Below are 228205 nucleotides of genomic sequence, written 5' to 3'. Positions count from 1 at the left end.
GGGCCCGAGTCGCGGTTCGCCCAGGTGACCCGACTCGCCCGCGAGCACGGCGCCGCCCTCATCGCGCTCACCATCGACGAGGAGGGGCAGGCCCGTACGCCGGAGAAGAAGGTGGAGATCGCCGAGCGGCTGATCGCGGACCTCACCGGCAACTGGGGCATCCACGAGTGCGACATCCTCATCGACACCCTGACCTTCACCATCTGCACCGGTCAGGAGGAGTCCCGCAAGGACGGCATCGCCACCATCGAGGCGATCCGCGAGCTGAAGCGCCGCCACCCCGATGTGCAGACCACACTGGGCCTGTCGAACATCTCCTTCGGCCTCAACCCGGCCGCCCGCATCCTGCTCAACTCGGTCTTCCTGGACGAGTGCGTCAAGGCCGGGCTCGACTCCGCCATCGTGCACGCCTCGAAGATCCTGCCGATCGCGCGCTTCGACGAGGAGCAGGTCACCACGGCCCTCGACCTGGTCTACGACCGCCGCGCCGAGGGCTACGACCCGCTCCAGAAGCTGATGGCGCTGTTCGAGGGCGCCACCGCCAAGTCGCTCAAGGCGGGCAAGGCGGAGGAACTGGCCGCGCTGCCGCTGGACGAGCGTCTCAAGCGGCGCATCATCGACGGCGAGAAGAACGGCCTGGAGACCGACCTCGCCGACGCCCTGGAGACCCGCCCGGCCCTCGAGATCGTCAACGAGACGCTGCTCGACGGCATGAAGGTCGTCGGTGAGCTGTTCGGCTCCGGCCAGATGCAGCTGCCGTTCGTGCTCCAGTCCGCCGAGGTCATGAAGTCGGCCGTGGCGTATCTGGAGCCGTACATGGAGAAGACCGACGAGGCGGGCAAGGGCACCATCGTGCTCGCCACCGTGCGCGGCGACGTCCACGACATCGGCAAGAACCTCGTCGACATCATCCTGTCCAACAACGGCTACAACGTCGTCAACCTCGGTATCAAGCAGCCGGTCTCCGCCATCCTGGAGGCCGCCGAGGAACACCGGGCCGATGTCATCGGCATGTCCGGGCTCCTGGTCAAGTCCACGGTGATCATGAAGGAGAACCTGGAGGAGCTGAACCAGCGGGGCCTTGCCGCCAGCTACCCGGTCATCCTCGGCGGCGCGGCGCTCACCCGGGCCTATGTCGAACAGGACCTCCACGAGCTGTACGAGGGAGAGGTCCGCTACGCCCGCGACGCCTTCGAAGGCCTGCGCCTGATGGACGCCCTCATCGGGGTCAAGCGGGGCGTGCCCGGCGTCGAACTGCCCGAACTGCGCCAGCGCCGGGTGCGGGCCGCCACCGTGCAGGTCGAGGAGCGGCCCGAGGAGGGCCATGTCCGCTCCGACGTCGCCACCGACAACCGGGTGCCCGAGCCGCCCTTCCGGGGCACCCGCGTCATCAAGGGCATCCCGCTCAAGGAGTACGCCTCCTGGCTGGACGAGGGCGCGCTCTTCAAGGGCCAGTGGGGTCTGAAGCAGGCCCGCACCGGCGAGGGGCCTACCTATGAGGAACTGGTCGAGAGCGAGGGGCGGCCCCGGCTGCGCGGACTGCTCGACCGGCTCCAGACCGACAACCTCCTCGAAGCCGCCGTGGTCTACGGCTACTTCCCGTGCGTGTCCAAGGACGACGACCTGATCGTCCTGGACGAGGCGGGCAACGAGCGCACCCGGTTCACCTTCCCGCGCCAGCGCCGCGGCCGCCGACTGTGCCTGGCGGACTTCTTCCGCCCCGAGGAATCCGGCGAACAGGACGTGGTGGGCTTCCAGGTGGTCACCGTCGGCTCCCGGATCGGTGAGGAGACCGGGCGGCTCTTCGAGTCGAACTCCTACCGCGACTATCTCGAACTGCACGGCCTGTCCGTGCAGTTGGCGGAGGCGCTCGCGGAGTACTGGCACGCACGGGTGCGCGCCGAACTCGGCTTCGCCGGTGAGGACCCCGCCGAGATGGAGGACATGTTCGCGCTGAAGTACCGGGGCGCCCGCTTCTCCCTCGGCTACGGCGCCTGCCCCGACCTGGAGGACCGCGCCAAGATCGCCCGGCTGCTGGAGCCGGAGCGGATCGGCGTCCAGCTCTCCGAGGAGTTCCAGCTCCACCCGGAGCAGTCCACGGACGCGATCGTGATCCACCACCCGGAGGCCAAGTACTTCAACGCCCGGTGACCCCGGGCGGGGCCCGCCTCCTCGCCCCGGCTTCCCCCGGCACCCCCGCCGGACCCCGGCCCGGGCCCGACCCGGCGGCCCCCGGCCCCGCTTCCCCCCAGCCGGGGCGCCCTCCGCCCGCGTACCCGCAGGTCGGGGGTGCCCCGACGTGCTCCACCACGCACTCCCGCCGCGGCCGACGTACACTGGTCGGTCCACCGCAGGCCGGTTCCCCCTCCGGGAACCGGCCTGGTCGTCCCTTGAAGGAGGTATGCCGGATGACCACCACGGTCCCCGCACCCGGAACCCGAACGGCCGAAGGCTCCGCCCTGCAAGCCGTGCTCCTCGACATGGACGGCACGCTGGTGGACACCGAGGGATTCTGGTGGGATGTGGAGGTCGAGGTCTTCGCCTCCCTCGGCCACACCCTCGACGACGCCTGGCGCCATGTCGTCGTGGGCGGCCCGATGCAGCGCAGCGCCGGTTTCCTGATCGAGGCCACCGGCGCCGACATCTCCCTCGACGCCCTCAGCGTGCTGCTCAACGACGGCTTCGAGAGCCGTATCGACCGCAGGCTGCCCCTGATGCCCGGCGCCGCCCGGCTGCTGGCCGAGCTGGCGGCGCACGACATCCCCACGGCCCTGGTCTCCGCGTCGCACCGGCGCATCATCGACCGGGTGCTCGCCGCGATCGGACCCCAGTACTTCGCGCTGACCGTCGCCGGTGACGAGGTGGAGCGCACCAAGCCCTTCCCGGACCCCTATCTGCTGGCGGCCTCGGGCCTCGGCGCCGAGCCCGGCCGGTGCGCGGTCGTCGAGGACACCGCCACCGGGGTCGCGGCCGCCGAGGCGGCGGGCTGCAAGGTGGTCGCCGTGCCGTCGGTCGCACCCATCGCACCGGCCGCCGGACGCACCGTGGTGACCTCTCTCGAGGGGGTCGACCTGGCATTTCTCCGCGGTTTGATGACGGAAATGCGCTGAGCGTTCACCCAGCGTGCGGCCCGAATGGACGCATTACCGGGGAGTGTCCAGTCGAATAAATTAATACCCGGCCGCCAGGCCGAATTCGGGTGCGTTCCACCGGACTTGGGGTGTGACGTTCGCCACCCGCGAGGGGGTCGACAGGTCGGGTGAAGTGTGCTGATCCCCCCGCTTCGGGGGCGGTCGGCGCACCCTTGTGTCCCGATTGGTGAAACGCTGCACGAATCCTTCCCTGCGCGGTTTTTCGGTGCGTCCGCAACCGGTTCCGCAGCGTGATGGGAACTCAACTCCGGTGACGGTGAGCCCTCGTGCGGGCGCGGTCTAATCTCGTCGCGAGAACATCGCCACAACCCCGTGATCCCTCGCACCACCATGCTTGACGGGTACACGGATCCAACAGCCCTGGAGAAACTCGAGCATGAACCGCAAGACTTTGGTGCTGCCGGCCGTCGTCGGTCTGCTCACCCCCGTCCTCGCTGCCTGCGGCGGGTCCGACAGTGGGGGCAAGAGCGGTGATGCCATCGTCGTCGGAACCACCGACCGGTTCGCCGCCTCCAGCGACGCGCCCGCGCCCTTGGACCCGGCGTACGCGTACGACGTCGGCAGCTGGAACATCCTGCGCCAGACCGTGCAGACGCTGATGGTCCAGCCCCGGGGCGAGGGCGACCCCGAGCCCGAGGCCGCCGAGAGCTGCGGCTTCACCGACACCGGCAACGAGCGCTACGCCTGCAAGCTGCGCAGCGGACTGAAGTTCGCCAACGGCGACCCGGTGACCGCGGCCGATGTGAAGTTCTCCATCGACCGCGCCCTCTCCCTGAAGGCCGACAGCGGTGTCTTCGCGCTGCTGTCCACCATCGACACCGTCGAGACGCAGGGCGACAACCAGGTCATCTTCCATCTGAAGACCGCCGACGCCACGTTCCCCTTCAAGCTGTCGACGCCGGTGGCCGGCATCGTCGACCCGAAGGACTACCAGAAGAACAAGCTGCGCGACGGCTTCCAGATCGACGGCTCGGGCCCGTACACCATGCAGGCCGAGGTGTCGAACAACGAGATCGTCAAGGCGACCTTCAGCAAGAACCCCCACTACGAGGGCCTGCTGAAGCCCAAGAACGACCAGGTGGTTCTCCAGTCCTTCAAGGACGCCGACACCATGGGCGCCGCCCTCAGCAAGGGCGACATCGACGTCATGACCCGCACGATGTCCCCGGAGCAGATCCGCAAGCTCCAGAACGACACCACCGGGGACGTCAATCTGGTGGAGATGCCGGGTCTGGAAATCCGCTACCTCGCCTTCAACACCGACGCCGCGACGGTGAAGAGCAAGGCCGTCCGCGAGGCCATGGCCCAGGTCATCGACCGCAACGCGCTGGTCTCCAAGGTCTACGGCTCCCAGGCCCAGGCCCTGTACTCGCTGGTCCCGGCGACCATCACCGGGCACTCCAACTCCTTCTTCAACAAGTACAGCGACCCGAGCGTGGCCAAGGCCCGCACGCTGCTGGACAAGGCGAACATCACCACCCCGGTGAAGCTGACGCTGCATTACACGACCGACCACTACGGCTCGGCCACCGCCAAGGAGTTCGAGGTGCTCAAGGAGCAGCTCAACGGCAGCGGTCTGTTCGACGTCACCATCCAGGGCACCCCCTGGGACAAGTTCCGCCCGGCCGAGAAGAAGGGCGCCTACGACGTCTACGGCATGGGCTGGTTCCCCGACTTCCCGGACGCCGACAACTACCTGGCGCCGTTCCTCGACAAGGACAACACCCTCGGCTCGCCGTACGTGAACACGGAGATCCGCAACACGCTGATCCCGCAGTCCCGTCGGGAGGCCGACCGCCTCACCGCGTCGAAGAGCCTCACCGACATCCAGGACATCGTCGCCGACGAGGTGCCGATCCTCCCGCTGTGGCAGGGCAAGCAGTACGTCGCCACCCGTGACGACATCACGGGCAGCGAGTACGCGATGAACTCCTCCTCCACGCTCCAGCTGTGGGAGCTGAGCCGCGGTGTGAGCGGCTGACCCCAGTAGTGCCACGAGAAGACCCCCGGGCCGTCCGGCCCGGGGGTCTTCCGTATGTCCTGGCGTGTCCGCGAGGCGGAGCGCACCGGAACCCGTCCGGCGCGGGCGCGGCTACTGCGCGCCGGGGCGCACCAGCCCGCTCTCGTACGCGTACACCGCGGCCTGTACCCGGTCGCGCAGCCCCAGCTTGGTCAGCACATGCCCCACATGCGTCTTGACCGTGGTCTCGCTGACGAACAGGTCGGCGGCGATCTCGGCGTTGGACAGCCCGCGCGCCACCAGCTTCAGCACCTCCACCTCGCGCTCGGTGAGAGTGCCCAGGGTGTTCGGCACCGGCTCGTCGCCGGACGGCAGATGACCCGCGTACTTGTCGAGCAGACGGCGCGTGATGCTCGGGGCGAGCATCGCCTCGCCCCCCGCGACCACCCGGATCGCCTGCACCAGCTCATCGGCCGGGGCGTCCTTGAGGAGGAAGCCGCTGGCCCCGGCGCGCAGCGCCTCCACCACGTACTCGTCGAGGTCGAAGGTGGTCAGCACCAGCACCTTCGCCGGGCCGTCCCGCCCGGGCCCGGTGATCTGCCGGGTCGCCTCCACGCCGTCCATCCGCGGCATGCGGATGTCCATCAGCACCACATCGGGCTGGAGCGCGCGCACCTGGTCGAGGGCCTGGAGGCCGTCTCCGGCCTCGCCGACGACCGCGATGTCCGGCTCGGCCTCCAGGATCATGCGGAAGCCGGTGCGCAGCAGCGGCTGGTCGTCGACCAGTAGGACGCGGATGGCCACGTAAGTCTCCTTCGCTCGTCCGGGCCCATTCTGCCCTGCCCGGCGCATCCCGGTCCGGGCACCCCGAGGGCCCCGCCCGGGGGAGTGAGCCCGCTCCCGGGTCCGTCAGCCCGCCGCGGGCGGCGCGCTCTCCCCGGGGGCGGCCCCCGGATCCGCGGCGGTGGTGCGCACCGCCAGCGGGTACGGCGGGGGAGTGCCGCCGAACTCCGGGCAGACGGCCTGGTGGTCGCACCAGCCGCACAGCTTGGTGGGCCGCGGCCGCCAGTCACCCGTCTCGGTCGCCAGCCGGATCGCCTCCCACAGCGCGAGCAGTTTCCGCTCGACCCGCTCCAGATCGGCGAGCACCGGGTCGTACGTGAGTACGTCGCCGCTGCCGAGATACACGAGCTGGAGCCGCCGCGGCACGACCCCCTTCAGCCGCCACACCACCAGGGCGTAGAACTTCATCTGGAACAGGGCGCTCTCGGCGTACTGGGGCCTCGGTGCCTTGCCCGTCTTGTAGTCGACGATCCGCACCTCGCCGGTGGGCGCGACGTCGACGCGGTCGATGATCCCGCGCAGCCTCAGCCCGGACGGCAGCTCCGCCTCGACGAACAGCTCCCGCTCGGCGGGCTCCAGCCGGGTCGGGTCCTCCAGCGTGAACCAGCGCTCCACCAGCCGCTCCGCCTCGCCCAGCCACCGCGCGAGACGCTCCCCCTCGGGGTCGTCCGCGAACAGCTCCGAGACCTCGGGCCTGGTCTCCCGCAGCCGGTCCCACTGGCTCGGGATCAGGGACTTGGCACGCGGAGCGGTCCGCTCCACCGCGGGCGCGTCGAACAGCCGCTCCAGCACCGCGTGCACCAGCGTGCCCCGGGTCGCCGCCTCACTCGGCTTCTCCGGCAGTTTGTCGATCACCCGGAAGCGGTAGAGAAGCGGACACTGCATGAAGTCGCCGGCGCGCGAGGGCGACAGCGACCCCGGGGGAGCGGGGGCCACGGCGGACTGCCCGGCGGAGCCGTCGGTGCTGGTATCCATGGCCCCAGACCATACGGCCCGCCACTGACAGTGACCCAACCGCTCCCGGCCCGGCCCGTCGCCTCCCCGGCGCCAGGGCCCTGGACGGCCGGGTACGGCAGGGGTCCGCGCGGCGAATGGTCCGGGCGACCGCGGGGAGAACGGAGGGGGTGCCGGGGCGGAACGCGACGCGACGGCCGAATACCATCGACCCAGACCCTCCCGCCCGGCACCGAACCGGGCCCGGGAGACGCTTCGATCGAGGGGACATCGTGGACGAGAGCGGCGGGAGCGGACGGCCGCGCCCCGGCAACGACGAGTCGACCGACCACGAGGCGCCCCCCACGGCACGCCCCGCCGACGCCCCACGCCCCGGCCCGTCGGCCCCGGCCCACCCGGCCGACGGCACACCCGCTCCGGCCGACGGCACACCTGCCCAAGCCGACGGCACGGCGACTCCGGCCGAAGACGGCACGGCGACCGCGGCCGGTGCCGATCCGGCAGCCGCCACCGGTGCCGACAGCGCCCGGCCCGTCCTGCACGACGCCGAGCCCGCCCCCGGATCCCCGTCGGCCCCGGTTCACTCCGACGGCCGAACGGGCTCCGAGCCGCTCCTCGCCGCCACCCCGGAGCCCGGCCCCGAGCCGCACCCCACCGCCTCCCCGGCGCCCGACCCCGGGCACCCCGGGGACACCTCCCCACCCCGGCCCACCGCCTCCCCGGCGCCCGACCCCGGGCACCCCGGGGACACCTCCCCACCCCGGCCCACCGCCTCCCCCGAGCAGGCCCGGCACCCGGACCCCGCCGAGGACCCGCACCCGGCCCCCACGGAAGACCCCACCCCCGCGGAAGCCCCCCACCGGGCCGACGACCCGACCGCCTCCGCCCACGACCCCCACACCCCCGCCCGCGCCCTCGCGCACGGCGGAGCCACCGGCCCGGGCCGCCCCCCGAGGCGCCCCCGGGAGCCCGGTGGCGGCATCCTCATGGGGCGGCCGTTCGGCGTCCCGGTCTATGTCGCCCCCAGCTGGTTCCTCGTCGCCGCCCTGATCACCTGGGTGTTCGGCGGCCAGCTCGACCGCGTGCTGCCCCAGCTCGGCGCCGCCCGCTATCTCGTCTCCCTCTTCTTCGCGGTCGCCTTCTACGCCTCCGTCCTCGTCCACGAACTGGCCCACACCGTCGCCGCGCTGCGCTTCGGGCTGCCGGTGCGCCGCATCCAGCTCCAGTTCTTCGGCGGCGTCTCCGAGATCGAGAAGGAGGCCGAGAGCCCGGGCCGGGAATTCGTCCTGGCCTTCGTCGGCCCCCTGCTCTCCCTCGTACTGGCCGGGATCTTCTATCTCGCCATGGGATCCGTGCGGTCCGACACCGTCCCCGGTGTCCTGCTGGCCGGACTGATGATCTCCAACGTCATCGTGGCCGGCTTCAACTTCCTGCCCGGTCTGCCCCTGGACGGCGGCCGCATGCTGCGCGCCGTCGTCTGGAAGATCACCGGGCGGCCGATGAGCGGCACCGTCGCCGCCGCCTGGGTCGGCCGCGCCCTCGCCATCGCTGTCCTGATCGGCCTGCCGCTGCTCACCCAGTCGGGCGCCCTCGGGACCACCGCCGAGGACAACGTGGGCATGGACACCGTCACCGACGCCCTGCTCGCCGCCATCCTCGCCGCGATCATCTGGACCGGCGCGGGCAACAGCCTCCGCGTGGCCCGGCTCCGCGAACACCTCCCCGAGCTGCGCGCCCGTACCCTCACCCGCCGCGCGGTCCCCATCGAGACCGACACCTCCCTCGCCGAGGCCCTGCGCCGGGCCAACGCCGCGGGCGCCCGGGCCCTCGTCGTCGTCGACGGACAGGGCCGCCCCCTCTCCCTGGTCCGCGAGTCCGCCATCGTCGGCGTACCCGAGCACCGGCGCCCCTGGGTCAACGCCAGCGAACTCGCCCAGGACCTGACCGAGGGCATGCACGTCTCCGCGGAACTGGCGGGCGAGAACCTCCTCGACGCCCTGCGTGCCGCCCCCGCCACCGAGTACCTCGTCATCGAGGACAACGGCGAGATCTACGGCGTGCTGTCGGCCGCCGATGTGGAGCGCGCCTTCGTCAAGGCCATGGCCCGCCCGAGCTAGGCCCGAGCCCCCCCGGCGTGGTCGGCGGCCCCTCCGGCGACCGGTAGTCTGGTCACATGTCCGAACCGACCGGTGCCGCCCGCCGTCGCGGGCCCTTCAAGGTCGGGGACCAGGTTCAGCTGACCGACCCCAAGGGCCGCCACTACACGTTCACGCTCGAAGCCGGGAAGAACTTCCACACCCACAAGGGTTCCTTCCCGCACGACGAACTGATCGGTGCTCCCGAGGGCAGCGTTGTCCGCACCACCGGGAACGTCGCCTACCTCGCGCTGCGCCCCCTGCTCCCCGACTATGTCCTGTCCATGCCCCGCGGGGCGGCCGTCGTCTACCCGAAGGACGCGGGGCAGATCCTCGCCTTCGCCGACATCTTCCCCGGCGCCCGCGTCGTGGAGGCGGGTGTCGGCTCCGGCTCGCTCAGCAGCTTCCTGCTGCGCGCCATCGGCGACCAGGGCATGCTGCACAGCTATGAGCGCCGTGCCGACTTCGCCGAGATCGCCCAGGCCAACGTCGAGCGCTACTTCGGCGGTCCGCACCCCGCCTGGCAGCTCACCGTCGGCGACCTCCAGGACAATCTGAGCGACACCGACGTCGACCGCGTCATCCTGGACATGCTCGCCCCCTGGGAGTGCCTGGAGGCCGTCTCCAAGGCGCTGGTCCCCGGCGGCATCCTCTGCTGCTACGTGGCCACCACCACCCAGCTCGCCCGGACCGTCGAGTCCATCCGCGAGATCGGCTGCTTCAACGAGCCGAGCGCCTGGGAGTCGATGATCCGCAACTGGCACATCGAGGGCCTGGCCGTCCGCCCCGACCACCGGATGATCGGCCACACCGGCTTCCTGCTCACCGCCCGCCGCCTCGCCGACGGAGTGGAGCCGCCCATGCGCCGCCGCCGCCCCGCCAAGGGCGCCTACGGCGAGGACTACGCCGGACCCAACGCGGACGGAGGCGCCGGTCGCTGACCCGGCCCCGCATCCCGTACAACGCACGAGCGCCGTGGCCCAGTTCCCGCATTCCCTGCGGAACTGGGCCACGGCGCTCGCCCGTTGAAGCCCCCGGGCATCCCGGGAGCTGACGCTCCACCAGAAGCGGGTACCCGGCGTTTCCCTCGCACTGTGACGTGTGGCACGATGCGGGACACCCCACCGGCACAGCCCTCACAGGAGACACTTCTCTCGTGCAGCACCCCGCCGTTCCGGAACTCGCACACACCACCACCCGGCCCGTCCACTGGCTGGCCACCGCCACCGCCGTCTACGGCGTGATCGCCCTGACCTCCGTGCTGCACCCCGGCTCCGCGACCGCCGCCCAGCCCGAGGTCCGGACGAAGGCGGCCCCGGTCACGGCCGCGCCCCCCGACCCGGCCAAGGTCCACTTCCCCCTCGACTGCGGTCCGACCAAGGTCCTCGTCGTCAAGAGGGCCACCGGCGACCTCGACGGGGACGGCCGCCCCGAGACCGTGGCGGTGGTCCACTGCGACGCCGGCATGGGCACCCCGCCCGACTCCGTCTATGTCCTCACCCGGGCCGCCGACAGCGGTGAACCCCGGGTCGTCGCCACCCTCGTCGGCCCCAAGGAGCGCCTCACGGTCACCGCGATCGCCGTGCGTGACGCCTCCGTCACCGCGACGACCCTCGGCTACTCCTCGTCGGACGTACCGAGTTGCTGCCCCGATGTGAAGGCCTCTACCGAATGGCAGTGGAGGGGCGGCGCGTTCGTCCGCTCCGCCCCTTCCGAGGCGCGGACGGTGTGACCCGGGCCGTGGCGCCGGGCCACGGCATCGCCCCCTCGGCTCATGGCCGTCCGGGGGCGCCCAGGGGTCGCAGGGGCGAAGTCCCTGTGAGAAAACAGACAGCCATGACAGCCTGTCGTCCTACGATCACTCGGCGTCCGGGCCGTAGATCTCCACTTTGTCCGAAACCCGGCGTACATGGATGCACTCGCCGGGGCACTCCCGCGCCGAGTCGACCACGTCCGTGAGAAGCGGCAGCGGCACGGGCGTTGTGGCCCCCGCGGCCTGGAGCAGCTCGTCGTCCGCCCCCTTCACATAGGCCAGACCGTCGATGTCCAGCTCGAACACCTCGGGCGCGTACTGGGCGCAGATGCCGTCACCGGTACACAGATCCTGGTCGATCCAGACCTCCAGCTCCCCGCCGTCGACTCCGGCCTGCTGCACGGTCACCTCTCCTGCCCTTTTCTGCGCAGAGCCACCCCGGGAATCCGGCCAGCCCTGACGGGTGTTGAACACCCCGAGCCTACCTTCGCCCGCTTTCCAATCATGTTCGGTGGGTATTCCCCTGGCGTGAGGGAGAGCGCAAGGGTGAAGATCGGACACACCTCGACAGTCTTTGTGATCTAGGGGTTTCAATCGACACCCACCCAGGTAGGGTCTGGAAACGTCCAGCTCCCCTTGGAGGAGGTGAGGACCGTGGCAGCCCACGACGACGACATTAACCGCGGCATCCGCCCGGGACGCGGGTCCGAGGACCCGGCCGGGCAGATCGCCTACCTTGAGCAGGAGATCGCCGTCCTGCGACGCAAGCTCGCCGACTCTCCGCGACACACGAGGATTCTCGAAGAGCGGATCGTCGAGCTGCAGACCAACCTGGCCGGCGTGTCCGCGCAGAACGAGCGGCTCGCCAACACGCTCCGTGAGGCCCGCGACCAGATCGTGGCCCTCAAGGAGGAGGTCGACCGGCTCGCGCAGCCGCCGGCCGGCTTCGGTGTCTTTCTTCAGGCGAACGAGGACGGCACGGCGGACATCTTCACCGGGGGCCGCAAGCTCCGGGTGAACGTCAGCCCCAGCGTGGAGCTGGAGGAGCTGCGCCGCGGCCAGGAAGTCATGCTCAACGAGGCGCTCAACGTGGTCGAGGCCATGGAGTACGAGAGCGTCGGCGACATCGTCACCCTCAAGGAAGTGCTGGAGGACGGCGAGCGCGCCCTGGTGCTCGGGCACACCGACGAGGAGCGGGTGGTGCGGCTCGCGGAGCCGCTGCTGGACGTCACCATCCGCCCCGGCGACGCCCTGCTGCTCGAACCCCGCTCCGGCTACGTCTACGAGGTCGTGCCCAAGAGCGAGGTCGAGGAGCTGGTCCTCGAAGAGGTCCCCGACATCGGCTACGAGCAGATCGGCGGCCTCGCCGGACAGATCGAGGCCATCCGCGACGCGGTCGAGCTGCCGTACCTCTACCCCGACCTCTTCAAGGAGCACGAACTGCGCCCGCCCAAGGGCGTCCTGCTCTACGGTCCGCCCGGATGCGGCAAGACCCTCATCGCCAAGGCCGTGGCCAACTCCCTGGCCAAGAAGGTCGCCGAGGTGACCGGTCAGGCCGCGGGGAAGAGCTTCTTCCTCAACATCAAGGGCCCCGAGCTGCTCAACAAGTACGTCGGTGAGACCGAGCGGCAGATCCGCCTGGTCTTCCAGCGGGCCCGGGAGAAGGCCAGCGAGGGCACCCCCGTCATCGTCTTCTTCGACGAGATGGAGTCCCTCTTCCGCACCCGCGGCTCCGGTGTCAGCTCGGACGTGGAGAACACCATTGTCCCCCAGCTGCTCGCCGAGATCGACGGTGTGGAGGGCCTTCAGAACGTGGTCGTCATCGGCGCCTCCAACCGTGAGGACATGATCGACCCCGCGATCCTGCGGCCCGGCCGGCTGGACGTCAAGATCAAGATCGAGCGCCCCGACGCCGAGGCGGCCAGGGACATCTTCGGGAAGTACCTCACCGAGCGGCTCCCGCTGCACGCCGACGACGTCAGCGAGCACCGGGGCGACAAGGCGGTCACGGTCCAGGGCATGATCCAGACCGCTGTCGAACAGATGTATGCCGAGTCCGACGAGAACCGCTTCCTCGAGGTCACCTACGCCAATGGCGACAAGGAAGTCCTCTACTTCAAGGACTTCAATTCCGGCGCCATGATCGAGAACATTGTCGGCCGTGCCAAGAAAATGGCGATCAAGGACTTCCTTGAGCACAGCCAGAAGGGCCTCCGGGTCTCCCACCTCCTCCAGGCCTGCGTGGACGAGTTCAAGGAGAACGAGGACCTGCCCAACACCACCAACCCGGACGACTGGGCCCGCATCTCCGGAAAGAAGGGCGAGCGGATCGTATACATCCGTACCCTGATCACCGGAAAGCAGGGCGCGGACACCGGACGCTCCATCGACACGGTGGCAAACACCGGTCAGTACCTGTAAAGGCAGGGCGGCTGCGGGTGCCCGGCGACGGGACCCGCAGCCGACGCTTTTCCGGACACGGCCGGAGCAAGGCAATGACGCAAATGATCTCCCCGCCGACGCAAAGGCGTTCTAGGCTCTTTCGTACCGCCGCGTCGCGCCGTGCGGGGACGGGCACCGCACGCGCACCGGAGCACCAGCGGTACATGAGCGCCGCCCCCGACCGAGGGCGCCGCCCGGCAAGGAGGGCCGCATGACCGTACGGCGAGTAATGGGCATTGAGACGGAGTACGGCATCTCCGTCCCCGGCCACCCCAATGCCAATGCCATGCTCACCTCGTCCCAGATCGTCAACGCCTACGCCGCGGCGATGCACCGGGCCCGCCGGGCTCGCTGGGACTTCGAGGAGGAGAATCCGCTGCGGGACGCGCGGGGCTTCGACCTCACCCGCGAGGCCGCCGACGCCAGCCAGCTCACCGACGAGGACATCGGCCTGGCCAACGTGATCCTCACCAACGGCGCGCGGCTCTACGTCGACCACGCACACCCCGAGTACAGCGCCCCCGAGGTGACCAACCCCCGCGACGCCGTCCTCTGGGACAAGGCCGGTGAGCGGATCATGGCGGAGGCGGCGGAGCGGGCCGCCCAGCTCCCCGGCGCCCAGCCGATCCACCTCTACAAGAACAACACCGACAACAAGGGCGCCTCCTACGGCACGCACGAGAACTACCTGATGAAGCGGGAGACCGCCTTCTCGGACATCGTGCGCCACCTCACGCCCTTCTTCGTCTCCCGCCAGGTCGTCACGGGCGCCGGCCGCGTGGGCATCGGCCAGGACGGCCATGAGCACGGCTTCCAGCTCAGTCAGCGCGCCGACTACTTCGAGGTCGAGGTCGGCCTGGAGACGACACTCAAACGGCCCATCATCAACACCCGGGACGAACCGCACGCCGACGCGGAGAAGTACCGGCGCCTCCATGTGATCATCGGCGACGCCAATCTGTCCGAGATCTCGACCTATCTGAAGCTGGGCACCACCGCCCTTGTCCTGTCGATGATCGAGGACGGCTTCATCGCCGTCGACCTTGCCGTGGACCAGCCCGTACGCACCCTCCACCAGGTCTCCCACGACCCCGGTCTCCAGCGCCTGATCACGCTCCGCAGCGGCCGGACACTCACCGCGGTCCAGCTTCAGATGGAGTACTTCGAGCTGTCGCGCAAATACGTGGAGGAGCGCTTCGGGGCCGACGCCGACGACCAGACCAAGGACGTGCTGGCCCGCTGGGAGGACACCCTGAACCGCCTGGAGCGGGACCCCATGAGCCTCGCCGGTGAGCTGGACTGGGTGGCCAAGCGGGAGCTCATGGAGGGGTACCGGCGCCGGGACGCCCTGGACTGGGACGCGGCCCGGCTGCACCTGGTGGACCTCCAGTACGCCGACGTACGCCCCGAGAAGGGCCTGTACAACCGTCTGGTGGCCCGCGGGCGCATGAAGCGGCTCCTGGACGAGACCGAGGTCGAGCGGGCCCGTACGAAGCCGCCGGAGGACACCCGTGCCTACTTCCGCGGCCGCTGCCTGGAGCAGTACGCGGACGATGTCGCCGCGGCCTCCTGGGACTCGGTGATCTTCGATCTGCCGGGCCGGGACTCGCTCCAGCGGGTCCCAACCCTGGAACCGCTTCGCGGAACGCGTAATCACGTCAAGGAGCTGCTGGACCGCTGCCGCACGGCGGAGGACCTGGTCAGGGTGCTCTCGGGCGGCTGATCGGGTTCACGGGCGGCTCCACCGGGCAGGGTAGTAAGTCCCGGCGCCCGGGAATCATCGAGGCGGTCCCCGTGCGTTGGAGCAACCGCGGGGCCGATGTCGGACCGGGCTTGTAGGGTCTGATCATCATCGATCGGCAGGAATGCCGACCATGTCGGGCGAACTGAGCGGGGTGAGGGTAATGGCTACCAAGGACACCGGCGGCGGACAGCAGAAGGCCACACGCTCCACTGAGGAAGTCGAGGAGCAGGCGCAGGACGCGCAGGCCACCGACGACCTGAAGGAGCGGCAGGAGAAGCTGAGCGACGACGTGGACTCGGTTCTCGACGAGATCGACGACGTGCTCGAGGAGAACGCCGAGGACTTCGTGCGCTCCTTCGTGCAAAAGGGCGGGGAGTAGCGGGAAGCGTCCGGGCGGCGTCGTGCGGAACGAGGCACGGCCCGCCTCGGCGTGTCCCGTTCCGCGCCGGGCCGCGGACCGTCCGCGGCACGGCCCTGCGTCCCGGAGACCGCACGACGCGTCGTACTCGGCCGACCGCCCCCCGGGGCGCGTCCGTTGCCGCTGTTTTTCGGCCTCTCCCGCACATGTGGATCACCCCCTTGGTGCGGGTAGGGTCCGAGGCGTACTGAGCTTCAGCTGCACGGCAGCTGAGACCTACGTGGAAGGAAACGCGTGGAAGCCAACCCTCGTAGCACCGGGCGTCTACCGGCCGCCTTCCTGACGCCCGGCTCGTCCTCCTTCATGGACTTCCTCGGCGACCACCAGCCCGAGCTGCTGCCCGGCAAGCGGCAGCTGCCGCCCACCCAGGGAGTGATCGAGGCCCCGCACGGCACCACGATCGTGGCCACGACGTTCCCGGGGGGCGTCGTGCTCGCGGGCGACCGCCGCGCGACCATGGGCAATGTGATCGCCCAGCGGGACATCGAGAAGGTCTTCCCGGCGGACGAGTACTCGGCGGTCGGGATCGCCGGCACGGCGGGCCTCGCCGTGGAGATGGTCAAGCTGTTCCAGCTGGAGCTGGAGCACTTCGAGAAGGTCGAGGGCGCCCAGCTGTCCCTGGAGGGCAAGGCGAACCGGCTGTCGACCATGATCCGTTCCAACCTCGGCATGGCCATGCAGGGCCTGGCCGTGGTCCCGATCTTCGCCGGGTACGACGTGGACCGCGACCGGGGCCGCATCTTCTCGTACGACGTCACGGGCGGCCGCTCCGAGGAGCACGGCTACGCGGCCACCGGCTCCGGCTCGATCTTCGCGCGCGGCGCCATGAAGAAGCTCTACCGTGATGACCTGACCGAGGAGCAGGCCACCACCCTGGTGGTCCAGGCCCTCTACGACGCGGCAGACGACGACTCGGCGACCGGTGGTCCCGATGTCGCCCGCCGGATCTATCCGATCGTCACCGTGATCACCGAGGACGGCTTCCGCCGTCTCACCGAGGACGAGACGGGCGAGCTCGCCCGCACGGTCCTCCAGCACCGCCTGGAGCAGCCGGACGGCCCCCGGGCCGCCCTGCTCTGACGGGCCCCGTTGGTCGGTGAAGGTGATCGAGTGACTTCGACAGAAAGGGACGGATAACCGGTGTCGACGCCGTTCTATGTCTCCCCCCAGCAGGCCATGGCCGACCGGGCGGAGTACGCCCGCAAGGGCATCGCGCGCGGCCGCAGCCTGGTCGTGATGCAGTACGCCGACGGCATCGTGTTCGTCGGCGAGAACCCGTCCCGCGCGCTCCACAAGTTCAGCGAGATCTACGACCGGATCGGTTTCGCCGCGGCCGGCAAGTACAACGAGTACGAGAACCTGCGCATCGGCGGGGTCCGGTACGCCGACCTGCGGGGCTACACCTACGACCGGGGCGATGTGACCGCCCGGGGCCTGGCGAACGTGTACGCCCAGACACTGGGCACCATCTTCTCCAGCGCCGCGGAGAAGCCGTACGAGGTGGAACTGGTGGTCGCCGAGGTGGGGGAGACCCCGGAGGGCGACCAGATCTACCGGCTGCCGCACGACGGTTCGATCGTGGACGAGCACGGCTCGGTCGCGGTCGGCGGCAACGCGGAGCAGATCAGCACCTTCCTGGACCAGCGCCACCGGGACGGAATGACCCTCGCGGAGGCGCTGAAGCTGGCGGTGCAGGCCCTGTCCCGGGACACCAACGGCAGCGAGCGGGAGATCCCCGCCGAGCGCCTCGAGGTCGCGCTGCTGGACCGTACGCGCCCGCAGCAGCGCAAGTTCCGGCGGATCGTGGGCCGCCAGCTCGCCCGGCTGCTCCAGGCGGACGGCGCCTCGACGGCCGCGGAGGCGGAGGACGAGTCCGCGGAGGACGAGGAGTGATCCGGCGTCGCGCTCCCCGCGGAGCGTGACGCCGCAGGTGCGCCGCAGCCGCGCCGCCCAGGCCCTCCCGGCCGGGGCGGCGCGGCTGCGGCGTATCAACGCCCGGGGAGGCCCCTCAGGGGCCCGGAGGGGCCGTGGACCCCCGTACGACGAGTTCCACGGGGATGTCCCCCTGCTGCGGCGTCCCGCCCTCCAGGACGGCGAGGAGGGCTTCCATGCCGCGCTCGCCGAAGAGTTCCGCGTCCAGCCGGACCGTGGTCAGTTCGGGGTCGAGCGCGCTCGCCAGGGCGAGATCGTCGAGGCCGGTGACCGAGAGGTCCTCGGGGATGCGCAGTCCCAGGCGGCGGGCGGCCTTGTAGGCGCCCGCCGCGAGCTTGTCGTCGTCGCAGACCAGGGCGGTGGGCCGGGGCCCGGGCGCGGCGAGGGCGGCCTCGGCGGCGGCCAGGGCGCCCTCGATGGAGATGGGGGCGCGGGTCGTCGCCAGGGTGGCACCGGGGACCGCGGTGAGGCGCCCGGCCAGCTCCTGCGCGCGGATGTGGAAGGTCCAGGAGGGGACGTCGGCGGCAAGGTGCAGAAAGCGCCGGTGGCCGAGGGCGAGCAGGTGGCCGGCCACCTGACGCACCCCGTCCGCGATGTCGAGGTTGACGGTGGCGGCGCCCAGGCTGCCCCGGGGGTCGCTGTCCAGCATCACCAGGGGGAGCTGGTCGCCGTGGATGGCGGTGAGGGCGTCGGCGGCCATGGAGGAGGCGATCACCCCGTCCAGGGCGGCCTGCGCGGAGTGGAAGGGGTCCCGGGCGGGTCCGACGCCCTCGGGGGAGGGGTAGAGGACGACACCGAAGCCGTGCCGGGCGGCGACGCGTGCGGCCCCGGTGTAGACACCGGCGAAGAACTCGGTGGTCAGGGCGGGGACGACCAGCAGCACGGTACGGGTGTGGCCGAGGCGCAGATTGCGGGCGGCGAGGTTGGGCCGGTAGCCCAGCTCCCGGGCGGCTTCGCGTACCCGCTCGGCGGTGGCGGCGGAGACCCGGCCGCGCCACTTGTCGCCGAGGACGAGGGAGACGGCGGCCTGGGAGACTCCGGCGGCCTGGGCGACATCGCGGCTGGTGGGTCGCGTGCTACCTGATGCCACCGGGGGCCTGCTCTTTCGTCTGGACTCGTGGACAGCGCACATGGTACGTATGGCGGACGAGGTTATACGTACAACGTCGGTCGGGACCGAGACAAAAAGGGACCGGCACACCACGGGACCGGCGCAGACGAGTCATGCAGCCGGCCCCGGACCGCGGTCACCACGGGCCCTCGCGCACCGGGCGGGAGCCCCGCGCGGCGGCGCGCAGGACGCACAAGCGACCAGAGAAACGACAAGAGAGGACCAAGAGCGGATGGCCGCGGGTTATCTGGAGATCCTGAGGGCGAAGCACGCCGCGCGCCTGCTCGTCGGGACGCTCGTGGGCCGACTGCCCAACGCCACCGCGGCGATCGCGGTGGTCCTCTTCGTCCGGGCCGAGGGCGGCACCTACAGCCTCGCGGGCGCGCTCGCGGCGGTCTACGGGGTGGCCAACGCCGCCGGGCAGCCGCTGCTCGGCCGCCTGGTCGACCTGCACGGCCAGCCCCGCGTCCAGCTGCCCGCCGCGGTCGTCTCGGCGCTCGCCATGACCGCCTTCGCGCTGACGGGCCTGGAACCGCTCCCGGTGGCCTACGCCGCCATGGCGCTCGCCGGACTGTTCACCCCGCCGCTGGAGGGCGGACTGCGGGCCCTGTGGCCGGCGGTGCTGCGCCGCGAGGAGCAGGTGCACATCGCGTATGCGATGGACGCCATCGCCCAGGAGGTGATGTTCACCGTGGGGCCGCTCCTGGTGACGCTGTGCACCTCGCTCTGGTCGGCCCGGGCGGCCCTGATCGTGCTCAGCGCGGTCGGCGTGGCGGGCGCGCTGTCGGTGGTGCTCTCGCCGCCGTCCCGGGCCTGGCGCTCCGCGCCCCGGGCCGCGCACTGGCTCGGCGCCCTGCGCTCCTCGGGGCTGGTGGCGCTGCTGGGCGCCTTCCTGTTCGTGGGCATCGCGCTCGGCTCCATCACCGTGGCCTCGGTGTCCTACGCCGACGGCCACGGCGGGGACGCCGTCTACGGGTGGCTGATGGCGGGCCTGGGGCTTGGCGCGCTGGCCGGGGGCACGGTCTACGGGGCCCGGCAGTGGCGCGGCGCGCCGGAGCGGCGACTGCGCCTGCTGGTGGGCCTGCTGGCGGTGTGTTACCTGCCGCTGATGCTGGTGCCGGGCGCGGTGCCGATGGTCCTGCTGTCCGTGCTGTCGGGGGTGTTCCTCGCGCCGTGCATCGCCTGCGCGTTCATCATCGTGGACCGCCAGGCGCCCGCGGGCACGGTCACGGAGGCCTTCTCATGGCTGGTGACCACCTTCACCGTGGGTGCGTCGGTGGGCACGGGCGTGGCCGGGCCGGTGGTGCAGGAGGGCGGAGCCCGGTGGGGATTCGCGGTGCCGGGCGCCGCCGGAGCCGTGTCCCTGCTGGTGCTGCTGGCCACCGCGCGGCTCCTGGCAGCTCCCGTGGAAGGGGCGGTGGTTGCGGCTTCATCGGAAAATGATCCAAACCGTGCCGTCGAACCCCGTTTCAGCTCGGGGGATCGGGCGTAATGTTCAGTCATGGACCGCCGCATTTTCGGGCTGGAGAACGAGTACGGCGTCACGTGCACGTTCAGGGGACAGCGCCGCCTGTCGCCTGACGAGGTGGCGCGGTACCTCTTCCGCCGTGTCGTGTCATGGGGCCGTAGCAGCAATGTCTTTCTGCGCAATGGCGCCCGTCTCTATCTCGACGTGGGCTCACATCCGGAATATGCCACACCCGAATGTGACAATGTGATCGAACTGGTCACCCACGACAAGGCAGGCGAGCGCATTCTCGAAGGGCTGCTGGTCGATGCCGAACGCCGCCTGCACGAGGAGGGAATCGCAGGCGACGTCTACCTCTTCAAGAACAACACGGACTCGGCGGGCAACTCCTACGGTTGCCACGAGAACTATCTGGTGGCGCGGCACGGGGAGTTCTCCCGGCTCGCGGACATCCTGATTCCGTTCCTGGTCACGCGGCAGCTGCTGTGCGGCGCCGGCAAGGTGCTCCAGACCCCGCGCGGCGCGGTCTACTGCGTGAGCCAGCGCGCCGAGCACATCTGGGAGGGCGTCAGCTCGGCGACCACCCGCTCCCGGCCGATCATCAACACCCGGGACGAACCGCACGCCGACGCCGAGCGCTACCGCAGGCTGCACGTCATCGTCGGTGATTCGAACATGTCCGAGACGACCATGCTGCTCAAGGTCGGCGCCACCGACCTGGTGCTGCGCATGATCGAGGCGGGCACCGTGATGCGCGACCTCACCCTGGAGAACCCGATCCGGGCGATCCGCGAGGTCAGCCACGACATCACGGGCCGCCGCAAGGTGCGCCTGGCCAGCGGCCGAGAGGCCTCCGCACTGGAGGTCCAGCGCGAGTACTACGAGAAGGCCGTGGACTTCTGCGAGCGCCGCGGCATCCGCACGGGCACGGTCGAGCAGGTCCTCGAACTGTGGGGCCGCACCCTGGACGCGATCGAGGCCGAGGACCTCGACCGGATCGGCACCGAAATCGACTGGGTGATGAAGTACAAGCTCATCGAGCGGTACCGGGCCAAGCACAACATGACGATGTCGCACCCGCGGGTCGCCCAGATAGACCTCGCCTATCACGACATCCACCGCCGCCGCGGCCTGTACTACCTGCTGGAGAAGAAGGGCCAAGCCACCCGGATCTGCAACGACTTGAAGATCTTCGAAGGCAAGTCGGTTCCCCCGCAGACCACTCGGGCGCGGCTGCGCGGCGACTTCATCCGCCGGGCCCAGGAGCAGCGCCGTGATTTCACGGTCGACTGGGTCCATCTCAAGCTGAACGACCAGGCGCAGCGGACCGTGCTGTGCAAGGACCCCTTCCGTTCGGTGGACGACCGGGTGGAGAAGCTCATCGCCGGAATGTGAGTGCCGTCCCGGCCGCCGAGCCGGAACGCAACGCGGGCGCCGTACGTTTCCCGTGCGGCGCCCTTCGCACGCCGTAGAGTTGCGCGCACGCCAACCGTCAAGATCGACCGATACGAGGCCCCATCGTGCGCCGACGCTCGCTGCTCCTTGCCACTCTGCCCGCAGGACTGGTCACACTCGCCGGATGCGGCGACAACGGATCGGGTAAGAGCGAGTCCAGCACCAGTCCGTCCCCCTCGGCCTCGGCTCCGTCCGCCGCCCCGCCGCCGAAGATCGTCGAGGGCCCGCTGCCCGCGATCACCGCCGGGACGAAGTTCGGTGAGAAGCCGACCGTGGCGAAGGGCTCCGGCTCCCCGTCCAAGGACCTGGCCGTCAAGACGGCGATCGCGGGCAGCGGGCCGACGGTCGCGGAGAACGACTACATCCAGGCCGACTACCTGGGCCAGATCTGGGACACGGCAAAGGTCTTCGACAACTCCTACGACCGCAAGACGCCGCTGGTCATCCAGCTGGCGCAGGGCGGGATCATCGACGGCTGGCGCTACGCGCTCCAGGGCAAGAAGGTCGGCAGCCGGGTGCTGATGTCCGTGCCGCCGACCTGGGGATACGGCCCGCAGGGCAACTCCCAGGCGGGCATCAAGGGCACCGACACCCTGGTCTTCGTGGTGGACCTCAAGAACACCTTCAACGCCAAGAGCTCCGCCAAGGGCAAGGCCGTGCCCCAGAGCGACGCCAACGAGCCGAAGGTCGGCACCAACACCGACGGCAAGGCCCCCTCCATCACGGTCCCGAAGGTGAAGCCGCCGACGGGACTGGTCGCCAAGTACGTGCTCGAGGGCGACGGCGACCCGGTCGCGGCGGACAGCACCGTCCTGGTGCAGTACAAGGGCGTGCTGTGGGACACCGGCAAGGAGTTCGACTCCACCTATGGCCGCGGCCAGCTGACCTCCTTCTCGTTGCAGCAGGTCGTCAAGGGCTGGGCCGAGGGACTCACCGGCAAGAAGGTGGGCAGCCGGGTCCTGGTGGTCGTGCCGCCGAAGCTGGGGTACGGCAACAACCCGCCGCAGGGCAGCGGCATCAAGAAGGACTCCACGCTGGTGTTCTCGGTGGACATCCTGGCGAAGATGTGACCCCCGCGGCGATGTGAGAATGTCGGTCTTGCCGTAATGGCCTCAACCCCAACACGCAGGAGCTTTTGACGTGAGCATCGAGAAGCCCGAGATCGACTTCCCGGGCGGCGAGCCCCCGGCCGACCTCGAGATCAAGGACATCTGGGAGGGCGACGGTCCGGAGGCGAAGGCGGGCGACGCCGTCTCCGTCCACTACGTGGGCGTTGCCTTCTCCACCGGTGAGGAGTTCGACGCGTCCTGGAACCGCGGCGCCCCGCTGAAGTTCCAGCTCGGCGTCGGCCAGGTCATCGCGGGCTGGGACAAGGGCGTGCAGGGCATGAAGGTCGGCGGCCGCCGCCAGCTGACCATCCCGCCGCACCTCGCCTACGGCGACCGCGGCGCCGGTGCCCGGATCAAGCCCGGCGAGACGCTGATCTTCGTCTGCGACCTGGTCGCGGTCTGAGACGGTCTGCCTGATCACCGCCGCCCGGCTCCCCGATGAGGTGACGCGGGCGGTCGGAAACGATCAACTTGCGCCCATGCCCGGCCGGGCATGGGCGCTCGGCTTTTGCCGTGCCCCGCGCGAGCGGTACGGTCGTCGATCGTAAGCACCATAGGGAAGGCGAAGGGCGTCGATGGCCATTGCCAAGGCCGAGCGGCTGATGAACCTGGCGCTGTGTCTGCTCGGGACGCGGCGGCCGCTCAGCAAGCGCGAGCTGCGCGAGTCCGTCGAGGCCTATCTGGAAGCCGGGTCGGACGACTCCTTCAACCGGATGTTCGAGCGCGACAAGGACGATCTGCGCGAGCTGGGCCTGGTCATCGAGACCGTGGAGAACCTCGACGGCGAGATCGGCTATCTCGCCCGCCACGACAGCAACCGCCTCCCGCCCATCACCCTCGACGCCGAGGAGGCCGCCGCCCTCGGCCTCGCCGCCAAGGTCTGGCAGCAGGCCCGGCTGGCCGGTGCCGCGAGCGGTGCGCTCCAGAAGCTGCGCGCCGCGGGCCTGCCCGAGGACGTCGACCCCTACGAGGCCCATGGCGCGCTGGAGCCCCGCATCCCCGTGCACGAGGCGGCCTTCGAACCGCTGATGCTCGCCTGCCGCGACCGCCGTCCCGTGGTCTTCGAGTACCGCAAGGCCACCGCCGCTCGCCCCGAGCCGCGCCAGGTGGAGCCCTGGGCGCTGGAGTGCTGGCGCGGCCACTGGTATCTGGCCGGGTGGGACCGCGACCGGGGCGCCGAGCGCGTCTTCCGGCTGTCCCGGATCACCGGCAGGGTGCGCAGCCGCAGCGGTGCCTTCAGTGCCCCCGTACCGGACGTGGTCACGGTGCGTGAGACCGTCGCGGGCTGGGCGGGGGAGACCGCCGATCGCTCGGCCAGGATCCGGCTGCGCAAGGGCGCGGGCTACCCGCTGCGGGCGAAGGCCACCACCGTGCGGGAACTCGACGACGGCTGGGACGAGTTGGAGATTCCGTACGGGCACGGCCTGGACGCCTGGCTGGTCGAGTTCGGGCCCGATGTGGTGGTCCTGGACCCCGCCGAGCTGCGGGCCGACGTGGTGGACCGGCTGCGCGCCGTGGCCAAGGGCTGAGGAGAGGGACGGACCACATGGCAGCCAAGCCGGCCAGACCCGGGAACGCCATCGACCAGACCCGGCGGATGCTCTCCCTGGTGACCTATCTGCGCGAGCGCCCCGGTGCGCGCATCGAGGACGTCGCCCGGGCCTTCGGGATCACCGAGGACGAGCTGGTCTCGGACCTCGATGTGCTGCCCATGTGCGGCACCAGCTTCCGCGGCGGTGATCTGCTCGACATCGACACCGACGGCGAGCGCATCTGGTGGCACAACCCGGCCGCCCTGGGCGCGGAGGCCGCCGAGCCCCTGCGGCTGGCCGCCGACGAGGCGACCGCCCTGCTCGTCGCGGCCCGGGCCGTGGCCACCCTGCCCGGACTGCGCGAGAGCGACCGGCAGGCCCTGCTGCGCGCCACCGCCAAGGTGGAGACCGCCGCGGGCGAGGCGGCGGGCGCCAGCTCCCGCCTGTCGGTGACCTTCGAGTCGGAGGGCGGGGTCTTCGCGGACGTCGACCGCGCGATCTCCGAACGCCGACGGCTGTGGATCCGCTACTACTCCCCGGCCCGGGACGAGCTCACCGAGCGGGAGATCGACCCGATCCGCCTGGTCAGCGTCGGTCACACCTATGTGGAGGCGTGGTGCCGCCGCTCCGAGGCACGCCGCACCTTCCGGCTCGACCGGGTCGCCGAGATCCGCATCCTGGACGAGCCGTCGGCACCGCCGGAGGTCGAGCTGCGGGACCTGTCGGAGGGGCTGGTGCAGCCCGCCGCCGAGGACCCCGAGGTCGTCGTGGAGGTCGGCCCGGGCGGCCGCTGGGTCGCCGAGTACTACCCGCACGACAGCGCCGATGAGCTGCCGGACGGCGGGCTGCGTATCACCTTGCGGACCCCGGACCCGGCGTCGCTGCGACGGCTGGCGCTGCGGCTCGGGCCCGACGGCCGGATCCTGTCGCCGGGGGACCTGGCGGAGAGCGCCCGCCGGGCCGCCCGCGAGGCGCTCACCGCGTACGACGGGCCGGACGGAGTCCAGGACGGGCTGTGCGACAGGCAGGAGCAGGGGCTGTGAACACGTCGGCGATGTCCGGGGCGACGGGACGGACGGGTGCGCCGGGGGCGCCGGGACGTACGGCTGCGTCGGCGGACCGGGCGGGTGCGCCCGGGGCGGCGGGGGAGATCTCCGTGCGGACGGCGTTCGCCGGGATGCGGCGGGTCGCGGACGTGGTATTCCGGGCCGGGTGCCCGGACTGCCGGGGGGCCTTCGAGCTGGGCGCGAGCGCCCTGCGCCTGGTGATCGGCGCCACCAGCAGGACCACCTTCTACTCCTTCACCTGCCCCGAGTGCGAGGCCCCCGTCCGCAAACCGGCCGGGGAACGCATCGTGGAACTGCTCACCGGCGGCGGGGTACGGACACTGCGGCTGCACTGACCCGTCCCCGGCACCGCCCCGGGTGCCGCGCGGTCCGCCGCCCGGCCGCCGGTCCGAACGGAACCCACCGGGACCGCTAGGCTCGGCCTCATGTTCTGGCCGATGTTCGCAGTTGCTCTGGGTTTCGTGGGACTTGCCGTCCTCGGTGTGCTGGCCGTCCGCGTCTTCCTGGAGGCGCAGCGCCTCGGCCGACAGGTCTCGGAATCAGCGCGCCGTATCAACAGGGCCGCCGAGGATCTGGAGCAGGCGACGGTGAGCGCGGCCCGGTCGGCGGACTCCCTGTGAGCTGCGTCGGGAACTTCTGTGAGATAACGAACGTCATGCACTAGGGGGCACTTCGCCCTTCCGGCTGGGTACTCTGCTAGTCGCGGTCCGGAGAGCGAGGCGCGGTCCGTAGAAGCGTAAGTACGCATGGGGATGGTTTTGTGTTCATCCCCAGGCGATACGATCGCTGCCAGCGCGATGGTCGGACACGTGTCCGACCGGTCACATGCCCCGCCGCCCGCCTCAGTGAGAAGGTGAAGACTATGTTCCGCAACGCACTTGAGCCGTGGCACCTGGTGCTCCTGGTCCTGGTGATCGTCCTCGTATTCGGTTCGAAGAAGCTTCCGGACATGGCACGGTCGCTGGGCAAGTCCGCGCGGATCCTCAAGAGCGAGGCCAAGGCGATGAAGGACGACGGCAGCAAGCAGCCCGCCCAGCCCGCCGAAGAGCAGCCCCAGGCGCAGCGCACGATCCAGGCCTCCCCCGGCGATGTGGCCAGCTCCCGCCCGGTCAGCGAGCCGACGGACGCCACGACCCAGCGCTGACGCGGACCGGGGTCGTCCGGTCCACTGCACGAGATGAGGATGTGGGTTGCTCAAGCCTGCCCGCAAAGGGGAGAGGGATGCCGAGGGGCGCATGCCGCTCGGCGATCACCTTCGTGAGCTGCGGAATCGGCTCACCAAGGCTGTCCTTGCGATCGTTGTCGTCACGATCGTGTGCGCCTTCTTCTACCAGCACATCATCAACTTCATCACTCACCCGCTGCTGCGCTCCGTGGGCTGTAACCAGTCCTTCGGGGAGCTGGCGAAGGCGAAGAGCAACACCCCCTGTGCGCACATCACCATTGGTGACCTTCTGGGTCCCTTCACGCTCGCGCTGAAGGCCTCACTGACCGGCGGCGTGGTGCTGGCGTCGCCGATCTGGCTCTACCAGCTGTGGGCGTTCGTCGCGCCGGGCCTGCACCGCCACGAGAAGAAGTACGCCTACGCGTTCGTCGGGTTCGGCGTCCCGCTCTTCCTCGGCGGCGGTTACCTCGCCTACCGGGTGCTGCCGGTCACGGCCAAGGTGATGGTCGACCTCACGCCCCCCGGCGTGGAGAACCTGCTGTCCCTGGACAAGCTGCTCGACTTGGTGACCCGCATGGTGCTGGTCTTCGGCCTCGCCTTCGAGATGCCGTTGCTGCTCGTCATGCTCAACCTGACCGGGATCCTCTCCGGACGGCGCATGCTCGGCTGGTGGCGCGCCATGGTGGTCGGCATCGCTGCCTTCGCCGCCGTGGCGACTCCCGGCGCGGACCCCATGTCGATGCTGGCGCTGGCGGCGCCCATCTGGGGACTTTTCTTCATCGCCGTGGTCATCTCCCTGCTCAACGACCGACGCCGCGCCCGGCGTGACGGGCGGGGGCTCTCGGACGACGAGGCCTCCGAGCTGGATCTCACGCCCGAGGACATCGGTGGCATCGAGCCGGTCTCGGCCTCCCGCGCCCTGCCCGAGTCGAGTGGATCGCCCCATGACCGGGTGAACGGCTACGACGACGTGACGTGAGCCCCCGGACGCACCGGGTGATGTCCTGACGGACCGAGTGATGTGCTGATCATGGCAGTGGGCCCCGCCGAGGGAACGGCGGGGCCCACTGCCGTACCCGGCCGATCCGGATAATGATCGTCGTGTTGTCAGTGGTGCCCGGTACGCTCGAAAGCACGATGACAGAGGATCTCTCACCGGCCGAGCGGTATGCGGCGGCACGCAGGCGCGCCGCCGAGCAGGCCACCGCGCTCGCCTCCTTCCGCGAGATGTACGACTTCGGCCTCGACCCCTTCCAGATCGAGGCCTGCCAGGCGCTTGAGGCGGGCAAGGGCGTGCTGGTGGCCGCGCCCACCGGCTCCGGCAAGACGATCGTCGGCGAGTTCGCCGTCCACCTCGCCCTGCTCCAGGGCAAGAAGTGCTTCTACACGACACCCATCAAGGCGCTGTCCAACCAGAAGTACTCCGACCTGTGCCGCCGCTACGGCACGGAGAAGGTCGGCCTGCTCACCGGCGACAACAGTGTCAACGCCGAGGCCCCGGTGGTCGTGATGACCACCGAGGTCCTGCGGAACATGCTGTACGCGGGCTCCAGCACCCTCCTCGGCCTCGGCCATGTGGTGATGGACGAGGTGCACTACCTCTCCGACCGCTTCCGCGGCGCCGTCTGGGAGGAAGTGATCATCCACCTGCCCGAGTCGGTGACGCTGGTCTCGCTGTCGGCGACGGTCTCCAACGCGGAGGAGTTCGGCGACTGGCTGGACACCGTCCGCGGGGACACCGAGGTGATCGTCTCCGAGCACCGGCCCGTGCCGCTGTTCCAGCATGTGCTGGCCGGACGGCGGATGTACGACCTGTTCGAGGAGGGCGAGGGCCACCGGAAGGCCGTCAACCCCGACCTCACCCGCCTGGCCAGGATGGAGGCCACCCGCCCGTCGTACCAGGACCGGCGGCGCGGCCGGTCCATGCGCGAGGCCGACCGCGAGCGGGAGCGCAGGCAGCGGTCCCGGGTGTGGACGCCGGGCAGGCCCGAGGTGATCGAGCGGCTCGACGCCGAGGGGCTGCTGCCCGCGATCACCTTCATCTTCAGCCGGGCCGCCTGCCAGGCGGCCGTGGAGCAGTGCCTCTACGCGGGCCTCCGGCTCAACGACGACGAGGCCCGGGAGCAGGTGCGGGCCCTGGTGGAGGAGCGCACCGCCGCCATCCCCACCGAGGACCTGCACGTCCTCGGGTACTACGAGTGGCTGGAGGGCCTGGAGCGCGGAATCGCCGCCCATCACGCGGGCATGCTGCCGACGTTCAAGGAGGTCGTCGAGGAGCTGTTCGTCCGGGGCCTGGTGAAGGCGGTGTTCGCCACCGAGACCCTGGCGCTCGGCATCAACATGCCCGCCCGCTCGGTGGTGCTGGAGAAGCTCGTCAAGTGGAACGGCGAGCAGCACGCCGACATCACCCCCGGCGAGTACACCCAGCTCACCGGCCGCGCGGGCCGCCGCGGCATCGACGTCGAGGGGCATGCGGTCGTGCTGTGGCAGCGCGGCATGAGCCCCGAGCACCTCGCGGGTCTGGCGGGTACCCGCACCTATCCGCTGCGCTCCAGCTTCAAGCCGTCGTACAACATGGCCGTGAACCTGGTCGGGCAGTTCGGCCGGCACCGCTCCCGTGAACTCCTGGAGACGTCCTTCGCGCAGTTCCAGGCCGACAGGTCGGTCGTCGGCATCTCGCGCCAGGTACAGCGCAACGAGGAGGGCCTGGCCGGCTACCAGGAGGCCATGACCTGCCACCTGGGCGACTTCGACGAATACGCGCGGCTGCGCCGCGAACTCAAGGACCGCGAAACGGAGCTGGCCCGCCAGGGTGTGGCGCAGCGGCACGCCGAGGCCGCCACCGCCCTGGAGCGGCTCAAGCCCGGGGACGTCATCCATGTGCCGACCGGCAAGTACGCGGGCCTCGCCCTGGTGCTGGACCCCGGAGTGCCCGCGGGCCGCGCGGGCGGTCACCGCGGCGTCGAGTACCACGACGGTCCGCGCCCCCTGGTCCTCACCGCCGAACGGCAGGTCAAGCGGCTCGCCGCGATCGACTTCCCGGTGCCGGTGGAGGCGCTGGAGCGGATGCGCATCCCGAAGTCCTTCAACCCCCGCTCCCCGCAGTCCCGTCGCGACCTCGCCTCCGCCCTGCGCACCAAGGCCGGGCACATCCCGCCGGAGCGGCAGCGCAAGAAGCGCTCCGCGGCCGCCGACGACCGCGAGATCGCCCGGCTGCGCACCGCCCTGCGCTCCCACCCCTGCCACGGGTGCAACGACCGCGAGGACCACGCCCGCTGGGCGGAGCGCTACCACCGTCTGATCCGGGACACCTCCCAGCTGGAGCGCCGTATCGAAGGCCGGACGAACACCATCGCCCGCACCTTCGACCGGATCGTCGCGCTGCTCACCGAGCTGGACTACCTGCGCGGTGACGAGGTGACCGAACACGGCAAGCGCCTCGCGCGGCTGTACGGAGAGCTGGACCTGCTGGCCAGCGAGTGCCTGCGCGAAGGCGTCTGGGAGGGCCTCCCTCCGGCCGAACTGGCGGCATGCGTCTCGGCGTTGGTCTACGAGGCCCGGATGGCGGACGACGCGATGGCGCCGAAGGTGCCCTCGGGCCGGGTCAAGGCCGCGCTCGGCGAGATGGTCCGCATCTGGGGCCGACTGGACGCCCTGGAGGAGGACTTCCGGATCAGCCAGACCGAGGGCGTGGGCCAGCGCGAGCCCGACCTCGGTTTCGCCTGGGCGGCCCATATGTGGGCCAGTGGCAAGGGCCTGGACGAGGTGCTGCGCGAGGCCGAGATGCCGGCCGGTGACTTCGTGCGCTGGTGCAAGCAGGTCATCGACGTCCTCGGCCAGATCGCCGCGGCGGCCGTCCCCGAGGGCTCCACGGTGCCGAAGAACGCGCGCAAGGCGGTCGACGCCCTGCTGCGCGGAGTGGTCGCCTACTCCTCGGTGGGCTGAGCGCCCCCCGGCACAGGTCCCGGCCCTTGGCGCCCGGCCTTGGGCACCCGGCCCTTGGCGCCCGGCCTTGGGCACCCGGCCCTAGGTGCCCGGCCCTGGATACCGGCCCTGGGGGGGGGGCCGGCCCCCGGGCGGGGCCCCCCCCCCCGCCGGGGGGGGGGGGGGGGGCCCCCCGCCCGGGGGGCCCGGGGGGCCCCCCCCGCGGGCGGGGCCCCGGGCCCCGCCCGGGGGCCCCCGGCGTGGGCCCCCGGCCCGTGGGCCCCGGGCGGGGGCCCCCCGCCCCGGGGGGCCGGCCCCCGCCCCCCGCCCGGGGGGGGGCCCCGCCCGGGGGCCGGCCCCCCCCCCAGGGCCGGAGTCGTGTGAGGACCCGTCACGGCGGGTGAGAGTCCGTCACGTCAGCCGGGGTGGAAGGATTTCACCTGCGCGAGCGAACGGTTTCCGATGCCTGTTCGCCGTGGCGCAGTGTGTGCGAGCGGATGCTCAGCGTGCAAAAGGAGTCGAGCGTACTCCTGTACCCGTGCGCATTTCAGGTGCTTGCGGAATATGACATGCCGATGATCCGGTCGGACTAAGCTCGCCCGCAGCGCACCGAGTTGAGGCGTATTCGTGCGCTTGTTCCCCAACATACCGAAAATCCCCGATGCCGGGTTCCTTTCCGGTGTCCCCGTCCGGCCCGGCGAGCGCCTCCGCCGGACAGCTCCCACCAGCCGATTCGTCTCAGAGGGCATACATGGTGAGTGTTCCATCGCCTCCCGGCGGCCGCGAACGTCCCTTCGCACCCGTGCTGCTGGCGCCCCCCATACTTCTGGCCGCGGGCACCGGGGCCGCCATCGCCCTGGTGGCGGCCCCGGCCAGGTCCGCCGTCGGCTGGTTCGGCGCCGCGGCCACTGTCCTCGCCATCGTCGCCGCGGTCCTGACGGCGCGCCGCGAGAACGCCCTGCACTCCCTGTGCGCCGACTTCACCCAGCGGGCCGCCTATCTCGAACAACGCGTCGCTTCCCAGGACGACGACCTCGAGTTCTTCCGCACCGAGATCGTGCCCAGGGCCCTGGAGACCGTCCGGGACGGCATCTCGCCCGCGGAGGTGATCCGCACGGTCGTCGACGAGAACCCCCACTTCCGGGGACTGCCCGGGCCCCAGCGCCAGTTGCTGCGTACCGTGCTCCAGATCGTCGACCGGGAGATCGCCCGGCGCGACTCCGCGCTGCGCGCCTTCGTCAACATCGCCCGCCGCGTCCAGGCCCTGGTCCACCAACAGGCCAAGGAACTGCGGGAGATGGAGGAGGACCACGGCCGCAACCCCGAGGTCTTCGACGATCTGCTGCGCATCGACCACGGCACCGCCCTGATCGGCCGCCTCGCCGACTCCATCGCCGTCATCGGCGGTGGCCACCCGGGCCGCCAGTGGCCCCAGCCCGTACCGCTCTACAGCGTGCTGCGCGGCGCCATGTCCCGCATCCTGGAGTACACCCGCATCGAGCTGCACTCCATCGCCAAGGTCAACATCAAGGGCACCTCCGTCGAGCCGATCATCCATGCCGCGGCCGAACTCCTCGACAACGCCACCCGCTACTCCCCGCCCCAGACCAAGGTGCATGTCACCGCCACCGAGGTGCAGACCGGTATCGCCGTCGAGATCGAGGACGGCGGAATCAGTCTCAGCGAGGAGAACCGCGCCAAGGTCGAGCGGATGCTCGCCGAGGCCCAGGCCGGGGTCGACGTCCAGGAGATCGGGGAGGCGCCGCGGCTCGGCATCGCCGTCGTCGGGCGCCTGTCGACGATGTTCAACATGCATGTCTCACTGCGGCAGTCCGCCTACGGCGGTGTCCGCGCCATCCTGGTCGTCCCCAACGACATGCTGACCACCGACCCCGCCCCCGGCTTCGCCCACGGCATCGGCGCCACCTCCGTACCCACCCTGGACAACGACGGGGTCGAGGGGCCCGACCGTACGAACAAGAAGCGCCGCCCCACCACCGGACCGCGGATCCCGGAGCAGTTCGCCCTGGAGGACGACGTCCCCGTGGTGACGGAGTGGACCGCGGGCGGTCTGCCCCAGCGCCGCAGCCGGGTGAAGACCCCGCTCAGCCAGCGCATCGCGGAGGCCGCCGCGGCCGAGGCCGCCGCCCGCGCCGTCGAGGCCTCGACACACGCCCCCTGGACGCCCGAGCCCGAACCGGAGAAGGAGGAGCCCGCTCCCGGACTCTGGGTGGAGGCCTTCATGAACGGGCTGAAGAAGGCCCCGGACCCGAACGCCTTCTCCGCCGGGCCCCCGGCCGCCGCTCCGCACCCATTCACCAGCTACGACGAACCGGCGGCCGCCCAGGCCGACGACGAGGGGGACCACAAGTGATCCAGCAGCGAGGCAATTTCGACTGGTTGCTGAAGGAACTCGCCGACGGCGTACCGGGCGTGCACCAGGTCGTGGTCCTCTCCGCCGACGGTCTGCGCATCGCACGCTACGGCGGCGACCCGGACGCGGCCGACCGCGTCGCCGCCGCCTGCGCCGGGCTCCAGAGCCTGGCCGGAGCGGTCGCGGCGGAGATCCCGGCCAGCGACGGCCGGATGCGCATGGTCATCATCGAGATCGACGGAGGCTACTTCTACATGATGGCGGCCGGTCCCAACGCCTATCTCGCGGTCCTCGCCGACACCGTCGCCGAGGCCGGTCTGATGAGCAACCGGATGCGCGATCTCGTCCTCCGTATCGGCTCCCATCTGACGAGTCCGCCGCGGCGCAACGGGCAGACCGTATGACTCCTCCGCAACGCCGACGGCGTCAGCCCGGGCACCGGCCCCCGCCGGAGCCCGTCGCGGCGGACGGCCCGAAGGGTGGCGAGCAGAAGAACCCGGAACGGCTGTACATCCTGACCGGTGCGGCCGCCGGGGGCGAGCGCGCCCCCATCGACCTCGTCACCCTGATCGTGACCGCCGCCGATCCGCCGCCCACCGCGGGCCCCGAGCAGTCGGCGCTGCTGCGGCTGTGCCGGGCGCCCCTGTCCGTGGCCGAGGTCTCGGCCTATCTCAGCCTGCCGTTCAGCGTGGTGACCGCCCTGCTCACCGATCTGCTGACGGCCGAACTGGTCCAGGCGCGCGCCCCGATCGTCCGTCAGGCGGTGCCCGACCGGTCCCTCCTCGAAGCGGTGATGCATGGACTTCAAAAGCTCTGACAGTGTGTCCGGCCCACGGGCCGAGGACCGGTTGCCGCACACCACACAGGCCGCGGTGAAGATCGTGATCGTGGGCGGCTTCGGGGTCGGCAAGACCACCATGGTCGGTTCCGTCAGCGAGATCAGACCGCTGACCACCGAGGAGACCATGACCCAGGCGGGAATCGGGGTGGACGACAACTACGGCTCCGACACCAAGACGGCCACCACCGTGGCCATGGACTTCGGGCGGATCGGCATCACCGATCAGCTGGTGCTCTATCTGTTCGGCACCCCGGGCCAGGAGCGGTTCTGGTTTCTGTGGAACGGCCTGTTCGAGGGCGCGCTCGGCGCGGTCGTCCTGCTCGACACCCGTCGGCTGGAGGTCAGCTTCGATGTCATCGGGCGGCTGGAGGAGCGCGGCGTGCCCTTCGTGGTCGCGGTCAACTCCTTCCCGGACGCGCCCCGTCACCCCGTAGAGGAACTGCGCGCGGCGCTCGATCTGCCTGTCGAGATCCCGATCGTGGAGTGCGACGTCCGGCGCCGCGCCTCCAGTCGCGAGGTCCTGATGACGCTGATGCGCTTTCTGCACTCCCTGGCCCTGGCGCACACCCCCGTCTGACCGGCACCCGTAGTCCCGCCGGACGCCGGACGCCTGCCGCCTGCCGCCTGACCGGCACCTGCACCTCCGTCCCTGTCCTCGCCCCCCGCCCACGCCCCGGACCCGATCAACGACACCCCGATGTTGCGGAGCAGCCATCGTGACGCCTGAACCCCACTCCCCGGCCGACCGGTCCCTCCCCGAGGAGGCCGTGCCCCCGCCCGGCTGCCCGGCCCACGCCCTCGGCCCCGGCGGAGCGCGCCGGCTGTACGGTCCCGGGGCGGAGGACCTGGGCACCCTCTACGAGAAGCTCCGCGCCGAGCACGGCACCGTGGCCCCCGTCCTGATCCACGACGACGTGCCCCTGTGGGCGGTGCTCGGCCACACCGAGAATCTGCACATGGTGCGCTCGCCCTCGCAGTTCACCCGGGACAGCCGCGCCTGGTCCCTGCTGGAGTCCGGCCGGGTCGGGCCCGACCACCCCCTCACCCCGCACTTCGCCTGGCAGCCGATCTGCTCCTACGCCGAGGGCGACGAGCATCTCCGGCTGCGCGGGGCGGTCACCGGCGCCATGTCGACCATCGACTACCGAGGACTGCGCCGGTACATCAACCGCGCGACCCAGACCCTGGTCAACCGCTTCTGCGAGGAGGGCCGGGCCGATCTGGTCGGGCAGTTCGCCGACCATCTGCCGATGGCGGTGATGTGCGAGGTCCTCGGCATGGCCGACGAGTACGGGGACCGGATCGTGCACGCCGCCCGGGACATGCTCAAGGGCACGGAGACCGCGATCGCCAGCAACCAGTACATCGTGGACGCCCTGACCCGGCTCACCACCCGCCGCCGCGCCCAGCCCGAGGAGGACTTCGCCTCCCACCTCGTCAACCACCCGGCCCGGCTGACCGACGACGAGATCCGGGAGCATCTGCGGCTGGTCCTGATCGCCGCCTACGAGGCCACCGCCAACCTCATCGCCAATGTGCTGCGGGTGATCCTCACCGACCCGCGCTTCCGGGCCCAGCTCAACGGCGGGCAGATGACGGTGCCCGAGGCGGTGGAGCAGTCGCTGTGGGACGAGCCGCCGTTCAGCAGCATCCTCGGCTACTTCGCCAAGCAGGACACCGAGTTGGGCGGGCGGCGCATCCGCAAGGGCGACGGGCTGCTCTTCGCCATCGCGCCGGGCAACCTCGACCCGCGCGTACGGCCCGACCCGTCCGCGAGCATGCAGGGCAACCGCTCCCACCTCGCCTTCGGCGGCGGCCCGCACGAATGCCCGGGCCAGGACATCGGCCGCGCCATCGCCGACACCGGCATCGACGCGCTGCTGATGCGGCTGCCGGACATCCGGCTGGACTGCGCCGAGGAGGAACTGCGCTGGACCGCGTCCATCGCCTCCCGGCATCTGGTGGAGCTGCCGGTGCGGTTCGAGCCGAGACCGCCGCAGGATGTCACCCGGCGGCCCGCACTGCGGGCGCCGTCGGCCCAGAGCCCGGGCTGGCTGATCACCACCGCCGGGCCGGAAACCGGCGGGCCTGGGACCGGCGGGCTTGGGACCGGCGGGCTTGGGACCGGCGGGCTTGGGACCACGGGGCCTGGGACCAACGGGTCGGCGGCCGCTGGGTTGGAGGCCGTCGGGCTGGCGGCCGCCGTGCCCGATACCGCCGGGCACACGCCGACCGGACCCGGGACGGACCCCGGGCGGGACGCGGGGCCCCGGCCGCGCCCGGGGCTCTGGCGGCGGGTGCTGCGCTGGTGGCGGGGCAACTGAGCCGCTACCGGTCCCAGTCCTCGTACGCCGACCAGGCCTCCAACTCCCGTCCGCTGACGAAGCGATGGTCCTGTCCGGTGACCGGGTCGGTGAACTCAAGGCTCCGCGCCAGCAGTTGGAGCGGGCGCCGGAAGTCGTCGGCCGGGCGGGGGCCGGTCACCACGGGGTAGAGCGGATCGCCGAGGATCGGCAGACCCGACGCGGCCATGTGCACCCGGAGTTGATGGGTCTGCCCGGTGGCGGGGAGCAGCCGGTAGCGCCCGCGGCCGCCGTGGTGGCCGAGCAGCTCGATCCGGCTGACCGCGTTGGGCTCGCCGGGCACCTCGCGGGCCGCCAGCACCCCGCGCTCCTTCACGATCCGGCTGCGCACGGTGCGGGGCAGCGCCACCGCGGGGTCGTGGCGGGCGACCGCCTCGTACTCCTTGGTGATCCGGCGGTCGCGGAACAGCGACTGGTAGGCGCCGCGCTCCTCGGGCCGCACGGTGAACAGCACCAGGCCCGCGGTGAGCAGGTCCAGCCGGTGCGCGGCGCTCAGTGCGGGGATGCCGAGGCCGTGCCGCAGCCGGGCGAGGGCGGTCTCGGTGACATGGCTGCCGCGCGGGGTGGTGGCGAGGAAGTGCGGCTTGTCGGCGACGACGATGTGCTCGTCGCGGTACACCACCTCGACGGGGAACGGCACCCGCACCTCGGTGCGCAGCTCCCGGTGGAACCAGACATACATGCCCGGCTCGTAGACCGCGTCCCGGGCGACCGGCCGCCCGTCCGCGCCGACGATCCGCCCCGCCTCCAGCATCCCGTCGACGACCCCGTCCCCGGCCGCGAGCCGGGCGACGAGATGGTCCCGTACGGTGGCCCACTCCTGCCCGAACGGCAGGCGGACCCGCACCGGGTCGACCCCGTCGCGCTGAGGGAGGGGAGGGGGCGGGATCCGGGTCTTGCGTCGCATCACGGCCAAGGGTACGAGCCGGGCGTCCCCGCACCCGCGGGGGGCCGCCGGGCGGCTCGCGCGCGTCCCGCCGTCATCACACCGCTCCCGGCATCACACCGCTCCCGGGCCCTTCGCCGTGGTCAGGCGGTGGGCACGCTCTCCTGCTCGACCTCGATCCGCGCGTTCCACTCCTGCTTGGAGGCCTGCCAGCCGTCCTCGTTGTGCCCGAGGCGCCAGTACCCGGAGATGGAGAGATCCTCGCGCGGGACGCCGATCTCGACGCGCAGCATCCGGCGCAGCTCCTTCACAAAGCCCGCCTCGCCGTGCACGAAGGCGTGCACCCGGCCCTCGGGGAACTCCAGCGCCCGCACGGCCCGCAGCAGGGCCTCGCCGACGGGCCGGTCCCCGCGGTGCAGCCAGACGACCTCCGCATCGGAGTCGATCTTCTGCTCCTCCTCGGGGCCCGCGACCTCCACGAAGGCATGGGTCCGGGCGCCCGCGGGCAGGGCCTCCAGCGCGGCCGCGATCGCGGGCAGCGCGCTCTCGTCGCCCGCCAGCAGATGCCAGTCGGCGGCCGCGTCCGGGGCGTAGGCGCCGCCGGGGCCCATGAAGTGCAGCAGCTCGCCCGGCTGCGCGCGCAGCGCCCAGGGACCGGCCAGGCCCTCGTCGCCGTGGATGACGAAGTCCAGGGTGAGTTCGCGGTGTTCGGCGTCCCAGCCGCGCACCGTGTACGTCCGGGTCACCGGCCACTGCTCGCGGGGGAACTCCTCGCGGATGCGCTGCACGTCGAAGGGCTCGGGATAGACGGCACCCTCGGCCGGGAAGAGCAGCTTCACATAGTGGTCCGTGCAGCCGCGCACCGCGAAGTCGGCGAGCCCCTCGCCGCCGAGCACCACCCGCTGCATATGCGGGGTCAGCCGCTCGGTGCGGACGACCTGCGCCGCGTGGACCTTGCGCGCCTTGCCTGCCGGGCGCTCTGCCATGACAGCCTCCCAATCCCTCGCTTAGGGTTACCTAACTTAGCATCCCCTCTCAGGTAACACCTCTTGCGCAAAGAGTCGATGGGTGTGCCCCGTCCAATTTCTCCGGCTCACCCGGCGAGCGTGGTGAGCAGCCGCCCGAGTGGGCCGCCCAGCCCCCAGCGGGACGCCAGCGCGTCCAGGGCCGCGGGGTCGCGTGGGGCGCGCGGTACGGCCGTCCCGACCTCCGGCAGGGGGACGTCCCCGGCGACCCTGACGACCTTGGGCGCGACCGCCACATAGGCCCGTGCCTCGTCCAGGCGCTTGCGCTGGGCCGGGGCGAGCCCGGAGGCCGGGTCGTCGACGGCGGCCATGATCCCCGCCAGGTTCCCGAACCGGTCGAGCAGCTTCGCCGCGGTCTTCTCCCCGATGCCCGGCACCCCCGGCAGCCCGTCGCTGGGGTCGCCGCGCAGCAGCGCCAGATCCACGTAACCCGGGCCGCCGACGCCGTACTTCTCGCGCAGCACCGCCTCGTCGGTGAGCTGGAGGGTGCCGACGCCCTTGAGCGGATAGAGCACCCGCACCCCGCGTGCGTCGTCGACGAGCTGGTACAGATCGCGGTCGCCGGTGACGATGTCGACCGGGCCCGTGGCGCGGGCCGTGAAGGTGCCGATCACATCGTCCGCCTCGTAGTCCGGCACGCCGACGCGGGCGATGCCCAGCGTGTCCAGCACCTCCTCGATGACCGGCACCTGCGGGGAGAGGGTGTCCGGCACCTGCTCCTCGTCCGGCCCCGCCGGGTGCTCCTCGGCCACCCGGTGCGCTTTGTAGGACGGGATCAGCTCGACCCGCCAGTGCGGGCGCCAGTCCGCGTCCATGCAGGCCACCAGGTCGTCCGGGCGGTGGTCCCGGACCAGGCGGTCGATGAATTCCAGCAGCCCCCGCACGGCGTTCACCGGGGTGCCGTCCGGGGCCTTCACGGACTCCGGGACGCCGAAATAGGCGCGGAAGTAGAGCGAGGCGGTGTCGAGGAGCATCAGGCGTCGGGTCACCTTCCGCATCATGCCGTACGGCACCGACAGCACTCCGGAGGCTTCCGCCGGGGCCGGAGAGGCCGCAGCGGGGAGTCGGAGGGTGCCAGAGGTGCCAGAGTCCCATGGGTCCTACAGGCCCGCCGCGCGGCGGACAGGCGGTCCGGGGGCATCCTCTCGGCGGTGACGGGGCATGCCGGGGGTGGCCGGGGCCCTCCCGGCGTCCGCGGGTCCCGGTCCGGGCCCGCTTCCCGTACGGGTGTCCGAGCTGGTCCGCACGGGCGTACGAGAAGGATCCGGACAACCCGTCCGCCCCGCAGCGGGCCCGCGCCGCCTCCCCGCCCCGCCCGGACCACCGGCCGCCCCTCGTGCTGCTCGGGCCCGCGGCGGCCCCGTCCGACCCCCGACCGGCGGGACGGCCCGCTCCGGCTCCGGCGGCCCCCGCCGACCGCCGTCCCGCGCACCCCGGCGGACCGGCCGCTGAGACCCCCGAGGCGCCGCTGATCAGCGCTTTCGTACGGTTCGGCGGCGGCCGGCGCGGGTGGCGGAGTGGCTCCTCCGGTGGCGCGAACCGGAGCCCTCGCCACGCTTGTATGTGACACCGATGTGACGGGCGCATGAAACGGTTTGCCGAACATGCGTAGGGTGCAGAGAACTCAACAGAAGCAGAGACCGATCCTGGATCGGGCCCCGACGGCGCCTCCGCCTGGCAGGGCAGGCGGACCGACGAGCGGGGGAGGGAGCCGGAGCGATGGGTGACCACAAAGAACAGCCCCTTCGGGTGGGCGCGGCCGTCCGGCGGCGGCGCCATGCCCTCGAACTCACCCTCGCCGTGGTGGCCCGGCGCAGCGGCCTGTCGGTCCCCTTCCTGAGCCAGGTCGAGAACGAGCGGGCGCGCCCCAGCCGCCCCTCCCTGGAGCGGATCGCCGACGCGCTCGGCACCACCGCGGTGGAACTGCTCGCGGCGGCCGACCCGGCGTGCAGCGTGGATGTCGTACGCGCCGCCGACGACGCCCTGGAGCCGGGCGTGGCGGTGGTGCGCCCGCTGGTGCGCGGCCACCACCAACTGCATGCGATGGAGTTCATCGGGGACCATGACGAGGGCCGCGAATTCCAGCACCGCAACGACGAGTTGATGTACATCGTCGAGGGCGGCGTCGAGGTGGAGGCGGAGGGCCGGGCGCACCGGCTGGGCCGCGGCGACACCCTGTATCTGAGCGGGGGAGTGCGCCACCGCTGGCGGGCGACCGTGCCGGACACCCGGGTGCTCGTCGTCGCGGTCTCCGACCATGTCGAGGCCCTGGAGGACCCCTCCCGGCGGCGCCGCTGACCGGGCCGCCGCCGACCGGGCCCGAAGGAGGCCGGGATGCGTGTCGTCTCGCTCGTGCCGTCCCTGACCGAGACGGTGGCCGCGACCGTGCCCGGGGCCCTGGTCGGCGCGACCGACTGGTGCAGCCGCCCCCGGGACCTCGATGTCGTCCGGATCGGCGGCACCAAGAACCCCGACGTCGGGCGGATTGTGCGGCTCGCCCCCGATCTGGTGCTCGCCAACGAGGAGGAGAACCGCGCCCCGGACCTCGCCGCCCTGCGCGAAGCCGGACTCCGGGTGCTGGTCACCGAGGTGCGGGACGTGCCCGGCGCCTTCCGGGAGCTGGAGCGGGTGGTGGCCGCCTGCGGGGTGGTCCGCCGACCGCGCTGGCTGGAGGCGGCCCGGGCCGCCTGGGCGCGGCCGCCGCTGCCGGACCGCCGCAGGACCGCCGTGGTGCCCGTCTGGCGGCGGCCCTGGATGGTGCTGGGCCGCGACACCTTCGCCGGGGACGTCCTGGCCCGGCTGGGCGTGGACAACGTGTACGCGGACCATCCGCAGCGCTATCCGCGGATCCCCCTGGAGGAGCTGCGCGCCGCCGCTCCCGCGCTGGTGGTGCTGCCCGACGAGCCGTACCGCTTCACGGCCGAGGACGGCCCCGAGGCGTTCGGGGGGATGCCGTGCGCCCTCGTCGGCGGACGCCACCTGACCTGGTACGGCCCCTCCCTGGCCGAGGCGCCCCGGATTATCGCCGGGGCGCTGCGAGCAGCGTTCCGCTGACGACCCCCCGGGCCGTGCGGACGGCGGCGACGGCCCAGGCGGCGAGGAGCAGCGCGTAGAGCGCGGTCGCGAGGGCGTCGAGGGCGGGGAGCCCGGTGCGCCGGGCCAGCGCCTCCGCGCCGGTGACACAGGTGCCCACGGGGAAGGTGAACGCCCACCAGGTCAGCGCGAAGCCCATGCCGCGCCGCAGGGCGCGCACCACCAGGGCGGCGGCCAGGGCCAGCCAGAGCACGGCGAAGCCCAGCACCGGGACGCCGTAGAGCAGGGCGAGGACGGCGAAGCCGCGGTCGTACGGCGCGGGCACGACCCCCGGTGCGACGGCCGCGAAGGCCCCGGCCGCGGTGACGGACTGGCCGAGCGGGCCCAGCACCAGGAACAGGGTCGGCGTCTGCGGCAGTGGCAGCGGGCCCTCGGTGAGCAGCCGGGCGAGAACGATCGGCAGCATCACCAGCGTCGCCAGCAGACTCGTCCCGGCCATCGCCAGACAGCCGAGCAGCAGCGTCTCGCGCCCCTGCCCCGCGGGCAGATGCGGCACCAGCAGGGGGCCCTGGGCCGCGGAGACCATGGGGGCGACCAGACACAGCAGCCAGACCGGGGCCGCCTGGTCCAGCCGGATGCGGTGCCGGGCCACCATCAGATACGGCACGGCCACGGCGACCACCAGGCCGGTCGCGGTCCCGACGGTGAATAGGACGGCGTCCAGCGCGACGGCGGGGCCCGGCCCGATCCAGTCCCGGCCGACCGCCATCGCGCCACCGCCCACGGCGAGCAGCGCCATGGCCAGACAGCCGTAGAAGGGCGCCATCGCGGGGTCGAGGAGATGGGCGCGGGCCTGGTCGCGGTGGTGGATCCAGTGCATGGCACGGGCGCCGAGCAGGACCAGCAGCAGGGCGCCCGAGAGGGCCCAGACGGCCGCGCAGACGGTCCGCAGCCCCGGCACCTGCGCCGCGCCGGGGAGGCCCGCACCGGCCGTCGCCACGATCGCGGTGCCCATCACGGAGGCGTACCAGTTGGGGCCGAGGTACCGGACGGCGGCGGCGCGCCGCCGGGGAGTTCCGGGCAGGACAAGGGGCTGGGCTGCGGTGACCATGCCTGCACTCTCCCGCGGGACTGCCCCGCCGACCAGGGATGATGTCCCTATGAGGGCATAAGCTGTATTTATGAGTGTGGACGACAGTGAGCGCCCGGCGGCCGGGCTGGCGCGCCGGGTCCCGGACCTGGGTGCTCTCGAACTGCTGCTCGCCGTTGCCCGGCTGGGCAGCCTGGGGCGTGCGGCGCGGGAGCTGGGGATCACCCAGCCCGCGGCCAGCAGCCGGATCCGGTCGATGGAACGGCAGCTGGGCGTGGCGCTGGTGGACCGCTCGCCGCGCGGCTCCCGGCTGACCGACGCCGGGGCGCTGGTCACCGACTGGGCGCGGCGGATCGTGGAGGCGGCGGAGGCCTTCGACGCGGGCGCGCAGGCGCTGCGGGGACGGCGGGACTCGCGGCTGCGGGTGGCCGCGAGCATGACGATCGCGGAGTATCTGCTGCCCGGCTGGCTGATCGCACTGCGGGCGCAGCGCCCGGACACCGCGGTCTCGCTGCTCGCCGGGAACTCGGCGGCGGTCGCCGCCCGGCTGCTCGCCGGTGAGGCGGACCTGGGCTTCGTGGAGGGCCTCACGGTGCCCACGGGCCTGGACGCGGCGGTCGTCGCCCATGACCGGCTCATCGTGGTGACGGCGCCCGGACACCCGTGGGCCCGCCGCCGGACACCGCTCCGGGCCGAGGAACTGGCCTCGACCCCGCTGATCCTCCGCGAGGAGGGCTCGGGCACCCGCCAGGTCCTTCAGACGGCCCTGGGCGGCCTGGCCCGCCCGTTGCTGGAACTGTCCTCGACGACGGCGGTCAAGGCGTCCGCGGTCAGCGGCGCGGGCCCGGCGGTGCTCAGCGAACTGGCCGTCGGGGAGGAACTGGCGGCCCGCCGCCTGGTGAGCGTCCCCGTGGAGGGCGTACGCCTGGACCGGGCACTGCGCGCGGTATGGCCCACGGGCCACCGCCCCACCGGGCCGGGACGGGATCTCCTGGGGCTGACGCGGGGGTAGTGGTAGGCGACGCTCGGGCTGCGGGCTGCGGGCTGCGGGCTGCGGGCTGCGGGCTGCGGGCTGCGGGCTGCGGGCTGAGGTCAGGGAGCGGGCGGCGGGTTGCTGGCGGACTGCGGCTTGCGGGCAGGGAGCGGGGAGCAGGCTTCGGTGGTCGGCGCCCGGACGGTCAGGCGCCCGGACAGCCGGGCGCCCGGACGGTCAGGTGCCCGGGCGGTCGGGCGCCCGGGCGGTCAGGTGCTCGGCCGGTCAAGCGGCCGGGTCGCCGACCGGCGCCCGGGTGGTCGACGCCGCCCGCACCAACCCCTCCATCACCCGCAGGTCCTCGCCCATCTCCGGATGCCACTGGACGCCCACCACCCAGTCGGGGCCCGGTCGTTCCACCGCCTCGATCGTGCCGTCCCCCGCCCGGGCCGAGACCACCAGGCCCTGCCCGAGCCGGTCCACCGCCTGGTGGTGGTACGTCGGCACGGACACCGCCTCCGGCGCCAGGGCCGCGTAGAGCGTGCCCGGCACCGGCTCGACCGGGTGCCGCCCGAAGACCCCGGTCTGCTCGGCGTGCCCGTCGATGTGCTGCACCAGGGTGCCGCCCAGCGCGACGTTCAGCAGCTGCATACCGCGGCAGATCCCGAGCAGCGGGGTGCCGGACGCCAGGGCCGCCTCGATCAGGGCGAGTTCCCAGGCGTCCCGCTCCGGTGCGGGCGGACCGGTCCGGGGGGAGCGCTCGGCGCCGTAGCGGGGGGGATCGACGTCCGGGCCGCCCGCGATCACCACACCGTCCAGACGGGCCACCGCCGCCGGGGCGTGCTCCGGGTCGTCCGGCGGCAGCATCGCGGCGAGCCCCCCGGCCCGCTGCACCAGCAGCGGATAGCCCGCGGGCAGCAGTGCCGCGTCCAGCTCCCAACGGCCCCAGCGGGCGCGGCTCTCCAGATAGGTGCTCACACCGATCAGCGGTCGTCCGGTCACTCGGTCCTCCCCGGGCTCCAATGGATTGGATCCATACCTTTGCATAGAGAGAGGGCCTCGCGGGAGGTGCTCACGTCAGGAATCCCCGCAGCAGCGCCGCCGTCCCCGCGCAGTGCTCCCGCATCATCTCCCGCGCCCCGTCCGCGTCCCCGTCGAGCACCGCCTCCACCAGCGCCTCGTGCTGCCGCTGCGAGTGCTCCAGGTTCCGCACCAGCAGCGGAATGCAGTCCAGCAGGTCGTTGACCGTCGCCCGGACCCCCGCGTACTGCGCCGTCAGCGACGGCGAGCCGCACAGCTCGGCCAGGGTGAGATGCAGCAGCGTGTCCTGCCGCCGGTACTCCGCGAGCGGCGCGTCCTGGGTGCGGGCCAGCGCCTCCCGCAGCCGTTCGCCCTGCTCCGGGGTGAGGCCGTGGGCCGCGCACAGGCCCGCCGCCCCCACCTCCAGCACCTCACGGAAGCGCAGCACGTCCTCGACGTCGGTGCCCTCCAGGCGCCGGCGCAGCTCGTCCTGGCCGCCCACGTCGGTGCGCTGCCGCACAAAGGTGCCGCCGTAGCGCCCGCGCCTCGCCTCCAGCAGGCCCTGGTCCTGGAGCACCTTCAGCACCTCGCGCAGCGTGACCCGGCTGATCCCCAGCCGCTCCGCCAACTCCCGCTCGGCGGGCAGCCGTTCGCCGCCGGGCACCAGCCCGAGGCGGACGACCTGGAGGATCTGCTCCAGGGCCTCCTCGAAGCCGTTTCCCGCCCGCACCGGCCGCAGCACCGGGGTCAGCCGGTCCCGCGGGCCGCCGGACTCCGTCTGAGACATCTTGCCGTGCCCCCTTCCCAAGAAATGGTTCTCGGAAATACCTTATGACTCTCGGCGGACCGAAGGAGAACTCCCGTGGCACACCGCACACCCCCGCTCGGCGTCGAGGAGCTGCATGCCCTCGTCGCGGGCGGCGAGATCGACACCGTCGTCCTTGCCTTCCCCGATATGCAAGGGCGCCTTCAGGGCAAGCGGTTCGCCGCCCGCTTCTTCCTCGACGAGGTACTGGAGCATGGCACCGAGGGCTGCAACTACCTCCTCGCCGTCGACACCGAGATGAACACGGTCGACGGATACGAGATGGCTTCCTGGGACCGCGGCTACGGCGACTTCGCCCTGCGGCCCGACCTGTCCACCCTGCGCCGGGTGCCCTGGCACGACGGCACGGCCCTGGCCATGGCCGACCTGGTCTGGGCCGACGAGTCCCCGGTGGCCGCCGCGCCCCGCGGCATCCTGCGCCACCAGCTGGAGCGCCTGGCCGCCCTGGGACTCACCGCCCAGGTGGGCACCGAGCTTGAATTCATCGTCTTCAAGGACACCTATGAGCAGGCCTGGGACGCGAACTACCGGAGCCTGACCCCGGCCAACCAGTACAACATCGACTACTCCGTGCTCGGCACCGGCCGCATCGAGCCCCTGCTGCGCCGTATCCGCAACGAGATGGCGGCCGCCGGTCTCACCGTGGAGTCCGCCAAGGGCGAGTGCAACCCCGGCCAGCACGAGATCGTCTTCCGCTACGACGAGGCCCTGGTCACCTGCGACCAGCACGCGGTCTACAAGACCGGCGCCAAGGAGATCGCCTCCCAGGAGGGCTTCTCGCTCACCTTCATGGCGAAGTACAACGAGCGCGAGGGCAACTCCTGCCACATCCATCTCTCGCTCACCGACGAGCACGGGAAACCCGCCATGCCGGGCGGCCCCGCGGACACCGGCGGGATGTCGCCGCTGATGCGGCACTTCCTCGCCGGACAGCTCGCCGCCCTGCGCGACTTCTCCCTGCTCTACGCGCCGGGCATCAACTCCTACAAGCGCTTCCAGCCCGGTTCCTTCGCCCCCACCGCGGTGGCCTGGGGACACGACAACCGCACCTGTGCCCTCAGGGTGGTCGGCCACGGCCCCTCGCTGCGCTTCGAGAACCGGGTGCCCGGCGGCGACGTCAACCCCTACCTCGCCGTCGCCGGAATGATCGCGGCCGGTCTCCACGGCGTCGAGCAGCAGCTCGAACTCCCCGAGCCCTGCCCCGGCAACGCCTACACCGCCGACTTCGAGCATGTGCCCACCAGCCTGCGCGAGGCCGCCGAGCTGTGGGAGAACAGCCCCATCGCCAAGGCCGCCTTCGGCGACGACGTGGTGTCCCACTACCGCAACATGGCCCGCGTCGAACTGGCCGCCTTCGACGCCGCGGTGACCGACTGGGAGCTGCGCCGCTCCTTCGAACGCATGTGAGAGGTCCCTTCGTGTCGAACGAGCAAGAGCTACAGGTACTCAACCCGGCCACCGAGGAGGTCGTCGCCACCGTCCCCGCCGCCACCGCGGCCGACGTGGACACCGCCGTCGTACGGGCCGCACGGGCGCAGACCGCGTGGGCTGCGCTCGCCCCCGGCGACCGCGCCCGGCTGCTGCGCCGCTTCGCCGTGACCGTCGACGACCACCTGGAGGAACTCGCCCGGCTGGAGGTCCGCGAGGCGGGCCACACGATCGGCAACGCCCGCTGGGAAGCGGGTAACGTCCGCGATCTGCTCGACTACGCGGCCGGGGGAGTGGAGCGGCTCACCGGACGGCAGATCCCGGTCCCGGGCGGTCTGAACGTCACCCTCCTCGAACCGCTCGGCGTCGTGGGCGTCATCGCCCCCTGGAACTTCCCCCTGCCGATCGCCGCCTGGGGCACCGCTCCCGCACTCGCGGCCGGCAACGCAGTGCTCCTGAAACCCGCCGAGACGACCCCCCTGACCGCCCTGCGCCTGGCCGAACTGGCGCTGGCGGCGGGCCTGCCGGAGGGCCTCTTCCAGGTGCTGCCCGGCCACGGCCCGGTCGCGGGCAACGCCCTGGTCGAGCACCCGGGCGTGGCGAAGATCGTCTTCACCGGCTCGACGGCCGTGGGCAAGCAGGTCCTGGCCAAGGGCTCCGCCCTGCTCAAACGCGTCACCCTCGAACTCGGCGGCAAGAGCCCCAACATCGTCTTCGCCGACGCCGACCTCGACGCCGCCGCGGCCGCCGCCCCCATGTCGTTCCTCGACAACTCCGGCCAGGACTGCTGCGCCCGCACCCGCATCCTCGTCCAGCGCTCCGTCTACGACCGCTTCCTCGACCTCCTCGCCCCCGCGATCGAAGCGGTCGTGGTCGGCGACCCGGCCGAGGAGAGCACCCAGATGGGCCCGCTGATCTCCCGCGCCCAGCTGGACCGGGTCCGCGGCTACGTCGACGCGGGCGCCCCCGGCATCCGCGGCAAGGCCCCCGAGGGCCCCGGCTTCTGGTTCCCGCCGACCGTCCTCACCGGGGTCGAGCCCCGGGCACGGGTGGCCGTCGAGGAGGTCTTCGGGCCGGTCGCGGTCGTGCTGCCCTTCGAGGACGAGGCCGACGCGATCCGCCTCGCCAACGACACCCCCTACGGCCTCTCGGGCTCCATCTGGACCCGGGACGTCGGCCGGGCGCTCCGGGTCTCCGGCGCCGTCCGCGCGGGCAACCTGTCCGTCAACTCCCACTCCAGCGTCCGCTACTGGACCCCCTTCGGCGGCTTCAAGCAGTCGGGGATCGGCCGTGAACTCGGCCCGGACGCCCTGGCCGCCTTCACCGAAACCAAGAACGTCTTCATCAGCACGGAGGGCCCCGCACAGTGACCACGCAGACACCGGACATCATCTGCCGCCGCCTGACCGGCCGGACCGCCGTCGTCACCGGAGCCGGCAGCGGCATCGGACTCGCCACCGCCCGCAGGCTCGCCGCCGAGGGCGCCCATGTGGTCTGCGCCGACGTCGACGAGACCCGTGGCAAGGCCGCCGCCGACGAGGTCGACGGGCTCTTCGTCAAGGTCGACGTCACCGACCCCGAGCAGGTCGAAGCGCTCTTCAAGGCCGCCTACGACACCTACGGCAGCGTCGACATCGCCTTCAACAACGCCGGCATCTCCCCGCCCGACGACGACTCCATCCTGGAGACCGGACTCGACGCCTGGAAGCGGGTCCAGGAGGTCAACCTGACCTCCGTCTACCTCTGCTGCAAGGCCGCGATCCCCTATATGCGCCGCCAGGGCAAGGGATCCATCATCAACACGGCGTCCTTCGTCGCCCGTATGGGCGCGGCCACCTCGCAGATCTCCTACACCGCCTCCAAGGGCGGGGTGCTCGCCATGTCCCGGGAACTGGGCGTGCAGTTCGCCCGCGAGGGCATCCGGGTCAACGCCCTGTGCCCCGGCCCGGTCAACACCCCGCTGCTCCAGGAGCTGTTCGCCAAAGACCCCGAGCGGGCCGCACGCCGACTGGTCCACATCCCGGTCGGCCGCTTCGCGGAGGCCGAGGAGATCGCCGCGGCCGTGGCCTTCCTGGCCAGCGACGACTCCTCCTTCGTCAACGCCACCGACTTCCTGGTGGACGGCGGTATCGCGGGCGCGTACGTCACTCCCCTGTAGACCGGGGACCGGCAGACAGACCGGAGACCGGACCGGGGCACCGGGGTCGCGGCCGCCGTCACGGCGGCCGCGACCCGTGCGCCGGAGACACCACGGATGTCAGAGAAAGGTGCGGCCCTCGCCGCGATACGTCGGCACGGTCGCGGCCACCTCGTCGCCCCGCACCAGGTGCAGCGCGTCGAACCGCTCGCACATCTCGCCCGCCTTGGCGTGCCGGAACCACACCCTGTCGCCGATCAGCAGGTCGTCGGCGGGCGCGCCCAGCAGCGGGGTCTGCACCTCGCCCGCACCCTCCTGGGGGTCGTAGGCGAGGCCCTCTGGCAGATACGGCACGGGCAGCCGGTCGGGGCCCGCCGCGCCCGAGGCCGGGTAGCCGCCGCCCAGCACGGTGACCACCCCCACCCCAGGCCGCCGCACCACCGGCTGGGCGAAGAGCGCGGCCGGGCGTCCGTGGAAGGACGTGTAGTTGTCGAAGAGCCGCGGAACGTAGAGCCCCGAGCCCGCCGCGATCTCGGTCACCGCGTCCTCGGCAGCCGTGTACTGCACACTGCCGGTGCCGCCGCCGTTGACGAACTCCAGGTCCGGCGCCACGGCCCGGACGGCCCGCACCACCTCCGCCCGCCGCTCGGCCAGCTCCCTGCGCGCCGCGGCCTGCATCAGCCGGATCGCCCGCGACCGCAGCGGCCGCCCCGGCACGGCGTCACCGACCCCGGCGACATGGCCCTCGTACGCCATCAGACCCACCAGCTGGAAGCCCGGCGTACGGGCCACCACCCGGGCCAGTTCCGCGACCCGGGCGGCCGAGTGCAGCGGCGAGCGCCGCGCGCCGACCCGGATCCGCCCGCCGAGCAGCCGCAGCGAGGTGTCCAACTCGAGGCAGACACGCACCACTTCGGTGCCGCCCTCCCGGGCGTCGTCGATCAGTCGCAGCTGGGCCGGGTCGTCGACCATCACCGTGACCCGGGCGGCCAGTTTGGGGTCCGCCGCCAGTTCGGCGAAGGCCCGCCGGTCGGCCGACGGATAGGCGAGCAGCACGTCGTCGAAGCCGGACCGGGCCAGCCACAGGGACTCGGCGAGGGTGAAGGACATGAGGCCCGCGAAACCCTCGCGGGACAGCACGCGTTCGAGCAGGGCCCGGCAGCGTACGGACTTGGAGGCGACCCGGACCGGTTTGCCTCCGGCCCTGCGCACCAGGTCGTCGGCGTTGGCGTCGAACGCCTCCAGATCCACGATCGCGAGGGGGGCGTCGAGATGGGCGGTGGCCCGGTCGTAGCGCGACCGGTCGGCGGCGCGGGCAGTCATGAACGAAGCCTGCCAGATGCGAATTCCGCAGGGTAGAGGGACGATCCGGGCAGATGCCCCGGTGCCGGTGACTGGTTCTCGATCCCCCGGCATCAACCCGTAGAGTGACGCGCACGCGGGACGGGACGCGAGCCGCCCGGGCGCATGCGCCGGGGATGGCGCTCCGTCCGCGCGGGTATGCCTGCCCGGTGACGGGGGCACGTCCCGCACCGCGCGTACGGACCGCTCCCCGCGGGCGGTCGAACTCCCCGGGAGACCCCCGGGAGTGCCTGGCCACAACGAAACGGGGGGTGCATGAGCACGGAAGCGCGCCGCGCCTCCATCCCTCCGCGACCCGTCGTCCCGCCCCGCCCGTCGGGCCCTCCGGCCCCGGCACCCACGGAGCCCGACCGAACGCCCCCCGCCACCCCGGCCCCACCCCGGCCCGCGCCCCACGGAGGCACAGCGGTCCCGCCCGGGCCCACGCCCCAGGAACGCCCCCCTGTTCCGCCCCGGCCCGCGCCTCAGGAGCGCGCCGCTGTTCCGCCCCGGCCCGCCTCCCAGGGAACCGCCGTGGTCCCGCCCCGGCCCGCCTCCCAGGGAACCGCCGCCGTCCCGCCCCGTCCCGAGCAGCCGCCGCGGCAGCCGGGCGGGATCCCCGCAGCCCAGGGCGGCTCCCACGGCCCGCTGCCCCAGCCGGGCGCCGGGCAGTCGGCCCCCCGCCGCCCCGGCGCTCCCACCCGCCCCTTCCGCCTCGAACCCCCGAGCCCCCGACGTCCGGCAGCGGGGAGCGCTGTGTCCGGTGCTACGGCCCCTCGTGTGCCCGGCGATCCTGCGGCCCCGGGTCCCGGCACCACGACGCCTCCCGCACCCGGAGGTCCCGCGGCCCCGCACTCCGCCGCGCCCCCGCTTTCAGCCACGCCCCCGCTCTCCGCCTCGGCATCCGATGTGCCCGGCACCGACGGCCATCACCGCCCCCCGGCCCCCTGCGCGGACCGGCAACCGCCCGCCCAGCCGGTCCCCGACCAGCAGCCTCTGAACCGACAGCTGCCCGACCAGCCGATCCCGGCCCAGCCGATCCCGAACCGACAGCCGCCCGACCGGCCGACCCCGACCCTCCGGACCCCGACCCTCCGGCCCCCGGACGGCCGGACCCCAGACGGCCGGATCCCGAACCTCCGGACCCCGGACCGGCAACGCACCCCCGCCGAGCCGCCCCCGCCCGTGCCCTCCGCGCGGTTCCCGGATGCGCCGCCGCGGACGGGTGGCCGACCGGCGCCGGGTGCGGAGGGCCTGTCGGCCGAGGGCATCGTGGAGCCGACCGCGCGCCCGCGGACCGGTGGCCCCGACGAGGTCCGCCGTGCCACCCCGGCACGCCCTGTCGTCACCTTCGCCGAGCCCGACATCCAGGACGCCGACACCGCACGCCCGCGGCTGCTCGGCGTCCTGATGGGGCCCCGTACCGCCGGGGCCGCCGTCTGCCTGGTCCTCGGTCTCGGACTCATCGGCGGTGCCGCGACCGGCGGTTGGCTCAGCGACGACGGGACGGACGGGGGAGCGCGGGGAACGTACGCCGTGGCCGGAAGCATCTGGCACGAGGTGCCCGTCGACCAGCTCTTTCCGGCCACCGTGCAGGGCCCGGGTGCGGGCCCCGGCGGCGCCGACCGCACCTGGACCCGGGTCGCCGTCGCCCCCGACAGCGGCTGCGCGGACGCCTTTGACCCGCTGCTGCGCAAGGCCCTCGCCCCCGTCGGCTGTCTGCGGCTGCTGCGCGCCACCTACACGGACGCCACCCGCAGCCAACTCACCACCGTGGGGCTGCTGTTCACCCAGGCCGACTCCGCCGCCATGAGCGCCTTCGCGGCCCGCTTCCAGCGCGAGGGGCTTGGCAGCCGTACCGATCTGATGCCCCGTCCGTACGCCGCCGAGGGCACTCTCGCGGCGGACTTCGGCGACCTCCAGCGGGCCTCCTGGACCATCTCGGTCCGCACCGATCTGCCCGTCGTCGTCTACGCCGTCTCCGGCTTCGCCGACGGCCGGGACGTCACCGAACCGCAGCCCGCCGCGGACGCCATGAAGGCCGGTGCCACCACGGCCCCCGCCCAGGCGGGCCTCGGTTTCGAGGCGACCGGGCTGGCCGGCCGGATCGTGGCCGCCCTCCGCAAGAGCGTCACCGCGGCCACGGAGAAGCCGTCATGAACCCCGCCACCGCCGCCGCCCCCACCACCACCCACACCGCGTCCGCGACCCGCCGCCGGACCGCGGCCCGTCTGCTGACCGCCCTGCTCGCGGGCTCCCTGGCGCTGGGACCGTCCACCGCCGCGCACGCCGACGGCATCCGCGCCCAGGAGTGGGCCCTCGACGCCCTGCACGCCCAGCAGGTCTGGCAGACGACCAAGGGCCGGGGCATCACCGTCGCCGTGCTCGACACCGGCGTCGACGGGACCCACCCCGACCTGGCGGGCAACGTACTGGCCGACCAGGACATGGTGGGCTTCGGCGCCCGGCGCGGCGACCGTCCCTGGGCCCGGCACGGCACCGCCATGGCCGCGCTCATCGCCGGTCACGGTCATGGCCCCGGCGACTCCGACGGTGTCATCGGCATCGCCCCCGAGGCCAGGATCCTCCCGGTCCGCGTCATCCTGGAGGACGGTGACCCGGCCCGGGCCAAGGCCCGCACCACCCGGGGCAACGCCCTCGCCGAGGGCATCCGCTGGGCCGCCGACCACGGCGCCGACGTCATCAACCTCTCGCTCGGCGACGACTCCGACTCCGCGCACCCCGAAGCGGCCGAGGACGAGGCCGTGCAGTACGCCCTGAAGAAGGGCGTCGCCGTGGTGGCCTCGGCCGGAAACGGCGGCGACAAGGGCGACCACATCTCGTATCCGGCGGCCTACCCGGGCGTCATCGCCGCCACCGCCGTGGACCGCAACGACAGCCGCGCCTCCTTCTCCACCCGCCGCTGGTACGCCACGGTCAGCGCGCCCGGTGTCGACGTCGTCATCGCCGACCCCGACCGCAAGTACTACGACGGCTGGGGCACCAGCGCGGCCTCCGCCTTCGTCTCGGGTGTCGTCGCGCTGGTCAAGTCGGCCCGGCCCGGCCTCACCCCCGCCCAGATCAAGCGGCTCCTGGAGCAGACCGCCGGGGACGCCCCCACCGGCGGCCGCGACGACTCCCGCGGCTACGGCTTCGTGGACCCCGCGGCGGCCGTGCGGGCCGCGCTGAAGCTCAAGCCGGGGGACGGGGGAACCGCGGCGTACGACAACACGTACTTCGGGCCGGGCCCCGACGCAGCCGGTGGCGGCGCGGGCTCCCCGGACTGGGCGGTCCCGGTGGCGGGCGGCCTGGGCGCGGTACTGCTGGCGGCCGCGGTGGTGCTGTGGCGGGGCCGCTTCGGAAGGCGCCGTCCGCGGGGCCTGTGACACCGGCTCCGCCCCGGCACCCGCGAACCCCTCAGCCAGGGGCCTCAGTGAGGACCTTCAGTCAGGAGCCCAGGTCCGGGTCGTCCATGATCACGGAAACCGCCGCCCGCGCGGCCGCCTCCACCAGCGAAATACCCTTCTCCTTCGTGGAGCTGCCGCGCGACAGCACCGCCACCAGGAGGTCGTGGCCGCGGCCCGTGACCCGCCCGATGCTGTTGACCACCCACAACCCGGTCGTGCTGCGCGGCAGCCAGCCGTTCTTGAGCGCCCACCGGCCGTCGTCCGCGGCCGCCGAGACACCCCAGCGCTGACCCTCGGCGATACGGCCCATGAGCCCTTGGAGACAGGCCCGGGAGGCCGCGTCCAGCTCCGAGTCGTCCCCGAACACCTGCCCAAGGAGGGCTAGTTGGTCGGCCGCGGTGGTCCGGGTCAGCCCCCAGAGCGTGCCCTCGCCGCCCCGGGTGTCCGTCAGCCCGAACCGCCGGTTCGCGCGGTCGAGGCCGTCCGACTGCCCGATCACCGTCCACAGCGCCGACGCGGCGGCGTTGTCGCTGTCCTCGATCATGGCCGTGGCCCACGCCCGCTCTTCGCCGGTCAGCCGCCGGTCCGCGTCCTGCGCCCGGAGCAGCAGGGCCGCCAGGATGCCGACCTTGACGATGCTGGCGGTCTCGAAGGCGGCGTCGCCGTGGACGGCGCTTCCGCCCGGGCCCGCCACGGCCACCGACAGCTCCGCGCCGTCCTCGACGGCCAGCCCCCGCATGGCCTCCGCCAGCAGTGCGCCCCGGCCTGCCGAGGTCCTCACCGCACTGTCCACCGATGCCTCCCGGGTCCCCGGACCGACGCAGGGGGCGCCGCCACAGCCCGCGACGAGACGATACGGCGCGCGCCCCCACTCCACGCGGCCCCCCGCGCGCCCCAGCACCCCCACGCCCCGGCCCCACGGGCCCCAGGGGCGGCAGGGCTCCGCCCCGGACCCCCCGATAGGGTCGGTGACCGTGGCGAACAAGAACATTCCCGACTCCGGCTTCTCCGACGACGACGGCACCGCCGACCCCCGGCTGAGCGCGGCGCTCGCCGCCTGGGCCGAGGACCGCGGCGCGGTGGCGCCCGTGCTGGAGGCGCTCCGGAGCGCGCGGCTGCTCGTACCCGTGGTCGCGGTCCTCGGAGAGGTGGAGGAGGACGAGAACGGCCTGCGCCGCGAGAAGACCAGCGACATGGCCGTACCCACGCTCCGGGCCGGGAACCGCACGGCGCTGCCCGCCTTCACCTCCACCGACGCCCTGGCGCGCTGGGACCCCGCCGCCCGCCCCGTCGCCGTACCCCTGCACCGGGCGCTCCAGGCGGCGGCGCACGAGAAGGCCGACACGATCGTGCTGGACATGTCAGGACCGGTGCCCTTCGAACTGACCGGCCCCGCGCTGCTGGCGCTCGCCGAGGGACGCACCAGCGCCGACCCGCTCGCGGACCCCGCGGTGCGCGAGGCCGTACGTACCGCCGTCGCCGCGGAACCGTCGGTGGTCCGCGCCCATCTGGGCCCCGGCGAGGCGGACGGCACCCTGGCCCTCGTTCTCGACCCGTCGGCGCCCCCGGCCGAGGCCGCGCGCGCCGTCGCCGGGCGCCTGGCGGCCGACGAGACCCTGCGGGCCCGCCTGGTCCGGGGCCTCGACCTGGCCCTCCTCCCGGCCGGCACCACACCTCCGGGCGAGCCCCTCTACATCCGGGGATGAACCGTTACGGCGGGGCCGCGGGGCGACAGACCACGCCCGCCCCGCGCCCAGCACACCCGGGCAGAAGCCCAGCCCCCGGGAAGAAGCCCAGCACGGCCCGGACAGAAGTCCGGGCCGACCGTGAACCGGCCGACCCGTGTACATAGTGTTGCCCTCCCGGCCGGTGAACCGGCCCGTCCGAACCGGCCCGTCCGAACCGGCCCGCCGTCTCAGCCGTAGACCGCCCCGGTGTACTTCTCGCCCGGACCCTGCCCCGGCTCGTCGGGGACGATCGACGCCTCGCGGAACGCCAGCTGGAGCGACTTCAGGCCGTCGCGCAGCGGAGCCGCGTGGAAGGAGCTGATCTCCGTCGTGCTCGCGTCGAGCAGACCGGCGAGGGCGTGCACCAGCTTGCGGGCCTCGTCCAGGTCCTTGTGGGTGTCGCCGTCCTCGGTCAGACCGAGCTTCACGGCGGCGGCGCTCATCAGATTGACGGCGACGGTCACGATCACCTCGACGGCGGGGACCTCCGCGATGTCGCGGGCCATGGCGTCGAAGTCGGGGTTCTCGGCGGCGGCCGGGGATTCCCCGGGGGAGGTGTCACTCATGCCCCACACGATAGGCCCCGGGCCGCCCCCACCTGCGCGCGGGCGGGGGCGGCGGCACGGGCCGCGGACGCCCGGCGCAGGCCGGTTCGCGCCGGTGCAGGGAAGCTGCTAACCTTGTGTGACGACCGGCCGTGCACGGATGTGCCCGGCCACAAGTGGAGGCTCCGATCTCCCACCTGACCGCCCCTCGAGGCGGCGGGTCACCGGTCAGGCGGCCCCCACCGTTCCGTACGGACGGTGGAGTCGTCCGAAAGTGCGCCCCGCGGTCACCGCGGCGGTGCTCCGGAAGGTTCGGAGTCCCGCCTGTGTTCCGTCCGGGGCATTTTTCATGCGCCGCGATGGTTTGGTCATCATGTCATCCAGACATACGCGGCTGTCCGCCGGACCGCCGCAGGTGCTACCGAGGAGGATCCATCAGCGCCGAGCCCCGCATCAACGACCGGATTCGCGTTCCCGAGGTGCGACTTGTCGGTCCCAGCGGCGAGCAGGTCGGCATCGTGCCGCTTGCCAAGGCCCTGGAGCTTGCGCAGGAGTACGACCTGGACCTGGTCGAGGTCGCGGCGACCGCCCGACCGCCCGTGTGCAAGCTCATGGACTACGGGAAGTTCAAGTACGAGTCGGCCATGAAGGCCCGTGAGGCGCGCAAGAACCAGGCGCACACGGTCATCAAGGAGATGAAGCTCCGGCCGAAGATCGACCCGCACGACTATGACACCAAGAAGGGTCACGTCGTTCGGTTCCTCAAGCAGGGCGACAAGGTCAAGATCACGATCATGTTCCGTGGTCGCGAGCAGTCCCGGCCCGAGCTGGGCTACCGGCTGCTTCAGCGTCTCGCGGAGGACGTCCAGGACCTCGGTTTCGTCGAGTCGAACCCGAAGCAGGACGGCCGGAACATGATCATGGTTCTCGGTCCGCACAAGAAGAAGACCGAGGCGATGGCCGAGGCCCGTCAGGCACAGGAGGCCCGCAAGGCGGAGCTGCGCCAGGGCCGGGGTGGAGCGTCCGCGGAGACGGAGCCGGAGCCGGAGACGGCACCGGAGACGCCCGCCGAGACTCCCACCGAGGAGCCTGCCGAGGCGTGATCCCGGGGCGAAGGCCCCGGGGGAGCACCGGACGTACGGACGTACGGACCGCCGCCAGGCGCTCGTACGGACCCCGGAAAAAGCCCGGGACAACCGTCCCAGGATGTAACCGAAACAAGAGCGACACTCCAATCGTGCCCGGTTTTCACGACCGGGCACCGGAGTGCCACCGACGAGGAGAGAACGGCGCTATGCCGAAGAACAAGTCGCACAGCGGTGCCAGCAAGCGCTTCAAGATCACCGGCTCCGGCAAGGTGCTCCGTGAGCGCGCCGGCAAGCGCCACCTGCTCGAGCACAAGTCGTCCCGCGTGACGCGTCGCCTCACCGGCAACGCCGAGATGGCCCCGGGCGACGCCGCGAAGATCAAGAAGCTTCTCGGCAAGTGACGCGACGGCGCCACCTGAGCGCCGTTCGTCTGGACCGGGACCCAATCGTTTCCGGGTCGTGTGAAGACCCCCACGACCCCGCTACAAGGAGTTAAAAAGTGGCACGCGTCAAGCGGGCAGTAAACGCCCACAAGAAGCGCCGGGCGATCCTCGAGCAGGCCTCCGGCTATCGCGGTCAGCGTTCGCGCCTGTACCGCAAGGCCAAGGAGCAGGTCACCCACTCGCTGGTCTACAACTACAACGACCGCAAGAAGCGCAAGGGCGACTTCCGTCAGCTGTGGATCCAGCGCATCAACGCCGCTGCCCGCGCCAACGGCATCACCTACAACCGCTTCATCCAGGGTCTGAAGGCCGCCAACGTCGAGGTGGACCGCAAGATCCTCGCCGAGCTGGCCGTCAACGACGCGAACGCGTTCGCCGCGCTCGTCGAGGTCGCCCAGAAGGCGCTGCCGTCGGACGTGAACGCCCCCAAGGCGGCCTGAACGCCCCGCCGGCGCAGCCGACGTGACTGAAACGGACCCGCAGGCTGATACAGCCTGCGGGTCCGACTGTGTCCGCCACCCATCGCCGCACCGGGCGCCCACCGCCGGACACCGCCCCCTGAACTCCCGAAGGTGACACGCATGCCCCCCGCCGCCCCCGAGCCGATCTCCCCCCGCTCGCCCCGCGTCAGCGCGGCGCGACGGCTTGCCAAGCGGAACTTCCGGGGCAAGGAGCGGCTGTTCCTCGCCGAGGGACCGCAGGCGGTGCGGGAGGCCGCCGGGCACCGGACGGCCGCCGGGCCCACTCTGGTCGAACTCTTCGCCACCCCGGAAGCCGCCGGGCGCTACGCGGACATCCTGGAGCAGGCGCACGACGCCGGAGCCCGCGTCCACCTCGCGCCCGAGGACGTCATCGCCGACATCTCCACCACCGTCACCCCCCAGGGGCTGGTCGGCGTCTGCCGTTTCCTCGACACCCCCTTCGACGAGATCCTGGCCGCTCGCCCCCGGCTCGTCGCCGTCCTCGCCAACGTCCGCGACCCCGGCAACGCCGGGACCGTGCTGCGCTGCGCCGACGCCGCCGGGGCCGAGGCCGTCGTCCTCACCGACGCCTCCGTCGACCTCTACAACCCCAAGGCGGTGCGCGCCTCCGTCGGCTCCCACTTCCACCTCCCGGTCGCCGTCGGCGTGCCCGTCGAACGCGCCGTGGCGGGCCTGAAGGAGGCCGGGGTGCGGATCCTGGCCGCGGACGGGGCGGGCGACCGCGACCTCGACGACGAGCTGGACCGGGGCACCATGGGCACCCCCACCGCCTGGGTCTTCGGCAACGAGGCCTGGGGGCTGCCGGAGGAGACGCGCGCCCTCGCGGACGAGGTCGTCCGGGTGCCCATCCACGGAAAGGCCGAGAGTCTGAACCTCGCGACCGCCGCCGCCGTATGTCTCTATGCCTCCGCACGGGCACAGCGCGCCTACGGAGGGTGCCGTTCCGTCACCCGCGGCTAGTAGGGTGACGGGCTCGGCGTCCCCTTTCCGGCTCCAGGACCGAGCGGGGAGGCGGGTCCGCCGCGCCGGACGAGAGGTGAGGTACGGGGATGGGCGTCGGCACGAGCAGGGCACCGGGAGCACGGGACGCGCACCCCGCGCCCGCGCCCCGGAGCGGTGATCTCGCCGGACCCGGCCTCGACCCGGACGAACTCCCCGACGGACTGGTGATCGCGGACGAGCACGGCCGCGTCATCTGCTTCAACGCCGCCGCCGCCCGGATCACCGCCCTCCCCGCCGCCGAGGCCCTCGGCCGCACCCTCGACCGGGCGCTGCCCCTGGAGGACCTGGAGGGGCGGCGCTGGTGGCAGCTGACCGACCCCTACGGAGGGCTCGCGATCCGGGTCGGCCAGCCCGAGCGGAACCTGCTGCTGCCCCGGGGGCGCGAAGTCCTCGTCTCGGCCCGCTATGTGCGCATGCACCCGACCGGACCCGTCCACCGCGTCGTCGTCTCCCTGCGCGACACCGAGGCGCGGCGCCGCACCGAGCGCAGCCACGCCGAACTGATCGCCACCGTGGCCCATGAGCTGCGCTCGCCCCTCACCTCCGTCAAGGGCTTCACGGCCACCCTGCTCGCCAAGTGGGAACGCTTCACCGACGACCAGAAGCGGCTGATGCTGGAGACCGTCGACGCCGACGCCAACCGCGTCACCCGGCTCATCGCCGAGCTGCTCGACATCTCCCGCATCGACTCCGGGCGGCTGGAGGTGCGCCGCCAGCCCGTGGACATGGGCGCGGCGGTCGGCCGGCACATCCAGGCCTATGTCGCCGCGGGCCAGCCCGCGGACCGCTTCCTGCTGCGCATCGAACAGCCCCTGCCAGGCCTGTGGGCCGACCCCGACAAGATCGACCAGGTGCTCAGCAACCTCATCGAAAATGCCGTGCGCCACGGCGAGGGAACCGTCACGATTGACGTCACACCGGCGGTGTCCCCCCGCGAGGGCAAGGACGAACAGAACACCGCCACCTCGGTCACCGTGAGCGACGAGGGCCCCGGCATCCCGGAGGAATCCATGAACCGCGTCTTCACCCGCTTCTGGCGGGGCAGCAAGCGCGGTGGCACCGGGCTCGGGCTCTACATCGTCAAGGGCATCGTCGAGGCCCACGGCGGCACCATCACGGTCGGCCGCGCCCGCAGCGGCGGCGCGGAGTTCCGATTTACCCTGCCCGTGGGGACCCCGGCGTATCTCCTGTAGGCGCCGCCCGGGCCCCCACGGGCGCATTCGCTTTCCCCGGCACCGTTAGACTCGGCCTTTGGCACCTTTGCGTCCCGAAAACCGGAGACGACTCAGCCGCGAGTCGGTGACGGGGACCCTCAGCCAGCCAATCGGAAGCACGGGAAGAGATGTCGGCACCCAATAAGTCGTACGACCCTGTCGAGGTCGAGGCCTTGAAACCGGAAGAGATCGAGCGCATGCGGGACGAGGCGCTCGCCGCCTTCGCCGCCGCGGACTCCCTCGACGCGCTCCACGAGGCCAAGGTCGCCCACACCGGCCCCGCCTCGCCGCTGGCCCTCGCCAACCGCGAGATCGGCGCCCTCCCCCCGCACGCCAAGGCCGAGGCGGGCAAGCGCGTGGGCATGGCCCGCGGCGCCGTCAACAAGGCCCTCGCCGGCCGCCAGGCCGAGCTGGAGGCGGAGCGGGACGCCCGGGTGCTGGTCGAGGAGTCGGTGGACGTCACACTGCCCCACGACCGGGTACCGGCCGGGGCCCGCCACCCGCTGACCACGCTCTCGGAGCGCATCGAGGACATCTTCGTGGCCATGGGCTACGAGGTCGCCGAGGGCCCCCAGGCCGAGGCGGAGTGGTTCAACTTCGACGCCCTCAACATCGGTCCTGACCACCCCGCCCGCGGTGAGGCCGACACGTTCTTCGTGCAGGCCCCGGGCGGCGGCGACTCCGGTGTCGTCCTGCGCACCCACACCTCGCCGGTGCAGATCCGCTCCCTGCTGGAGCGCGACCTGCCGGTGTATGTGATCTGCCCCGGACGCGTCTACCGCACCGACGAGCTGGACGCCACCCACACGCCCGTCTTCCACCAGGTCGAGCTGCTCGCCGTGGACGAGGGCCTGACCATGGCCGATCTCAAGGGCACCCTGGACCACATGGTCCAGTCGCTGTTCGGCGAGGGCATGAAGACCCGGCTGCGGCCGAACTTCTTCCCCTTCACCGAGCCGAGCGCCGAGATGGACATGCTCTGCTACGTCTGCAAGGGCGAGTCCGTCGGCAACCCCGACCGGCCCTGCCGCACCTGCTCCTCCGAGGGCTGGATCGAACTCGGCGGCTGCGGCATGGTCAACCCGCGGGTGCTCACCGCCTGCGGCGTCGACCCCGAGAAGTACAGCGGCTTCGCCTTCGGGTTCGGCATCGAGCGGATGCTGATGTTCCGCCACAACGTGGAAGACATGCGAGACATGGTCGAGGGTGACGTCCGGTTCACCCGGCCGTTCGGGATGGAGATCTGATGCGGGTCCCGCTTTCTTGGCTGCGGGAGTACGTCGACCTGCCGGCCACCGAGACCGGCCGTGACGTCCAGGCCAAGCTCATTTCGGCGGGCCTCGAGGTCGAGACCGTCGAGCAGCTCGGCGCCGACCTCAAGGGGCCGCTGGTCGTCGGCCAGGTGCTGACCATCGAGGAGCTGGAGGGCTTCAAGAAGCCCATCCGCTTCTGCACCGTCGACGTCGGGCAGGCCAACGGCACCGGCGAGCCCCAGGAGATCGTCTGCGGCGCCCGCAACTTCGCGGTGGGCGACAAGGTCGTCGTGGTCCTCCCCGGCGCCACCCTGCCCGGCGGCTTCTCCATCGCCGCCCGCAAGACCTACGGCAAGGTCTCGCACGGCATGATCTGCTCCACCGAGGAGCTGGGCATGGGCGACGACGGCGGCCACGGCATCATCGTGCTGCCGCCGGAGACCGAGGCCGGCAAGGACGCCATCGAGCTGCTCCAGCTGGTGGACGAGGTCCTCGACATCGCCGTCACCGCCAACCGCGGCGACTGCCTCTCCCTGCGCGGTGTCGCCCGGGAGACCGCCATCGCCTACGGCCTGCCGCTGCGCGACCCGGCGCTGCTCGACGTCCCGGCGCCCAACGCCTTCGGCCCCTCGGTGAAGATCTCCGAGCCGCGCGGCTGCGACCGCTTCACCGCCCGCACCGTGACCGGTCTCGACCCCGAGGCCCGCTCCCCGATCTGGTTGCAGCGCCGCCTCCAGAAGGTCGGCATGCGCCCGGTCTCCCTCGCCGTCGACGTCACCAACTATGTGATGACGGAGCTGGGCCAGCCGCTGCACGCCTACGACCGCAAGCTGGTCCAGGGCACCATCGGCGTCCGCCGGGCCGAGGAGGGCGAGAAGTTCACGACCCTGGACGGCGTCACCCGTACGCTGCACTCCGAGGACCTCGTGATCACCGACGACCGCGGCCCCATCGGCCTCGCGGGCGTCATGGGCGGCGCCAACACGGAGATCGCCGACCACGCCGAGGACCCGCAGAACGCGACCACCGACGTCGTCATCGAGGCCGCGCACTTCGACCAGGTCTCCGTCGCGCGCACCGCCCGCCGTCACAAGCTGTCGACCGAGGCCTCCCGCCGCTTCGAGCGCGGTGTCGACCCGCAGGCCGCCTCCGCGGCCGCCCAGCGCACCGCCGACCTGCTGGTGCTGCTGGCGGGCGGCACCGCCGACGCCGGTGTCACCGAGGTCATCGCGCCGTCCGCGCCGCACAGCATCGCCATGCCCGCCGACCACCCGGACCGGGTCGCGGGCGTCGGCTACGGGCGCGAGACCGTCGTACGCCGCCTCCAGGAGGTCGGCTGCGACGTCTACGGGCAGGACGAGCTGATCGTCACCGTCCCGTCCTGGCGGCCCGACCTCACCGACCCCAACGACCTCGCCGAAGAGGTCATCCGCCTGGAGGGCTACGAGAACCTGCCTTCCACGCTGCCCAAGCTCCCCTCGGGCCGCGGTCTGACCCACCGTCAGCGGCTGCACCGCCGGGTCGGCCGGGTCCTCGCCGGGGAGGGCTATGTCGAGGCGCCCAACTACCCGTTCATCGGGGAGCAGGTCTTCGACCAGTTCGGCCTTGCGGCCGACGACCCGGCCCGCCGGGTCGTCACCCTGGTCAACCCGCTCAACGACGAGGAGCCCGCGCTCCGTACGACGCTGCTGCCGGGCCTGCTCGCCGCGCTGCGCCGCAACGACGGCCGCGGCTCCCACGACCTGGCGCTGTTCGAGACCGGCCTGGTCTTCCACCCCCGCGCCGGGGACCCCGCCGAGGCGTCGGAGCAGCGCACCGCCCTGCATCTGACGGTCGACCGCCGCCCGACCGACGAGGAGATCGCCCGGCTGAACGCGGCGCTGCCCGAGCAGCCGCGCCATGTCGCCGCCGTCCTCGCGGGCGCCCGCGAGCAGGCCGGATGGTGGGGCAAGGGCCGCCCTTCCGACTGGGCCGACGCCGTCGAGGCGGCCCGGACCGTCGCCCGCGAGGCCGGTGCCGAACTCGTCGTCCGCAAGGGCCAGTACGGGCCCTGGCACCCCGGCCGCTGCGCCGAGCTGGCAGTCGTCGTGGACGGTACCGAGCGGGTCGTGGGCCACGCGGGCGAACTGCACCCGCGTGTGGTGAAGGCGCTGGGCCTGCCGGAGCGCACCTGCGCCATGGAGCTGGACCTCGATGCGCTGGAGCAGGCGGGCGACACCGTCCCGCAGGCGCCGCACATCTCGTCCTTCCCGGTCGCCACCCAGGACGTCGCCCTGGTCGTGGACCGCGCGGTGCCGCACGCCGACGTGGAGGCCGCGCTGCGTGAGGGCGCGGGCGAACTCCTGGAGGCGATCCGGCTGTTCGACATCTACGAGAGCGCCCAGCTCGGCGAGGACAAGAAGTCGCTTGCGTACGCGCTGCGCTTCCGCGCCTCCGACCGCACCCTGACCGTCGACGAGGCTTCCGCGGCCCGTGACGCGGCGGTCGCGCTGGCGGCGGAGCGCACCGGGGCGGCCCTGCGCAGCTAGGGCCTCCCGTAGGCACCCTGCCGTGGACAAGGGGAGCCGCGCCGCCGGTGGTCAGTGGTCCGAGAGGACCGCGACCGGCGGCGCGGCTCCCCTTTGCGGTGCTCCGACGTGGCGTGCCCTCCAGCCCTGAGCCGGCCAGGCGCCAGGCGCTGCCCCTGTCATGTCCCTCCCGCCGTCGCGCCGTCCGCCCCGCCACGGAGTGTCGGGCAGGCGGCGGGCGGACGGCGCGAGCCGGGCCGCCGCACTGTATGAGGGGGAGCCGACGGCCCGTCGGCCCCTTGGGAGGGGTTTCAGTCAAGCGGCCGGAAACCCCCGGCAACAGCGCACACGCAGCCCGGATGCGCGCACTCCGTTCACACCCCGTGTGAAGGCAGACGCACTACGCTTTCCGCACGGAGCCACCGGAGGGCAATCCATGCAGCCCAATACCCTGCTCGACGCGATCCTCGACGAGGCCGGGATCTCCCACGCGGGACTCGCCGCGCATGTCAACCAGGCGGGCCGGGCGCGCGGACTGGCGCTCAGATACGAACACACCGCCGTGGCACGGTGGTTGAAGGGCCAGCGCCCGCGCGGCCAGGTGCCCGACCTGATCTGCGAGGTGCTCGCCGTCCGGCTGCACCGCCCCGTGACCCTCGACGACATCGGCCTCGGGGTGCCCGGCGAACAGGCCGTCCCGAACGGCTCGGGCCTGTCGGGCTTCGTGGAGCGGGCCACCGCCCTGTGGCGCTCCGACGAACAGCAGCGCCCGCATCTCCTCGACGCCCCCGCGGTCACCGGCACGCCCGCCGTGATGCCGGTGTGGGAGTGGGAGAACCCGCCCGAGGACGTGGACGTCTCCCGCGGCGGCCCGCACCGGGTCACCCCCGCCGACCTGGAGATGCTGCGCGCCGCCCGGGCCCACTACGAGCAGCTGTACCGCAAGGCGGGCGGTATCGCGACCCGCAGCCGGATCGTCGGCTTCCTGAACTCCGAGACCGCGCCGCTGCTGCGCGGCAGCTACACCGACGCCATGGGCCGCCAACTGCACCGCGCCACGGGCGGCCTGGTGGCGATCGCCGGGATCTGCTCCTACGACTCGGACGCCCACGGCCTCGCCCAGCGCTACTTCCACCAGGCGCTGCGCCTCGCGAAGGCCAGCGGGGACCGGGGCCTCGGCGCGTATGTGATAGCGCTGCTGGTCAACCAGTCCTTATTCATGAGGGAGTACCGGCAGGCCGTCGCCTTCGCCGAGGCCGCGCTGCGCACCGCGGGCACGCACATCACCCCGGCCCTCGCCTCCGACCTCTATGCGATGCAGGCGAAGGCGTACGCCCATCTCGGCGACGCAAGTGGCGCGTTGGCCTGCATCCGGCGGGCGGAGTCGGCGGCAGAGCGCATCCGGCGCGGCCATGAGCCGGACGAGACCGGCTATGTGCAGCCCGGTCTGGTCAATGTCCAGGTCGCGGAGGCGCTGCTCAGCCTCGGAGATCTGACGGCGGCGGGGGAGCACGCCGCGGCCGCCGTCGGCACCCCCGCGCACGACCGCGGCCGGGTGCACCGGCTCGCCATGCTCAGCCAGATCGAACTGCGCCAGGGCGACGCCGACAGAGCCGCGGCCACCGCGGTCGAAATGGCCGAGCGGGCCCGGGGGACGGAGTCCATGCGGCTGCGCGACAGACTGCGGGCGGTACGCGAACACCTGGTGCGCAGCGGCTGCGCCGGAACGGCGGAGGCGGCCGAACTCATCGACGGCGCCCTGCGCGTACCGCTGTAGAAGCCCCCCGGCCCCATTCCGGCGCCGTGCGCCGGTGTGAGCCTGCTGAGCCACCGCTCCTGCTGGGATATTGCCACTTACTCAGCGGAAGGTGGCAGAACCGTGCAGTGGACGAAACTGAACGAACAAACTGTGTATGCAAACCGCTGGTTCAGCGTCAACCTGGCGGATGTCGAGGTACCCAACGGCCCCCGTCTCGACCACTTCCTGATCCGGCTGCGGCCCGTCGCCGTGGCCACCGTGGTGAACGAGGCCAACGAGGTGCTGCTGCTGTGGCGGCACCGCTTCATCACCGACAGCTGGGGGTGGGAACTCCCGGCAGGGGTCGTCGAGGACGGCGAGGAGGTCGTCGCCGCGGCGGCCCGCGAACTGGAGGAGGAAGCAGGGTGGCGGCCGGGACCGCTGCGCCATCTCATGAGCGTCGAACCGTCCAACGGACTCACCGACGCCCGGCACCATGTCTACTGGGCCGACGAGGGTGAGTACGTCGGACATCCCGTGGACGACTTCGAGTCGGACCGCCGGGAATGGGTTCCCCTCAAGCTCGTTCCCGACCTGGTCGCCCGCGGAGAGGTCCCGGCCGCCACCATGGCGGCCGCGTTACTGCTGCTGCACCACCTCAGGCTCGGGCAGGACGCGCTGACCTGATCCCCACCGCTAGCGGCCCAGTGCCTGCCAGACGGCCACGACGACCGCGCCCACCGCCGTGAGGGCGGCCACCGCGGGCAGCGGCCAGCGCGTATGCTCCAGCGCCACCACCCTCAGGCTCAGTTCGTCGAGATCCTTGGCGGTTTCTGCGGCACGATGCCTGAGCAGTGCCAGCCCGCCCTCGACGCGGGCTTGCTCCACATCGAGGCAACGGCGTAACTCTGCGACTTCTCCATGGACCACGGGATGCTCGGGGTCGGCGGTCACGGGTCCGCTCCTTTCCGTAGTCGTCACATCCCTTGCATGCGCATGAAGAGTCAACCCGCCTGGTGGACGCGGGGGGAGCGTGTGCGCAGGGCATATGCGTGTCCCCGCCGCACACACCGTGTGAATGCCACGGGCCCGGCACCAGGAATCGGTGCCGGGCCCGTAGGCGCCGGAACATCACACGCCGTGACCAAACGGGGCGGACAACCCCGGATCACGCCTGACCGCCGGATCAGTAGCTGTAGAACCCGCACCCCGTCTTGCGCCCCAGACGGCCCGCGTCCACCATGCGCTGGAGCAGCGGGGGAGCGGCGTACAGGGGCTCCTTGTACTCCTCGTACATGGAGTTGGCGATCGAGACGATGGTGTCCAGGCCGATCAGGTCGGACAGTTTCAGCGGGCCCATCGGGTGGGCGCAGCCCATCTCCATGCCGTTGTCGATGTCCTCGCGGCTCGCGATGCCCGACTCGAACATCCGGACGGCGGAGAGGAGATACGGCACCAGCAGGGCGTTGACCACGAAGCCCGAGCGGTCCTGGGCGCGGATCGCGTGCTTGCCGAGCGCCTTCTCCGCGAACAGCTGGGCCCGGCTGAGCGTGCCCTCGGAGGTGGTCAGCGCCGGGATCAGCTCGACGAGCTGCTGCACCGGGGCCGGGTTGAAGAAGTGAATGCCGACCACCTGGTCCGGCCGCGAGGTGGTGACCGCGAGCTTGACCAGCGGGATCGAGGAGGTGTTGGAGGCGAGGATCGCGTCCGGGCGGGTCACCACCTGGTCGAGCACCTGGAAGATCTCCGTCTTCACCTGCTCGTTCTCCACGACCGCCTCGATCACCAGATCGCGGTCCGCGAACTCCCCGAGGTCGGTGGTGAAGGTGAGGCGCGTCAGCGCCGCCTCCCGCTCCTCCTCGGAGATCTTGCCCCGCTCGGCCGCCTTGGACAGCGAGTTGTACAGCCGGGTCCGGCCGATCTCCAGGGCCTCGCCGGTGGTCTCGGCGACCTTGACGTCCAGTCCGGCGCGGGCGCACACCTCGGCGATGCCCGCTCCCATCTGGCCGCAGCCCACCACTCCGACGCGTTCGATGTCGGTCACATCGTCCCTTTCGCTGATCATCGGGCCTGGGAGGGGCCCGTGCACCGCACCGGCTCGCCGCGCGATCACCGGACGCCCTCCGGCAGGTCCCCCGTGTCCGGTGCCTGCTCTCGACCCTGCACGTTACCCCCGGCGTGCCGGTGACCGACCGTCCGGGTCGGGGCCACCTGGAGGGGATACGATCCGTGACCGGAACACAGCGGAACGTATGGGGGCTTGTGCATGCGACGACTGTCACGCCGGGCGTTCACGGCGGCCGCACTGTCGACCCTGGTCACGGCGGGCGACGCCGGGGCGCTCGCCCGCCGCGCCACGGCCGGGGAGATGCGAGGAATGTGGCTGGCGACCGTCTTCCGCCGGGACTGGCCCTCCCGGGCCGGACTGCCGGCCGCCGCGCAGCGTGCCGAGCTGCGCGCCCACCTCGACAACGCGGTGCGGCGCCGGCTGAACACCGTCTTCTTCCAGGTGCGCCCCTCGGCCGACGCGCTGTGGCCCTCGCCCTACGAACCGTGGTCCCAGTTCCTGACCGGTACCCAGGGGCAGGACCCCGGCTGGGACCCGCTCGGCGCGGCGATCGAGGAGGCGCACGCCCGCGGGCTCGAACTGCACGCCTGGTTCAATCCCTACCGGGTGGCCTCCCACACCGACCTGAGCCTGCTGGCCCCGGGCCACCCGGCCCGCCGCAACCCGGACTGGGTGGTTCCCTACGGCGGCAAGCTCTACTACAACCCCGGTCTGCCGCAGGTGCGCCTGTTCGTGGAGGCGGCGATCCTCGACGCCGTACGCCGCTACCCGGTGGACGGCGTGCACTTCGACGACTACTTCTACCCGTACCCGGTCGAGGGCGACGTCTTCGACGACGACCGTGCCTACGCGGCCTACGGCGGCGGGTTCGCGGACAGGGCCGCCTGGCGGCGGCACAACATCGACCTCCTGGTGCAGGAGACCGCGGCCCGCATCCGTACGCTCCGGCCCGCCGCGCGCTTCGGGATCAGCCCCTTCGGGGTGTGGCGCAACGCCACCACCGACCCCACCGGCTCGGCCACCCGGGCGGGGGTGCAGACCTATGACGACCTCTACGCGGACACCCGGAAGTGGGTCAGGTCCGGGTGGCTGGACTACATCTGCCCCCAGATCTACTGGAACATCGGCTTCCCCGCCGCCGACTACGCAGCCCTCGTGCCCTGGTGGGCGTCGGTGACCCGGGGCACGCGCGCCGAGCTGTACATCGGGGAGGCGCTCTACAAGGCCGGAGACCCGGCGCAGCCCGCCGCCTGGCGGGACCCGGCGGAACTGTCGCGCCATCTCACCCTGGCCGGGCGGTATCCGCAGGTGCGCGGGCATGTCTTCTTCGCCGCGAAAGAGGTGGGGGCGGACCCGGCCGGGGCCATGGCACGAGTCGTCGCCGACCACTACCGGCAGTCTGCGCCGCCCCCACGTTGAGACCGCTTTCCTAGCGGCCGATCTGCTGACCCATTTCCTTGTGGCGGATCTCGGTGTCGGGCCCGGGGGAGCACACACCCTCGTGCCCGTCCTGGAAGCGGACGCGGTACGGCGGGGTGCCGTTCGAGCCCATCACCTCGACGATCTCGCCGACCTTGTCGTGCTGGCCGACGATCCTGCCGTGCTGCACCAGCTTGTCGCCCACGGTTGCGCGCATCTGGGGGGCCTCCTCGTCGCGTACGGGAGTGTCGGTGGGTTGCCGGTCGGTTGGCCGGGGACCCACGGCCGGTGTGCCGGTCGGCCCGGTCACGCGCGCCCCGCCCCGAGGTCAGGCCCGCGCCCGCTGGGTGACCGCGATGCACACCAGTACCGCGGCGGCCGTCAGCGGCGCGGCCGGGGTGAGATGCTCGCCGAGGAGCAGTACCGACCACACCAGTGTGAGCAGCGGCTGTGCCAGCTGCAACTGGCTGGCCCGCGGGATTCCGACGGCCGCCATGCCCCGGTACCAGACGACCAGACCGAGGAACTGGGAGCCCGCCGCCACCCACAGCACCCCCAGCACGGCGTGCACGGTCGGGTGTACCGGCTCGTAGGAGAGCGCGAGGAGCGCGCCCGGCAGGCTGAGCGGCAGGCACAGCACCAGCGCCCAGCCGATGACCTGCCAGCCGGGCATGACCCCGGCCAGGCGGCCGCCCTCGGTGTAGCCGGCGGCGCAGATCAGCAGCGCGCCGAAGAGATAGGCGTCCGCGCCGGTCAGCGCGCCGCCGCTCTGCTGCACGGTGAACGCGATGACGGCCGCGGCACCGGCCAGCGCGGCCACCCAGAAGGTACGGGAGGGGCGGGTGCCGACGCGCAGGGCGGAGAAGGCGGCCGTGGTGAGCGGCAGCAGCCCGACCACCACCGCGGCATGCGCGGTGGTCGAGGTCCGCAGCGCGAGCGTGGTCAGCAGCGGGAAGCCGATCACCACCCCGGCCCCGACCACGGCGAGCCCCGCCCAGTGCGCTCGCGCGGGCAGCGGGACCCGCAGCGCCAGCAGGCAGCCGCCCGCGATCACGGCGGCCAGCGCGCTGCGCGCCGCCACCAGCGACCAGGGTCCGAAGCCCTCCAGCCCCCAGGCGGTGGCCGGGAAGGTGAGGGAGAAGGCGACCACGCCGAGGGCCGCCTGAAGCAGGCCGCCAGGATGCGGGCCCGGTCCGGCCTTCGCGGCCCCCGTCCCCGTACCCCGCCGCACCTGTCGCGGAAGCCGCGGCCCGGAGGCGACGCCGCCGTCCGGCCCGCGAAGCCCGGTGACCGTGCCGCTCTCCGGCCGGTGCGGCCCGCTGTCCGCGCCGCCGTCCGGCGTCTGCCCAAGCCCGTTGCCCGTGCCGCTCTCCGGCGGCTGCCCAAGCCCGCCGTCCGTGCCGCTCTCGGGCTGCCGAAGCCCGGTGTCCATGCCGCCGTCCCGCCGACGCGGTCCGGTGTTCGTGTCGGCGTCCGGCTGTCGCGGCGCCGTGGCGGTGCAGCTCTCCGTCTGTGCGTCCGCTATCGAGCTGTGGCCAGTAGCGCTATCCTGTGCTTCCATGCACGAGCGTAGCAGTGTCGGTGAACTGGCGGAACGACTGCGGTCCGAGGTAAAGCGCTATTCGCCGGGTGAGAAGCTGCCCGCCAGCCGAGCGCTGGTCGAACGGTTCCGGGTGAGCCCGGTGACCGTGTCCCGGGCGCTCGCCCAGCTGGCCGCCGAAGGACTGGTCGTGACCCGGCCCGGCTCCGGGGCCTACCGCGCCGAGCCGCGCACGGCGGCGGCCCGCACCGCCGGGGACACCTCCTGGCAGGAGGTCGCCCTCAGCGCCGACGCCGCGGCCGAGATCGTCCCCCGCAGCGTCGACGCCTCCGGCGTCCTGGACACCCTGGCCGCGCCGCCCGCCGGCGTCATCGGCTTCAACGGCGGCTATCTCCACCCCGACCTGCAACCGGAGCGCGCGATGGGCGCGGCCCTGTCCCGGGCCGGACGCCGCCCCGGAGTGTGGGCCCGGCCGCCGGTGGAGGGCGTGCCCGAACTGCGCGAGTGGTTCGCGCGGGGCATCGGCGGCGCGATCACCGCGGCCGACGTACTGATCACGGCGGGCGGCCAGTCCGCACTGACCACCGCGCTACGGGCGCTGGCACCGCCCGGCGCGCCCGTGCTGGTGGAGTCGCCCACCTATCCCGGCATGCTGGCCATCGCCCGCGCGGCGGGCCTGCGGCCGGTCCCCGTGCCGGTCGACGCGGACGGAATGAAACCGGCCCTGCTCGCGGACGCCTTCCGGGCCAGCGGCGCCCGGCTCGTGGTCTGCCAGCCGCTGTTCCAGAACCCGACCGGCGCCGTACTCGCGCCGGACCGCCGACGCGAGGTGCTGCGCATCGCGCGCGAGGCAGGAGCGTTCGTCGTCGAGGACGACTTCGTACGGCGGCTGGTGCACGAGGACGCCGGACCCCTGCCCGTGCCCTTGGTCGCCGAGGATCCAGACGGTGTCGTGGTGCATGTCTCCTCGCTCACCAAGGCCACCTCGCCGAGCTTCCGGGTCAGTGCCCTGGCCGCACGCGGCCCGGTCCTGGAGCGGCTGCGCGCCATCCAGGTCGTCGACACCTTCTTTGTGCCGCGCCCCTTGCAGGAGGCCGCGCTGGAACTCGTCGGCTCGCCCGCCTGGCCCCGCCATCTGCGGTCCGTGGCCGCCGAGTTGAAGATCCGCCGGGACACGATGACCGCGGCGCTCGGGCTGCACCTGCCCGAACTGTCCGTGCCGCACGTCCCCTCCGGCGGCTACCACCTCTGGGCCCGCCTCCCCGACGGCACCGACGAGGCGTCCCTGGTGGCGGGCGCCCTGCGCGCGGGGGTCGCGATCGCCCGGGGTCGCCCGTACTTCAGCGCCGAGCCCCCGGCCGCCCATCTCCGCCTGAGCTTCGCGGCGGTCGCCGGAACGGCGGAGATCCTGGAGGGCGTACGACGCCTGCGCACCGTCTGCGACGAGAGGCCCTAGGCCCGGTCACCGCCGCCCGTGCCCTCGCGGACGTACTCGGTGGTCAGTACCAGGTCCTTCGCGGGACCGGCCACGTGCCACACCGTGCGCCAGTGGTCCGCGTCCTGGACGGTGAACTCGCCCCGGTAGAGGTCCGCCGCGCAGGGGTGGTCGGCGACATGGCGGCCGGTGGTGAGGTCGAGGTCGTGGAAGGGGCGCCCGTCCGCGAAGCGGACCTCGGCCGTCCCGGCGGACCGTCCCGGCAGGAACCACAGCGTCCGCTCGGCCGGGCGCGGGGTGTCCCGCCAGACGAACGTGCCCGATTCATGGTGCCGCAGCCCGTCGCCGCCGTCCTCCAGCGGCGAGAACACCGTGGTCCCGGTGAAGCGGCCCGTCTCCCGGCCCGCCAGGTCCCGCACCAGGCGACGGACGCTCCACCGCCCGGTGAGATGGGCGAGCACGTCCTGTACGGGCCAGAGACTGGATTCCATGCCGTCGACCTTAGGCCGTGCCGGCCGACCGGCACCGCGGCGGGTCGGGGGCGCGTCACCCCGCCCCCGGACCCGCCGCCCCGGTCACTTGCCGGTCGTCCCCTGGCAGACGCCGTGGGCGTAGTCGAACGTGGCAGTCGCCTGCGAGTACTTCCACTGCGGGTCCAGCAGATCCGTCTTGAGCTGCTGGGCCGCGCCGGGGCTCTCCACGATGTAACCGAAGTCCTGGAGCCAGGCCGGATACAGGTTCTTCGAACCGATGTAGAAGGCGGAGTCGTCGACGGACACCAGCTTGTGGTGCTGTGCGTACGGCTTGCCGTCGGCCCAGGTCGGGCTGTCCGCCATGCGGGCGGTGGCGAGCTGGAGATTGGCGCACATCACGGTGTTCGCCTTCGCCTGGTCGCCGGTGATGCGGGCCAGGCGCTCCCGCAGCACGTCGCTCACCTCCTTCAGCGACTTGATCTGGGAGTAGCCGCCGCTGCCGACCGCACCGCGGTTGGCCGGGTCGCTGACGACGATCCGGACCTTCACCCCGGACGCCATCCGGTCCGCGATCGCGTCGTACGTGCGGATGTCGTAGCGCGGCAGCGGGGGACAGGTGGCGTTGAGATCCTGCTGGGAGATCTCGATGTGCTTCTTGGCGCTGCCGATCAGGGCCCGCAGCGCGCTCTCCTCCGGGTTCACCGTGTCGTAGTCGCGGTCGGCGTTGGTGTTGTCGTGCAGCCCGACGACGCACTTGGTGTCCGGTGCGGAGGGAAGGGCGGGCCGGTACGCCGACGCGGGGTCGACGTCCTTGATGCCGACACCGAGACCGCCGACGGCGATGACGGGCACGTCACCGGTCGCGGGGGCCGGGGTGTTCCCCTGTTCCAGGTCCGGCATGCAGTCGGCGCCCTGGGACGACGCGAACCAGACCTTGGTGGGGTTGCTGCGGTTCTCGCAGGTCCAGCCCCACAGCTGGTCCAGATACCGGCCCGCGGATGCGGCGGCGGGGCCGCTGAGCGCGAGGTCCACGTCGGACACCGGGTGGCTGGTGGTGAGGTAGTCGTCCTTCCAGCCGTTGATCCCGCCGGTGATCACCGACTGGCCGTCGACCACGAGGAGCTTGGAGTGGTTCCAGGAGAACGCCGTCTTCGACGTGGTCATCGAGGCGACGTTCAGAGTGATGGAGTCGGCCGCCGAACCGAGCCTGGACCGCAGCTCGTCGCGGTACTTCGACGGCACCACGTTCAGGTGGTAGATCGGGGCGGCCCCGACGAGGATGCGCACCTTGAGCTTGTTGCCGGCCTCCGCCGACCTCTTGAGCCCCGCGACGATCGCGTCCTCGAACTCCCCGTTGGGGAAGGGCGCGAGGGTGGATATGTCGACAGTGCTGCGGGCCTTGGCGACGTTCTCGGTCATCCTGTCCAGCAGCTGCCGGGTGCCCGGGCGCTCGGAGCACGACGCGTCGCCCCAGCAGCCCGGCGTCTGGAGCAGCCAGCCGGACGGGTCGCCGGGGGTGGCGTCGAGCGTGTTGCCGCCGGTGCGTTCCCAGACCTTCCCCTCAAGGCCCGGTGAGACCTGCCGCAGGGTCTGCTCCACGGCATCGAGGTGTGGTGCCGGTGCCTCGGCGAGCGCCGGGGTGGCGGGCAGTGCGGAGCCGATGACGACGGAGAGCGCCGCGGCTTTGGCGAGACGGTTCAGGCGGCGGGAGGCGGTAGGGGCCAATTTCGCATCCTTGTCGAGACGTCGGGGCACCTTCGCGCGCCGGCTCACAGGCGCGGCGCGGCACAGGGCGATCCGGGGTCCGGTGGGACCTCACGGATGATCAACACCTCGAAGTTACCAGCCCTTTGCACTACGGCCATCTTCCCGTCACCCCGGCGCGGGGGTACGGGCGTTGGGCTCCGGTGAGCAGGGATCCCCGGTGCGGCCTTTGGCCGGACCCGCGGATTTCAGCTCCAGGGCGAGGTGCGGGGGTGGTGGCCGGAGGGACGCGGACGCGTCGAAGTTCCGTCCTGCAAAGGCGACTTCGACCGCGCGGGTCCGCCCGGTGAGTACGTGTGCGACCGCCTCCGCCATCAGGGGTGCGGCGACGGCGTGGATGCCCCGGCCGTGGGCCACTGCGCGCCGTTCGGTGCCGCCCGCGCGTACGACGAGGTCGCGACAGGTCGCCGAGGCCGCCGGGGCGCCCGGAGTGCCCGGAGCGCCCGGAGCGGAAAAATAGTAGCCATGGACATAGTAGCCATGTAATCTATTTGTATGAGCAAGGGTTCCTCGCCGGGCCCCACGCCCGGATTCCTGGTGTGGCGGCTGGCCAACAAGTGGCGTGTCGCGGTCGATCGTGCGGTGGCTCCGCTGGGCCTCACTCACGCGCAGTACTCCCTGGTCGCGTCGCTGCACGGTATGCACCGCGCCGGGGAGCGGCCCAGTCAGCGCCGACTCGCCGACCACACCGGCCTGGAGGCGCTCTACGTCTCGAAGCTGGCGCGCGCCCTGGAGTCGGGCGGCCTGATCGAACGCACCCGCGATCCCCGCGACCCGCGCGCCGTCCAGCTCGCACTCACCGAACAGGGTCAGGCCGTGACACGGCAGGCCATCGCGGTGGTCCAGGAACTGCATCAGCGGTTCCTGGAGCCGCTCGGCGGCCTCGACGCCCCGCGGACGCGCGCGTTCACCGAGGAGCTGACGGCCCTGCTCGACGTACCTCTCGCTCCATCCGTACCGAACGACCCGAGCACTCGGAGGGGAACACCATGACCACCACCGCATCCGCCGCCGCGCCCGTCGCCGATGCCCGCGGCCTCGCCCTGGCGCACTACGCCGCCCGCGCCGTCCTGGAGCACGTCCTCGCCCGGCACGGCCTCACCTTCCAGCAGCAGGTCGCCCTGCGTGCCGCCGTCACCGCCGAGACCCCGCAGGCGCCGGACGATCTCGTCGCCCAGGTGCAGGGCTCCCTCAAGGCCGATCCGGCCGGCATCCGCGCCACCCTCGACGAACTGCTGGCCAAGCGGCTGCTCGTCGCGGACGGCGCGCACCTGGTCCCCACGGCCGCGGGACGTGAACTGCTCGCCGCTGTCACCGCGGAGACCGCCCCCGTCTCCGCCCGCGTCTGGGGCGGGATCCCCGCCGAGGATCTGGCCGCGACCGGCCGCGTCCTCACCCTGATCACCGGGCGCGCCAACGCGGAGCTCGCGGCGCTGACCGCCTGACCCGCACTCCGGCCTGCTGCGACCGCCGGGAGATCCCCCGGAGGGGATCGCCCGGCGCACCTGCCGCTTCGGCCGGAGCGGGCGGCACCGTCGAGAGGGGCTCGTCGGGGGGCCCGGACCGGGCATTGCATAAAAGTGCGGCGAAACGTATAGTCATGCCATCCAGGAGGAGGTTCCATGACGGTACGTGCGGCGGTCGCCGGGGCGAGCGGATATGCGGGTGGGGAACTGCTGCGCCTGCTGCTGGCCCACCCCGAGGTCGAGATCGGCGCCCTGACCGCGAACTCCAGCGCCGGGCGGCCGCTGGGCGCGCTGCAACCGCATCTGCTGCCCCTCGCCGACCGCGTGCTCCAGGAGACCTCCTCCGAGGTGCTCCCCGGGCACGACGTGGTCTTCCTCGCCCTGCCCCACGGCCAGTCCGCCGCCGTCGCCGAGCAGCTCGGCGGCCGGGCGCTGGTGATCGACATGGGGGCGGACTTCCGGCTGGAGGACGCGGCCGACTGGGAGCGGTTCTACGGCACACCGCACGCCGGGACCTGGCCCTACGGCCTCCCCGAGCTGCCCGGCGCCCGCGCCCGGCTCGCCGGTGCCCGGCGCATCGCGGTGCCCGGCTGCTACCCGACCGCCGTCTCGCTCGCACTGTTCCCCGCCTACGGCGCGGGCCTCGCCGAGACCGAGGCCGTGGTCGTCGCCGCCTCGGGCACCTCCGGCGCGGGCAAGGCACCCAAGCCGCATCTGCTCGGCAGCGAGGTCATGGGGTCCATGTCCCCGTACGGCGTCGGCGGGGCGCACCGGCACACTCCCGAGATGATCCAGAACCTGAGCGCCGCCGCCGGGGAGAGGGTCTCCGTCTCCTTCACCCCCACCCTCGCGCCCATGCCCCGCGGCATCCTCGCCACCTGTAGCGCGAAGGCCCGGCCCGGTGTCACCGCCGAGACGGTCCGCGCCGCCTATGAGAAGGCCTTCGCCGACGAGCCCTTCGTCCACCTGCTCCCCGAGGGGCAGTGGCCGGCCACCGCGTCCGTCTGCGGTTCCAACGCCGTTCAGGTGCAGGTCGCTCACGACGCCGCCACACACCGCATCATCGCGATCAGCGCCATCGACAACCTGACCAAGGGCACCGCGGGCGGTGCCGTCCAGAGCATGAACCTCGCCCTCGGGCTCGACGAGACCACCGGGCTTTCCACGATCGGAGTCGCCCCGTGAGCACGGCACACCCCGTCGGCGCAGAAGCCACCAAGGAGACGCAGTGAGTGTCACGGCAGCACAGGGGTTCACGGCGGCCGGGATCGCCGCCGGGATCAAGGAGAACGGCGGCCCCGACCTGGCTCTCGTGGTCAACAACGGGCCCCGCCGCGCCGCCGCGGGCGTCTTCACCGCCAACCGTGTGAAGGCCGCGCCCGTGCTCTGGTCGGAGCAGGTCCTCCAGGCGGGCCAGGTCTCCGCGGTCGTCCTCAACTCCGGTGGCGCCAACGCCTGCACCGGACCGAAGGGCTTCCAGGACACCCACGCCACCGCCGAGAAGGCGGCGGAGGTCCTCGGCCGGGGCGCCATCGAGGTGGCCGTCTGCTCCACCGGCCTCATCGGTGTGCTGCTCCCCATGGACAAGCTGCTTCCGGGCATCGGCACGGCCGCCGCCCAGCTGTCCGAGCACGGCGGCGAGAAGGCCGCCCTCGCCATCAAGACCACCGACACCGTCCACAAGACCGCCGTGGCGACCCGGGACGGCTGGACCGTGGGCGGCATGGCCAAGGGCGCCGGGATGCTCGCGCCCGGCCTCGCCACCATGCTCGTCGTCCTCACCACGGACGCCGACGCCGACCAGGAGACCCTGGACCGGGCCCTGCGCGGCGCCACCCGGGTCACCTTCGACCGGCTCGACTCCGACGGCTGCATGTCCACCAACGACACCGTCCTGCTGCTCGCCTCCGGAGCCTCCGGGATCGCCCCCGCCTACGAGGACTTCGCCGAGGCCGTCCGCGAGGTCTGCGCCGACCTGGGCCGCCAGCTCATCGGTGACGCCGAGGGTGCCAGCAAGGACATCAAGGTCGAGGTCACCGGCGCCGCCACCGAGGAGGAGGCCGTGGAGGTGGGCCGCACCATCGCCCGCAACAACCTCCTCAAGTGCGCGATCCACGGCGAGGACCCCAACTGGGGCCGGGTGCTGTCCGCGATCGGCACCACCCGGGCCGCCTTCGAGCCCGACCAGCTCAATGTCGCCATCAACGGCGTCTGGGTCTGCAAGAACGGCTCCGTGGGCGAGGACCGCGAACTGGTCGACATGCGCTACCGCGAGGTGCACATCGTCGCCGACCTCGCCGCCGGCACCGAGACCGCCACCATCTGGACCAACGACCTCACCGCCGACTACGTCCACGAGAACAGCGCCTACTCCTCATGAGCACCGGAACGAACAGCGGAACGAGCGGCGGAACGACGCGCAGGCACACCGCCCTGCCCAAGGCGCAGATCCTCATCGAGGCGCTGCCCTGGCTCACCCGCCACCACGGCAAGACCGTCGTCATCAAGTTCGGCGGGAACGCCATGGTGAACGACGAGCTGAAGGCCGCCTTCGCCCAGGACGTCGTCTTTCTGCGGCACGCGGGCCTCAGGCCCGTGGTGGTGCACGGCGGCGGCCCCCAGATCAGCGCAGCCCTGGACCGGCAGGGCATCGCCAGCGAGTTCAGGGCGGGCCTGAGGGTCACCACCGAGGACGCCATGGACGTGGTGCGCATGGTGCTGGCCGGGCAGGTCCAGCGCGAACTGGTCGGCCAGCTCAACCAGCACGGCCCGTTCGCCGTCGGCCTCACCGGCGAGGACGCGCACACCATCACCGCCACCAAGCACCGGCCCACGATCGACGGCCAGTCGGTCGACATCGGGCGGGTGGGCGAGATCACCGAGATCGACACGGGCGCGATCGAGGCGCTGCTCGCCGACGGCCGCATCCCGGTCGTCTCCTCGATCGCCCGGAGTCAGGACGACGGACATGTCTACAACGTCAATGCTGATACGGCGGCTGCGGCACTCGCTGCGGCACTGGGCGCCGAAACCCTCATGGTCCTCACGGACGTCGAAGGACTCTACGAGGACTGGCCCCACTCCGACGAGGTGATCAGCCGCCTCACCGCATCCCAGCTGGAGAAACTGCTCCCGGAGCTGTCCTCGGGCATGGCCCCGAAGATGGAGGGCTGCCTGTTCGCCGTGCGCAACGGCGTCACCACCGCCCGTGTCATCGACGGCCGGGTCCAGCACTCGATCCTGCTGGAGATCTTCACCGACGAGGGCATCGGCACCATGGTCGTGCCCGACCCGTCCGATCAGGAGGCCTCCGTATGACGGCCACGACCGGCACCGCCACCGGATCCGAGGCGGCCGCGCACTCGGCCAACGAGGAGCTGACCCGCCGGTGGCGGGGCGCGCTCATGGACAACTACGGCACCCCGCGGCTGCCCCTGGTCCGCGGCGAGGGCACCCGGCTGTGGGACGCCGACGGCACGGAGTACCTGGACTTCGTCGGCGGGATCGCGGTGAACGCGCTGGGCCACGCCCACCCCGCCGTCGTCCGGGCGGTCGCCGGGCAGATCGCCTCCCTCGGCCATGTCTCCAACCTGTTCATCGCCGAACCGCCCGTCGCCCTCGCCGAACGGCTGCTCCGGCTCTTCGGCCGGGACGGCAGGGTGTTCTTCTGCAACTCCGGCGCCGAGGCCAACGAGGGCGCCTTCAAGATCGGCCGGCTGACCGGGCGCACCCATATGGTCGCCACCGAGGGCGGCTTCCACGGCCGCACCCTGGGCGCCCTCGCGCTCACCGGCCAGCCCGGCAAGCAGGAGCCCTTCCGGCCACTGCCCGGCGATGTCACCCATGTCCCCTACGGCGACGCCCAGGCGCTGGCCGCCGCCGTCACCGAGGACACCGCCTTGGTGATCATCGAGCCCGTCCAGGGCGAGAACGGGGTCGTCGTCCCGCCCCCCGGCTACCTCAAGGCGGCCCGTGCCATCACCGCGGCCACCGGGGCGCTGCTCGTGCTCGACGAGGTGCAGACCGGCATCGGCCGCACCGGTCACTGGTTCGGCTACCAGGCCCATGACGGCGTACTGCCGGACGTGGTCACGCTCGCCAAGGGCCTGGGCGGCGGTCTGCCGCTCGGCGCCACGGTCGCCTTCGGCCGCGCCGCCGAGCTGCTCCGGCCGGGCCAGCACGGCACCACCTTCGGCGGCAACCCCGTCGCCTGCGCCGCCGGACTCGCCGTACTCGACACCATCGCGGCCGACGGTCTGCTGGACAACGTCAAGCGGCAGAGCGAGCGGCTGAGGGAGGGAATCGAGTCCCTGGACCATCCGATGATCGACCATGTCCGGGGTGCGGGCCTGCTCCTGGGTATCGTGCTCAGCGAGCCGTTCGCCCAGCAGACACAGCAGGCGGCTCAGGACGCCGGCCTCCTGGTGAACGCGCCCGCCCCGAACGTCGTACGGCTGATGCCGCCGCTGAATCTCGGCGATGACGAAGTGGAGGCGTTTCTCCGGGCTCTCCCCGGTGTCCTCGACGCAGTGAACGGGGACGAGCGATCCGGAGAATGAGACGACGATGACCCAGGCGCAGGACCACGAGCACAATGGACCCGCCGTGCCGCAGACCCGCACCGCGCGCCACCGCCGGATCGTGGACATTCTCAACCGGCAACCGGTCCGCTCGCAGAGCCAGTTGGCGAAGCTTCTCGCCGACGACGGGCTGAACGTCACCCAGGCGACGCTCTCCCGGGATCTGGACGAGCTGAACGCGGTGAAGATCCGCAACACCGACGGCGACCTCATCTACGCGGTCCCCAGCGAGGGCGGCTTCCGCACCCCCCGCGCTCCGCTGGGCGGGTCGGCCAAGGAGGAGCGGATGCGGCGGCTGTCCCAGGAACTGCTGATCTCGGCGGAGGCGTCCGCCAACCTCGTGGTCCTGCGCACCCCGCCGGGCGCGGCCCAGTTCCTTGCCTCGGCCATCGACCAGGCGGAACTGCACGACATCCTCGGCACCATCGCGGGCGACGACACCCTGCTGCTGATCAGCCGGGACCCCACGGGGGGCCAGGCCCTGGCGGACCATCTGCTGCGGCTGGCGCAGACCGGCCACTGAGGCGGCGCCACCGGCGCCATACGCGGCCATACGGGAAGGGGGCGCACCGGCTGTCCGGTGCGCCCCCTTCCTGTATGGCCCGTACGGCCCTGTATGGCCCGTACGGCCCTGTATGGCCCCGTGCGGCCGCGGTCAGCCCAGCCGGGCCGCCAGTCCGCCCGTGCAGCGCACCTCGTCGCCCGCCGTGATCAGCAGTGCCTCCGTGTCCGGCAGCGACTCAAGCCAGTCGAGACCCTGCCGGGAGCCCATGGCGAACGCGGCCGTGGCCCAGCAGTCGGCCCAGGTCAGCCGGGGCGCCACCACGGTCACGGCGACCAGGTCGGTCACCGCGGGGCGGCCGGTGCGCGGGTCGACGATGTGCGTGCCGCGCTCCGCGGTCCCGGACGTGGCCACGGCCAGCTCCCCGGCACCGGCCGCCGAGACCACCGCGGCGAGCCCGCCGGGCCGCATTGGATCCGTCACCCCGACCCGCCAGGGCCGGTGCGGTCCTGGCGTCCCGTACAGCTGCACGTCCCCGCCGCCGTTGACGCTCACCCCGCGGGCCCCGGCCTCCCACAGCCGCTGGGCCGCCCGTTCGACCGCCCAGCCCTTGACGATCCCGGTCGGGTCCGTCCGGCCCCCGTAGCGCGTACTGAACCAGCCGTCACTGACCCGCTCCGCCTCGGCCCCCAGTGCGAGCACCTCGGCGACCTCCGGGTCGCACTCCCCGAGGGCCACCTCACCGCGGGCGAGCCGCGACAGCTGGCTGTCCTCCCGGTAGGTGCTGAACACCTCGTCCACACGATGCAGTCCGGCGACCGCCTCCGCCAGGGCGGCGCGCACGGCCTCGGGCTCACCGCCGCGCACATCGAAGGAGACCACGGTGCCCATCACCTCCTCCGCGTGGCGCAGCGCGGGGGGTGCCTCGGGGTCGCTCACCTGCCCGGCCACTCAGCGACCGGCCTGGTCCAGCGCGGACTGGAGCGATTTTTTGTAGCCGCCGCTGGTGTAGGTGGCTCCGGAGACGGTGTCGATGTCGGCGCTCTGGGTGGTGACGGCTTCCTGGTTGAGTTTGGGTACGGCCATGGCGGTCTTCTGGTCGCTGAGTCCGCCCTTGGGTGCCTGGACGGCCTCGGCCTTGGTGATCTTCCCGCCGTTCAGGGTCAGGCGTACCTGGACGTTGCCGTACTGGGTGCTCGCCACACTGCCCGTGACGGTCCGCGCCTGCGCCGACGAGCCCGCGCCCGCACCGGCCGCCGCACCGGAGGACGCACCGCCCGCAGCACCGGCCGACTGACCGGATCCGCCGCCCGAGGGGGCCTTCGCCTTGTCGATCGCCGACTGGAGTGATTTTTTGTAGCCGCCGCTGGTGTAGGTGGCTCCGGAGACGGTGTCGATGTCGGCGCTCTGGGTGGTGACGGCTTCCTGGTTGAGTTTGGGTACGGCCATGGCGGTCTTCTGGTCGCTGAGTCCGCCCTTGGGTGCCTGGACGGCCTCGGCCTTGGTGATCTTCCCGCCGTTCAGGGTCAGGCGTACCTGGACGTTGCCGTACTGCGTCGCGGCCGCCTCACCGGTGACGGAACGCTCGCCCGCCTGCGCTCCGGTGCCGCCCTGCGGCGCCTCCTGGGCCGCGGCGGTCTGCTGCGGCGCGCCCGGCACCGCCGCCTGGGCGGCCGCCGGATCCGAGCCCGGCTTCAGCGACAGCAGCAGGACGATCCCGGACACGGTCGCCGCACCGGCGAGCACGGCGCGCCGAAGGGGATGGCTCTTCCTCATCGTTCCCAAAGCTCCTTCGATCCCGTCGCTCACATCTCGAACGACTCGTGATGGATACGGCGGGCGGGAACTCCCGCTCCGCGCACTGCCTCGTACACCTGCTGTGCGAAGCCGGGCGGTCCGCACATGAAGACGTCGTGGCGGTCGATGTCCGGCAGCTTCCGCCGCAGGGTGTCCGCGGAGATGTCCGGGCGCTCGCCGTCCGGGCTGTTGACCGCGTACATCAGCCGGGCGCCGCGCTCCTGGGCGATCTGGGCCAGCTCGTCCCACAGGGCCAGGTCCTGGGTGGTGTTCGCGCGGTAGAGGAGGGTCAGATCCCCGGGCGCCCCGGGCAGCGTCTCGAACAGGGCCCGCATCGGCGTGATGCCGACACCGCCGGCCACCAGCAGCACCTTGCCGCGGCTGCGCCGGTCCGCGGTCAGCGCCCCGTAGGGGCCCTCCGCCCACACCCGGGTGCCGGGCGCGAGGTCCCGCAGCGCGGAGCTGTGGTCGCCGATGGCCTTCACCGTGATGCGGAGCATCTGCGGGCGGGGCGCCGCCGACAGCGAGTAGGGGTGGGAGCTGAAGCGCATCCCGGGCGCGAGGAAGCGCCAGCGGAAGAACTGCCCGGCCTCCGCTCCCATCCGGTGCAGCCTCCGGCCCGTCATCAGCACCGAGACCACGCCCGGCGACTCCTCGATGACCGCCTCGACCCGCAGCCGGTGCCGCAGGTTCAGCCGGACCGGGACGAGGATCCGGTACCAGAGCACCAGCGCGGTCACCGAGCCGTAGAGGGCGTACCAGGCGGTCCTGGCGGCGGGCGTCCCGGCGAACTCGTTGCCGGTGGACAGCTGGTGCCAGAAGGACAGATAGGTGGCCGCGTAGGTCAGCAGATGGACGTGGTACCAGAGGTCGTACGACATCCGGCGGCGGACCGGGCCGATCGAGATGAGCCCGATGAGCACCAGCAGACCGGTGCCGATGGCGGCCTTGCCCACGTCCGGCAGCTGCTGGGTCGAGTCGATGGTCTGCTGGACGATCCCGCCCAGCCCCTTGCCGCTCTGGAGGGCGTAGCCCCACATGGTGAGGAAGAGATGGGCGAGGACCAGGCAGATGGTGTACCGGCCGGTCATGGCGTGCCAGCGGGCGACCCGGTCGGAGCCGACCCGCCGCTCCAGCGCGGGCACCCGCGCCATCTGGAGCACGACGAGCGCCATCAGATAGCCGGCGAGAAGGCCGGTGATCCGCCCCGCGTTGAGGATCCTGCTGTTGTTGTCGGCGATGGACGGGGTGTTCATCCACCACAGCCAGACGACGCCCGCCGCGCCCGCCCAGACGGCGGCCAGCAGCGGGACGGCGGGGGAGCGGCGGGGGCGGATGGCGCGCATCGTCTGGCGCCGCGCGGCGCGGCCACCGGCGATCGTGGACACGGTGTCCTCCGTGGTCCTGCGTGGGACGGGTGAGGCCCGGGGGCCTCCTTGGCCCACAGGTACGTGCGGGACCCGCTCCGCGTTCAAACCGCCGCGCGGTCACGGAGCCGTCCCCGGTTCCGGAGGTGCCAACTGCCGGTGGACCGGCGCCCGGACGCGCTCAGTAGCGGGTGAGCGCGAGGGTCCCGCCCGTGGTGCCGATCGCGATGTGCGGTGCCCGGACGGGATCCGCCCAGGTGAGGATCGACCGCATGGCGTCCCGCGGGACCGACACACAGCCCTCGGTCGCCGCCCTGCCGTTGATGTGGAGGAAGATCCCGGCGCCCCGATTGCGCACCGGGGCGCGGTAGTTGAAGCCGATGACCAGGGCGTGGGAGTACTGCGGGTCGTAGGCGGCCAGCCGCTCGGACTCGGTGGCCCGGCAGTCGGCCGGGAGGGGCTCGGTCCAGCGGTTGTAGGAGCGCGAGGCGTTGTCCTGGCACCACCAGGAGTCCGCGTGGACCCGGCGGTACGGCGTCCTCGTCCCCGGCGGCGGCGCCGCGATGCCGAAGGCGAAGGGCAGGTCGAAGAGGCCCGCCGGGGTGGTCGCGGTGCCCTGTCTGCGGGTGCGGCCCTCGGCCAGGCCGTGCGCACCGAAGCGCGCGGGCGCGGACCCGGTCCGCAGCCAGCGTCCGCCCCGGCGGTCCCACCAGGTGACCGTGCCCGAGGCCGCCCCGGCGGCGGGCGCCTCCGCGGTGATCAGCTGGGTGCCGCCGCCGGTGTCCGCCATCCGCTCGGGCAGCGGGACCACCGCCGGGCGCGGCGCGGCACCGGCCGGCAGCAGGAGGGAGGCGGAGACGAGGGCGGCGAGGGCGGCGACGACACCGGAGCGCATGGCTCGAAACGTACACGGCGCCAGCGGCAGGGGCGGCCCCGGCAGGCCGTCGGGACCGGATTCGCGGCGTTCTTTCCATCGGAAGCACCCATCGAGCGGAGGCACGCATCGCCCGGAGGCACCCGTCGAGCGGAAGCGCGCCTTGCGCCGAGGCACGCATCGCGCGGGACGTCGTCCCTGCCTGCGAAGTGCTGCCCGATGCCGCCACACGGGTGAATGGGATTGACGAACCATGCAGAGTTCTGCATACTCATGCATAACAGCGAATGCACCCCGAGGGAGAAACCCGTGACCGAGCGCGTCGTACTCGCCTACTCCGGCGGTCTGGACACCTCCGTCGCGATCGGCTGGATCGCGGAGGAGACCGGAGCCGAGGTCATCGCCGTGGCCGTGGACGTCGGCCAGGGCGGAGAAGACCTGGACGTCATCCGCAAGCGCGCGCTCGCCTGCGGCGCGGTCGAGGCCGAGGTCGCCGACGCCCGGGACGAGTTCGCCGACGAGTACTGCCTCCCGGCGATCAAGGCGAACGCCCTCTACATGGACCGGTACCCGCTGGTCTCCGCCCTGTCCCGGCCGACGATCGTCAAGCACCTGGTCGCCGCCGCCCAGAAGCACGGCGCCAGCACGGTCGCCCACGGCTGCACCGGCAAGGGCAACGACCAGGTCCGCTTCGAGGCCGGCATCGTCGCCCTCGCCCCCGACCTCAAGTGCATCGCCCCGGTCCGTGACTACGCGATGACCCGGGACAAGGCCATCGCCTTCTGCGAGGCCAAGGGCCTCCCGATCGCGACCACCAAGAAGTCCCCGTACTCCATCGACCAGAACGTCTTCGGCCGGGCCATCGAGACCGGCTTCCTCGAGGACATCTGGAACGCCCCGATCGAGGACATCTACGAGTACACCTCCAACCCGGCCGAGCCCCGCGAGGCCGACGAGGTGGTCATCACCTTCAAGGGCGGTGTCCCGGTCGCCCTCGACGGCAAGCCCGTGACCGTCCTCCAGGCCATCCAGCAGCTCAACGAGCGCGCGGGTGCCCAGGGCGTCGGCCGGATCGACATGGTCGAGGACCGGCTCGTCGGCATCAAGTCCCGCGAGGTCTACGAGGCGCCGGGCGCGATCGCCCTGATCACCGCCCACCAGGAGCTGGAGAGCGTCACCGTCGAGCGCGAACTCGCCCGCTACAAGCGGCAGGTCGAGCAGCGCTGGGGCGAACTGGTCTACGACGGCCAGTGGTTCTCGCCGCTCAAGCGCGCCCTGGACGGCTTCATCAACGAGGCCAACCAGCATGTCTCCGGCGACATCCGGATGACCCTGCACGGCGGCCGCGCGGTCGTCACCGGGCGGCGCTCGGGCGAGTCGCTGTACGACTTCGACCTCGCCACCTACGACACCGGCGACACCTTCGACCAGTCCGCGGCCAAGGGCTTCATCGACATCTACAGTCTGTCGTCGAAGATCGCCGCCAAGCGGGACCTCGTCTGAGGCCTCTCGTCCGGATCATGCGGGGCTCGCCCGATCCGGACGAAGGACCCCGGGCGCGCCGCCCGAGCCGACAGCCGCCTCCTCACTCCCGGGTGGGGAGGCGGCGGCACATCCTTAACCTTCCCGAGGAGACCTGAGTTGAGCAGCAACAGCGGTGACGTACGGCTCTGGGGCGGCCGCTTCGCCGACGGCCCCGCCGAGGCCCTGGCCAGGCTGTCCGCCTCCGTCCACTTCGACTGGCGGCTCGCGCCCTACGACATCGCGGGCTCCCGTGCCCATGCGCGGGTGCTGCACCGGGCGGGGCTCCTCACCGAGGACGAGCTGACCCGGATGCTCGCCGGGCTCGACCGGCTGGAGGCGGACGTGGCCTCGGGCGACTTCACCGGCACCATCGCCGACGAGGACGTCCACACCGCCCTGGAGCGCGGTCTGCTCGAACGCCTCGGCCCCGACCTCGGCGGCAAGCTCCGCGCGGGCCGCTCCCGCAACGACCAGGTCGCCACCCTCTTCCGGATGTATCTGCGCGACCACGCCCGGGTCCTCGGCGGCCTGCTCGCCGACCTCCAGGACGCCCTGACCGGCCTGGCCGAGGCCCACCCGGACGTGGCGATGCCCGGCCGCACCCATCTCCAGCACGCCCAGCCGGTGCTCTTCGCCCACCATGTGCTCGCGCATGTCCAGGCGCTCTCCCGGGACGCCGAGCGGCTGCGCCAGTGGGACGAGCGCACCGCCGTCTCCCCCTACGGCTCGGGCGCGCTCGCGGGCAGCAGCCTCGGCCTGGACCCGGAGGCCGTCGCCAGGGACCTCGGCTTCGAGCACGGCAGCTCGGCCAACTCCATCGACGGCACGGCCTCCCGTGACTTCGTCGCCGAGTTCGCCTTCATCACCGCGATGATCGGCGTGAACCTCTCCCGGATCGCCGAGGAGGTCATCCTCTGGAACACGAAGGAGTTCTCCTTCGTCACCCTCCACGACGCCTTCTCCACCGGCTCCTCGATCATGCCGCAGAAGAAGAACCCGGACATCGCGGAGCTGGCGCGCGGCAAGAGCGGCCGTCTGATCGGCAATCTGACGGGCCTGCTCGCCACCCTCAAGGCCCTGCCGCTGGCCTACAACCGCGACCTCCAGGAGGACAAGGAGCCGGTCTTCGACTCCATCGACCAGCTGGAGGTCCTGCTGCCCGCCTTCACCGGGATGATGGCCACCCTGACCGTGCACCGCGAGCGCCTGGAGGAGCTGGCCCCGGCCGGTTTCTCGCTCGCCACCGACATCGCCGAGTGGCTGGTCAAGCAGGGGGTGCCCTTCCGGGTGGCGCACGAGGTCGCCGGGGAGTGCGTCAAGACCGCGGAGGCCGAGGGCAAGGAGCTGGACGAGCTGACGGACGAGCAGTTCGCCGGGATCAGCGCCCATCTCACCCCCGAGGTGCGCACCGTGCTCAACGTCCCCGGGGCCCTCGCCTCCCGCAACGGCCGCGGCGGCACCGCACCCGAGGCGGTCGCCGTCCAGCTCGCTGAGGTGAAGGAGGACCTGGCGGCACAGCACGCCTGGGCCACCGCCAAGCAGGGGAAGTAGCGGGTCGCGGCAGGGGAGGCGGCCGGGTCGTACGAGGAGGGCGGCGCGGGTTAGGTTGATCCGAACCGCGCAGCGTCCACCGCACGGAGCCGACCGCACGGCGTCCACCGTGCGACACCGACCATGCGGTGAGCACCGCGCGGAGCCGACCGCATGACGGCCCCGCTAGGTGCCGACCCGCACGGCAGCCCGGTGACCGCCCCCGGCCGTCCCCGGGCTCCCGGCCTCGCTCGAAAGCTCGAAAGCTCGAAAAGGGGAGACCCGATGGCCTCAGCCATGACACCCGTCCGCCGCCTCGGTCTGGGCCTGGCCGCCGTCGGGCGCCCCGGTTACATCAATCTGGGCCGGGAGCGGGACCTCCCGTCCGACCGCAGCGTCGACGCCCTGCGCGCCCGCACCCATGAACTGCTGGACGCCGCCTACGCCCGGGGCGTACGCCACATCGACGTCGCCCGCTCCTACGGCCGCTCCGAGGAGTTCCTCGCCGACTGGCTGGCGGCGCACCCGGAGATCGGTGATGTGGTCGTCGGCAGCAAATGGGGCTACACCTACACCGCGGGCTGGACCACCGACGCCGAGCGGCACGAGGTCAAGGACCACGGCCTCGCCACCTACGAGCGCCAGCGTGCCGAGACCGCCGCCCTGCTCGGCGACCGCCTCGGCCTCTACCAGATCCACTCGGTCACCCCCGACAGCCCGGCGCTCACCGACCGTGAACTGCACGCCCGGCTCGCGGAGGCCGCCGCGGACGGCCTGGTGATCGGCTTCTCCACCAGCGGCCCGGCCCAGGCCGAGGCGATCCGCGCGGCGCTCGCCGTGACCGTCGGCGGCGCGCCCCTCTTCCGCAGCGTCCAGTCCACGTACAACCTCCTGGAGACCTCGGCCGCCCCGGCGCTGGAGGAGGCCCATGACGCCGGGCTCCTGGTGATCGTCAAGGAGGGCATGGCCAACGGACGCCTGGCGGACCCCCACGCGCCGGGGGCGCTGAGGGCCGTGGCCGAGGGGCTGTCCCTGGGCTCCGACACCATCGCCCTGGCCGCGGTCCTGCACCGGCCCTGGGCCGATGTCGTCCTGTCCGGCGCCGCCACCGCGGCCCAGCTCGCCTCCAATCTGGAGGCCGCCGCCGTCGACCTCGACCCGGAACGGCTCGCCCGCCTGGAGACCCTCGCCGAGGACCCGCGCGCGTACTGGCAGCAGCGCGGCCGGCTGCCCTGGCACTGAGGGGCCCCCTCCTCCCGTAGGCACCCCTCTCCTCTGGACACCCCTTCTCCCGTAGACACGCATTCTCCTGTGGACACCCGCGGTCAATGAGACTCACATGCCGCACGTGAGACAAAGATGTCTCACGTGCGCTATTCTTGTTTCATGGCCGTCGACCGTGACCACGTGCTGCGCAGCGCAGCCGCCCTGCTCACCCGTAAATCCACCGCCACCATGGACGAGGTCGCCCGGGCGGCCGGGATCAGCCGGGCCACCCTGCATCGCCACTTCGCCGGACGCGACGCGCTCGTGCGCGCCCTGGAGATGCTTGGTATCGAGGAGTGCGAAGCGGCGCTGGCCGCGGCGCGGCTCGACGACGGCCCGGCCCGGGACGCCCTGCGCCGGTTTGTGACGGAGATCGAGCCCGCCGCGGCCCTCCTCGCCTTCCTCTACAGCGAGAACCAGCTCTACGAGGGCGAGGAGCAGAACGCCGGCTGGGCCAGGATCGACGCCCGGATGGCGGCGCTCTTCCGGCGCGGGCAGTCGGCGGGCGAGTTCCGTATCGACCTCACCCCGGCCTGGCTCACCGACGCCCTCTACGGCCTGCTGGCCTCGGGCGCCTGGGCCATGGCGGAGGGACGCCTGGCCCCCAAGGACTACAGATACATGATCGTCGAGATGTTCCTCGGCGGCGCACTCAGGAGAGAGGAATCATGACCAGCACCGCGCAGCCGGCGCTCGCCCCGCGGACGGAGCGGCGGCCGGACCGGTGGCTCGCCCTCGCCGTCCTCGTGCTCGCCGTGCTGCTGGTCGCCGTGGACGCGACCGTGCTCGGCCTCGCAACCCCCTACATCAGCGAGGACCTGGAGCCCTCCGGCACCCAGCTGCTGTGGATCGGGGACGTCTACTCGTTCGTCATCGCCGGTCTGCTGGTCTCCATGGGCAGCCTCGGCGACCGCATCGGCCGCAAGCGGATCCTGCTCGGCGGCGCCATGGCCTTCGGTCTGATATCCGTCCTCAACGCCTACGCGGGCTCCGCGGAGACCATGATCCTGGCGCGGGCGCTGCTCGGCGTCGCGGGCGCCACCCTGATGCCCGCCACCCTCGCCCTGATCCGCAACATCTTCACGGACCCGCGCGAGCGCAGCCTCGCGGTCGGCATCTGGGGCGCCACCGCCTCGGCGGGCACCGCGGTCGGCCCGATCACCGGCGGTTTCCTGCTCGAACACTTCTGGTGGGGCTCGGTCTTCCTCATCAACGTGCCCGTGATGGTCGTCCTCGTCCTGGTCGGCATCCGGACGCTCCCCGAGTCCCGCAACCCGAACCCGGGCCCCTGGGACCTGATCAGCGTCGGACTGTCGCTCGTCGGCATGGTCGGCGTCGTCTATGCGGTCAAGGAAGCCGCCGCGGAGGGGCTCACCTGGCCGAGCGTGGCCACCGGTCTCCTCGGCGCGGCCGCGCTGGCCGGATTCGTCCGCCGCCAGCTGACGATGCCGGTGCCGCTGCTGGACATGCGGCTGTTCCGGCGCCGCGGCTTCAGCGGCGCGGTCCTCGCCGACCTGCTGACCGTCCTCGGCATGTCCGGACTGGTCTTCTTCCTCTCCCAGTACCTCCAACTGGTCCAGGGCAGGCGGCCGTTCGAGGCCGGACTCGCCGAACTGCCCGCCGCCGTCGGCGCGGTGGCGGCCGGTCTGGTTGCGGGCACCGCGGCCCGCCGCTTCTCGGTGCGCGCGGTGGTCTCCGCCGGGCTCGCCGCGGTGGGGCTGGCGCTGGCCGCCCTCACCCTGCTCGACCGGGCCACCGGATATCCGCTGATCGGGGGCGCGCTGCTGGTGGTCGGTGTGGGCGCGGGACTGTCGTTCACCGTGACCGCGGACGTGATCCTGTCCAGCGTGCCCAAGGACCAGGCGGGTGCCGCCTCGGCGGTCTCCGAGACGGCGTACGAACTCGGCGCGGCCCTCGGCATCGCCCTGCTCGGGTCGATCATGACCGGCATCTACCGCGGCTTCACCGCCCCCGCGGGCACCCCGGATGCCGCCCATGAATCCCTGGGCGGCGCGGTCGAGGTGGCCAGGCACCTGCCGACGGACACCGCCGAGGCACTGCTGTCCTCGGCCCGGGAGGCCTTTGTCGAGGGCCTCAGGCTGGCCACCGGCGCGGGCGCGGTGGTCCTGCTCGCCACCGCGGTGGCGGCGTGGTTCCTGCTGCGGGGCCAGCGGCTGGACGATGTGTCGTCCTGACCGCGCAACGCCAGGGGGCCGTGTCCCCGCGGGGACACGGCCCCCTGGCGCGGGCCTGAGGCCGCTCTACGCGGCCTTCGCCTTCGTGGCGTACATGTCCACGTACTCCTGCCCGGACAGCCGCATGACCTCGGTCATCACGGAGTCGGTGACCGCCCGCAGCACATAGCGGTCCCGGTCCATCCCCTCGTACCGGGAGAACTCCATCGGCTCGCCGAAGCGCACGGTGACCCGGCCCGGGCGCGGCATCCCGCTACCGTTCGGCTGGAGCTTGTCCGTGCCGATCATGGCGAACGGCACCACCGGGGCGCCGGTCATCAGGGTGAGGCGGGCGATGCCGGTGCGGCCGCGGTACAGACGGCCGTCGGGGGAGCGGGTGCCCTCCGGGTAGATGCCGAAGACCTTGCCCTCCTCCAGCACCCGGCGGCCGGTCATCAGCGCGGCCACACCGCCGTTCGCGCCGTCCCGGTCCACCGGGATCATGCCGACGCCGGTGAAGAACCAGGCCATCAGCCGCCCCTTCAGCCCCTTGCCGGTGACGTACTCGTCCTTGCCGATGAAGCACACCTGCCGGGTGGTCACGATCGGCAGCACGATGGAGTCGATGAACGTCAGGTGGTTGCCCGCCAGGATGACCGGCCCGTCACCCGGGATGTGTTCCAGGCCCTCCACCCGTGGGCGGAACATCAGGCGCATGATCGGTGCGAGCACTGCCTTGATGAGCGCGAAGCGGGACAACGGGCCCTCCGGTGTCAAGGGATGCGGTATGAGTCTGTGCAGGTGAGGACGATACTCGCGGGCCCGGTGCGGCGCACATCGAGTTCACCGGGTCGATACGAGTCATGAACGACTGTTTACCTGCGGCGGTGTCGCGTTGCCCGGCTGTCACATCCGGGCGGGAATGTGACGGACATCGCGCCGCTGCGTGACGGCCCGTCATGCGCGGCCGCCGTGAGCCGCCGCCGTGACGGGTGTCCCGGAGGGAGCCGTTCATGCGTCCCGGGGCCCGTTTCACACATCCCGGTGACCCCGCGCGTGTGCGCCGTGTTCCTGCGGACGTCTCCCGTCCGTCACCCGGTCGCACTTACGATCGAGCCGCTGTCGACACACGTGGTGGGAGGAACCCATGGGGACCCAGGAGTCGTACGGGCAGGAGCGGGGGACGGGCCGACGGGCGCTGCTCGGGGCCGCGGTACTGGGGGCGGGCGGTGCGGTCCTCGGACTGCCCGGCGCCGCGAGTGCCACGAGCGCCGGGCCGCGGCACGGCGGCGGCCTGAAGGGCCTGCCGGTCCCGGCCGTCATCGGGCACCGGGGCGCCAGCGGCTACCGTCCCGAACACACCTTCGGCTCCTATGAGCTGGCCCTCGACCTCGGCGCCGACATCGTGGAGGCCGGCGACCTGGTCCCCACCAAGGACGGCCATCTGGTGTGCCGCCACGAGCCGGAGATCGGCGGCACCACGGATGTCGCCGCCCACCCCGAGTTCGCCGGCCGCAGGACCACCAAGGTCCTGGACGGCGTCCCCACCACCGGCTGGTTCACCGAGGACTTCACCCTCGCGGAACTGAAGACCCTGCGCGCCGTGGAGCGGATCCCGGACACCCGGCAGCGCAACACCCTCTACAACGGCCGCTGGGATATCCCCACCTTCGAGGAGGTGCTCCGCTGGCAGGACGAGCAGACCCGCAGGCGCGGCAGGCAGGTGTGGATCTACCCCGAGACCAAGCACCCCACCTACTTCCGCAAGCTGGGCCTCGGCCTGGAGGAGCGCCTCGCGAAGATCCTGCGGGCGCACGGCAAGAACCACCGGAACTCGCCCGTCCTCGTCCAGTCCTTCGAACCGACCAGCATCCAGCGCCTGGACAAGCTGATCGGCAACCCGCTCGTCGTCCTGCTGTCCACCGCGAACACCCGCCCCTGGGACTTCGTCGAGACGGGCGACCCGCGGACGGTCGCCGACCTCATCACCCCCAAGGGCCTCAAGGAGATCGCCTCCTACGCGCAGGGCATCGGCCCCACCCTCGACCTGGTCGTCCCGCGGAAGGCGGACGGCAGCCTCGACCGGCCCTCCACGCTCGTCGCCGACGCCCACACCGCGGGCCTGATCCTGCACCCGTACACCATGCGCAACGAGAACACCTTCCTGCCCGCGGACTTCCGCCGGGGCACGGACCCGGCCGCGTACGGGGACGCCTTCGGCGCCTTCCAGGCGTACTTCGCCACCGGCATCGACGGTGTCTTCAGCGACAACGCCGACACCGCGGTGCTGGCCCGCGCGGACTTCCTGCACGGCCGGGGCGTCAACGGCTGACGGACGGAGCCCGGTTGGGGTGAATCGCCGCCGTTCCGGAAACCCGCAGCCGGGGCGGCGGCGTCCCGCCGCATATGACCCACGATCTGCTGACCGCCCTGCACCCGCTGCTCACCGCCGAGGCGTCGGCGGAGGCACACGCGTCGGGGATGGAACCGGGCGATCTGGAACAGGCGGTGTGGCTGCGGCTCCTGGAGCGGCTGGAGGGGGACCGGCCGCCCGCCGACCCGCCCGGCTGGCTGCGCCGCGCGGTCCGCGCCGAGGCGCGCCGAGGCCGCCGTACCGCCCGGCTCGAAGTGCCCTACCGGGCCGAACCCACGGACGACCCGGGCCGCAATCCCGAGCAGCAGGCCCTCATGGCGGCCCGCCGCCGCGCCCTGTACGCGGCCGTCCGCCGCCTGCCCGGCCGCTGCCCCCGGCTGATGGCCGCCCTGCTGTCCCCGCACGACCTCACCTACCGGGAGATCGCGGGGGAGTTGGGTATCTCACAGGGCAGCCTCGGCCCCGAACGCTCCAAATGCCTGGGATGTCTACGGCGATTGCTGGCGGCGGAGGTTGCGGTCGTCGAACCACGGGGATAGGAGTGGGGGACGACAGGTGATCAGGTGAGCGGGAGGCGTGCGCGCATGGGCATGAGCGTGACCATCTCGGCGGCGACCGAGCAGGATGCCGAGCAGATCTTCAGGCTTCAGTACCTGTGCTTCCAGAGCGAGGCCGCCCTGTACGGCAACTACCGCATCGGCCCGCTCGTCCAGAGTCTGGACTCGGTCCGCGCGGAGGTCGCCTCGGACTGCGTCTTCGTGGCACGCCTCGGCGAGGAGGTCGTCGGCTCCGTGCGCGGCGGTGTCACCGAGGACGGCGCGGCCTCCATCGGCACGCTCTGTGTGCACCCCCGGCTCCAGGGCCACGGCATCGGCGCCCGCCTGCTGCGCGCCGCGGAGACCGCACTGGCGGAACAGCGGGGCGCCACACGGTTCCGGCTGAGCGCGGGCCACCGCAGCGAGAGCGGTCTGCGGCTCTACCGCCGCCTCGGCTACCAGGCCGCGGGCACCGCCGAGGGCGCCGACGGCGTCCCACTGATCGTCCTGGAGAAGCAGGCCCCCGCGGCCACTTACGCGGCGACGGCCTGAGAAACAGCGGCCCGGGCACGACGGCCTGAGGAACGGCGGCCCGAGCGCGACGGCCTGAGGAACGGCGGTTCGGGCGGGGCGGCCCGGGCACGGCGGCGCGTCACCCGAGGGGCGCGCCCGGCGCGACGGAACGCCCGGGCTCAGGCCGCCTGATGCCGGGTGTGCGCCTTGCGCAGCCAGTACATGGCCGACAGCGGCAGCAGTACGGGGATGAAGAGATAGCCCATCCCGAAGTCCGACCACACCGTCGCGTCCGGGAAGGCGGACGGCTCCACCAGGGTCCAGGTGCCGACGACCAGGACGCCCGCCAGCTCCGCCGCACAGCAGACCAGCGCCGCCCGCCGGGCCGTCTCGCCGCCGCGGACCAGGGAGTAGGTGATGAAGCCGTAGACCAACCCGGCCACCGCGGACAGCGAGTACGCCAGCGGGGCCTTGTCGAAGTGCGCGGAGATCTGCACGGCCGAGCGCGACACCGCACCGACCACCATTACGCCGTACAGCCAGACGAGCAGCATGCCGGGCCCGCTGATGAGCCGTGCCTTCGCCGGCTTCTCCTCCGCGGTCGCCGTCCCGGCCTTCCCGGATGTCGTGGCCGCCATCTCAGCCTCCCCAGATGTCATAGAGCCGCACCTCCAGTACGGCGAGGACCACACCGCCGGCCGCGACCGTCACCGAACCCCAGCGGGTGCGCTCCGCCAGCGACATGAAGCCCGCCGCCGGGACGCACGCGAAGGCACCGAGCAGATACGCCACGAAGATCGTCGTGCCCTGCTCCGGCTTCTCGCCGCGCGCCAGCTGGACGATGCCGACGACCAGCTGGACCAGGGCCAGCAGCGTCACCAAGCCCATGCCGATGAAGTGCCAGTCCTTGGTGGGCTGATCACGGTAGGCCGCCCAGCCGCACCAGGCGGCGAGCAGCAGCGCGGCGACACCGGTCGCCAGCGTCAGGGCATCAAGCATGCCGTGACCCTATTACGGGCCAAAAGGTCCGATGCGCTCGCCCCCGGCGGGCGGCCCGCGCACGGCCCGGTCCGGACCCGCCGCCGTGGCCTTGGCCACAACCGGGCCCCGTCCGCCCGGTGCAAGCGCGGCGCGGGGCGGCGCCGCAAGCCCCTGTGCCGACTGGCCGACGGGCCTGTCGGGCGGCCCGTCACGGCGCCCGCTCCCGTCCCCCGGTGTCCACGGCTGTCCGAATGGCGGACGGACACGAGGGATCCGGACGGGGCGTCTGGTTTACTGGGGCGCATGACCACGACGAGCTGCCGCACCTGCGCGACCGAGGCGACCATGACGCCCGGTGCTCGTTGTATGTGTCGAATGTGCGCCTTCTAGAGGGCCCCCGCACCACCCCCAGCCTCGCGCCCCGAAGCGAGAGCACCGCGCCCCGTCCGTACGCCCGAGTCGTACACGCCGGAGCCGCCCCCTCGCCGTCGCGGCGCGGGGGGATCCCCACCGCGCACATGTTCTCCCCCGGTTCGCTCGCGATCGCGAGAACCGTGCCGCGTTCCCAGCACGCACCCGTGTCCGGCGCACACCCGCGCCCTGGCACTCGACAGTGACGGAAACCCCAGTGATCACCACATCGGGCCTTAGCAAGGTCTACCGCTCGCGCGGCCGCGAGGTGACCGCCCTCGACGGCGTCGATCTGCACGTACGCGAAGGCGAGGTGTACGGCGTCATCGGCCAGTCCGGCGCCGGAAAGTCCTCGCTCATCCGCTGCGTCAACCTCCTGGAGCGCCCCACGGCCGGCACGGTCACCGTGGCCGGCCAGGACCTCACCGCCCTCACCGGCCGCGGTCCGCGCGCCGGACGGGAACTCCGCCAGGCGCGCAGCCGGATCGGCATGGTCTTCCAGCACTTCAACCTGCTGTCCTCGCGGACGGTCCAGGACAATGTCGAGCTGCCGCTGGAGATCCTCGGCGTCTCCGGGAAGGAACGTTCCCGCAAGGCGCTGGACCTGCTCGACCTGGTCGGCCTCGCCGACAAGGCCGGGGCCTACCCGGCCCAGCTCTCCGGCGGCCAGAAGCAGCGCGTCGGCATCGCCCGCGCCCTCGCCGGAGACCCCAAGGTGCTGCTCTCCGACGAGGCCACCAGCGCGCTCGACCCGGAGACCACCCGCTCCATCCTCCAGCTGCTGCGCGACCTGAACCGGCAGCTGGGTCTCACCGTTCTGCTCATCACCCACGAGATGGACGTCGTGAAAAGCATCTGCGACTCGGCCGCCCTGATGGAGAAGGGCCGCATCGTCGAGTCCGGCACCGTCAGCGAACTGCTCGCCACCCCCGGCTCCGAACTGGCCGCCGCCCTCTTCCCGGTCAGCGGCGCCGCGTCCGGCGACGACCGCACGGTCGTGGACGTCACCTTCCACGGGGACGCCGCCACCCAGCCCGTCATCTCCCAGCTCGCACGCACCTACAACATCGACATCTCGATCCTCGGTGCCGCGATGGACACCGTCGGCGGCAAGCAGGTCGGCCGGATGCGCATCGAACTGCCCGGCCGCTACGAGGACAACGTGGTGCCCATCGGCTTCCTGCGCGAGAAGGGCCTTCAGATCGACGTCCTCGGTCTGGCCGCCGAGGAGTCCGCGCTCGTCCCGGAGGGTGCCAAGTGACCTGGTCGGAAATGCAGCCGCTGCTGACGCAGGCCTGTTGGGACACCCTCTACATGGTCGGCTGGTCCACGCTCATCGCCGTCGCCGGCGGACTCCCGCTCGGCATCCTGCTGGTCCTCACCGACCGGGGCGGCCTGCTCCAGAACGTCGTCGCCAACAAGGTCATCGGGCAGATCGTGAACATCGCCCGCTCGATGCCCTTCATCATCCTGATGGTCGCCCTCATGGGCTTCACCCGCTGGGTCACCGGGACGACCATCGACCGTGAGGCGGCCATCGTCCCGCTCGCCATCGGCGCCATCCCCTTCTTCGCCCGCCTGGTCGAGACGGCTGTCCGCGAGGTGGACGGCGGACTCGTGGAGGCCGTACAGGCGATGGGCGGCAACACCTGGACCGTCGTACGCAAGGTCCTGGTGCCGGAGGCCCTGCCGTCGCTGATCTCCTCCGCCACCACCACGGTCGTGGCCCTCATCGGCTACTCCGCGATGGCGGGCACGGTCGGCGCGGGCGGCCTCGGCGACATCGCCATCCGCTACGGCTACCAGCGCTTCGAGACCCAGATGATGTGGATCACCGTGGCGATCCTCGCCGTGGTCATCTCCCTCATCCAGTTCGCCGGCGACTTCGCCGCCCGCTCCCTGCACCACCGCGGCGCCCGCTCAGGACCGCTGCCGAGGCTGCGGCTGCTCAAGGCGAAGAAGCCCGCGTCGGCCGAGGTGAGCAAGGCCGCCTGACCGCCGCAGGGCCCCGCCGGTCCGTCCGGCACCCCACCGACTCCCCGCCCACCCAAGACGGGGTCGCACCACCCATTCAGGAAAGGCACTTTTCGTGCGTAACACCGCCAAGATCACCACCGCTGTCCTCGCCGCCGGAGCCCTCACCCTCGGGCTCGGCGCCTGCGGCTCCGGCAAGAGCTCCTCCGCCTCCGACTTCAGCGGCCCGCTGGTCGTCGCCGCGAGCCCGACCCCGCACGCCGAGATCCTCAACTTCGTGAAGGACCACCTCGCGAAGAAGGCGGGCCTGGACCTCCAGGTCAAGGAGTTCACCGACTACATCACGCCGAACACGGCCACCGAGGACGGCTCCGTGGGAGCCAACTACTTCCAGAACCAGCCGTACCTGGACGACTTCAACAAGAAGCGCGGCACCAACATCGTGCCCGTCGTCACGGTCCACCTCGAACCGCTGGGCCTGTACTCCCACAAGGTCAAGAGCACCGACGCCCTGAAGAGCGGCGCGACCATCGCCGTCCCCAACGACGCCGTCAACGAGGCACGCGCCCTGAAGCTGCTCGCCTCCAAGGGGCTCATCACCCTCAAGGACGGCGCCGGCACCGAGGCGACCCCGCAGGACATCGCCAAGAACCCCAAGGGCCTGAAGTTCAAGGAGGTCGAGGCGGCCCAGACCCCGCGTTCCCTGGACGACGTGGACGCCGCGGTGGTCAACGGCAACTACGCCATCCCCGCCGGACTCAAGCCCGCCAAGGACGCCCTCGTCCTGGAGTCCCCGAAGAACAACCCCTACGGCAACTTCCTCGCGGTCAAGAAGGGCAACGAGAACGACCCGCGGGTCAAGAAGCTCGCGAAGCTCCTCACCTCGCCCGAGGTGAAGAAGTTCATCGAGGACAAGTACCAGGGGTCGGTCGTCGCCTCCTTCTGATCCGTCCCGCACCGGCCCGGCGCACCACGCCCCCCGGGTCCGCCACGCACGGGGTCCACACCCTCACCGGGTGTGGACCCCGTGGTGCGGAGCGGTGCATTCATGCTGCATGCTGGGCAGTTCAGCAAGGCCCTGACGGCTTCCGAAGGTTACGGAGCGGCGCATGACGAGCACCTTTCCCAACGTCTCCATCAGCACGGAGCGGTTGGTACTGCGCCCTCTCGACGAGGACGACGCCCCGGCGCTGGCCGAGATGATGAACGACGAGCTGGTCGTCGCCTGGACCGAGGCGCCCCACCCCTTCACCGAGCAGGCCGCCCACACCTGGGCCGCCCGCGACGCCCCCGCCCGGCGCCGCACCGGCCACGGGCTGGACCTCGCCGTCACCGAGTTCCTCACCCAGCGGCTGGTCGGCGTCATCCGGCTCGGCCGGACCAACTGGCGGGTGCGGTCCACCGAGCTGTCGTACACCGTCGCCCCCTGGGCCCGCGGCGAGGGCTACGCCTGCGAGGCGGCCCTCGCCACCGCCCACTGGCTCTTCGGGGACCAGCGGTTCGAGCGGATCGAACTGCGCACGGCGGCCGACAACACCGCCGCCCAGCAGGTCGCCCAGAAGATCGGCTGCATCAGCGAGGGCGTCCTGCGCAACGCCTGCATAGCCCGCCTCCGCACGGAGGACGGCGCCTGGACCGACATACGGACCGACTTCATCGTCTGGAGCCTGCTGCCGGAGGACCTGGACGGGGTCGGTGAGGAGCTGGCCGACAGCGGCGGCTACACGTCGTACCCGAAGTGGCGCTGACCCGGGAGCCCGCCGCCCCCGCGGGCCGGGCCCCCGGGCGGGCGGAGTCGGACCGACGGGGTAGTCTCACGGAGCCCGACGTATGGGCAAGCCCCTGACGACCCGCGTAGACCTGCTGGGAGACTGACGACGATGGCCGACCGGGTCACGGTGATCGGCTGGGACGGTTCGCCACTGACCGCTGCGGCGCGCTCCGCCCTCGCGGCCGCCACGCTCGTCGCAGGCGCGGCCCACCACCTCGCGCTCCCCGAGGTACCGCGGTCGGCCGAGCGCATCCGCCTCGGCAGTCTCGCCCTCGCCGCCCGCCGCATCGCCGCCCATCGCGGCACCGCCGTCGTCCTCGCCGACGGCGACCCGGGCTTCTTCGGCGTGGTGCGCACCCTGCGCGTCCCCGACTACGGCCTGGAGGTCGAGGTCGTCCCCGCAGTCTCCTCGGTGGCCACCGCCTTCGCCCGCGCCGGAATGCCCTGGGACGACGCCCAGGTGGTCGTCGCCCACCGCAGGACCCTGCGCCGCGCGGTGAACGTCTGCCGGGCCCACGCCAAGGTCGCCGTCCTCACCTCCCCGGGCGCCGGGCCCGCCGAACTCGGACTGCTCCTCGAAGGGGTCCACCGCACCTTCGTCATCTGCGAGGAACTCGGCACCGACCGCGAACAGGTCACCGTCGTCACCTCCGACAAGGCCGCCGACCACGCCTGGCGCGACCCCAACGTCGTGATCGTCATCGGGGGACCGGTGACCGCGGCCGACGACAGCGGCTGGATCGCAGGCCGCGACCCGGGCACGGCACCGCGCGGCTGGGCGCTGCCCGCCGAGGCCTACGGCGGCGGGCTCGGCGAGGGCGAGACGGATCTGCTGCGCTCGGCCCAACTCGCCCGCCTCGGACCGCGGGTGGGCGACCTCGTCTGGGACATCGGCAGCGGCAGCGGGGCGTTCGCCGTGGAGGCCGCCCGCTGCGGAGCCGCCGTCCTCGCCGTCGACCGGGACCCCGACGCCTGCGGCCGCACCATGGCCGCCGCCCGCCGCTTCGGCGTACAGCTCCAGATCGTGCACGGCGTCGCCCCGCACATCCTGGAGAACCTCCCCGAGCCCGATGTCGTACGCGTCGGAGGCGGGGGAGCGGAGGTGGTCTCCGCGGTCGCCGACCGGCGCCCGCAGCGCATCGTCGCGCACGCCGCCACCCGCGACACCGCCGAGCGTGTCGGCCGGGATCTGTCGGAGCACGGCTACGAGGTCGAGTGCGCTCTTCTCCAGTCCGTGCACCTCGACACACGGGCCTGGACGGAGAAGGAGCGGAGTGTCGCATTCCTGCTCAGCGGCCGTTTGGCCGACCGCTCCCCGTGATCCGGTTGTCGTACCGGCGCGGTAGGCTGGCCGACTGTTGTACCGCACTTGGGTAATCCAGGACGACGTCCGTCAATGTCCGGAAACCATCACTCTTTTGAGGGCGGTGTGGTACGGCAGGACCGGAGGGCGCGCAACGTGGCGCAGTCCACAACGAGGCGTCGTGGATCAGGGCCCCGCGACGGCGGGCGGGCCGCGACAATGCCATTCCATGGCTTTGTCGTCTTTGTTGGCGGGTCGTTCGTGCCGCTGGGCATGCACGCTCGTTCTTCACTGCGGGCGGTCGGCGCGCCGTTCCGGGCGAGCTGGTCGTAGAAGCACTAACCGATGGGCGAGGGGTACGCATGACCGACACCGGCCAGGTCCCGGGCGAGGGGCTGCCGGAGAGCGCAGGCATGGTGGATCAGCCGGGCGTCCTCGCGCCGGGCGCGTACACCTACCTCGACCCCTCCGACAGTGTCGCCGAAGACGACGACCTGCTCCTGATGCCCGGCCAGCAGGGTGCCTGGGGCACGGAGATGCCCCAGCACGCCCCCGCGCCCTACCCCCACGAGCCCGGCCCGCACGAGACCTCCGGCCGGGACAGCGGCTCCATCGACGTCGGCGCGGTCCGGACACCGCCCCCGGCGCCCGTGCCGCCGTCGGCGACGCCCCGCCGCCCGCTGCACCTGGGCCCGCCCACCCCGGGTGCCACCGTGAGCCCGGTGCGCTCGCTCTCCGACCGCGGCCCGGCGGACGCGCCGCTGCGCCCCTCGGGGCCGCCGACGACCGGCCCCGAGTACCTCGACATGTCCTCCCTCACGGACAACACCCCGCAGGGCGCGGTGCCGTGGGGCGCCCCCCCGCAGCCGGGCACCCCGGGCGGGACCGCAGAAACGGTCGTTCCGGCAGCGGCGCCCGACCCGGCGACGGCCGGGGACCCCGCCGCGCCCGCCCCCGAGCACGCTCCCCACGTTCCGGGGGCCGTACCCGGGACCCCGGCCGGTTCGGGGCAGTTCGAGATGCCTACGGCCCCCGGGGGTCCCGAGGCCTTCCCCGCCGCGGCCGCCCCCGCGCCGGACACCGCCACGGCCCTCCCGCAGGACGGACAGAGCCTCGCCCAGGCCGCGCCGGGCCTGCCCCCGGAAGGGCAGGACCCGTCGGCGGTCCCGCCACACCTGCCGGACGCGGGCCAGGGTGCTCCCGGTCCCGACTCCGGCCCCGGTCCCGACTCCGGCCCCGGCTCCGGTCCGACGGTGGGAGGCGCTCCGGTCGACGGTTCCGCGGCTGACTCTCCGGCCGAGGGCTCTCCGGCCGAGGGCTCTCTGGCTGACGGCGACGGCTCCATGACGGCCGGTTTCCCGGCCGAGGGGGCCGCGCCCGCCCCGGAGGCCGTGCCGCATCCGGTGGCTTCGCCCGCCCCGGAGGCCGCCCCCGCCGCCCCGGGGACCGTGCCGCACCCGGCCACGCCCGAGGCCCCCGCCGAGACCGTCGTCTTCCCCGAGGCGGAGCCCGCCGCGGCCGTGCCCGCCGCCCATGACGCCGTACCGGCACCGGAACAGCCCGCCCAGGAAGCCGTACCCGCGGCCGAGGCCGAGGCCCATGCGCCGGGGGCACCGCACCCCGCGGCCGCTCCCACGGCCGCCTCCGAGGCTGCCGCGGAGGCGGCCGTCGCGGACGTACCGGAAGCTCCGGTTGCCCCGGAGTCCCCGGTTGCCCCAGAGATCTCGTCCCCGGACGCACCGGCGGCCACCGCTCCCGAGGCCCCTGCCCCGGACGCGCCCGGGGCCACCGCTCCCGAGGCCCACGCCCCGGACGCACCAGGGGCCGCCGCCCCCGAAGCCCAGGCCGTGAACGCACCGGGAGACATGACCGCGCCGGAGGCCCAGGCGCCGGACGCCCAGGCACCGGACGCCGCCGCGGAGGCGCAGCCCCCGGCGGCCGTCCCCTTCCCCGCAGCGCCGGACGCACCGGCCGCATCAGACGTACCGGCCGCACCGGCCGTGCCGGCCGTGCCCCAGCCGACGGACGAGGCGGCCCAGCCGGGCATGCCCCCGCAGGCACCCGAGGCCCAGGCCGCCATGGCCCCCGGTGCCGAGGACCCCGCCGCGCACACCCCGGAAGCGGCCGCGGCCGCCCAGGCCCCGCACCCGGAGGACCCGGCTCAGTCCCAGGACGTGGCCCAGGAACCGGCCCAGGCCGCCCCCGGCGCACCGGACCCCCTCCCGGAGGTGCCGGAGGAGACCGGGCACACCGCACCGGCCGAGCAGACGGCCGAGGACGCCGTCCCGGCGCTGGACGGCGCGGCCCCGATCCCCGGGCCCACCGCGGAGGAGGCCGCCCAGGCCGCCGCCGAGCCCGTCCGGGCCGTACCGGCCGCGGTGACCGCAGGGGCCGGTGAGCCCGCGACGGCCGACGACCGCACCCCCGTGGAGTACTCCGCGCAGGGCGAGCCGGACGCGGACCACGCGTACGGCCGGTTCGTGCCGGTCGAGGGCACCGTGCCCGCGGGTGCGCACCTGTTGCCCACCCCGCCGCACGGACTCGACGTGCCGCCGCTGCCCGAGCAGCAGCAGGCGCCCGAGACCCCGGCCCCGGCCGAGACCGGGCCCGAGGGGGCGGCGTTCGACGCGCCGACGGCCGTGGAGCCCGTCGCCGTGGTGCCCGCGCCCCGGGAGGGCGAGTCGCCCGCTCCGGTGCAGCACCCCGCGGACCCGGAGCCCGTGGTCGCACAGCAGGCGGAGGACCTGGACACCCGGGCCGCCGACCAGGAGGAGAGCACGGCCGCGGTGGAGGACGCCATCGAGTTCAGCGGCCCGGCGGCGCCCGGATACGACGACACCGAGCGGGAGGCCGTCCTGCGTGTGATGCGCGAGCGCCGCGACATCCGCAACGGCTTCCGCAGCGACCCGATCCCCCACGACGTACTGCTGCGGGTGCTGGAGGCCGCCCACACGGCGCCCTCCGTCGGGCACTCCCAGCCGTGGGACTTCGTGGTGATCCGCTCCGCCGAGACCCGCCGCACCATGCACGAACTGGCCCAGCGCCAGCGCGAGGCCTACGCCAAGTCGCTGCCCAAGGGCCGGGCGAAGCAGTTCAAGGAACTGAAGATCGAGGCCATCCTCGACACCCCGGTGAACATCGTGGTCACCGCCGACCCGACCCGGGGCGGCCGCCACACCCTCGGCCGTCACACCCAGCCGCAGATGGCGCCCTACTCCTCCGCGCTCGCCGTGGAGAACCTGTGGCTCGCGGCCCGCGCGGAAGGACTCGGCGTCGGCTGGGTCAGCTTCTTCGACGAGCGCGAGATGGTCCGCGCCCTCGGCCTGCCCGAGCATCTGGAGGCCGTGGCCTACCTCTGCGTCGGCTACGTCGACGAATTCCCGGAGGAGCCCGAGCTGATGCAGGCGGGCTGGTCCAAGCGCCGCCCGCTGTCCTGGGTCGTCCACGAGGAGACGTACGGCCGTCGCGCCCTGCCCGGCGAGGACCCGCACGACCTGCTCGCCGAGACCGTCGCGGGCATCCGCCCCCTGGACGCCAAGGCGCTGGGCGAGGCGTGGGAGCGGCAGAAGCGCATGACCAAGCCCGCGGGCGCGCTCGGCATGCTGGAGATCATCTCCGCGCAGCTCTCCGGGCTGTCCCGGCAGTGCCCGCCGCCGATCCCGGAGCCCGCGGCCGTCGCGATCTTCGCGGGCGACCACGGTGTGCACGCCCAGGGCGTCACCCCCTGGCCCCAGGAGGTGACGGGCCAGATGGTGGCCAACTTCCTCGGCGGCGGCGCGGTCTGCAACGCCTTCGCCAACCAGGTGGGCGCCGAGGTCTGCGTCGTCGACGTGGGCGTGGCGGCCGACCTCCCGGCCACGCCGGGCCTGCTGCCGCGCAAGGTCCGCGCGGGCACGGCGGACATGACCACCGGCCCCGCGCTCACCCGCGAGGAGGTCAAGCTCGCGATCGAGGTCGGCATCGAGACCGCCCGCGACCTGGTGGCGGCCGGCAACAAGGCGCTGCTCACCGGCGAGATGGGCATCGGGAACACCACCGCCTCCGCCGCCCTGATCTCGGTCTTCACCGGCACCGACCCCTCCGAGGTGACGGGCCGGGGCACCGGCATCAACGACGAGACACTGGCCCGCAAGACGGAGGTCGTGCGCCGGGCGATCGAGCTGCACCAGCCGGACCCGGCCGACCCGATCGGTGTCCTCGCGGCCATCGGCGGCCTTGAACACGCGGCGATGGTGGGCCTGCTGCTCGGCGGCGCCTCCCTGCGTACCCCGGTGATCCTCGATGGTGTTAGCGCGGGCGCCGCCGCCCTGGTGGCCCGTGCGATCGCCCCCGAGGTGCTCGCGGCCTGCATCGCCGGCCACCGCAGCGCCGAGCCGGGCCATGTGGCCGCCCTCAACAAGCTCGGGCTGCGCCCCCTGGTCGACCTCGACCTGCGGCTCGGCGAGGGTACCGGCGCGCTCCTCGCCCTGCCCCTGGTGCAGAGCGCCGCGCGGGCGATGCACGAGGTGGCGACGTTCGACTCGGCCGGAGTGACCGAGAAGTAACGGCTCCAAGGCCGCCCCCGGTGCCCGCTCACGGTCACCGGGGACGCGCCAGCACAGCCCCCGGGATCCGCGGCGCCCGTAGGACGGACCGCCCGCCCCCGCACGGCGGGATCCGCGGCGCCCGTAGGACGGACCGGCCGCCCCCGCACGGCGGGATCCGCGGCGCCCGTAGGACGGACCGGCCGCCCCCGCACGACGGGATCCGCGGCGCCCGTACGACGGACCGCCCGCGCCCCCCCCGCACGAACGACCGGCCGCCCTCGTCCGTAGGACGGACCGCCCGCGCCCCCCCGCACGAACGACCGGCCGCCCCCGCCCCTACGACGGGCGCCCCAGCGACCCTCACCCCCCGGCCCCCCGATGCCCCCTCCGGGCGCTACCGCCCCCGCCCGGTCCCCCCTGCTCCAGGCGGGCGTAAAATCGCACGTCAGGGCTGCTGCCGTGTGGTGGGGCCCCGTCAGCGCCGCCCCGACGAGGAGCCGCACCTCCATGGCCGAACATCCCCCGTACCCCGTAGGGCTTCGCCTGTCCGGCCGCCGTGTGGTCGTCCTCGGCGGCGGGCAGGTCGCCCAGCGCCGCCTTCCGGCCCTGATCGCGGCCGGGGCGGACATCCATCTGGTGTCCCCCGAGGCGACCCCCTCCGTAGAGGCCATGGCGGACGCGGGCGAGATCACCTGGCACCGGCGCCCGTACCGGGAAGGGGATCTCGCCGACGCCTGGTACGCCCTCGTCGCGACCAGCGACCCCGAGGCCAATACGGCGGCCTCCGCCGAGGCGGAGCGCGGCCGGGTGTGGTGCGTACGCTCCGACAACGCCGACGCGGCCACCGCCTGGACCCCGGCGACGGGCAACAGCGAGGGCGTCACGGTCGCCGTGCTCACCACCGAGGCCAAGGGCCGCGATCCCCGGCACACCGCGGCCGTACGGGACGCCGTGGTCAAGGGCCTGCGCGACGGCACCCTCGTCGCCCCGCACTTCCGCACCCGCAGCCCCGGGGTCGCGCTGGTCGGCGGCGGCCCCGGCGACCCGGACCTCATCACGGTCCGCGGGCGGCGCCTGCTCGCGGAGGCCGACGTGGTCATCGCGGACCGCCTCGGCCCCCGGGGCCTGCTCGCCGAACTGCCCCCGCATGTCGAGGTGATCGACGCCGCCAAGATCCCCTACGGCCGCTTCATGGCCCAGGAGGCCATCAACAACGCGCTGATCGAGCACGCCCGGCAGGGCAAGTCGGTGGTCCGGCTCAAGGGCGGGGACCCCTTTGTCTTCGGCCGCGGCATGGAGGAGGTGCAGGCGCTTGCCGAGGCCGGTATCACCTGCACCGTGGTGCCGGGCATCTCCAGCTCGATCTCGGTGCCGGGCGCGGCCGGCATCCCCGTCACCCACCGCGGTGTCGCACACGAGTTCACCGTGGTCAGCGGGCACGTCGCCCCTGACGACGACCGCTCGCTGGTCGACTGGCCGTCCCTGGCCGGGCTGCGGGGCACCCTGGTGATCCTCATGGGGATCGACAAGATCGGGCAGATCGCCGATACGCTGATGGCCCACGGCAAGGCGCCGGACACGCCCGTCGCGCTGGTCCAGGAGGGCACCACGGCCGCCCAGCGCCGGGTCGACGCCACCCTCGCCACCGTCGCCGTGGCCGTGCGCGCCGAGGAGGTCCGGCCACCGGCCGTGATCGTCATCGGCCCGGTGGTGACAGCGGGCCCGCACCCCGGCGCATGACCCCCCCCGCCCAGACGCGTCACCGCACCCGCACCCGCACTCGTACTCAGCGGCATGCCCCCCCAGTGGGCGACCCCTCCCGCACCGACCCGTTCCAGCCGTTCGTAACCCGCGGTAACCCGGCCCGTTCCAGCCGTTGGCACCGCCCCCAGGAGAAGGCAGTATCACCCTGTGGCCGATCTCATCACCGTCGAGGACCCCACCGACCCGCGTCTTCGTGACTACACGGGCCTGACCGACGTGGAGCTGCGCCGCAAGCGCGAACCCGCCGAGGGCCTGTTCATCGCCGAGGGCGAGAAGGTGATCAGACGCGCCAAGCAGGCGGGCTACGAGATGCGCTCCATGCTGCTCTCGGCGAAGTGGGTCGACGTCATGCGGGACGTCATCGACGAGATCCCGGCCCCGGTCTACGCGGTCACCCCCGCACTGGCCGAGCAGGTCACCGGCTACCACGTGCACCGCGGTGCCCTCGCCTCCATGCAGCGCAAGCCGCTGCCGACCGCGGACGAACTGCTGGCCACCGCCCGCCGCGTGGTGGTCATGGAGTCGGTGAACGACCACACCAACATCGGCGCCATCTTCCGCTCCGCCGCCGCCCTCGGCATGGACGCGGTGCTGCTCTCGCCGGACTGCGCCGACCCCCTCTACCGCCGCAGCGTCAAGGTCTCCATGGGCGCGGTCTTCTCGGTGCCCTACGCCCGCCTCGACAGCTGGCCGCGGGACCTGGACGCGGTCCGCGGCGCGGGCTTCACCCTGCTGGCACTCACCCCAGACGGCAAGGCGAAGACGCTCGACGAGGCGGCACCGCACCGGATGGAGCGGGTCGCGCTGATGCTCGGGGCCGAGGGCGACGGCCTGTCCACCCAGGCGCTGGTCGCCGCCGACGAATGGGTCCGCATCCCGATGGCCCACGGAGTGGACTCGCTCAATGTGGGCGCGGCCGCCGCGGTCGCCTTCTACGCGGTGGCCACCGGCCGCCCGGAGGTCTAGGGCCTGTCAGACAATTCCCGTCTGGCCCTCGCCAAGGCGCCGGACAGGCCCTGGGGCCTCCCGTTCGAATCAGGCCGGCACGATCCGATCCGATCCGGGCGGAAGCCCTCAGCGAGCGGTACCGGCCCCCGCCCGGCCCGCGCCGCCCGGTTCCGCCGGTGAGGACCCGGGCGGGGGAGCGTAGGACCCTTCCGCCCGTACGCCCTGGCGTGCGCCCCCGTCACCCAGTCCGCGCGCCGGGCCCTGGCAGCCCTGGGCGGCCGCGATGCCGAGTGCCACCAGCAGGGTCACCACCACGAACACGAACAGCCGCTGCCGCAGCAGCCGGGGGTTGGCCGGGCGGAGGCCGGTGCCGGTGGGGCGGGGCGCCGGGCGCCCGGTCCCGCTGCGCGGCGCGGTACGGCCGCCGGAGCGGGTCGTATGGCGCTGGGCGGGCGTCGGGCGCACCCCGGGGCGGGAGCCGTTGCTGCGGGGCGGGGGAGTGCCCGGCCCCTGCGAACGCCGTACGGTGCGCTGCTCGGCGTACTGCTCCGCCAGCCGCCCGGTGGGCCGGTCCGGCTCGCCGCGCTGCGCTGAGGGCCTCGCCTCGGTCAGCCCCTGCGCCTCCCGGGCCGCGATCTCCTTGAGGCGGAGGGAGAGTTGAAGCGTGCTGGGCCGTTCCTCGGGGTCCTTCGCCAGACAGGCGCGGACCAGCGGGGCGAGGGCGTCCGGCACCCCGTGCAGCTGGGGCTCCTCGTGCACCACGCGGTAGAGCATCACCTCGGAACTGCCGTGCCCGAAGGGCGAGTCGCCGGTGGCGGCGTACGCCAGCGTGGCACCCAGCGCGAACACGTCCGTGGCCGGTGTCACCGCGGCCCCGCGCACCTGTTCGGGCGCGAGGAAGCCGGGCGATCCGACGGCGGTGCCCACATGGGTGAGCGTGGAGGCGCCGGTCGCCCAGGCGATGCCGAAGTCGATGATCCGCGGCCCCTTCGGGGACAGCAGGATGTTGGACGGCTTGAGATCCCGGTGGACGACCCCGGCCTCGTGCACCGCCACCAGGCCCTCCGACAGGGCGGCACCCACGGCGGCCGCGTCGGCGGTCGACAGGGGCCCCTCCTCGGCGACCTTGTCGTGCAGCGAGGGGCCGGGCACGTACTGGGTGGCGAACCAGGGGCGGTCCGCGTCGAGGTCGGCGGCCACCAGGCGCGCCGTGCACCCCCCGCGGATCCGCCGCGCAGCCGAGACCTCACGTGCGAACCGGGAGCGGAACTCCTGGTCCTCCGCCAGGTCCGGCCGGATGACCTTGAGCGCGACCCGCTGGCCCCGCTTGTCCGAGCCCAGATAGACGACGCCCATCCCGCCCGCGCCGAGCCGCCGGTGAAGTCTGTACGAGCCGACGACACGCGGGTCCTCACGCCTGAGGCGCATCATCGCCATGTCCATCCCCGCTGCCCGGTCCGTCTGACGAGCCACAGCTTACGTTTCCGCGGCCGGGTCCGCGCAGAGGCCGCGCCCTCTCGGCCCGGTCGATTGTCCGTGCGGAGCAGCGAACTTGAAGAGGGGTCAGAAGAGCGGCGGTGAGGGTGACATCCCGTCTGCTGTGATCCCAACCCGCCATCGGCGCAAGGGGGTTGGCCTCGCCGGGGGTGAGCGCGCCGGGACGGCCGCCGGTGGCGGCCGCTGGACGCGCTGCGACACCGCGGTGACCCGCGGTGCGGATCACCGGACAGGGGCCCCGGCGTGCGCGGGAGGCGCGGACGTGAGCGAAGTCACCCGGCGTGCGCCCCGGGGACGGCGTGCCGCGGAGGGGGCGCCGGGCCTCCCCCTCGGGGAAGACCCTGAGTCCTAGGTCCCTCTCTCCACCCAGGGGAGTACACCGCAGTTCACCGCTCATCCTCCGGGAGGCCCGTCAATCGATACGAAGGCATGACGCCCGGCGTCCGCCCGGAGCCTAGATTGGAGATCGAGCGGCGGGTGGAGCACTCGTCCCCCGAGGTCAGAAGCCCGCCGCCGCCAGGACAACAGAACCACGGTCAGGAGAGGGACCATGGCCCACACGGCACCGCGGACGCTGGTCCGCACACGGGGACGCCGGGCGTACACAGCCTTCGGCACCCGCCGCACAGGCCGTCGCCACCCGCTGGTGGCGACCGCGATGGTCCTTCCCCTGGCGGCCCTGCTCGTGTACGCCTTCGGCGGCTGGGAGGCAGTGGCCACACAAGCGTCGTCCGTGGGAGTGATGCTGGGGCGCTGAGCGGCGCCCCGGGCCCGGAAGAGCGGTCCGGGCGGGGACATCCACCCATGAAACCCCGTGGGGACGGGGGTGCGCCGGACGGCACAAACGCCCGCGCAGCTGGGGAGCTGCGCGGGCGTTGTCTTTTTCCGTCGTCCCTCCGTCGCTCCTCCGCCGTTTCCGCCCGGGCCGCCGCAGCCCGTACGCTCCCCCCACTGCCGCCCGCACCCCCGAGGACCCGTGAACGCACTCCTGCCCGCGCTGACCGCGACGGCGCGCGCCGCGGCGCATCCGAACGGCGGGGACTGCCGCTGCGCACCCGCGGGCGCCGTCCTCGCCGAGCGCGACGACGACGCCGCCGTGGTCCGCCACGGCGGCACCGTCGCCAAGGCCCACACACCCGGCACCGACCCCGCCGGACTCGGCCTCCGCCTCACCACCGCCACCCGGCTCCCGGACATCCTGCTCGCCCCGCTCCGGCCCGCCCCCGACACGGTCCTCGGCCGTCTTGTGACCCTCTGGCCCCACGGCGCCCCGGTCGACCCCGACGACCCCGCGGCCGCCCCCTGGGAGGCGGCCGCCACCCTCCTCGCCCGGCTGCACCGGGCCCCCGCTCCCGCCGGACTGCCGCCGATGCGCGGCCCCGCCAAGGCCGCCCGCGCCGTCCGGCGCCTTGGCGCGGTCGGCCCGCACCCCGCCGCCGGACCCGTACTGCGCGCCTGGTCCGCCCTCCCGGCCTGGGCCCGCGGCGAGGCGCCCGCGCCGCCCGGGGGCACCCTCTGCCACGGCGATCTCCACCTCGGCCAGCTGGTGCGCCACCCCGCGGGCACCGGCCCCTGGCTCCTCATCGACGTCGACGACCTCGGGACGGGCGACCCGGCCTGGGACCTGGCGCGCCCCGCCGCCTGGTACGCCTGCGGGCTGCTGCCGCCCGAGGAGTGGTCCCGCTTTCTCGCTGCGTACCGCGAGGCGGGCGGCCCCGCCGTCCCGGCCGCCGGTGATCCCTGGCCCGCCCTCGACCTCCCCGCCCGCGCCCTCACCGTGCAGACCGCGGCCCTGGCCGTCGCCAAGTCCGTCGCCGCGGGGCGCCCCTTGGACGAGGTGGAGCAGGCGGTCGTCGACGCATGTGTCCGGATGGGGCCGGTTCCACCCGAATTGGCGTCGGAATACGCCCAGTAGGCTGCAACCGACCGGCCTTTTACCGAGTCCCTAACTGGCGAAGCACCACCGAAGTACGAGGAGTTGAGCAGACCATGCAGTGTCCGAAGTGCCATGCACCGATGCACACGTACAACCGCAATGGCGTCCAGATCGAGCAGTGCAGCGGTTGCCGGGGCATCTTCCTCGACTACGGGGAGCTGGAGGCACTGACCCGCGTGGAGTCCCAGTGGATGCAGCCCGCCCCGCCGCCCCCGGCCGCCCCCGGCGGCTACCCCGCGGCTCCGGCCTGGGGTGCCCCGCACGGCGGTCACCACGGGGGACACGGCGGCCACGGGCACGGCGGTCACCACCGCCACAAGAGCTTCGGCCACATGCTGTTCTCCAGCTGAGACCACGAAGAAGCCCCCGGCCGCAGGGCCGGGGGCTTCGGTGTGTGGACGATACTGGGATTGAACCAGTGACCTCTTCCGTGTCAGGGAAGCGCTCTCCCGCTGAGCTAATCGTCCTCGGGCCGGACCGCTCCGAAGAGCCGACCGGGGTGGTGCGTGCGCGATACTGGGATTGAACCAGTGACCTCTTCCGTGTCAGGGAAGCGCTCTCCCGCTGAGCTAATCGCGCTGGTGGGACACCCGCTGCCGGGGTCCAGTGGACGATACTGGGATTGAACCAGTGACCTCTTCCGTGTCAGGGAAGCGCTCTCCCGCTGAGCTAATCGTCCTTGGAGGTGGAGACGGGATTTGAACCCGTGTAGACGGCTTTGCAGGCCGTTGCCTCGCCTCTCGGCCACTCCACCAGGAGTGCAGGGGTTCGGGAAGATCCCCTGTTTCCTACGAGCGGACGACGAGGCTCGAACTCGCGACCTCAACCTTGGCAAGGTTGCGCTCTACCAACTGAGCTACGTCCGCCTGTCGTTTCGGACCGCTTGCGCGTCCCGGCGACGTGTTGAACTCTAGCGGATTCCCGGGCCAGTACAAAAACGCGTTTGCGCAGCGTGCTGCGGTGCGCCCGGTCGCGGACATGGTCAGGCCCCCTTCAGGACATCCGCAGGCCGCCCCGGGGACACCCGCCCTAGACTCGGCTGTGTGTCCGACCTCGCTCCTCTCGCGCGTTTCGGCGACCGTGTCGCCACCGGTCTCCTCGATGTCACCAGCGACCCCGCCGCCCTCGACTCCTCGGGGTTCTGGGCCGTGTGCGCGGACTACGAGGGGCGCCTGACCTGCGCCCGCTTCGCCGACGTACGGGAGGAGCCGGTGCCCGCGCCCCGGCCCGGGGCGTGGCGCGGCCCGGCGGCCGGTGACTGGACGTCCTCCCTCGACCGCGCCGCGTACACGGCCGGTGTCCGCCGGATCCGCGAGCACATCGCGGCCGGGGAGGTCTACCAGGTCAACCTCTGCCGCATACTCTCCGCGCCGATCGCGCCCGACGCCGATGTGGACGCCCTGACGTCCGTTCTGGCCCGGGGCAATCCGGCGCCGTACGCGGGCACCATCCGGCTGCCGGACCACGGAGTGGAGACGGCCACCGCCTCCCCGGAGCTCTTCCTGCGCCGCGAGGGCCGCTCCGTCGCGTCCGGCCCCATCAAGGGCACCGCGCGGACCGAGGCGGAGCTCCTGAACAAGGACTACGCCGAGAACGTGATGATCGTGGACCTGGTGCGCAACGACCTCGGACGCGTCTGCACCACGGGCAGTGTGATCGTGCCCGATCTGTGCGCCGTCGAGAAGCACCCCGGCCTGGTCCATCTGGTGTCCACCGTCCGCGGCGAGCTGCGGCCGGACGCGGGCTGGCCGCAGCTCCTCGCCGCCGCCTTCCCCGCCGGGTCGATCACCGGCGCCCCCAAGTCCAGTTCGATGCGGATCATCGACGCCCTGGAGACCGCCCCCCGCGGCCCCTACTGCGGCGGCATCGGCTGGGTCGACGCGGACCGGGGCGTGGGACAGCTGGCCGTCGGCATCCGCACCTTCTGGATCGACCGGACCGCCGGGGACGCCCCCGTGCTGCGCTTCGGTGCGGGCGCGGGCATCACCTGGGGATCCGACCCCGAGGGGGAGTGGCGGGAGACCGAACTCAAGGCCGCCAGGCTGCTCGCGATAGCGTCGGGGGAGCACCAGGACACAGGAGCGGCATGAGCCGCCTCCCGTGCCGCGCCCACCCGGGGGAGGGCGCCCGTGCGCGCGGTGCGGCGGCCACCGGCCGGACCCCCGGCCCCCGCCCCCTCCCGCGTCACAGGACGCTTCCGCCACCACTCTGCGAGGTACACCAGTGAAGCTCTGGCTCGACGGCGGGCTGCACGACACCGACGCCGCCCGCGTCTCCGTCTTCGACCACGGACTGACCGTCGGCGACGGCATCTTCGAGACCGTCAAGGCCACCGGCGGCAGGCCCTTCGCGCTGACCCGCCACCTCGACCGGCTCACCCGCTCGGCACGAGGCCTGGGCCTTCCCGACCCCGACCTCGACGAGGTCCGCCGCGCCTGCGCCGCCGTCCTGGAGGCCAACCCGATGCCCCTCGGGCGCCTGCGCATCACCTACACCGGCGGCCACGGCCCGCTCGGCTCCGACCGCGGAGACCGGGGCCCGACCCTGGTGGTCGCGGTCGGCGGGACCACCAGGCGACCCGACTCCACCGCCACGATCACCGTGCCGTGGACCCGCAACGAACGCGGGGCGCTGACCGGCCTCAAGACCACCTCCTACGCCGAGAACGTCGTCGCCCTCGCCCGCGCCGCCGAACAGGGCGCGTCCGAGGCGCTGTTCGCCAACACCGTGGGCCGGCTCTGCGAGGGCACCGGCTCGAACGTCTTCGTCGTCCTCGACGGCGAGATCCACACCCCGCCGCTCGCCTCCGGCTGCCTCGCGGGCATCACCCGGGCGCTGACCGTCGAGTGGGCCGGGGCCCGGGAGACCGATCTGCCGCTCGACGTGCTGGAGCGGGCGGACGAGGTCTTCCTCACCTCCACCCTGCGCGACGTCCAGGCCGTGCACCGGGTGGACGGCCGCGAACTGCCCGGCGCACCCGGCCCGGTGACCGCCAAGGCCATGCAGATCTTCGCCGAGCGGTCCGGGGACGACCTCGACCCCTGACATCCGGCTGACCCGGGGCCCGGCAGTGGGTAGAACAAACCCGATGACGACGACCCTGCGGCCGGACGAGCCGCTTCGAGAGCATGCGGACGGAACGCGTTCACGGCGCTACCTGGTGTGTGTGAACGGCCGCCCGGTGGGCGCGCTGCGGCTGTCCACGCACCCCGAGTACGGGGCCGCCGTGGCCCGCCTGGAGGAGCTGCGCATCGAGGAGCCGGACCGCGGGCGGGGCCGGGGCACCGTGGCCGCGCTCGCCGCCGAGGAGGTGGCGCGGGGCTGGGGCTGCACGCGGATCGAGGTGACGGTGGACCAGGACGCCGGGGCGGCCCTCCGGCTCGCCACCGCCGTCGGGTACGTCCCGCGCAGCCGGCAGATGGCCAAGCGCCCCGACCCCGGACCGCCCCGGCTGCCCGCGGGCGGCGCCGTGCGGCCCATGACCGAGGCGGAGTACGGCCCCTGGGCCGCCCGCGACCGGGAGGGCTTCGTCCGCGACCTGGTCGGGCGGGGGGTGCCGGAGGGACAGGCCCGCACCAAGGCGGACCGGTCCCACGCCCGTCTGCTGCCGGACGGCCTGGCGACCTCGAACACCGCCATCAGCGTGCTGGAGCAGGACGACGACCCGGTCGGCACCCTGTGGCTCGGGCTGTGGCCCGAGACCGCCTTCGTCCTCGGCGTCGACGTCCGTCCGGAGCACCGGCGCCGGGGCCACGGGCGGACGCTGATGGCGCTGGCGGAGGCGCAGGCCGCCGAGGCGGGACGGGACCGGATCGGGCTCCATGTCTTCGCGGACAACGTCCCGGCCGAACGCCTCTACACCGCACTCGGCTATGTGACGACCGCGCAGCACCTGTTCAAGGAGCTGATCTGAGGCGAAGGAGCTGATCCAAGGCGAGGGGCTGATCCGGGGCGAGGGACTGATCCGAGGCCGGGGCGGCGGGCGGGCGGCGGGCTCACGCCCGCTCGGCCAGCAGCCGGTCCGCGATCTCCTCGATCCGCTCGCGCAGCCCCTCCTGGCTCTTGCCGCCGTCCAGCCGCTCACCGCCGATGACATACGTCGGGGTGCCGGTGACACCGATCGCCTTGCCCTCGGCCTGGTCGGCGTCGACGATCAGGATGTGCCGTCCGTCGATCAGCGCGGTGTCGAACTCCTCGGCGTCCAGGCCGAGTTCGCGTGCCGTCTCGACCAGGAACGGCTCACCCTTGCGGTCCAGCTCCGCCACCCGGCCGAGCACCGCCTCCACGTAGGCCCAGCCCTGCCCTTGTGCCATCGCCTCCTCGGCGGCCTGCGCGGCGGCGAAGGCGTGCCGGTGCTTCTCCAGCGGGAAGTGCCGCAGCCGGAGCTCCAGCCGGTCGCCGTAGCGGGCCCGCAGGGCTCGGATGTCGTCGAGGGCACCGTGGCAGTCGGGGCACTGGAGTTCGCACCAGACGTCGAGGACGGGCGCGGAGGCGGATACGGGGGAGGAGTCGCTCATGGCCACCAGTCTCCCAGGGGTGGAGACGCCCTCGCCCCCTGGGGAGGAGCCGACCCGGAGATGACCCTGAGGTCCGGCCGGGACGTGGCAGGGGTGAGGCGGTGCGGTGCAGGATGGAAGGGGCGAAACACCTCGCCGACCGAGCAGGCCAGGAGGACCGGATGATTGCCCAGACAGTGTGTACCGCCGTGTCCGTGGCCGGCCTGGGCGTCGCGGTCGTCACGGCCTACCGCAAGCGCTTCCTCGCGGCCGCCCGGATCGCCGCCTATGCGCTCGTGCCCGTCGGGCTGGTCATGACCGGAGTCATCGGCTGGGTGGCCCACTCGGTGTTCAGCCCGGTTGCCTGGGCGGGCTTCGGCGTCCTCGGCGTCGCCTGCCTGCTGTTCCTCGGGACCCGGGCCGTGGAGCGCCGCGGCGGCGGCCAGGAGGAACGCAGGGTCCGCCGGGGCGCCCGGCGCGAGGCGGTCGCCCCGACCTCCGCCGACCCGGCCCTCGGAAAGGGCGCCCGGCCCGCGAGCGGCTCGCGCAAGGGCAACGCCTCGGAGGACTACAGCGACATCGAGGCCATTCTCAAGAAGCACGGCCTGTGACGGATTGAGAAGCACGGCCTGTGACGGATTGAAACGACACAAGGACCGCGGCCGGGCGACCGCACGGGGAACGATCGGAGGGTGGGCGCCCGACGATCACGAGACACCACACCGAGATCAACTTCGGTCCCGGTATCGCAGAAATCGGCGAACTCCCTGACATTGCGGGCGTGTTGACCGCGGAGCATGCCTGACCTGCGCCATCATCGCCGCGAGATGCTGGACAGAACCCAGAGCGGCACCGGTGTTCCTCCCGAGGAGCGCCGGGGCTGTCTCTTCGCGCTTTCCCAGCCACCGCTGATGATCTTCCTTGCGGTGATCGGCTGCCTGCTGCTCATGGCATCACTGCACGACCTGCTGATGCTCTGAGCCGTATGCGGAGCCCCTGGCGCCACCCGCTGAGGGCTCCGTCAGCCCGCCGCGGACATGCCGTTTCCGGTCCGCTCCGGCCACGCCGATACTCACGGAGAGTAGCGGATTCGGGGATTCCCCCGCCGTCGTCCGGACCCCGCCCGCAGGACGCCGTCCTTCCACCGGAGCCTTCCGGCCGACCGCACGGACGCGCCGCAGGGCACCGTGCCGAGGGCCGACCGCGGACGCCGGTCCCCGCTGCCGGGCCCCGGCCCCGGGGCTCAGCCCGCCGCCTCCTTGCGCCGCGCCCGGTACGCCGCCACATGCAGGCGGTTTCCGCAGGTGCGGCTGTCGCAGTAGCGGCGAGAGCGGTTGCGGGACAGGTCCACGAAGGCCCGGCGGCAGTCGGGCGCCTCGCAGTGCCGCAGCCGCTCCTGCTCCCCGGCGACCACGAAGAAGGCCAGCGCCATCCCGCAGTCCGCCGCGATGTGGTCGGCCACCGAGGCGCCCGGCGCGAAGTAGTGGACATGCCAGTCGTAGCCGTCGTGGTCGGTGAGCTGGGGCGTCGTGCCCGCGGCAGCCACCAGGTCGTTGATCAGCAGGGCCGCGGTCCCGGCGTCGGGCGCGGAGAAGACCGTGGCGAGCCGCCCGCGGATCCGGCGCACCGCCGCGAGGTCCAGGTCCGACAGCAGGCCGATGTCGCTGAGGTCGTGCTCGCGCGCGAAACGGTCGAGGGCGGCGGCGTCCGGGAGCCCGTCGGCCCCGTCGCCCTCGGGTGCGGTGTTCACCAGATCCACCACGAGGTCGAGCGCGCAGCGGGTGTCATGGGTGATCAGCACGTGTCGCTCCCTGGCCTGGGGGTCGGGCGGACGCCCGCCGATGCCGGACGAGCCTAGCGGCTCGGCGCCGCCCGGGGGCGGCCGCCGACCCGGCCGCCCGGTCCGCCGGGCTCCCCGAGGCGCCCGGCCGGACCGCGGCACCACGGCGCGCGGTCGCTCCCTCACCCTGTGTGCACGCGCCCGGGCGCCGCCCCCGCGAGGGCTCGCGGTGACGGCGCCCGGGTGTGCCGTATGCGGTTGTCCCCGCCCGGTCCGTCTCCCCGAGTGGACGGCGCCGGGCGACTACGGGGTCATGCGCTAGCTCTCGGCCAGGATGTGGGAGAGCTCGGTGTCGAGATCGAAATGGCGGTGCTCCGTGCCTGGCGGAACGGCTGCGTCCGTTCGCTTCAGGAACGACTCCAGGGCCCGCGCCGGGGCCTCGAGCAGGGCCTCGCCCTCAGGGGAGCTCAGGGCGATGCATACGACGCCCTGGCCGTGACTGCGGGACGGCCAGACGCGGACGTCTCCGGTCCCGGTGGGCCGGTGCAGGCCCTCCGCCAGGAGGTCGCGGGCGAACACCCACTCGACGGTCTCCTCGGCTCCGGTGTGGAAGGTGGCGTGCACGGCGTAGGGATCGGCCGTGTCATACCGCAGTCCTGCGGGTACTGGCAGTGAGGACTCGCTCGACACAACGAGGCGCAGGTGCAGCTCGCAGCTGACCGTGGTGTTCATAAGCGCCAGGGCCTTTCGCTCAGTGTGCGCTCGGGGATTCGCACGTCGGCGAAATCGACATGCCACCTACGGTGCCGTTGTAAACCCCTCTGAGTGTTTTGCGTGTCTTTACGTAGCTCATCCGGCCGAGACGTTCTTCGGCGGGTACGTCCATTCCGGTGACGGATTTCTCTCGGGTAGGGTTTGGTCGTATGAATACGGGGAGTGACGAACGGAGTCGGATCGCCGTGTCCGGGAAACGACCGGAGACCGAGCGCGCCCTCGGCTCCCGGGCGCCCGCGTTCGTGCGGAAGCGGCGGGCCCTCCACCTGAGCTGGCAGGCGGGCGTCTTCCTGGCCGGTCTCGCGGTGGTCGCCGCGGGCGTGGTCATGCTGCCGCTGCCCGGCCCCGGCTGGCTGGTGATCTTCGCGGGCATGGCGCTCTGGGCGACGGAGTTCGTCTGGGCCCAGCTCGTGCTGCGCTGGACGAAACGGAAGGTGACCGAGGCGGCCCAGCGTGCGCTCGACCCCCGGGTGCGCCGCCGGAACATCGCCCTGACCACGGCCGGAGTGGTGATCACCGCGGCCCTCGCCGGGGTCTACCTGTGGAAGTTCGGCCTGGTGATGCCGTGGAGCGTCCGGCAGGAGTGAGCGCGCAGCTGGTCGGAGGCAGCCCCTGACATGGGGTAATGTTCTCCCTGCGCCCGGGCGATTAGCTCAGCGGGAGAGCGCTTCGTTCACACCGAAGAGGTCACTGGTTCGATCCCAGTATCGCCCACAGCACCGAGGGCGGCGGCAGCTCGCAGATCATGCGAGCGGTCGCCGCCCTCGTCGTATGCCCGCCTCCGCGGAGCCTCCGCATCCCTTTACCGGCAATCGCTTTCCTGAACCGATTCACCGAAGCCGGTGCCGCCGCCGCACCCGGACGGGCGTGATCCGAATCGCGCGGGGAACACCCGGGGGCCCGACTTCCGGGATTTCAGGGCCCATTGATGCGAGCAGACCCGGGAGCCCGATGAAATCCCCGGCGGTCAATCCCGACCACTCCCGGATTTCTTCCGAAAGGCGGGGCTGCCAAAGCCCTTCCGTATCACTCAACTCCCCGCGGACGCAGGACATGTGACGGACGGACGGCAGCCGTACGGCACACGGAACGAGGGTCCGCCCGCGGATGCCGGGGCGGCCGGTCTCGGGCACACTCGCCCCATGGACCGCAACCACTACCGCTTCCGCAGCCTCTGGACCCTCCCCGCGCCGCCCGCCGCGGTCTACGCGGTCCTGGACCGCCCCGAGGAGTACCCGAGATGGTGGCCCCAGGTGCGGGAGGTGATCCGGCTCGACGACACCACCGGCATCGTCCGTGCCCGCTCACTGCTGCCCTACGACCTCGCCTTCACCCTGCGTCAGGTGCGGCGCGACCCCGCGGCCGGGATCCTGGAGGCCGAACTCTCCGGCGACCTCCGGGGCCGGGCCCGCTGGACGGTCACCGCGACCGCCACCGGCACCCTCGTCCGCTACGACCAGGAGGTCGAGGTCACCAAGCCGCTGCTCAGGCGCTGGGCCCTGCCCGGGCGGCCCGTCTTCCGGGCGAACCACCGGCTGATGATGCGCTCGGGGAGGCGGGGGCTGGGCGCCCACCTCCGGGCGGTTTGAACGAACCCGCCCGGGACCTGTATTGTTCACTGCGTTCCCGGGCGATTAGCTCAGCGGGAGAGCGCTTCGTTCACACCGAAGAGGTCACTGGTTCGATCCCAGTATCGCCCACACTCAGAAGACCGGTCCGTCATCGACGGGCCGGTTTTTCGTGCGCCGGACACCTTTCGTATGCCAGGACACCGTTCTTGCGCCGGGGCACCGGGGGAGGGGCCGCACGCCCCCGCGGTCCGGGTCAGGCCGCCGCCGGAAGCTCCGGGCGCAGCGGCCACGCCGGGTCCACCACCTCCTCCGAGCCGCTGCGGGCGAACCAGGCCTGGAGCCCCCGCGCCTGCGCCGCGTGCCACCCCGTCTGAAGGGTGTGCAGTTCGACCGGCGTCAGCCGCTCCAGCCGGGCCGCGTAACGGCGCCCCACCGCCCGTACGACCTCCAGGGCGGCCACCGCGTCCTCCGCCGCGTCGTGCGCCCCCGCCAGGGCGACGCCGTAGTGCGCGCACAGATCGGTCAGGGTGCGGCGGCCCTTGCGATAGCGGTCCAGATGCTTGTCCAGGACCCGCGGGTCGAGCACGCACAGCGGCTGCGACGGGAACCAGCGGTCCAGCGAGGAGGCACGGTGCCGACGCAACTCCCGGTCCAGGAGCGTCAGATCGAACGGCGCGTTCATCACCACCAACGGCCGCCCCAGCGCGGTGTGTTCGCCCAGCTCCCGGGCTATCTCCTCCACCACCGGCGACGGCCAGCGGCCGTTGCGGTGCAGATGCTCCTCCGTCAGACCGTGCACCGCCGTCGCCTCCGCGGGCACCGGCACGCCCGGATTGACCAGCCAGCGGCTCACCCTCGGCCGGACGCCCGGCGCGTCCTGGACGACGACGGCGGCCGACACGATCCGGTCGGTCTCGACGTCCACGCCCGTGGTCTCCGTGTCGAACGCGGTCAGGGGGCCTTCGTACCAGCACGTCATGCGCGATCAACTCCTCGTTCACCCTCGGCAGTTGACGTACTGTCCGCTGCCCCGGTTCGGTGATACCCGGGCTGTTTGCGCCGTACGCCGGAAGGACACAACACGAGTACGGGTCTTTGCAGTTCAGCGGCCCGTCATGAGGATCGGTCCGACAGGGAAGGCCGTTGGTCATGGCGATAGCGCAGCCCGAGCGGGGCGGGCTGCTGCCCGAACGCACGGGCACCCTTCGCGGGAACCTCGCCACCACCGCCTGCATGGAGACCTTGCAGGTCGGATATCTGCACGCGGTCGCCGCCGCGGCCGGCTGCTCGCTGTCCCAGCCCTTCCCGGACAACGGCATCGACTGGCACGTCAGCCACAGCGCCCCCGGCCACACCGTCGACGACGAGGTCACCATCAAGGTGCAGCTCAAGTGCACCTACCAGATCCCGCCCCACCCCCCGGGCCGCACCTTCTCCTTCACGCTCGACAACGAGCACCTGGCGAAGCTGGCCCGCACCCCCGTCTCCGTACACAAGATCCTGGTCGTGATGATCGTGCCCCGCTCCCAGGAGCAGTGGCTGCGCGCCGGTCACGACCGCCTCGATCTGCGGCACTGCTGCTACTGGACCAACCTCGCCGGGCATCCGGTCACCGGCCGGCACCGCACCACCGTGCGCATCCCCACCGCGCGCATCTTCGACGACCGCGCCCTGTGCGAGATCATGACCCGGGTCGGAACGGGAGGCAGACCATGACCCACCGCCCCCACGACGAGCCCGTACGCGCCGTCCGGCCGCACCCCGCCGAACCCTCCTGGCACCGCCCGCCCCCGCCCGACCAGGTCGACCCCGCCGTGCTCGGCGCCCTGCTCCGCCGCCATGGCTGGCAGCGCCGCGGCGGCGCCCCCGGACGCTACGGCCGCTGGACCCCGCCCGGCCCGGGCGGCGGCACTAGCCTGCTGGTGCCCGAGAGCCGGGCCTTCCCCGACAGCGACGACCTGCTCGGCGAGGCCCTGCTCGCCCTGAGCCGCAGCGGCTCGCCCTTCGCCCGCGACGTACTGGTCGGGCTGGCCGTGCCCAGCGACGAGATCCACTGGTGGCGGGACGTCCCCACCGGACCGGTCGGCAGCGCGCCCTGGGCCGTCGAGGACGAGCTGCGCTCCGCCGCCCGCGCCATGCTGCTGGCCGGTGCCCTCGCCACCCGCGCCCGGGCGGGCTACTACGGCGCCCGGCACCGCAGGCCCGCCGCCGCGTCCCTGGACGAGGTGCTGGTCGGCGCCGCCCCCGGCGGCCGCAGGCTCAGCGCCTTCCTGCCCGTCGCCACCGGGCGCCCCCTCGCCGTACGCCTGCACCAGGCGCTGTACGCGGCCCGGGAGGCGGTCGACTACCAGCGCGCCACCGGCGGTATGGAGGCCTTCGACGCCGCCGTCGGGGCGGGTGTCAGCCGGGAGCTGACCGAGGCCCTGGTCGCCCTGGTGAGCGGCTCCGAGGGAGCCCGTATCGCCGTGGAGTGGGCCCCCGCCGCCGGGGTGCCCGAGGGTGGCGCGACCCCCGCCGAGCCGGTCGAGTTCTCCCCCGGCGACCTGCCCGCCCTGCGCGAGGCCGGGGCCCGCTATCTGCGCGAGGAGCCCTCCGTCCCCGTCTCGGTCACCGGCACCGTCGTCCGCCTGCGCCGCCCGGGCCCGTGCGGCGAGGGCACCGTACGGCTGCGGGTGATCGCCGGGGCCGAGGTGCCGCACCTGCGGATGACCCTGGACGAGGAGGCGTACCGCACGGCCGGTCACGCCCACCTCGCCGGGCTGCCGGTCCGGGTGCACGGAAGGCTGGAGAGCCGGGGCGGCTTCCGGCGCCTGGTGGACGCGTCCGGGGTGGCCCCGGTGCAGGTGGACGAGGCCGAACGGGACCGGCTGATGAAGTCGCTCCAGGAGAATGCGAAGGACGCGGAATTCTTCGGAGAGGCGCCCGACGGGGACTGACCCCCCAAACCGTTTCGCGGAGGGCGGCCACGGGTCGGTACGATCCCAGTCATGTGCGCGCCCCAGGTATGGCGCCGCATCCATCAGCAGTCAGGAGAGACCGGTGTCAGACGTCCGTGTGATCATCCAACGCGATTCCGAGCGGGAAGAACGCGTGGTGACGACGGGCACTACGGCCGCCGACCTCTTCGCCGGCGAGCGCTCGATCATCGCCGCGCGCGTGGCCGGTGAGCTGAAGGACCTCAGCTACGCGGTCCAGGACGGCGAGACCGTCGAGGGCGTCGAGATCTCCTCCGAGGACGGCCTCAACATCCTGCGCCACTCCACCGCGCATGTGATGGCCCAGGCCGTGCAGGAGATCTTCCCCGAGGCGAAGCTCGGCATCGGCCCGCCGGTCAAGGACGGCTTCTACTACGACTTCGATGTCGCGCGGCCGTTCACCCCCGAGGATCTCAAGGCCGTCGAGAAGAAGATGCAGGAGATCCAGAAGCGCGGCCAGCGCTTCGCACGCCGCGTCGTCACCGACGAGGCCGCCCGCGAGGAGCTGGCGGACGAGCCGTACAAGCTGGAGCTGATCGGCCTCAAGGGCTCGGCGTCCAGCGACGACGGCGCGGACGTCGAGGTCGGCGCCGGCGAGCTGACGATCTACGACAACCTGGACGCCAAGACCGGCGAGCTGTGCTGGAAGGACCTCTGCCGCGGTCCCCACCTGCCCTCGACCCGGCTGATCCCGGCGTTCAAGCTGATGCGCAACGCGGCCGCCTACTGGCGCGGCAGCGAGAAGAACCCCATGCTCCAGCGCATCTACGGCACCGCCTGGCCGTCCAAGGACGAGCTGAAGGCGCACCTGGACTTCCTCACCGAGGCCGAGAAGCGCGACCACCGCAAGCTGGGCAGCGAACTCGACCTGTTCTCCATCCCCGAGCAGATCGGCTCCGGCCTCGCCGTCTTCCACCCCAGGGGCGGCATCGTCCGCCGTGTGATGGAGGACTACTCGCGCCGCCGCCACGAGGAGGAGGGCTACGAGTTCGTCTACACCCCGCATGCGACGAAGGGGAAGCTCTTCGAGACCTCGGGCCACCTGGACTGGTACGCCGACGGCATGTACCCGCCCATGCAGCTCGACGAAGGCGTGGACTACTACCTCAAGCCCATGAACTGCCCGATGCACAACCTGATCTTCGACGCGCGCGGCCGCTCCTACCGCGAACTGCCGCTGCGCCTCTTCGAGTTCGGGACCGTGTACCGGTACGAGAAGTCGGGCGTCGTGCACGGTCTGACCCGTGCCCGCGGCTTCACCCAGGACGACGCGCACATCTACTGCACCCGCGAGCAGATGGCCGACGAGCTGGACCGCACGCTCACCTTCGTGCTGAACCTGCTGCGCGACTACGGTCTGACCGACTTCTACCTGGAGCTGTCCACCAAGGACCCGGAGAAGTACGTCGGCACCGACGAGGCCTGGGAGGAGGCCACCGAGACCCTCCGCCAGGTCGCCGAGAAGCAGGGCCTGCCGCTGGTCCCGGACCCGGGCGGCGCCGCCTTCTACGGTCCGAAGATCTCCGTCCAGGCCAAGGACGCCATCGGCCGCACCTGGCAGATGTCGACGGTCCAGCTGGACTTCAACCTGCCGGAGCGGTTCGACCTGGAGTACACGGCCGCGGACGGCACCAAGCAGCGCCCGGTGATGGTCCACCGCGCCCTCTTCGGCTCCATCGAGCGCTTCTTCGCGGTGCTCCTGGAGCACTACGCGGGCGCCTTCCCGGCATGGCTGGCACCGGTCCAGGCCATCGGCATCCCGATCGGCGACGCGCACATCGAGTACCTCCAGCGCTTCGCCGAGGCCGCCCGCAAGAAGGGGCTGCGCGTCGAGGTGGACTCCTCCTCGGACCGGATGCAGAAGAAGATCCGCAACGCCCAGAAGCAGAAGGTGCCCTTCATGGTCATCGCGGGCGACGAGGACATGTCCAACGGCTCGGTGTCCTTCCGCTACCGGGACGGCTCCCAGGAGAACGCCATCCCGTTCGACGAGGCCATCGCCAAGATCGCGAAGGTGGTCGAGGAGCGGGCCCAGGTCTGATCCGCACCGCCGGGCCGGGCGGACCGGCCCGGCGGTGTTCCGGACCGGTCCGTCCCCGCCCCGACCGCCCGCCCCGAACGGGCGAAGCCATATGCTGCACTCCATGACGAGTGAGCCGGAGCAGCAGATCGGAGTGGGGACGCAGGACGCGTTCCAGCGCCTGTGGACGCCCCACCGGATGGCCTACATCCAGGGCGAGAACAAGCCGACCGGTCCGGGGGCCGACGACGGCTGCCCGTTCTGCACCATCCCGGCCAAGTCCGACGAGGACGGGCTGATCGTCCGACGGGGCGAGCAGGTGTACGCGGTGCTCAATCTGTACCCGTACAACGGCGGCCATCTGATGGTCGTGCCCTACCGCCATGTTGCCGACTACACCGAGCTGACGGAGGCGGAGACCGCCGAGCTGGCCGGGCTGACCAAGCAGGCCATGACCGCCCTGCGGACGGCCTCCGGGGCCCAGGGCTTCAACATCGGCATGAACCAGGGCGGGGTGGCGGGCGCGGGCATCGCCGCCCATCTGCACCAGCACATCGTGCCCCGCTGGGGCGGCGACACCAACTTCATGCCGGTGGTCGGCCACACCAAGGTGCTGCCGCAGCTGCTGGCCGACACCCGGGCGATGCTTGCGGAGGCCTGGCCGACGGCATGAGACCGCGCGGGACACCGGGGCCGGGACTCCGGCCCCGGTGTCCCGTCCCGGGACCCGGTTCCGGAGTCCTCAGGCGCTACGCGTCGTAGACATCGGCCTTGCGCGGCGAGGGGTCCTGCACCTGGGAGCTGAGGAACGCCGACCGGGTGCCGAACTTCTCGGTGTCCACGCCGTTCTCCGCCAGGACCCGGATCGCCGCCGCGTGCACCACCCGCAGCACCGGTGTAGCCGCCCGCAGCGCGTCGTCCGCCATGAAGCGGTGCCGCCACGGCTGGTCCGCCCAGGCATGGCGCAGGCCGAACGGCTCGGGCAGGGACAGCGAGCCGCCCAGCCAGTTCAGCACCGGCGGATACCAGGTGAGCGGGGCGCGCACGGCCAGGCGCACCACCTCGTCCGCGGTCACCAGCGGGAGCTTGACCTCGCGGGTCTCCCAGAACCTGACCTGCTTCTGCACCTTCTTGGTGGGCGCCGACGGCTTGCTGGTGAACAGCGGGTTCACCGGGCCCAGGGCATGTCCGGTGACCTCGATGCGCAGGGTCTCGTGCAGGACCGTCACCGTGATCAGCATGGTGAGGACCAACTGCCCGTCCCACAGGGTCCACTGCACGCCGAGATAGTGCCGCTGACCGCCGCCGAACTGCTGCTTGTTGCAGATCTCCTGGATCGCGTGCGGCTTCATCTGGTACGCCTCGACGTCCTCGCCCCCGGGACGGGACACCTCCGAGGCCTTCTCGCCGATCGGGCTGACGATCCAGTGCTTGATCGACGGGGTGGGGAAGCCGCCGGTGTTCAGCGGGCCGCGCTCCAGCATGCGCAGCTGGTCGTGGATCGCCTTGATCACGTCCCAGCTGCGGAAGGGGTGGATCTCCTTGTCCGGGTCGCGTGCCACCAGGTCCTCGGCGAGCTGCCAGCTGCCCCAGCGGGTGCCCATGCCGAGGATGCCCTTGGGCCCGGCGTAGAAGACGGAGTTGGACTGCTGCTCGGCGCTCAGCCGGGCCAGTGACTGGCGCAGCCGCTCGGCCGCGTTCTCCCCGGGGCTGCCCGGCACCGCCTCGGGGATCTTCGCGCCTAGGCCGCCGCCCGCGAGCAGGCTCGCCCAGCGCTCCCGCAGGTCCCGTGCGGTGCGCTCGCAGATCTGCTTCGCCCAGAACCAGCCGGCCACCGGCAGGATCACCGAGGCGCGGGCGTACCAGGCCCAGAAACCCCCGAACGGGATCTTGATCAGGAAGAGCACGGCGAGGGCGCCCACCGCGATCAGCAGCGCGGAGCCGAGGGCGGACCCGCGCTCCGCACCCCGCCGGGCGACGGTGGCGCGGATCTGGAACACCAGCAGCCCCACCAGGAGCCCGGGCAGGAAGAGCACCCCGCACAGCACGGTCACCGCCGAGAGCCAGTTGTCGCGCTCCCGGCGGATGCGGTGGGCGGCGAGGCAGTGCTCCACGACCACCTGGGGCTCGGTGCCGAAGGACTGGATGAGCGGCTTGCGGCCGGCGCCCAGCATCCGGTCCCGCACCGCGAGGGAGAAGGCCTCGCCGAGATTGGGCCGGAACAGCTTCGCCCAGGCGCGGGGCGGGCTCACGGCCGAGGCGTGCCACTCGTTGTTGGCGTCGAGGATCGTCTCGACCCTCGCGTCCCGGTAGGCCGCCGACGCCAGGGCGTAGGTCGCCGCTGTCTGGCCCGCGGAGCCCGACAGGGGCACCTGAGCCCCGGGGCTGAAATCGAATCCGTCCGTCACTGCCCGCCCCCTCGCCGCCCAACCCGCTTCTGCGGCCTTCCCGACTTCCGTGCCCCGCACACCTGTTGAACAGGTCATCGTGGTGATCGCGTGTCAACTTGATCAGGTCATCAGCGTATCCGCCGCCGACGGCGTCCGTCGGCGGACGGCCGAGAAGCCGCCCGCCGGGGGGAGGGAAATCCGGGCAGCGCGAACTACGGTGCGTGCTGCGCCTCTTCGCGGATCCGGTGCGCGAGCTGCGGCGGCATCGGCTCGTGCCGCGCGTAGGAGCGGCTGAAACGCGCCGTGCCGTGCGAGAGGGAGCGGAGATCGACGGCGTACCGGCCGATCTCGATCTCCGGCACCTCGGCCCGCACCAGCGTCCGGCCGCCGCTCGTCTGTTCGGTGCCCAGGACCCGGCCGCGGCGGGTGGACAGATCGCTCATCACCGCGCCCACGTAGTCGTCGCCGACCAGCACCGCGATCTCCGCCACCGGTTCCAGGAGGTGGATCGTGGCGTCGGCGGCCGCCTCGCGCAGCGCGAGCGCGCCCGCCGTCTGGAAGGCGGCGTCCGAGGAGTCCACCGAGTGCGCCTTGCCGTCGAGCAGGGTGACCCGGACGTCCACCAGGGGATGCCCGGTGGCCACGCCCTTGGCGGCCTGGGCCCGTATGCCCTTCTCGACGGACGGCACGAACTGCCGGGGCACGGCCCCGCCGACCACCTTGTCGACGAACTCGATGCCGGAGCCGCCGGGCAGCGGTTCCACCTCGATCTCGCAGATCGCGTACTGGCCGTGGCCGCCGGACTGCTTGACGTGCCGCCCGCGGCCGCCCGAGGTGCCCGCGAAGGTCTCCCGGAGCGGGACCCGGTGCGGCACCACGTCGACCTGGACCCCGTAGCGGCTGCGCAGCCGCTCCAGGGCGACGTCCGCGTGCGCCTCGCCCAGGCACCAGAGCACCACCTGGTGGGTGTCCTGGTTCTGTTCGAGCCGCATGGTCGGATCCTCGGCGACCAGCCGGGAGAGCCCCTGGCTGAGCTTGTCCTCGTCCGGCTTGCTGTGCGCCTGGATGGCGAGCGGCAGCAGCGGGTCCGGCATCTCCCAGGGCGCCATCAGCAGTGGGTCGTCCTTGGCCGAGAGGGTGTCCCCGGTCTCGGCGCGGTTCAGCTTCGCCACGCACGCCAGATCGCCCGCGACGCACTGGCCCAGTGGGCGCTGCTGCTTGCCGAAGGGGGCGGACAGCGCGCCGACCCGCTCGTCCACGTCGTGGTCCTCGTGGCCCCGGTCGGCCAGCCCGTGCCCGGAGACATGGACGGTGGCGTCGGGGCGCAGGGTGCCCGAGAAGACGCGGACCAGCGAGATCCGGCCCACATACGGGTCCGAGGACGTCTTGACGACCTCCGCCACCAGCGGGCCCGACGGATCGCACAGCGCGAGTTCCCGGGGCCTGCCGTCCGGACTGGTGACCGCGGCCGCCTCCCGCTCCAGCGGGGTCGGGAAGCCGCCCGTGATCAGCTCCAGCAGTTCCACCGTGCCGAGCCCCTGGCGGGCGCCCTCGGCGGCGGGCGCGGCGGCGAGCACCGGGAAGAACACGCCCCGTGCGACCGCCCGCTCCAGGTCCTGGACCAGCGTCCCGATGTCGACGGCCTCGCCGCCCACATAGCGGTCCATGAGGGTCTCGTCCTCGCTCTCGGAGATGATCCCCTCGATGAGCCGGTTGCGGGCGTCCTCGATCAGCGGCAGCTGCTCGGGCCCCGGCTCGGACTCCTTGCGCTCGCCGGACGCGTGGTCGTAGAGCTTCTGCGACAGCAGCCCGACCAGCCCGGTCACGGGTGTGTGCCCGTCGGGGCCCTGCGAGCCGTGCAACGGCAGATACAGCGGCAGCACGGCGTCGGGGTCCTCCGCGCCGAACTCCTCGGCCAGCACCCGGGTCGTCTCCTCGAAGTCGGCCCGGGCGGCCTCCAGATGCGTGATCACCAGCGCGCGCGGCATGCCGACGGCCGCGCACTCGTCCCAGACCATGCGGGTGGCCCCGTCCACCCCGTCCGCGGCCGAGACCACGAAAAGGGCCGCGTCCGCCGCGCGCAGACCGGCCCGCAATTCCCCGACGAAGTCGGCGTATCCGGGGGTGTCCAGCAGATTGACCTTGATCCCGTCCCATTCGACGGGGACCAGCGAGAGCTGCACCGAACGCTGCTGGCGGTGCTCGATCTCGTCGTAGTCGGAGACGGTGCCGCCGTCCTCCACGCGGCCCGCCCGGTTCACCGCTCCCGCGGTCAGCGCGAGAGCCTCCACCAGTGTCGTCTTGCCGGATCCGCTGTGGCCGACCAGCACCACATTCCGTACGGACGCGGGGTGGTCGGCCGCCGGGGCCCTGCCGGCGGCTCCGGGGTGTGCATTCGCCTTGTCGCCCATGGCCTTGCCTCCCGTGCACGGTGAGGTCTCTGTGGGCGCGGACATGCGGACCCGCGTGCGGTAGGCGGCTCCGGTGACGCCCGCGGTGTCTTCGAGCTTTGCACTCCCGTCACGGTGCGTCCATACGAAGGACGTGATCCCGCCACCGCCCCACGGCCCCCGCACCGCCCGGACGGGACACGGAGGACCGGGTGCCCGGCCGCCACGCACGGCCGCGCCTGGCTACGATGGGCCAGCCGGCGGCCAGCAGGGTCGCGCGGCTCACCGACCGTCGGGAAGGCCATGCTGAACAAGTACGCGCGTGCATTCTTCACGCGTGTCCTCACACCGTTCGCCGCGTTTCTGATCCGCAGGGGCGTGAGCCCCGACGCGGTCACGCTCCTCGGCACCGCCGGGGTCGTCGCGGGGGCGCTGGTCTTCTACCCCCGGGGCGAGTTCTTCTGGGGCACGATCGTGATCACCCTGTTCGTGTTCTCGGACCTCGTCGACGGCAACATGGCCCGCCAGCTGGGCCGCTCCAGCCGCTGGGGCGCCTTCCTGGACTCCACGCTCGACCGGGTCGCCGACGGCGCGATCTTCGGCGGCTTCGCCCTGTGGTACGCGGGCCGCGGCGACAACGAGGTCCTGTGCGCGGTCTCGATCTTCTGCCTGGCCAGCGGCCAGGTGGTGTCGTACACCAAGGCACGGGGCGAGTCCATCGGCCTGCCGGTGGCCGTGAACGGGCTCGTCGAGCGGGCCGAGCGACTGGTGATCTCACTGGTCGCGGCCGGGCTCGCGGGGCTGCACACGTTCGGTGTGCCCGGCATCCAGGTCCTGCTGCCGATCGCGCTGTGGATCGTCGCCGTCGGCAGTCTGATCACCCTGGTCCAGCGGGTGGTCACGGTCCGCCGGGAAGCCGCCGAGGCGGACGCCGCCGCTGCGGGCGGCCCGCCTGCGGAGAACGCCTCGCACGGAAGCGGGACCACGCAGTGACGGACGCCGGGAAGCAGGCCAAGCAGGCGCAGGAGCCGGGCGGCGCCGTGGTCGGCCTGCGGGAGCGGCTCACCGACGGCCTCTACGGCCTCGGCTGGGGAACGGTCCGTACGCTGCCCGAGCCCGTCGCCACCCGGCTGGGGCGCACCATCGCCGACGCCGCCTGGCGACGGCGCGGCGCGGGCGTGCGGCGGCTGGAGAGCAACTACGCGCGCGTGGTGCCCGGCGCGAGCCCCGAACGGCTCGCCGAGCTGTCCCGGGCGGGCATGCGCTCCTACCTGCGCTACTGGATGGAGTCCTTCAGGCTCCCCGCCTGGAGCCCGGAGCGCGTCCGCGAGGGCTTCGAGGTCAAGGACCTGCACCACCTCACCGACGGTCTGGCCGCCGGGAAGGGCGTCGTCCTCGCGCTGCCGCACCTGGCCAACTGGGACCTCGCGGGCGCCTGGGTCACCACCAAGCTCCGGACGCCCTTCACCACCGTCGCCGAGCGGCTCAAGCCGGAGACGCTCTACGACCGCTTCGTCGCCTACCGCGAGGGCCTCGGCATGGAGGTGCTGCCGCACAGCGGCGGCTCCGCCTTCGGCACCCTGGCCCGGCGGCTGCGCGACGGCGGACTGGTCTGCCTGGTCGCCGACCGCGACCTGTCGGCCTCCGGGGTCGAGGTGGACTTCTTCGGCGAGACGGCCCGGATGCCCGCGGGCCCGGCGCTGCTCGCCCAGCAGACCGGCGCGCTGCTGCTGCCGGTCACCCTCTGGTACGACGACTCGCCCGTCATGCGCGGGCGGGTGCACCCCCCGGTCGAGGTACCCGGGACGGGCAGCCGGGCCGAGAAGACGTCCGCCATGACCCAGGTGCTGGCCGACGCCTTCGCCACCGGGATCGCCGACCATCCGGAGGACTGGCACATGCTCCAGCGTCTGTGGCTCGCCGACCTGGACCCCGCCAAGGACCCCCGGAAGAGGACGGCGTGAGGATCGGCATCGTCTGCCCGTACTCCTGGGACGTGCCGGGCGGCGTCCAGTTCCACATCCGCGACCTGGCCGAGTACTTCATCCGCCTGGGCCACGAGGTCTCCGTGCTCGCCCCCGCGGACGACGACACCCCGCTGCCGCCCTACGTCGTCTCCGCGGGCCGCGCGGTCCCGGTCCCGTACAACGGCTCGGTGGCCCGGCTGAACTTCGGTTTCCTCAGCGCGGCCCGGGTGCGGCGCTGGCTGCACGACGGCCGGTTCGACGTGATCCACATCCATGAGCCCGCCTCTCCCTCGCTGGGCCTGCTGGCCTGCTGGGCGGCGCAGGGCCCGATCGTGGCGACCTTCCACACCTCCAACCCGCGCTCGCGGGCCATGGTCGCCGCCTACTCGATCCTCCAGGCGGCCCTGGAGAAGATCAGCGCGCGGATCGCGGTGAGCGAGTACGCCCGGCGCACCCTCGTCGAACACCTGGGCGGCGATGCCGTGGTCATCCCGAACGGCGTGGACGTCGACTTCTTCGCCCGGGCCGAGCCCAAGGCCGAATGGCAGGGCCTGGCCGTCGGGCAGGGTCCGACGATCGGCTTCATCGGCCGTATCGACGAGCCCCGCAAGGGCCTGCCGGTCCTGATGAGGGCGCTGCCGACGATCCTGGCCGCCCGCCCGGACGCCCGGCTGCTGGTCGCCGGACGGGGCGACGAGGAGGAGGCGGTGGAGTCGCTCCCCGCCGGGCTGCGCTCCCGGGTGGAGTTCCTCGGCATGGTCAGCGACGAGGACAAGGCCCGCCTGCTGCGCAGCACCGACCTGTACGTGGCGCCCAACACCGGCGGCGAGAGCTTCGGGATCATCCTGGTGGAGGCCATGTCCGCGGGCGCGCCCGTGCTCGCCTCCGACCTGGACGCCTTCGCCCAGGTCCTCGACCAGGGGGCGGCCGGTGAGCTGTTCGCCAACGAGGACGCCGACGCGCTCGCCGCGGCGGCCCTGCGGCTGCTGGCGGACCCCGAGCGCCTGGCGGAACTGCGGGCCCGCGGCAGCGCCCATGTCCGGCGCTTCGACTGGTCGACGGTCGGCGCGGACATCCTGTCCGTCTACGAGACGGTGGCGGACGGCGCGGCCGCCGTGGCCGCGGACGAACGCACGGGCCTCCGCGCCCGCCTGGGCCTGGTACGGGACTGAGCCCCACCCGCTCCGCGGTGCCACGGGCTGGGCGGCCGGGAACGCTTTGACCGGGCGGGCCGATTGGTCGGTCACTGGTGAGGGGGCGGGCCCCGGGGCACCTCTGGCTGGGTGACGGCTCAGGTCACTCCTGGCGGGGTGGTGGGCTCGGCTTGTCTCTGACCGTGCGGCGGGCCCCGGTGACCTCTGGCCGAGTGGCGGGCTCGGGCCACTCCTGGCGGGGTGGTGGGCTCGGCTTGTCTCTGACCATGCGGCGGGCCCCGGTCACCTCTGGCTGGGTAGCGGCCTCGGGTCACCCTGACCGAGTGGCGGCCTCGGGCCAACCCTGGCGGGGTGGTGGGCTCGTCCCTGAGCGTGCGGTGGGCCCCGGTCACCTCTGGCCGGGTGGCGGCCTCGGGCCAACCCTGGCGGGGTGGTGGGCTCGTCCCTGAGCGTGCGGTGGGCCCCGGTCACCTCTGGCCGGGTGGCGGCCTCGTGCCATTCCTCGCCGGGTGGCGGGCCCGGGCCACTCCTGGCTGGGTGGTGGGCTCGGCCCGTCTCTGACCGTGCTGCGGGCCCGCCCCGGGCGGGCCCGGCCTATCCCCGACCGGGTCGCGGGCTCGGCCCACCACCTGACCGGGCGACGGGCCCGGGCCACTCCTGGCGGGGCGGCGGGCTCGGCCCATCCCTGACCTGCTGCGGGCCGAGGCCACCCCTGACCGGGTGGCAGCCTTGGGCCACCCCGACCGGGCAGCGGCCCCGCCCGGGTGGCGGGCCGGGACCACTCCTGGCCGGGCTGGCCCGCCCGGCTGGTCCGTGACTGGGTGGCGGGCCCCGGCCACTCCTGACCGGGCGGCGAGCCCGGCCCACCCCTGACCGGGCGGCGAGCCCGGCCCACCCCTGACCGGGCGGCGAGCCCGGCCCACCCCTGACCGGGCGCCCAACCCCCGCGCCCGAAAGGCCCGGTAGCCTTGCCGCCCGTGACCGCAACCCTCGTCTGGATCCTTGTCGCCCTTGCCGCGATCGGCCTCTATCTGAGCTGGACCGCGGGCCGCCTCGACCGGCTGCACTCCCGGATCGACGCGACCCGCGCCGCCCTCGACGCCCAGCTGCTGCGCCGCGCCTCCGTCGCCCAGGAGCTGGCGACCTCGGGGGTGCTCGACCCGGCCGCGTCGATCGTGCTGTACGAGGCCGCCCACGCCGCCCGGCAGGCGGAGGAGGAGCAGCGGGAGGTTGCCGAGAGCGAACTGAGCCAGGCGCTGCGGGCCGTCTTCGGCGAGGCCCAGCAGCTGGAGGCGGTGCGGGAGGCGCCCGGCGGGGAGGAGGCCGCGCGCGAGCTGACCGAGGCCGTGCGCCGGGTGCCGATGGCCCGGCGGTTCCACAACGACGCCGTACGTGCCGCCCGGGCGCTGCGCCGCCACCGCAAGGTGCGCTGGTTCCGGCTGGCCGGTCACGCCCCGTTCCCGATGGCCTTCGAGATGGACGACGAGCCCCCGGCGGCCCTCACGGACCGGTCCGCGGTCTGACGGAACGCGGGCCGTGCCCCGCCCAAAATGATCCACCGCCTCCCCATTGGCCCTTGCCGTACCCCGTTCACCCGGCGTTTGCTCGCTCCAGCAGAAATCAGCCCTTTTCCCGAGTGAGGTCGCACCGTGTCCAGCACGCTCTCCACCCCCCAGACCCCCGAGACCGGCACGGCCCGCGTCAAGCGCGGCATGGCCGAGCAGCTCAAGGGCGGCGTGATCATGGATGTCGTGACGCCGGACCAGGCGAAGATCGCCGAGGACGCGGGCGCCGTCGCCGTCATGGCCCTGGAGCGGGTCCCGGCCGACATCCGCAAGGACGGCGGCGTCGCGCGCATGTCCGACCCGGACATGATCGAGGGCATCATCGACGCCGTGTCCATCCCGGTCATGGCCAAGTCCCGCATCGGCCACTTCGTCGAGGCGCAGGTGCTCCAGTCCCTCGGCGTCGACTACATCGACGAGTCCGAGGTGCTCACCCCGGCCGACGAGGTCAACCACTCCGACAAGTGGTCCTTCACCACCCCCTTCGTCTGCGGCGCCACCAACCTGGGCGAGGCCCTGCGCCGTATCGCCGAGGGCGCCGCGATGATCCGCTCCAAGGGTGAGGCCGGCACCGGCAACGTCGTCGAGGCCGTCCGCCACCTGCGCCAGATCAAGGGTGACATCGGCCGTCTGCGCAGCCTCGACAACCACGAGCTGTACGCCGCCGCCAAGGAACTGCGCGCCCCCTACGAGCTGGTCAAGGAGGTCGCCGAGCTGGGCAAGCTCCCGGTCGTGCTGTTCTCCGCCGGCGGTGTGGCCACCCCCGCCGACGCCGCGCTGATGCGCCAGCTCGGTGCCGAGGGCGTCTTCGTCGGCTCCGGCATCTTCAAGTCCGGCGACCCCGCCAAGCGCGCCGCCGCCATCGTGAAGGCCACCACCTTCTACGACGACCCCAAGATCATCGCCGACGCGTCCCGCAACCTGGGCGAGGCCATGGTGGGCATCAACTGCGACGTCCTCCCCGAGAGCGAGCGCTACGCCAACCGCGGCTGGTAAGGCCCCGGCCCCCAGGACACCGCACGACCCACTGAGGACATCACGTACATGAGCGACGCACCCGTCATAGGCGTCCTGGCCCTCCAGGGCGACGTACGGGAGCACCTCATCGCCCTGGCCGCGGCGGACGCCGTGGCCAGGCCGGTGCGGCGCCCCGAAGAACTCGCCGAGGTCGACGGCCTCGTCCTCCCCGGCGGCGAGTCCACCACCATCTCCAAACTGGCCGTCCTCTTCGGGGTGATGGACCCGCTGCGCGCCCGTGTGCGCGAGGGCCTGCCCGTCTACGGCACCTGCGCGGGCATGATCATGCTCGCCGACAAGATCCTCGACCCCCGCTCCGGCCAGGAGACCATCGGCGGCATCGACATGATCGTTCGCCGCAACGCCTTCGGGCGGCAGAACGAGTCGTTCGAGGCGGCGGTCGACGTCCGCGGCATCGAGGGCGATCCTGTAGAGGGCGTCTTCATCCGGGCCCCCTGGGTCGAGTCCGTGGGCGCCCGGGCCGAGGTGCTCGCCGAGCACGGCGGCCACATCGTCGCCGTCCGCCAGGGCAACGCGCTCGCCACGTCGTTCCACCCGGAGCTGACCGGAGACCACCGCGTGCACGCGCTCTTCGTCGACATGGTGCGCGCCAACCGGGCGCCGGAGTCCTTGTAGGATCTCTGGCGTTCGTACAGAGATGGGTTACGCGAAGGAGACAGGCAGATGTCCGGCCACTCTAAATGGGCCACGACGAAGCACAAGAAGGCCGTCATCGATGCCAAGCGCGGCAAGCTCTTCGCGAAGCTGATCAAGAACATCGAGGTCGCGGCGCGGACGGGAGGCGCGGACCTGGACGGAAACCCGACTCTCTACGACGCCGTCCAGAAGGCCAAGAAGCAGTCGGTTCCGAACAAGAACATCGACTCGGCACTCAAGCGCGGAGCGGGCCTGGAGGCCGGTGGCGCCGACTACGAGACGATCATGTACGAGGGCTACGGCCCCAACGGTGTCGCGGTGCTCATCGAGTGCCTCACCGACAACCGCAACCGCGCGGCCTCGGACGTCCGTGTCGCCATGACCCGCAACGGCGGTTCCATGGCAGACCCGGGCTCCGTCTCGTACCTGTTCAACCGCAAGGGCGTGGTGATCGTCCCCCAGAACGGCCTGACCGAGGACGACGTCCTGGGCGCCGTACTCGAGGCGGGCGCCGAAGAGGTCAACGACCTCGGCGAGTCCTTCGAGGTCATCAGCGAGGCCACCGACCTGGTCGCGGTCCGCAAGGCCCTCCAGGAAGCCGGGATCGACTACGACTCCGCCGAGGCCAACTTCGTGCCGACCATGCAGGTCCAGCTCGACGAAGAGGGCGCGAGGAAGATCTTCAAGCTGATCGACGCGCTGGAGGACAGCGACGACGTGCAGAACGTCTTCGCCAACTTCGACGTCAGCGACGAGGTCATGGAGAAGGTCGACGCCTAGCGCCTCCGGCGCCGACGCGAACCTACGGGCCGACGGGACACCCCCCGTCGGCCCGTCGCTTTGCGGCCCGTTGTCGGTGGCACCCGATAGCCTGCACAAACAGGCGAGCGAAGGGAGGCGCGGGGGTGCGCGTGCTGGGGGTGGACCCGGGACTGACCCGGTGCGGCGTGGGCGTCGTCGAGGGCGTGCCAGGACGGCCGCTGACGATGCTCGGCGTCGGTGTCGTCCGTACACCCGCGGACGCCGAACTGGGGGACCGCCTGGTCGCCGTGGAGCAGGGCATCGAGCTCTGGCTCGACGAGCACCGGCCTGAATTCGTCGCCGTGGAGCGGGTCTTCAGCCAGCACAATGTGCGGACCGTCATGGGCACCGCCCAGGCCAGCGCCGTCGCCATGCTCTGCGCCGCCCGCCGCGGCATCCCCGTCGCCCTGCACACTCCCAGCGAGGTCAAGGCCGCCGTCACCGGCACCGGCCGCGCCGACAAGGCCCAGGTCGGCGCCATGGTCACCCGGCTGCTCCGGCTGGCCGCGCCGCCCAAACCCGCCGACGCCGCGGACGCCCTCGCGCTCGCCATCTGCCACATCTGGCGCGCCCCCGCCCAGAACCGACTTCAGCAGGCCGTCGCCCTGCACACCTCGAAAGGCCGCCCCGCATGATCGCCTTCGTCAGCGGCCCGGTCGCCGCCCTTGCCCCGGACTCGGCCGTGGTCGAGGTGGGCGGCATCGGCCTCGCCGTCCAGTGCACCCCCAACACGCTCTCCGGGCTCCGTACCGGACAGCAGGCCAGGCTCGCCACCTCCCTGGTCGTCCGGGAGGACTCGCTGACGCTGTACGGCTTCGCGGAAGACGACGAGCGCCAGGTCTTCGAACTGCTCCAGACCGCGAGCGGTGTCGGCCCCCGCCTGGCCCAGGCGATGCTGGCCGTCCACACCCCGGACGCCCTGCGCCGCGCCGTGGCCACCGGCGACGAGAAGGCCCTCACCGCCGTGCCCGGCATCGGCAAGAAGGGCGCCCAGAAGCTGCTGCTGGAGCTGAAGGACCGCCTGGGCGCCCCCACCGGCGCCCCCGCGGTTGGCGCGCCGGTCACCACCGGCTGGCGCGACCAGCTGCACGCCGCCCTGATCGGCCTCGGATACGCGACCCGGGAGGCGGAGGAGGCCGTGACCGCGGTCGCCCCGCAGGCCGAGGCCGGTCCGGGCGCCCCCCAGGTCGGCGTGCTCCTGAAGGCGGCCCTCCAGACCCTCAACCGCGCCCGCTGACCCGTCCGCGCCCCCATAGGAACACCGAGGCACACTCCATGAACTGGGACGACACGACCGACGCCGCCGAGCGGCTGGTGGGCCCGGTCGCCGACCGCGAGGACCAGGCCGTCGAGGCCGCCCTGCGCCCCAAGGACCTGGACGAGTTCATCGGCCAGGAAAAGGTCCGCGAGCAGCTCGACCTCGTGCTCCGCGCGGCCCGTGCCCGCGGAGCCACCGCCGACCATGTGCTGCTGTCCGGCGCCCCGGGCCTCGGCAAGACCACCCTCTCGATGATCATCGCGGCCGAGATGGGCGCCCCCATCCGCATCACCAGCGGCCCCGCCATCCAGCACGCGGGCGACCTCGCCGCGATCCTCTCCTCCCTCCAGGAGGGCGAGGTCCTTTTCCTCGACGAGATCCACCGCATGTCCCGGCCCGCCGAGGAGATGCTCTACATGGCGATGGAGGACTTCCGGGTCGACGTCATCGTCGGCAAGGGCCCCGGCGCCACCGCCATCCCCCTGGAGCTGCCGCCCTTCACCCTGGTCGGGGCCACCACCCGGGCCGGACTGCTGCCGCCCCCGCTGCGCGACCGCTTCGGCTTCACCGCCCACATGGAGTTCTACGAGCCCGCCGAGCTGGAGCGGGTCATCCACCGCTCGGCCACCCTGCTCGACGTGGCGATCGACCCGGCCGGAGCGGCGGAGATCGCCGGACGCTCCCGCGGCACCCCCCGAATCGCCAACCGGCTGCTGCGCCGCGTCAGGGACTATGCGCAGGTCAAGGCGGACGGCGCGATCACCCGTGAGGTCGCCGCCACGGCACTCGGCATCTACGAGGTGGACGCCCGGGGGCTGGACCGCCTCGACCGGGCCGTCCTCCAGGCCCTGCTCAAGCTGTTCGGCGGCGGCCCCGTGGGCCTGTCCACGCTGGCGGTCGCGGTGGGGGAGGAACGTGAGACCGTGGAAGAGGTGGCCGAACCCTTCCTGGTCAGGGAAGGACTGCTCGCCCGGACCCCGCGCGGGCGGGTGGCCACACCGGCCGCCTGGGCCCATCTGGGCCTGGCCGCACCGACCGGGGCTCCCGGCGGTGCGACGGGGGGAGTGACCGGGGGAAACGGACAACAGGACCTGTTCGGGGCGTGACGGCGCGGGACTCGCACGGGCAGGAACCCGGGTGCCATGCTGGGCGTTGTTCCATGCGTGCGGACTCGCTTAGACTCCGCCGATGCCGCCCTTGCGGGCGGTGCCGACCACCCCCATCCACCAGGCCGCCGTAGAGCGGTCGTGCGAAGGAAAATTCCGTCCCGTGAATACCTTGACCCTTCTCCCGTTCATTGTGCTCATCGCGGCCATGTTCCTGATGACGCGCTCGGCCAAGAAGAAGCAGCAGCAGGCCGCGTCCATGCGGAACGAGATGCAGCCCGGCTCCGGCGTCCGCACGATCGGGGGCATGTACGCGACGGTCAAGGAGGTCAACGAGGACACGGTCCTCCTCGACGCCGCCCCGGGGGTGGACCTGCTCTTCGCGAAGAACTCGATCGGCGCCGTACTGACCGACGACGAGTACAACCGCATCGTGCACGGCATCGAGCACGACCTCAAGGCCGACGGCGCCCTCGTGCCGGACGACGCCTCCTCCCTCACCGGGACGGACGAGCCCGCCGCCGACACCTCCGCCGACAAGGCCGTCGACCTCGGCAAGAAGGACACGGACGAGGCGGCCGACGAGACCGTGACCCCCGGCGCGAAGGCCGACGAGACCGGGATCCCCGGCGTGAAGGCCGACGAAGCAGAGCCGAAGAAGACCGACGGCGAGTCCGACGCGAAGTAGCCGCGCCCCGGGAGCACGGCGCGCTGCGGTCGCGGCGGACGCCTCCCGGGACGTGTCGTTCCCGCACGGAGTCCCGACACCATGTCATGGCCGACCGCGCGCCCGACCGGCGCCGGCCGGCCCGAGAGGGAGTACGAGAAGGTGGCAGCACCGAAGAAGGGCCGGAGCGCGAGCGCCCAGAGCAGGCCGGGGCGCTCGCTGGCCCTCATCCTGATCGCCATCGCGGCGCTCACCGGGGGAATGTTCGCCTCCGGACACCCCACTCCGCGTCTCGGCATCGACCTCGCCGGCGGCACCAGCATCACGCTGACGGCGGTCAACGAACCCGGTCAGCCCAACGCGATCAACAAGACCAACATGGACACCGCGGTCGAGATCATGAACCGCCGTGTCAATGGCCTCGGTGTGTCCGAGGCGGAGGTCCAGACCCAGGGCGATCGCAACATCATCGTCAACATCCCCCGGGGCATGAACTCCGAGGAAGCCCGCCAGCAGGTCGGCACCACCGCGAAGCTCTACTTCCGTCCGGTCCTCCAGCGCGAGGCCTCCGGCACCCCCACCGCCCCGTCCAGCCCGGGCGCCAGCCCGAGCGCGGGCGGCAGCGCCAAGCCCAGCGCCCCGGCCGGGACCAAGCCGAGCGCGTCGAGCAGCGCCAAGGCGGGCTCCACCGCCCACCCCACGGCCTCCGCCACCACCCAGGGCCGCCCCGTCACCGACGCGCTGAAGGCCGGTTCCGCCTCGCCGTCGGCCAGCGGTTCCGCCAAGCCCTCCGCGTCCGCGGCCAAGGCCTCCACCAGCCCCTCGCCCGCCCCCAGCGGCGGCTCCGGCGACGCGGCCAAGCTCCAGGCCCAGTACGCCGCCCTCGACTGCAGCAAGCCCGCCCAGCGCGCCACCGCGGGCAAGGGCGCCAAGCCCGGTGACTCCACCGTCGCCTGCGGCAAGGACGACAACGTCTGGAGCAAGTTCATCCTCGGCCCGGTCGCCGTCGACGGCACCGAGGTCAGCAAGGCCCAGGCCGTCTTCGACACCCAGGGTGCCGCCGGCTGGCAGGTCCAGATGACCTTCAACTCCAGCGGCTCCAAGAAGTTCGCCGACGTCACCGGCCAGCTGTCCAAGAACAACACCCCGCAGAACGAGTTCGCGATCGTCCTGGACGACGAGGTCGTCTCCCACCCGTACGTCAAGACGGCGATCACCGGCGGCAACGCGGAGATCTCCGGCAGCTTCACCCAGGCCGACGCCCAGAGCCTGTCCAACATGCTCTCCTACGGCGCGCTCCCGCTGACCTTCAAGGAGTCGAGCGTCACCACCGTGACCGCGGCGCTCGGCGGCGAGCAGCTCCAGGCGGGTCTGATCGCCGGTGCCATCGGCCTGGCCCTGGTCGTGATCTACCTGGTGGTCTACTACCGCGGCCTGTCCATGGTGGCCGTCGCGTCGCTGCTGGTGTCCGCGACCCTCACCTACGTGATCATGTCGCTGCTCGGCCCGACGATCCACTTCGCGCTGAACCTGCCCGCGGTCTGCGGTGCCATCGTCGCGATCGGTATCACCGCGGACTCCTTCATCGTGTTCTTCGAACGGATCCGGGACGAGATCCGCGAGGGCCGCTCGCTGCGCCCCGCCGTCGAACGTGCCTGGCCGCGCGCCCGGCGCACCATCCTGGTCTCCGACTTCGTGTCCTTCCTGGCCGCCGCGGTGCTGTTCATCGTCACCGTCGGCAAGGTCCAGGGCTTCGCGTTCACGCTGGGTCTGACCACGGTCCTGGACGTGGTGGTGGTCTTCCTCTTCACCAAGCCGCTGATGACGATCCTCGCCCGCCGCCCGTTCTTCGCGAACGGACACAGCTGGTCCGGCCTCGACCCCAAGCGCCTCGGCGCCAAGCCGCCCCTGCGCCGCACCCGTCGCCCCTCCGCCCCCGTCGACCCGAAGGAGGCGTGAGAGATGTCGAAGCTCGGCAACCTCGGCGCCCGGCTCCACCGAGGCGAGGTCGGCTACGACTTCGTCGCCAACCGCAAGATCTGGTACGGCATCTCGATCCTGATCACCATCACGGCGATCGTGGGCCTGTCGGTGCGCGGCCTGAACATGGGCATCGAGTTCCAGGGCGGAGCGATCTTCACCACGCCGAAGACGAGTGTCTCGGTGGACCAGGCGGAGACCTACGCGCACGACGCCTCCGGCCACGAGGCCGTGGTGCAGAAGCTCGGCACCGGCGGCCTGCGCATCCAGGTCGCGGGGGTCGACACCGGCAAGTCCGACCAGATCAAGACCACGCTGGCCAAGGATCTGAAGGTCAACGCCGAGCAGATCAACGCCGACCTGGTCGGCCCCAGCTGGGGTGAGCAGATCGCCAGCAAGGCCTGGCAGGGCCTGGCGATCTTCATGGTCCTCGTGGTGATCTACCTGGCCATCGCCTTCGAGTGGCGGATGGCGGTGGCGGCCCTGGTCGCCCTGATCCACGACATCACCATCACCACCGGTATCTACGCCCTCGTCGGCTTCGAGGTCACGCCCGGCACGGTGATCGGTCTGCTGACGATCCTCGGTTACTCGCTCTACGACACGGTCGTCGTCTTCGACAGCCTCAAGGAGCAGACGAAGGACCTCACCAAGCAGACCCGCTGGACCTACAGCGACGTCGCCAACCGCTCCATCAACAGCACCCTGGTCCGCTCCATCAACACCACGGTGGTGGCCCTGCTGCCGGTGGCCGGTCTGCTGTTCATCGGCGGCGGCTTCCTCGGCGCGGGCACGCTGAACGACATCTCGCTGTCGCTGTTCGTCGGCCTCGCGGCCGGTGCGTACTCGTCGATCTTCATCGCCACGCCGCTCGTCGCCGACCTCAAGGAGCTCGAGCCGCAGATGAAGGCCCTCCGCAAGCGGGTCCTGGCCAAGCGCGCCCAGGCCGCCGCCGAGGAGGAGGCCGGCGGCCGCCCGGCCACCGAGGAGCCGGAGGACGCCACCCCGGCCGTCGTCGGCCAGCGTCACCAGCCCTCGTCCCGCGGCCGCGGCCGCGGCCGACCCTCGGGAAAGCGCCGATGACCGACACCACCGGCATACAGACCCTGCTGCTCAGCCGTATCCGCGATGTGCCCGACCACCCGGAGCCGGGCGTGATGTTCAAGGACATCACCCCGCTCCTGGCGGACCCGGGAGCCTTCGGCGCCCTCACCGACGCCCTGGCCGACCTCGCCGTACGGCACGGCGCGACGAAGATCGTCGGCCTGGAGGCCCGCGGATTCATCCTCGGCGCCCCGGCCGCCGTCCGCGCGGGCGTCGGCTTCGTGCCCGTCCGCAAGGCGGGCAAGCTCCCCGGAGCGACTCTCCGCCAGGCCTACGACCTGGAGTACGGCTCCGCCGAGATCGAGGTGCACGCCGAGGACCTCGGTGCAGCCGACCGCGTGATGGTCGTCGACGACGTCCTGGCCACCGGCGGCACCGCCGAGGCCTCCCTCCGGCTCATCTGCCGGGCGGGCGCCGAGGTCGCCGGGGTCTCGGTGCTCATGGAGCTGGGCTTCCTGGGTGGCCGCGCCCGGCTGGAACCGGCTCTCGGCGGGGCACCGCTGGAGGCGCTCCTCCAGGTCTGACAGGCCCCCGAAGGCCCGGAGACGGGCCGGCGGGGACAGCGGAAGGACCCGCGCGGTCAACCCCCGCGCAAGGCCGTGGCAGGCCGCCGTACACCGAGAGGCGGGCCCGGAGGAATCCGGCGCCCGCCTCCGGCGTTCCCTTCGGTAGCAGGCCCTTCCAGCGGCCTGAGGGCGAGCCCGGAGCCCGGGATCGCTACCATGGGGTTTCCGGAGCCTGACCGGGGGACCCGGATCGCGCACGAGGAGCCCTCTTGCCAGACGAGGCCCAGCACCTGACCGCCGCCAAGCCCGACGCGCCGTCGGAGGCCGCGGCCCAGCCCGCGCGCAGCGCCAAGGACGCCCCGCACGAGCCGGTCGAGCACGCCCAGTCCGCGCCCGCCGAACCGGCCGCCGAGCGGCCCCGCCCCGCACCGGCCCCCGCCGAGCGCACCCCCGCGGTCCGTCCCGCCCCGGCCCCGTCCGCCCGCTCCGGCTCCTCCAACCGGGTCCGCGCCCGCCTCGCCCGCCTCGGTGTGCAGCGCGCCAACCCCTACAACCCGGTCCTGGAGCCGCTGCTGCGGATAGTGCGCAGCAACGACCCGAAGATCGAGAACGCAACGCTCCGCCAGGTCGAGCGCGCCTACCAGGTCGCCGAGCGCTGGCACCGCGGCCAGAAGCGCAAGAGCGGCGACCCCTACATCACCCACCCCCTCGCGGTGACCACCATCCTCGCCGAGCTGGGCATGGACCCGGCCACCCTGATGGCGGGGCTGCTGCACGACACCGTCGAGGACACCGAGTACGGCCTCGACCAGCTGCGCCGCGACTTCGGCGACACCGTCGCCCTCCTCGTGGACGGCGTCACCAAGCTGGACAAGGTCAAGTTCGGCGAGGCCGCGCAGGCCGAGACCGTACGCAAGATGGTCGTGGCCATGGCCAAGGACCCCCGTGTCCTGGTCATCAAGCTGGCCGACCGCCTGCACAACATGCGCACCATGCGCTACCTCAAGCGCGAGAAGCAGGAGAAGAAGGCGCGCGAGACCCTGGAGATCTACGCGCCGCTCGCCCACCGCCTGGGCATGAACACCATCAAGTGGGAGTTGGAGGACCTCGCCTTCGCGATCCTCTACCCCAAGATGTACGACGAGATCGTCCGGCTGGTCGCCGAGCGCGCACCCAAGCGCGACGAGTATCTGGCGATAGTGACCGACGAGGTCCAGGGCGACCTGCGCTCCGCCCGCATCAAGGCGACGGTCACCGGCCGCCCCAAGCACTACTACAGCGTCTACCAGAAAATGATCGTCCGCGGCCGTGACTTCGCGGAGATCTACGACCTGGTCGGCATCCGCGTCCTCGTCGACACCGTCCGCGACTGCTATGCGGCACTGGGCACCGTCCACGCCCGCTGGAACCCGGTTCCGGGGCGGTTCAAGGACTACATCGCGATGCCCAAGTTCAACATGTACCAGTCGCTGCACACGACGGTGATCGGCCCCAACGGCAAGCCGGTCGAACTCCAGATCCGCACCTTCGACATGCACCGCCGCGCCGAGTACGGCATCGCCGCGCACTGGAAGTACAAGCAGGAGGCCGTCGCGGGCGCCTCCAAGGTCCGTACGGACGCGCCCCGTTCGGGCACCAAGAACGCCAAGGACCACGACGCCGTCAACGACATGGCGTGGCTGCGCCAGTTGCTCGACTGGCAGAAGGAGACCGAGGACCCCGGCGAGTTCCTGGAGTCCCTGCGCTTCGACCTCTCGCGCAACGAGGTCTTCGTCTTCACCCCGAAGGGCGATGTCATAGCGCTGCCGGCCGGGGCCACCCCGGTCGACTTCGCCTACGCGGTCCACACCGAGGTCGGGCACCGCACGATAGGCGCCCGCGTCAACGGCCGTCTGGTGCCCCTGGAATCCACCCTGGACAACGGCGACCTGGTGGAGGTCTTCACCTCCAAGGCACCGGGCGCCGCACCGTCCCGCGACTGGCTCGGCTTCGTGAAGTCGCCGCGCGCCCGCAACAAGATCCGGGCGTGGTTCTCCAAGGAGCGGCGCGACGAGGCGATCGAGCAGGGCAAGGACTCCATCGCCCGCGCCATGCGCAAGCAGAACCTGCCGATCCAGCGCATCCTGACCGGCGACTCGCTCGTGACCCTCGCCCACGAGATGCGCTACCCCGACATCTCCTCGCTGTACGCGGCCATCGGCGAGGGCCATGTCGCGGCGCAGAACGTCGTACAGAAGCTGGTGCAGGCGCTCGGCGGCGAGGAGGCCGCCACCGAGGAGATCGACGAGGCCGTCCCGCCGACCCGCGGCCGCGGCCGCAAGCGCCGCCGCAGCCAGGACCCCGGAGTGGTGGTCAAGGGCGTCGACGACGTCTGGGTGAAGCTGGCCCGCTGCTGCACCCCGGTCCCCGGCGACCCGATCATCGGCTTCGTCACCCGCGGTAGCGGTGTCTCGGTCCACCGCACCGACTGTGTGAACGTCGAGTCCCTGTCGCGCGAGCCCGAACGCATCCTCGACGTCGAATGGGCCCCCACGCAGTCGTCCGTCTTCCTGGTCGCGATCCAGGTCGAGGCGCTGGACCGCTCACGGCTGCTCTCCGACGTCACCCGGGTCCTCTCCGACCAGCACGTCAACATCCTCTCGGCCGCGGTGCAGACCTCCCGCGACCGGGTCGCCACCTCCCGCTTCACCTTCGAGATGGGCGACCCGAAACACCTGGGCCATGTGCTGAAGGCCGTACGGGGCGTGGAGGGCGTCTACGACGTCTACCGTGTGACCTCGGCCCGCAGGCCGTCCGACTGACCGGCCGAACCGCGCCACCGGCGCACGCGAAGGGGGCCCGTACGCACCGTACGGGCCCCCTCTGCACGCGGAGGATCAGCCGCCGAACTCCTGGAGGCCCTTCAGGGCCTGGTCCAGCAGCGCCTGGCGGCCCGCAAGCTCCCGCTCCAGCTTCTCGGCCTTGGCCGCGTTACCGGCGGACCGGGCCTGCTCGATCTGGCCGCTGAGCTTGTCCACGGCGGCCTGGAGCTGGCCGGTCAGCCCCTCGGCACGGGCCCGCGCCTCCGGGTTGGTGCGGCGCCACTCGGCCTCCTCGGCCTCCTGGATCGCCCGCTCGACCGAGTGCATCCGGCCCTCTACCTTGGGACGGGCGTCCCGCGGGACGTGCCCGATGGCCTCCCAGCGCTCATTGATCGAGCGGAAGGACGCCCGCGCCGTCTTCAGGTCGCCGATCGGCAGCAGCTTCTCGGCCTCCTCGGCCAACTCCTCCTTGAGCTTGAGGTTCTCGGCCTGCTCCGCGTCGCGTTCCGCGAACACCGAGCCGCGCGCGGCGAAGAACACGTCCTGGGCGCCGCGGAAGCGGTTCCACAGATCGTCCTCGTGCTCGCGCTGGGCGCGGCCCGCCGCCTTCCACTCGCCCATCAGCTCGCGGTAGCGCGCCGCCGTCGGACCCCACTCCGTCGAACCCGACAGCGCCTCGGCCTCGGCGACCAGCCGCTCCTTGGTCTTGCGGGCGTCCTCGCGCTGCGAGTCGAGCTGCGCGAAGTGCGCCTTGCGCCGCTTGGAGAACGCCGAGCGGGCGTGCGAGAAGCGGTGCCACAGCTCGTCGTCCGACTTCCGGTCGAGCCGCGGCAGCCCCTTCCAGGTGTCCACCAGCGCCCGCAGCCGCTCACCGGCCGCCCGCCACTGGTCGGACTGCGCCAGCTCCTCGGCCTCGACGACCAGCGCCTCCTTCTTGTGGCGCGCCTCGTCGGACTGCTTCGCCCGCTGCGCCTTGCGCTCCTCACGGCGCGTCTCGACGCTCTCCACGAGCTTGTCCAGCCGGGTCCGCAGCGCGCCCAGGTCGCCGACCGCGTGGTGCGCGTCCACCTGCTCGCGCAGATGACCGATCGCGGTCTGGGCGTCCTTCGCCGACAGATCGGTGGTCTGCACACGCTTCTCGAGGAGGCCGATCTCGACCACCAGGCCCTCGTACTTGCGCTCGAAGTAGGCCAGCGCCTCCTCGGGGGAGCCTGCCGCCCAGGATCCGACGACCTGCTCTCCGTCGGCCGTACGCACGTACACGGTCCCCGTCTCGTCGACGCGGCCCCACGGGTCGCTGCTCACAGCGCCTCCTCCACATGATGCCTGCGAGGGGTCTTGGCGCCCCCGGGCATCGTCCACAGTTTCGTCACCGCCAACATAGGCGACCGGCGGGGCGGCTGTCCGCATCCCGCGCGACCGAAATTCCGCAGTTGACGGTCAGGATTTCGTCACCGTCGCCTTGTTGATCACGACAGTTGCGTTCGGTGCGGTGTTCCCCGTCGTGGGGTCCGCGGGCTGGGCGCCCGCGGCCGCGATCTTCTTCAGAACCTTCATGCCCGCCGCGTCCACGGTCCCGAACGGTGTGTAGCTCGGCGGCAACTGGCTGTCCTGGTACACCAGGAAGAACTGGCTGCCGCCGCTGTTGCGGCCCTGCTGGGTCTGCGCGTTGTACTGGTTGGCCATCGCCACGGTGCCCGCTGGGTACACGTTGCCCTTGAGGCTCTTGTCCTTGAGGTTCTCGTCCGGGATGGTGTAGCCGGGCCCGCCGGTGCCGGTGCCCTTCGGGTCGCCGCACTGGAGCACATAGATGCCCTGGTCGGTGAGCCGGTGGCACTTGGTGTGGTCGAAGAAGCCCTGCTCCGCGAGGAAGTTGAAGGAGTTCACGGTGTGCGGGGCCGCCGCCGTCTTCAGCGCGATGCCGATGTCACCGCACGTCGTCGACAACTTCATCGAGTACGCCGCCGAGGTGTCGATGGCCATCGCCGGCTCCTTCTTCCAGCTCAGCTTCTTCACCGAGCCGGCCGCCGGCTTCGCGCACGGGTCCTGGGCCTTCCCGGACGGCGTTGCGCTGGGCGTGACCTCGGAGGCGGCGTTCTTCTTGTCGTCGCCCTTGAAGACCCCGGCCGTGTAGGACAGGACACCGCCCACCAGCACCACTCCGAGCACGGCCCCGATCACCGAATTGCGCGTGCGCGACTTGCGCCGTGCCTCGGTGCGCCGCTGCTGCTGGCGCAAGAACTTCTCCCGGGCGAGCTGTCGCCGCCGCTGTTCCTGGCTGACCACGGGGTTGTCTCCTCATGCGTCTCGTACGCCGACCGGTACGCGTGCGTCTGGTGTGTCCTGCGCCCGCGTGTGCCCCGTACCGTATATGGGTTCGCTGAGGAAACGGCAGCGCCGGTAGGCTCTGACCGCGAAACAGTCACTCTCCGTACGACACACCTAAGGACGATCGTGCTGATTGCCGGGTTCCCCGCAGGGGCCTGGGGGACCAACTGCTACCTGGTCGCCCCCGCCGCGGGTGAGGAGTGCGTGATCATCGACCCGGGCCACCAGGCCGCCCCCGGAGTCGAGGAGGCAGTCCGGAAGCATCGGCTCAAGCCCGTCGCGGTCGTCCTGACCCACGGCCACATCGACCATGTGGCCTCGGTCGTCCCGGTCTGCGGCGCGCACGACGTACCCGCCTGGATCCACCCCGAGGACCGGTACATGATGAGCGACCCGGAGAAGGCGCTCGGCAGGTCCATCGGCATGCCGCTGATGGGCGAGCTGACCGTGGGCGAGCCGGACGACGTCAAGGAGCTGACCGACGGCACGCGGCTGGAGCTGGCGGGCCTGGAGCTGTCCGTCGCGCACGCGCCCGGCCATACCAAGGGGTCGGTGACCTTCGGCCTGCCCGAGGCGGCGGACATCCCGCCCGTCTTCTTCTCGGGCGACCTGCTGTTCGCCGGCTCCATCGGACGCACCGACCTGCCCGGCGGCGACATGGCCGAGATGCTCGACTCGCTGGCCCGTGTGTGCCTGCCGCTCGACGACTCGACCGTGGTGCTGTCCGGCCACGGCCCCCAGACGACCATCGGCCGCGAGCGCGCCACCAACCCGTATCTGCGGCAGGTGGCCGCCGGCCCGGGAGCGGACCCGCACCCCGCGCCCCGACGAGGAATGTGACGAGAGAGCTTTCGTGAGCACCTTCAAGGCCCCCAAGGGCACCTACGACCTGATCCCGCCGGACTCCGCAAAGTACCTCGCGGTGCGCGAGGCGATCGCGTCCCCGCTGCGCAACTCCGGCTACGGCTACATCGAGACACCCGGCTTCGAGAGCGTGGAGCTGTTCGCCCGCGGTGTCGGCGAGTCCACCGACATCGTGACCAAGGAGATGTACGCCTTCGAGACCAAGGGCGGCGACCGTCTCGCCCTGCGCCCCGAGGGCACGGCCTCCGTGCTGCGCGCCGCGCTGGAGGCCAGCCTGCACAAGGCGGGCAACCTCCCGGTCAAGCTCTGGTACTCGGGCTCGTACTACCGCTACGAACGCCCGCAGAAGGGCCGCTACCGCCACTTCTCGCAGGTGGGCGCCGAGGCGATCGGTGCCGAGGACCCCGCCCTGGACGCCGAGCTGATCATCCTGGCCGACCAGGCCTACCGCTCGCTCGGCCTGCGCCAGTTCCGCATCCTGCTCAACAGCCTGGGCGACAAGGAGTGCCGCCCGGTCTACCGCGCCGCGCTCCAGGACTTCCTGCGCGGCCTGGACCTGGACGAGGACACCCGCCGCCGGATCGACATCAACCCGCTGCGCGTGCTGGACGACAAGCGCGAGTCGGTGCAGCAGCAGCTGGAGGGTGCCCCGCTGCTGCGCGACTACCTGTGCGACGGCTGCAAGGCGTACCACGAGGAGGTGCGCGAGCTGATCACCGCGGCGGGCGTCTCCTACGAGGACGACCCCAAGCTGGTGCGCGGTCTGGACTACTACACGCGGACCACCTTCGAGTTCGTCCACGACGGTCTGGGCTCCCAGTCCGCGGTGGGCGGCGGCGGTCGCTACGACGGCCTCTCGGAGATGATCGGCGGCCCGGCGCTGCCGTCCGTGGGCTGGGCGCTGGGTGTCGACCGCACCGTGCTCGCCCTGGAGGCCGAGGGGATCGAGCTCCAACTCCCCGCGTCCACCAGCGTGTTCGCGGTGCCGCTGGGCGAGGAGGCCCGCCGGATCCTCTTCGGCAAGGTCACGGAGCTGCGCAAGCTCGGTGTCGCCGCGGACTTCGCGTACGGCGGCAAGGGGCTGAAGGGCGCGATGAAGAACGCCAACCGCAGCGGCGCCCGCTACACGATCGTCGCCGGTGAGCGCGACCTCGCCGAGGGCGTCGTCCAGCTCAAGGACATGGAGTCCGGCGAGCAGACGGCGATCGGTGTGAACGAGATCGTGGCGGAGCTGGAGTCCCGGCTCGGCTGAGACGCTCGCAGGGGGCGGGCCGCACCGGCCCGCCCCCGGTCGTCCCTCGCGCACCGGCCCGCCCCCGGTCGTCAGCCCGCGGATCGGCCCGCCCCCGGTCGTCCCTCGCGGTCCGGCGCCGCCCCTCCTCGTCAATTCCGCTCCCGGCGGTTCCCGCCCCCGTGTGATTCCGGTGCCCGGACACCGCCCGGGACGGCCTGAACCGAACGCTCCGGGGCCCCTGCGCGTACTTCCTTATGCACAGCCAACGGTGGCCAGGGGTGCAGGTGCGGCACAATGGCCCCTGTCCGCAGGTCCATTCCCTCAAGCATCGGAATCGGCGTGATGAGCAAGACGACAGTCAAGGACGTCTCCACCGGGCCCACCGAGTCGGCACCCGCCGCCGAGCCCCGTACGGTGGGCGGCAGTCGCGCGTTCGCCCTGCTGCTCGTGATCACCGGCGCGGCCGGTCTGCTCGCCGCCTGGGTCATCACGCTCGACAAGTTCAAGATCCTTGAGGGCAAGGTGAGCGGCAAGACGTTCACCCCCAGTTGCAGCATCAACCCGGTCGTCTCCTGCGGAAACGTCATGGAGAGCAAGCAGGCCGCGGTCTTCGGCTTCCCCAACCCGATGCTCGGCCTGGTCTGCTACGGCATCGTCATCTGCGTCGGAGTGAGCCTGCTCACCCGGGTCCGCTTCCCCCGCTGGTACTGGCTGACCTTCAACGGCGGCACCCTCTTCGGCGTCGCCTTCTGCACCTGGCTCCAGTACCAGTCGCTGTACCGGATCAACGCGCTGTGCCTGTGGTGCTCGCTGGCCTGGGCCGCCACGATCATCATGTTCTGGTACCTGACCTCCTTCAACATCCGCAACGACTTCCTGCCCGCGCCGCGCCCCGTGAAGAACTTCCTCCGCGAGTTCACCTGGGTGCTCCCCGCCACCCACCTCGGCATCATCGCCATGCTGATCCTGACCCGCTGGGGCAGCGCGCTCTGGACCTGACCGGGCACCGGCCGGATGCCCTCAGGCCCGCGGACAAGGGGCCCGGGGGCATTGTCGGCGGCGTGACATAGGGTTTCAGCGTGGAGCCCGATCTGTTCACCGCCGCCGCCGAAGAACGCCAGGAGAAGGACCCGGCCGCAAGCCCGCTCGCGGTCCGGATGCGCCCGCGCACCCTGGACGAGGTGGTGGGCCAGCAGCATCTGCTCAAGCCCGGATCCCCGCTGCGCAGACTGGTCGGCGAGAGCGGCGGCGGACCCGCCGGACCCTCCTCGGTGATCCTCTGGGGCCCGCCCGGCACCGGCAAGACCACCCTCGCCTATGTGGTCTCCAAGGCCACCAACAAGCGCTTCGTGGAGCTGTCGGCGATCACCGCGGGCGTCAAGGAGGTCCGCGCGGTCATCGACGGCGCCCGCCGGGCCAGCGGCGGCTTCGGCAAGGAGACCGTCCTCTTCCTGGACGAGATCCACCGCTTCAGCAAGGCCCAGCAGGACTCCCTGCTGCCCGCCGTGGAGAACCGCTGGGTCACGCTGATCGCGGCCACCACGGAGAACCCGTACTTCTCGGTGATCTCCCCGCTGCTGTCCCGCTCCCTGCTGCTCACCCTCGAACCGCTCACGGACGACGACGTGCGCGGCCTGCTGCGCCGCGCCCTCACCGACGAGCGGGGCCTCGCGGGCGCCGTGACCCTGCCCGAGGACACCGAGTCCCATCTGCTGCGGATCGCGGGCGGCGACGCCCGCCGCGCCCTGACAGCGCTGGAGGCCGCCGCCGGGGCCGCCCTCGACAAGGACGAGGCGGAGATCGGCCTCACCACCCTTGAGGAGACCGTCGACCGCGCCGCGGTGAAGTACGACCGCGACGGGGACCAGCACTACGACGTGGCGAGCGCCCTCATCAAATCGATCCGCGGTTCCGACGTGGACGCGGCCCTGCACTATCTGGCCCGGATGATCGAGGCGGGGGAGGACCCCCGCTTCATCGCCCGCCGCCTCATGATCTCCGCCAGCGAGGACATCGGCCTGGCCGATCCGAACGCGCTGCCCATCGCCGTGGCCGCCGCCCAGGCCGTCGCCATGATCGGCTTCCCGGAGGCTTCCCTCACCCTCAGCCACGCCACCATCGCCCTCGCCCTGGCCCCCAAGTCCAACTCGGCGACCACCGCGATCGGCGCGGCCATGGAGGACGTCCGGGGCGGTCTCGCCGGGTCCGTGCCCGCGCATCTGCGCGACGGGCACTACAAGGGCGCGGCCAAGCTGGGCCACGCCCAGGGGTATGTGTATCCGCACGACCTGCCGGAGGGCATCGCCGCCCAGCAGTACGCCCCGGACGCGCTCAAGGGCCGCGAGTACTACACCCCGACCCGGCACGGTGCCGAGGCGCGGTACGCGGACGCGGTGGAGTGGACCCGCAAGCACCTCGGCCGGAGGTCCTGACCCGCACCGGTCCGGGCGGCCGCCCGGGAAGGGGGCCGAGAGGGGCGGGGGTCGAGAGGGGCCCGCGCACCCTGTAGAATCCCCGAAAGCGCTGCGTCCCGTGCCCGGCACCTCCGAAAGGGGAGGCCGGCACCACCAGAGCGGGACATCCAGCCGGAACCCCACGGCCCTTGCGGTACGGGGATTCCAGGAGCGTCGCGCACCGTCGAACGGTGTCGCGGGCAGCCCACCACCTCCCGGGTCACTCCCGGAGACAGGCCGGTGGGCCACTCGCGTGCTGCACGTATGTGCCCAGACCAGGGGAGCGGCTGCCCGGCAGGTCCACCACGGACCCGCGGGGTTTCCCCGGCTGCGGATGCGACCTCCCCTAACCCTGGTGAAGCCGATTCCATACAGAAAACACGAGGTGTTCGGTTCATGGCGAACCAGTCCCGCCCCAAGGTCAAGAAGTCGCGTGCCCTCGGCATCGCGCTGACCCCGAAGGCCGTCAAGTACTTCGAGGCCCGCCCCTACCCGCCGGGCGAGCACGGCCGCGGCCGCAAGCAGAACTCGGACTACAAGGTCCGTCTGCTGGAGAAGCAGCGTCTGCGCGCCCAGTACGACATCTCCGAGCGCCAGCTCGTCCGCGCCTACGACCGCGCCTCCAAGGTCCAGGGCAAGACCGGTGAGGCCCTGATCGTCGAGCTCGAGCGCCGCCTCGACGCGCTGGTCCTGCGTTCGGGCATCGCCCGCACGATCTACCAGGCCCGCCAGATGGTCGTCCACGGCCACATCGAGGTCAACGGCCAGAAGGTCGACAAGCCGTCGTTCCGCGTCCGTCCCGACGACGTCGTGATGGTCCGCGAGCGCAGCCGCGAGAAGTCGCTCTTCCAGGTCGCCCGCGAGGGTGGCTTCGCCGCCGACGGCGAGACCCCGCGCTACCTCCAGGTGAACCTCAAGGCCCTGGCGTTCCGCCTGGACCGCGAGCCGAACCGCAAGGAGATCCCGGTGATCTGCGACGAGCAGCTCGTCGTCGAGTACTACGCCCGTTGATCCTCATCCGGCGGACGTAGCACCCCAGCACATCGGCCCGTCGTCCCCCGCCCTCACGGGCGGCCGGGACGGCGGGCCGACGCGCGTCCGGCCCCGACACCCCGGAGGCCCGGGGGAGTTGACGCCCCGCGCATCCGCCCGTGCACGCTGGGTGAGGCCCCGAGTGCCCGAAGTGTGCGCCCCGCGCACAACTCCGGTGCGCAGGGCCCCTAATCCGGTACGGAGCGAGGGCTCCGGCGCGATAGGCTCGGAAGACGACTTTTCGATGTTCAGACACGTTCCAGGGAGCGGGTGCGCACGGTGTCCGGTGGAGAGGTGGCCGGGATTCTGGTGGCCGTCTTCTGGGCGATCCTGGTCTCCTTCCTCGCCGTAGCGCTGGCGAGGCTGGCCCAGACGCTCAAGGCGACCACCAAGCTGGTGGCGGACGTGACCGACCAGGCCGTCCCGCTGTTGTCCGACGCCTCCGTGGCGGTGCGCTCCGCGCAGACCCAGATCGACCGGGTCGACGCGATCGCGACGGACGTCCAGGAGGTCACGTCGAACGCGTCGGCGCTGTCCACGACCGTCGCCTCCACCTTCGGCGGCCCCCTGGTGAAGGTCGCGGCCTTCGGGTACGGCGTCCGCCGGGCCCTGTCCGGCCGCGGTGAGAACGTGCCTGCCAAGGCCCCCCGGCGTACCGTGATCGTGGGCCGCACCGTCCCGTCTCCCCGCCGGGGGAAGCGGAACAACCGGGGATTCAACCGGGAAGAGGGGCTCTGACCGAGCGATGTTCCGCCGTACGTTCTGGTTCACCTCCGGCGTCGCCGCCGGCGTATGGGCCACCACCAAGGTCAACCGCAAGCTGAAGCAGCTGACCCCCGAGAACCTGGCCGCGCAGGCGGCGAACAAGGCGCTCGAGGCAGGTCACCGGATCAAGGACCGGGCGCTGGACTTCGCGCTCGACGTCCGCGCCGGGATGGCCCAGCGGGAGGCGGAGCTGGGCGACGCGCTCGGACTGAGCGCCCCCGCCGACGACCGCGCGATCCCCGGCCCCCGGCATTCCGCCGCGCTCGGCCCGGGGGACCAGGCCGACCAGCGGGCCCTTCCGCCCCGGCGCGGTGCCGCCGTCGAGAACCGCAACAGCCCCACGTACATCGAGACCACGACGTACTCGTACAACCGGAATGAGGACCACTGATGGAGTCGGCTGAAATCCGCCGCCGCTGGTTGAGCTTCTTCGAGGAGCGCGGTCACACCGTCGTCCCTTCGGCGTCGCTCATCGCGGACGACCCGACTCTGCTGCTCGTCCCCGCCGGCATGGTGCCCTTCAAGCCCTACTTCCTCGGCGAGGTCAAGCCGCCCTTCCCGCGCGCCACCAGCGTGCAGAAGTGCGTGCGCACCCCCGACATCGAAGAGGTCGGCAAGACCACCCGCCACGGCACCTTCTTCCAGATGTGCGGCAACTTCTCCTTCGGTGACTACTTCAAGGAAGGCGCCATCAAGTTCGCCTGGGAGCTGCTCACCGCGGCCCAGGACAAGGGCGGTTACGGCCTCGACCCCGAGCGCCTGTGGATCACCGTCTACCAGGACGACGACGAGGCCGAGCAGATCTGGCGCGAGGTCGTCGGTGTCCCCGCCGAGCGCATCCAGCGCCTGGGCATGAAGGACAACTTCTGGTCCATGGGCGTGCCCGGCCCCTGCGGCCCCTGCTCCGAGATCAACTACGACCGCGGTCCCGAGTTCGGCGCCGAGGGCGGTCCCGCCGTCAACGACGAGCGGTACGTGGAGATCTGGAACCTCGTCTTCATGCAGTTCGAGCGGGGCGAGGGCATCGGCAAGGACAACTTCGAGATCCTCGGGGACCTGCCGAGCAAGAACATCGACACGGGCCTCGGCCTGGAGCGTCTCGCCATGATTCTGCAGGGCGTGCAGAACATGTACGAGATCGACACCTCCATGGCCGTGATCGAGAAGGCCACCGAGCTGACCGGCGTCCGCTACGGCGACGCCCACTCCTCGGACGTCTCCCTGCGAGTGGTCACCGACCACATGCGCACGGCCACCATGCTCATCGGCGACGGCGTCACGCCGGGCAACGAGGGCCGCGGCTATGTGCTGCGCCGCATCATGCGCCGCGCCATCCGCAACATGCGCCTGCTCGGCGCCACCGGCCTGGTCGTCAAGGACCTGGTCGACACGGTGATCCGCATGATGGGTCAGCAGTACCCCGAGCTGGTCACCGACCGCGAGCGCATCGAGAAGGTCGCCCTCGCCGAGGAGGCCGCCTTCCTCAAGACGCTGAAGGCCGGTACCAACATCCTCGACACCGCCGTGACCGAGACCAAGGCCTCCGGTGGCTCGGTCCTCTCCGGCGACAAGGCCTTCCTGCTCCACGACACCTGGGGCTTCCCGATCGACCTGACCCTGGAGATGGCCGCCGAACAGGGCCTGGCCGTCGACGAGGACGGCTTCCGCCGTCTGATGAAGGAGCAGCGCGAGCGGGCCAAGGCCGACGCCCAGGCCAAGAAGACCGGCCACGCCGACCTCGGTGCCTACCGTGAGATCGCGGACGCCGCCGGGGCCACCGACTTCATCGGGTACTCCGACACCGAGGGCGAGACCACGGTCGTCGGCCTCCTGGTGGGCGGTGTCTCCGCCCCGGCCGCGAGCGAGGGCGACGAGGTCGAGATCGTCCTCGACCGCACCCCCTTCTACGCCGAGGGCGGCGGCCAGATCGGCGACACCGGCCGTATCCGGACCGACGCCGGTGCCGTCGTCGAGATCCGCGACACCCAGAAGCCGGTCCCGGGCGTCTACGTCCACAAGGGCGTCGTCCAGGTCGGCGAGGTGACCGTCGGGGCGAAGGCCCAGGCCACCATCGACTCCCACCGCCGCCGGGCCATCGCCCGCGCCCACTCGGCCACGCACCTCACCCACCAGGCGCTGCGCGACGCCCTTGGCCCGACGGCCGCCCAGGCCGGTTCCGAGAACCAGCCGGGCCGCTTCCGCTTCGACTTCGGTTCCCCATCGGCCGTTCCGACGACCGTGATGACCGATGTCGAGCAGCGGATCAACGAGGTGCTCTCCCGGGACCTCGATGTGCACGCCGAGGTCATGGGCATCGACGAGGCCAAGAAGCAGGGCGCCATCGCCGAGTTCGGCGAGAAGTACGGCGAGCGGGTGCGCGTGGTGACCATCGGGGACTTCTCCAAGGAGCTGTGCGGCGGCACCCATGTGCACAACACCGCCCAGCTCGGTCTGGTGAAGCTGCTCGGCGAGTCCTCCATCGGCTCGGGCGTCCGCCGTATCGAGGCCCTGGTCGGCGTCGACGCGTACACCTTCCTCGCCCGGGAGCACACGGTCGTCAACCAGCTGACCGAGCTGCTCAAGGGCCGCCCGGAGGAGCTGCCGGAGAAGGTCGCCGGAATGCTCGGCAAGCTGAAGGACGCCGAGAAGGAGATCGAGAAGTTCCGCGCCGAGAAGGTGCTCCAGGCCGCCGCCGGTCTCGCCGAGTCCGCCAAGGACATGCGCGGTGTGGCCGTTGTCACCGGGCAGGTCCCGGACGGCACCACCCCGGACGACCTGCGCAAGCTGGTCCTCGACGTACGCGGCCGGATCCAGGGCGGACGGGCCGCGGTGGTGGCCCTGTTCACCGTGAACAACGGCAAGCCGCTCACGGTCATCGCCACCAACGACGCCGCCCGCGAGCGCGGTCTGAAGGCCGGAGACCTGGTCCGCGCGGCCGCCAAGGCCCTCGGCGGCGGCGGTGGCGGCAAGCCGGACGTCGCCCAGGGCGGCGGACAGAACCCGGCCGCCGTCGGCGAGGCGGCCGAGGCCGTCGAGCGCCTGATCGCCGACACCGCCAAGTAGGACGGCACATACATGAGAAGAGGACGCCGACTCGCGATCGACGTCGGTGACGCCCGCATCGGGGTCGCCTCCTGCGACCCCGACGGGATCCTCGCCACTCCGGTGGAGACGGTCCCGGGGCGGGACGTTCCCGCGGCCCAGCGCAGGCTGAAGCGGCTCGTCGAGGAGTACGAGCCGATCGAGGTCGTCGTCGGCCTCCCTCGCTCCCTCAAGGGGGGCGAGGGTCCGGCCGCCGTCAAGGTCCGCGGCTTCGCCCAGGAGCTGGCCCGCTCGGTCGCCCCGGTGCCGGTGCGGCTCGTGGACGAGCGGATGACCACGGTCACAGCAGGTCAGGGGCTGCGCGCCTCCGGTGTGAAGGCCAAGAAGGGCCGGTCCGTGATCGACCAGGCCGCGGCCGTCATCATCCTTCAGCAGGCCCTGGAATCCGAACGGGTGTCAGGTAAGTCGCCCGGCGAGGGCGTCGAAGTGGTCATCTGATCGCGATACGGTAACGTTCCGCGCGATGCGGTGGTGTTCGAACAGCCACCGCACAGCGAAAGAGGCGGAACGGGAGCCGGGCTAGCGAAGCCCGCGACCGCCGCCTCGCGGCTCTAGGGGATCGATGACTGAGTATGGCCGGGGCCCAGGCTCCGCACCGTGGCATCCGGAGGACCCGTTGTACGGGGACGGCGGATGGGGAGGACAGCAGGCCCAGCCGGGCCCGTCCCCCTACGGGGGCCAGCCGCAGCACCACCCCGAGCAGGCACAGCAGCACTACGGCAACTGGGACGGCGGCGCTCAGGGCGACCCCTACGGCCAGGGCCAGCACGGCTACCAGCAGTACCCCGGCCACGGCGGCCCCCCGTACCCGGACCCGTACCAGCAGCAGGGTCAGCAGTATCCGCAGCAGGGACCGGACGGGCAGCACTACCAGCAGGGACCGCAGAACGTACAGCCGTATCCCGGCCAGGGTGGGCAGGGGTATGGCGACGACGGCTGGGGCGGCGGCCAGGAGCAGGTCGCCTACCCGGCGGATCCTGGCGACCCGTACGACGGAGCCCAGACCGGTGCCTATGGCGGAGACCAGCCCGATCACTACCGGACACCGGACGCCTATCCGCCGCCCGAGCCCCCGCACCGCAGGCAGGCCGAGCCCGAACCCGAGCCCGACTGGGACCCGGGCCCGGACCAGGGTGAACACGCCTTCTTTGCGGGCGGGGACGACGAGGACGGCGCCGAATCCGACGACGAGGCCGACGGGACCCGAGGCCGCGGCGACCGCCGGGGGCGCGGCGGAAAGGCCAAAAAGCGCCGCAACGGATGCGCCTGTCTGATCGTCGTCCTGGTGCTGGGCGGCGGTGTCGGCGGCGTCGGCTATTTCGGCTACCAGTACTACCAAAGCCGTTTCGGCGCGGCCCCCGACTACGCCGGAGACGGCACCAGCGAGCAGGTCACCGTCACCATCCCCAAGGGATCCGGCGGTTATGCCATCGGACAGGCGCTCAAGGACGCCGGGGTGGTCAAGAGCGTCGGCGCCTTCGTCGCGGCCCAGGAGCAGAACCCGAACGGCAAGACCCTCCAGGCGGGCACCTACACGCTCCACAAGCAGATGTCCGCGGCGGCGGCCGTGCAGCTGATGCTCAGCCCGAAGAGCAAGAGCAACCTGATCATCGCCGAGGGCTGGCGGAACACGAAGGTCTACGCGGCCATCGACGGCCGCCTCCAGCTCAAGCCCGGCACCACCCAGGCCCTCGCGGCCAAGGACTGGAAGTCCTTCGGCCTGCCCGCCTGGGCCAACGCCAACAGCGGCATCAAGGACCCCCTGGAAGGGTTCCTCTACCCGTCCAGCTATGCGGTCGCAAAGGGCATGAAGCCCGATGACGTACTGAAGCAGATGGTCGACACGGCCAAGGAGAAGTACGCCGAGTACGGCATCGAGGCCAAGGCGAAGAGCCTCAACCTGGACAACCCCCTCCAGGTCCTGACCGTGGCGAGCCTCGTCCAGGCGGAGGGCAAGTCCAAGCGGGACTTCGAGAAGGTCGCCACGGTCGTCTACAACCGGCTCAAGCCGGCCAACACCGAGACCAACGGACTGCTGGACTTCGACTCGACGGTGAACTACCTGCGCGGCGAGTCCACGCTCGCCACCGGCTCCGTCGACGACCTCCGGAAGATCGACGACCCGTACAACACCTACCGCAACAAGGGACTGCCGCCCGGCCCGATCGACAATCCCGGCGAGGTGGCCATCAAGGCCGCCCTCAACCCGGCCAAGGGCAACTGGTACTACTTCGTCTCGATCAGCGACAACGAGACGCTCTTCGCAGAGACCAACGCAGAGCAGAACCGCAACCGCGAGAAGTACCTCGAAGAGCAGAAGAAGGGACAATGACCGGCACCTCCGGCAAGCGCAGGGCCGCCGTCCTCGGCTCCCCGATCGCCCACTCCCTCTCCCCGGTGCTGCACCGCGCCGCCTACGAGGAACTGGGTCTGACGGACTGGTCGTACGACCGGTTCGAGATCGACGAGGAGGCACTGCCGGGCTTCCTCGCCCGGCTCGGACCCGAGTGGGCCGGACTCTCCCTGACCATGCCGCTCAAGCGGGCCGTCATCCCCCTGCTGGACGCGGTCAGCGACACCGCGGCCGCCGTGGAGGCCGTCAACACGGTCGTGTGCACCGAGGACGGACGGCGGACCGGCGACAACACCGACATCCCCGGGATGGTCGCCGCACTGCGCGAGCGGGGCGTGGAACAGGTCGACTCCGCCGCGATCCTCGGCGCCGGCGCCACCGCGTCCTCCGCGCTCGCCGCACTGTCCCGCGTCTGCACCGGCGAGGTCGTCGCCTACGTCCGCAGCGAGGCGCGGGCCGCCGAGATGCGCCGCTGGGGCGAGCGGACCGGGGTCGACGTCCGTACGGCCGACTGGTCCGAGGCCCACCGGGCGCTGCACGCGCCGCTGGTCGTGGCCACCACCCCGGCGGGGACGACGGACGCCCTGGCCGCCGCCGTCCCCGAGCGGCCCGCGACCCTCTTCGACGTGCTGTACGACCCCTGGCCCACCGCCCTCGCGGCACGCTGGTCCGCGTACGGCGGCGCCGTCGTCGGCGGCCTGGACCTGCTGGTCCACCAGGCGGTGCTCCAGGTCGAGCAGATGACCGGCCGCTCCCCGGCTCCCCTGAAGGCCATGCGGCGCGCCGGAGAGCAGGCACTCGCCGCCCGCTGACCCCTCCCGCTCCCGTCCGTCTGCTGGACCGGCGGCCGGACACCCTCCCGGACGTGGGAGGATCGGAGGTGGCGGGCCGGGGTCGCGCAACCGGTCGCGCCGTCGCCGTACGCAAGGAGACGCGTGCGCCGGGCAGTGCCGGGCGCGAACACTGAGGAGCATCGTTGAGCAGGCTGCGTTGGCTGACCGCCGGGGAGTCCCACGGTCCCGCACTTGTCGCGACGCTGGAGGGCCTTCCCGCCGGCGTGCCGATCACCACGGAGATGGTGGCGGACCACCTCGCGCGGCGGCGGCTCGGCTATGGACGCGGCGCGCGGATGAAGTTCGAGCGCGACGAGGTCACCTTCCTGGGCGGTGTCCGGCACGGACTGACCCTCGGCTCCCCGGTGGCGGTCATGGTCGGCAACACCGAGTGGCCCAAGTGGGAACAGGTGATGGCGGCCGATCCGGTGGACCCCGAGGTGCTGGCCAGGCTGGCCCGCAACGCGCCGCTGACCCGGCCGCGGCCGGGCCACGCCGACCTCGCCGGGATGCAGAAGTACGGCTTCGACGAGGCGCGGCCGATCCTGGAGCGCGCCTCCGCCCGGGAGACCGCGGCCCGGGTGGCGCTGGGCGCGGTGGCCCGGTCGTACCTGAAGGAGACCGCAGGCATCGAGATCGTCTCGCATGTGGTCGAACTGGCGTCGGCGAAGGCGCCGTACGGTCTCTACCCGACCCCGGACGATGTGGAGCGGCTGGACGCCGACCCGGTGCGCTGCCTGGACGCGGACGCGTCGAAGGCGATGGTCGCGGAGATCGACCAGGCGCACAAGGACGGCGACACCCTCGGCGGTGTGGTCGAGGTCCTCGCGCACGGGGTCCCCGTCGGGCTCGGTTCGCATGTGCACTGGGACCGGCGTCTTGACGCGCGCCTCGCGGCCGCGCTGATGGGCATCCAGGCGATCAAGGGTGTCGAGGTCGGCGACGGCTTCGAGCTGGCGCGGGTGCCGGGCTCCAAGGCCCACGACGAGATCGTGACCACGCCCGAGGGCATCCGGCGCGCCACGGGCCGCTCCGGCGGCACCGAGGGCGGTCTGAGCACGGGTGAGCTGCTGCGGGTGCGCGCGGCGATGAAGCCCATCGCGACCGTGCCCCGCGCCCTTCAGACGGTGGACGTCGCCACGGGCGAGCCCGCGCAGGCGCACCACCAGCGCTCGGACGTGTGCGCGGTCCCGGCGGCCGGGATCGTCGCCGAGGCGATGGTGGCGCTGGTCCTCGCGGACGCGGTGGCGGAGAAGTTCGGCGGTGACAGCGTGGCCGAGACCCGCCGCAACGTCCGCTCCTACCTCGACGGTCTGGAGATCCGGTGAGCACGGCGCCCGCCGTCGTCCTGGTCGGGCCGATGGGGGTGGGCAAGTCGACCGTCGGACGGCTGCTGGCCGAGCGGCTCGGGGTCGGCTACCGCGACACGGACGACGACATCGTGGCCGGACAGGGCCGGAGCATCGCGGACATCTTCGTGGAGGACGGCGAGCCCGCCTTCCGCGCGCTGGAGAAGCAGGCCGTGCACCTGGCCCTCGCCCAGCACGACGGGGTCCTGGCCCTGGGCGGCGGCGCGGTTCTCGACGAGGACACCCGCGCACTGCTCTCCGGGCAGCGCGTGGTCTATCTGTCGATGGACGTCGAGGAAGCCGTCAAGCGCACCGGGCTCAACGCGGCCCGCCCCCTGCTCGCCGTCAACCCGCGCAAGCAGTGGCGCGAGCTGATGGAGGCGCGCCGCCATCTGTACGAAGAGGTCGCCACGGCGGTCGTGCCGACCGATGCCCGGGGCCCCGAAGAGGTGGCCCAGGCCGTCCTGGACGCAGTGGAGTTGAAGGAAGCATGAGCGAGGACCTGACGCGGATCCCGGTGGCCGGAACCGCGGGCACCGACCCCTACGAGGTCCTGGTCGGGCGGCAGCTCCTCGGCGAGCTGGCCGGTCTGATCGGCGAGAAGGCCAAGCGGGTCGCCGTGATCCACCCGGAGGCGCTGGCCGAGACGGGCGAGGCGCTGCGCGCCGACCTGGCCGGGCAGGGCTTCGAGGCGGTCGCCATCCAGGTCCCCAACGCCGAGGAGGCCAAGACCGCCGAGGTCGCCGCCTACTGCTGGAAGGCGCTCGGCCAGTCCGGCTTCACCCGCACCGATGTCATCGTCGGTGTGGGCGGAGGCGCGACCACCGACCTGGCCGGGTTCGTGGCGGCGACCTGGCTGCGCGGAGTGCGCTGGATCGCGGTCCCGACCACCGTGCTGGCCATGGTGGACGCGGCGGTCGGCGGCAAGACCGGGATCAACACCGCCGAGGGCAAGAACCTGGTCGGCGCCTTCCACCCGCCCGCGGGCGTGCTGTGCGACCTGGCCGCCCTGGACTCCCTGCCGGTCCACGACTACGTCTCCGGGCTGGCCGAGGTCATCAAGGCCGGTTTCATCGCCGACCCGGTGATCCTCGACCTGATCGAGCAGGACCCGGCCGCGGCCCGCACCCCGGCCGGACCGCACACCGCGGAGCTGATCGAGCGCTCCATCCGGGTCAAGGCCGAGGTGGTCTCGGCGGACCTCAAGGAGTCGGGTCCCCGGGAGATCCTCAACTACGGGCACACCCTCGGCCATGCGATCGAGAAGAACGAGCGCTACCAGTGGCGCCACGGTGCCGCGGTCGCCGTGGGCATGCACTTCGCCGCCGAACTCGGGCGGCTGGCGGGCCGTCTGGACGACGCCACAGCCGACCGCCACCGCACGGTCCTCGAAGCGGTGGGGCTGCCGCTGCACTACCGCTACGACCAGTGGCCCCGGCTCCTCGAGACCATGAAGGTCGACAAGAAGTCCCGCGGCGACCTGCTCCGTTTCATCGTGCTGGACGGCCTCGCGCGGCCGACCGTGCTGGAGGGGCCGGACCCGGCGGTGCTGCTCGCCGCCTACGGCGAGGTCGGCCAGTAGGCCGGTAGCACACACTCCGGGGTCCGCCCCGCGCACCGGGCGCCCGCGGCCCCGACAGGCCCGCGGCGACGGGCACTTCGGGCCTTCCCCGGCCGTTCACACCACGACGGCCGGGGAAGGTACCGTTCGGCGGGGGGCGGGGTGCCGCGTCCCGCAGGCGACCCAGCCCGAGACAACGAGACGGAGTGGCACCGGATGCAGCACGCAGTGGGAGCACCGCTGCCGCCGCCCCACCAGCCGGGGCAGGGACCGGGGACCGCCTGGTCACCGGCCGGACACCAGCCGGGACAGCCCGGCGCCCATCCGGGTCCCGCCCCCTACGGCCCGCCCGCCCCGGGTTTCGCGGGCGCCCCGGTGCCGCCCGGACCCCCGTCCGTCCCACTGCCCCACGCACCGGACGTTCCGGGCCAGGCGGGGCACGCCCCCGGCACCCACGACACCCTGCCGGGCGCGCTGCCCGCGGTGGGCGCGCCCGACCCGGCGTGCGCCACGCTCGCCGTGCTGCTCATCGGCCCCGCGGGCGCGGGCAAGACGAGCGTCGCGAAGTACTGGGCGGACCACCGCCGCGTCCCCACGGCCCACATCAGCCTGGACGACGTACGCGAATGGGTGCGCTCCGGCTTCGCCGACCCGCAGTCGGGGTGGAACGACCACTCCGAGGCGCAGTACCGCCTCGCCCGCCGCACCTGCGGCTTCGCGGCGCGGAACTTCCTGGCCAACGGCATCTCCTGCATCCTCGACGACGCCGTCTTCCCGGACCGCCCGGTCGTCGGGCTCGGCGGCTGGAAACGGCATGTGGGCCCCGGTCTGCTTCCCGTGGTGCTGCTGCCCGGCCTGGAAGTCGTCCTGGAGCGCAACGCGGAACGCACGGGCAACCGGCGCCTGACCGACGAGGAAGTCGCCCGCATCCACGGCCGGATGGCCGGCTGGTACGGCTCGGGCCTGCCGATCATCGACAACTCCCAGCTGGACGTGGCCGGTACGGCCCACGCCCTGAACGAAGCCCTGACCCGCTCCCTCGCAAGCCCGCCGCAGTGGTGAGGGACGGGCCCGCCGGTCCGGCGGTCCCGCCCGCTGCTTGAGGGCCCGCCTGCTTTCCGGGACCGCGCCCGCCCGGGCGGCCCCGCGCCAGTCAGCCCCCGGGACCACCGGGACCCGCCCGGACCCCCGAGCCCTGACCCGCCCGGGACCGCCGGGACCCCCGGCCCCCGGACCCGCCCGAGATCCCCGGACCCCCGAGGCCAGACCACCCGGGGCGGGCCCCGCACCAGGTAGCCCCCGGGACCCGCCTGGACCCCCGAGCCCTGACCCGCCCGGGACCGCCGGGACCCGCTGGGACGCGCTCGGGACAGCCGGGATCCGGGCCGGCCCCCCGGACCGCCGAGCCCGGACCCACCCGGGCCGCCCGGATCCCCGGCCCCCGGACCCGCCCGGGACCGCCGGGACCCGCCCCGGACCGTCCGGCCGCCCGTCCGGCCCCTCTGGACCGGCGGCATCCGGCCGCCGCTCGTAGGCTCGGGTCATGTCAGAGGTGTACGCGGCCCGCCGGGAGCGGCTCAGGGAGCGCTTCAGTGCGGGTGGCAGCGCGACGGCGCTCGTCACCCGCCCCGCCAATGTCCGCTATCTCGCGGGTGCCGCGCCCCAGGGCGCCGTCCTGCTGGTGGGCGCGGGGGAGGACGTGCTGCTGTGCGCCGGGCCGCCGGACGACGAGCTGATCGACGGACGGCCGGACGAGGCGGTACGGGTCCAGGTGCTCGCGGCCCCCGGCGGCGACCCGGCCCTGGCCGGGGCCTCCCTGGCCGTGGCGCAGGGCACCGACTCCCTCGCGGTCGAGGAGCACCACCTCACCGTGGCCCGCCACCGCGCCCTGGCCTCCATCGCCCCCAAACTGCGCCTGGCCGACCTCGGCGGCGCCGTCGAGCAGCTGCGCCTGGTGAAGGACGAGGACGAGATCTCCCTGCTGCGCATCGGCGCGGAAATCGTCGACCAGGCGCTGAGCGAACTGCTGGAGTCGATCCTCGTCGGCCGCACCGAGCGCCATCTCGCCCTCGAACTGGAGCGGCGGCTGATCGACCACGGCGCCGACGGACCCGCCTTCACCACCTCCGTCGGCACCGGCCCGAACTCCGGCCGCCCGGGCCACCGCCCCACCGACCGGCGGGTGGAGGAGGGCGACTTCCTCTCCGTCTGCCTGGGGGCCACCTACCGCGGCTACCGCTGCGAGATCGGCCGTACCTTTGTCATCGGCACCTCGCCCGCGGACTGGCAGATCGAGTTGTACGATCTTGTTTTCGCCGCCCAGCGGGCCGGTCGCCAGGCCCTGGCACCCGGTGTCGCCTACCGGGACGTGGACCGTGCCGCACGCCATGTGCTGGACTCCGCGGGGTTCGGAGGCGGCCTCGGACCGGGGACCGGACACGGCGTGGGACTCGAAATCGACGAGGACCCGCAGTTGGCCCCGGCGGCCATGGGTAAACTGGACGCTTGCGTGCCGGTCACCGTCGAACCGGGGGTCCACCTCCCGGGCCGGGGCGGTGTCCGGATCGATGACACGCTCGTCGTGCGCCCCGAGGCGGACGGCGGACCCGAGCTACTCACCATCACGACCAAGGAGCTGCTCGCGCTGTAGCGCGTGACCCGGGGTCGTACGTCAGTCCAGGAGATTCCGCAACCGTGGCTTCCACGAACGACCTCAAGAACGGCCTGGTGCTCAAGCTCGAAGGCGGCCAGCTCTGGTCCGTCGTCGAGTTCCAGCACGTCAAGCCCGGCAAGGGCCCGGCCTTCGTGCGCACCAAGCTCAAGAACGTGCTCTCCGGCAAGGTCGTCGACAAGACCTTCAACGCCGGCGTCAAGGTCGAGACGGCCACTGTCGACAAGCGCGACATGCAGTTCTCGTACATGGACGGCGAGTACTTCGTCTTCATGGACATGGAGACGTACGACCAGCTGATGGTCGACCGCAAGGCCGTCGGCGACGCCGCCAACTTCCTGATCGAGGGCTTCAGCGCCACCGTCGCGCAGCACGAGGGCGAGGTGCTCTTCGTCGAGCTCCCGGCCGCCGTCGAGCTGGTCGTCCAGGAGACCGAGCCGGGCGTCCAGGGCGACCGCTCCACCGGTGGCACCAAGCCCGCCACCCTGGAGACCGGCCACCAGATCCAGGTCCCGCTCTTCATCACCACCGGTGAGAAGATCAAGGTCGACACCCGTTCGAGCGACTACCTCGGCCGGGTGAACAGCTAACCGTGGCTGCCCGTAACACGGCCCGTAAGCGCGCATTCCAGATCCTCTTCGAAGGCGACCAGCGCGGGACCGACGTCCTCACGGTCCTCGCGGACTGGGTCCGGCACTCGCGGTCCGACACCCGGCAGCCGCCGGTGAGCGAGTACACGATGCAGCTGGTCGAGGGGTACGCCGAGCATGCGAGGCGCATCGACGAGCTGATCGCGCAGTACGCGGTCGGCTGGACCCTGGACCGGATGCCCGTCGTCGACCGCAACATCCTGCGTCTCGGTGCCTACGAGCTCATCTGGGTCGACGGGACGCCGGACGCCGTGGTGCTCGACGAGATGGTGCAGCTCGCCAAGGAGTTCTCCACGGACGAGTCGCCCGCCTTCGTCAACGGGCTGCTCGGCCGTCTGAAGGACCTCAAGCCGTCGCTGCGCCGCGGCGAGTAGCTCCGCGACGAGTAGATCCGCGGCCCGCCGCGCGGTCGGCCGGTGGTGGCAGTCCCACGCCGCCCCGCGAGGGCGGCGGCGCCGCCCCGGTCCGGCCCGCGCGGTCGGCAGCTGGTGGCGGTCCCACGCCACCCACGAGGCCGACGGCGGCAGCCCGGCCGCGCCCGCCCGGTCGGCGGGGACGGTCCCGGCCCGGCCCACGAGGGCGGCGGTGACCGTCCCGGACGCGCCGTCGGCCCCGGCGGGCAGACCCAGGCGCTCCGCGCCGCTCACAGCGGCGTACGGGCGTCCAGGAGCCGCCTCGGCCCCGGCCCGGGCATCCCGGGACCGGGGGCCGGGACGCCGTATCCACACCGAAGGGCCCGCAGCCAGTGTGCTGCGGGCCCTTCGGCATGCCGGGGCCGGGCGGCGGCGTGTTCCACCGGCAGAACGCCGCCGGGGGGGGGGGGCGCCCCCCGGCGGGGCCCCCCCCCCCCCCCCGGGGGGGGGAGGGGGCGGGGGGGGGCGCGCCCGCGCGGGGGGGCCCCCCCCCCCCCCGCGGGCGGGCCCCCCGGCCGATTCTGCCGTCGGGGGGCGCGGGCGTGGTATATCCCCCCCCCCCGCACCGGGGGTCTCCCGCCGGACCGCACTGGTCCGGCCACCCCGGCGGCACGTTTCTGCTGAAGAGGCGGAAGAGGTCAGCTCTCCTCGTGGGACGCCACGGCCCGGCGGGCGTCCGCGTCCAGGACGCCCCAGCTGATCAGCTGCTCGGTCAGGACCGAAGGCGACTGGTCGTAGATCACCGCGAGGGTGCGCAGGTCGTCCTGGCGGATCGACAGGACCTTGCCGTTGTAGTCACCCCGCTGGGACTGGATCGTGGCCGCATATCGCTGGAGCGGGCCCGCCTTCTCGGCCGGGACACCGGCCAGGCGCTCCAGATCCAGCACGAGCTTCGGCGGCGGCTCGGCGGCTCCGCCCGGCGTGGTACCGGGCAGCAGCTCCTGAACCGGGACGCCGTAGAAATCCGCCAGCTCGGCAAGGCGCTGCACGGTGACGGCGCGGTCTCCGCGCTCGTACGACCCGACGACGACCGCCTTCCAGCGTCCCTGGGACTTCTCCTCCACACCGTGGAGGGAAAGGCCCTGCTGGGTGCGGATGGCCCGGAGCTTGGCCCCGAGCTGTTTGGCGTATTCGCTGGACATATAGCTCCCCGGACGAAGGCTGGTGACTCACTGTGAGGTTACGCAGCGTGACTCTCCCCCGTCAAGCCGAATGGTCCGCCCCGGGCCCTCCACCGCGGACGACGTGCGGTGACGCCGGACGGGTGACCCGGGGTGCCAGGGGGGTGATCGGGCACCCCGGGCGGGCTGGTAGTCTGTATGGCGCAATTCCGACGTCCTTTAAGGTCCGTCCCGTGAGGCGGAGAAGGAGGTCCGTTTCGTATGGACACGCAGCATTCCGATGCGCGACCTGTTCTCGAAGGTCCCGACATCGCGCGGGTTCTCACCCGCATCGCCCACGAGATCGTCGAGCGCGCCAAGGGCGCCGACGACGTGGTGCTCCTCGGCATTCCCACCCGGGGCGTCTTCCTCGCCCGGCGGCTCGCCGTCAAGCTTGAGCAGATCACCGGCCTCACCATGCCGGTCGGCTCTCTAGACATCACCATGTACCGCGACGACCTGCGCCTCCAGCCGCCGCGTGCGCTGGCCCGCACGGAGATCCCCGGCGACGGGCTCGACGGCCGTCTGGTCGTCCTCGTCGACGACGTGCTCTTCTCGGGCCGCACCATCCGCGCCGCACTCGACGCCCTGAACGACATCGGGCGCCCGCGTGCGGTCCAGCTCGCGGTCCTCGTCGACCGCGGCCACCGCGAACTGCCCATCCGTGCCGACTATGTCGGCAAGAACCTCCCCACGTCGCTGCGGGAGACGGTCAAGGTCCAGCTCACCGAGGAGGACGGTCGCGACACCGTGCTGCTCGGCGTGAAGCAGACCGTGGCGGGCGCACAGCAGTAGCCCTCCGGCGTACGGCCCTGCCGTACGCCCCGCGAGTGCGCCAACGCATACGTGTGCCTGCCCGAATCCTCCCGAATGATGAACTGCCTTACGGAGCCTGACAGATGCAGCGCCATCTCATCTCGGCCGCCGACCTCACCCGTGACGACGCCGTCCTGATCCTCGACACCGCCGAGGAGATGGCCCGGGTCGCGGACCGGCCGATCAAGAAGCTGCCGACCCTGCGCGGCCGCACCGTCGTCAACCTCTTCTTCGAGGACTCCACCCGCACCCGGATCTCCTTCGAGGCCGCGGAGAAGCGCCTGTCCGCCGACGTGATCAACTTCTCCGCCAAGGGGTCCAGCGTGTCCAAGGGCGAGTCCCTCAAGGACACCGCCCAGACCCTGGAGGCGATGGGCGTCGACGCCGTCGTCATCCGGCACGGCGCCTCCGGAGCCCCCTACCGCCTCGCCAACTCCGGCTGGATCGACGCAGCCGTGATCAACGCGGGCGACGGCACCCACCAGCACCCCACCCAGGCCCTCCTGGACGCCTTCACCATGCGCCGCCGCCTGGTGGGCCGGGACGAGGGGCTGGGCCACGACCTGGCCGACAAGCGCATCACCCTCGTCGGAGACGTCCTGCACAGCCGGGTCGCCCGCTCCAACGTCGACCTGCTGCACACCCTGGGCGCCGAGGTCACCCTGGTCGCCCCGCCCACCCTGCTGCCGGTCGGCGTCACCTCCTGGCCCTGCGACATCTCCTACGACCTCGACGCCGTGCTGCCCAAGTCGGACGCCGTGATGATGCTGCGGGTCCAGCGCGAGCGCATGAACGCCGCCTTCTTCCCGACCGAGCGCGAGTACTCGCGGCGCTACGGCCTGGACGGCGACCGGATGGCGAGGATGCCGGAACACGCCATCGTGATGCACCCGGGCCCGATGGTCCGCGGCATGGAGATCACCGCCGAGGTCGCCGACTCCCCCCGCTGCACCGCCGTCGAACAGGTCGCCAACGGTGTCTCGATCCGGATGGCCGTCCTGTACCTGCTGCTCGGCGGGGCTGTATTCGATTCCCGGAACGCGACCGCCGACCCCCACACCCGTACCGAGGAGAAGTAAGACAGATGAGCAAGACCCTGATCCGTGGTGCGAAGGTGCTCGGCGGCGACCCACAGGACGTCCTGATCGACGGCGAGACCATCGAGGCGGTCGGCACCGGGCTGTCCGCCGAGGGCGCCGAGATCGTCGAGGCCGGCGGCAAGGTGCTGCTTCCGGGCCTCGTCGATCTGCACACCCATCTGCGCGAGCCCGGCCGCGAGGACTCCGAGACCGTGCTGACCGGCACCCGCGCCGCCGCGAGCGGCGGCTTCACGGCCGTCTTCGCCATGGCCAACACCTTCCCGGTCGCCGACACCGCCGGTGTGGTCGAGCAGGTCTGGCGGCTGGGCCGGGAGCACGGCTACTGCGACGTCCACCCCATCGGCGCCGTCACCGTCGGCCTGGAGGGCAGGAAACTCGCCGAGCTGGGCGCCATGCACGAGTCGGCGGCCGGGGTCACCGTCTTCTCCGACGACGGCAAGTGCGTCGACGACGCCGTGATCATGCGCCGCGCCCTGGAGTACGTGAAGGCCTTCGGCGGCGTGGTCGCCCAGCACGCGCAGGAGCCCCGGCTGACCGAGGGCGCCCAGATGAACGAGGGCGTCGTCTCCGCGGAGCTGGGACTCGGCGGCTGGCCCGCGGTCGCCGAGGAGTCGATCATCGCCCGCGACGTGCTCCTCGCCGAGCACGTCGGCTCCCGGGTGCACATCTGCCACCTCTCGACCGCCGGGTCCGTCGAGATCGTGCGCTGGGCCAAGTCACGCGGCATCGATGTCACCGCCGAGGTCACCCCGCACCACCTGCTCCTCACCGACGAACTGGTGCGCACCTACAACCCGGTCTACAAGGTGAACCCGCCGCTGCGCACCGAACGCGATGTGGCGGCCCTGCGCGAGGCGCTCGCCGACGGCACCATCGACATCGTCGCCACCGACCACGCCCCCCACCCGCACGAGGACAAGGACTGCGAGTGGGCCGCCGCCGCCATGGGCATGGTGGGCCTGGAGACCGCCCTCGCCGTGGTGCAGCAGACCATGGTCGACACCGGGCTGCTCGACTGGGCGGGCGTCGCCGACCGCATGTCCTTCACCCCCGCGCGGATCGGCCGCGCCACGGGCCAGGGCCGCCCCGTCTCGGCCGGTGAACCCGCCAACCTCACCCTCGTCGACACCGCATACCGTGGTCCGGTGGACCCCGCGGGCTTCGCCTCGCGCAGCCGCAACACCCCCTACGAGGGCCGCGAGCTGCCGGGCCGTGTCACCCACACCTGGCTCCGGGGCAAGGCCACCCTCGTGGACGGGAAGCTCGCGTGACAACTGACATCCTGCTCGCCGCAGGGAAGAAATCGGCGGAAGTGACCGACTGGTCCGGTCGTATCGGCTGGCTCGTGGGGCTCGCCCTGTTCGTCGTGCTCGTCTACTGGCTGATGCGCGAGGGCTGGAAGTGGCGCGGCACCCTCCAGGGCGACCTGCCCGAGCTGCCCGGCGCGCCCGAGGAGCCCGGTCCGGTGAGACTGAGTATGAGCGGCCGCTACCACGGCTCCACGACCGCAGGGCAGTGGCTGGACCGGATCGTGGCCCGCGGACTGGGCACGCGCAGCCGGGCCGAGCTGACCCTGACGGACGCCGGACTCGACGTCGTACGCCCCGGCGCGACCGACTTCTTCGTCCCCGCCGACCGGCTGCGCGGGGCCCGGCTCGACAAGGGCATCGCGGGCAAGGTCCTCACCGAGGGCGGACTGCTGGTCGTGACCTGGGAGCACGGCGGCAAGCTGCTCGACTCCGGGTTCCGCTCCGACCGCGCGGCCGAGCACAACGACTGGGTCGAGACCCTGAACCACATGATCGACACGATGGAAGGCGCACGATGACCACCTCCACCTGGGGAGCCGCCAAGGCTCCCGCCGTACTCGTCCTGGAGGACGGCCGGATCTTCCGCGGCCGTGCCTACGGGGCCCAGGGGGTGACCTTCGGCGAGGCCGTGTTCTCCACCGGTATGACCGGCTACCAGGAGACCCTGACCGACCCCTCGTACCACCGCCAGGTCGTCGTGATGACCTCCCCCCACGTCGGCAACACCGGCGTCAACGACGAGGACCCCGAGTCCGGGCGGATCTGGGTCTCGGGCTATGTCGTGCGCGACCCCGCGCGGGTGCCCTCCAACTGGCGCTCCCGGCGCTCCCTGGACGAGGAGCTGCGCAAGCAGGGCGTCGTCGGCATCAGCGGCGTCGACACCCGGGCGCTTACCCGCCACCTGCGGGAACGCGGCGCCATGCGGGTCGGCATCTTCTCCGGCCACGCCCTGCCCGACGAGGGCACCATGCTCGCCGAGGTGCGCCAGGCCCCCGAGATGACGGGCGCGGACCTCTCCGCCGAGGTCGCCACCAAGGAGGCCTACGTCGTCCCCGCGATCGGCGAGAAGCGCTTCACCGTCGCCGCGGTCGACCTCGGCATCAAGGGCATGACCCCGCACCGCATGGCCGAGCGCGGCATCGAGGTGCATGTGCTGCCCGCGACGGCGACCGCCGAGGACGTCTTCGCCGTGAACCCCGACGGGGTGTTCTTCTCCAACGGCCCCGGCGACCCCGCCACCGCCGACCACCCCGTCTCCGTCATGCGGTCCGTCCTGGAGCGCGGCACGCCCCTGTTCGGCATCTGCTTCGGCAACCAGATCCTCGGCCGCGCCCTCGGCTTCGGCACCTACAAGCTGAAGTACGGCCACCGGGGCATCAACCAGCCGGTGCAGGACCGTACGACCGGCAAGGTCGAGGTCACCGCGCACAACCACGGCTTCGCGGTCGACGCCCCGCTCGACACGGTGTCCGACACCCCCTACGGCCGCGCCGAGGTCTCCCACGTCTGCCTCAACGACAACGTGGTGGAGGGCCTCCAGCTGCTCGACCGGCCGGCCTTCAGCGTCCAGTACCACCCCGAAGCCGCCGCGGGACCCCACGACGCCGCCTACCTGTTCGACCGCTTCGTATCCCTGATGGAGGGCCAGCGTGCCTAAGCGCACCGATATCCAGTCCGTCCTGGTCATCGGCTCCGGCCCGATCGTCATCGGCCAGGCCGCCGAGTTCGACTACTCCGGCACCCAGGCGTGCCGGGTCCTGAAGTCCGAGGGCCTGCGGGTCGTCCTCGTGAACTCCAACCCCGCCACGATCATGACCGACCCGGAGATCGCCGACGCCACCTACGTCGAGCCGATCACCCCCGAGTTCGTCGAGAAGATCATCGCCAAGGAGCGCCCCGACGCCCTGCTGCCCACGCTGGGCGGCCAGACGGCCCTGAACACCGCCATCTCGCTGGACGAGAACGGCATCCTGGACAAGTACGGCGTCGAGCTGATCGGCGCCAATGTCGAGGCCATCCACAAGGGCGAGGACCGCGAACGCTTCAAGGAGGTCGTGGAGGCGGTCCGCGCGAAGATCGGCCACGGCGAGTCCGCCCGCTCGGTGATCTGCCACACCATGGACGAGGTGCTGGCCGGTGTCGACGAGCTCGGCGGCTACCCGGTCGTCGTCCGCCCCTCCTTCACCATGGGCGGCGCCGGTTCCGGCTTCGCGCACGACGAGGAGGAGCTGCGCCGCATCGCCGGACAGGGCCTCACCCTCTCGCCGACCACCGAGGTGCTCCTGGAGGAGTCCATCCTCGGCTGGAAGGAGTACGAGCTGGAGCTGATGCGCGACAAGCACGACAACGTCGTGGTCGTCTGCTCCATCGAGAACTTCGACCCGATGGGCGTGCACACCGGCGACTCGATCACCGTCGCCCCGTCGATGACGCTGACCGACCGCGAGTACCAGATCCTGCGCGACATCGGCATCGCCGTCATCCGCGAGGTCGGCGTGGACACCGGCGGCTGCAACATCCAGTTCGCGGTGAACCCGGAGGACGGCCGGGTGATCGTCATCGAGATGAACCCGCGTGTCTCCCGCTCCTCCGCCCTCGCCTCCAAGGCGACCGGCTTCCCGATTGCCAAGATCGCCGCCAAGCTCGCCGTCGGCTACACCCTCGACGAGATCCCGAACGACATCACCCGGGAGACCCCGGCCTCCTTCGAGCCCACGCTCGACTATGTCGTCGTGAAGGCCCCGCGGTTCGCCTTCGAGAAGTTCCCGTCCGCCGACAGCACCCTGACGACCACCATGAAGTCGGTCGGCGAGGCCATGGCGATCGGCCGCAACTTCACCGAGGCCTTCCAGAAGGCGCTGCGCTCGCTGGAGAAGAAGGGCAGCCAGTTCACCTTCGTCGGGGAGACCGGCGACAAGGAGACCCTGCTGCGCGAGGCGGGCCGCCCCACGGACGGCCGGATCAACACGGTCATGGAGGCCATCCGCGCGGGCGCCACCCAGGAGGAGGTCTTCGAGGCCACCAGGATCGACCCCTGGTTCGTCGACCAGCTCTTCCTGATCAAGGAGATCGCGGACGAACTGGCCGCCGCCGAGCGGCTGGACGCCGGACTGCTGGCCGAGGCCAAGCGCCACGGCTTCTCCGACCAGCAGATCGCCGCCATCCGGGGCCTGCGCGAGGACGTGGTGCGCGAGGTGCGGCACGCTCTCGGCGTGCGCCCGGTGTACAAGACGGTGGACACCTGCGCCGCCGAGTTCGCTGCGAAGACGCCGTACTTCTACTCCTCCTACGACGAGGAGAGCGAGGTCGCGCCGCGCGAGAAGCCCGCGGTCATCATCCTGGGCTCCGGCCCCAACCGCATCGGCCAGGGCATCGAGTTCGACTACTCCTGCGTCCACGCCTCCTTCGCGCTGAGCGACGCCGGGTACGAGACCGTGATGGTCAACTGCAACCCCGAGACGGTCTCCACGGACTACGACACCTCCGACCGCCTCTACTTCGAGCCGCTGACGCTGGAAGACGTGCTGGAGATCGTCCACGCCGAGCAGCAGGCGGGCCCGGTCGCGGGTGTCGTGGTGCAGCTCGGCGGCCAGACCCCGCTGGGCCTGGCCCAGGCGCTCAAGGACAACGGTGTGCCGATCGTGGGCACCCCGCCCGAGGCGATCCACGCCGCCGAGGACCGCGGGGCCTTCGGACGCGTGCTCGCCGAGGCCGGACTGCCCGCGCCCAAGCACGGCACCGCCACCACCTTCGCGGAGGCCAAGGCGATCGCCGACGAGATCGGCTACCCGGTCCTCGTACGGCCGTCCTACGTCCTCGGCGGACGCGGCATGGAGATCGTCTACGAGGAGGCCCGGCTCGCCGCGTACATCGCCGAGTCGACCGAGATCAGCCCCTCCCGGCCGGTGCTCGTCGACCGCTTCCTCGACGACGCCATCGAGATCGACGTCGACGCCCTCTACGACGGCGAGGAGCTCTACCTCGGCGGTGTGATGGAGCACATCGAGGAGGCCGGCATCCACTCCGGCGACTCGGCGTGCGCGCTGCCCCCGATCACCCTGGGCGGCTTCGACATCAAGCGCCTGCGGGCCTCCACGGAGGCCATCGCCCGGGGCGTCGGGGTGCGCGGCCTGATCAACATCCAGTTCGCCATGGCGGGCGACATCCTCTACGTCCTGGAGGCCAACCCGCGTGCCTCCCGCACCGTGCCCTTCACCTCGAAGGCGACCGCGGTGCCGCTGGCCAAGGCCGCCGCCCGGATCTCCCTGGGCGCGACCGTCGCACAGCTGCGCGAGGAGGGCCTGCTGCCGAGGAACGGCGACGGCGGCGAACTGCCGCTGGACGCGCCGATCTCGGTCAAGGAGGCCGTGCTGCCCTGGTCCCGGTTCCGCGACATCCACGGCCGGGGCGTGGACACCGTCCTCGGCCCGGAGATGCGCTCCACCGGCGAGGTCATGGGCATCGACTCCGTCTTCGGCACGGCGTACGCCAAGTCGCAGGCGGGTGCCTACGGCCCGCTGCCCACCAAGGGCCGCGCCTTCATCTCGGTCGCCAACCGGGACAAGCGGTCGATGATCTTCCCGGCGCGTGAGCTGGTCGCCCACGGCTTCGAGCTGCTCGCGACCTCCGGCACCGCCGAGGTGCTCAAGCGCAACGGCATCAATGTGACCCTCGTGCGCAAGCAGTCCGAGGGCACGGGACCGGCCGGCGAGAAGACCATCGTCCAGCTCATCCACGACGGCGAGGTCGACCTCATCGTCAACACGCCTTACGGCACCGGCGGCCGCCTCGACGGCTACGAGATCCGCACGGCTGCGGTGGCCCGCTCCGTGCCCTGCCTGACCACGGTCCAGGCGCTCGCCGCCGCCGTCCAGGGCATCGACGCTCTCAACCACGGCGACGTCGGCGTCCGGTCGCTCCAGGAACACGCGGAGCACCTGACCGCGGCCCGCGACTGACGCTCCTTGAGGGGGACACCGGAAACGGTGTCCCCCTTCGAGGGTCGGGGGCACCGCCCCGGACGACACGGCACGAGGACACAGGGACACATGTACACGTTTTTCTTCCGCCTGGTTTTCACCCGGATGGACCCCGAGCGCGCCCACCACCTGGCGTTCCGCTGGATCCGCCGCGCCGCCCGCATCCCCGTGCTGCGCACCTTCGCGGCCGCCGTCCTGGCACCCCGCCACAAGGAACTGCGCACGGAGGCCTTCGGGCTGCGCATGCACGGTCCGCTCGGACTCGCCGCAGGCTTCGACAAGAACGCCGTCGCCATCGACGGCATGGCCATGATGGGCTTCGACCACGTCGAGATCGGCACGGTGACCGGGGAGGCCCAGCCGGGCAACCCCAAGAAGCGGCTGTTCCGCCTGGTCGCGGACCGCGCGCTGATCAACCGCATGGGCTTCAACAACGACGGCTCCCTGGCCGTCGCCGCCCGCCTGGCCGCACGGGAGCCGGTGTTCCGGACCGTCGTGGGCGTCAACATCGGCAAGACCAAGGCGGTGCCGGAGGCGGAGGCCGCCGGGGACTACGTGAAGTCGGCGGAGCGCCTCGCGCCGTACGCCGACTACCTGGTGGTCAACGTCTCCTCGCCGAACACCCCGGGACTGCGCAACCTCCAGGCGACCGAGGCGCTGCGCCCGCTGCTGACGGCCGTCCGCGAGGCCGCCGACCGTGCGGTCCCCGCCCGGCGCGTCCCCCTGCTGGTCAAGATCGCTCCCGACCTCGCCGACGAGGACGTCGACGCCGTCGCCGACCTCGCCGTGGAACTGGGCCTGGACGGGATCATCGCCACCAACACCACCATCGCCCGCGAGGGGCTCGGGCTCGCCTCCGGCGCCTCCCTGACGGGGGAGACCGGCGGGCTGTCCGGCGCGCCGCTCAAAAAGCGCTCCCTGGAGGTCCTGCGCCGCCTCTACGCGCGTGTGGGGGACCGGATCACCCTGGTGGGCGTCGGCGGCATCGAGAGCGCCGAGGACGCCTGGCAGCGCATTCTGGCCGGTGCCACGCTGGTCCAGGGCTACAGCGCCTTCATCTACGAGGGGCCCTTCTGGAGCCGCTCCCTGCACAAGGGGCTCGCGGCGCGCCTGCGCACCAGCCCCTACGCCACCCTCGCCGACGCCGTCGGCGCCGACGTGAGGAAGCCCGCATGAGCGGCCCGGAGACCTTCGGCGCGCGACTGCGCCGCGCCATGGACCAGCGGGGGCCGCTGTGCGTCGGCATCGACCCGCACGCCTCGCTGCTGGCCGAGTGGGGCCTGAACGACGATGTGGCGGGGCTGGAGCGGTTCAGCCGCACGGTCGTGGAGGCGATGGCCGGTCGCGTCGCGGTCCTCAAGCCGCAGATGGCCTTCTTCGAGCGCTTCGGGTCGCGGGGGATCGCCGTCCTGGAGACGTCGGTCGCCGAGGCGCGCGCGGCCGGGGCGCTGGTGGTGATGGACGCCAAGCGCGGCGACATCGGCTCGACCATGGCCGCGTACGCCGAGTCCTTCCTGCGCCCGGACGCGCCGCTGTTCTCCGACGCGCTGACCGTCTCGCCCTACCTCGGCTACGGCTCGCTCAGGCCCGCCGTGGATCTCGCGCGGGCGAGCGGTACCGGGCTCTTCGTGCTCGCGCTGACCTCGAACCCCGAGGGCGGCGAGGTGCAGCACGCCGAGCGCCCGGACGGCCGGAACGTGGGCGCCACGATGCTCGCCCACCTCGCGGCCGAGAACGCGGGAGAGGGGCCCCTCGGCTCCTTCGGGGCCGTCGTGGGCGCCACGCTCGGCGATCTGTCCTCCTACGACCTCGACATGGGCGGTCCGCTCCTCGCGCCAGGCATCGGCGCCCAGGGAGCCACCCCGGCGGATCTGACCCGCGTCTTCGGCAAGGCCGTCCGCAATGTCGTGCCCAATGTGAGCCGGGGAGTGCTGCGGCACGGTCCCGACGTGGTCGCTCTCCGTGACGCAGCGGACCGTTTCGCGGAGGAGATCCGGGCCGCCGTGGCGACCGGCTAGACACCCTCGGACGGTCCCGCGGCGCGCCCGTGGGACCGCCGGAGTCCGAATACATCCTCAAATCCAGGGCAGTATGTCCCAAAAGTCCGGCTCGACAGAGGCTGACCAGGACTTTTCCGCTGTTCTCGCTGACTCTGGCGGAGTTGCCCGCTAGTCTCCGACGAGAGAACGGGCAAGCGTGTTGCTCGTACCTCCCCAGGTGTGGGGCGACTAGGTTCCTCACCGGTCCGTATCCGACAGTTCGACATCCGAGGTGACGTAGGCGTGGCTCTTCCGCCCCTTACCCCTGAACAGCGCGCAGCCGCGCTCGAAAAGGCCGCCGCGGCTCGCCGGGAGCGGGCCGAGGTCAAGAATCGACTCAAGCACTCCGGCGCCTCCCTGCATGAGGTCATCAAGCAGGGCCAGGAGAACGACGTCATCGGCAAGATGAAGGTCTCCGCCCTGCTGGAGTCGCTGCCTGGCGTGGGCAAGGTCCGCGCCAAGCAGATCATGGAGCGTCTCGGGATCTCCGAGAGCCGTCGTGTGCGAGGCCTCGGTTCCAACCAGATCGCCTCTCTGGAGCGCGAGTTCGGCGGTACCGCCGGCTGAGTCCGGTGCACTCCGTTATTGCTGGAATAATCGCTGCATGGCAGTAACACTCCGGGGGGCGACCCCCGAACCCCCGGACGCACGTCCGCGGCTGACCGTGCTCTCCGGCCCCTCGGGGGTCGGCAAGAGCACGGTCGTCGCTCATATGCGCACAAAACACCCCGAGGTCTGGCTCTCGGTCTCGGCGACGACCCGCAAGCCCCGCCCGGGCGAGCAGCATGGTGTCCACTACTTCTTCGTCACCGACGACGAGATGGACAAGCTGATCGCCAACGGCGAGCTGCTGGAGTGGGCCGAGTTCGCCGGCAACCGCTACGGCACGCCGAGAGGCGCTGTGCTGGAGCACCTGGAGGCCGGTGTGCCGGTGCTGCTGGAGATCGATCTCCAGGGCGCCCGGCAGGTCCGCGAGTCCATGTCCGAGGCGCAGCTGGTGTTCCTCGCTCCGCCCTCCTGGGAGGAGCTGGTGCGCAGGCTCACCGGACGCGGGACCGAGTCGCCCGAGGTGATCGACCGCCGCCTGGAGGCAGCCAAGATCGAACTGGCGGCCGAGCCCGAGTTCGACGAGACCCTGGTCAACACCGCGGTCGAGGATGTGGCCCGCGAGCTGCTAGCCTTGATGAACGTAGTGTGATCAGGGTTGTGTGATCAGGTCTGATCCTTTCCCCATCTTTCGGAAGGCAGAGCGTGTCCTCTTCCATCACCGCGCCCGAGGGCATCATCAACCCGCCGATCGACGAGCTCCTCGAGGCCACCGACTCGAAGTACAGTCTGGTGATCTACGCCGCCAAGCGTGCCCGTCAGATCAACGCGTACTACTCGCAGCTCGGTGAGGGCCTCCTCGAGTACGTCGGTCCTCTCGTCGACACCCACGTCCACGAGAAGCCGCTCTCGATCGCCCTGCGCGAGATCAACGCCGGTCTGCTGACCTCCGAGGCCATCGAGGGTCCGGCGCAGTAACCGCGTGCGGAATGTCATACAGGCATCCCGCGACAGTTTTGTCCACAGGCCCGGCAGCACTCCTGCCGGGCCTGTGGTCTGCTCGGGGGGCGGGGGTCGTCCCCCGTGGTGATGCAGCATGAGGATGAACACATCCGAGTCCGGGGAGAGACGGTGGACAAGCCCAAGGTCGTTCTGGGGGTCAGCGGCGGTATCGCCGCCTACAAGGCGTGCGAGCTGCTGCGCAGACTGACCGAGTCCGGCCACGACGTGCGGGTGGTGCCGACCGCCTCCGCGCTGCACTTCGTCGGCGCCGCGACCTGGTCGGCGCTCTCCGGCCACCCGGTCTCCACCGAGGTCTGGGACGAGGTCCACCAGGTGCCGCACGTCCGCATCGGCCAGCAGGCCGACCTGGTCGTCGTGGCCCCCGCGACAGCCGACATGCTCGCCAAGGCGGCCCACGGCCTCGCCGACGACCTGCTGACCAACACCCTGCTCACGGCCCGCTGCCCCGTTGTCTTCGCCCCCGCGATGCACACGGAGATGTGGGAGCACCCCGCCACCCAGGAGAACGTGGCCACCCTGCGCCGCCGCGGCGCACTCGTGATCGAACCCGCCGTGGGCCGCCTGACCGGCGTCGACACCGGCAAGGGGCGGCTGCCCGACCCCGCTGAGGTCTTCGAGGTCTGCCGCCGGGTGCTGGCCCGGGGCGTGGGCGGCCCTGACCTCGGGGACCGCCATGTGGTCGTCAGCGCGGGCGGCACCCGGGAGCCCCTGGACCCGGTCCGCTTCCTCGGCAACCGCTCCTCCGGGAAGCAGGGGTACGCCCTGGCGCGCACGGCCGCCGCCCGGGGCGCCCGCGTCACCCTCGTCGCCGCCAACACGGGCCTTCCCGACCCGGCCGGGGTGGACGTGGTGCGGGTCGGCACGGCCGTGCAGCTCCGCGAGGCGGTGCTGAAGGCGGCCGCGGACGCGGACGCCGTGGTGATGGCGGCCGCGGTGGCGGACTTCCGTCCGGCCGCCTACGCCTCCGGGAAGATCAAGAAGCAGGACGGCCAGGAACCGGAGCCGCTGGCCCTGGTCAGGAATCCGGACATCCTCGCCGAGATCTCGGCCGACCGGGCCCGCCCCGGCCAGGTCGTCGTCGGCTTCGCCGCCGAAACGGACAACGTGCTCGTGAACGGGCGCGCCAAGCTGGCACGCAAGGGCTGCGACCTGCTCGTGGTGAACGAGGTGGGGGAGCGCAAGACCTTCGGTTCCGAGGAGAACGAGGCGGTTGTGCTGGGAGCCGACGGCAGTGAAACACCCGTGCCGTACGGGCCCAAGGAGGCACTCGCCGACACCGTCTGGGACCTGGTGGTGCGCCGTCTGTCCTAAAAGCATTCCTGAACGCCTCGTTCCGCCGACGGACGGTGGGAACCTCGCCACATTCGGGCGTGGCGGCCCTGGAAAAGAGCGCGCGGCATTGGGCAGAATGCCCGTGCCGCAGGCCACAGCGCTCCCGAGAGGCGAGACAGGTGGGCCGGTGGCCGAGCGCGACCGATAAACTGTTCTCGGACGACGCCGGGCGCAGCCCCCGTCCCGTCCGCCCATGATCAGCCAGCAGCCGCTGCAACCCCAGGGAGCGTTGTGTCCCGTCGCCTGTTCACCTCGGAGTCCGTGACCGAGGGCCACCCCGACAAGATCGCTGACCAGATCAGCGACACCATTCTCGATGCGCTTCTGCGCGAGGACCCGAGTTCCCGGGTCGCCGTGGAGACGCTGATCACGACCGGCCTGGTGCATGTGGCCGGTGAGGTCACGACCAAGGCGTACGCGGACATCGCGACGCTGGTGCGCAACAAGATCCTCGAGATCGGCTACGACTCGTCGAAGAAGGGCTTCGACGGCGCCTCCTGCGGCGTCTCGGTGTCGATCGGCGCGCAGTCCCCGGACATCGCGCAGGGTGTGGACACGGCCTACGAGAACCGTGTCGAGGGCGACGAGGACGAGCTGGACCGCCAGGGCGCGGGCGACCAGGGTCTGATGTTCGGCTACGCCACGGACGAGACCCCGACGCTGATGCCGCTGCCGATCTTCCTGGCGCACCGCCTGTCGAAGCGCCTGTCGGACGTCCGCAAGAACGGCACCATCCCCTACCTGCGTCCGGACGGGAAGACCCAGGTCACCATCGAGTACGACGGTGACAAGGCGGTCCGTCTGGACACCGTGGTCATCTCCTCGCAGCACGCGAGCGACATCGACCTGGAGTCGCTGCTCGCCCCGGACATCCGCGAGTTCGTCGTGGAGCCGGAGCTGAAGGCCCTGCTGGACGAGGGCATCAAGCTGGAGACCGAGGGCTACCGCCTGCTGGTCAACCCCACCGGCCGGTTCGAGATCGGCGGCCCGATGGGCGACGCGGGCCTGACCGGCCGCAAGATCATCATCGACACCTACGGCGGCATGGCCCGCCACGGCGGCGGCGCCTTCTCCGGCAAGGACCCGTCCAAGGTGGACCGTTCGGCCGCGTACGCCATGCGCTGGGTCGCCAAGAACGTCGTGGCGGCGGGCCTGGCCTCCCGCTGCGAGGTCCAGGTCGCGTACGCGATCGGCAAGGCCGAGCCGGTCGGTCTCTTCGTGGAGACCTTCGGTACGGCCAAGGCCGACCCGGAGAAGATCGAGCACGCGATCGGCAAGGTCTTCGACCTCCGCCCGGCCGCGATCATCCGCGACCTCGACCTGCTCCGCCCGATCTACGCCCAGACCGCCGCCTACGGCCACTTCGGCCGTGAGCTGGCCGACTTCACCTGGGAGCGCACCGACCGCGTGGACGAGCTGCGCGAGGCGGCAGGGCTGTAGCCCTCCCCATCCGTCACCGAGGCCCGGCACCCTGTCCAGGGAGCCGGGCCTCGGGCGTGCTCCCGGCGTCTTCCCAGGTCCGGCGCCGATGTCCGTGGGGTTTGGTAAGAATGCAGGCGTGAGCAGCGGGAACGGGCAGCAGCAGGGGACGGGCGGAGAGGACGCCGCGCCGCCCGAGCAGCTTGCGCTGATCCGTGAGGCCGTGCGCAAGGCCAAGGAGCCCCGGGCGAAGCCGCGCACCTGGCGCGGGGCCGCGGTGGCCGAGGAGCTGCCCGTCGCGCGCGTCCTGGTGGACAAGGGCGTCCTGCATCTGGACCGGTACTTCGACTACGCCGTGCCCAGGGAACTGGACGCCGTGGCCCGGCCCGGGGTCCGGGTCCGGGTGCGGTTCGGGGCCGGTGCGCGCACGGTGCGCGAGGGGCGCCGCGAGGGCGGGGGCCTCATCGACGGCTTCCTGGTCGAGCGGGTGGCCGAGTCCGACTACAGCGGCCCCCTCGCGGCACTCGCCCAGGTCGTCTCCCCGGAGCCCGTCCTCTCACCCGAGCTGCTGGACCTCGCCCGCGCCGTCGCCGACCGCTACGCGGGCAGTCTCGCCGACGTGCTCCAGCTCGCCGTGCCGCCACGGCACGCCCGCGCCGAGGCCGCGGAGCCCGGGCCGCTGCCCGCCCCGCCCGCCGCGCCGGCCCCCGGGACCTGGCAGCGGTACGGCCGGGGACCGGAGTTCCTGCGCTCCCTGGCCGCGGGCGGCGCACCGCGGGCGGTGTGGACCGCGCTGCCCGGACCGGAGTGGGCGGACGAGATCGCACGGGCCGTGCAGGCCACGCTGGCCTCGGGCCGGGGCGCCCTGGTCGTCGTGCCCGCGGGGCGGCCCGCCGGACGGGTCGACGCCGCACTGCGGGCGCTGCTGGGGGAGGGGCACCACGCGCTGCTGACCGCCGACGCCGGGCAGGAACGGCGGTACCGGGAGTGGCTCGCGATACGGCGTGGCACCGTACGGGCCGTCGTCGGGACCCGGGCGGCCATGTTCGCGCCGGTGCGGGACCTCGGCCTGGTCGTGATCTGGGACGACGGGGACCCCGCGCACAGCGACGACAACGCCCCCTTCCCGCATGTCCGCGAGGTGCTGGAGCTGCGGGCGACACGCGACCGCTGCGCCTTTCTGCTGGGCGGCTGGGGCTGCACCGTGGAGGCCGCACAGCTCGTGGAGAGCGGCTGGGCGGCACCGCTGGCCGCCGACCGCGAGCGGGTGCGGGCCGCCGCGCCGCTGGTGCGCACCGTGGGGGACCACGAGCTGGCGCGGGACGGTGCGGCCAGGGCGGCCCGGCTGCCGACGCTCGCCTGGGAGGTTCTGCGGGAGGGGCTGCGGCACGGGCCGGTGCTGGTGCAGGTGCCCCGGCGGGGCTATGTCCCCCGGCTGGCCTGCGCCCACTGCCGCGCGCCCGCCCGCTGCCGGCACTGCGCCGGGCCGCTGGCCGCCCAGGACGCCGGGGAACTGCGGTGCGGCTGGTGCGGGCGCGAGGAGAGCGGCTGGCACTGCCCGGAGTGCGGCGGCTTCCGGCTGCGGGCCCAGGTCGTGGGCGCCCGGCGGACCGCCGAGGAGCTGGGGCGGGCGTTCCCGGCCGTGCCGGTGCGGACCTCGGGGCGGGAGCAGGTGCTGGACACCGTCCCGGACGCCCCCGCGCTGGTGGTCAGCACCCCGGGCGCCGAACCGGTGGCGGAGGGCGGGTACGCGGCCGCGCTGCTGCTCGACGGCTGGGCCATGCTCGGTCGGCCGGATCTGCGGGCGGGCGAGGAGGCGCTGCGGCGCTGGATCGGCGCGGGCGCGCTGGTCAGGCCGCAGTCGGCGGGCGGGACCGTGGTGATCGTCGCCGAGCCGACCCTGCGGCCCGTGCAGGCGCTCGTCCGCTGGGACCCCGTGGGACATGCGGTACGGGAGCTGGCCGAGCGCGCCGAGCTGGGATTCCCGCCCGTCTCGCGGATGGCGGCGGTGTCCGGGCCCGCCGAGGCGGTCACCGGCTTCCTCGCCGGGGCGGGCCTGCCACAGGACGCGGAGGTGCTCGGACCCGTGCCCCTGCCGGGCACCGATGCCGGACGGCCGCGGCGGGCCGGGGGCCCCGGGGCGGGGGAGCACTGGGAGCGGGCACTCGTCCGGGTGCCTCCCGGCAGCGGCGCGGCACTGGCCGCCGCCCTGAAGACGGCACTGGCGGCCCGCATGGCCCGCGCGGGCACCGGCACGGGCGAGACGGTACGGATCCGCATCGACCCGCTGGACATCGGGTAACGGGGGCGTGGCCCCTTGGCCCGGCCGCGGGGTGCGGGTACGTCCGGCGGCCCCCTCGGGGCGGGCCACAGGCCCTCTCAGGGCGCATACGGGGCCTTGCCGGGCCCTCGGGGGTCGGGGTGCCTGGCAGGGACCTCGGGGGCCCGTGCGGGGGCTGCTGGGGGCCCGGGGGCTACGGCGGGGCAGTCGTGCGGCCTCCCGGCCGGGCCGGGGGTGGCAGTCGTGCGGCCTCCCGGCCGGGCCGGGGTGGAGGGGCGGCCGGGAGGCGGGCGGGGGTGGTCTTCAGCCGTTGCGGGGGCCGGGGAAGGCCGTCGGCCTCACCTCGTCACGGAGGACGGGGCTGCCCGCGGTGGGCTGGGTCGGCATGGAACGGGCCGCGGGCACCGTGGGGATGCCGGTCCCCAGGCTGAGCGCGCGGGGGGCTGCGGGCTCCGGCGCACGCTCGGGCTCGGGCGCCGTCTGGGCGGCCGCCGCCGTCTGCGCCGCGGCCCGGCGGGCGCCGTAACGGCGGTGCACCGCCTGCTTGGTGACGCCGAGTGCGGAGCCCACGGCGTCCCACGAGAAGCCGAGCGAGCGGTCGAAGTCCACGGCCGCCGTGACCAGGGTTTCGACGCTGTCCCGCAGCTCCTGGGCGAGGCGGACGGTCGGCGCGGGGGCACGGCCGTAGACGACGAAGCCCGTGGACGGGCCGGAGCGGCGCGGGCGGTAGACATTGCCCAACTGGGCGGTGAGGGTGCGCAAAGCGTCCACCTGCCGGCGGACCCGCTCGATGTCCCGCACCAGCAAGTGCAGGCTGGCCCGGGCCTGGGCGTCGTGGGTTGCGTGGTCGGCCATGAACAAGCCTCTCGAACCGGCGTTGAAAGGAATCGGGCCGCGCTCGCGGCCCGTTGTGGTCAACTCTTTCTTGACCAACGCGCGTACGTGGCTCTGGTCACGGTGCGGGGGCGTAAGTGAGACGGACGTACGCCCCCCTCGGTGGTGTGCGCTGCGAGAGGCATTCGCCCTGCGTCAGGGCGCCCTTCGCGCTGTTGGCGGCACGGCCCCCCATAGACTGGTGCGCCATCCGTGCGCCTCGGCCCGCCGCAGTCGCCCGGCCCCGACCCGACTCCCGCCCGAGAGGCCGTCACCCACCCATGAGGCTTGTCTTCGCAGGTACCCCCGAGGTCGCCGTCCCCGCGCTGGACGCCCTGCTCGCGTCCGGGCGGCACGAGGTGGCGGCCGTCGTCACGCGGCCCGACGCACCGGCGGGCCGCGGCCGCAGGCTCGTCGCCAGCCCCGTCGCCGAGCGGGCGGAGGAGGCGGGGATCGAGGTCCTGAAGCCGAACCGGCCCCGCGACGAGGACTTCCTGACGCGCCTTCGGGAGATCGCCCCCGACTGCTGCCCCGTCGTCGCCTACGGGGCGCTGCTGCCCCGGGTGGCCCTCGACATTCCCGTCCACGGCTGGGTCAACCTGCACTTCTCGCTGCTGCCCGCCTGGCGCGGCGCCGCCCCCGTGCAGCACTCTCTGATGGCGGGCGACGGGATCACCGGCGCCTCCACCTTCCTCATCGAGGAAGGCCTCGACTCCGGGCCCGTCTACGGCACCGTCACCGAGCAGATCCGCCCCACCGACACCAGCGGCGACCTGCTCACCCGGCTCGCCTTCGCCGGTTCCGGACTGCTCGCCGCCACCATGGACGGCATCGAGGACGGCACCCTCAAGGCCGTGCCGCAGCCCGCCGACGGTGTCAGCCTCGCACCCAAGATCACCGTCGAGGACGCCCAGGTGGACTGGGCCGCGCCCGCACTCCGCGTCGACCGTGTGGTGCGGGGCTGCACGCCCGCGCCGGGCGCCTGGACCACCTTCCGCGGCGAGCGCCTCAAGCTGATCCAGGTCCTGCCCGCGCCCGAGCTCACCGACCTCGCCCCCGGGCACCTCGCGGCCGGGAAGAACACCGTGCACGTCGGCACCGGGTCCTACGCCGTCGAGCTGGTGTGGGTGCAGGCCCAGGGCAAGAAGCCGATGCGGGCCGCCGACTGGGCCCGGGGCGCGCGCATCGGCGCCGCGGAGTCCCTCGGCGGCTGACCTCCCGGCCCGCCCGTCACCGATCGGGACGTACGCTGGGAAAACGCATGTCGTCCCCTACCCGGAGCACCTTTTACGTGAGCGACCAGTCCCGTCGTCCCCGCACGCCAGGCAAGCCCTACCGCCGGCCGAAGAAAGACCCCGTCCGCATCCTCGCCTTCGACGCGCTGCGAGCCGTCGACGAGCGGGACGCCTACGCGAACCTCGTGCTGCCGCCGCTGCTGCGCACCGGGCGAGAGAAGGGCGAACTGGACGCGCGGGACGCGGCACTCGCCACCGAGCTGGTGTACGGCACGCTGCGGCGGCAGGGCACCTACGACGCGGTCATCGCCGCCTGTGTCGACCGGCCGCTGCGCGAGGTCGACCCGCCCGTGCTCGATGTGCTGAGCCTCGGCGCGCACCAGCTGCTCGGGACGCGGATCCCGAGCCACGCCGCCGTCTCCGCCACGGTGGAGCTGGCCCGGGTCGTGCTCGGCGACGGACGGGCCAAGTTCGTCAACGCCGTGCTGCGCAAGGTCGCCGCCCATGACCTCGACGGCTGGCTGGAGCGGGTCGCGCCGCCCTACGACGAGGACCCCGAGGACCATCTCGCGGTCGTGCACTCCCACCCCCGCTGGGTCGTCTCCGCCCTGTGGGACTCCCTGGGCGGCGGCCGCGCCGGGATCGAGGAGCTGCTCCGGGCCGACAACGAGCGGCCCGAGGTGACCCTCGTGGCCCGGCCCGGTCGTGCCACCGCCGAGGAACTGCTCCGTGAGGAGGCCGCGGTGGCGGGCCACTGGTCGCCGTACGCCGTCCGGCTGGCCGAGGGCGGCGACCCCGGGGCCGTCGAGGCCGTGCGGGAGGGCCGCGCGGGCGTCCAGGACGAGGGCAGTCAGCTGGTCGCCCTGGCCCTCGCCAACGCGCCCCTCGACGGTCCCGACGAGCGCTGGCTCGACGGCTGTGCCGGACCCGGCGGCAAGGCCGCCCTGCTCGCCGCCCTCGCCGCCCAGCGCGGTGCCACGCTGCTCGCCTCCGAGAAGCAGCCCCACCGGGCCGGTCTGGTGGCCCGCTCCCTCGCCGGGAACCCGGGGCCCTACCAGGTGATCACCGCCGACGGCACCCGTCCCCCGTGGCGCCCCGGCGTCTTCGACCGGGTCCTGATGGATGTGCCCTGCACGGGGCTCGGCGCGCTGCGCCGCCGCCCGGAGGCCCGCTGGCGCCGCCGCCCGGAGGACCTCGACGGCTTCGCGCCCCTCCAGCGGGCCCTGCTGCGGACCGCCCTGGAGTCCGTACGCGTCGGGGGCGTCGTCGGCTACGCCACCTGCTCCCCGCACCTGGCCGAGACCCGGGCCGTGGTCGACGACGTCCTCAAGCAGCACCGGGACGCCGAACTCATCGACGCCCGGCCGCTGTTGCCCGGCGTTCCCGACCTCGGCGAGGGCCCCGACATCCAGCTGTGGCCGCACCGGCACGGCACCGACGCGATGTATCTGGCGCTGATCCGCCGCACCGCCTGACCCGGACCCGGGGCCCGTCGCCGGGCCCCGGGAATCCAAGGCGCGGACCGGGGAGGGCAACCGGCGCCGGGCATGGCAGTCTTGGGTCATGGCCGTGCAGATCAACCCCAGCATCCTGTCCGCAGACTTCGCCCGCCTCGCCGAGGAGGCGAAGGCCGTGCAGGGAGCCGACTGGCTCCACGTGGACGTGATGGACAACCACTTCGTCCCGAACCTCACGCTCGGCGTGCCGGTCGTAGAGTCCCTGGCACGGGCGACGGACACCCCGCTGGACTGCCATCTGATGATCGAGGACGCCGATCGGTGGGCGCCCCAGTACGTCGAGGCGGGTGCCGGGTCGGTCACCTTCCACGCGGAGGCGGCCGCCGCCCCCGTGCGGCTCGCCCGGGAGATCCGGGCCAAGGGCGCCCGGGCGTCCATGGCCCTCAAGCCCGCGACGCCCATCGAGCCGTACGAGGACCTGCTGCCCGAGCTGGACATGCTGCTGATCATGACGGTGGAGCCGGGCTTCGGCGGGCAGGCGTTCCTCGACATCATGCTGCCGAAGATCCGCCGCACCCGTGAGCTGATCAGCAAGCACGGCCTGGAACTGTGGCTCCAGGTCGACGGCGGAGTCTCCGCCTCCACCATCGAGCGCTGCGCGGAGGCCGGGGCGGACGTCTTCGTGGCCGGCTCGGCGGTCTACGGCGCGGCCGACCCGGCCGCGGCGGTCCGCGCACTGCGCTCCCAGGCCGAGGCGGCGACCGCCCGGGCGTCCTGGGCGTGCGACGACTGAACCAACGGAACCTGAACGCCGACCGTCCGGGCTGATCGAATCCGCCGGATCTGCAAGGATGAGCGGCGAATGCACAGTGTGAACAGCAGTGAGGAGATGGCCGTGTCGGGTATGTCGGCGGGCCGGTCAGCCATGCGGATGGGACCCGCTGAGCTGGTGCAGGCGGCGGCCATGGCCCGTCGCTTCTATCTTGAGGGCAAGTCGAAGATCCAGATTGCTGAGGAGTTCGGCGTCAGCCGCTTCAAGGTGGCCCGGGTCCTGGAGACCGCCCTCGAACGGGACCTCGTACGGATCGAGATCCGGGTGCCGGCCGAGCTGGACGCGGAGCGCTCGGACGCGCTGCGTGCCCGCTACGGCCTCAGGCATGCCGTCGTGGTGGAGTCCCCGGCCGAGGCCGAGGAGTCGCCCGACCCCGAGAACCTCGGAGAGGTGGCCGCCGACCTGCTCGGCGAGCTGGTGACCGAGGGGGATGTGCTGGGGCTCGCCTGGGGCCGGTCGACCATCCACATGGCGGCCGCCCTGGACCGGCTGCCGCCGTGCACGGTGGTGCAGCTGACGGGCGTGTACGACGCCGGGACCGCCGAGCGCGGCTCGGTGGAGGCCGTCCGCCGTGCCGCCCAGGTCTCCGGCGGGGACGCGCATCCCATCTACGCGCCGATGCTGCTGCCGGACGCGGCCACCGCGGCCGCGCTGCGCAACCAGACCGGGATCGCCCGCGCCTTCGAGTACTTCGACAAGGTCACGGTCGCGTGCGTCTCCATCGGTTCCTGGGAGCCGGGCATCTCGACGGTGCACGACATGCTGAGCGACGAGGAGCGGGCGCACTACGCCTCCCTCGGTGTCGCCGCAGAGATGTCGGCGCTCCTCTTCGACGCCGAGGGCCGCCGGGTCGGGCGGGACCTGGGGGAACGTTGCATCACGGTCAAGGCGGACCAGCTGCGGCGGATTCCCGAGGTCGTCGCGATCGCGGGCGGCCAGCGGAAGGCGGCCGCCATCGACGCGGTGCTGCGCTCCGGGCTCGTCACCAGCCTGGTGACGGACACCGCGGCGGCAGACGGCCTGATGACGGCCGGACCGACGCCCACCCCGGCCCTGCACCGGGCCGACCCGGACGGCCCCTGAGCGGGCCGGCCGCCCGTCCGGCGAGCCGCTGCCGTCCGGCCCGCCGCCCTGCGTCGGCCGTACCGCGGCCCGGCGCACCGGCGGGCCGCGGTACGGCGGTCCACCGCACCGACCACCACCACGATCCGCGTCCGGAGGCGGTGTCCGATGACCGACGAGCCCATGGGCCCCCTGGTGGTCGCGCTGGATCTGGACGGCGTCGCCGACAAGGCCGCCTTGATGGAGCGGATCGCGGTCGCCCTGGACCTTCCCCCGTGGTTCGGCCGCAACTGGGACGCCCTCGCCGACTCCCTCACGGACCTCACCGTCTGGCCGTCCGGCGCCGCGGAGCGGGGCCTGCTGCTCGTCGTCCGGGGCTGGCGGGCCTACGCCGGGGCGCGGCCGGAGGAGTGGCGGATCGCCGAGGGGGTCTTCTCCGACGCCGTGGAGGGCACACCGGAACTCACCGTGGCACTCGCCCTTGGAGCATCCCACTAACCCCCTCCGACCTGGCTGGATGATCCGTCCGGGGACCTGGCGACCCCTGTCATGGGACAATGAAGTACGTGCTCTTCCCCCTGGCAGACCTGTCCGGGGGCCGCCTCTGATCGACTGGGATGTGCAGCACGTGCGTTTCCTCAATGACATCCGGCCCGCCTACGACCTGACGTACGACGACGTCTTCATGGTGCCGAGCCGCTCCGCGGTGGGCTCCCGCCAGGCCGTGGACCTCACCTCCCCGGACGGCACGGGTACCACCATCCCCCTCGTCGTCGCCAACATGACCGCGATCGCCGGCCGCCGCATGGCGGAGACGGTGGCCCGGCGGGGCGGACTGGTCGTCATTCCGCAGGACATCCCGATCGACGTCGTCACCGATGTCGTCTCCTGGGTCAAGAGCCGCCACCTGGTGCTCGACACCCCGATCGTGCTCGCCCCGCACCAGACCGTCGCCGACGCCCTGGCCCTGCTGTCCAAGCGGGCGCACAACGCGGGCGTGGTCGTCGACGCCGAGCACCGGCCGATCGGCGTGGTGACCGACGCGGACCTCTCCGGAGTGGACCGCTTCACCCAGCTCGAAGTGGTCATGTCCAAGGACCTGCTGCTGCTCGACGCCGGTATCGATCCGCGCGAGGCGTTCCACATCCTCGACGGCGCCAACCGCCGGTACGCGCCGGCCGTGGACGAGGACGGCAGGCTCGCCGGCATCCTCACCCGCAAGGGCGCCCTGCGGGCCACGCTCTACACCCCGGCCACCGACGCGGGCGGCAGGCTGCGCATCGCCGCCGCCGTCGGCATCAACGGCGATGTGACGGGCAAGGCCAAGCAGCTGCTCGACGCGGGCGTGGACACCCTGGTGATCGACACGGCGCATGGCCACCAGGAGTCGATGATCGCCGCGATCAGGGCCGTCCGGGCGCTGGACCCGCAGGTGCCGCTGGCGGCGGGCAACATCGTCGCCGCCGAGGGCGTGCGCGATCTGATCGAGGCCGGTGCCGACATCATCAAGGTCGGCGTGGGCCCCGGCGCCATGTGCACCACCCGGATGATGACCGGCGTCGGCCGGCCCCAGTTCTCGGCGGTCCTGGAGTGCGCGGCCGAGGCGCGGAAGTACGGCAAGCACGTGTGGGCCGACGGCGGTGTCCGCCACCCGCGCGATGTGGCCATGGCGCTGGCGGCCGGTGCGTCCAACGTGATGGTCGGCTCGTGGTTCGCGGGCACCTACGAGTCCCCGGGCGACCTCCAGCAGGACGCGGGCGGCCGCCTCTACAAGGAGTCCTTCGGCATGGCGTCGGCGCGCGCCGTCCGCAACCGCACCTCGGACGAGTCGTCGTACGACCGGGCCCGCAAGGCGCTGTTCGAGGAGGGCATCTCGACCTCCCGGATGTTCCTCGACCCGGCACGCCCGGGGGTGGAGGACCTGATCGACTCGATCATCGCGGGTGTCCGCTCCTCCTGCACCTACGCGGGCGCGGGCTCCCTGGAGGAGTTCGCCGAGCGCGCGGTCGTCGGCGTCCAGAGCGCGGCGGGCTACGCGGAGGGCAAGCCCCTGCACGCCAGCTGGAGCTGAGCCGGGGGCCGTCACCCGGGTGGTGGGGTGTGCGGGTGCCCTCCGGGCCCCTGGGCCCGTGCAGGGCCCCGGACCTCGTGGTCTGCGGTGTCCTGGGGGCGTCGGGCTCGTGTTCTACTTCGTGTAGAGGCCGCCGATGCTCCCGGCAGGCCGCCGCGGAGCCCGCGGCACCCGCACGACACCGCAGAGAAGTGAACCACCCGCCTTGCTGAACGACCTCGACGAACGCATCGTCCACGCCCTCGCCGAAGACGCCCGCCGCTCCTACGCGGACATCGGGCAGATGGTCGGCCTGTCCGCGCCCGCCGTGAAGCGGCGGGTGGACCGGCTGCGCGCCACCGGCGCGATCACCGGCTTCACCGTGCGGGTGGACCCGGGGGCGCTGGGCTGGGAGACCGAGGGGTTCGTCGAGATCTACTGCCGCCGCAACACCTCCCCGGAGACCATCCAGCGGGGTCTTGAGCGGTACCAGGAGGTCGTGGCCGCCTCCACCGTGACCGGAGAGGCGGATGCGATCGCCCAGGTCTTCGCCGCCGACATGCGCCACTTCGAGCGGGTGCTGGAGCGGATCGCGGGCGAGCCGTTCGTGGAGCGCACCAAGTCGGTGCTCGTGCTGTCGCCGCTGCTGCGGCGGTTCTCGTCGGGGTCGCCCACCTGAGCCGACCCGAGCCGCGGCCCGAGCCGGTCCGAGCCGCGGCCCAGGGACCCCCGTCGAGTCCGGCCGGTGGCCGGAGAAGTGACCGGTGCCGCCCCCGCCAGGGCGGCACCGGCGTTTGTGGGCCCGTCCAGTCCGTGGTCAGTCCGCGGTCTTGCGGGCGAGGGCGTTGTTCCCGATCGAGTTGTGCACGCTGAAGCTCACGGCGTCCGAGCGGTAGCGGTCGTCCGACCACTCCACCGGGCGTCCCTCGCGGGTGGTCGTCACCCGGCGGACCCGCAGCAGGGGGCCCGCCCGGCGGACCCCGAGCAGCTCGGCGTCCTGGGCGCCCGCCGCGACGGCGTCGATGAGGTGTTCCCCGTAGGCGAACACCAGACCCGTCTGCTCGAACAGCCGCTGGGTGACGGAGGGGCAGTCCGGCTCGACGGCCTCCGCCGCGGGGGAGATCCAGTCGGCGTAGACCGTGCGCTCAAGGAGCACCGGCTCACCGTCCAGCCCCCGTACCCGCAGTACATGCAGCACCGGGGTGCGTTCGGGCAGATGGAGCCGTACCGCGTCCTCCTGGGTCGCCGGGCGGTACCCCTGGGCCACCACCCGGCCGGTCGCCTCGCGGCCCATGGCGCGGGCCCACTGGGCGAAACTGCGCAGCTCGGCGAAGCTCTGGCTGCGGCGGCTGGCCAGGACCACCCGCCGGGCGCCCTGCCGGGAGCCGATGAGTCCCTCGGCGGTCAGGGCCGCGACCGCCTGGCGGACGGTGCCGCGCGAGACGCCGTAGTGGGCCGCGAGATCCGACTCCGTGGGCAGCAGGCTGCCCACCGTGTACTCCTCGCGGTCGATCGCCCGCCGCAGTGCGTCGGCGATCTCCTCGTGTCGCGCCGCCATGCTTCCCCTCAGAGTCGGCTGCTGTTCACAGAGGGGCCAGCCTAATCGAGACCTGGGCGTGATCTTCGACAGTCGCGATTGTGCAGGCAAGAAGGGTCCAGGGTTCCGCCCGCGTTCACGAAATGGACACCGACGCCGGGCGTACTAGGGGCAACTTGTTCAGACAAGTTGAACAAGTTCTCCCCTGCCTCAGCTTCACCCCCGCTCGCGCGCACTCCTGGAGAGACAGTGACCGTGTTCCAGCCGAGAACCGCCGTCCTCACCGGTGGCCTCGCCGTCGCCGCCGCACTCGCCCTCAGCGCCTGTGGCGCCGCCCCCGACAAGGCGTCGGCCGCCGCCGACGGCAAGAGCGCGGCCACCGCGGCCTCGGCCGCCGACTTCGGGGGCCTGGACGCCCTGGCGAAGGCGGCCAAGAAGGAGGGCACGCTGCACGCGATCGCCCTGCCCCGCGACTGGGCCAACTACGGAGCCCTGATCGACGGCTTCCAGAAGAAGTACGGGATCAAGGTCCAGGTCGAGAACCCGGACGGCGCCAGCCAGGACGAGATCAACGCCGTCACCTCCCGCAAGGGCCAGGACCGCGTCCCCGACGTCCTCGACCTCGGCAGCTCCTTCGCCCTGAGCGCCGCCCAGCAGGGCCTGCTCGCCCCCTACCAGGTGACCGGCTACAACGGCATCCCGGCCACGCAGAAGGACCCGCAGGCCCGCTGGTACAACGACTACGGCGGCTATGTCTCCATCGGCTGCGACGCCAAGCGCGTCAAGGAGTGCCCCACCACCTTCAAGGACCTCCTCAAGCCGCAGTACAAGGGACAGGTCGCCCTCAACGGCAACCCCACCAAGTCCGGTTCGGCCTTCGGCGGTGTCTACGCGGCCTCGCTCGCGAACGGCGGCTCCTTCGACGACATCCAGCCCGGCCTGGACTTCTTCGCCAAGCTGAAGAAGAGCGGCAACTACACGCCCGTCGAGTCGACCCCGGCCACCGTCGAGAAGGGCGAGACCCCGATCAGCATCGACTGGGACTACCTGAACGCGGGCTACGCCGACGAGTTCAAGTCCAAGGGCCTCGACTGGAAGGTGGCCATCCCCACCGACGGCAAGTACGCCCAGTACTACTCGCAGGCCATAACCAAGGACGCCCCGCACCCGGCGGCCGCCCGCCTGTGGGAGGAGTACCTCTACAGCGCCGAGGGCCAGAACCTGTGGCTCAAGGGCTACGCCCGCCCCGCGCTGATGACCGCCATGGACCGTGACGGCACCCTGGACAAGACCGCCGCCGCCAGGCTCCCGCAGGTCACCGGCATGCCCGCCTTCCCGACCGAGGACCAGCAGAGCAAGGCCAAGACGGCCCTCGCGCAGGGCTGGGGCAAGGCCGTCTCCGGATGACCGCCGTCCTCACCGAGGTTGACACGCTGCCCGCCGCTGCCCCCCGGCAGCGGCGGCGCCGCCCGACCGGGACGCTCGCCGTCGTCCCGCTGCTCGTCTTCACGGCCGTCGCCTTCGGCATCCCCGCGCTGGCCATGCTGAACGGCGCCTTCAGCGTCAAGAACCCGACGACCGGCGCCACCTCCTACAGCACGGCCAATCTGACCCTCTCCCTGCACGGCGCCTACCTCACCGCCCTGACCGGCAGTGTGAAGCTGTCCGCGGTCTGCGCCGCTCTCGGCACCGTCCTCGGACTGCTGCTCGCCCAGGCCGTGGTGACCTCCCGCTTCCGCGCCCTGCGCGAGGCCGTGCTCACCGCGTCCGGCGTCCTCGCCAACTTCGGCGGTGTCCCGCTGGCCTTCGCCTTCGTGGCCACCCTCGGCAACTCCGGTGTGGTGACCCGCCATCTGGGCCTCACCGACAAGGGCTGGAGCCTCTACAGCTTCACCGGCCTGGTCGTCGTCTATCTGTACTTCCTGATCCCGCTGATGGTCCTCACCATCACCCCGGCGCTGGAAGGGCTGCGCGTCCAGTGGCGCGAGGCCGCGCAGAACAACGGCGCCACCGCCTTCCAGTACTGGCGCCATGTGGCCCTGCCCGTGCTCGGCCCCTCGCTGCTCGGCGGATTCGTGCTCCTCTTCGGCAGCGCCTTCTCCGCCTACGCCACGGCCGCCGCCATGGTGGGCAGCGCGGTACCGCTGGTCACCCTCCAGATCGCGGACGCGCTCTCCGGCAACGTCCTGGTCGGCCAGGAGAACGTGGCACTCGCCCTCAGCCTCGACATGGTCCTGGTCGCGGCCCTGGTCATGGCCGTGTACCTGCCCCTGCAACGACGGAGCGCCCGATGGCTCGCCTGAACCTGTGGCGCTGGGGCGTCCTTGCCCTCGCCGGTCTGTACTTCCTGGTGCCGCTCGCCGCGTCCGTGGTCTTCACCGTGGACGTGCCCGGCCAGGGCGTCACCTTCGACGCCTACCGCCAGATCGTCTCCACCCCCGGCTTCGGCTCCGGCCTGCTGCTCTCCCTGGAGCTGGCCGCCGCCACCATCGTCGTGGTGCTGCTGCTGATGGTGCCCGCCACCGTCGCCCTGCGGCTCGACGCCTCCCGGTTGCGGCCGGTCGTCGAGGTGGTCTGCTCGCTGCCCCTGGTGGTCCCGCCGATCGCCTTCGTCGCGGGCATCGCCACCGTCCTGAAGTGGGGGCCCGACTACCTCTCCCGCACCCCGCTGTTCGAGACGTTCGTGGCGGTCCAGAACCCGGACTTCCCCGTTGTGCTCGTCCTCGCCTACGTCGTGATGGCGCTGCCCTTCGTGTACCGGTCCCTGGACGCGGGCCTGCGGGCCGTCGACGTACGCACCCTCGTGGAGGCCGCGCGCAGCTGCGGAGCGAGCCGCACCCAGGCGCTCCTGAAGGCGGTGCTGCCCAATCTGCGCGGCGCGCTGCTGAACGCCTCCTTCCTCACACTGGCGCTGGTCCTCGGCGAGTTCACCGTCGCCCAGCTGCTGGGCTTCACCCCCTTCGCCGTGTGGATCTACAGCATCGGCGGCTCCCAGGCCCAGCTGTCCGTCGCCGTCTCCGTGCTCAGCCTGCTCGTCACCTGGGCCCTGCTCCTCTCGCTCGCCGTCTTCGGCGGGCGCTCCCGAACCGCCGCCAAGGGATGAACCACATGACCCTCGACCAGGCCGCCCCGCCCGCCGCGAGCCTCGCCCGCGACAAGGCCGCACACGTCGAATTCCGCTCCCTGCGCCGGGAGTTCGGTCCCACCGTCGCCCTCGACGGACTGGACCTCACCGTGCAGCCCGGGGAACTCCTCGCCCTGCTGGGCCCGTCCGGCTGCGGCAAGACCACCGCGCTGCGCATGCTCGCCGGATTCGAGCACCCCGACTCCGGTGCCGTGCTCGTCGACGGCGAGGACATCACCCGCGTCCCGGCCCACCGCCGCGACGCCGGAATGGTCTTCCAGTCGTACAGCCTCTTCCCGCATCTGACCGTGCTCGACAACGTGGCCTTCGGGCTGCGCATGCGCAAGGTGCGCACCGCCGAGCGGCGCGGCCGCGCCGCCGAACTGCTCGACCTGGTCGGCCTCGGCGACAAGGGCGAGCGCTACCCGCACCAGCTCTCCGGCGGACAGCAGCAGCGTGTCGCCCTGGCCCGGGCGCTCGCCCTGCGCCCCCGTGTCCTGCTGCTCGACGAGCCGCTCTCCGCGCTCGACGCCAAGGTGCGGCTCAGCCTGCGCGAGGAGATCCGCCGCCTTCAGCAGGAACTCGGCATCACCACCCTGTTCGTCACCCACGACCAGGAGGAGGCCCTGTCCATGGCGGACCGGGTCGCGGTGATGCGGGCCGGACGGCTCGAACAGTGCGCCGCCCCGGCCGAGTTGTACAACCGTCCGGCCACTGCCTTCGTCGCCGAGTTCGTCGGCACCATGAGCCGCATCCCGGGACGGCTGTCCGGCGGCACCGTCGAGGTGCTCGGACAGCGGCTGCCGGTCGACGGGGAGGCACCCGCCGCGGCCGAGGTCGATGTGCTGGTCCGGCCCGAGTCGGTCCGGGTGAGCGCGGACGGCGAGGGCGGGGCACGGGTGGTCGCCACCGCTTTCCTCGGCGCCACGGTCCGGCTGACCGTGCGTCTCGCCGACGGCACGGAGCTGAAGGCGGACCTTCCCGCGCACGACGCGGCCGCGCCCGGCGCCGGTTCCGCCGTGACCGTGAGCCTGCCGGAGCGGCCCGTGCTGGTCGCCGAGCGCGCCCGCTGAACCATCCCCCCTCGCATGGACACCATCCCCCCACACAGGAAAGAGACCACCGTGACCCGACGCCCGCTCCAGGCCGTCCTGTTCGACATGGACGGCACGCTCGTCGACACCGAGCGACTGTGGTGGGAGGCGGTGGAGCGGGTCGCGGCCGGGCTCGGCCGGACACTGGGCGACGACGACCAGCCGGAGGTGCTCGGCCGTCCCGTCGAGCACACGGCCGACTGGCTGGGCTCGCTCACCGGCGCCGCTGCCGACGGGATCGCCGCGGACCTGCACCGAGAGTTCGCCGACCGGGTCGGGCACGGCGTCGTGCCCCGCCCCGGCGCACTCGCCCTGCTCGACGCCCTCGCCCGCAACGGTGTCCCCACGGCGCTGGTGACCGCCTCCCCGCGGGCCGTCGCCGACACCGTCCTCGCGGCCCTGGGCGCCGACCGCTTCGCGGTCTCCGTCACCGCCGACGACACCGAGCGCACCAAGCCGGAGCCCGACCCCTATCTGGCCGCGTGCCGCGCGCTCGGCGTCGACCCCGGCGGCTGTGTGGCCGTGGAGGACACCCTGACCGGAGTCGCCTCCGCCGAGGCCGCGGGCTGCGCCGTGCTCGCCGTACCGTCGCTGGCGCCGATCGAAGCGGCCCCCGGCCGGACCGTGCTGGACAGCCTGGAGGAGGCCACGCCCGGGCTGCTGCGGTCCCTGCTGCCCTGCGACCTGCGGGTGATGAGCTGGAACCTGTGGCTCGGCGGCAGCATGGTCGAGGACCACCGGGCCAAGCAGGTCAAGGCGGTTCTGGAGGCGGGGGCCGATGTGGTGGGGCTCCAGGAGACGGCCGGGACCGCGGCCCAGGAACTGGCCGAGGCGCTCGGCTGGCACCACCACCGGGCCGGGGAGAACCTCGGGATCATCAGCCGCCACCCCGTCGTCGCCCGCTTCGGCGACCCGGACGTCGGCTTCTACGGCGCCGCGGGCGTCCGGCTGCGCATCTCCCCGGGGTGCGAGGTCGACCTCTGGACGGCCCACCTGGACTACACCCCGTACGGGCCCTACGAGTCCGCCTTCGACGGGCTGCCCGCGGCCGAGCTGATCGCCCATGAGGAGGTGCGGCTCGCACAGATGCGGGACACCCTGCGGCGGATCGAGGAGTCGGCCGAGGACGGAGTTCCCGTCGTGCTGGTCGGCGACTTCAACTGCCCCTCGCACCTGGACTGGCCGACTGTCGCCTGGCCGGTGACCAGGGCCGCGGAGGAGGCGGGCTTCGGTGACTCCTACCGCGAGGCGCACCCGGACCCGGTCCGCGACCCGGGCCGCACCTGGTCCCCGATCCACGCCCTGCACGAGGACGGCAGCGGGCGGCCCGAACCGCAGGACCGCATCGACTTCGTGCTCCACCGGGGCCTTGCGGTGCTGGACTCCCGCACCCTGGTCGTCGGCACCCCGAGCCCCTGGCCGGATGTCGCCGCCAACGACTGGCCCTCGGACCACGCGGCGGTCGTCACCGCCTTCGCGGTGCCCCGTATGCCCTGACTCCGGATCAGGCCGGGCAGCCGTTGCGGTGGCGTGATTTATTCCGTAGGTTGAGCCGCACTTACTATCGGCGGGTATTCATGCAGGTCACCCGCCCCTGCCCGACCGTCCTGTCCCCCCGGGGGAGATCATGCGCCGGCTCTTCGGCCGCCCCACCACGGTTCGTACCCGCATCGTGGCGCTCTCGCTGGCCCCGGCGATCGCTCTGCTGATCCTGTGGAGCTTTGCCATGGTGTCCGTCACCGGCGAACTCCGGGCGCTCGTCCGGGTCCAGGGCGTGTACGAGGACTTCGGTACGCCTGTCGACACCGCCGTCGGCCAGATCCAGATCGAACGGCGGCTCGCCGCGGCCTACTTGGGTGGGGGCCACCGCAACGGGGCGGCCCTGGACCTGCTGGAGCAGGAGCGCCGCACCGACCGGGCGGTGAACACCCTGCGCGACGCGGTCCAGGACGGCGACCGCGACCGGCTGTCCGGCGGCCAGCAGCGGGCGCTGGACTCCGCGCTCGCCGCCACCGGCAAGCTGGAGGGGCTGCGGGAGCGGGTGCTGACCGGCCGGATCACCTGGGACGGCGCGGTCACCGAGTACAGCGCCCTGGTGGAGCCCGGCTTCCGCGTCCAGTCCGCCCTGACCGCCCTCCAGGCCGGGCGGCTCGCGCGGGAGGCGCAGGTCGTCACCGAGCTGGTGCGGGTGCGGGAGTTCGTCTCGCGGGAGGACGCTCTCGTCGCCGGGGCGCGTGCCGCCGGATCGCTGACGGACCGTCAGTACGACATGCTCACCGCCACCATCGAGGACCGGCGGGTGTTCGAGGCGACCTATGTGCCCGATCTGCCGCCGGACTCGCGCACCCTCTTCGAACGCTTCCGGCGCGACGACGTGCACCGGGCCCTGACCTCGGGCGAGGACGCCCTGCTGCGGGCGGGGGCCGACGGCGCGGGCCGGGCGGTCGCGGCCGACTCCTGGCGGACGACCACCGACCGCGCCGTGCAGCGCTACATGCTGCTGTGCACCCAGGCGGCCAAGAACTCGGCCACCCACGGCCGGGAGTTCGCCTACCGGGAGCTGGCCAAGGCCGTCGCCGTCGCCGTGGCCGGACTGGTCGCCATGGGCCTGTCGCTGTGGCTGTCGGTGCGCGGTGCCCGGCGGATCTCACGCCGCCTGGAGACCCTGCGGGACGCCGCCGACCTGCTGACCACCCGCCAACTGCCCGACGTCATGGAGCGGTTGGGCGCGGGGGAGCAGGTGGACGCCCTCGCCGAGGCGCCCCCGCTGGCCGAGGACGAGGCGGGCAGCGACGAGATCGGCCAGGTGAGCCACGCCTTCAACGCCGCGCGCCACGCCGCCGTCGGGGCCGCCGTGAAGCAGTCCACCCTCCGCAGCGGGCTCTTCGCGGTGCTGCTCAACATCGCGCGCCGCAACCAGGCCCTCGTCCACCGTCAGCTGAAGCTCGTCGACACCCTGGAGCGGCGCACGGACGACCCGGACATCCTGGAGGAGCTGTTCCGGATCGACCATCTGACCACCCGGATGCGCCGGCACGCGGAGAGCCTGATCATCCTCTCCGGCGCGGCGCCCGGCCGCCGTTGGCGGCGGCCCGTGCCCATCGCCGACGTGGTGTCCTCCGCGGTGGGCGAGATCGAGGACTACGCGCGGGTCGTCGTCCCGCCGATGCCCGACGTGGGGATCGCGGCGGACGCCGTCGCCGACGTGGTGCACCTGCTTGCCGAACTCCTGGAGAACGCCACGGTGTTCTCCCCGCCCCGCACCCGGGTCACCCTGCGCACCGACCGTGCCCGCGGCGGTTTCGTCCTGGAGATCGACGACCGCGGCCTCGGCCTCGGCCCCGACGAGATCGAGGCGGCCCACCGCACACTCAGCGGCCCCGGCGACTTCGACCCGACCCGCCACGACCGGCTGGGCCTGTATGTGGTGGGACGGCTGGCCGCCCGGCACGGCATCGAGGTCACCCTGACCCGCTCGCCGTACGGCGGGACCACCGCGGTGGTGCTGCTCCCGGCCACCGTCCTGGCGGAGGCAGCGACCGAGGCCCCGTCCGAGCGGGACGCGGCGGCCCCCGGGCCCCGCACCCCCGCCCGGCGGGACGAACCGTCCGGCCCGGGCCTGCCCGTACGACAGCGGACGGCGCTTCTCACCCGGGAACGCGAGCAGGGAGCCGCTCCCGAGCGGGAGTTCGCCCCTGAGCAGGGGCCCGCCCCTGAGCCGGCGCGCACCCCTGAGCGGGAGCTCGCATCGGAACCGCGGCGCGCCACCGAGCCGGGAGGCACTCCTGAGCGGGGGTACACCGCCGAGCCGGGGCGTGCCCCGGGCCCGGAGCGCGCCCCCGACGCGGAACGCACCCACGACCGGGAACGCAGCTACGACGCTGAACGCACGCCCGACGCGGAACGAGCCCCCGACGCGGATCGAGCCCCCGACCGGGAACGCCCCTGGTCACCAGCCCCCGCGCCCCGCCCCGCCCCGGCCCCCGCGCCCCGCTCAGCCCCGACGCCCCCGCACGCGCCCGGACAGCCCCCCGCGGGCGCGGCCCCCGGTCCGGCGCCCGGCGCCCCCGCGCTGCCCACCCGGGTGCGGCAGGCATCCCTGGCCCCCGAGCTGCGCGCCGCGCCCCCGGGTGCCGAGGAGCCGCCGGAGCGCGAGGTGAGCGCCGACGAGGTACGGGCGATCTTCGGCGCCTACCAGCGCGGACTGGACCGGGGCCGCAGGGGCGTCCCCACGGACAGCGGCCCCGCCGGGACCCCCGCGGAGCGAACCGACACCGAGGAAGGGACGGACGCCCACGATGCGCCGTGACCAGAGCCCCGAGCACCCCGACGAAGAAGGCCGGTCGCCCGGCACGGACCTCGGCTGGCTGCTCGACGACCTCGTGGCCAGGACCGACCACGTACGCCAGGCCGTGCTGCTGACCGCGGACGGCCTCCCGCTGAGCTGCTCGGAGGGCATGCCGAAGCGGGACATCGAGCACCTTGCCGCCGTCTCCTCCGGCTTCCACAGCCTGGCCCGCTCGGCCGGGGAGCGGTTCGACGGCGGAAACGTCCGGCAGACGATGGTGATGCTCGACGACGCCTATCTCTTCATCACCCCGGCCGGGTCCGGCACCCGGCTGGCCGTCCTGAGCGAGGCCCGCACCGACGTCGGACAGCTGGCGCACGAGATGGCGCTGCTGGTGCGCCGGGTCGGCCGCCACATGGACGCCGCCGTACGGTCCGCGGGCCCGGCCGCCTCCTGACTCCCCGTGCCCGACGACGACCACTGGTACGAGGACGAGACCGGGTCGATGGTGCGCCCCTACACCGTGACCCGGGGGCGCACCCGCCCCTCGGACCGGCACACCATCGACCTGCTGTCGCAGGTCACCGCCCTGGACACCGGCGACGGGCGCACCGATGTCGACCATGCCCGGACGTCCCTGCTCGACCTGGTGCGTCGTGCGCCCCGGCCGGTGGTGGAGATCGCCGCGGACGCCGACCTCCCCTTGACCGTCGTGCGCGTGCTGCTCGGCGACCTGCTGGAAGCCGGTCTGGTCCGCATCGACGAGCCGCGCGGGGGGCCCGCGGGCGGCCCGGCCGCCGATCCCGAGCTGCTGCGGGAGATCGTGGAGCGGCTGCGCGAGCTGTGAGCCCCGGGCCCCGCAGGGGCGCCGGTGGTGCCGTCCGTGCCCGGCGGCCCGGGGGAGGGCCGAGGGCGCGCAACGAATCGCCGTGCGGACCGCCGCGCACGCAACGATCCGCTCACCGGCACGCAACGGCTCCTTCTTGTCCGCCCGCGGGCGCCGACCGTACCGTCTAACTGCCCCCCTCGCCCCTTTCGCACCGGTGGAGAACACGCATGCGCACCGCCCTGCTCCAGAGTTCCGGCCACCCCGCCTCGGTCGCCGAGAACCTCGCGGTGCTCGACGAGGCCGCGGGCCGGGCCGCCGCCGCGGGAGCCGGGCTGCTGATCACCGCGGAGATGTTCCTCACCGGCTACGCGATCGGCGACGAGGTCGCCCGACTCGCCGAGCCCGCCGACGGTGCCTCCGCGGACGCCATCGCGGACATCGCCGCCCGGCACGGCCTGGCCGTCGCCTACGGCTACCCGGAGCGGGACGGCGAGACCGTCTACAACGCAGTGCAGCTCGTCTCCGCCGACGGGACCCGCCTCGCGAACTACCGCAAGACCCACCTCTTCGGCTGCTTCGAGCGCGACCACTTCACCCCCGGTGACCTGCCGGTCGTCCAGGCCGAACTGGACGGCCTCCGCGTCGGCCTGATGATCTGCTACGACGTCGAGTTCCCGGAGAACGTCCGCGCCCACGCCCTGGCCGGCACCGACCTCCTGGTGGTGCCCACGGCGCAGATGCACCCCTTCCAGTTCGTCGCCGAATCCCTGGTGCCGGTGCGGGCCTTCGAGAGCCAGCTGTACATCGCCTACGTCAACCGGGTCGGTGCGGAAGGGGAGTTCGAGTTCGTCGGGCTGTCCACCCTCGCCGGACCCGACGGGGTCGCCCACGCCCGGGCCGGCCGGGCCGAGGAACTCGTCCTCGCGGACGTCGACCCCGCCCGCCTCGCGGCCTCCCGCGAGGCCAACCCGTACCTCCAGGACCGCCGCCCCGGCCTCTACGGGTCCCTCGTCTGACCCCCTCAGCCTCCCCCCGAGTTCTTCCCGCGCAAGGAGTCCGTACCCCATGACGTCCACGGTGCCCAACGCCGTCGAGCACGCCGACGAGCAGCAGCCGCCGATCACCATGTTCGGCCCGGACTTCCCCTACGCCTACGACGACTTCCTCGCCCACCCGGCGGGGATCGGCCAGGTACCCGCGACCGAGCACGGCGCCGAGGTCGCCGTCATCGGTGGCGGTCTCTCCGGCATCGTCGCCGCGTACGAGCTGATGAAGATGGGCCTCAAGCCCGTCGTCTACGAGGCCGACCAGATCGGCGGCCGACTGCGCACCGTCGGCTTCGAGGGCTGCGACCCGTCGCTGACCGCGGAGATGGGCGCCATGCGCTTCCCGCCGTCCTCCACCGCGCTCCAGCACTACATCGACCTGGTGGACCTGCGCACCGCGCCGTTCCCCAACCCGCTCGCCGAGGCCACCCCCTCGACCGTGGTGGACCTCAAGGGCGAGTCCCACTACGCCGAGACCCTCGACGACCTGCCGCAGGTCTACCGCGATGTGGCGAACGCGTGGAACGCCTGCCTGGAGGAGGGCGCCGACTTCTCCGACATGAACCGCGCCCTGCGCGAGCGCGATGTGCCGCGGATCCGGGAGATCTGGGCGAAGCTCGTCGAGAAGCTCGACAACCAGACGTTCTACGGCTTCCTCTGCGACTCCGACGCCTTCAAGTCCTTCCGCCACCGCGAGATCTTCGGCCAGGTCGGCTTCGGCACCGGCGGCTGGGACACCGACTTCCCCAACTCCATCCTGGAGATCCTGCGGGTCGTCTACACCGAGGCCGACGACCACCACCGGGGCATCGTCGGCGGTTCCCAGCAGCTGCCGCTGCGCCTGTGGGAGCGCGAGCCCCAGAAGATCGTGCACTGGTCCTACGGCACCTCGCTGAAGTCCCTGCACGAGGGCGGCGAGCCCCGGCCCGCCGTCACCCGGCTGCACCGCACCGCGGGCAACCGGATCACCGTCACCGACGCGGACGGCGACATCCGCACCTTCCGGGCGGCGGTCTTCACCGCCCAGTCCTGGATGCTGCTCTCCAAGATCGCCTGCGACGACGCGCTGTTCCCGATCGACCACTGGACGGCGATCGAGCGCACCCACTACATGGAGTCCAGCAAGCTCTTCGTGCCCGTGGACCGGCCCTTCTGGCTGGACAAGGACGAGGTCACCGGCCGGGACACCATGTCGATGACGCTCACCGACCGGATGACCCGCGGCACCTATCTGCTGGACGACGGCCCGGACCGGCCCGCCGTCATCTGCCTCTCCTACACCTGGTGCGACGACAGCCTGAAGTGGCTGCCGCTGTCCGCGAACGAGCGGATGGAGGTCATGCTGAAGTCGCTCGGCGAGATCTACCCGAACGTCGACATCAGGAAGCACATCATCGGCAACCCGGTGACCGTCTCCTGGGAGAACGAGCCCTACTTCATGGGCGCGTTCAAGGCCAACCTGCCCGGCCACTACCGCTACCAGCGGCGCCTGTTCACCCACTTCATGCAGGACCGGCTGCCCGCCGACAAGCGGGGCATCTTCCTCGCCGGTGACGACATCTCCTGGACGGCGGGCTGGGCCGAGGGCGCCGTGCAGACCGCGCTCAACGCCGTCTGGGGCGTGATGCACCACTTCGGCGGCACCACGGACCCGTCGAACCCCGGCCCCGGCGACCTCTACGACGAGATCGCGCCGGTGGAACTGCCCGAGGACTGAGCCAGGGCCTGTCCGACAATTCCCGGCGACGGTGCGGGCGGCCCGGTCAGAGACCGGCCGCCCGCACCGTCGTGTACAGCTGCGCGGCCACGTCCGTCAGTTCCCGGGCGTCCCGCACCGAGCCCTGGAGGTCGACGAGGATCTCGTCGACGCCGACCTCGGCGTGGGCCGCCAGGTCCGCCACGATCTGGTTGACGCTGCCCTGGAAGGGGCCCCGGTCCGCACCGGCGTGATCCCTCGCCGTGTACGCGGCGTTGGCGCGCAGCACCGTCTGGAGGGGCTCCACCCGGCCCTGCTCTTCGGCCAGTTCCTCCAGCGCCCGCAGCTGTCCGGCCAGTACCTCGGGGCCGAGGCCCACCGGGATCCAGCCGTCGGCCTTGTCCACCAGCCGCCGCTGGGCCCTCTTGGTGGTGGCCGCCAGCAGGACGGGGATCGGCCGGGCCGGTTTGGGCGCGACCGCGGCCGAGGAGATCCGGGTGAGGCCGCCCTCGTAGGAGACCGGGTCCGGGCCCCAGACGGCGCGGCAGACGTCGATGATCTCGTCCAGGACCCGGCCGCGCTCCTCGAAGGGGCGGACCCCGGCGGCCGCGTACTCGTCGTGGGACCAGCCGGTGCCCAGGCCCGCCACGATCCGGCCGCCGCTCGCGGCGTCCAGCGTGGCCAGCGCCTTGGCGAGCTGAAAGGGGCCGTGCAGGGGAGCCACCAGCACGCTGGTGCCGAGCCGGACGCGACGGGTGGCGGTGACGGCGAGGGCGAGCGTCGTCAGGGGCTCGGCCACCCCGCGGTAGCTGTCCGGCCAGGGCATCCCCTCGATGCCGTAGAGGCCCTGGCCGGCGGGCTCGGGGAACAGGGCCCGCTCGTACACCCACAGGCTGTCGTAGCCCGTCTCCTCGGCGGCGCGTGCGACGTCCGGCACGTCCCGCCCGATGTCGTACTGCTGGTTCTGCGGGAGACCGAGCCCGAGCCGGATCGCCATGCCTGCTGCTCCTTCGCCGTGGACGGCCCCCCTGAGCCCTCTGAGCCCTCCGGGCAACGTACAGCGGCCGCCGGGTCCGTCCCGGTGCGACAGGCGAGGGCGGCCGGATCAGTTCCCCAGCGGGGTGAGCAGCATCCGTCCGGCGAACCCCACCGCCGCGTCGAGCCGCAGCCCGAACTCCTCGGCCAGGTCCGGCAGATGGCGCAGCGCCCACAGTGCCCGGGCCGCCGCCCACGCGCCCTCCCGGGCCCGCTCCAGGCTCCAGGCGCCGATCAGATGGGTCAGCGGATCGGCGAGCTGGAGCAGGTCGGGGCCGGGCATCAGATCCTCCCGGATGCGCTCCTCCAGCGAGCGGAGAAGTTCGCCCACCCGCTCGAACTCGTCCTCCAGCGCGTCCGGTTCGCAGCCGAGCACACGGCAGGTGTCGACCACGGCGAGCGCCAGGTCGTGGCCGATGTGCGCGTTGATGCCCGCCAGCGCGAACTGGAGCGGGCGTACACCCGGATGGCGCCGGAGCTGGAACAGCGGCCGCCAGCAGGCGGGCGGCGGCCCCTCCTCCTCCGCGACGGACAGATACCGCTCGGCGAACCGCAGGTCCAGCGCGGTCGCGGCCCGGCGGTCCGGGAAGCATCCGGCGCCCAGACGGCGGTCCACCTCCTCGGTGACGGCGAGATACACCCGGTTGAAGACCGCGACCCCGTCGTGCTCGGGCCAGACCTCGTCGAGCGCCCGCATCCGCGCGACCACCGTGTCCAGTTCGGACGTGCACTGCCTCCACCGCACCATGGGGGCAGCGTCCCAGCCCCGGCACGGACCGGGCACCCCCGGACGGCCCCGGTTCCCCGGAACGGGGGACGGGCGCCCTGGGCCGTCGGGGGCGCCCGCCGGTGCTACGGCTCGGTGTGCTTGCGCGGGTCCCCGGAGGCCGGGGCGCCGTCGTCCCCGTCGCCCTTCTCGTCGTACGAGGAGGTGCCCGAGTCCAGCAGCGGTTCCTGGGTCTTCAGATGCGCGGGGGCCAGCGCCCGCAGCGCGTGGTAACCGGTGATGACGACCACGGTGCCCAGGGCGATGCCGCTGAGGGAGAAGTGGTCGGTGAACTTCAGGCTGACGTTGCCGACGCCGATGATGATTCCGGCTGCGGCGGGCACCAGGTTCAGCGGATTGCGCAGATCCACCCCGGAGTTGGTCCAGATCTGCGCGCCGAGCAGGCCGATCATGCCGTAGAGGATCACGGTGATGCCGCCGAGCACCCCGCCCGGGACGGCGGCCACGATCGCGCCGAACTTGGGGCAGACGCCGAAGAGCAGGGCGAAGGCGGCCGCGGCCCAGTAGGCGGCGGTGGAGTAGACACGGGTGGCGGCCATCACGCCGATGTTCTCGGAGTACGTGGTGTTGGGCGGGCCGCCGACCGCGGTGGACAGCATGGAGGCGACACCGTCGGCCGAGATCGCCGTGCCCAGCTTGTCGTCCAGCGGGTCGCCGGTCATCTCGCCCACCGCCTTGACATGCCCCGCGTTCTCCGCGACCAGCGCGATCACCACGGGCAGCGCGACCAGCACGGCGGACCACTGGAAGGACGGGCCGTGGAAGTGGGGCAGGCCGATCCAGTCCGCCCTGCCGACCCCGGACAGGTCCAGCCGCCAGTGGTCGGTGAGCCTGCCGCTCGCGTCCACCGAGTGGATCTTCCCGAGGGTCCGGTCGAACACCCAGGAGATCCCATAGCCGAAGAGCAGGCCCAGGAAGATCGCGATCCGGGACCAGAAGCCGCGCAGACACACCACCGCGAGCCCGGTGAACAGCATCACCAGCAGCGCGGTCCACTGGTCCTGCGGCCAGTACGTCGAGGCGGTCACCGGGGCGAGGTTGAAGCCGATCAGCATGACCACGGCGCCGGTCACGATCGGCGGCATCGCGGCATGGATGATCCGCGCCCCGAACCGCTGCACCGCGAGGCCCACCAGGAACAGCGCGATGCCCACCACGAACACGGCACCGGTCACGGTGGCGCTGGTGCCGCCCTGGGCCCGGATCACCGCGGCGACTCCGACGAACGACAGCGAGCAGCCGAGATAGCTCGGCACCCGGCCGCGGGTGGCCAGCAGGAAGATCGCGGTCGCGACGCCCGACATCATGATCGCGAGATTGGGGTCCAGGCCCATGAGCACCGGAGCCACAAAGCTGGCTCCGAACATGGCCACGACATGCTGGGCGCCGAGCCCGATGGTGCGGGGCCAGGAGAGCCGTTCGTCGGGGCGGACGACCGCTCCGGGTGCGGGCGTGCGCCCGTCTCCGTGCAGCTTCCAGCGCACGCCGAGGTCCATGGTGAAGCGTCTCTTTCCCTGTACGTGAAGAACTGTCCGCACCATTGTCAGGGGGACCAGGTGCTCCGCCGACCACCCGGTCCCGGGCGTGGACGGTGTTCACGCAGGTGACCGGGGGTGAGGGAGAGCCTCGTCACCCGCCCCGGGGGAGGAGTCGGCTGAGCGACCGCTTACCATGGGGGAGTTCCCGCGCCGCACCGTCGCGAGCGCCTCTCCAGAGCCCGTCGAGGAGCCCCGCCCGTGACCGCCGAAGCGCAGACCGCGCCTGCCCTGTCGTACGGCCGACTGGTCCCCGTCACCGTCCACTTCGACGATCTGGACGCACTGGGCCTGCTCCACAACGGCCGCTATCCGGTCCTGGTCGAGCGGGCCTGGACGGCACTCTGGCACGAGCGGGGCTTCGGCTTCGACGGTGACTGGCAGGCCGCGGGCGACTCCTGCAACGCGGTCAAGGAACTGCGGATCAGCTACGACGCCCCCGTGACCCGGCCGGGCCCCCACGCCGTGCACCTCTGGCTCGAACGGCTCGGGACCACCGGCCTCACCTACGGGTTCCGGTTCTGCTCGGCCGACGGAACGACCACCTACGCCCGAGGCACCCGGGTCCTCGTCCGGCTGGACGCGGCGACGCTGCGCCCCGCGCCGTGGAGCGAGCGGTTCAGGTCCGCGGGCCGGGAACTGCTGCGTCCGGCCGACTGACCCCCGGGCGGCTGCTCTCGCCCGCCCGCAGCACCCCTGCGAACGCCGCGAGCCCGCAGGCCAGCACCGTCACCAGGCCGAACGACACCACCAGGCTGGTCGCCTGGGCCAGGGAGCCGATCGCGCCCGGCGCCACCAGCCCCGAGGTGTAGGTGATGGTCGCCACTCCGGCGATGGCCTGGCTCGGGTTCGGACCGTTGCGGCCCGCCGCCGCGAAGCACAGCGGGACCACCACCGCGATACCGAGACCCATCAGCGCGAACCCGGCCATCGCCACCGCCGGACGGCCCCCGGTCACGATCAGCAGTCCGCCGAGGACGGCCAGCACACCGCCCGCCCGCACCGTGCGCACCGCGCCGAACCGGTCCACCACCCGGTCGCCCGCGATCCGGGCGACGGCCATGGTCAGGGTGAAGCCCGTGGTGCACGCGGCCGCCAGCCCGGCCGAGGTCTCCAGCCGCTCGCGCAGATAGACGGCGGACCAGTCCAGACTGGCGCCCTCCGCGAACACCGCGCAGAACCCGATGGCGCCGATCAGCAGCGCCGACCGCGGCGGCAGCGCGAACCGCGGCGGGGGCTCCTCGTCCGCGGCGGGCCGGAGGTCCAGCACCCAGGTGCAGGCGACCACGCCCAGCACGGTCAGGACGGCGGCAGCGAGCGCGTGGTGCAGCCGGGCGTCCGTGCCGAGGTGCGCGGCGAGCGTCCCGCCCGCCGACCCCAGCAGGGCACCGGCGCTCCACATGCCGTGCAGCCCGGACATGACCGACCGCCCGAGCCGGTTCTCGACCTCCACGCCGAGCGCGTTCATTGCCACGTCCGCCATGCCCGCCGAGGCGCCGTAGACGAACAGCGCCGCGCACAGGACGGGCAGGTTCGGGGCGAGGGAGGGCAGGACCAGGGACAGGGTCCACAGGGCGATCAGTCCCCGCAGGGCGGTGCGGGTCCCGAAGCGATGGGTGAGGCCGCCCGCCAGCGGCATGGCGGCGGACGCGCCGAGCGCGGGGAAGGCCAACGCCAGCCCCAGCTGCCCGGCGCCGACCGAGGCATGCTCCTGGATCCAGGGCACCCGGGTCGCGAACGAGCCGGTGACGGCGCCGTGCACGGCGAACACGGCGGCGACGGCGTACCGGGCGCGCCCCGCCGCGCGCTGCTCACGGCCTCCTGCGGTCATCACGGTCATTCTCGGCCCTCCCCGGACGTCCGCCCTGCTGCGCGGCCGCAAACTATCAGGAACCCTGCCTGATAGACAGAGGGCCGGGAGGGGCAACAAGGAGCCGCCGGACCGCGCGGCCCCGCCGATCTGGAAGGATCCCGGCATGCCCGCATCACCCAGGACCGCCCGGGCCATCAACGACCGGCACGCCCTGCGCCTGCTCCAGCAGGAAGGCCCCCTGACGGCAGGCCGGTTGAAGCAGCTCACCGGACTGTCCCGGCCCACGGTCGCCGATCTCGTCGAGCGCCTCGCCGCGGCGGGACTGATCGCGGTGGTGGGGGAGTCGGGCGAACAGCGGCGGGGGCCCAACGCCCGGCTGTACGGGATCGTCGCCGACCGCGCCCATCTCGCGGCTCTAGACGTGCGCACCAAAGGTGTCTCCGTCCTGGTGTCCGATCTGCTCGGCGGTGTGCTCGCCGAGGCCTCGGCGCCCATCGGCGGCGACACCGGGACGGGACCCGCGGTCGAGCAGGCGGTGGCACTGGTGGAGCGGGCCGCGAAGGAGGCCGGTGCCGGGGCGCTGCACACCGTCGGCATCGGGGCGCCCGGGCTGATCGACCCCGGCACCGGCGAACTGCGCGACTCCACCGGGCTGCCCGCCTGGCACCGCCGACTGGTGACCGCCCTCCAGGAACGGCTGCCCGCGCGGGTGATCGTGGAGAACGAGACCAATCTCGCCGCGCTCGCCGAACAGCGCGAGGGGGCCGCGCGGGACCGGGACACCTTTGTGCTGCTGTGGCTGGGGCACGGCACCGGCGCGGCCGTGGTGCTGGACGGCGCCCTGCGGCGCGGCGCCTCGGGCGGCACCGGCGAGATCGGCTTCCTGCCGGTGCCGGGCACCCGCACCCTGCCCTCCGCCACGGACTGCGAGGGCGGCTTCCACTCGCTGGCGGGGGCGGCCGCCATCGCCGAACTGGCCTCCTTTTTCGGCCTGCCGACGGAGGGCCGGGCGGACGGCCCGGCCGCGGCGGCACTGGTCCACCGGGCCGTCGCCGCCCATCCGGGCGGCCCCGCCGCGTCCGGCTTCCTGGACGCCCTCGCCGACCGCCTCGCCATCGGCGCCGCATCCGTCACCGCCGTGCTCGACCCCGGCTGTGTGGTGCTCGGCGGCGAGGTCGGCCGGGCGGGCGGGACGGAACTCGCCGCCCGCGTCCAGGAGCGGCTGGGGCGTATGTCACCGCTGCGGACCGAGGTACGGCCGAGCGAACTCGGCGGCGCGGCGGTCCTGCGCGGCGCCCTGCTGACGGCACGGGACGGCGCCCAGGACGACCTCTTCACCCCGCCGGGCTCCTGAACGGAGCCTTGAGCGGCTCCCGGCTCGGCATCCGCCGCCGGACGCCACTGTGACGGAGCCTCTAGCAGCCCTCCACCTCGGCACCCGTGGCCGTTCCCGGCCTCAGCACCCTCTGCTGAGCGGGCCCTTGAGCGGCCTGCACCTCAGCACCCGCCGCCGAGCGGGCCCTTGAGCGATTCCCGCCTCAGCGCGCCGCCGAAGGGAGCCTGGAGCGGCTCCCGCCTCAGCGCCCGCCGCCCAAGCGCTCCCGCAGATGCTCCTCGAAGGTGCCCCGCCCCACCGCGTTCCCCGGTGTCAGATGGCCCCCGGCGCGCAGGGCGCGCAGCGCCCCGCCCGGGAGCGGCACCGACACCACCGCCCGGCGGCGCCCCGTCGCCCTGAGCCAGGCGCGAGCCAGGTCGGGGGCGGTGCGCACCTCGGGTCCGCCCATGTCCGGGACGCGCCCGGCGGGCTCCCCGGTCGCCAGGTCCGCCAGCCGGTCCGCCACCTCGGCCACCGCGATCGGCTGGTCGCTCAGCCCCGCCGGGAGCAGCAGCACCGGCATTCTGCCGAGAGCCTCGAACACCCGCACCAGCAGATCGTGGAACTGGGTCGTCCGCAGGATCGTCCAGCCCAGCCCCGACTCCTGGATCTGCCGCTCGACCGCGAGCTTGGCCCGGTAATAGCCGATCGGCACCGCGTCCACCCCGACGATCGAGATGTACACCAGATGGGCCACACCCGCCCGGCGCGCGGCGTCGATCAGCCGGGCGGCGGCCTGCTCGTCGCCCCCGCGCGGGGAGCTCGCGCAGTGCACGACCGTGTCCACCCCCGCGAGGGCCGCCTCCAGACCGCTGCCGCCCCGGACCAGATCGACCGCGTAGGTCTCCGCGTGCCGGGCAAGGACCCGCACCTCGTGGCCGTCCGCCCGCAGCCGCTCGGTGACGAGCCGGCCGAGGGTTCCGGTGCCGCCGGTCACCAGGATCGTGGTCATGCCGTTCCGTCCCTTCGGATGCCGGGTGCCCCCTGCCGGCACACCCTTCACCTCTACGACCGGACGGCACCCCGGAATGTGACATCCGCCGGAGGCGACGGGCGCCGAAAGGAATGTGCGCCCCACGTCAAAAGAGCCCGAACCGCTCAGCCCCGGTCGAGCTGCCGCTCCGCGAAGGCGAGCTTGTCCGGGTTCACCACCGCCCGCACCGCGGCCACCAGCCCGCCGCGCACCTCGAACGTCAGCACCCCGGCGACCCGGCCCCCGTACCGGCCCACCAGCGCGGCACCGCCGTTGATCTCCTCGATGGCGAAGTCGGTGTCCAGGGCGAAGCCCCGCAGCGCGCCCGCCAGGAAGCGGAGCACCTTCTCGCGCCCCTCGATCGGCCGCCGCGCCGCGGTGACCTTGCCGCCGCCGTCGCCCCACCAGGTCACGTCCGCCGCGAGCAGCCGCTCCAGAGCGGCCATGTCGCCCTCCCGGGCCGCCGTCAGGAAGGACTCCACCAGCCGGGTCCGGTGCTCGGGCTCCGCGTCGAACCGCGCGCCGTCGGCGGCCAGCCGCGTGGCCGCCCTGCGGTACAGCTGGCGGCAGTTGGCCTCGCCGAGGCCGAGCACCTCCGCGATCTCCCGGTGGCTGTAGGCGAACGCCTCGCGCAGCACATAGACGGCCCGCTCCGCCGGGGTGAGCCGCTCGAGGAGGACCAGCAGGGCGAAGGACACGGCCTCCCGCCGCTCGGCCGACTCCAGCGGACCCAGCGCACCGTCCGAGGTGACCACCGGCTCCGGCAGCCAGGGCCCCGGGTACACCTCGCGCCGGGCCCTGGCGGAGGTGAGGCGGGTGAGGCAGAGGTTGGTGACGACCTTGGTGAGCCAGGCGCCGGGGTGCTCCACGGTGTCCGGTCCGGCCGCGATCCACCGCAGACAGGCGTCCTGCACCGCGTCCTCCGCCTCCGTGGCGGAGGACAGCATCCGGTAGGCGAGGCCGAAGAGGCGCGGACGGTGGCGCTCGAACGCGTCGGTGTCTGTCGTCACGCGCGCAGCCTCGCAGACACCGGCTGGGGGCCCGGCGGCGGGGCAAGGGCCTCCGTCACCGCCGCCGGGCCGCTCGGGGACGGCGCAGCGCGCGCCGGGACCGCCGACCCTAAAAGGACTAGACCAGGGCGGTCAATAGGTGTGGACCAGTTGTCAAATGCCCTCGACCTGAAGGGAGTTGCCCCCGGTGCCCCTGGGGCGTTTTCCTCCGGCGCGGCAGGCCGACGCGGCGGGCCGGGGCGCGGAAGTCCAGCCCCCGAACGTGTGAGGCACCGCACACTCGTTCACCCATCTGGCCCCCGAGCGGGCGTGGCACACTGGGCCTGTACCAGAAGCAGCGCACTCCGGGGTCGGTGAAAGTCCGAACCGGCGGTTACAGTCCGCGACCCGGTCGCCTCCAGCGGCCGGTTGACCAGGTGAAATTCCTGGACCGACGGTTAAAGTCCGGATGGGAGGCAGTGCGCGGCGGGCGGGCATCCATGCGCGCCGCCGTATCGGCTCGTCCTCGGGACGGGCTCTGTCCGGCGTCGCCCCCGGTGTTCTCGCCCGTGTTCTCTGTCGTCATCGACAGGCCCCGGAGTCCGTGCCCCGTTGAGGCAGGAGGACCCGGGAAGTGTTCACCGGAATCGTCGAAGAGCTGGGTGAGGTCACCGCCGTCGAGAATCTCGGCGACTCCTCCCGCTTCCGGCTCCGTGGACCGGTCGTGACCGAAGGAGCCCGGCACGGCGACTCCATCGCCGTCAACGGGGTCTGTCTGACCGTCGTGGAGCACGAGGGCGACGAATTCACCGCCGACGTCATGGCGGAGACCCTGGACCGCTCCAGCCTCGGCGCCCTCACGACCGGCTCCCGGGTCAACCTCGAACGGCCCACCGCCGTCGGCGCGCGCCTCGGCGGGCACATCGTGCAGGGCCATGTCGACGGCACCGGCACGGTCCTGGAGCGCAGGCCGTCCGAGAACTGGGAGATCGTCAAGGTCTCGCTGCCCGCGGAGCTTTCACGCTATGTCGTGGAGAAGGGCTCCATCACCGTCGACGGCATCAGTCTCACGGTCGTCGAGGCGGCACAGGACTACTTCACCGTCAGCCTCATCCCCACCACCCTTGCCCTGACCACCCTCGGTCTCAAGGGCCCGGGCGACCCGGTCAACCTCGAGGTCGACGTGGTCGCCAAGTACGTGGAACGGCTGCTGGCGAACGGAGCCACCCGGTGAACTGGCTCAACTCCGAGGCCTTCGTCCTGTTCGGCCAGCACATCAAGTGGTCGGACATGATCGGCAACATCATCGGCCTGGTCGCCCTGGCCTTCGGCTGGCGGCGCTCCATCTGGAGCTGGCCGATCCAGTTCCTGTCCGGACTCATCCTCTTCGCCGCCTTCGCCACCGCCCACCTCTCCGGAAGCGCGGGCAAGCAGATCGTGGTCATGGCCGTCGCAGGCTACGGCTGGTGGCAGTGGAACCGCGGCCGGGCCACCGCGGAGGACGGCCACATCGCCGTCCGGTTCGCCACCTGGCGGGAGCGCGCGGTCCTGGCCGGTGCCGCGGCCGCGGGCACCCTCGCCGTGGCGGGCCTGTTCACCGCCGTCCCGTCGCTGTCCTGGGACCCCTGGCCCGACGCCTACATCTTCGTCGGCACCATCGTCGCCATGTACGCCCAGGCACGCGGCATGGTCGAGTTCTGGCTCGCCTGGCTGCTGGTCGACGCCGTCGGCGTCCCCCTCAACTTCGCCAACGGCTTCGCCTTCTCCGGATTCGTCTACGTCATCTACGGCGCGCTCGTCCTGTGGGGCCTGCGCGACTGGTGGCTGCGCTCCCGACTCACCGCGCGGCCCGTTCTGGAAGGAGCCCACGCATGACGTCCGCGCCGGTCCTGTACAGCATGGACAACATCGAGGACCTCCGCCTCGACCCGGTCGAGCAGGCCATCGCCGACATCGCGGCCGGCCGCCCGGTCGTGGTCGTCGACGACGAGGACCGGGAGAACGAGGGCGACCTCGTCATCGCCGCCGAGAAGGCCACCCCCGAGATCGTCGCCTTCATGATGAGCGAGTGCCGCGGCCTGATCTGCGCCCCCATGGAGGGCGACGAGCTCGACCGCCTCGAACTCCCCCAGATGGTCGACCACAACACCGAGTCGATGCGCACCGCGTTCACCGTGTCCGTCGACGCGAGCGGCGCCCACGGGGTGACCACCGGGATCTCCGCCTCCGACCGCGCCGCCACCCTGCGGCTGCTCGCCGGGGGAGAGGCGGGCCCCGGGGACTTCGTCCGCCCCGGCCACATCTTCCCGCTGCGCGCCAGGCCCGGAGGCGTCCTGGTCCGCAACGGGCACACCGAGGCAGCCGTCGACCTCGCCCGGCTCGCGGGCCTGCGCCCGGCCGGTGCGATCGTGGAGATCGCCGGTGAGGACGGCCATATGCTGCGCCTGCCGGAGCTGGTCCCCTTCGCCCGCAAGCACGGTCTCACGATCATCTCCATCGAGGACCTGATCGCCCACCGCCGCTCCGCCGAGCCCACCGTCCGCCGCGAGGCCGAGGTCAACCTGCCGACCGCCTTCGGCACCTTCACGGCGTACGGCTACCGCTCGACCGTCGACGGGGTCGAGCATGTCGCCCTCGTCCACGGCGAAGTCGGCGACGGCCGGGACGTGCTGGTCCGGATGCACTCCGAGTGCCTCACCGGCGACGTCTTCCACTCGCTGCGCTGCGACTGCGGCCCCCAGCTGGAAGCCTCCCTCGAACGCATCCAGAGCGCGGGCCGGGGCGTGGTGGTCTATCTGCGCGGCCACGAGGGACGCGGCATCGGACTGCTGTCCAAGCTGCGCGCCTACGAACTCCAGGAGCGCGGCCGCGACACCCTGGACGCCAACCTGGAGCTGGGGCTGCCCGCCGACGCCCGGGACTACGCGGCCGGTGCCCGGATCCTCCAGGACCTCGGCATCCGCAGCGTACGGCTGATGACCAACAACCCTGACAAGATCCACGCACTGGTCCGGCACGGTGTGGAGGTCGCCGAGCGGGAACCGATGCCCGTACAGGCGGGCGAACACAACTTCCGCTACCTGCGCACCAAGCGGGACCGGATGGGGCACGACCTGCCCTGGCTGGACACGACCGCCGTGTCGGCCTGCGGCAACCAGTAGAAAGAGCACGGAGGAGAGACGTGAGCGGCAAGGGTGCACCGGAGCTGTCCGTACGCAATGTCAGCGACTTGCGGGTCGCCGTGATCGCGGCACAGTGGCACGACAAGGTGATGGACGGTCTGGTCGACGGGGCCCTGCGCGCCCTGCACGAACTGGGCATCGACGAGCCGACCCTGCTGCGGGTCCCCGGCAGCTTCGAGCTGCCGGTCGCCGCCAAGGTGCTCGCGGGCCGGGGCTACCAGGCCATCGTCGCCCTCGGGGTCGTGATCCGCGGCGGCACCCCCCACTTCGACTATGTGTGCCAGGGCGTCGCCCAGGGCCTCACCCAGGTGTCCGTGGAGACCGGCGTCCCCGTCGGCTTCGGCGTGCTGACCTGTGACACCGAGGAGCAGGCCCTGGACCGCGCCGGTCTGGAGGGCTCCACCGAGGACAAGGGGCACGAGGCCGTGACGGCGGCGGTGGCGACCGCCGCGACGCTCCGCTCGGTGTCCGAGCCCTGGCACTGAGACAGCAACCGGAGCGCGTAGGGTTAGCAGCACCATGTCCAAGAAGACGTTCGAGGAGCTGTTCACCGAGCTCCAGCACAAGGCCGTCCACGGCGATCCCGCCACCTCCCGCACCGCCGAACTGGTGGGCAAGGGCGTCCATGCCATCGGCAAGAAGGTCGTCGAAGAGGCCGCCGAGGTCTGGATGGCCGCCGAGTACGAGGGCGCGGAGGCAGCCGCCGAGGAGATCTCCCAGTTGCTGTACCACGTCCAGGTGATGATGGTGGCGCGCGGGATCTCCCTGGACGACGTCTACGCCCACCTCTGAGCCAGCCCCTCCCAGTTCCGTACGAACGAGCAAAGGAAGCCGACCTCATGCTGCGCATCGCCGTCCCCAACAAGGGTTCCCTGTCCGGCCCTGCGGCGGAGATGCTGCATGAGGCCGGTTACCAGCAGCGGCGGGAGTCCAAGGAACTGAGGATCGTCGACCCGGGCAACGAGGTCGAGTTCTTCTACCTCCGCCCCCGCGACATCGCGATCTACGTCTCCTCCGGCCGCCTCGACATCGGCATCACCGGACGGGACCTGCTCATCGACTCCGGCGCCAACGCCGAGGAGATCCTCCCCCTCGGCTTCGCCCGCTCCACCTTCCGCTTCGCCACCAAGCCCGGCACCGCCAAGGGCGTCGAGGACCTCACCGGCATGACGGTCGCCACCTCCTACGAGGGCATCGTCGCCAAGCACCTCGCCGACAGCGGCATCGACGCCTCCGTCGTCCACCTGGACGGCGCCGTGGAGACCGCCATCGAACTCGGCGTGGCCGAGGTCATCGCGGACGTCGTCGAGACCGGCACCTCGCTGCGCAACGCGGGCCTTGAGGTCATCGGCGAGCCGATCATGAAGTCCGAGGCCGTCGTCGTCCGCCGCACCGGCGCCGACATCGAGGAACCCAAGGTCCAGCAGTTCCTGCGCCGCCTCCAGGGCGTCCTGGTGGCCCGGACGTACGTGATGATGGACTACGACTGCCGGGTCGAGCAGCTGGAGAAGGCCGTCGCGCTGACGCCGGGCCTGGAGTCCCCGACCGTGTCCCCGCTGCACAACGAGGGCTGGGTCGCCGTCCGCGCCATGGTCCCGGCCAAGGAGGCCCAGCGGATCATGGACGACCTGTACGCCATCGGCGCCCGGGCCATCCTGACCACGGCCATCCACGCCTGCCGTCTGTGAGGGATCGCACACCCATGTCGGACCAGCCCTCCCTCCCCGTGACCTTCCGGCCCGGCCGCACCCGCGCCGTGCTGGTCACCGCGGGAATCACGATATTCACCGTCATCACCGCGGTCGCTCTGCTGCTGGACACCCTGACCACCGGGGAACGCCTCAGCTTCGTCCTCACCGGCGCCCTCCTCGGTGGCGTCCTGCTGCTGCTCTCCCGGCCCAAGGTCGTCGCCGACGAGTCCGGGGTCACCGTCGTCAACATCGCCAGCCGACGCCGCCTGGACTGGGCCGAGATCCTCCAGGTCAACCTGCGTCCGGGCGACCCCTGGGTGTTCCTCAACCTCAGCGACGGCACCAGCCTGCCCGCCCTCGGCATCCAGCCGGGCATCGCCAAGCAGCGGGCCATCGAGGACGCGCGGACCCTGCGCATCCTCGCCGAGGTCCGCTCCACCGCCGGTTCCGAGCGACATCAGGGCTGACTCCGGGCCGCCCTGGCGGACACAGACGCCGGAATGTTGATTAATCTGGTGGGAGAGGCGCTCACGGGGCGCCTCTGCCCCTGAGGCTCCGCCCGGTGCTCAGGGGTTCCTTCTACCCGAGGAGTGACTCCCTCCGGCGATGGACGGATCGTCCTGTAGTACCTGCGCCGCCCCCTGCCGACACAGCGTGCGTCTCACCCCCGAGATGCGCGCCCACGCGGAGGCGGCGGCATCATGACCCTCGCTCTGCTGCTCCTCGGGGCGGCCCTCCTTCTCATCCTGGCCAACGGATTCTTCGTGGCGGCCGAATTCGGTCTGGTCACGGTCGAACGGCCGGACGCCGAGAAGGCCGCGGCCGAGGGCGACCGGCGGGCCCGCACGGTCGTCGAATCCCTCAAGGAGCTGTCCTTCCAGCTCTCGGGCACCCAGCTCGGCATCACCATCACCTCGCTCCTGGTCGGCATGCTCGCCGAACCGGCGCTCTCCGCCGTGCTGCGCGGACCCCTCCGCCTGACCGGCATCCCCGAGGGCGCCGCGGAAGGCATCGCGGTGGTCGTCGGCATGCTGCTGGCCTCGGCCGCCCAGATGGTGATCGGGGAACTCGTCCCCAAGAACTGGGCGGTGTCCCGGCCGCTCCAGGTCGCGCGCTTCGTCGCGGGCCCCCAGCACCAGTTCTCCCGGCTGTTCCGGCCCGTCATCGCGGCCCTCAACACGGTCGCCAACCGGTTGGTGCGCGCGCTCGGCGTGGAGCCCGCCGAGGAACTCGCCTCCGCCCGTACGCCCGGTGAGCTGGTGTCCCTGGCCCGGCACTCGGCACGGGCCGGGGCGCTGGAGCAGGACACCGCCGACCTGTTCGTCCGGACGCTGTCCCTCGGCGAGCTGACCGCGCAGCATGTGATGACCCCCCGGGTGAAGGTCAGCGCGCTCCAGTCGTCCGCCACCGCGGAGGACGTGGTCAATCTGACCCGCGCCACCGGTCTGTCCCGCTTCCCCGTCTACCGGGAGAAGATCGACGAGATCGTGGGCATGGCCCACCTCAAGGACGCGCTCGCGGTGGCGGCGCACGAGCGGCTGCGCACCCCGGTCGTCCGCATCGCCCAGACACCGCTGCTGGTCCCCGAGACCCTGCCCGTGCAGCCCCTCCTGGAGCTGCTGCGCAGCCAGCAGCCCATCGCGGTCGTCGTCGACGAGTACGGCGGCACGGCCGGTGTGGTCACCCTGGAGGACATCGTCGAGGAACTCGTCGGCGAGGTCCGCGACGAGCACGACGGACAGGACCTGCCGGAACTGGCCGCAGTACCGCCGGAGGACGGCCGCCCCGCCTGGGAGGCCGACGGCGGCTGCCGGGTCGACGCCCTTCAGCGGATAGGCATGGACGTACCGGAGGGCCCCTACGAGACCGTCGCCGGACTCGTCGCCGATCTGCTCGGCCGGATCCCGGCGCCCGGCGACCGGGCCGAGCTGCCCGGCTGGCGGCTCACCGTGCGCCAGGTCGAGCACTACCGCGCCGAGCGGGTCAGGCTCGTCAAGCTCGCGGACGCTCCCGTACCGGCCGCGGAGGCGGTGCGATGAGCCTGCTCCAACTGGTGCTCGCCGCGCTGCTGGTGCTGGTGAACGGATTCTTCGTGGGCGCCGAATTCGCCCTGGTCTCGGTGCGGCGCAGCCAGATCGAGCCCCTCGGCACCGCCCGGGCCCGCCAGGTGCTCTACGGCCTGGAACGGCTGCCGCAGATGATGGCGGCCGCCCAGTTCGGCATCACCGTCTGCTCGCTGACGCTGGGCGCGGTCGCCGAGCCGACCGTGGCCCAGCTGATCGAACCGGTCTTCGAGGCTGCCCGGCTCCCCGAGGGCATGGTCCATCCGATCGGCTATGTGATCGCGCTGGGCCTCGTCGTCTTCTTCCATCTGGTGATCGGCGAGATGGTGCCGAAGAACCTGGCGATGGCGGCGCCGGAGAAGGCCGCGCTCTGGCTGAGCCCGGGGCTGGTGGCCTTCGCACGGCTGTGCCGGCCGGTGACGGCGGCGCTCAGCGCCTGCGCCCGGGTGATCCTCAAGCTGTTCCGGGTGGAGCCCAAGGACGAGGTCGAGGCCGTCTTCACCAGCGAGCAGCTCAACCAGCTGGTGGAGGACTCCGGCCAGGCGGGACTGCTGGAGCCCGAGGCGCAGGAGCGGCTGGAGGACGCGCTGGAGCTGGGCTCGCGCCCGGTGACCGACGTGCTCCTCGACCCGGCGCTGCTGGTGACGGTGGACCCCGCGGTGACCCCGGGCGAGGTGGTGGCGCTCACGGCGCGCACCGGCTACTCGCGCTTTCCGGTGCGTGCCGTCAGCGGTGCCTTCATGGGCTATCTGCATGTGAAGGACGTCCTCGACCTGGAGGAGTCCGACCGCGCGGTGCCGCAGAAGCTGTGGCGCCCGATGGTCACTCTGGCCGCGGAGCTGCCGCTCGACGACGCGCTCGGCGTGATGCGGCGAGCCGCAACCCACCTGGCCGCGGTGGCGGATGGCTCCGGCCGGGTGCTCGGCCTGGTCGCCCTGGAGGATGTGCTCGAACTCCTGGTGGGCGAGGTCACGGACCCGGCCCACCGGGAGGCACCGCCCCAGCCGCGGATGCCGGAGGAGAAGGAGAAGGTCGCCGGCTGACGCGGGCCAGGCCCCGACGCCATGGTGTCCCGCACCCCGACCGGGGGTGCGGGACACCGTGCTGTCGGCCGGAGGCTCCGCTCACGGCCCCGAGGGGTCGTGCGGCCCGCGTCCGGACAGGACCTCCCCGTACGCCTGCATGAGATCCGCCAGTCGCAGCGTCGACAGGTCGTCCCGGGTGGGGGTGCCGGGATACCCGCTCAGCCGCAGGTCCCGGTAGGCGCAGCTCTTCTCGTACAGGGTGCGCAGGAACCGCCCGTTGCCGAGTTCGTCGATCCACCCCTGGTCCACCACATGACCGGCGATGGACCGCAGCTCCTCCAGGGCCTCCTCGTCCCAGAGGTCGCCGTTGTCGGCGGCCAGCACCTCACCGATCGCGGTCAGCTCCAGCGGGCGGTACGAGGGGAAGTCGACCCGGGTGGTGAAACGCGAGGACAGTCCGGGGTTGGCGGCCAGCAGGCGGTCCATGCCCTCGGGGTAGCCCGCCAGGATCACCACCAGATGGTCCCGGTTGTCCTCCGCCCGCTTCAGCAGCACCTGGAGGGCCTCGTCGCCGTAGGCGTCGCCCTTGCCGTAGCCCGAGTTGGACAGCGAGTAGGCCTCGTCGACGAAGAGCACTCCACCGATCGCCGAGTCGATCAGTTCATTGGCCTTCACCGCCGTCTGGCCCAGATACTCGCCGACCAGGTCCGCCCGCTGGGCCTCCACCAGATGGTCGCCGCCGAGCAGCCCGAGCGCGTAGAAGACCCGGCCGAGGATGCGGGCCACCGTGGTCTTGCCGGTGCCCGAGGGGCCCGAGAAGACGAAGTGGCGCTTGGGCGGCTGGACGGGTAAGCCCTGGCCCGCCCGCAGCCGCGCCATGTTCAGCTGCGCCGACAGGGCCTTCACCTGCCGCTTGACCGGCTCCAGGCCGACCATCCGCTCCAGCTCGGACAGCGCCTCCTCCAGCAGCGCGGGATCCGTCGGGCCCGTCGGCAGCGGCGGCGCCGACACGGTGCCCTTCTCCCGTACGAGATCGCTCTGCGCGGGCAGCGGGCCCGTCGGCGGGGGATCGGGCTCGGAGAGCTTCACCTCCCGGCTCTCCGGACCGAAGAGCGGATCGAGACCGTCCGGCCCCTCCAGGACGTCGCCGCAGGACGGCGGCACCGCCGCGAGGTCGGCCGGGTCGTCGTATCCGTCGCCCTCGGCGATCGCGGCGAGCCGCGCCGAGGTGTCCATGAACGCGGGGTCGACCCGGTGCACCGCCCGGTACAGCGGCAGGGCGGCGGCCGACCGGCCGGTGCCCTCGTGCGCCCTGGCCAGCCAGTAGCGCAGCTCCTTGCGCTGCGGCTGCTCGCTGCGGCAGCGCATCAGCGCGGCGGACAGAAGCGGTTCGGCCTGCCCGTACATCTCCAGGCGGACCCGGGCCATCCCGCCGAAGAGGCCGGCCTCGATGCCCAGCATCGGGTCGTCGATCAGCGGATCGGTGTGCCGGACCAACTGCTCCCAGTCCTTGACCAGATAGGCGCGGCAGGCGTGCAGAAAGCGGACCTGGGCATCGGTGTCGACGGGTGGCAGCCCGGCCAGGGCCCGGTCCAGCTCCGGGACATGGCGGCCGTCCAGCCAGTGCGAGGCGTGCGCGAGCAGCAGGTCCCGGGGGTTCTCCAGCACCGGCTGCACCCACCAGCCCAGCCAGTACCAGGAGTTGAGGGACCGGCGGTGCCGGGTCCGCTGCTCCCCGAAGCGGTCGCGATGGCGGAACATCCGCAGCAGCGCGGTCGTGGTGTCCACCCGCAGGGCGTGCAGCCCGAGCCAGCCGTCGGCCATCCCGGGATCCATCCGGACCGCCGCGCGGAACTCCTCCTCCGCCTGCGGATAGGCGCCCATCGTGTAGGCGTCGACGCCTCGCAGCCAGGCGAGGTCGGCCGGTGCCTCGGGGCCCCGCGTGCCGAAGTCCATCACGTCCCCCACAAACCGTGCCCCCGCCCGTTCACCGCCGGGCCCGTGCCCGTCGGCCACTGTGCTCGAACCGCTGTGCCGCGGACCGGAGTTGGAACAGTGCGCGCAGCGGTCGTCCGCAGGTCGCACCGAGAGGCATCGTACCTGCGGGGGAGCGGCGCGCCGAAGGGTGCCGCAGGGGGCGTTCGAGGACACGGGCGGCGGCGGGGGCGCCGACCTCGGTGACCGAGGGTGAGCGGATCACGCCTCGCCGCGCCCGGAAAGGGCGTTCAGGGCAGAACGAAGCCCCCGATCACGGGGGAACAACCGGGGGCTTCGCGTAGGAGGGGCGGTTCACGAACCGCACATTGAGAACGTAAGTCCTGCCCGGGCCCCCGGTCAAGCCGCCCTGTAGCACTCAAAAAAGTTCATTGGCAAGGGCCTTCACAAGTTCAGCACAACGATGTGAACGGGTCACTCTCGGTGATCCCTGTGGTCCGGACCAGAGGTCCCGCCGGGCCCTCGCACCACCCGATGGCCCATCGGCCCCTGGTGCACCAGGAGATCGGCGTACGGCCTGGAGGGGTCCTCGGCGAAGTGCCGCCGCTCCGCCGCCGTCCAGTCGTCCCAGAAGGCGCTCTGCTCCTCGCCGTCCCGGGCCCGCCCGCGCTCCCAGGCAACCTCGCGTGCCGTCTCCATCCACAGCAGCCGAGCCAGATACGGGCGCAGCGCACGCCGTCCGGCACCAACGCCCTCGACCAGGACCACCGGGGCGGGCGGCAGCGGGCGGGCGGGGCCGAAGGCGCGGGCGCGCCAGTCGTAGGGCCGGTAGTGCGCGGTCTCACCGCGCCCGAGAGGTGCGATCACCTCGCGCAGCAGCCGGTCCGTCCAGGCGAACAGCTCCTCATGGGTGGCGATGTCGTCGAGGTGCAGCACCGGCGCACCGTCGAGCGCGGCCGCCAACTGCCCGGCGAAGGTGGACTTCCCGGAACCGGCGTGCCCGTCGACACCGATCAGCCGGACCGGACCGCAGGACGGCGGCAGCCGCCGCAAGCGGGAGGCGAGGGTGTGAATGGCGATTCCCGGGGTGGGGCGCGGGTGATGTGTGCGGGACATTTTACGCGAGCGGGCCGGAGACCCCGTGAGCCGGGCGCGAGCGGCCCAAGAACAGTTCGGAAATCAATCACTGGTGTGGTCCACTGTGCGGGAATGGGCATTCCGGTTGTGCCCCATGGTGAGTAAGGTGCTGGTGCGCAACCACCGGTGTCGTTAGCGGGGGACGGACAGGGGAGCATGGCCGCGGGGTTATTCGCAGGGCAGTACGTCTGGCATCCGGCGGCCGACGACCGTGAACTGGCGAGCGTCTGCGTGGAAGTGCGGGCCGGCCGCTATCTCGGCGCCCATGTGCTGCTCGCCGAGACGCGCGACGACCCCGGGCTGCGCGCCCATCGCTCCCTGGTCCTCGCCTCCGAGGCCGCCGACTCCGACCTGGCGGAACGCTGGCTCGCCGAGGAGCCGGGGCCCGAGGCCGCCCTGATGTGGGCGCGGGTGGCCGTGCTGCGGGCCCAGCGCGCCGCGGACACCGACGACGAGCGGGCCCGACCGCTGGAGCGGATCGCGCTGAAGGCGTGCGCCCGAGCCAGCGTCATGGCGCCCCGCGACCCCACCCCCTGGGTGGCGCGGCTGACGCTCGCGCGGCTGCACGAGATCCGCGAACCCGCACCGCGGGGGCTGCTCACCGCGCCCCCCGGCCCCTGGGAGCTGTTCTCGCACATCCTGCGGCTGGATCCCTTCCATCGCGAGGGCCACCACCGCTTCCTCACCTACTTCTTCGCCCGCCACCGGGGCTCGGTGAACGCCGCCTGGGACGTCGCCGCCTTTCTCAGTCAGCGGGCGCCCGCCACCTCCCCGCTGCGGCTGCTGCCCCTGGTCGCGCTCGTGGAGAGCTACAACCCGGCCCAGTCGCTCGCCGACCGGGTCTGGGAGCAGCCCCAGTGGCGCTCCACGGCGCTCGCCGTCTACCAGAACTGGCTGCCGGAGGCCGCCGGTTACCGCTTCACCCCCGTGCTCGACCTGGCCTATCTCGCGCACGCGCTGGTCATGGCCCAGTGCGTCTTCGAGGCGCGCGCCGTGCTGATGGCCATGGGGCCCTACGCCTCCCGTATGCCCTGGAGCGTCTTCGGTGACCCCGAGGAACAGCTCTCACGCGCCCGCCGCGCCTGCGGACTGCCCGTCCCAGGAACCGCCTGACCCCCTTTGCCCATCGGTCACCCCCGCCCAGAAAGGGTCCGGTTGTGTCAGAACGGACAGCGATCACCCGCACGAGACGTCGTGCGGGCCGGGATCCCGTCGCGATCGACGACGATGCGACCCTGCACGCGATGGGATATCCGCGAAAGCTCACCCGCAGGTTTCAAGCCTTCGACAATTTCGCCATATCCTTCACCATCATCAACATTCTCTCCGGCATTTTCTCCTCGTTCGGCTTCGGAATGAACGCGGGCGGCCCCCGCATTCTTGTGTTCGGCTGGATCGGCGTCTCCGTCATGGTGCTCTTCATCGGCGCCGCGATGGCGGAGGTGGCTTCCGCCTATCCGACGAGCGGGGCCCTGTATTTCTCCGCCGGAAAACTCGCCCGCCGTCATCGGGGCGCCTGGTCCTGGTACACCGGCTGGCTCAATTTCGTCGGCCAGGTCGGCGGCACCGCCGCCACCGGCTACGCGGCCGCCACCTTCGTCCAGGCCTTCCTGGCCCTCCAGTGGCCCTCGTACCGGCCGACCGCGCACCAGACCGTCCTGATCACGGCCCTGCTCATCGTGGCCCAGGGCCTGGCCAACACCTACACCGTGCGGCTGGTGGCGGTCCTC

206 protein-coding genes, 7 tRNA genes, 1 pseudogene and 1 riboswitch (2 of these 215 only partly in view) are annotated in these 228205 nt (G+C 72.4%); of the genes and pseudogenes, 163 read left to right on the top strand and 51 right to left on the bottom strand.

Annotated features, from left to right (window positions below):
• From metH to ACIHAA_RS12030, 3 genes are all read left to right on the top strand, one after another.
• A protein-coding gene (gene metH, locus ACIHAA_RS12040) for a methionine synthase (protein WP_399815874.1) crosses the window boundary here: on the top strand, positions 1-2151 show its 3' portion. 1374 nt of this gene lie to the left of the window's left edge; only the last 2151 of its 3525 coding nucleotides appear in the window; its start codon lies off the left edge, out of view; its stop codon occupies positions 2149-2151.
• Between the two features lie 257 nt (positions 2152-2408).
• Positions 2409-3110, top strand: coding sequence for an HAD family hydrolase (locus ACIHAA_RS12035; RefSeq protein ID WP_399815872.1), 702 nt, complete (start codon positions 2409-2411; stop codon positions 3108-3110).
• 418 nt (positions 3111-3528) lie between these two features.
• Complete coding sequence (locus ACIHAA_RS12030) at positions 3529-5133, top strand: ABC transporter substrate-binding protein (protein ID WP_399815871.1); 1605 nt, start codon at positions 3529-3531, stop codon at positions 5131-5133.
• A gap of 111 nt (positions 5134-5244) precedes the next feature.
• Here ACIHAA_RS12030 and ACIHAA_RS12025 read toward each other — a convergent pair whose 3' ends face one another.
• Together ACIHAA_RS12025 and ACIHAA_RS12020 are read right to left on the bottom strand one after the other, a co-directional pair.
• On the bottom strand, positions 5245-5916 hold the full coding sequence (locus tag ACIHAA_RS12025) for a response regulator (RefSeq protein ID WP_399815870.1): 672 nt from the start codon (positions 5914-5916) through the stop codon (positions 5245-5247).
• 105 nt (positions 5917-6021) lie between these two features.
• Entirely contained in the window at positions 6022-6930 is a 909-nt protein-coding gene (locus ACIHAA_RS12020) for a RecB family exonuclease (RefSeq protein ID WP_399815869.1), read from the bottom strand.
• 251 nt (positions 6931-7181) lie between these two features.
• Here ACIHAA_RS12020 and ACIHAA_RS12015 point away from each other — a divergent pair, with 251 nt between their 5' ends.
• The 3 genes from ACIHAA_RS12015 (at position 7182) to ACIHAA_RS12005 (ending at position 10776) form a co-directional block, all read left to right on the top strand.
• Positions 7182-9026, top strand: a complete 1845-nt coding sequence (locus tag ACIHAA_RS12015) for a site-2 protease family protein (protein ID WP_399815867.1) — start codon at positions 7182-7184, stop codon at positions 9024-9026.
• Positions 9027-9082: 56 nt separating this feature from the next.
• The gene (locus ACIHAA_RS12010; protein ID WP_399815865.1) at positions 9083-9985 is read left to right on the top strand and encodes a tRNA (adenine-N1)-methyltransferase; all 903 of its coding nucleotides are present in this window, start codon (positions 9083-9085) and stop codon (positions 9983-9985) included.
• A gap of 215 nt (positions 9986-10200) precedes the next feature.
• On the top strand, positions 10201-10776 hold the full coding sequence (locus ACIHAA_RS12005; RefSeq protein ID WP_399815863.1) for a hypothetical protein: 576 nt from the start codon (positions 10201-10203) through the stop codon (positions 10774-10776).
• Between the two features lie 126 nt (positions 10777-10902).
• Here the strand turns inward: ACIHAA_RS12005 and ACIHAA_RS12000 are convergent, their stop codons facing one another.
• Entirely contained in the window at positions 10903-11205 is a 303-nt protein-coding gene (locus ACIHAA_RS12000; protein ID WP_399815861.1) for a ferredoxin, read from the bottom strand.
• A 246-nt stretch (positions 11206-11451) separates the two neighbouring features.
• On the opposite strand from ACIHAA_RS12000, the gene arc reads away from it, so the two are divergent.
• From arc to prcA, 5 genes are all read left to right on the top strand, one after another.
• On the top strand, positions 11452-13218 hold the full coding sequence (arc, locus tag ACIHAA_RS11995) for a proteasome ATPase (protein WP_399815859.1): 1767 nt from the start codon (positions 11452-11454) through the stop codon (positions 13216-13218).
• A 232-nt stretch (positions 13219-13450) separates the two neighbouring features.
• A complete protein-coding gene (gene dop, locus ACIHAA_RS11990) occupies positions 13451-14962 on the top strand; it encodes a depupylase/deamidase Dop (protein ID WP_399815857.1) in 1512 nt (503 codons plus the stop codon).
• 181 nt (positions 14963-15143) lie between these two features.
• A complete protein-coding gene (locus ACIHAA_RS11985; RefSeq protein WP_127181041.1) occupies positions 15144-15362 on the top strand; it encodes a ubiquitin-like protein Pup in 219 nt (72 codons plus the stop codon).
• A 273-nt stretch (positions 15363-15635) separates the two neighbouring features.
• Complete coding sequence (prcB, locus tag ACIHAA_RS11980; RefSeq protein WP_399815854.1) at positions 15636-16481, top strand: proteasome subunit beta; 846 nt, start codon at positions 15636-15638, stop codon at positions 16479-16481.
• A gap of 60 nt (positions 16482-16541) precedes the next feature.
• Positions 16542-17294: a proteasome subunit alpha gene (prcA, locus tag ACIHAA_RS11975; RefSeq protein WP_399815852.1), complete on the top strand. Its 753-nt coding sequence runs from the start codon at positions 16542-16544 to the stop codon at positions 17292-17294.
• 115 nt (positions 17295-17409) lie between these two features.
• Here the strand turns inward: prcA and ACIHAA_RS11970 are convergent, their stop codons facing one another.
• On the bottom strand, positions 17410-18423 hold the full coding sequence (locus ACIHAA_RS11970; RefSeq protein ID WP_399815850.1) for a LacI family DNA-binding transcriptional regulator: 1014 nt from the start codon (positions 18421-18423) through the stop codon (positions 17410-17412).
• A 253-nt stretch (positions 18424-18676) separates the two neighbouring features.
• Between ACIHAA_RS11970 and ACIHAA_RS11965 the strand changes: the two genes are divergently transcribed.
• The 16 genes from ACIHAA_RS11965 (at position 18677) to ACIHAA_RS11890 (ending at position 35703) form a co-directional block, all read left to right on the top strand.
• Positions 18677-19936 (top strand): MFS transporter, encoded by a 1260-nt coding sequence (locus ACIHAA_RS11965; protein WP_399815848.1) that lies wholly within the window; start codon positions 18677-18679, stop codon positions 19934-19936.
• Between the two features lie 9 nt (positions 19937-19945).
• A complete protein-coding gene (gene pafA / locus ACIHAA_RS11960) occupies positions 19946-21307 on the top strand; it encodes a Pup--protein ligase (RefSeq protein WP_365166794.1) in 1362 nt (453 codons plus the stop codon).
• Positions 21308-21432: 125 nt separating this feature from the next.
• The gene (locus ACIHAA_RS11955) at positions 21433-22437 is read left to right on the top strand and encodes an FKBP-type peptidyl-prolyl cis-trans isomerase (protein WP_399815846.1); all 1005 of its coding nucleotides are present in this window, start codon (positions 21433-21435) and stop codon (positions 22435-22437) included.
• A 70-nt stretch (positions 22438-22507) separates the two neighbouring features.
• The gene (locus ACIHAA_RS11950; RefSeq protein WP_399815844.1) at positions 22508-22879 is read left to right on the top strand and encodes an FKBP-type peptidyl-prolyl cis-trans isomerase; all 372 of its coding nucleotides are present in this window, start codon (positions 22508-22510) and stop codon (positions 22877-22879) included.
• A 172-nt stretch (positions 22880-23051) separates the two neighbouring features.
• Entirely contained in the window at positions 23052-24005 is a 954-nt protein-coding gene (locus tag ACIHAA_RS11945; RefSeq protein ID WP_399815842.1) for a helix-turn-helix transcriptional regulator, read from the top strand.
• A 17-nt stretch (positions 24006-24022) separates the two neighbouring features.
• Positions 24023-25051 (top strand): helix-turn-helix transcriptional regulator, encoded by a 1029-nt coding sequence (locus ACIHAA_RS11940; RefSeq protein ID WP_399815840.1) that lies wholly within the window; start codon positions 24023-24025, stop codon positions 25049-25051.
• 11 nt (positions 25052-25062) lie between these two features.
• Positions 25063-25410: a hypothetical protein gene (locus tag ACIHAA_RS11935; protein ID WP_399816139.1), complete on the top strand. Its 348-nt coding sequence runs from the start codon at positions 25063-25065 to the stop codon at positions 25408-25410.
• Positions 25411-25500: 90 nt separating this feature from the next.
• The gene (locus tag ACIHAA_RS11930; protein ID WP_399815838.1) at positions 25501-25695 is read left to right on the top strand and encodes a hypothetical protein; all 195 of its coding nucleotides are present in this window, start codon (positions 25501-25503) and stop codon (positions 25693-25695) included.
• A 242-nt stretch (positions 25696-25937) separates the two neighbouring features.
• Positions 25938-26219 carry a Sec-independent protein translocase subunit TatA gene (gene tatA, locus ACIHAA_RS11925; RefSeq protein WP_399815837.1) on the top strand — a complete coding sequence of 94 codons (282 nt, stop codon included), beginning with the start codon at positions 25938-25940 and terminating at the stop codon, positions 26217-26219.
• A 46-nt stretch (positions 26220-26265) separates the two neighbouring features.
• A complete protein-coding gene (gene tatC / locus ACIHAA_RS11920) occupies positions 26266-27219 on the top strand; it encodes a twin-arginine translocase subunit TatC (RefSeq protein ID WP_399815836.1) in 954 nt (317 codons plus the stop codon).
• 113 nt (positions 27220-27332) lie between these two features.
• A complete protein-coding gene (locus tag ACIHAA_RS11915) occupies positions 27333-30185 on the top strand; it encodes a DEAD/DEAH box helicase (protein ID WP_399815834.1) in 2853 nt (950 codons plus the stop codon).
• A 730-nt stretch (positions 30186-30915) separates the two neighbouring features.
• Positions 30916-32538, top strand: a complete 1623-nt coding sequence (locus tag ACIHAA_RS11910; protein ID WP_399815832.1) for an ATP-binding protein — start codon at positions 30916-30918, stop codon at positions 32536-32538.
• The gene (locus ACIHAA_RS11905; protein ID WP_399815830.1) at positions 32535-32942 is read left to right on the top strand and encodes a roadblock/LC7 domain-containing protein; all 408 of its coding nucleotides are present in this window, start codon (positions 32535-32537) and stop codon (positions 32940-32942) included. The genes ACIHAA_RS11910 and ACIHAA_RS11905 overlap by 4 nt, the downstream gene beginning before the upstream one ends.
• Positions 32939-33355 carry a DUF742 domain-containing protein gene (locus ACIHAA_RS11900; protein WP_399815828.1) on the top strand — a complete coding sequence of 139 codons (417 nt, stop codon included), beginning with the start codon at positions 32939-32941 and terminating at the stop codon, positions 33353-33355. The genes ACIHAA_RS11905 and ACIHAA_RS11900 overlap by 4 nt, the downstream gene beginning before the upstream one ends.
• On the top strand, positions 33336-33956 hold the full coding sequence (locus ACIHAA_RS11895) for a GTP-binding protein (protein WP_399815826.1): 621 nt from the start codon (positions 33336-33338) through the stop codon (positions 33954-33956). The genes ACIHAA_RS11900 and ACIHAA_RS11895 overlap by 20 nt, the downstream gene beginning before the upstream one ends.
• Before the next feature lie 139 nt (positions 33957-34095).
• A complete protein-coding gene (locus ACIHAA_RS11890) occupies positions 34096-35703 on the top strand; it encodes a cytochrome P450 (RefSeq protein WP_399815824.1) in 1608 nt (535 codons plus the stop codon).
• Positions 35704-35707: 4 nt separating this feature from the next.
• Here ACIHAA_RS11890 and ACIHAA_RS11885 read toward each other — a convergent pair whose 3' ends face one another.
• The 3 genes from ACIHAA_RS11885 to ACIHAA_RS11875 form a co-directional block, all read right to left on the bottom strand.
• The gene (locus tag ACIHAA_RS11885) at positions 35708-36649 is read right to left on the bottom strand and encodes an RluA family pseudouridine synthase (protein ID WP_399815822.1); all 942 of its coding nucleotides are present in this window, start codon (positions 36647-36649) and stop codon (positions 35708-35710) included.
• A gap of 122 nt (positions 36650-36771) precedes the next feature.
• Positions 36772-37614 carry a siderophore-interacting protein gene (locus tag ACIHAA_RS11880; protein WP_399815820.1) on the bottom strand — a complete coding sequence of 281 codons (843 nt, stop codon included), beginning with the start codon at positions 37612-37614 and terminating at the stop codon, positions 36772-36774.
• A 107-nt stretch (positions 37615-37721) separates the two neighbouring features.
• Entirely contained in the window at positions 37722-38666 is a 945-nt protein-coding gene (locus ACIHAA_RS11875; RefSeq protein ID WP_399816137.1) for a 5'-3' exonuclease H3TH domain-containing protein, read from the bottom strand.
• A 706-nt stretch (positions 38667-39372) separates the two neighbouring features.
• On the opposite strand from ACIHAA_RS11875, the gene ACIHAA_RS11870 reads away from it, so the two are divergent.
• Both ACIHAA_RS11870 and ACIHAA_RS11865 read left to right on the top strand, forming a co-directional pair.
• The gene (locus tag ACIHAA_RS11870) at positions 39373-39951 is read left to right on the top strand and encodes a helix-turn-helix domain-containing protein (protein WP_399815818.1); all 579 of its coding nucleotides are present in this window, start codon (positions 39373-39375) and stop codon (positions 39949-39951) included.
• 36 nt (positions 39952-39987) lie between these two features.
• Positions 39988-40707 (top strand): helical backbone metal receptor, encoded by a 720-nt coding sequence (locus ACIHAA_RS11865; RefSeq protein ID WP_399815817.1) that lies wholly within the window; start codon positions 39988-39990, stop codon positions 40705-40707.
• Here the strand turns inward: ACIHAA_RS11865 and ACIHAA_RS11860 are convergent.
• On the bottom strand, positions 40673-41797 hold the full coding sequence (locus tag ACIHAA_RS11860; RefSeq protein ID WP_399815815.1) for a TDT family transporter: 1125 nt from the start codon (positions 41795-41797) through the stop codon (positions 40673-40675). The genes ACIHAA_RS11865 and ACIHAA_RS11860 overlap by 35 nt on opposite strands.
• A 70-nt stretch (positions 41798-41867) precedes the next feature.
• Here ACIHAA_RS11860 and ACIHAA_RS11855 point away from each other — a divergent pair, with 70 nt between their 5' ends.
• A complete protein-coding gene (locus ACIHAA_RS11855; protein ID WP_399815814.1) occupies positions 41868-42788 on the top strand; it encodes a LysR family transcriptional regulator in 921 nt (306 codons plus the stop codon).
• Positions 42789-43034: 246 nt separating this feature from the next.
• Here ACIHAA_RS11855 and ACIHAA_RS11850 read toward each other — a convergent pair whose 3' ends face one another.
• Together ACIHAA_RS11850 and ACIHAA_RS11845 are read right to left on the bottom strand one after the other, a co-directional pair.
• On the bottom strand, positions 43035-43751 hold the full coding sequence (locus ACIHAA_RS11850; RefSeq protein ID WP_399815812.1) for a gamma-glutamyl-gamma-aminobutyrate hydrolase family protein: 717 nt from the start codon (positions 43749-43751) through the stop codon (positions 43035-43037).
• A gap of 70 nt (positions 43752-43821) precedes the next feature.
• Positions 43822-44556, bottom strand: coding sequence for a FadR/GntR family transcriptional regulator (locus tag ACIHAA_RS11845; RefSeq protein WP_399815810.1), 735 nt, complete (start codon positions 44554-44556; stop codon positions 43822-43824).
• A 75-nt stretch (positions 44557-44631) separates the two neighbouring features.
• Between ACIHAA_RS11845 and ACIHAA_RS11840 the strand changes: the two genes are divergently transcribed.
• Genes ACIHAA_RS11840 through ACIHAA_RS11830 form a run of 3 tightly spaced genes read left to right on the top strand, consistent with a single transcriptional unit; the run spans position 44632 to position 48181 of the window.
• The gene (locus ACIHAA_RS11840; protein ID WP_399815808.1) at positions 44632-46002 is read left to right on the top strand and encodes a glutamine synthetase family protein; all 1371 of its coding nucleotides are present in this window, start codon (positions 44632-44634) and stop codon (positions 46000-46002) included.
• Positions 46003-46013: 11 nt separating this feature from the next.
• Positions 46014-47393, top strand: a complete 1380-nt coding sequence (locus tag ACIHAA_RS11835) for an aldehyde dehydrogenase family protein (protein ID WP_399815806.1) — start codon at positions 46014-46016, stop codon at positions 47391-47393.
• Complete coding sequence (locus ACIHAA_RS11830) at positions 47390-48181, top strand: 3-oxoacyl-ACP reductase (protein ID WP_399815804.1); 792 nt, start codon at positions 47390-47392, stop codon at positions 48179-48181. The genes ACIHAA_RS11835 and ACIHAA_RS11830 overlap by 4 nt, the downstream gene beginning before the upstream one ends.
• Before the next feature lie 99 nt (positions 48182-48280).
• Here the strand turns inward: ACIHAA_RS11830 and ACIHAA_RS11825 are convergent, their stop codons facing one another.
• Positions 48281-49483 (bottom strand): amino acid deaminase/aldolase, encoded by a 1203-nt coding sequence (locus ACIHAA_RS11825; RefSeq protein ID WP_399815802.1) that lies wholly within the window; start codon positions 49481-49483, stop codon positions 48281-48283.
• Between the two features lie 1290 nt (positions 49484-50773).
• Here ACIHAA_RS11825 and ACIHAA_RS11820 point away from each other — a divergent pair.
• Positions 50774-51661, top strand: coding sequence for a hypothetical protein (locus ACIHAA_RS11820; RefSeq protein ID WP_399815801.1), 888 nt, complete (start codon positions 50774-50776; stop codon positions 51659-51661).
• Positions 51658-52887 carry a type VII secretion-associated serine protease mycosin gene (mycP, locus tag ACIHAA_RS11815; RefSeq protein ID WP_399815799.1) on the top strand — a complete coding sequence of 410 codons (1230 nt, stop codon included), beginning with the start codon at positions 51658-51660 and terminating at the stop codon, positions 52885-52887. The genes ACIHAA_RS11820 and mycP overlap by 4 nt, the downstream gene beginning before the upstream one ends.
• 61 nt (positions 52888-52948) lie before the next feature.
• Here mycP and ACIHAA_RS11810 read toward each other — a convergent pair whose 3' ends face one another.
• Complete coding sequence (locus ACIHAA_RS11810; RefSeq protein ID WP_399816135.1) at positions 52949-53647, bottom strand: serine hydrolase; 699 nt, start codon at positions 53645-53647, stop codon at positions 52949-52951.
• Positions 53648-53882: 235 nt separating this feature from the next.
• Between ACIHAA_RS11810 and ACIHAA_RS11805 the strand changes: the two genes are divergently transcribed.
• Complete coding sequence (locus ACIHAA_RS11805; RefSeq protein ID WP_399815797.1) at positions 53883-54614, top strand: SseB family protein; 732 nt, start codon at positions 53883-53885, stop codon at positions 54612-54614.
• 209 nt (positions 54615-54823) lie between these two features.
• Here the strand turns inward: ACIHAA_RS11805 and ACIHAA_RS11800 are convergent, their stop codons facing one another.
• Positions 54824-55201, bottom strand: a complete 378-nt coding sequence (locus ACIHAA_RS11800) for a DUF1844 domain-containing protein (RefSeq protein ID WP_399815795.1) — start codon at positions 55199-55201, stop codon at positions 54824-54826.
• 338 nt (positions 55202-55539) lie between these two features.
• Between ACIHAA_RS11800 and infC the strand changes: the two genes are divergently transcribed.
• The 9 genes from infC to ACIHAA_RS11755 all read left to right on the top strand — a co-directional run bounded on the left by infC (position 55540) and on the right by ACIHAA_RS11755 (position 65594).
• On the top strand, positions 55540-56283 hold the full coding sequence (infC, locus tag ACIHAA_RS11795; protein WP_399815793.1) for a translation initiation factor IF-3: 744 nt from the start codon (positions 55540-55542) through the stop codon (positions 56281-56283).
• A 191-nt stretch (positions 56284-56474) separates the two neighbouring features.
• The gene (rpmI, locus tag ACIHAA_RS11790; protein ID WP_003977225.1) at positions 56475-56669 is read left to right on the top strand and encodes a 50S ribosomal protein L35; all 195 of its coding nucleotides are present in this window, start codon (positions 56475-56477) and stop codon (positions 56667-56669) included.
• Positions 56670-56767: 98 nt separating this feature from the next.
• The gene (rplT, locus tag ACIHAA_RS11785; RefSeq protein WP_006141703.1) at positions 56768-57151 is read left to right on the top strand and encodes a 50S ribosomal protein L20; all 384 of its coding nucleotides are present in this window, start codon (positions 56768-56770) and stop codon (positions 57149-57151) included.
• A gap of 141 nt (positions 57152-57292) precedes the next feature.
• Positions 57293-58153: a TrmH family RNA methyltransferase gene (locus tag ACIHAA_RS11780; RefSeq protein ID WP_399815791.1), complete on the top strand. Its 861-nt coding sequence runs from the start codon at positions 57293-57295 to the stop codon at positions 58151-58153.
• An 89-nt stretch (positions 58154-58242) separates the two neighbouring features.
• Positions 58243-59388, top strand: a complete 1146-nt coding sequence (locus tag ACIHAA_RS11775; protein ID WP_399815789.1) for an ATP-binding protein — start codon at positions 58243-58245, stop codon at positions 59386-59388.
• Positions 59389-59537: 149 nt separating this feature from the next.
• Complete coding sequence (gene pheS, locus ACIHAA_RS11770; protein ID WP_399815787.1) at positions 59538-60656, top strand: phenylalanine--tRNA ligase subunit alpha; 1119 nt, start codon at positions 59538-59540, stop codon at positions 60654-60656.
• The gene (pheT, locus tag ACIHAA_RS11765; protein ID WP_399815785.1) at positions 60656-63190 is read left to right on the top strand and encodes a phenylalanine--tRNA ligase subunit beta; all 2535 of its coding nucleotides are present in this window, start codon (positions 60656-60658) and stop codon (positions 63188-63190) included. Before pheS ends, pheT begins: the two co-directional genes overlap by 1 nt.
• 415 nt (positions 63191-63605) lie before the next feature.
• A complete protein-coding gene (locus ACIHAA_RS11760; protein ID WP_399815783.1) occupies positions 63606-64946 on the top strand; it encodes a transcriptional regulator in 1341 nt (446 codons plus the stop codon).
• 102 nt (positions 64947-65048) lie between these two features.
• Positions 65049-65594, top strand: coding sequence for an NUDIX domain-containing protein (locus ACIHAA_RS11755; RefSeq protein ID WP_399815781.1), 546 nt, complete (start codon positions 65049-65051; stop codon positions 65592-65594).
• Positions 65595-65603: 9 nt separating this feature from the next.
• Here the strand turns inward: ACIHAA_RS11755 and ACIHAA_RS11750 are convergent, their stop codons facing one another.
• Positions 65604-65861 carry a hypothetical protein gene (locus ACIHAA_RS11750; RefSeq protein ID WP_399815779.1) on the bottom strand — a complete coding sequence of 86 codons (258 nt, stop codon included), beginning with the start codon at positions 65859-65861 and terminating at the stop codon, positions 65604-65606.
• Positions 65862-66093: 232 nt separating this feature from the next.
• On the bottom strand, positions 66094-66951 hold the full coding sequence (locus tag ACIHAA_RS11745) for a 3-hydroxybutyryl-CoA dehydrogenase (RefSeq protein ID WP_399816133.1): 858 nt from the start codon (positions 66949-66951) through the stop codon (positions 66094-66096).
• Positions 66952-67173: 222 nt separating this feature from the next.
• Between ACIHAA_RS11745 and ACIHAA_RS11740 the strand changes: the two genes are divergently transcribed.
• Positions 67174-68394, top strand: a complete 1221-nt coding sequence (locus ACIHAA_RS11740) for a glycoside hydrolase family 10 protein (RefSeq protein WP_399815777.1) — start codon at positions 67174-67176, stop codon at positions 68392-68394.
• Between the two features lie 10 nt (positions 68395-68404).
• On the opposite strand, the gene ACIHAA_RS11735 is transcribed toward ACIHAA_RS11740, so the two are convergent.
• Both ACIHAA_RS11735 and ACIHAA_RS11730 read right to left on the bottom strand, forming a co-directional pair.
• Positions 68405-68611, bottom strand: a complete 207-nt coding sequence (locus tag ACIHAA_RS11735; protein ID WP_399815775.1) for a DUF1918 domain-containing protein — start codon at positions 68609-68611, stop codon at positions 68405-68407.
• A gap of 111 nt (positions 68612-68722) precedes the next feature.
• The gene (locus tag ACIHAA_RS11730) at positions 68723-69826 is read right to left on the bottom strand and encodes a DMT family transporter (RefSeq protein ID WP_399816132.1); all 1104 of its coding nucleotides are present in this window, start codon (positions 69824-69826) and stop codon (positions 68723-68725) included.
• 127 nt (positions 69827-69953) lie between these two features.
• Here ACIHAA_RS11730 and ACIHAA_RS11725 point away from each other — a divergent pair, with 127 nt between their 5' ends.
• Complete coding sequence (locus tag ACIHAA_RS11725) at positions 69954-71390, top strand: PLP-dependent aminotransferase family protein (RefSeq protein ID WP_399815773.1); 1437 nt, start codon at positions 69954-69956, stop codon at positions 71388-71390.
• Here ACIHAA_RS11725 and ACIHAA_RS11720 read toward each other — a convergent pair.
• Both ACIHAA_RS11720 and ACIHAA_RS11715 read right to left on the bottom strand, forming a co-directional pair.
• A complete protein-coding gene (locus ACIHAA_RS11720; protein WP_399815771.1) occupies positions 71387-71860 on the bottom strand; it encodes a DUF6314 family protein in 474 nt (157 codons plus the stop codon). The two genes, ACIHAA_RS11725 and ACIHAA_RS11720, sit on opposite strands and share 4 nt — an antisense overlap.
• An 84-nt stretch (positions 71861-71944) precedes the next feature.
• Entirely contained in the window at positions 71945-73567 is a 1623-nt protein-coding gene (locus ACIHAA_RS11715) for a phospholipase D-like domain-containing protein (RefSeq protein ID WP_399815770.1), read from the bottom strand.
• A 534-nt stretch (positions 73568-74101) separates the two neighbouring features.
• Between ACIHAA_RS11715 and ACIHAA_RS11710 the strand changes: the two genes are divergently transcribed.
• From ACIHAA_RS11710 to ACIHAA_RS11680, 7 genes are all read left to right on the top strand, one after another.
• Positions 74102-74599 carry a MarR family winged helix-turn-helix transcriptional regulator gene (locus tag ACIHAA_RS11710; protein WP_399815768.1) on the top strand — a complete coding sequence of 166 codons (498 nt, stop codon included), beginning with the start codon at positions 74102-74104 and terminating at the stop codon, positions 74597-74599.
• Complete coding sequence (locus ACIHAA_RS11705; RefSeq protein WP_399815766.1) at positions 74596-75051, top strand: MarR family transcriptional regulator; 456 nt, start codon at positions 74596-74598, stop codon at positions 75049-75051. Before ACIHAA_RS11710 ends, ACIHAA_RS11705 begins: the two co-directional genes overlap by 4 nt.
• Before the next feature lie 177 nt (positions 75052-75228).
• On the top strand, positions 75229-76257 hold the full coding sequence (gene argC / locus ACIHAA_RS11700; protein WP_399815764.1) for an N-acetyl-gamma-glutamyl-phosphate reductase: 1029 nt from the start codon (positions 75229-75231) through the stop codon (positions 76255-76257).
• A 43-nt stretch (positions 76258-76300) separates the two neighbouring features.
• Positions 76301-77452 carry a bifunctional glutamate N-acetyltransferase/amino-acid acetyltransferase ArgJ gene (gene argJ, locus ACIHAA_RS11695; protein WP_399815763.1) on the top strand — a complete coding sequence of 384 codons (1152 nt, stop codon included), beginning with the start codon at positions 76301-76303 and terminating at the stop codon, positions 77450-77452.
• Entirely contained in the window at positions 77449-78390 is a 942-nt protein-coding gene (gene argB / locus ACIHAA_RS11690; RefSeq protein ID WP_399815761.1) for an acetylglutamate kinase, read from the top strand. Before argJ ends, argB begins: the two co-directional genes overlap by 4 nt.
• Positions 78387-79631, top strand: a complete 1245-nt coding sequence (locus ACIHAA_RS11685) for an acetylornithine transaminase (protein ID WP_399815759.1) — start codon at positions 78387-78389, stop codon at positions 79629-79631. Before argB ends, ACIHAA_RS11685 begins: the two co-directional genes overlap by 4 nt.
• Before the next feature lie 7 nt (positions 79632-79638).
• Positions 79639-80175: an arginine repressor gene (locus ACIHAA_RS11680; RefSeq protein WP_399815757.1), complete on the top strand. Its 537-nt coding sequence runs from the start codon at positions 79639-79641 to the stop codon at positions 80173-80175.
• A gap of 132 nt (positions 80176-80307) precedes the next feature.
• Here the strand turns inward: ACIHAA_RS11680 and ACIHAA_RS11675 are convergent, their stop codons facing one another.
• The 4 genes from ACIHAA_RS11675 to ACIHAA_RS11660 form a co-directional block, all read right to left on the bottom strand.
• Entirely contained in the window at positions 80308-81045 is a 738-nt protein-coding gene (locus ACIHAA_RS11675) for an FAD:protein FMN transferase (RefSeq protein ID WP_399816130.1), read from the bottom strand.
• Between the two features lie 60 nt (positions 81046-81105).
• Positions 81106-81930 carry an FMN-binding protein gene (locus ACIHAA_RS11670; RefSeq protein ID WP_399815756.1) on the bottom strand — a complete coding sequence of 275 codons (825 nt, stop codon included), beginning with the start codon at positions 81928-81930 and terminating at the stop codon, positions 81106-81108.
• A gap of 29 nt (positions 81931-81959) precedes the next feature.
• The gene (locus ACIHAA_RS11665; RefSeq protein ID WP_399816128.1) at positions 81960-83297 is read right to left on the bottom strand and encodes a ferric reductase-like transmembrane domain-containing protein; all 1338 of its coding nucleotides are present in this window, start codon (positions 83295-83297) and stop codon (positions 81960-81962) included.
• Positions 83298-83499: 202 nt separating this feature from the next.
• Positions 83500-84213 (bottom strand): L,D-transpeptidase, encoded by a 714-nt coding sequence (locus ACIHAA_RS11660; protein WP_399815754.1) that lies wholly within the window; start codon positions 84211-84213, stop codon positions 83500-83502.
• Positions 84214-84501: 288 nt separating this feature from the next.
• Here ACIHAA_RS11660 and ACIHAA_RS11655 point away from each other — a divergent pair, with 288 nt between their 5' ends.
• The 5 genes from ACIHAA_RS11655 to ACIHAA_RS11635 all read left to right on the top strand — a co-directional run bounded on the left by ACIHAA_RS11655 (position 84502) and on the right by ACIHAA_RS11635 (position 90707).
• A complete protein-coding gene (locus ACIHAA_RS11655; protein WP_399815752.1) occupies positions 84502-85695 on the top strand; it encodes an argininosuccinate synthase in 1194 nt (397 codons plus the stop codon).
• A 138-nt stretch (positions 85696-85833) separates the two neighbouring features.
• Positions 85834-87267: an argininosuccinate lyase gene (gene argH / locus ACIHAA_RS11650; protein WP_399815751.1), complete on the top strand. Its 1434-nt coding sequence runs from the start codon at positions 85834-85836 to the stop codon at positions 87265-87267.
• A 264-nt stretch (positions 87268-87531) separates the two neighbouring features.
• The gene (locus ACIHAA_RS11645) at positions 87532-88488 is read left to right on the top strand and encodes an aldo/keto reductase (RefSeq protein ID WP_399815750.1); all 957 of its coding nucleotides are present in this window, start codon (positions 87532-87534) and stop codon (positions 88486-88488) included.
• A 144-nt stretch (positions 88489-88632) separates the two neighbouring features.
• On the top strand, positions 88633-89184 hold the full coding sequence (locus ACIHAA_RS11640) for a TetR/AcrR family transcriptional regulator (RefSeq protein ID WP_399815748.1): 552 nt from the start codon (positions 88633-88635) through the stop codon (positions 89182-89184).
• Positions 89181-90707, top strand: a complete 1527-nt coding sequence (locus ACIHAA_RS11635; RefSeq protein ID WP_399815746.1) for an MFS transporter — start codon at positions 89181-89183, stop codon at positions 90705-90707. Before ACIHAA_RS11640 ends, ACIHAA_RS11635 begins: the two co-directional genes overlap by 4 nt.
• Before the next feature lie 66 nt (positions 90708-90773).
• Here the strand turns inward: ACIHAA_RS11635 and ACIHAA_RS11630 are convergent, their stop codons facing one another.
• Positions 90774-91463, bottom strand: a complete 690-nt coding sequence (locus tag ACIHAA_RS11630) for a lysophospholipid acyltransferase family protein (protein ID WP_399815744.1) — start codon at positions 91461-91463, stop codon at positions 90774-90776.
• 370 nt (positions 91464-91833) lie between these two features.
• Between ACIHAA_RS11630 and ACIHAA_RS11625 the strand changes: the two genes are divergently transcribed.
• The 3 genes from ACIHAA_RS11625 (at position 91834) to ACIHAA_RS11615 (ending at position 94148) form a co-directional block, all read left to right on the top strand.
• A complete protein-coding gene (locus ACIHAA_RS11625; RefSeq protein WP_399815742.1) occupies positions 91834-93018 on the top strand; it encodes a glycerophosphodiester phosphodiesterase in 1185 nt (394 codons plus the stop codon).
• Positions 93019-93092: 74 nt separating this feature from the next.
• Positions 93093-93599 (top strand): sigma-70 family RNA polymerase sigma factor, encoded by a 507-nt coding sequence (locus ACIHAA_RS11620; RefSeq protein WP_399815740.1) that lies wholly within the window; start codon positions 93093-93095, stop codon positions 93597-93599.
• Positions 93600-93644: 45 nt separating this feature from the next.
• Positions 93645-94148: a GNAT family N-acetyltransferase gene (locus ACIHAA_RS11615; RefSeq protein WP_399815739.1), complete on the top strand. Its 504-nt coding sequence runs from the start codon at positions 93645-93647 to the stop codon at positions 94146-94148.
• 140 nt (positions 94149-94288) lie between these two features.
• Here ACIHAA_RS11615 and ACIHAA_RS11610 read toward each other — a convergent pair whose 3' ends face one another.
• Positions 94289-94747 carry a hypothetical protein gene (locus ACIHAA_RS11610; RefSeq protein WP_399815737.1) on the bottom strand — a complete coding sequence of 153 codons (459 nt, stop codon included), beginning with the start codon at positions 94745-94747 and terminating at the stop codon, positions 94289-94291.
• A 1-nt stretch (position 94748) separates the two neighbouring features.
• The gene (locus ACIHAA_RS11605) at positions 94749-95108 is read right to left on the bottom strand and encodes a hypothetical protein (protein WP_399815735.1); all 360 of its coding nucleotides are present in this window, start codon (positions 95106-95108) and stop codon (positions 94749-94751) included.
• A gap of 610 nt (positions 95109-95718) precedes the next feature.
• Here ACIHAA_RS11605 and ACIHAA_RS11600 point away from each other — a divergent pair.
• From ACIHAA_RS11600 to ACIHAA_RS11565, 8 genes are all read left to right on the top strand, one after another.
• Positions 95719-96762 (top strand): methionine ABC transporter ATP-binding protein, encoded by a 1044-nt coding sequence (locus ACIHAA_RS11600; protein ID WP_399815734.1) that lies wholly within the window; start codon positions 95719-95721, stop codon positions 96760-96762.
• Positions 96759-97496 carry a methionine ABC transporter permease gene (locus tag ACIHAA_RS11595; protein WP_399815732.1) on the top strand — a complete coding sequence of 246 codons (738 nt, stop codon included), beginning with the start codon at positions 96759-96761 and terminating at the stop codon, positions 97494-97496. Before ACIHAA_RS11600 ends, ACIHAA_RS11595 begins: the two co-directional genes overlap by 4 nt.
• Positions 97497-97590: 94 nt before the next feature.
• Positions 97591-98421, top strand: a complete 831-nt coding sequence (locus ACIHAA_RS11590; protein WP_399815731.1) for a MetQ/NlpA family ABC transporter substrate-binding protein — start codon at positions 97591-97593, stop codon at positions 98419-98421.
• A 163-nt stretch (positions 98422-98584) separates the two neighbouring features.
• Positions 98585-99223: a GNAT family N-acetyltransferase gene (locus tag ACIHAA_RS11585; protein ID WP_399815729.1), complete on the top strand. Its 639-nt coding sequence runs from the start codon at positions 98585-98587 to the stop codon at positions 99221-99223.
• 132 nt (positions 99224-99355) lie between these two features.
• Complete coding sequence (gene cbiE, locus ACIHAA_RS11580; protein ID WP_399815727.1) at positions 99356-100567, top strand: precorrin-6y C5,15-methyltransferase (decarboxylating) subunit CbiE; 1212 nt, start codon at positions 99356-99358, stop codon at positions 100565-100567.
• A 344-nt stretch (positions 100568-100911) separates the two neighbouring features.
• The gene (gene cobT, locus ACIHAA_RS11575; RefSeq protein WP_399815726.1) at positions 100912-105093 is read left to right on the top strand and encodes a nicotinate-nucleotide--dimethylbenzimidazole phosphoribosyltransferase; all 4182 of its coding nucleotides are present in this window, start codon (positions 100912-100914) and stop codon (positions 105091-105093) included.
• 489 nt (positions 105094-105582) lie between these two features.
• Positions 105583-106815, top strand: a complete 1233-nt coding sequence (gene cobA / locus ACIHAA_RS11570; protein ID WP_399815724.1) for a uroporphyrinogen-III C-methyltransferase — start codon at positions 105583-105585, stop codon at positions 106813-106815.
• Positions 106816-106986: 171 nt separating this feature from the next.
• Positions 106987-107805, top strand: a complete 819-nt coding sequence (locus tag ACIHAA_RS11565) for a TrmH family RNA methyltransferase (protein WP_399815722.1) — start codon at positions 106987-106989, stop codon at positions 107803-107805.
• Positions 107806-107913: 108 nt separating this feature from the next.
• Here the strand turns inward: ACIHAA_RS11565 and ACIHAA_RS11560 are convergent, their stop codons facing one another.
• Entirely contained in the window at positions 107914-109230 is a 1317-nt protein-coding gene (locus ACIHAA_RS11560) for a serine/threonine-protein kinase (RefSeq protein ID WP_399816126.1), read from the bottom strand.
• Between the two features lie 604 nt (positions 109231-109834).
• On the opposite strand from ACIHAA_RS11560, the gene ACIHAA_RS11555 reads away from it, so the two are divergent.
• The 3 genes from ACIHAA_RS11555 to ACIHAA_RS11545 all read left to right on the top strand — a co-directional run bounded on the left by ACIHAA_RS11555 (position 109835) and on the right by ACIHAA_RS11545 (position 111570).
• Entirely contained in the window at positions 109835-110041 is a 207-nt protein-coding gene (locus ACIHAA_RS11555; RefSeq protein WP_399815721.1) for a hypothetical protein, read from the top strand.
• A gap of 219 nt (positions 110042-110260) precedes the next feature.
• Complete coding sequence (locus ACIHAA_RS11550; protein WP_399815719.1) at positions 110261-111199, top strand: phosphotransferase family protein; 939 nt, start codon at positions 110261-110263, stop codon at positions 111197-111199.
• 74 nt (positions 111200-111273) lie between these two features.
• Positions 111274-111570, top strand: coding sequence for a zf-TFIIB domain-containing protein (locus ACIHAA_RS11545; protein ID WP_399815717.1), 297 nt, complete (start codon positions 111274-111276; stop codon positions 111568-111570).
• A 45-nt stretch (positions 111571-111615) separates the two neighbouring features.
• Here ACIHAA_RS11545 and ACIHAA_RS11540 read toward each other — a convergent pair.
• The 5 genes from ACIHAA_RS11540 to ACIHAA_RS11520 all read right to left on the bottom strand — a co-directional run bounded on the left by ACIHAA_RS11540 (position 111616) and on the right by ACIHAA_RS11520 (position 112086).
• Positions 111616-111687 (bottom strand) — tRNA-Val (locus tag ACIHAA_RS11540).
• 40 nt (positions 111688-111727) lie between these two features.
• Positions 111728-111799 (bottom strand) — tRNA-Val (locus ACIHAA_RS11535).
• Between the two features lie 28 nt (positions 111800-111827).
• Positions 111828-111899, bottom strand: a tRNA-Val gene (locus tag ACIHAA_RS11530).
• A 1-nt stretch (position 111900) separates the two neighbouring features.
• Positions 111901-111974, bottom strand: a tRNA-Cys gene (locus tag ACIHAA_RS11525).
• Positions 111975-112013: 39 nt separating this feature from the next.
• Positions 112014-112086: transfer RNA gene (locus ACIHAA_RS11520), tRNA-Gly, on the bottom strand.
• Between the two features lie 177 nt (positions 112087-112263).
• On the opposite strand from ACIHAA_RS11520, the gene ACIHAA_RS11515 reads away from it, so the two are divergent.
• From ACIHAA_RS11515 to ACIHAA_RS11505, 3 genes are all read left to right on the top strand, one after another.
• Positions 112264-113310, top strand: a complete 1047-nt coding sequence (locus tag ACIHAA_RS11515) for a chorismate-binding protein (protein ID WP_399815716.1) — start codon at positions 112264-112266, stop codon at positions 113308-113310.
• Between the two features lie 133 nt (positions 113311-113443).
• The gene (locus ACIHAA_RS11510) at positions 113444-114265 is read left to right on the top strand and encodes an aminotransferase class IV (protein ID WP_399815714.1); all 822 of its coding nucleotides are present in this window, start codon (positions 113444-113446) and stop codon (positions 114263-114265) included.
• A 43-nt stretch (positions 114266-114308) separates the two neighbouring features.
• The gene (locus tag ACIHAA_RS11505) at positions 114309-115133 is read left to right on the top strand and encodes a GNAT family N-acetyltransferase (RefSeq protein WP_399815713.1); all 825 of its coding nucleotides are present in this window, start codon (positions 114309-114311) and stop codon (positions 115131-115133) included.
• Between the two features lie 82 nt (positions 115134-115215).
• On the opposite strand, the gene ACIHAA_RS11500 is transcribed toward ACIHAA_RS11505, so the two are convergent.
• Positions 115216-115737, bottom strand: a complete 522-nt coding sequence (locus tag ACIHAA_RS11500) for a DsbA family protein (protein ID WP_399815711.1) — start codon at positions 115735-115737, stop codon at positions 115216-115218.
• Between the two features lie 161 nt (positions 115738-115898).
• Here ACIHAA_RS11500 and ACIHAA_RS11495 point away from each other — a divergent pair, with 161 nt between their 5' ends.
• Complete coding sequence (locus ACIHAA_RS11495; RefSeq protein ID WP_399815709.1) at positions 115899-116327, top strand: hypothetical protein; 429 nt, start codon at positions 115899-115901, stop codon at positions 116325-116327.
• 216 nt (positions 116328-116543) lie between these two features.
• Positions 116544-116696 carry a hypothetical protein gene (locus tag ACIHAA_RS11490; RefSeq protein WP_234517237.1) on the top strand — a complete coding sequence of 51 codons (153 nt, stop codon included), beginning with the start codon at positions 116544-116546 and terminating at the stop codon, positions 116694-116696.
• A gap of 263 nt (positions 116697-116959) precedes the next feature.
• Here ACIHAA_RS11490 and ACIHAA_RS11485 read toward each other — a convergent pair whose 3' ends face one another.
• Positions 116960-117517 (bottom strand): CGNR zinc finger domain-containing protein, encoded by a 558-nt coding sequence (locus ACIHAA_RS11485; RefSeq protein ID WP_399815707.1) that lies wholly within the window; start codon positions 117515-117517, stop codon positions 116960-116962.
• Between the two features lie 297 nt (positions 117518-117814).
• Positions 117815-118228: an SsgA family sporulation/cell division regulator gene (locus ACIHAA_RS11480; protein WP_003959770.1), complete on the bottom strand. Its 414-nt coding sequence runs from the start codon at positions 118226-118228 to the stop codon at positions 117815-117817.
• A 191-nt stretch (positions 118229-118419) separates the two neighbouring features.
• On the opposite strand from ACIHAA_RS11480, the gene ACIHAA_RS11475 reads away from it, so the two are divergent.
• The 4 genes from ACIHAA_RS11475 to ACIHAA_RS11460 all read left to right on the top strand — a co-directional run bounded on the left by ACIHAA_RS11475 (position 118420) and on the right by ACIHAA_RS11460 (position 119970).
• The gene (locus ACIHAA_RS11475) at positions 118420-118857 is read left to right on the top strand and encodes a TIGR02611 family protein (RefSeq protein WP_399815706.1); all 438 of its coding nucleotides are present in this window, start codon (positions 118420-118422) and stop codon (positions 118855-118857) included.
• A 55-nt stretch (positions 118858-118912) separates the two neighbouring features.
• Positions 118913-118984: transfer RNA gene (locus tag ACIHAA_RS11470), tRNA-Val, on the top strand.
• A gap of 428 nt (positions 118985-119412) precedes the next feature.
• A complete protein-coding gene (locus ACIHAA_RS11465; protein WP_399815704.1) occupies positions 119413-119859 on the top strand; it encodes an SRPBCC family protein in 447 nt (148 codons plus the stop codon).
• 39 nt (positions 119860-119898) lie between these two features.
• A tRNA-Val gene (locus ACIHAA_RS11460) sits at positions 119899-119970 on the top strand.
• 124 nt (positions 119971-120094) lie between these two features.
• Here ACIHAA_RS11460 and ACIHAA_RS11455 read toward each other — a convergent pair.
• Complete coding sequence (locus ACIHAA_RS11455) at positions 120095-120820, bottom strand: 3'-5' exonuclease (RefSeq protein ID WP_399815702.1); 726 nt, start codon at positions 120818-120820, stop codon at positions 120095-120097.
• Between the two features lie 170 nt (positions 120821-120990).
• Here ACIHAA_RS11455 and ACIHAA_RS11450 point away from each other — a divergent pair, with 170 nt between their 5' ends.
• The 4 genes from ACIHAA_RS11450 to ACIHAA_RS11435 all read left to right on the top strand — a co-directional run bounded on the left by ACIHAA_RS11450 (position 120991) and on the right by ACIHAA_RS11435 (position 125509).
• The gene (locus ACIHAA_RS11450; RefSeq protein ID WP_399815700.1) at positions 120991-121557 is read left to right on the top strand and encodes a DUF4365 domain-containing protein; all 567 of its coding nucleotides are present in this window, start codon (positions 120991-120993) and stop codon (positions 121555-121557) included.
• Positions 121554-122777 carry a hypothetical protein gene (locus ACIHAA_RS11445; RefSeq protein WP_399815698.1) on the top strand — a complete coding sequence of 408 codons (1224 nt, stop codon included), beginning with the start codon at positions 121554-121556 and terminating at the stop codon, positions 122775-122777. Before ACIHAA_RS11450 ends, ACIHAA_RS11445 begins: the two co-directional genes overlap by 4 nt.
• Positions 122778-122880: 103 nt before the next feature.
• On the top strand, positions 122881-124857 hold the full coding sequence (gene thrS, locus ACIHAA_RS11440; protein ID WP_399815697.1) for a threonine--tRNA ligase: 1977 nt from the start codon (positions 122881-122883) through the stop codon (positions 124855-124857).
• Positions 124858-124948: 91 nt separating this feature from the next.
• Positions 124949-125509 carry an HIT family protein gene (locus ACIHAA_RS11435; protein WP_399815695.1) on the top strand — a complete coding sequence of 187 codons (561 nt, stop codon included), beginning with the start codon at positions 124949-124951 and terminating at the stop codon, positions 125507-125509.
• A 76-nt stretch (positions 125510-125585) separates the two neighbouring features.
• Here the strand turns inward: ACIHAA_RS11435 and ACIHAA_RS11430 are convergent, their stop codons facing one another.
• Positions 125586-127244, bottom strand: coding sequence for a hypothetical protein (locus tag ACIHAA_RS11430; protein ID WP_399815693.1), 1659 nt, complete (start codon positions 127242-127244; stop codon positions 125586-125588).
• A gap of 194 nt (positions 127245-127438) precedes the next feature.
• The gene (locus ACIHAA_RS11425; RefSeq protein ID WP_399816124.1) at positions 127439-129637 is read right to left on the bottom strand and encodes an elongation factor G-like protein EF-G2; all 2199 of its coding nucleotides are present in this window, start codon (positions 129635-129637) and stop codon (positions 127439-127441) included.
• A 227-nt stretch (positions 129638-129864) separates the two neighbouring features.
• On the opposite strand from ACIHAA_RS11425, the pseudogene pgsA reads away from it, so the two are divergent.
• The 15 genes and pseudogenes from pgsA to ACIHAA_RS11350 all read left to right on the top strand — a co-directional run bounded on the left by pgsA (position 129865) and on the right by ACIHAA_RS11350 (position 146199).
• Positions 129865-130609: pseudogene (gene pgsA, locus ACIHAA_RS11420) on the top strand (phosphatidylinositol phosphate synthase).
• Positions 130610-130656: 47 nt separating this feature from the next.
• A complete protein-coding gene (locus tag ACIHAA_RS11415; protein ID WP_399816123.1) occupies positions 130657-131580 on the top strand; it encodes a phosphatidylinositol mannoside acyltransferase in 924 nt (307 codons plus the stop codon).
• Positions 131577-132755 (top strand): glycosyltransferase family 4 protein, encoded by a 1179-nt coding sequence (locus ACIHAA_RS11410; protein ID WP_399815692.1) that lies wholly within the window; start codon positions 131577-131579, stop codon positions 132753-132755. The genes ACIHAA_RS11415 and ACIHAA_RS11410 overlap by 4 nt, the downstream gene beginning before the upstream one ends.
• A gap of 959 nt (positions 132756-133714) precedes the next feature.
• Positions 133715-134260, top strand: a complete 546-nt coding sequence (locus ACIHAA_RS11405; RefSeq protein WP_399815690.1) for a hypothetical protein — start codon at positions 133715-133717, stop codon at positions 134258-134260.
• A 126-nt stretch (positions 134261-134386) separates the two neighbouring features.
• The gene (gene pdxS, locus ACIHAA_RS11400) at positions 134387-135298 is read left to right on the top strand and encodes a pyridoxal 5'-phosphate synthase lyase subunit PdxS (RefSeq protein WP_399815689.1); all 912 of its coding nucleotides are present in this window, start codon (positions 134387-134389) and stop codon (positions 135296-135298) included.
• A gap of 48 nt (positions 135299-135346) precedes the next feature.
• Positions 135347-135955 (top strand): pyridoxal 5'-phosphate synthase glutaminase subunit PdxT, encoded by a 609-nt coding sequence (gene pdxT / locus ACIHAA_RS11395; RefSeq protein WP_399815687.1) that lies wholly within the window; start codon positions 135347-135349, stop codon positions 135953-135955.
• A gap of 48 nt (positions 135956-136003) precedes the next feature.
• The gene (locus ACIHAA_RS11390) at positions 136004-136756 is read left to right on the top strand and encodes a YebC/PmpR family DNA-binding transcriptional regulator (RefSeq protein WP_399815685.1); all 753 of its coding nucleotides are present in this window, start codon (positions 136004-136006) and stop codon (positions 136754-136756) included.
• Positions 136757-136881: 125 nt separating this feature from the next.
• Positions 136882-137412 (top strand): crossover junction endodeoxyribonuclease RuvC, encoded by a 531-nt coding sequence (gene ruvC / locus ACIHAA_RS11385; RefSeq protein WP_399815684.1) that lies wholly within the window; start codon positions 136882-136884, stop codon positions 137410-137412.
• The gene (gene ruvA / locus ACIHAA_RS11380; RefSeq protein WP_399815682.1) at positions 137409-138014 is read left to right on the top strand and encodes a Holliday junction branch migration protein RuvA; all 606 of its coding nucleotides are present in this window, start codon (positions 137409-137411) and stop codon (positions 138012-138014) included. Before ruvC ends, ruvA begins: the two co-directional genes overlap by 4 nt.
• Positions 138015-138052: 38 nt before the next feature.
• Complete coding sequence (gene ruvB / locus ACIHAA_RS11375) at positions 138053-139141, top strand: Holliday junction branch migration DNA helicase RuvB (protein ID WP_399815680.1); 1089 nt, start codon at positions 138053-138055, stop codon at positions 139139-139141.
• A gap of 163 nt (positions 139142-139304) precedes the next feature.
• Positions 139305-139829, top strand: coding sequence for a preprotein translocase subunit YajC (gene yajC / locus ACIHAA_RS11370; protein ID WP_399815678.1), 525 nt, complete (start codon positions 139305-139307; stop codon positions 139827-139829).
• A 141-nt stretch (positions 139830-139970) separates the two neighbouring features.
• The gene (secD, locus tag ACIHAA_RS11365; RefSeq protein WP_399815676.1) at positions 139971-141767 is read left to right on the top strand and encodes a protein translocase subunit SecD; all 1797 of its coding nucleotides are present in this window, start codon (positions 139971-139973) and stop codon (positions 141765-141767) included.
• Between the two features lie 3 nt (positions 141768-141770).
• Complete coding sequence (secF, locus tag ACIHAA_RS11360) at positions 141771-142871, top strand: protein translocase subunit SecF (protein WP_399815674.1); 1101 nt, start codon at positions 141771-141773, stop codon at positions 142869-142871.
• Positions 142868-143416 carry an adenine phosphoribosyltransferase gene (locus ACIHAA_RS11355; RefSeq protein WP_399815672.1) on the top strand — a complete coding sequence of 183 codons (549 nt, stop codon included), beginning with the start codon at positions 142868-142870 and terminating at the stop codon, positions 143414-143416. The genes secF and ACIHAA_RS11355 overlap by 4 nt, the downstream gene beginning before the upstream one ends.
• 251 nt (positions 143417-143667) lie before the next feature.
• Positions 143668-146199 carry a RelA/SpoT family protein gene (locus tag ACIHAA_RS11350; protein WP_399815671.1) on the top strand — a complete coding sequence of 844 codons (2532 nt, stop codon included), beginning with the start codon at positions 143668-143670 and terminating at the stop codon, positions 146197-146199.
• A 75-nt stretch (positions 146200-146274) separates the two neighbouring features.
• Here ACIHAA_RS11350 and ACIHAA_RS11345 read toward each other — a convergent pair whose 3' ends face one another.
• Both ACIHAA_RS11345 and ACIHAA_RS11340 read right to left on the bottom strand, forming a co-directional pair.
• Complete coding sequence (locus tag ACIHAA_RS11345; protein ID WP_399815669.1) at positions 146275-147504, bottom strand: DUF349 domain-containing protein; 1230 nt, start codon at positions 147502-147504, stop codon at positions 146275-146277.
• Between the two features lie 135 nt (positions 147505-147639).
• Entirely contained in the window at positions 147640-148485 is an 846-nt protein-coding gene (locus tag ACIHAA_RS11340) for a peptidylprolyl isomerase (RefSeq protein WP_399815667.1), read from the bottom strand.
• Positions 148486-148653: 168 nt separating this feature from the next.
• On the opposite strand from ACIHAA_RS11340, the gene ACIHAA_RS11335 reads away from it, so the two are divergent.
• From ACIHAA_RS11335 to nusB, 18 genes are all read left to right on the top strand, one after another.
• Positions 148654-149367 (top strand): MBL fold metallo-hydrolase, encoded by a 714-nt coding sequence (locus ACIHAA_RS11335; RefSeq protein ID WP_399815666.1) that lies wholly within the window; start codon positions 148654-148656, stop codon positions 149365-149367.
• A 13-nt stretch (positions 149368-149380) separates the two neighbouring features.
• Positions 149381-150643, top strand: a complete 1263-nt coding sequence (gene hisS / locus ACIHAA_RS11330) for a histidine--tRNA ligase (protein ID WP_399815664.1) — start codon at positions 149381-149383, stop codon at positions 150641-150643.
• A 324-nt stretch (positions 150644-150967) separates the two neighbouring features.
• Entirely contained in the window at positions 150968-151624 is a 657-nt protein-coding gene (locus ACIHAA_RS11325; RefSeq protein WP_399815662.1) for a vitamin K epoxide reductase family protein, read from the top strand.
• A gap of 80 nt (positions 151625-151704) precedes the next feature.
• Positions 151705-153057 (top strand): replication-associated recombination protein A, encoded by a 1353-nt coding sequence (locus ACIHAA_RS11320; RefSeq protein WP_399815660.1) that lies wholly within the window; start codon positions 151705-151707, stop codon positions 153055-153057.
• 417 nt (positions 153058-153474) lie between these two features.
• Positions 153475-154089: a 30S ribosomal protein S4 gene (gene rpsD, locus ACIHAA_RS11315; protein ID WP_399815658.1), complete on the top strand. Its 615-nt coding sequence runs from the start codon at positions 153475-153477 to the stop codon at positions 154087-154089.
• Positions 154090-154380: 291 nt separating this feature from the next.
• Positions 154381-154848, top strand: a complete 468-nt coding sequence (locus ACIHAA_RS11310; protein WP_399815656.1) for a DUF948 domain-containing protein — start codon at positions 154381-154383, stop codon at positions 154846-154848.
• A 7-nt stretch (positions 154849-154855) separates the two neighbouring features.
• A complete protein-coding gene (locus tag ACIHAA_RS11305) occupies positions 154856-155266 on the top strand; it encodes a hypothetical protein (RefSeq protein ID WP_399815654.1) in 411 nt (136 codons plus the stop codon).
• Positions 155266-157938: an alanine--tRNA ligase gene (alaS, locus tag ACIHAA_RS11300; protein WP_399815652.1), complete on the top strand. Its 2673-nt coding sequence runs from the start codon at positions 155266-155268 to the stop codon at positions 157936-157938. Before ACIHAA_RS11305 ends, alaS begins: the two co-directional genes overlap by 1 nt.
• 12 nt (positions 157939-157950) lie before the next feature.
• Positions 157951-158415 (top strand): Holliday junction resolvase RuvX, encoded by a 465-nt coding sequence (gene ruvX, locus ACIHAA_RS11295; RefSeq protein ID WP_399815650.1) that lies wholly within the window; start codon positions 157951-157953, stop codon positions 158413-158415.
• Positions 158416-158539: 124 nt separating this feature from the next.
• Entirely contained in the window at positions 158540-160309 is a 1770-nt protein-coding gene (gene mltG, locus ACIHAA_RS11290) for an endolytic transglycosylase MltG (RefSeq protein ID WP_399815648.1), read from the top strand.
• Positions 160306-161142, top strand: a complete 837-nt coding sequence (locus tag ACIHAA_RS11285) for a shikimate dehydrogenase (protein ID WP_399815646.1) — start codon at positions 160306-160308, stop codon at positions 161140-161142. Before mltG ends, ACIHAA_RS11285 begins: the two co-directional genes overlap by 4 nt.
• 164 nt (positions 161143-161306) lie before the next feature.
• A complete protein-coding gene (gene aroC, locus ACIHAA_RS11280) occupies positions 161307-162491 on the top strand; it encodes a chorismate synthase (protein ID WP_399815644.1) in 1185 nt (394 codons plus the stop codon).
• Positions 162492-162523: 32 nt separating this feature from the next.
• Positions 162524-163006 (top strand): shikimate kinase, encoded by a 483-nt coding sequence (locus ACIHAA_RS11275; RefSeq protein ID WP_399816122.1) that lies wholly within the window; start codon positions 162524-162526, stop codon positions 163004-163006.
• On the top strand, positions 163003-164094 hold the full coding sequence (gene aroB, locus ACIHAA_RS11270; protein ID WP_399815642.1) for a 3-dehydroquinate synthase: 1092 nt from the start codon (positions 163003-163005) through the stop codon (positions 164092-164094). Before ACIHAA_RS11275 ends, aroB begins: the two co-directional genes overlap by 4 nt.
• Before the next feature lie 195 nt (positions 164095-164289).
• A complete protein-coding gene (locus ACIHAA_RS11265; RefSeq protein ID WP_399815640.1) occupies positions 164290-165135 on the top strand; it encodes an AAA family ATPase in 846 nt (281 codons plus the stop codon).
• A gap of 481 nt (positions 165136-165616) precedes the next feature.
• Positions 165617-166723 (top strand): aminopeptidase P family protein, encoded by a 1107-nt coding sequence (locus ACIHAA_RS11260; RefSeq protein ID WP_399815638.1) that lies wholly within the window; start codon positions 165617-165619, stop codon positions 166721-166723.
• A 44-nt stretch (positions 166724-166767) separates the two neighbouring features.
• The gene (gene efp, locus ACIHAA_RS11255) at positions 166768-167334 is read left to right on the top strand and encodes an elongation factor P (protein ID WP_399815636.1); all 567 of its coding nucleotides are present in this window, start codon (positions 166768-166770) and stop codon (positions 167332-167334) included.
• Positions 167335-167336: 2 nt separating this feature from the next.
• Positions 167337-167768, top strand: coding sequence for a transcription antitermination factor NusB (gene nusB, locus ACIHAA_RS11250; RefSeq protein WP_399815634.1), 432 nt, complete (start codon positions 167337-167339; stop codon positions 167766-167768).
• 677 nt (positions 167769-168445) lie between these two features.
• On the opposite strand, the gene bldD is transcribed toward nusB, so the two are convergent.
• Positions 168446-168949, bottom strand: a complete 504-nt coding sequence (gene bldD / locus ACIHAA_RS11245) for a transcriptional regulator BldD (RefSeq protein WP_311696017.1) — start codon at positions 168947-168949, stop codon at positions 168446-168448.
• A gap of 240 nt (positions 168950-169189) precedes the next feature.
• On the opposite strand from bldD, the gene pyrR reads away from it, so the two are divergent.
• The 14 genes from pyrR to ACIHAA_RS11175 all read left to right on the top strand — a co-directional run bounded on the left by pyrR (position 169190) and on the right by ACIHAA_RS11175 (position 185833).
• The gene (gene pyrR, locus ACIHAA_RS11240) at positions 169190-169762 is read left to right on the top strand and encodes a bifunctional pyr operon transcriptional regulator/uracil phosphoribosyltransferase PyrR (protein WP_399815633.1); all 573 of its coding nucleotides are present in this window, start codon (positions 169190-169192) and stop codon (positions 169760-169762) included.
• 104 nt (positions 169763-169866) lie between these two features.
• A complete protein-coding gene (locus ACIHAA_RS11235; RefSeq protein ID WP_399815632.1) occupies positions 169867-170862 on the top strand; it encodes an aspartate carbamoyltransferase catalytic subunit in 996 nt (331 codons plus the stop codon).
• Between the two features lie 5 nt (positions 170863-170867).
• Positions 170868-172154, top strand: a complete 1287-nt coding sequence (locus ACIHAA_RS11230) for a dihydroorotase (RefSeq protein WP_399815630.1) — start codon at positions 170868-170870, stop codon at positions 172152-172154.
• The gene (locus tag ACIHAA_RS11225; protein WP_399815628.1) at positions 172151-172711 is read left to right on the top strand and encodes a hypothetical protein; all 561 of its coding nucleotides are present in this window, start codon (positions 172151-172153) and stop codon (positions 172709-172711) included. Before ACIHAA_RS11230 ends, ACIHAA_RS11225 begins: the two co-directional genes overlap by 4 nt.
• Positions 172708-173850 (top strand): glutamine-hydrolyzing carbamoyl-phosphate synthase small subunit, encoded by a 1143-nt coding sequence (gene carA / locus ACIHAA_RS11220; RefSeq protein WP_399815626.1) that lies wholly within the window; start codon positions 172708-172710, stop codon positions 173848-173850. Before ACIHAA_RS11225 ends, carA begins: the two co-directional genes overlap by 4 nt.
• Positions 173843-177151, top strand: coding sequence for a carbamoyl-phosphate synthase large subunit (gene carB / locus ACIHAA_RS11215; RefSeq protein ID WP_399815624.1), 3309 nt, complete (start codon positions 173843-173845; stop codon positions 177149-177151). Before carA ends, carB begins: the two co-directional genes overlap by 8 nt.
• 90 nt (positions 177152-177241) lie before the next feature.
• Entirely contained in the window at positions 177242-178348 is a 1107-nt protein-coding gene (locus ACIHAA_RS11210) for a quinone-dependent dihydroorotate dehydrogenase (RefSeq protein ID WP_399815623.1), read from the top strand.
• Entirely contained in the window at positions 178345-179190 is an 846-nt protein-coding gene (gene pyrF, locus ACIHAA_RS11205) for an orotidine-5'-phosphate decarboxylase (protein ID WP_399815621.1), read from the top strand. The genes ACIHAA_RS11210 and pyrF overlap by 4 nt, the downstream gene beginning before the upstream one ends.
• 264 nt (positions 179191-179454) lie before the next feature.
• The gene (locus ACIHAA_RS11200) at positions 179455-179778 is read left to right on the top strand and encodes an integration host factor (RefSeq protein WP_381085440.1); all 324 of its coding nucleotides are present in this window, start codon (positions 179455-179457) and stop codon (positions 179776-179778) included.
• Between the two features lie 37 nt (positions 179779-179815).
• Positions 179816-180409: a guanylate kinase gene (gene gmk, locus ACIHAA_RS11195; RefSeq protein WP_399815619.1), complete on the top strand. Its 594-nt coding sequence runs from the start codon at positions 179816-179818 to the stop codon at positions 180407-180409.
• A gap of 53 nt (positions 180410-180462) precedes the next feature.
• Positions 180463-180735, top strand: coding sequence for a DNA-directed RNA polymerase subunit omega (rpoZ, locus tag ACIHAA_RS11190; RefSeq protein ID WP_005319902.1), 273 nt, complete (start codon positions 180463-180465; stop codon positions 180733-180735).
• 153 nt (positions 180736-180888) lie between these two features.
• Entirely contained in the window at positions 180889-182091 is a 1203-nt protein-coding gene (coaBC, locus tag ACIHAA_RS11185) for a bifunctional phosphopantothenoylcysteine decarboxylase/phosphopantothenate--cysteine ligase CoaBC (protein ID WP_399815617.1), read from the top strand.
• A gap of 252 nt (positions 182092-182343) precedes the next feature.
• A complete protein-coding gene (gene metK, locus ACIHAA_RS11180; protein ID WP_399815615.1) occupies positions 182344-183552 on the top strand; it encodes a methionine adenosyltransferase in 1209 nt (402 codons plus the stop codon).
• 118 nt (positions 183553-183670) lie between these two features.
• Positions 183671-185833, top strand: coding sequence for a primosomal protein N' (locus tag ACIHAA_RS11175; protein ID WP_399815614.1), 2163 nt, complete (start codon positions 183671-183673; stop codon positions 185831-185833).
• A gap of 282 nt (positions 185834-186115) precedes the next feature.
• On the opposite strand, the gene ACIHAA_RS11170 is transcribed toward ACIHAA_RS11175, so the two are convergent.
• A complete protein-coding gene (locus tag ACIHAA_RS11170) occupies positions 186116-186667 on the bottom strand; it encodes a hypothetical protein (RefSeq protein ID WP_399815612.1) in 552 nt (183 codons plus the stop codon).
• A gap of 299 nt (positions 186668-186966) precedes the next feature.
• On the opposite strand from ACIHAA_RS11170, the gene fmt reads away from it, so the two are divergent.
• From fmt to ACIHAA_RS11135, 7 genes are all read left to right on the top strand, one after another.
• Complete coding sequence (fmt, locus tag ACIHAA_RS11165) at positions 186967-187899, top strand: methionyl-tRNA formyltransferase (RefSeq protein ID WP_399815610.1); 933 nt, start codon at positions 186967-186969, stop codon at positions 187897-187899.
• Positions 187900-187976: 77 nt separating this feature from the next.
• Complete coding sequence (locus ACIHAA_RS11160) at positions 187977-189395, top strand: RsmB/NOP family class I SAM-dependent RNA methyltransferase (protein WP_399815609.1); 1419 nt, start codon at positions 187977-187979, stop codon at positions 189393-189395.
• Positions 189396-189483: 88 nt separating this feature from the next.
• A complete protein-coding gene (gene rpe, locus ACIHAA_RS11155; protein WP_399815607.1) occupies positions 189484-190170 on the top strand; it encodes a ribulose-phosphate 3-epimerase in 687 nt (228 codons plus the stop codon).
• Positions 190171-190248: 78 nt separating this feature from the next.
• The gene (locus tag ACIHAA_RS11150) at positions 190249-191292 is read left to right on the top strand and encodes a sugar-binding transcriptional regulator (protein ID WP_399816120.1); all 1044 of its coding nucleotides are present in this window, start codon (positions 190249-190251) and stop codon (positions 191290-191292) included.
• Between the two features lie 147 nt (positions 191293-191439).
• A complete protein-coding gene (locus ACIHAA_RS11145) occupies positions 191440-191769 on the top strand; it encodes a barstar family protein (RefSeq protein WP_399815605.1) in 330 nt (109 codons plus the stop codon).
• Between the two features lie 130 nt (positions 191770-191899).
• Entirely contained in the window at positions 191900-193342 is a 1443-nt protein-coding gene (locus ACIHAA_RS11140; protein WP_399816118.1) for a GuaB1 family IMP dehydrogenase-related protein, read from the top strand.
• Positions 193343-193547: 205 nt separating this feature from the next.
• Positions 193548-194000 (top strand): Lrp/AsnC family transcriptional regulator, encoded by a 453-nt coding sequence (locus tag ACIHAA_RS11135; protein ID WP_399815604.1) that lies wholly within the window; start codon positions 193548-193550, stop codon positions 193998-194000.
• 138 nt (positions 194001-194138) lie between these two features.
• On the opposite strand, the gene ACIHAA_RS11130 is transcribed toward ACIHAA_RS11135, so the two are convergent.
• A complete protein-coding gene (locus ACIHAA_RS11130) occupies positions 194139-194879 on the bottom strand; it encodes a GntR family transcriptional regulator (RefSeq protein WP_399815602.1) in 741 nt (246 codons plus the stop codon).
• A gap of 228 nt (positions 194880-195107) precedes the next feature.
• Here ACIHAA_RS11130 and ACIHAA_RS11125 point away from each other — a divergent pair, with 228 nt between their 5' ends.
• The 10 genes from ACIHAA_RS11125 (at position 195108) to ACIHAA_RS11080 (ending at position 206956) form a co-directional block, all read left to right on the top strand.
• Entirely contained in the window at positions 195108-196265 is a 1158-nt protein-coding gene (locus ACIHAA_RS11125) for an ABC transporter substrate-binding protein (RefSeq protein WP_399815601.1), read from the top strand.
• Complete coding sequence (locus tag ACIHAA_RS11120) at positions 196262-197161, top strand: ABC transporter permease (protein ID WP_399815599.1); 900 nt, start codon at positions 196262-196264, stop codon at positions 197159-197161. The genes ACIHAA_RS11125 and ACIHAA_RS11120 overlap by 4 nt, the downstream gene beginning before the upstream one ends.
• Positions 197149-197961: an ABC transporter permease gene (locus tag ACIHAA_RS11115; protein WP_399815598.1), complete on the top strand. Its 813-nt coding sequence runs from the start codon at positions 197149-197151 to the stop codon at positions 197959-197961. The genes ACIHAA_RS11120 and ACIHAA_RS11115 overlap by 13 nt, the downstream gene beginning before the upstream one ends.
• A gap of 5 nt (positions 197962-197966) precedes the next feature.
• On the top strand, positions 197967-199055 hold the full coding sequence (locus ACIHAA_RS11110; protein WP_399815596.1) for an ABC transporter ATP-binding protein: 1089 nt from the start codon (positions 197967-197969) through the stop codon (positions 199053-199055).
• Positions 199056-199106: 51 nt separating this feature from the next.
• Positions 199107-200573: an HAD-IA family hydrolase gene (locus ACIHAA_RS11105; protein ID WP_399815594.1), complete on the top strand. Its 1467-nt coding sequence runs from the start codon at positions 199107-199109 to the stop codon at positions 200571-200573.
• Between the two features lie 130 nt (positions 200574-200703).
• The gene (locus tag ACIHAA_RS11100; RefSeq protein WP_399815592.1) at positions 200704-203385 is read left to right on the top strand and encodes a nitrate- and nitrite sensing domain-containing protein; all 2682 of its coding nucleotides are present in this window, start codon (positions 200704-200706) and stop codon (positions 203383-203385) included.
• Positions 203375-203821: a roadblock/LC7 domain-containing protein gene (locus ACIHAA_RS11095; RefSeq protein WP_399815591.1), complete on the top strand. Its 447-nt coding sequence runs from the start codon at positions 203375-203377 to the stop codon at positions 203819-203821. The genes ACIHAA_RS11100 and ACIHAA_RS11095 overlap by 11 nt, the downstream gene beginning before the upstream one ends.
• A gap of 6 nt (positions 203822-203827) precedes the next feature.
• Positions 203828-204211, top strand: a complete 384-nt coding sequence (locus tag ACIHAA_RS11090) for a DUF742 domain-containing protein (protein WP_399815589.1) — start codon at positions 203828-203830, stop codon at positions 204209-204211.
• Positions 204212-204420: 209 nt separating this feature from the next.
• Positions 204421-205209 carry a carbon-nitrogen hydrolase family protein gene (locus ACIHAA_RS11085; RefSeq protein WP_399815587.1) on the top strand — a complete coding sequence of 263 codons (789 nt, stop codon included), beginning with the start codon at positions 204421-204423 and terminating at the stop codon, positions 205207-205209.
• Positions 205210-205258: 49 nt separating this feature from the next.
• Positions 205259-206956, top strand: coding sequence for a flavin monoamine oxidase family protein (locus ACIHAA_RS11080; protein WP_399815585.1), 1698 nt, complete (start codon positions 205259-205261; stop codon positions 206954-206956).
• Between the two features lie 46 nt (positions 206957-207002).
• Here the strand turns inward: ACIHAA_RS11080 and ACIHAA_RS11075 are convergent, their stop codons facing one another.
• The 3 genes from ACIHAA_RS11075 to ACIHAA_RS11065 form a co-directional block, all read right to left on the bottom strand.
• Positions 207003-207932, bottom strand: a complete 930-nt coding sequence (locus ACIHAA_RS11075; RefSeq protein ID WP_399815584.1) for an LLM class F420-dependent oxidoreductase — start codon at positions 207930-207932, stop codon at positions 207003-207005.
• A gap of 108 nt (positions 207933-208040) precedes the next feature.
• Positions 208041-208718, bottom strand: coding sequence for a DUF5995 family protein (locus tag ACIHAA_RS11070; RefSeq protein WP_399815582.1), 678 nt, complete (start codon positions 208716-208718; stop codon positions 208041-208043).
• Positions 208719-208822: 104 nt separating this feature from the next.
• Complete coding sequence (locus ACIHAA_RS11065; protein ID WP_399815580.1) at positions 208823-210253, bottom strand: uracil-xanthine permease family protein; 1431 nt, start codon at positions 210251-210253, stop codon at positions 208823-208825.
• A 240-nt stretch (positions 210254-210493) separates the two neighbouring features.
• Here ACIHAA_RS11065 and ACIHAA_RS11060 point away from each other — a divergent pair, with 240 nt between their 5' ends.
• Positions 210494-210952 (top strand): acyl-CoA thioesterase, encoded by a 459-nt coding sequence (locus ACIHAA_RS11060; RefSeq protein ID WP_399815578.1) that lies wholly within the window; start codon positions 210494-210496, stop codon positions 210950-210952.
• Here the strand turns inward: ACIHAA_RS11060 and ACIHAA_RS11055 are convergent.
• A complete protein-coding gene (locus tag ACIHAA_RS11055; RefSeq protein ID WP_399815577.1) occupies positions 210912-212123 on the bottom strand; it encodes an MFS transporter in 1212 nt (403 codons plus the stop codon). The two genes, ACIHAA_RS11060 and ACIHAA_RS11055, sit on opposite strands and share 41 nt — an antisense overlap.
• Positions 212124-212268: 145 nt before the next feature.
• On the opposite strand from ACIHAA_RS11055, the gene ACIHAA_RS11050 reads away from it, so the two are divergent.
• Positions 212269-213459, top strand: a complete 1191-nt coding sequence (locus ACIHAA_RS11050) for an ROK family transcriptional regulator (protein ID WP_399815575.1) — start codon at positions 212269-212271, stop codon at positions 213457-213459.
• Positions 213460-213682: 223 nt separating this feature from the next.
• Here ACIHAA_RS11050 and ACIHAA_RS11045 read toward each other — a convergent pair whose 3' ends face one another.
• Together ACIHAA_RS11045 and ACIHAA_RS11040 are read right to left on the bottom strand one after the other, a co-directional pair.
• On the bottom strand, positions 213683-214432 hold the full coding sequence (locus ACIHAA_RS11045) for an SDR family oxidoreductase (protein WP_399815573.1): 750 nt from the start codon (positions 214430-214432) through the stop codon (positions 213683-213685).
• Between the two features lie 146 nt (positions 214433-214578).
• Positions 214579-215463, bottom strand: a complete 885-nt coding sequence (locus ACIHAA_RS11040; RefSeq protein ID WP_399815571.1) for an RNA polymerase sigma-70 factor — start codon at positions 215461-215463, stop codon at positions 214579-214581.
• 335 nt (positions 215464-215798) lie between these two features.
• A riboswitch (FMN riboswitch) is annotated at positions 215799-215929 on the top strand.
• 147 nt (positions 215930-216076) lie between these two features.
• Between ACIHAA_RS11040 and ACIHAA_RS11035 the strand changes: the two genes are divergently transcribed.
• From ACIHAA_RS11035 to ACIHAA_RS10995, 9 genes are all read left to right on the top strand, one after another.
• A complete protein-coding gene (locus tag ACIHAA_RS11035) occupies positions 216077-216676 on the top strand; it encodes a riboflavin synthase (RefSeq protein WP_399815569.1) in 600 nt (199 codons plus the stop codon).
• Entirely contained in the window at positions 216673-217317 is a 645-nt protein-coding gene (locus tag ACIHAA_RS11030; RefSeq protein ID WP_399815567.1) for a nicotinamide riboside transporter PnuC, read from the top strand. Before ACIHAA_RS11035 ends, ACIHAA_RS11030 begins: the two co-directional genes overlap by 4 nt.
• Positions 217314-218603, top strand: coding sequence for a bifunctional 3,4-dihydroxy-2-butanone-4-phosphate synthase/GTP cyclohydrolase II (locus ACIHAA_RS11025; protein ID WP_399815566.1), 1290 nt, complete (start codon positions 217314-217316; stop codon positions 218601-218603). Before ACIHAA_RS11030 ends, ACIHAA_RS11025 begins: the two co-directional genes overlap by 4 nt.
• A gap of 20 nt (positions 218604-218623) precedes the next feature.
• Entirely contained in the window at positions 218624-219109 is a 486-nt protein-coding gene (gene ribH, locus ACIHAA_RS11020; protein WP_399815564.1) for a 6,7-dimethyl-8-ribityllumazine synthase, read from the top strand.
• A 34-nt stretch (positions 219110-219143) separates the two neighbouring features.
• The gene (locus ACIHAA_RS11015; protein ID WP_399815562.1) at positions 219144-219416 is read left to right on the top strand and encodes a phosphoribosyl-ATP diphosphatase; all 273 of its coding nucleotides are present in this window, start codon (positions 219144-219146) and stop codon (positions 219414-219416) included.
• A 47-nt stretch (positions 219417-219463) separates the two neighbouring features.
• Positions 219464-220312, top strand: coding sequence for an ATP phosphoribosyltransferase (gene hisG / locus ACIHAA_RS11010; protein WP_399815560.1), 849 nt, complete (start codon positions 219464-219466; stop codon positions 220310-220312).
• Positions 220313-220326: 14 nt separating this feature from the next.
• Positions 220327-220782 (top strand): PH domain-containing protein, encoded by a 456-nt coding sequence (locus ACIHAA_RS11005; RefSeq protein WP_399815558.1) that lies wholly within the window; start codon positions 220327-220329, stop codon positions 220780-220782.
• Between the two features lie 234 nt (positions 220783-221016).
• Positions 221017-222354 (top strand): hemolysin family protein, encoded by a 1338-nt coding sequence (locus ACIHAA_RS11000; RefSeq protein ID WP_399815556.1) that lies wholly within the window; start codon positions 221017-221019, stop codon positions 222352-222354.
• Entirely contained in the window at positions 222351-223421 is a 1071-nt protein-coding gene (locus tag ACIHAA_RS10995) for a hemolysin family protein (protein WP_399815554.1), read from the top strand. Before ACIHAA_RS11000 ends, ACIHAA_RS10995 begins: the two co-directional genes overlap by 4 nt.
• 81 nt (positions 223422-223502) lie before the next feature.
• Here ACIHAA_RS10995 and ACIHAA_RS10990 read toward each other — a convergent pair whose 3' ends face one another.
• Both ACIHAA_RS10990 and ACIHAA_RS10985 read right to left on the bottom strand, forming a co-directional pair.
• Positions 223503-225359, bottom strand: a complete 1857-nt coding sequence (locus ACIHAA_RS10990; RefSeq protein ID WP_399815552.1) for an AAA family ATPase — start codon at positions 225357-225359, stop codon at positions 223503-223505.
• A gap of 453 nt (positions 225360-225812) precedes the next feature.
• A complete protein-coding gene (locus tag ACIHAA_RS10985) occupies positions 225813-226454 on the bottom strand; it encodes a uridine kinase (protein ID WP_399815550.1) in 642 nt (213 codons plus the stop codon).
• Between the two features lie 177 nt (positions 226455-226631).
• Here ACIHAA_RS10985 and ACIHAA_RS10980 point away from each other — a divergent pair, with 177 nt between their 5' ends.
• Both ACIHAA_RS10980 and ACIHAA_RS10975 read left to right on the top strand, forming a co-directional pair.
• Entirely contained in the window at positions 226632-227588 is a 957-nt protein-coding gene (locus ACIHAA_RS10980) for a hypothetical protein (protein ID WP_399815548.1), read from the top strand.
• A gap of 131 nt (positions 227589-227719) precedes the next feature.
• Positions 227720-228205 carry the start of an amino acid permease gene (locus ACIHAA_RS10975; RefSeq protein WP_399815547.1) on the top strand. Its footprint extends 969 nt past the window's final position, so the window shows 486 of its 1455 coding nt (coding positions 1-486); its start codon is at positions 227720-227722; its stop codon lies off the right edge, out of view.

The sequence above is a fragment of the Streptomyces sp. NPDC052040 genome, assembly GCF_044548405.1.
In the GTDB taxonomy this organism is placed as follows: Bacteria; Actinomycetota; Actinomycetes; order Streptomycetales; family Streptomycetaceae; genus Streptomyces.
The sequence above is the reverse complement of the archived record's forward strand: the minus strand, read 5'-3'. Positions and strand labels throughout refer to the sequence as shown.

Bases quoted from the DNA above. Each gene is read 5' to 3' on its own strand.
- ACIHAA_RS11800 (WP_399815795.1), bottom strand. From the start codon at position 55,201: ATGAGTGACACCTCCCCCGGGGAATCCCCGGCCGCCGCCGAGAACCCC.
- ACIHAA_RS10980 (WP_399815548.1), top strand. From the start codon at position 226,632: ATGGCCGCGGGGTTATTCGCAGGGCAGTACGTCTGGCATCCGGCGGCC.
- ACIHAA_RS11500 (WP_399815711.1), bottom strand. From the start codon at position 115,737: ATGAGCGACTCCTCCCCCGTATCCGCCTCCGCGCCCGTCCTCGACGTC.
- carA (WP_399815626.1), top strand. From the start codon at position 172,708: ATGACCACCTCCACCTGGGGAGCCGCCAAGGCTCCCGCCGTACTCGTC.
- ACIHAA_RS11100 (WP_399815592.1), top strand. From the start codon at position 200,704: ATGCGCCGGCTCTTCGGCCGCCCCACCACGGTTCGTACCCGCATCGTG.
- ACIHAA_RS11065 (WP_399815580.1), bottom strand. From the start codon at position 210,253: ATGGACCTCGGCGTGCGCTGGAAGCTGCACGGAGACGGGCGCACGCCC.
- ACIHAA_RS11445 (WP_399815698.1), top strand. From the start codon at position 121,554: ATGACCCACCGCCCCCACGACGAGCCCGTACGCGCCGTCCGGCCGCAC.
- ACIHAA_RS11450 (WP_399815700.1), top strand. From the start codon at position 120,991: ATGGCGATAGCGCAGCCCGAGCGGGGCGGGCTGCTGCCCGAACGCACG.
- ACIHAA_RS11095 (WP_399815591.1), top strand. From the start codon at position 203,375: ATGCGCCGTGACCAGAGCCCCGAGCACCCCGACGAAGAAGGCCGGTCG.
- ACIHAA_RS11760 (WP_399815783.1), top strand. From the start codon at position 63,606: ATGCAGCCCAATACCCTGCTCGACGCGATCCTCGACGAGGCCGGGATC.
- pdxT (WP_399815687.1), top strand. From the start codon at position 135,347: ATGAGCGACGCACCCGTCATAGGCGTCCTGGCCCTCCAGGGCGACGTA.
- hisG (WP_399815560.1), top strand. From the start codon at position 219,464: ATGCTGCGCATCGCCGTCCCCAACAAGGGTTCCCTGTCCGGCCCTGCG.
- ACIHAA_RS11455 (WP_399815702.1), bottom strand. From the start codon at position 120,820: ATGACGTGCTGGTACGAAGGCCCCCTGACCGCGTTCGACACGGAGACC.
- ACIHAA_RS11070 (WP_399815582.1), bottom strand. From the start codon at position 208,718: ATGGTGCGGTGGAGGCAGTGCACGTCCGAACTGGACACGGTGGTCGCG.
- ACIHAA_RS11425 (WP_399816124.1), bottom strand. From the start codon at position 129,637: ATGGGCGACAAGGCGAATGCACACCCCGGAGCCGCCGGCAGGGCCCCG.
- ACIHAA_RS11605 (WP_399815735.1), bottom strand. From the start codon at position 95,108: ATGCTTGATGCCCTGACGCTGGCGACCGGTGTCGCCGCGCTGCTGCTC.
- ACIHAA_RS11620 (WP_399815740.1), top strand. From the start codon at position 93,093: ATGACCCACGATCTGCTGACCGCCCTGCACCCGCTGCTCACCGCCGAG.
- ACIHAA_RS11860 (WP_399815815.1), bottom strand. From the start codon at position 41,797: ATGGTCACCGCAGCCCAGCCCCTTGTCCTGCCCGGAACTCCCCGGCGG.
- ACIHAA_RS11230 (WP_399815630.1), top strand. From the start codon at position 170,868: ATGAGCAAGACCCTGATCCGTGGTGCGAAGGTGCTCGGCGGCGACCCA.
- ACIHAA_RS11865 (WP_399815817.1), top strand. From the start codon at position 39,988: ATGCGTGTCGTCTCGCTCGTGCCGTCCCTGACCGAGACGGTGGCCGCG.
- ACIHAA_RS11075 (WP_399815584.1), bottom strand. From the start codon at position 207,932: ATGGCGATCCGGCTCGGGCTCGGTCTCCCGCAGAACCAGCAGTACGAC.
- ACIHAA_RS11885 (WP_399815822.1), bottom strand. From the start codon at position 36,649: ATGCGACGCAAGACCCGGATCCCGCCCCCTCCCCTCCCTCAGCGCGAC.
- ACIHAA_RS12030 (WP_399815871.1), top strand. From the start codon at position 3,529: ATGAACCGCAAGACTTTGGTGCTGCCGGCCGTCGTCGGTCTGCTCACC.
- ACIHAA_RS11275 (WP_399816122.1), top strand. From the start codon at position 162,524: ATGGGGGTGGGCAAGTCGACCGTCGGACGGCTGCTGGCCGAGCGGCTC.
- ACIHAA_RS11545 (WP_399815717.1), top strand. From the start codon at position 111,274: ATGCAGTGTCCGAAGTGCCATGCACCGATGCACACGTACAACCGCAAT.
- ruvB (WP_399815680.1), top strand. From the start codon at position 138,053: ATGAACTGGGACGACACGACCGACGCCGCCGAGCGGCTGGTGGGCCCG.
- ACIHAA_RS11085 (WP_399815587.1), top strand. From the start codon at position 204,421: ATGCGCACCGCCCTGCTCCAGAGTTCCGGCCACCCCGCCTCGGTCGCC.
- ACIHAA_RS11915 (WP_399815834.1), top strand. From the start codon at position 27,333: ATGATCGTCGTGTTGTCAGTGGTGCCCGGTACGCTCGAAAGCACGATG.
- ACIHAA_RS11615 (WP_399815739.1), top strand. From the start codon at position 93,645: ATGGGCATGAGCGTGACCATCTCGGCGGCGACCGAGCAGGATGCCGAG.
- ACIHAA_RS11325 (WP_399815662.1), top strand. From the start codon at position 150,968: ATGAGCAAGACGACAGTCAAGGACGTCTCCACCGGGCCCACCGAGTCG.
- ACIHAA_RS11945 (WP_399815842.1), top strand. From the start codon at position 23,052: ATGGCCATTGCCAAGGCCGAGCGGCTGATGAACCTGGCGCTGTGTCTG.
- ACIHAA_RS10995 (WP_399815554.1), top strand. From the start codon at position 222,351: ATGAGCCTGCTCCAACTGGTGCTCGCCGCGCTGCTGGTGCTGGTGAAC.
- ACIHAA_RS11115 (WP_399815598.1), top strand. From the start codon at position 197,149: ATGGCTCGCCTGAACCTGTGGCGCTGGGGCGTCCTTGCCCTCGCCGGT.
- argB (WP_399815761.1), top strand. From the start codon at position 77,449: ATGAGCACCGGAACGAACAGCGGAACGAGCGGCGGAACGACGCGCAGG.
- ACIHAA_RS11495 (WP_399815709.1), top strand. From the start codon at position 115,899: ATGATTGCCCAGACAGTGTGTACCGCCGTGTCCGTGGCCGGCCTGGGC.
- ACIHAA_RS11080 (WP_399815585.1), top strand. From the start codon at position 205,259: ATGACGTCCACGGTGCCCAACGCCGTCGAGCACGCCGACGAGCAGCAG.
- ACIHAA_RS11120 (WP_399815599.1), top strand. From the start codon at position 196,262: ATGACCGCCGTCCTCACCGAGGTTGACACGCTGCCCGCCGCTGCCCCC.
- ACIHAA_RS11985 (WP_127181041.1), top strand. From the start codon at position 15,144: ATGGCTACCAAGGACACCGGCGGCGGACAGCAGAAGGCCACACGCTCC.
- ACIHAA_RS10990 (WP_399815552.1), bottom strand. From the start codon at position 225,359: ATGGACTTCGGCACGCGGGGCCCCGAGGCACCGGCCGACCTCGCCTGG.
- ACIHAA_RS12010 (WP_399815865.1), top strand. From the start codon at position 9,083: ATGTCCGAACCGACCGGTGCCGCCCGCCGTCGCGGGCCCTTCAAGGTC.
- ACIHAA_RS11675 (WP_399816130.1), bottom strand. From the start codon at position 81,045: ATGGGCACCGTGGTCTCCTTCGATGTGCGCGGCGGTGAGCCCGAGGCC.
- dop (WP_399815857.1), top strand. From the start codon at position 13,451: ATGACCGTACGGCGAGTAATGGGCATTGAGACGGAGTACGGCATCTCC.
- ACIHAA_RS11810 (WP_399816135.1), bottom strand. From the start codon at position 53,647: ATGCGGGGGCTGGCCGTCGAGGACGGCGCGGAGCTGTCGGTGGCCGTG.
- ACIHAA_RS11730 (WP_399816132.1), bottom strand. From the start codon at position 69,826: ATGGACACCGGGCTTCGGCAGCCCGAGAGCGGCACGGACGGCGGGCTT.
- ACIHAA_RS11050 (WP_399815575.1), top strand. From the start codon at position 212,269: ATGCCCGCATCACCCAGGACCGCCCGGGCCATCAACGACCGGCACGCC.
- ACIHAA_RS11465 (WP_399815704.1), top strand. From the start codon at position 119,413: ATGGACCGCAACCACTACCGCTTCCGCAGCCTCTGGACCCTCCCCGCG.
- ACIHAA_RS11505 (WP_399815713.1), top strand. From the start codon at position 114,309: ATGACGACGACCCTGCGGCCGGACGAGCCGCTTCGAGAGCATGCGGAC.
- pheT (WP_399815785.1), top strand. From the start codon at position 60,656: ATGCGGGTCCCGCTTTCTTGGCTGCGGGAGTACGTCGACCTGCCGGCC.
- ACIHAA_RS11900 (WP_399815828.1), top strand. From the start codon at position 32,939: ATGACTCCTCCGCAACGCCGACGGCGTCAGCCCGGGCACCGGCCCCCG.
- ACIHAA_RS11775 (WP_399815789.1), top strand. From the start codon at position 58,243: ATGGGCGTCGGCACGAGCAGGGCACCGGGAGCACGGGACGCGCACCCC.
- ACIHAA_RS11930 (WP_399815838.1), top strand. From the start codon at position 25,501: ATGTTCTGGCCGATGTTCGCAGTTGCTCTGGGTTTCGTGGGACTTGCC.
- ACIHAA_RS11935 (WP_399816139.1), top strand. From the start codon at position 25,063: ATGTCCGGGGCGACGGGACGGACGGGTGCGCCGGGGGCGCCGGGACGT.
- bldD (WP_311696017.1), bottom strand. From the start codon at position 168,949: ATGTCCAGCGAATACGCCAAACAGCTCGGGGCCAAGCTCCGGGCCATC.
- pheS (WP_399815787.1), top strand. From the start codon at position 59,538: ATGTCGGCACCCAATAAGTCGTACGACCCTGTCGAGGTCGAGGCCTTG.
- ACIHAA_RS11110 (WP_399815596.1), top strand. From the start codon at position 197,967: ATGACCCTCGACCAGGCCGCCCCGCCCGCCGCGAGCCTCGCCCGCGAC.
- ACIHAA_RS11045 (WP_399815573.1), bottom strand. From the start codon at position 214,432: ATGACCACGATCCTGGTGACCGGCGGCACCGGAACCCTCGGCCGGCTC.
- ACIHAA_RS10985 (WP_399815550.1), bottom strand. From the start codon at position 226,454: ATGTCCCGCACACATCACCCGCGCCCCACCCCGGGAATCGCCATTCAC.
- rpmI (WP_003977225.1), top strand. From the start codon at position 56,475: ATGCCGAAGAACAAGTCGCACAGCGGTGCCAGCAAGCGCTTCAAGATC.
- ACIHAA_RS11305 (WP_399815654.1), top strand. From the start codon at position 154,856: ATGTTCCGCCGTACGTTCTGGTTCACCTCCGGCGTCGCCGCCGGCGTA.
- ACIHAA_RS11895 (WP_399815826.1), top strand. From the start codon at position 33,336: ATGGACTTCAAAAGCTCTGACAGTGTGTCCGGCCCACGGGCCGAGGAC.
- ACIHAA_RS11910 (WP_399815832.1), top strand. From the start codon at position 30,916: ATGGTGAGTGTTCCATCGCCTCCCGGCGGCCGCGAACGTCCCTTCGCA.
- ACIHAA_RS11015 (WP_399815562.1), top strand. From the start codon at position 219,144: ATGTCCAAGAAGACGTTCGAGGAGCTGTTCACCGAGCTCCAGCACAAG.
- ACIHAA_RS12020 (WP_399815869.1), bottom strand. From the start codon at position 6,930: ATGGATACCAGCACCGACGGCTCCGCCGGGCAGTCCGCCGTGGCCCCC.
- ACIHAA_RS11585 (WP_399815729.1), top strand. From the start codon at position 98,585: ATGACGAGCACCTTTCCCAACGTCTCCATCAGCACGGAGCGGTTGGTA.
- ACIHAA_RS11870 (WP_399815818.1), top strand. From the start codon at position 39,373: ATGGGTGACCACAAAGAACAGCCCCTTCGGGTGGGCGCGGCCGTCCGG.
- ACIHAA_RS11780 (WP_399815791.1), top strand. From the start codon at position 57,293: ATGCCCCCCGCCGCCCCCGAGCCGATCTCCCCCCGCTCGCCCCGCGTC.
- ACIHAA_RS11490 (WP_234517237.1), top strand. From the start codon at position 116,544: ATGCTGGACAGAACCCAGAGCGGCACCGGTGTTCCTCCCGAGGAGCGC.
- cobT (WP_399815726.1), top strand. From the start codon at position 100,912: ATGACCGACACCGGCCAGGTCCCGGGCGAGGGGCTGCCGGAGAGCGCA.
- infC (WP_399815793.1), top strand. From the start codon at position 55,540: ATGGTTTGGTCATCATGTCATCCAGACATACGCGGCTGTCCGCCGGAC.
- ACIHAA_RS11670 (WP_399815756.1), bottom strand. From the start codon at position 81,930: ATGAGGAAGAGCCATCCCCTTCGGCGCGCCGTGCTCGCCGGTGCGGCG.
- alaS (WP_399815652.1), top strand. From the start codon at position 155,266: ATGGAGTCGGCTGAAATCCGCCGCCGCTGGTTGAGCTTCTTCGAGGAG.
- ACIHAA_RS11145 (WP_399815605.1), top strand. From the start codon at position 191,440: ATGACCGACGAGCCCATGGGCCCCCTGGTGGTCGCGCTGGATCTGGAC.
- ACIHAA_RS11355 (WP_399815672.1), top strand. From the start codon at position 142,868: ATGACCGACACCACCGGCATACAGACCCTGCTGCTCAGCCGTATCCGC.
- aroB (WP_399815642.1), top strand. From the start codon at position 163,003: ATGAGCGAGGACCTGACGCGGATCCCGGTGGCCGGAACCGCGGGCACC.
- ACIHAA_RS11740 (WP_399815777.1), top strand. From the start codon at position 67,174: ATGCGACGACTGTCACGCCGGGCGTTCACGGCGGCCGCACTGTCGACC.
- ACIHAA_RS11435 (WP_399815695.1), top strand. From the start codon at position 124,949: ATGCTGCACTCCATGACGAGTGAGCCGGAGCAGCAGATCGGAGTGGGG.
- ACIHAA_RS11000 (WP_399815556.1), top strand. From the start codon at position 221,017: ATGACCCTCGCTCTGCTGCTCCTCGGGGCGGCCCTCCTTCTCATCCTG.
- ruvA (WP_399815682.1), top strand. From the start codon at position 137,409: ATGATCGCCTTCGTCAGCGGCCCGGTCGCCGCCCTTGCCCCGGACTCG.
- ACIHAA_RS11170 (WP_399815612.1), bottom strand. From the start codon at position 186,667: ATGGCCGACCACGCAACCCACGACGCCCAGGCCCGGGCCAGCCTGCAC.
- ACIHAA_RS11855 (WP_399815814.1), top strand. From the start codon at position 41,868: ATGAGTGTGGACGACAGTGAGCGCCCGGCGGCCGGGCTGGCGCGCCGG.
- ACIHAA_RS11685 (WP_399815759.1), top strand. From the start codon at position 78,387: ATGACGGCCACGACCGGCACCGCCACCGGATCCGAGGCGGCCGCGCAC.
- rpe (WP_399815607.1), top strand. From the start codon at position 189,484: ATGGCCGTGCAGATCAACCCCAGCATCCTGTCCGCAGACTTCGCCCGC.
- ACIHAA_RS11635 (WP_399815746.1), top strand. From the start codon at position 89,181: ATGACCAGCACCGCGCAGCCGGCGCTCGCCCCGCGGACGGAGCGGCGG.
- rpsD (WP_399815658.1), top strand. From the start codon at position 153,475: ATGGCGAACCAGTCCCGCCCCAAGGTCAAGAAGTCGCGTGCCCTCGGC.
- secF (WP_399815674.1), top strand. From the start codon at position 141,771: ATGTCGAAGCTCGGCAACCTCGGCGCCCGGCTCCACCGAGGCGAGGTC.
- ACIHAA_RS11965 (WP_399815848.1), top strand. From the start codon at position 18,677: ATGGCCGCGGGTTATCTGGAGATCCTGAGGGCGAAGCACGCCGCGCGC.
- ACIHAA_RS11285 (WP_399815646.1), top strand. From the start codon at position 160,306: ATGACCGGCACCTCCGGCAAGCGCAGGGCCGCCGTCCTCGGCTCCCCG.
- ACIHAA_RS11725 (WP_399815773.1), top strand. From the start codon at position 69,954: ATGCACGAGCGTAGCAGTGTCGGTGAACTGGCGGAACGACTGCGGTCC.
- ACIHAA_RS11480 (WP_003959770.1), bottom strand. From the start codon at position 118,228: ATGAACACCACGGTCAGCTGCGAGCTGCACCTGCGCCTCGTTGTGTCG.
- ACIHAA_RS11025 (WP_399815566.1), top strand. From the start codon at position 217,314: ATGACGTCCGCGCCGGTCCTGTACAGCATGGACAACATCGAGGACCTC.
- ACIHAA_RS11640 (WP_399815748.1), top strand. From the start codon at position 88,633: ATGGCCGTCGACCGTGACCACGTGCTGCGCAGCGCAGCCGCCCTGCTC.
- ACIHAA_RS11560 (WP_399816126.1), bottom strand. From the start codon at position 109,230: ATGGACATGGCGATGATGCGCCTCAGGCGTGAGGACCCGCGTGTCGTC.
- ACIHAA_RS11665 (WP_399816128.1), bottom strand. From the start codon at position 83,297: ATGCGCGCCATCCGCCCCCGCCGCTCCCCCGCCGTCCCGCTGCTGGCC.
- ACIHAA_RS11720 (WP_399815771.1), bottom strand. From the start codon at position 71,860: ATGGAATCCAGTCTCTGGCCCGTACAGGACGTGCTCGCCCATCTCACC.
- ACIHAA_RS11055 (WP_399815577.1), bottom strand. From the start codon at position 212,123: ATGACCGCAGGAGGCCGTGAGCAGCGCGCGGCGGGGCGCGCCCGGTAC.
- ACIHAA_RS11660 (WP_399815754.1), bottom strand. From the start codon at position 84,213: ATGCGCTCCGGTGTCGTCGCCGCCCTCGCCGCCCTCGTCTCCGCCTCC.
- ACIHAA_RS11705 (WP_399815766.1), top strand. From the start codon at position 74,596: ATGACCACCACCGCATCCGCCGCCGCGCCCGTCGCCGATGCCCGCGGC.
- ACIHAA_RS11680 (WP_399815757.1), top strand. From the start codon at position 79,639: ATGACCCAGGCGCAGGACCACGAGCACAATGGACCCGCCGTGCCGCAG.
- cbiE (WP_399815727.1), top strand. From the start codon at position 99,356: ATGGCCGACCGGGTCACGGTGATCGGCTGGGACGGTTCGCCACTGACC.
- ACIHAA_RS11390 (WP_399815685.1), top strand. From the start codon at position 136,004: ATGTCCGGCCACTCTAAATGGGCCACGACGAAGCACAAGAAGGCCGTC.
- ACIHAA_RS11555 (WP_399815721.1), top strand. From the start codon at position 109,835: ATGGCCCACACGGCACCGCGGACGCTGGTCCGCACACGGGGACGCCGG.
- ACIHAA_RS11260 (WP_399815638.1), top strand. From the start codon at position 165,617: ATGTCAGAGGTGTACGCGGCCCGCCGGGAGCGGCTCAGGGAGCGCTTC.
- tatA (WP_399815837.1), top strand. From the start codon at position 25,938: ATGTTCCGCAACGCACTTGAGCCGTGGCACCTGGTGCTCCTGGTCCTG.
- ACIHAA_RS11645 (WP_399815750.1), top strand. From the start codon at position 87,532: ATGGCCTCAGCCATGACACCCGTCCGCCGCCTCGGTCTGGGCCTGGCC.
- mltG (WP_399815648.1), top strand. From the start codon at position 158,540: ATGACTGAGTATGGCCGGGGCCCAGGCTCCGCACCGTGGCATCCGGAG.
- ACIHAA_RS11880 (WP_399815820.1), bottom strand. From the start codon at position 37,614: ATGGCAGAGCGCCCGGCAGGCAAGGCGCGCAAGGTCCACGCGGCGCAG.
- ACIHAA_RS11005 (WP_399815558.1), top strand. From the start codon at position 220,327: ATGTCGGACCAGCCCTCCCTCCCCGTGACCTTCCGGCCCGGCCGCACC.
- mycP (WP_399815799.1), top strand. From the start codon at position 51,658: ATGAACCCCGCCACCGCCGCCGCCCCCACCACCACCCACACCGCGTCC.
- ACIHAA_RS12035 (WP_399815872.1), top strand. From the start codon at position 2,409: ATGACCACCACGGTCCCCGCACCCGGAACCCGAACGGCCGAAGGCTCC.
- ACIHAA_RS11845 (WP_399815810.1), bottom strand. From the start codon at position 44,556: ATGTCTCAGACGGAGTCCGGCGGCCCGCGGGACCGGCTGACCCCGGTG.
- ACIHAA_RS11940 (WP_399815840.1), top strand. From the start codon at position 24,023: ATGGCAGCCAAGCCGGCCAGACCCGGGAACGCCATCGACCAGACCCGG.
- cobA (WP_399815724.1), top strand. From the start codon at position 105,583: ATGGCCGAACATCCCCCGTACCCCGTAGGGCTTCGCCTGTCCGGCCGC.
- fmt (WP_399815610.1), top strand. From the start codon at position 186,967: ATGAGGCTTGTCTTCGCAGGTACCCCCGAGGTCGCCGTCCCCGCGCTG.
- ACIHAA_RS11130 (WP_399815602.1), bottom strand. From the start codon at position 194,879: ATGGCGGCGCGACACGAGGAGATCGCCGACGCACTGCGGCGGGCGATC.
- pyrF (WP_399815621.1), top strand. From the start codon at position 178,345: ATGAGCGGCCCGGAGACCTTCGGCGCGCGACTGCGCCGCGCCATGGAC.
- ACIHAA_RS11265 (WP_399815640.1), top strand. From the start codon at position 164,290: ATGCAGCACGCAGTGGGAGCACCGCTGCCGCCGCCCCACCAGCCGGGG.
- pyrR (WP_399815633.1), top strand. From the start codon at position 169,190: ATGGACACGCAGCATTCCGATGCGCGACCTGTTCTCGAAGGTCCCGAC.
- ACIHAA_RS11735 (WP_399815775.1), bottom strand. From the start codon at position 68,611: ATGCGCGCAACCGTGGGCGACAAGCTGGTGCAGCACGGCAGGATCGTC.
- ACIHAA_RS11475 (WP_399815706.1), top strand. From the start codon at position 118,420: ATGAATACGGGGAGTGACGAACGGAGTCGGATCGCCGTGTCCGGGAAA.
- gmk (WP_399815619.1), top strand. From the start codon at position 179,816: ATGGCAGTAACACTCCGGGGGGCGACCCCCGAACCCCCGGACGCACGT.
- ruvX (WP_399815650.1), top strand. From the start codon at position 157,951: ATGAGAAGAGGACGCCGACTCGCGATCGACGTCGGTGACGCCCGCATC.
- ACIHAA_RS11625 (WP_399815742.1), top strand. From the start codon at position 91,834: ATGGGGACCCAGGAGTCGTACGGGCAGGAGCGGGGGACGGGCCGACGG.
- ACIHAA_RS11710 (WP_399815768.1), top strand. From the start codon at position 74,102: ATGAGCAAGGGTTCCTCGCCGGGCCCCACGCCCGGATTCCTGGTGTGG.
- ACIHAA_RS11235 (WP_399815632.1), top strand. From the start codon at position 169,867: ATGCAGCGCCATCTCATCTCGGCCGCCGACCTCACCCGTGACGACGCC.
- ACIHAA_RS11825 (WP_399815802.1), bottom strand. From the start codon at position 49,483: ATGACTGCCCGCGCCGCCGACCGGTCGCGCTACGACCGGGCCACCGCC.
- argC (WP_399815764.1), top strand. From the start codon at position 75,229: ATGACGGTACGTGCGGCGGTCGCCGGGGCGAGCGGATATGCGGGTGGG.
- ACIHAA_RS11610 (WP_399815737.1), bottom strand. From the start codon at position 94,747: ATGGCGGCCACGACATCCGGGAAGGCCGGGACGGCGACCGCGGAGGAG.
- ACIHAA_RS11210 (WP_399815623.1), top strand. From the start codon at position 177,242: ATGTACACGTTTTTCTTCCGCCTGGTTTTCACCCGGATGGACCCCGAG.
- pafA (WP_365166794.1), top strand. From the start codon at position 19,946: ATGGACCGCCGCATTTTCGGGCTGGAGAACGAGTACGGCGTCACGTGC.